General features: G+C 54.3%; 205 protein-coding genes, 2 pseudogenes, 1 riboswitch and 1 other annotated feature (2 of these 209 only partly in view). Of the genes and pseudogenes, 41 read left to right on the top strand and 166 right to left on the bottom strand.

The genetic code is table 11. The features are described from left to right. From N0M98_RS00530 to N0M98_RS00560, 7 genes are all read right to left on the bottom strand, one after another. A protein-coding gene (locus N0M98_RS00530) for a glutathione peroxidase (RefSeq protein WP_259616632.1) crosses the window boundary here: on the bottom strand, positions 1–376 show its 5' portion. 176 nt of this gene lie to the left of the window's left edge; 376 of the gene's 552 nt are visible here — the first part of the coding sequence; it begins with the start codon at positions 374–376; the stop codon falls past the left edge of the window. Between the two features lie 175 nt (positions 377–551). Further along, positions 552–815: an HPr family phosphocarrier protein gene (locus N0M98_RS00535; protein WP_249862369.1), complete on the bottom strand. Its 264-nt coding sequence runs from the start codon at positions 813–815 to the stop codon at positions 552–554. Further along, complete coding sequence (ptsP, locus tag N0M98_RS00540) at positions 816–2,540, bottom strand: phosphoenolpyruvate--protein phosphotransferase (protein ID WP_259616633.1); 1,725 nt, start codon at positions 2,538–2,540, stop codon at positions 816–818. It lies immediately after the preceding gene. A 22-nt stretch (positions 2,541–2,562) separates the two neighbouring features. After that, the gene (locus tag N0M98_RS00545) at positions 2,563–3,720 is read right to left on the bottom strand and encodes a mannitol-1-phosphate 5-dehydrogenase (RefSeq protein ID WP_259616867.1); all 1,158 of its coding nucleotides are present in this window, start codon (positions 3,718–3,720) and stop codon (positions 2,563–2,565) included. Further along, entirely contained in the window at positions 3,720–4,154 is a 435-nt protein-coding gene (locus N0M98_RS00550) for a PTS mannitol transporter subunit IIA (protein ID WP_249862367.1), read from the bottom strand. Before N0M98_RS00550 ends, N0M98_RS00545 begins: the two co-directional genes overlap by 1 nt. A 35-nt stretch (positions 4,155–4,189) precedes the next feature. Further along, complete coding sequence (locus N0M98_RS00555; protein ID WP_259616868.1) at positions 4,190–6,256, bottom strand: BglG family transcription antiterminator; 2,067 nt, start codon at positions 6,254–6,256, stop codon at positions 4,190–4,192. Between the two features lie 189 nt (positions 6,257–6,445). Then, on the bottom strand, positions 6,446–7,894 hold the full coding sequence (locus tag N0M98_RS00560; RefSeq protein ID WP_259616634.1) for a PTS mannitol transporter subunit IIBC: 1,449 nt from the start codon (positions 7,892–7,894) through the stop codon (positions 6,446–6,448). A gap of 256 nt (positions 7,895–8,150) precedes the next feature. Here N0M98_RS00560 and N0M98_RS00565 point away from each other — a divergent pair, with 256 nt between their 5' ends. After that, a complete protein-coding gene (locus N0M98_RS00565; RefSeq protein WP_259616635.1) occupies positions 8,151–9,473 on the top strand; it encodes a TolB family protein in 1,323 nt (440 codons plus the stop codon). A gap of 107 nt (positions 9,474–9,580) precedes the next feature. On the opposite strand, the gene N0M98_RS00570 is transcribed toward N0M98_RS00565, so the two are convergent. Beyond that, a complete protein-coding gene (locus tag N0M98_RS00570) occupies positions 9,581–10,162 on the bottom strand; it encodes an XRE family transcriptional regulator (protein WP_249862363.1) in 582 nt (193 codons plus the stop codon). A gap of 114 nt (positions 10,163–10,276) precedes the next feature. On the opposite strand from N0M98_RS00570, the gene N0M98_RS00575 reads away from it, so the two are divergent. Next, a complete protein-coding gene (locus N0M98_RS00575) occupies positions 10,277–11,515 on the top strand; it encodes a CynX/NimT family MFS transporter (RefSeq protein WP_259616636.1) in 1,239 nt (412 codons plus the stop codon). Positions 11,516–11,772: 257 nt separating this feature from the next. Here N0M98_RS00575 and thrC read toward each other — a convergent pair whose 3' ends face one another. After that, entirely contained in the window at positions 11,773–13,164 is a 1,392-nt protein-coding gene (gene thrC / locus N0M98_RS00580) for a threonine synthase (protein ID WP_259616637.1), read from the bottom strand. Positions 13,165–13,387: 223 nt separating this feature from the next. Between thrC and N0M98_RS00585 the strand changes: the two genes are divergently transcribed. Then, complete coding sequence (locus N0M98_RS00585) at positions 13,388–14,143, top strand: 3'-5' exonuclease (RefSeq protein ID WP_259616638.1); 756 nt, start codon at positions 13,388–13,390, stop codon at positions 14,141–14,143. Between the two features lie 170 nt (positions 14,144–14,313). Here N0M98_RS00585 and N0M98_RS00590 read toward each other — a convergent pair whose 3' ends face one another. The 6 genes from N0M98_RS00590 to N0M98_RS00615 form a co-directional block, all read right to left on the bottom strand. Continuing rightward, entirely contained in the window at positions 14,314–15,285 is a 972-nt protein-coding gene (locus tag N0M98_RS00590) for an ROK family glucokinase (RefSeq protein WP_259616639.1), read from the bottom strand. 29 nt (positions 15,286–15,314) lie between these two features. After that, positions 15,315–17,195 (bottom strand): heparinase II/III family protein, encoded by a 1,881-nt coding sequence (locus tag N0M98_RS00595; RefSeq protein WP_259616640.1) that lies wholly within the window; start codon positions 17,193–17,195, stop codon positions 15,315–15,317. Between the two features lie 17 nt (positions 17,196–17,212). Then, a complete protein-coding gene (locus tag N0M98_RS00600) occupies positions 17,213–18,658 on the bottom strand; it encodes a sulfatase family protein (protein WP_259616641.1) in 1,446 nt (481 codons plus the stop codon). 377 nt (positions 18,659–19,035) lie between these two features. Continuing rightward, positions 19,036–20,373, bottom strand: a complete 1,338-nt coding sequence (locus N0M98_RS00605) for a multi antimicrobial extrusion protein MatE (RefSeq protein ID WP_259616642.1) — start codon at positions 20,371–20,373, stop codon at positions 19,036–19,038. 377 nt (positions 20,374–20,750) lie between these two features. Next, a complete protein-coding gene (gene uxaC / locus N0M98_RS00610) occupies positions 20,751–22,163 on the bottom strand; it encodes a glucuronate isomerase (protein WP_259616643.1) in 1,413 nt (470 codons plus the stop codon). A 90-nt stretch (positions 22,164–22,253) separates the two neighbouring features. Then, positions 22,254–23,753, bottom strand: coding sequence for a tagaturonate epimerase family protein (locus tag N0M98_RS00615; RefSeq protein WP_249862354.1), 1,500 nt, complete (start codon positions 23,751–23,753; stop codon positions 22,254–22,256). Positions 23,754–23,922: 169 nt separating this feature from the next. Here N0M98_RS00615 and N0M98_RS00620 point away from each other — a divergent pair, with 169 nt between their 5' ends. Continuing rightward, positions 23,923–24,771 carry a helix-turn-helix domain-containing protein gene (locus tag N0M98_RS00620; RefSeq protein ID WP_249862353.1) on the top strand — a complete coding sequence of 283 codons (849 nt, stop codon included), beginning with the start codon at positions 23,923–23,925 and terminating at the stop codon, positions 24,769–24,771. 231 nt (positions 24,772–25,002) lie between these two features. Here the strand turns inward: N0M98_RS00620 and N0M98_RS00625 are convergent, their stop codons facing one another. From N0M98_RS00625 to N0M98_RS00635, 3 genes are all read right to left on the bottom strand, one after another. Beyond that, entirely contained in the window at positions 25,003–25,239 is a 237-nt protein-coding gene (locus N0M98_RS00625) for a hypothetical protein (protein WP_249862352.1), read from the bottom strand. Positions 25,240–25,284: 45 nt separating this feature from the next. Next, the gene (locus N0M98_RS00630; protein WP_259616644.1) at positions 25,285–26,025 is read right to left on the bottom strand and encodes a peptidylprolyl isomerase; all 741 of its coding nucleotides are present in this window, start codon (positions 26,023–26,025) and stop codon (positions 25,285–25,287) included. Between the two features lie 170 nt (positions 26,026–26,195). After that, complete coding sequence (locus N0M98_RS00635) at positions 26,196–27,482, bottom strand: Gfo/Idh/MocA family protein (protein ID WP_249862350.1); 1,287 nt, start codon at positions 27,480–27,482, stop codon at positions 26,196–26,198. Between the two features lie 150 nt (positions 27,483–27,632). Between N0M98_RS00635 and N0M98_RS00640 the strand changes: the two genes are divergently transcribed. After that, positions 27,633–28,508, top strand: a complete 876-nt coding sequence (locus N0M98_RS00640) for an AraC family transcriptional regulator (protein WP_259616645.1) — start codon at positions 27,633–27,635, stop codon at positions 28,506–28,508. Between the two features lie 657 nt (positions 28,509–29,165). On the opposite strand, the pseudogene N0M98_RS00645 reads toward N0M98_RS00640, so the two are convergent. The 7 genes and pseudogenes from N0M98_RS00645 to N0M98_RS00675 all read right to left on the bottom strand — a co-directional run bounded on the left by N0M98_RS00645 (position 29,166) and on the right by N0M98_RS00675 (position 38,878). Then, a pseudogene (locus N0M98_RS00645) lies at positions 29,166–30,281 on the bottom strand (aminopeptidase). 195 nt (positions 30,282–30,476) lie between these two features. Next, positions 30,477–31,322, bottom strand: a complete 846-nt coding sequence (locus N0M98_RS00650; RefSeq protein ID WP_259616646.1) for a MetQ/NlpA family ABC transporter substrate-binding protein — start codon at positions 31,320–31,322, stop codon at positions 30,477–30,479. 68 nt (positions 31,323–31,390) lie between these two features. Next, positions 31,391–32,059, bottom strand: coding sequence for a methionine ABC transporter permease (locus N0M98_RS00655; RefSeq protein WP_259616647.1), 669 nt, complete (start codon positions 32,057–32,059; stop codon positions 31,391–31,393). Then, entirely contained in the window at positions 32,052–33,071 is a 1,020-nt protein-coding gene (locus N0M98_RS00660; protein ID WP_259616648.1) for a methionine ABC transporter ATP-binding protein, read from the bottom strand. The genes N0M98_RS00655 and N0M98_RS00660 overlap by 8 nt, the downstream gene beginning before the upstream one ends. 139 nt (positions 33,072–33,210) lie before the next feature. After that, a riboswitch (SAM riboswitch) is annotated at positions 33,211–33,375 on the bottom strand. A gap of 206 nt (positions 33,376–33,581) precedes the next feature. After that, a complete protein-coding gene (gene ndk / locus N0M98_RS00665; RefSeq protein WP_259616649.1) occupies positions 33,582–34,025 on the bottom strand; it encodes a nucleoside-diphosphate kinase in 444 nt (147 codons plus the stop codon). A gap of 96 nt (positions 34,026–34,121) precedes the next feature. Next, a complete protein-coding gene (gene ppdK, locus N0M98_RS00670) occupies positions 34,122–36,827 on the bottom strand; it encodes a pyruvate, phosphate dikinase (protein WP_259616650.1) in 2,706 nt (901 codons plus the stop codon). Positions 36,828–37,042: 215 nt separating this feature from the next. Continuing rightward, positions 37,043–38,878 carry an ABC transporter substrate-binding protein gene (locus tag N0M98_RS00675; RefSeq protein ID WP_259616651.1) on the bottom strand — a complete coding sequence of 612 codons (1,836 nt, stop codon included), beginning with the start codon at positions 38,876–38,878 and terminating at the stop codon, positions 37,043–37,045. 108 nt (positions 38,879–38,986) lie between these two features. Between N0M98_RS00675 and N0M98_RS00680 the strand changes: the two genes are divergently transcribed. Beyond that, the gene (locus N0M98_RS00680; protein WP_249862341.1) at positions 38,987–39,142 is read left to right on the top strand and encodes a hypothetical protein; all 156 of its coding nucleotides are present in this window, start codon (positions 38,987–38,989) and stop codon (positions 39,140–39,142) included. A gap of 169 nt (positions 39,143–39,311) precedes the next feature. Here the strand turns inward: N0M98_RS00680 and N0M98_RS00685 are convergent, their stop codons facing one another. Together N0M98_RS00685 and N0M98_RS00690 are read right to left on the bottom strand one after the other, a co-directional pair. Then, positions 39,312–39,866, bottom strand: a complete 555-nt coding sequence (locus N0M98_RS00685; RefSeq protein ID WP_249862340.1) for a DJ-1/PfpI family protein — start codon at positions 39,864–39,866, stop codon at positions 39,312–39,314. Between the two features lie 98 nt (positions 39,867–39,964). Next, positions 39,965–41,934 (bottom strand): annotated as a pseudogene (locus tag N0M98_RS00690) (FAD-dependent oxidoreductase). Positions 41,935–42,148: 214 nt separating this feature from the next. Between N0M98_RS00690 and N0M98_RS00695 the strand changes: the two are divergent. After that, positions 42,149–42,526, top strand: a complete 378-nt coding sequence (locus N0M98_RS00695) for a MerR family transcriptional regulator (RefSeq protein ID WP_249862338.1) — start codon at positions 42,149–42,151, stop codon at positions 42,524–42,526. On the opposite strand, the gene N0M98_RS00700 is transcribed toward N0M98_RS00695, so the two are convergent. After that, positions 42,503–42,922: a GNAT family N-acetyltransferase gene (locus N0M98_RS00700; RefSeq protein ID WP_249862337.1), complete on the bottom strand. Its 420-nt coding sequence runs from the start codon at positions 42,920–42,922 to the stop codon at positions 42,503–42,505. The two genes, N0M98_RS00695 and N0M98_RS00700, sit on opposite strands and share 24 nt — an antisense overlap. A 221-nt stretch (positions 42,923–43,143) precedes the next feature. Beyond that, on the bottom strand, positions 43,144–43,728 hold the full coding sequence (locus tag N0M98_RS00705) for a histidine phosphatase family protein (protein WP_259616652.1): 585 nt from the start codon (positions 43,726–43,728) through the stop codon (positions 43,144–43,146). Between the two features lie 208 nt (positions 43,729–43,936). Between N0M98_RS00705 and N0M98_RS00710 the strand changes: the two genes are divergently transcribed. Beyond that, a complete protein-coding gene (locus tag N0M98_RS00710) occupies positions 43,937–44,134 on the top strand; it encodes a hypothetical protein (RefSeq protein WP_259616653.1) in 198 nt (65 codons plus the stop codon). Positions 44,135–44,435: 301 nt separating this feature from the next. Here N0M98_RS00710 and N0M98_RS00715 read toward each other — a convergent pair whose 3' ends face one another. Then, the gene (locus N0M98_RS00715) at positions 44,436–45,296 is read right to left on the bottom strand and encodes an HAD family hydrolase (RefSeq protein WP_259616654.1); all 861 of its coding nucleotides are present in this window, start codon (positions 45,294–45,296) and stop codon (positions 44,436–44,438) included. Further along, positions 45,296–45,820 carry a GNAT family N-acetyltransferase gene (locus N0M98_RS00720; protein ID WP_259616655.1) on the bottom strand — a complete coding sequence of 175 codons (525 nt, stop codon included), beginning with the start codon at positions 45,818–45,820 and terminating at the stop codon, positions 45,296–45,298. The genes N0M98_RS00715 and N0M98_RS00720 overlap by 1 nt, the downstream gene beginning before the upstream one ends. Positions 45,821–45,902: 82 nt before the next feature. On the opposite strand from N0M98_RS00720, the gene N0M98_RS00725 reads away from it, so the two are divergent. Further along, positions 45,903–46,052, top strand: coding sequence for a hypothetical protein (locus N0M98_RS00725; protein WP_259616656.1), 150 nt, complete (start codon positions 45,903–45,905; stop codon positions 46,050–46,052). 18 nt (positions 46,053–46,070) lie between these two features. Here the strand turns inward: N0M98_RS00725 and N0M98_RS00730 are convergent, their stop codons facing one another. From N0M98_RS00730 to N0M98_RS00765, 8 genes are all read right to left on the bottom strand, one after another. Further along, positions 46,071–46,478 (bottom strand): hypothetical protein, encoded by a 408-nt coding sequence (locus N0M98_RS00730; RefSeq protein ID WP_259616657.1) that lies wholly within the window; start codon positions 46,476–46,478, stop codon positions 46,071–46,073. Beyond that, positions 46,475–46,861 carry an MmcQ/YjbR family DNA-binding protein gene (locus N0M98_RS00735; protein ID WP_259616658.1) on the bottom strand — a complete coding sequence of 129 codons (387 nt, stop codon included), beginning with the start codon at positions 46,859–46,861 and terminating at the stop codon, positions 46,475–46,477. The genes N0M98_RS00730 and N0M98_RS00735 overlap by 4 nt, the downstream gene beginning before the upstream one ends. Before the next feature lie 55 nt (positions 46,862–46,916). Then, positions 46,917–47,465, bottom strand: coding sequence for a hypothetical protein (locus N0M98_RS00740; protein ID WP_259616659.1), 549 nt, complete (start codon positions 47,463–47,465; stop codon positions 46,917–46,919). After that, the gene (locus N0M98_RS00745) at positions 47,462–48,367 is read right to left on the bottom strand and encodes a TIM barrel protein (RefSeq protein ID WP_259616660.1); all 906 of its coding nucleotides are present in this window, start codon (positions 48,365–48,367) and stop codon (positions 47,462–47,464) included. Before N0M98_RS00745 ends, N0M98_RS00740 begins: the two co-directional genes overlap by 4 nt. A 27-nt stretch (positions 48,368–48,394) precedes the next feature. Further along, the gene (locus N0M98_RS00750; protein WP_249862328.1) at positions 48,395–48,880 is read right to left on the bottom strand and encodes an NUDIX domain-containing protein; all 486 of its coding nucleotides are present in this window, start codon (positions 48,878–48,880) and stop codon (positions 48,395–48,397) included. Positions 48,881–49,121: 241 nt separating this feature from the next. After that, complete coding sequence (locus tag N0M98_RS00755; RefSeq protein ID WP_249862327.1) at positions 49,122–49,889, bottom strand: DUF3891 family protein; 768 nt, start codon at positions 49,887–49,889, stop codon at positions 49,122–49,124. 12 nt (positions 49,890–49,901) lie between these two features. After that, entirely contained in the window at positions 49,902–50,348 is a 447-nt protein-coding gene (locus tag N0M98_RS00760; RefSeq protein WP_249862326.1) for an NUDIX hydrolase, read from the bottom strand. 292 nt (positions 50,349–50,640) lie between these two features. Beyond that, positions 50,641–51,129: a hypothetical protein gene (locus tag N0M98_RS00765; protein ID WP_249862325.1), complete on the bottom strand. Its 489-nt coding sequence runs from the start codon at positions 51,127–51,129 to the stop codon at positions 50,641–50,643. Between the two features lie 219 nt (positions 51,130–51,348). Here N0M98_RS00765 and thiM point away from each other — a divergent pair, with 219 nt between their 5' ends. Beyond that, entirely contained in the window at positions 51,349–52,161 is an 813-nt protein-coding gene (gene thiM / locus N0M98_RS00770; RefSeq protein WP_259616661.1) for a hydroxyethylthiazole kinase, read from the top strand. A 239-nt stretch (positions 52,162–52,400) separates the two neighbouring features. Here thiM and modB read toward each other — a convergent pair whose 3' ends face one another. After that, positions 52,401–53,063 (bottom strand): molybdate ABC transporter permease subunit, encoded by a 663-nt coding sequence (gene modB / locus N0M98_RS00775; protein ID WP_259616662.1) that lies wholly within the window; start codon positions 53,061–53,063, stop codon positions 52,401–52,403. 12 nt (positions 53,064–53,075) lie between these two features. After that, positions 53,076–53,930 (bottom strand): molybdate ABC transporter substrate-binding protein, encoded by an 855-nt coding sequence (gene modA / locus N0M98_RS00780; RefSeq protein ID WP_249862323.1) that lies wholly within the window; start codon positions 53,928–53,930, stop codon positions 53,076–53,078. Between the two features lie 167 nt (positions 53,931–54,097). Between modA and N0M98_RS00785 the strand changes: the two genes are divergently transcribed. Next, positions 54,098–55,054, top strand: a complete 957-nt coding sequence (locus N0M98_RS00785) for a helix-turn-helix transcriptional regulator (RefSeq protein WP_259616663.1) — start codon at positions 54,098–54,100, stop codon at positions 55,052–55,054. Between the two features lie 134 nt (positions 55,055–55,188). Here the strand turns inward: N0M98_RS00785 and N0M98_RS00790 are convergent, their stop codons facing one another. From N0M98_RS00790 to N0M98_RS00810, 5 genes are all read right to left on the bottom strand, one after another. Further along, positions 55,189–55,731, bottom strand: a complete 543-nt coding sequence (locus N0M98_RS00790; protein ID WP_249862321.1) for a DUF402 domain-containing protein — start codon at positions 55,729–55,731, stop codon at positions 55,189–55,191. A 151-nt stretch (positions 55,732–55,882) separates the two neighbouring features. Further along, positions 55,883–56,368 (bottom strand): pantetheine-phosphate adenylyltransferase, encoded by a 486-nt coding sequence (gene coaD / locus N0M98_RS00795; RefSeq protein WP_249862320.1) that lies wholly within the window; start codon positions 56,366–56,368, stop codon positions 55,883–55,885. Positions 56,369–56,392: 24 nt separating this feature from the next. After that, positions 56,393–56,566, bottom strand: a complete 174-nt coding sequence (locus N0M98_RS00800; protein ID WP_249862319.1) for a hypothetical protein — start codon at positions 56,564–56,566, stop codon at positions 56,393–56,395. Between the two features lie 40 nt (positions 56,567–56,606). Further along, positions 56,607–57,404 (bottom strand): hypothetical protein, encoded by a 798-nt coding sequence (locus tag N0M98_RS00805; RefSeq protein WP_259616664.1) that lies wholly within the window; start codon positions 57,402–57,404, stop codon positions 56,607–56,609. A 126-nt stretch (positions 57,405–57,530) separates the two neighbouring features. Next, positions 57,531–58,301: a DeoR/GlpR family DNA-binding transcription regulator gene (locus tag N0M98_RS00810; protein ID WP_249862317.1), complete on the bottom strand. Its 771-nt coding sequence runs from the start codon at positions 58,299–58,301 to the stop codon at positions 57,531–57,533. 289 nt (positions 58,302–58,590) lie between these two features. On the opposite strand from N0M98_RS00810, the gene N0M98_RS00815 reads away from it, so the two are divergent. Continuing rightward, positions 58,591–59,484, top strand: a complete 894-nt coding sequence (locus N0M98_RS00815; RefSeq protein WP_249862316.1) for a sugar phosphate isomerase/epimerase family protein — start codon at positions 58,591–58,593, stop codon at positions 59,482–59,484. A gap of 129 nt (positions 59,485–59,613) precedes the next feature. Here N0M98_RS00815 and N0M98_RS00820 read toward each other — a convergent pair whose 3' ends face one another. Continuing rightward, positions 59,614–60,525, bottom strand: a complete 912-nt coding sequence (locus N0M98_RS00820) for a pectinesterase family protein (protein ID WP_249862315.1) — start codon at positions 60,523–60,525, stop codon at positions 59,614–59,616. A 194-nt stretch (positions 60,526–60,719) separates the two neighbouring features. Continuing rightward, positions 60,720–62,618 (bottom strand): heparinase II/III domain-containing protein, encoded by a 1,899-nt coding sequence (locus N0M98_RS00825; protein ID WP_249862314.1) that lies wholly within the window; start codon positions 62,616–62,618, stop codon positions 60,720–60,722. A gap of 315 nt (positions 62,619–62,933) precedes the next feature. Between N0M98_RS00825 and N0M98_RS00830 the strand changes: the two genes are divergently transcribed. The 4 genes from N0M98_RS00830 to N0M98_RS00845 all read left to right on the top strand — a co-directional run bounded on the left by N0M98_RS00830 (position 62,934) and on the right by N0M98_RS00845 (position 69,196). Next, complete coding sequence (locus tag N0M98_RS00830; RefSeq protein WP_375295432.1) at positions 62,934–63,893, top strand: ABC transporter permease; 960 nt, start codon at positions 62,934–62,936, stop codon at positions 63,891–63,893. Between the two features lie 16 nt (positions 63,894–63,909). Further along, a complete protein-coding gene (locus N0M98_RS00835; protein WP_249862313.1) occupies positions 63,910–64,782 on the top strand; it encodes a carbohydrate ABC transporter permease in 873 nt (290 codons plus the stop codon). 210 nt (positions 64,783–64,992) lie between these two features. Next, on the top strand, positions 64,993–66,525 hold the full coding sequence (locus N0M98_RS00840; RefSeq protein ID WP_259616665.1) for an extracellular solute-binding protein: 1,533 nt from the start codon (positions 64,993–64,995) through the stop codon (positions 66,523–66,525). Positions 66,526–66,844: 319 nt separating this feature from the next. After that, the gene (locus N0M98_RS00845; RefSeq protein WP_259616666.1) at positions 66,845–69,196 is read left to right on the top strand and encodes a helix-turn-helix domain-containing protein; all 2,352 of its coding nucleotides are present in this window, start codon (positions 66,845–66,847) and stop codon (positions 69,194–69,196) included. Between the two features lie 272 nt (positions 69,197–69,468). On the opposite strand, the gene N0M98_RS00850 is transcribed toward N0M98_RS00845, so the two are convergent. Next, positions 69,469–70,620: a DUF2087 domain-containing protein gene (locus tag N0M98_RS00850; protein WP_259616667.1), complete on the bottom strand. Its 1,152-nt coding sequence runs from the start codon at positions 70,618–70,620 to the stop codon at positions 69,469–69,471. A 155-nt stretch (positions 70,621–70,775) separates the two neighbouring features. Further along, positions 70,776–72,767, bottom strand: a complete 1,992-nt coding sequence (locus N0M98_RS00855) for a heparinase II/III domain-containing protein (RefSeq protein WP_259616668.1) — start codon at positions 72,765–72,767, stop codon at positions 70,776–70,778. Between the two features lie 309 nt (positions 72,768–73,076). Between N0M98_RS00855 and N0M98_RS00860 the strand changes: the two genes are divergently transcribed. Then, positions 73,077–73,679, top strand: coding sequence for an MmyB family transcriptional regulator (locus N0M98_RS00860; protein ID WP_259616669.1), 603 nt, complete (start codon positions 73,077–73,079; stop codon positions 73,677–73,679). A gap of 185 nt (positions 73,680–73,864) precedes the next feature. Here N0M98_RS00860 and N0M98_RS00865 read toward each other — a convergent pair whose 3' ends face one another. Beyond that, complete coding sequence (locus tag N0M98_RS00865; protein ID WP_259616670.1) at positions 73,865–75,664, bottom strand: ABC transporter ATP-binding protein; 1,800 nt, start codon at positions 75,662–75,664, stop codon at positions 73,865–73,867. Further along, entirely contained in the window at positions 75,661–77,412 is a 1,752-nt protein-coding gene (locus N0M98_RS00870) for an ABC transporter ATP-binding protein (RefSeq protein ID WP_249862306.1), read from the bottom strand. Before N0M98_RS00870 ends, N0M98_RS00865 begins: the two co-directional genes overlap by 4 nt. Before the next feature lie 195 nt (positions 77,413–77,607). On the opposite strand from N0M98_RS00870, the gene N0M98_RS00875 reads away from it, so the two are divergent. After that, entirely contained in the window at positions 77,608–79,206 is a 1,599-nt protein-coding gene (locus tag N0M98_RS00875) for a sulfatase-like hydrolase/transferase (protein ID WP_259616671.1), read from the top strand. Positions 79,207–79,274: 68 nt separating this feature from the next. Here the strand turns inward: N0M98_RS00875 and N0M98_RS00880 are convergent, their stop codons facing one another. Beyond that, complete coding sequence (locus N0M98_RS00880; protein WP_259616672.1) at positions 79,275–80,168, bottom strand: AraC family transcriptional regulator; 894 nt, start codon at positions 80,166–80,168, stop codon at positions 79,275–79,277. Positions 80,169–80,404: 236 nt separating this feature from the next. On the opposite strand from N0M98_RS00880, the gene N0M98_RS00885 reads away from it, so the two are divergent. Next, positions 80,405–81,481 carry a Gfo/Idh/MocA family protein gene (locus N0M98_RS00885; RefSeq protein WP_259616673.1) on the top strand — a complete coding sequence of 359 codons (1,077 nt, stop codon included), beginning with the start codon at positions 80,405–80,407 and terminating at the stop codon, positions 81,479–81,481. Positions 81,482–81,522: 41 nt separating this feature from the next. Continuing rightward, complete coding sequence (locus N0M98_RS00890) at positions 81,523–82,371, top strand: sugar phosphate isomerase/epimerase family protein (protein ID WP_259616674.1); 849 nt, start codon at positions 81,523–81,525, stop codon at positions 82,369–82,371. 136 nt (positions 82,372–82,507) lie between these two features. Here the strand turns inward: N0M98_RS00890 and N0M98_RS00895 are convergent, their stop codons facing one another. From N0M98_RS00895 to N0M98_RS00920, 6 genes are all read right to left on the bottom strand, one after another. Next, positions 82,508–84,163: an extracellular solute-binding protein gene (locus N0M98_RS00895; RefSeq protein WP_259616675.1), complete on the bottom strand. Its 1,656-nt coding sequence runs from the start codon at positions 84,161–84,163 to the stop codon at positions 82,508–82,510. A gap of 48 nt (positions 84,164–84,211) precedes the next feature. Next, the gene (locus N0M98_RS00900; RefSeq protein WP_249862299.1) at positions 84,212–86,077 is read right to left on the bottom strand and encodes a cache domain-containing sensor histidine kinase; all 1,866 of its coding nucleotides are present in this window, start codon (positions 86,075–86,077) and stop codon (positions 84,212–84,214) included. A gap of 1 nt (position 86,078) precedes the next feature. Beyond that, entirely contained in the window at positions 86,079–87,101 is a 1,023-nt protein-coding gene (locus tag N0M98_RS00905) for a response regulator transcription factor (protein ID WP_259616676.1), read from the bottom strand. Positions 87,102–87,543: 442 nt separating this feature from the next. Then, positions 87,544–88,413 (bottom strand): non-homologous end joining protein Ku, encoded by an 870-nt coding sequence (gene ku, locus N0M98_RS00910; protein ID WP_249862297.1) that lies wholly within the window; start codon positions 88,411–88,413, stop codon positions 87,544–87,546. Positions 88,414–88,549: 136 nt separating this feature from the next. Further along, positions 88,550–89,803: a DUF445 domain-containing protein gene (locus tag N0M98_RS00915; protein WP_249862296.1), complete on the bottom strand. Its 1,254-nt coding sequence runs from the start codon at positions 89,801–89,803 to the stop codon at positions 88,550–88,552. A gap of 193 nt (positions 89,804–89,996) precedes the next feature. After that, positions 89,997–90,959, bottom strand: coding sequence for a bile acid:sodium symporter family protein (locus N0M98_RS00920; RefSeq protein ID WP_249862295.1), 963 nt, complete (start codon positions 90,957–90,959; stop codon positions 89,997–89,999). A gap of 238 nt (positions 90,960–91,197) precedes the next feature. On the opposite strand from N0M98_RS00920, the gene mraY reads away from it, so the two are divergent. Then, positions 91,198–92,151 (top strand): phospho-N-acetylmuramoyl-pentapeptide-transferase, encoded by a 954-nt coding sequence (gene mraY / locus N0M98_RS00925; protein WP_259616869.1) that lies wholly within the window; start codon positions 91,198–91,200, stop codon positions 92,149–92,151. A gap of 65 nt (positions 92,152–92,216) precedes the next feature. On the opposite strand, the gene N0M98_RS00930 is transcribed toward mraY, so the two are convergent. From N0M98_RS00930 to N0M98_RS33755, 6 genes are all read right to left on the bottom strand, one after another. Then, positions 92,217–92,729 (bottom strand): adenine phosphoribosyltransferase, encoded by a 513-nt coding sequence (locus N0M98_RS00930; RefSeq protein ID WP_259616677.1) that lies wholly within the window; start codon positions 92,727–92,729, stop codon positions 92,217–92,219. Next, complete coding sequence (gene recJ, locus N0M98_RS00935; protein WP_259616678.1) at positions 92,726–95,173, bottom strand: single-stranded-DNA-specific exonuclease RecJ; 2,448 nt, start codon at positions 95,171–95,173, stop codon at positions 92,726–92,728. Before recJ ends, N0M98_RS00930 begins: the two co-directional genes overlap by 4 nt. A 153-nt stretch (positions 95,174–95,326) precedes the next feature. Next, positions 95,327–96,280, bottom strand: coding sequence for a cation diffusion facilitator family transporter (locus tag N0M98_RS00940; protein WP_259616679.1), 954 nt, complete (start codon positions 96,278–96,280; stop codon positions 95,327–95,329). A gap of 60 nt (positions 96,281–96,340) precedes the next feature. Continuing rightward, the gene (gene secF / locus N0M98_RS00945) at positions 96,341–97,252 is read right to left on the bottom strand and encodes a protein translocase subunit SecF (protein ID WP_259616680.1); all 912 of its coding nucleotides are present in this window, start codon (positions 97,250–97,252) and stop codon (positions 96,341–96,343) included. Further along, entirely contained in the window at positions 97,242–98,468 is a 1,227-nt protein-coding gene (secD, locus tag N0M98_RS00950) for a protein translocase subunit SecD (protein WP_249862290.1), read from the bottom strand. Before secD ends, secF begins: the two co-directional genes overlap by 11 nt. 137 nt (positions 98,469–98,605) lie before the next feature. Beyond that, positions 98,606–99,139, bottom strand: a complete 534-nt coding sequence (locus N0M98_RS33755; protein ID WP_310942890.1) for a post-transcriptional regulator — start codon at positions 99,137–99,139, stop codon at positions 98,606–98,608. A gap of 225 nt (positions 99,140–99,364) precedes the next feature. On the opposite strand from N0M98_RS33755, the gene spoVB reads away from it, so the two are divergent. Further along, the gene (gene spoVB / locus N0M98_RS00960; RefSeq protein ID WP_259616681.1) at positions 99,365–100,933 is read left to right on the top strand and encodes a stage V sporulation protein B; all 1,569 of its coding nucleotides are present in this window, start codon (positions 99,365–99,367) and stop codon (positions 100,931–100,933) included. Between the two features lie 4 nt (positions 100,934–100,937). Here the strand turns inward: spoVB and N0M98_RS00965 are convergent, their stop codons facing one another. Together N0M98_RS00965 and N0M98_RS00970 are read right to left on the bottom strand one after the other, a co-directional pair. Further along, complete coding sequence (locus N0M98_RS00965) at positions 100,938–101,612, bottom strand: DUF421 domain-containing protein (RefSeq protein ID WP_259616682.1); 675 nt, start codon at positions 101,610–101,612, stop codon at positions 100,938–100,940. Positions 101,613–101,734: 122 nt separating this feature from the next. Next, on the bottom strand, positions 101,735–103,057 hold the full coding sequence (locus tag N0M98_RS00970; protein ID WP_259616683.1) for an SLC13 family permease: 1,323 nt from the start codon (positions 103,055–103,057) through the stop codon (positions 101,735–101,737). Between the two features lie 178 nt (positions 103,058–103,235). Here N0M98_RS00970 and N0M98_RS00975 point away from each other — a divergent pair, with 178 nt between their 5' ends. After that, positions 103,236–103,595: a TIGR04086 family membrane protein gene (locus tag N0M98_RS00975; RefSeq protein WP_249862286.1), complete on the top strand. Its 360-nt coding sequence runs from the start codon at positions 103,236–103,238 to the stop codon at positions 103,593–103,595. Positions 103,596–103,670: 75 nt separating this feature from the next. Here the strand turns inward: N0M98_RS00975 and yajC are convergent, their stop codons facing one another. The 13 genes from yajC to thrR all read right to left on the bottom strand — a co-directional run bounded on the left by yajC (position 103,671) and on the right by thrR (position 117,896). Beyond that, entirely contained in the window at positions 103,671–103,985 is a 315-nt protein-coding gene (gene yajC, locus N0M98_RS00980; protein ID WP_249862285.1) for a preprotein translocase subunit YajC, read from the bottom strand. Between the two features lie 31 nt (positions 103,986–104,016). Further along, positions 104,017–105,153, bottom strand: a complete 1,137-nt coding sequence (tgt, locus tag N0M98_RS00985) for a tRNA guanosine(34) transglycosylase Tgt (RefSeq protein WP_249862284.1) — start codon at positions 105,151–105,153, stop codon at positions 104,017–104,019. Positions 105,154–105,185: 32 nt separating this feature from the next. Continuing rightward, positions 105,186–106,250 (bottom strand): tRNA preQ1(34) S-adenosylmethionine ribosyltransferase-isomerase QueA, encoded by a 1,065-nt coding sequence (queA, locus tag N0M98_RS00990; protein ID WP_249862283.1) that lies wholly within the window; start codon positions 106,248–106,250, stop codon positions 105,186–105,188. A 5-nt stretch (positions 106,251–106,255) separates the two neighbouring features. Next, complete coding sequence (locus N0M98_RS00995; protein ID WP_259616684.1) at positions 106,256–108,403, bottom strand: SpoIID/LytB domain-containing protein; 2,148 nt, start codon at positions 108,401–108,403, stop codon at positions 106,256–106,258. Positions 108,404–108,468: 65 nt separating this feature from the next. Further along, positions 108,469–109,476, bottom strand: a complete 1,008-nt coding sequence (gene ruvB / locus N0M98_RS01000; protein WP_249862281.1) for a Holliday junction branch migration DNA helicase RuvB — start codon at positions 109,474–109,476, stop codon at positions 108,469–108,471. Positions 109,477–109,489: 13 nt separating this feature from the next. After that, positions 109,490–110,128: a Holliday junction branch migration protein RuvA gene (gene ruvA, locus N0M98_RS01005; protein ID WP_249862280.1), complete on the bottom strand. Its 639-nt coding sequence runs from the start codon at positions 110,126–110,128 to the stop codon at positions 109,490–109,492. Then, on the bottom strand, positions 110,125–110,628 hold the full coding sequence (ruvC, locus tag N0M98_RS01010) for a crossover junction endodeoxyribonuclease RuvC (RefSeq protein WP_249866489.1): 504 nt from the start codon (positions 110,626–110,628) through the stop codon (positions 110,125–110,127). Before ruvC ends, ruvA begins: the two co-directional genes overlap by 4 nt. 255 nt (positions 110,629–110,883) lie before the next feature. Then, complete coding sequence (locus N0M98_RS01015) at positions 110,884–111,552, bottom strand: BofC C-terminal domain-containing protein (RefSeq protein ID WP_249862279.1); 669 nt, start codon at positions 111,550–111,552, stop codon at positions 110,884–110,886. 176 nt (positions 111,553–111,728) lie between these two features. Then, on the bottom strand, positions 111,729–113,498 hold the full coding sequence (locus N0M98_RS01020; protein ID WP_259616685.1) for a LysM peptidoglycan-binding domain-containing protein: 1,770 nt from the start codon (positions 113,496–113,498) through the stop codon (positions 111,729–111,731). A gap of 508 nt (positions 113,499–114,006) precedes the next feature. Then, complete coding sequence (gene pheA / locus N0M98_RS01025) at positions 114,007–114,888, bottom strand: prephenate dehydratase (protein ID WP_249862277.1); 882 nt, start codon at positions 114,886–114,888, stop codon at positions 114,007–114,009. Next, a complete protein-coding gene (gene thrB / locus N0M98_RS01030) occupies positions 114,885–115,859 on the bottom strand; it encodes a homoserine kinase (RefSeq protein WP_249862276.1) in 975 nt (324 codons plus the stop codon). Before thrB ends, pheA begins: the two co-directional genes overlap by 4 nt. Positions 115,860–116,029: 170 nt before the next feature. Next, positions 116,030–117,316: a homoserine dehydrogenase gene (locus N0M98_RS01035; RefSeq protein ID WP_249862275.1), complete on the bottom strand. Its 1,287-nt coding sequence runs from the start codon at positions 117,314–117,316 to the stop codon at positions 116,030–116,032. 106 nt (positions 117,317–117,422) lie between these two features. Continuing rightward, positions 117,423–117,896 (bottom strand): transcriptional regulator ThrR, encoded by a 474-nt coding sequence (thrR, locus tag N0M98_RS01040; RefSeq protein WP_249862274.1) that lies wholly within the window; start codon positions 117,894–117,896, stop codon positions 117,423–117,425. A 236-nt stretch (positions 117,897–118,132) separates the two neighbouring features. Between thrR and N0M98_RS01045 the strand changes: the two genes are divergently transcribed. Continuing rightward, positions 118,133–118,636, top strand: coding sequence for an NUDIX domain-containing protein (locus N0M98_RS01045; RefSeq protein WP_249862273.1), 504 nt, complete (start codon positions 118,133–118,135; stop codon positions 118,634–118,636). Between the two features lie 291 nt (positions 118,637–118,927). Here the strand turns inward: N0M98_RS01045 and N0M98_RS01050 are convergent, their stop codons facing one another. The 18 genes from N0M98_RS01050 to N0M98_RS01135 form a co-directional block, all read right to left on the bottom strand. Continuing rightward, positions 118,928–119,980: an anthranilate phosphoribosyltransferase gene (locus N0M98_RS01050; protein ID WP_259616686.1), complete on the bottom strand. Its 1,053-nt coding sequence runs from the start codon at positions 119,978–119,980 to the stop codon at positions 118,928–118,930. A 367-nt stretch (positions 119,981–120,347) separates the two neighbouring features. Beyond that, the gene (obgE, locus tag N0M98_RS01055) at positions 120,348–121,649 is read right to left on the bottom strand and encodes a GTPase ObgE (protein WP_259616687.1); all 1,302 of its coding nucleotides are present in this window, start codon (positions 121,647–121,649) and stop codon (positions 120,348–120,350) included. A gap of 12 nt (positions 121,650–121,661) precedes the next feature. Then, positions 121,662–122,309, bottom strand: coding sequence for a Spo0B domain-containing protein (locus tag N0M98_RS01060; RefSeq protein ID WP_259616688.1), 648 nt, complete (start codon positions 122,307–122,309; stop codon positions 121,662–121,664). A gap of 176 nt (positions 122,310–122,485) precedes the next feature. Next, the gene (gene rpmA / locus N0M98_RS01065) at positions 122,486–122,797 is read right to left on the bottom strand and encodes a 50S ribosomal protein L27 (RefSeq protein WP_249862269.1); all 312 of its coding nucleotides are present in this window, start codon (positions 122,795–122,797) and stop codon (positions 122,486–122,488) included. Between the two features lie 21 nt (positions 122,798–122,818). Beyond that, a complete protein-coding gene (locus N0M98_RS01070) occupies positions 122,819–123,148 on the bottom strand; it encodes a ribosomal-processing cysteine protease Prp (protein ID WP_249862268.1) in 330 nt (109 codons plus the stop codon). Between the two features lie 11 nt (positions 123,149–123,159). Then, positions 123,160–123,471 (bottom strand): 50S ribosomal protein L21, encoded by a 312-nt coding sequence (gene rplU, locus N0M98_RS01075; protein WP_249862267.1) that lies wholly within the window; start codon positions 123,469–123,471, stop codon positions 123,160–123,162. A 14-nt stretch (positions 123,472–123,485) separates the two neighbouring features. Continuing rightward, positions 123,486–123,572 (bottom strand) — a sequence feature (ribosomal protein L21 leader region). A 64-nt stretch (positions 123,573–123,636) separates the two neighbouring features. Next, complete coding sequence (locus tag N0M98_RS01080; RefSeq protein ID WP_249862266.1) at positions 123,637–124,878, bottom strand: Rne/Rng family ribonuclease; 1,242 nt, start codon at positions 124,876–124,878, stop codon at positions 123,637–123,639. A 23-nt stretch (positions 124,879–124,901) separates the two neighbouring features. Further along, entirely contained in the window at positions 124,902–125,786 is an 885-nt protein-coding gene (locus N0M98_RS01085) for a M50 family metallopeptidase (protein ID WP_249862265.1), read from the bottom strand. Continuing rightward, entirely contained in the window at positions 125,779–126,678 is a 900-nt protein-coding gene (locus N0M98_RS01090) for a M23 family metallopeptidase (protein WP_259616689.1), read from the bottom strand. Before N0M98_RS01090 ends, N0M98_RS01085 begins: the two co-directional genes overlap by 8 nt. Before the next feature lie 198 nt (positions 126,679–126,876). Next, positions 126,877–128,022 carry an FtsW/RodA/SpoVE family cell cycle protein gene (locus N0M98_RS01095; RefSeq protein WP_249862263.1) on the bottom strand — a complete coding sequence of 382 codons (1,146 nt, stop codon included), beginning with the start codon at positions 128,020–128,022 and terminating at the stop codon, positions 126,877–126,879. 6 nt (positions 128,023–128,028) lie between these two features. Then, on the bottom strand, positions 128,029–128,823 hold the full coding sequence (gene minD / locus N0M98_RS01100; protein WP_249862262.1) for a septum site-determining protein MinD: 795 nt from the start codon (positions 128,821–128,823) through the stop codon (positions 128,029–128,031). An 18-nt stretch (positions 128,824–128,841) separates the two neighbouring features. Further along, positions 128,842–129,492, bottom strand: a complete 651-nt coding sequence (minC, locus tag N0M98_RS01105) for a septum site-determining protein MinC (RefSeq protein WP_259616690.1) — start codon at positions 129,490–129,492, stop codon at positions 128,842–128,844. Between the two features lie 70 nt (positions 129,493–129,562). Then, positions 129,563–130,090 carry a rod shape-determining protein MreD gene (gene mreD / locus N0M98_RS01110; RefSeq protein WP_249862260.1) on the bottom strand — a complete coding sequence of 176 codons (528 nt, stop codon included), beginning with the start codon at positions 130,088–130,090 and terminating at the stop codon, positions 129,563–129,565. Then, positions 130,087–130,956 carry a rod shape-determining protein MreC gene (gene mreC / locus N0M98_RS01115; protein WP_249862259.1) on the bottom strand — a complete coding sequence of 290 codons (870 nt, stop codon included), beginning with the start codon at positions 130,954–130,956 and terminating at the stop codon, positions 130,087–130,089. Before mreC ends, mreD begins: the two co-directional genes overlap by 4 nt. Positions 130,957–130,991: 35 nt before the next feature. After that, a complete protein-coding gene (locus tag N0M98_RS01120) occupies positions 130,992–132,026 on the bottom strand; it encodes a rod shape-determining protein (protein WP_249862258.1) in 1,035 nt (344 codons plus the stop codon). A 169-nt stretch (positions 132,027–132,195) separates the two neighbouring features. Next, the gene (gene radC / locus N0M98_RS01125) at positions 132,196–132,885 is read right to left on the bottom strand and encodes a RadC family protein (RefSeq protein WP_249862257.1); all 690 of its coding nucleotides are present in this window, start codon (positions 132,883–132,885) and stop codon (positions 132,196–132,198) included. A 57-nt stretch (positions 132,886–132,942) separates the two neighbouring features. Beyond that, complete coding sequence (locus N0M98_RS01130) at positions 132,943–133,548, bottom strand: Maf family protein (protein WP_259616691.1); 606 nt, start codon at positions 133,546–133,548, stop codon at positions 132,943–132,945. A gap of 115 nt (positions 133,549–133,663) precedes the next feature. Beyond that, entirely contained in the window at positions 133,664–133,906 is a 243-nt protein-coding gene (locus N0M98_RS01135) for a DUF4321 domain-containing protein (RefSeq protein ID WP_249862255.1), read from the bottom strand. Between the two features lie 124 nt (positions 133,907–134,030). Here N0M98_RS01135 and N0M98_RS01140 point away from each other — a divergent pair, with 124 nt between their 5' ends. Continuing rightward, complete coding sequence (locus N0M98_RS01140) at positions 134,031–135,335, top strand: N-acetylmuramoyl-L-alanine amidase (RefSeq protein WP_259616692.1); 1,305 nt, start codon at positions 134,031–134,033, stop codon at positions 135,333–135,335. Between the two features lie 313 nt (positions 135,336–135,648). On the opposite strand, the gene N0M98_RS01145 is transcribed toward N0M98_RS01140, so the two are convergent. The 8 genes from N0M98_RS01145 to N0M98_RS01180 form a co-directional block, all read right to left on the bottom strand. Next, positions 135,649–136,986, bottom strand: coding sequence for an SPOR domain-containing protein (locus N0M98_RS01145; protein WP_249862253.1), 1,338 nt, complete (start codon positions 136,984–136,986; stop codon positions 135,649–135,651). 102 nt (positions 136,987–137,088) lie between these two features. Beyond that, entirely contained in the window at positions 137,089–137,595 is a 507-nt protein-coding gene (locus N0M98_RS01150; protein ID WP_249862252.1) for a ferritin, read from the bottom strand. Between the two features lie 55 nt (positions 137,596–137,650). After that, positions 137,651–137,875 (bottom strand): DUF1450 domain-containing protein, encoded by a 225-nt coding sequence (locus N0M98_RS01155; protein ID WP_249862251.1) that lies wholly within the window; start codon positions 137,873–137,875, stop codon positions 137,651–137,653. A 152-nt stretch (positions 137,876–138,027) separates the two neighbouring features. Beyond that, complete coding sequence (gene murC / locus N0M98_RS01160; protein WP_249862250.1) at positions 138,028–139,416, bottom strand: UDP-N-acetylmuramate--L-alanine ligase; 1,389 nt, start codon at positions 139,414–139,416, stop codon at positions 138,028–138,030. Positions 139,417–139,423: 7 nt separating this feature from the next. Next, positions 139,424–140,809, bottom strand: a complete 1,386-nt coding sequence (locus N0M98_RS01165) for a bifunctional folylpolyglutamate synthase/dihydrofolate synthase (RefSeq protein ID WP_259616693.1) — start codon at positions 140,807–140,809, stop codon at positions 139,424–139,426. Between the two features lie 7 nt (positions 140,810–140,816). Next, positions 140,817–143,492, bottom strand: a complete 2,676-nt coding sequence (locus tag N0M98_RS01170; RefSeq protein ID WP_249862248.1) for a valine--tRNA ligase — start codon at positions 143,490–143,492, stop codon at positions 140,817–140,819. A 625-nt stretch (positions 143,493–144,117) separates the two neighbouring features. Next, complete coding sequence (locus N0M98_RS01175) at positions 144,118–145,353, bottom strand: LysM peptidoglycan-binding domain-containing protein (protein WP_249862247.1); 1,236 nt, start codon at positions 145,351–145,353, stop codon at positions 144,118–144,120. Between the two features lie 106 nt (positions 145,354–145,459). Beyond that, positions 145,460–146,344 (bottom strand): RluA family pseudouridine synthase, encoded by an 885-nt coding sequence (locus N0M98_RS01180; RefSeq protein ID WP_249862246.1) that lies wholly within the window; start codon positions 146,342–146,344, stop codon positions 145,460–145,462. A gap of 246 nt (positions 146,345–146,590) precedes the next feature. Here N0M98_RS01180 and N0M98_RS01185 point away from each other — a divergent pair, with 246 nt between their 5' ends. Then, positions 146,591–148,426 carry a phosphodiester glycosidase family protein gene (locus N0M98_RS01185; RefSeq protein WP_259616694.1) on the top strand — a complete coding sequence of 612 codons (1,836 nt, stop codon included), beginning with the start codon at positions 146,591–146,593 and terminating at the stop codon, positions 148,424–148,426. Between the two features lie 239 nt (positions 148,427–148,665). Here N0M98_RS01185 and hemL read toward each other — a convergent pair whose 3' ends face one another. Continuing rightward, positions 148,666–149,964 carry a glutamate-1-semialdehyde 2,1-aminomutase gene (gene hemL, locus N0M98_RS01190; RefSeq protein ID WP_259616695.1) on the bottom strand — a complete coding sequence of 433 codons (1,299 nt, stop codon included), beginning with the start codon at positions 149,962–149,964 and terminating at the stop codon, positions 148,666–148,668. Between the two features lie 108 nt (positions 149,965–150,072). On the opposite strand from hemL, the gene N0M98_RS01195 reads away from it, so the two are divergent. Next, positions 150,073–150,735, top strand: coding sequence for a Crp/Fnr family transcriptional regulator (locus N0M98_RS01195; protein WP_259616696.1), 663 nt, complete (start codon positions 150,073–150,075; stop codon positions 150,733–150,735). A 106-nt stretch (positions 150,736–150,841) separates the two neighbouring features. Here the strand turns inward: N0M98_RS01195 and hemH are convergent, their stop codons facing one another. The 14 genes from hemH to lonB all read right to left on the bottom strand — a co-directional run bounded on the left by hemH (position 150,842) and on the right by lonB (position 167,104). Then, a complete protein-coding gene (gene hemH / locus N0M98_RS01200; RefSeq protein WP_249862242.1) occupies positions 150,842–151,777 on the bottom strand; it encodes a ferrochelatase in 936 nt (311 codons plus the stop codon). A 1-nt stretch (position 151,778) separates the two neighbouring features. Then, positions 151,779–152,843, bottom strand: a complete 1,065-nt coding sequence (gene hemE, locus N0M98_RS01205) for a uroporphyrinogen decarboxylase (RefSeq protein WP_259616697.1) — start codon at positions 152,841–152,843, stop codon at positions 151,779–151,781. Between the two features lie 293 nt (positions 152,844–153,136). Continuing rightward, entirely contained in the window at positions 153,137–154,138 is a 1,002-nt protein-coding gene (hemB, locus tag N0M98_RS01210) for a porphobilinogen synthase (RefSeq protein ID WP_259616698.1), read from the bottom strand. A 69-nt stretch (positions 154,139–154,207) separates the two neighbouring features. Then, entirely contained in the window at positions 154,208–155,734 is a 1,527-nt protein-coding gene (gene cobA, locus N0M98_RS01215; protein ID WP_259616699.1) for a uroporphyrinogen-III C-methyltransferase, read from the bottom strand. Between the two features lie 6 nt (positions 155,735–155,740). Then, a complete protein-coding gene (gene hemC, locus N0M98_RS01220) occupies positions 155,741–156,679 on the bottom strand; it encodes a hydroxymethylbilane synthase (protein WP_259616700.1) in 939 nt (312 codons plus the stop codon). Positions 156,680–156,703: 24 nt separating this feature from the next. After that, positions 156,704–157,414 (bottom strand): precorrin-2 dehydrogenase/sirohydrochlorin ferrochelatase family protein, encoded by a 711-nt coding sequence (locus N0M98_RS01225; RefSeq protein ID WP_259616701.1) that lies wholly within the window; start codon positions 157,412–157,414, stop codon positions 156,704–156,706. Between the two features lie 47 nt (positions 157,415–157,461). Beyond that, positions 157,462–158,286, bottom strand: coding sequence for a cytochrome C assembly family protein (locus N0M98_RS01230; protein WP_249862236.1), 825 nt, complete (start codon positions 158,284–158,286; stop codon positions 157,462–157,464). Positions 158,287–158,300: 14 nt separating this feature from the next. Then, positions 158,301–159,695 carry a glutamyl-tRNA reductase gene (hemA, locus tag N0M98_RS01235; RefSeq protein ID WP_259616702.1) on the bottom strand — a complete coding sequence of 465 codons (1,395 nt, stop codon included), beginning with the start codon at positions 159,693–159,695 and terminating at the stop codon, positions 158,301–158,303. A gap of 179 nt (positions 159,696–159,874) precedes the next feature. Beyond that, on the bottom strand, positions 159,875–160,402 hold the full coding sequence (locus tag N0M98_RS01240; protein WP_249862234.1) for an S-adenosylmethionine decarboxylase: 528 nt from the start codon (positions 160,400–160,402) through the stop codon (positions 159,875–159,877). A gap of 105 nt (positions 160,403–160,507) precedes the next feature. After that, on the bottom strand, positions 160,508–160,909 hold the full coding sequence (gene speD, locus N0M98_RS01245) for an adenosylmethionine decarboxylase (RefSeq protein ID WP_249862233.1): 402 nt from the start codon (positions 160,907–160,909) through the stop codon (positions 160,508–160,510). A 333-nt stretch (positions 160,910–161,242) separates the two neighbouring features. Beyond that, the gene (locus N0M98_RS01250) at positions 161,243–161,833 is read right to left on the bottom strand and encodes a non-ribosomal peptide synthetase module (RefSeq protein ID WP_259616703.1); all 591 of its coding nucleotides are present in this window, start codon (positions 161,831–161,833) and stop codon (positions 161,243–161,245) included. 324 nt (positions 161,834–162,157) lie between these two features. Beyond that, positions 162,158–162,832, bottom strand: a complete 675-nt coding sequence (yihA, locus tag N0M98_RS01255; RefSeq protein WP_259616704.1) for a ribosome biogenesis GTP-binding protein YihA/YsxC — start codon at positions 162,830–162,832, stop codon at positions 162,158–162,160. Positions 162,833–162,877: 45 nt separating this feature from the next. Further along, a complete protein-coding gene (gene lon, locus N0M98_RS01260) occupies positions 162,878–165,208 on the bottom strand; it encodes an endopeptidase La (protein WP_259616705.1) in 2,331 nt (776 codons plus the stop codon). 192 nt (positions 165,209–165,400) lie between these two features. Continuing rightward, entirely contained in the window at positions 165,401–167,104 is a 1,704-nt protein-coding gene (lonB, locus tag N0M98_RS01265) for an ATP-dependent protease LonB (RefSeq protein WP_259616706.1), read from the bottom strand. 258 nt (positions 167,105–167,362) lie between these two features. On the opposite strand from lonB, the gene N0M98_RS01270 reads away from it, so the two are divergent. Further along, entirely contained in the window at positions 167,363–168,064 is a 702-nt protein-coding gene (locus tag N0M98_RS01270; protein ID WP_259616707.1) for an N-acetylmuramoyl-L-alanine amidase family protein, read from the top strand. Between the two features lie 83 nt (positions 168,065–168,147). Here the strand turns inward: N0M98_RS01270 and N0M98_RS01275 are convergent, their stop codons facing one another. From N0M98_RS01275 to N0M98_RS01305, 7 genes are all read right to left on the bottom strand, one after another. Further along, entirely contained in the window at positions 168,148–168,936 is a 789-nt protein-coding gene (locus N0M98_RS01275; RefSeq protein ID WP_249862227.1) for a divergent polysaccharide deacetylase family protein, read from the bottom strand. Positions 168,937–169,332: 396 nt separating this feature from the next. Then, the gene (gene ispG / locus N0M98_RS01280; RefSeq protein WP_249862226.1) at positions 169,333–170,448 is read right to left on the bottom strand and encodes a flavodoxin-dependent (E)-4-hydroxy-3-methylbut-2-enyl-diphosphate synthase; all 1,116 of its coding nucleotides are present in this window, start codon (positions 170,446–170,448) and stop codon (positions 169,333–169,335) included. Between the two features lie 157 nt (positions 170,449–170,605). Next, the gene (gene clpX / locus N0M98_RS01285; RefSeq protein WP_249862225.1) at positions 170,606–171,871 is read right to left on the bottom strand and encodes an ATP-dependent protease ATP-binding subunit ClpX; all 1,266 of its coding nucleotides are present in this window, start codon (positions 171,869–171,871) and stop codon (positions 170,606–170,608) included. Between the two features lie 11 nt (positions 171,872–171,882). Further along, positions 171,883–172,476: an ATP-dependent Clp endopeptidase proteolytic subunit ClpP gene (gene clpP, locus N0M98_RS01290; RefSeq protein ID WP_239627635.1), complete on the bottom strand. Its 594-nt coding sequence runs from the start codon at positions 172,474–172,476 to the stop codon at positions 171,883–171,885. Positions 172,477–172,918: 442 nt separating this feature from the next. Further along, entirely contained in the window at positions 172,919–174,202 is a 1,284-nt protein-coding gene (tig, locus tag N0M98_RS01295; protein ID WP_249866488.1) for a trigger factor, read from the bottom strand. Positions 174,203–174,349: 147 nt separating this feature from the next. Further along, the gene (locus tag N0M98_RS01300) at positions 174,350–175,267 is read right to left on the bottom strand and encodes a hypothetical protein (RefSeq protein WP_259616708.1); all 918 of its coding nucleotides are present in this window, start codon (positions 175,265–175,267) and stop codon (positions 174,350–174,352) included. Between the two features lie 218 nt (positions 175,268–175,485). Then, positions 175,486–175,830, bottom strand: coding sequence for a hypothetical protein (locus tag N0M98_RS01305; protein WP_249862223.1), 345 nt, complete (start codon positions 175,828–175,830; stop codon positions 175,486–175,488). 400 nt (positions 175,831–176,230) lie between these two features. Between N0M98_RS01305 and asnB the strand changes: the two genes are divergently transcribed. Further along, positions 176,231–178,075, top strand: coding sequence for an asparagine synthase (glutamine-hydrolyzing) (gene asnB, locus N0M98_RS01310; RefSeq protein ID WP_249862222.1), 1,845 nt, complete (start codon positions 176,231–176,233; stop codon positions 178,073–178,075). A gap of 108 nt (positions 178,076–178,183) precedes the next feature. Here asnB and N0M98_RS01315 read toward each other — a convergent pair whose 3' ends face one another. The 3 genes from N0M98_RS01315 to N0M98_RS01325 all read right to left on the bottom strand — a co-directional run bounded on the left by N0M98_RS01315 (position 178,184) and on the right by N0M98_RS01325 (position 180,835). Then, entirely contained in the window at positions 178,184–178,846 is a 663-nt protein-coding gene (locus tag N0M98_RS01315; RefSeq protein WP_259616709.1) for an XTP/dITP diphosphatase, read from the bottom strand. Then, positions 178,827–179,591: a ribonuclease PH gene (rph, locus tag N0M98_RS01320; RefSeq protein ID WP_249866487.1), complete on the bottom strand. Its 765-nt coding sequence runs from the start codon at positions 179,589–179,591 to the stop codon at positions 178,827–178,829. The genes N0M98_RS01315 and rph overlap by 20 nt, the downstream gene beginning before the upstream one ends. Before the next feature lie 197 nt (positions 179,592–179,788). Then, positions 179,789–180,835, bottom strand: a complete 1,047-nt coding sequence (locus tag N0M98_RS01325; protein WP_249862220.1) for a GerMN domain-containing protein — start codon at positions 180,833–180,835, stop codon at positions 179,789–179,791. Between the two features lie 324 nt (positions 180,836–181,159). On the opposite strand from N0M98_RS01325, the gene N0M98_RS01330 reads away from it, so the two are divergent. Continuing rightward, positions 181,160–181,678 carry a phosphatidylglycerophosphatase A family protein gene (locus N0M98_RS01330; RefSeq protein WP_249862219.1) on the top strand — a complete coding sequence of 173 codons (519 nt, stop codon included), beginning with the start codon at positions 181,160–181,162 and terminating at the stop codon, positions 181,676–181,678. Positions 181,679–181,803: 125 nt separating this feature from the next. On the opposite strand, the gene N0M98_RS01335 is transcribed toward N0M98_RS01330, so the two are convergent. The 6 genes from N0M98_RS01335 to N0M98_RS01360 form a co-directional block, all read right to left on the bottom strand. Then, positions 181,804–182,013, bottom strand: a complete 210-nt coding sequence (locus tag N0M98_RS01335; protein ID WP_259616710.1) for a CLC_0170 family protein — start codon at positions 182,011–182,013, stop codon at positions 181,804–181,806. A gap of 61 nt (positions 182,014–182,074) precedes the next feature. Then, positions 182,075–183,313, bottom strand: a complete 1,239-nt coding sequence (locus tag N0M98_RS01340; protein ID WP_259616711.1) for a Ger(x)C family spore germination protein — start codon at positions 183,311–183,313, stop codon at positions 182,075–182,077. Then, positions 183,282–184,403: a GerAB/ArcD/ProY family transporter gene (locus N0M98_RS01345; RefSeq protein WP_259616712.1), complete on the bottom strand. Its 1,122-nt coding sequence runs from the start codon at positions 184,401–184,403 to the stop codon at positions 183,282–183,284. The genes N0M98_RS01340 and N0M98_RS01345 overlap by 32 nt, the downstream gene beginning before the upstream one ends. Beyond that, a complete protein-coding gene (locus N0M98_RS01350) occupies positions 184,403–186,049 on the bottom strand; it encodes a spore germination protein (protein ID WP_249862216.1) in 1,647 nt (548 codons plus the stop codon). The genes N0M98_RS01345 and N0M98_RS01350 overlap by 1 nt, the downstream gene beginning before the upstream one ends. A 397-nt stretch (positions 186,050–186,446) precedes the next feature. After that, the gene (locus N0M98_RS01355) at positions 186,447–187,424 is read right to left on the bottom strand and encodes an MBL fold metallo-hydrolase (RefSeq protein WP_249862215.1); all 978 of its coding nucleotides are present in this window, start codon (positions 187,422–187,424) and stop codon (positions 186,447–186,449) included. A gap of 11 nt (positions 187,425–187,435) precedes the next feature. Next, positions 187,436–188,170, bottom strand: a complete 735-nt coding sequence (locus N0M98_RS01360; protein ID WP_249866486.1) for a class I SAM-dependent methyltransferase — start codon at positions 188,168–188,170, stop codon at positions 187,436–187,438. A 243-nt stretch (positions 188,171–188,413) separates the two neighbouring features. On the opposite strand from N0M98_RS01360, the gene N0M98_RS01365 reads away from it, so the two are divergent. Together N0M98_RS01365 and N0M98_RS01370 are read left to right on the top strand one after the other, a co-directional pair. Beyond that, the gene (locus N0M98_RS01365; protein ID WP_259616713.1) at positions 188,414–189,625 is read left to right on the top strand and encodes an ROK family transcriptional regulator; all 1,212 of its coding nucleotides are present in this window, start codon (positions 188,414–188,416) and stop codon (positions 189,623–189,625) included. 101 nt (positions 189,626–189,726) lie between these two features. Beyond that, entirely contained in the window at positions 189,727–190,716 is a 990-nt protein-coding gene (locus N0M98_RS01370; RefSeq protein ID WP_259616714.1) for a formylglycine-generating enzyme family protein, read from the top strand. A 151-nt stretch (positions 190,717–190,867) separates the two neighbouring features. On the opposite strand, the gene N0M98_RS01375 is transcribed toward N0M98_RS01370, so the two are convergent. From N0M98_RS01375 to N0M98_RS01390, 4 genes are all read right to left on the bottom strand, one after another. Continuing rightward, positions 190,868–192,040: a DNA sulfur modification protein DndB gene (locus tag N0M98_RS01375; protein WP_249862212.1), complete on the bottom strand. Its 1,173-nt coding sequence runs from the start codon at positions 192,038–192,040 to the stop codon at positions 190,868–190,870. Beyond that, positions 192,040–193,176 carry a DGQHR domain-containing protein gene (locus tag N0M98_RS01380; RefSeq protein ID WP_249862211.1) on the bottom strand — a complete coding sequence of 379 codons (1,137 nt, stop codon included), beginning with the start codon at positions 193,174–193,176 and terminating at the stop codon, positions 192,040–192,042. Before N0M98_RS01380 ends, N0M98_RS01375 begins: the two co-directional genes overlap by 1 nt. Before the next feature lie 462 nt (positions 193,177–193,638). Beyond that, entirely contained in the window at positions 193,639–195,075 is a 1,437-nt protein-coding gene (locus N0M98_RS01385; protein WP_259616715.1) for a (Fe-S)-binding protein, read from the bottom strand. A gap of 1 nt (position 195,076) precedes the next feature. Continuing rightward, on the bottom strand, positions 195,077–196,567 hold the full coding sequence (locus tag N0M98_RS01390; RefSeq protein WP_259616716.1) for an FAD-binding oxidoreductase: 1,491 nt from the start codon (positions 196,565–196,567) through the stop codon (positions 195,077–195,079). A gap of 491 nt (positions 196,568–197,058) precedes the next feature. Here N0M98_RS01390 and N0M98_RS01395 point away from each other — a divergent pair, with 491 nt between their 5' ends. The 3 genes from N0M98_RS01395 to N0M98_RS01405 all read left to right on the top strand — a co-directional run bounded on the left by N0M98_RS01395 (position 197,059) and on the right by N0M98_RS01405 (position 199,054). Then, on the top strand, positions 197,059–197,754 hold the full coding sequence (locus N0M98_RS01395; RefSeq protein WP_259616717.1) for a FadR/GntR family transcriptional regulator: 696 nt from the start codon (positions 197,059–197,061) through the stop codon (positions 197,752–197,754). A 136-nt stretch (positions 197,755–197,890) separates the two neighbouring features. After that, positions 197,891–198,451 (top strand): NADPH-dependent FMN reductase, encoded by a 561-nt coding sequence (locus tag N0M98_RS01400; protein ID WP_249862208.1) that lies wholly within the window; start codon positions 197,891–197,893, stop codon positions 198,449–198,451. A 96-nt stretch (positions 198,452–198,547) separates the two neighbouring features. Continuing rightward, the gene (locus N0M98_RS01405) at positions 198,548–199,054 is read left to right on the top strand and encodes a GNAT family N-acetyltransferase (protein ID WP_259616718.1); all 507 of its coding nucleotides are present in this window, start codon (positions 198,548–198,550) and stop codon (positions 199,052–199,054) included. Positions 199,055–199,109: 55 nt separating this feature from the next. Here the strand turns inward: N0M98_RS01405 and N0M98_RS01410 are convergent, their stop codons facing one another. The 5 genes from N0M98_RS01410 to N0M98_RS01430 form a co-directional block, all read right to left on the bottom strand. Next, positions 199,110–199,853 (bottom strand): SDR family NAD(P)-dependent oxidoreductase, encoded by a 744-nt coding sequence (locus tag N0M98_RS01410; protein WP_249862206.1) that lies wholly within the window; start codon positions 199,851–199,853, stop codon positions 199,110–199,112. 91 nt (positions 199,854–199,944) lie between these two features. After that, positions 199,945–200,226: a hypothetical protein gene (locus tag N0M98_RS01415; RefSeq protein WP_259616719.1), complete on the bottom strand. Its 282-nt coding sequence runs from the start codon at positions 200,224–200,226 to the stop codon at positions 199,945–199,947. Beyond that, positions 200,223–201,251, bottom strand: coding sequence for a D-alanyl-D-alanine carboxypeptidase family protein (locus N0M98_RS01420; RefSeq protein WP_259616720.1), 1,029 nt, complete (start codon positions 201,249–201,251; stop codon positions 200,223–200,225). The genes N0M98_RS01415 and N0M98_RS01420 overlap by 4 nt, the downstream gene beginning before the upstream one ends. A gap of 251 nt (positions 201,252–201,502) precedes the next feature. Continuing rightward, positions 201,503–202,609, bottom strand: coding sequence for a sensor histidine kinase (locus N0M98_RS01425; RefSeq protein WP_249862203.1), 1,107 nt, complete (start codon positions 202,607–202,609; stop codon positions 201,503–201,505). Further along, positions 202,599–203,294 carry a response regulator transcription factor gene (locus tag N0M98_RS01430; RefSeq protein WP_259616721.1) on the bottom strand — a complete coding sequence of 232 codons (696 nt, stop codon included), beginning with the start codon at positions 203,292–203,294 and terminating at the stop codon, positions 202,599–202,601. The genes N0M98_RS01425 and N0M98_RS01430 overlap by 11 nt, the downstream gene beginning before the upstream one ends. Before the next feature lie 394 nt (positions 203,295–203,688). Between N0M98_RS01430 and N0M98_RS01435 the strand changes: the two genes are divergently transcribed. Then, positions 203,689–204,672 (top strand): HD domain-containing phosphohydrolase, encoded by a 984-nt coding sequence (locus tag N0M98_RS01435; RefSeq protein ID WP_259616722.1) that lies wholly within the window; start codon positions 203,689–203,691, stop codon positions 204,670–204,672. Positions 204,673–204,769: 97 nt separating this feature from the next. Here N0M98_RS01435 and yhfH read toward each other — a convergent pair whose 3' ends face one another. After that, complete coding sequence (yhfH, locus tag N0M98_RS01440; RefSeq protein ID WP_249862200.1) at positions 204,770–204,982, bottom strand: protein YhfH; 213 nt, start codon at positions 204,980–204,982, stop codon at positions 204,770–204,772. Between the two features lie 261 nt (positions 204,983–205,243). Between yhfH and N0M98_RS01445 the strand changes: the two genes are divergently transcribed. The 3 genes from N0M98_RS01445 to N0M98_RS01450 are packed head-to-tail and all read left to right on the top strand — an operon-like array spanning position 205,244 to position 205,983. Then, complete coding sequence (locus N0M98_RS01445) at positions 205,244–205,366, top strand: hypothetical protein (protein WP_259616723.1); 123 nt, start codon at positions 205,244–205,246, stop codon at positions 205,364–205,366. Between the two features lie 38 nt (positions 205,367–205,404). Further along, the gene (locus N0M98_RS34015) at positions 205,405–205,575 is read left to right on the top strand and encodes a hypothetical protein (RefSeq protein ID WP_510822915.1); all 171 of its coding nucleotides are present in this window, start codon (positions 205,405–205,407) and stop codon (positions 205,573–205,575) included. A gap of 24 nt (positions 205,576–205,599) precedes the next feature. Continuing rightward, positions 205,600–205,983 carry a hypothetical protein gene (locus N0M98_RS01450; RefSeq protein WP_249862198.1) on the top strand — a complete coding sequence of 128 codons (384 nt, stop codon included), beginning with the start codon at positions 205,600–205,602 and terminating at the stop codon, positions 205,981–205,983. Positions 205,984–206,232: 249 nt separating this feature from the next. Here the strand turns inward: N0M98_RS01450 and N0M98_RS01455 are convergent, their stop codons facing one another. Next, entirely contained in the window at positions 206,233–207,051 is an 819-nt protein-coding gene (locus N0M98_RS01455; protein ID WP_259616724.1) for a phytanoyl-CoA dioxygenase family protein, read from the bottom strand. 83 nt (positions 207,052–207,134) lie between these two features. Between N0M98_RS01455 and N0M98_RS01460 the strand changes: the two genes are divergently transcribed. Further along, entirely contained in the window at positions 207,135–208,001 is an 867-nt protein-coding gene (locus N0M98_RS01460; protein WP_259616725.1) for a helix-turn-helix domain-containing protein, read from the top strand. A gap of 177 nt (positions 208,002–208,178) precedes the next feature. Here the strand turns inward: N0M98_RS01460 and N0M98_RS01465 are convergent, their stop codons facing one another. The 13 genes from N0M98_RS01465 to N0M98_RS01525 form a co-directional block, all read right to left on the bottom strand. Beyond that, the gene (locus N0M98_RS01465; protein ID WP_259616726.1) at positions 208,179–208,541 is read right to left on the bottom strand and encodes a hypothetical protein; all 363 of its coding nucleotides are present in this window, start codon (positions 208,539–208,541) and stop codon (positions 208,179–208,181) included. Positions 208,542–208,758: 217 nt separating this feature from the next. Next, positions 208,759–209,730, bottom strand: a complete 972-nt coding sequence (locus N0M98_RS01470; protein ID WP_259616727.1) for a phosphotransferase family protein — start codon at positions 209,728–209,730, stop codon at positions 208,759–208,761. A gap of 127 nt (positions 209,731–209,857) precedes the next feature. After that, the gene (locus N0M98_RS01475; protein WP_259616728.1) at positions 209,858–211,162 is read right to left on the bottom strand and encodes a hydroxymethylglutaryl-CoA lyase-like TIM-barrel protein; all 1,305 of its coding nucleotides are present in this window, start codon (positions 211,160–211,162) and stop codon (positions 209,858–209,860) included. Positions 211,163–211,389: 227 nt separating this feature from the next. Continuing rightward, a complete protein-coding gene (locus tag N0M98_RS01480) occupies positions 211,390–211,857 on the bottom strand; it encodes an SRPBCC family protein (protein ID WP_259616729.1) in 468 nt (155 codons plus the stop codon). 157 nt (positions 211,858–212,014) lie between these two features. Beyond that, entirely contained in the window at positions 212,015–212,338 is a 324-nt protein-coding gene (locus N0M98_RS01485; RefSeq protein WP_259616730.1) for a hypothetical protein, read from the bottom strand. A gap of 205 nt (positions 212,339–212,543) precedes the next feature. After that, the gene (locus N0M98_RS01490) at positions 212,544–212,768 is read right to left on the bottom strand and encodes a helix-turn-helix domain-containing protein (protein WP_028547616.1); all 225 of its coding nucleotides are present in this window, start codon (positions 212,766–212,768) and stop codon (positions 212,544–212,546) included. A gap of 146 nt (positions 212,769–212,914) precedes the next feature. Continuing rightward, positions 212,915–214,123, bottom strand: coding sequence for a glycosyltransferase family 4 protein (locus tag N0M98_RS01495; protein ID WP_259616731.1), 1,209 nt, complete (start codon positions 214,121–214,123; stop codon positions 212,915–212,917). Beyond that, the gene (locus N0M98_RS01500; protein ID WP_259616732.1) at positions 214,123–215,445 is read right to left on the bottom strand and encodes a glycosyltransferase family 4 protein; all 1,323 of its coding nucleotides are present in this window, start codon (positions 215,443–215,445) and stop codon (positions 214,123–214,125) included. The genes N0M98_RS01495 and N0M98_RS01500 overlap by 1 nt, the downstream gene beginning before the upstream one ends. A gap of 26 nt (positions 215,446–215,471) precedes the next feature. After that, positions 215,472–216,908, bottom strand: a complete 1,437-nt coding sequence (locus tag N0M98_RS01505; protein WP_259616733.1) for a glycosyltransferase family 4 protein — start codon at positions 216,906–216,908, stop codon at positions 215,472–215,474. Further along, positions 216,905–218,311: a glycosyltransferase family 4 protein gene (locus N0M98_RS01510; RefSeq protein WP_259616734.1), complete on the bottom strand. Its 1,407-nt coding sequence runs from the start codon at positions 218,309–218,311 to the stop codon at positions 216,905–216,907. The genes N0M98_RS01505 and N0M98_RS01510 overlap by 4 nt, the downstream gene beginning before the upstream one ends. Positions 218,312–218,619: 308 nt before the next feature. After that, positions 218,620–219,750 carry an alginate lyase family protein gene (locus N0M98_RS01515; protein WP_259616735.1) on the bottom strand — a complete coding sequence of 377 codons (1,131 nt, stop codon included), beginning with the start codon at positions 219,748–219,750 and terminating at the stop codon, positions 218,620–218,622. Then, positions 219,725–220,792: a zinc-dependent alcohol dehydrogenase gene (locus N0M98_RS01520; protein ID WP_249862184.1), complete on the bottom strand. Its 1,068-nt coding sequence runs from the start codon at positions 220,790–220,792 to the stop codon at positions 219,725–219,727. Before N0M98_RS01520 ends, N0M98_RS01515 begins: the two co-directional genes overlap by 26 nt. Before the next feature lie 148 nt (positions 220,793–220,940). Beyond that, positions 220,941–221,804 carry an AraC family transcriptional regulator gene (locus N0M98_RS01525; protein ID WP_259616736.1) on the bottom strand — a complete coding sequence of 288 codons (864 nt, stop codon included), beginning with the start codon at positions 221,802–221,804 and terminating at the stop codon, positions 220,941–220,943. A 171-nt stretch (positions 221,805–221,975) separates the two neighbouring features. Between N0M98_RS01525 and N0M98_RS01530 the strand changes: the two genes are divergently transcribed. Continuing rightward, a complete protein-coding gene (locus N0M98_RS01530; protein ID WP_259616737.1) occupies positions 221,976–223,880 on the top strand; it encodes a terpene cyclase/mutase family protein in 1,905 nt (634 codons plus the stop codon). 118 nt (positions 223,881–223,998) lie between these two features. Here N0M98_RS01530 and mscL read toward each other — a convergent pair whose 3' ends face one another. From mscL to N0M98_RS01555, 5 genes are all read right to left on the bottom strand, one after another. Further along, entirely contained in the window at positions 223,999–224,481 is a 483-nt protein-coding gene (gene mscL / locus N0M98_RS01535; RefSeq protein ID WP_259616870.1) for a large conductance mechanosensitive channel protein MscL, read from the bottom strand. 241 nt (positions 224,482–224,722) lie between these two features. Next, positions 224,723–225,385, bottom strand: a complete 663-nt coding sequence (locus tag N0M98_RS01540) for a YcnI family copper-binding membrane protein (RefSeq protein WP_259616738.1) — start codon at positions 225,383–225,385, stop codon at positions 224,723–224,725. A gap of 138 nt (positions 225,386–225,523) precedes the next feature. Continuing rightward, positions 225,524–226,195 carry a response regulator gene (locus N0M98_RS01545; RefSeq protein ID WP_259616739.1) on the bottom strand — a complete coding sequence of 224 codons (672 nt, stop codon included), beginning with the start codon at positions 226,193–226,195 and terminating at the stop codon, positions 225,524–225,526. Next, complete coding sequence (locus tag N0M98_RS01550; protein ID WP_259616740.1) at positions 226,192–227,010, bottom strand: sensor histidine kinase; 819 nt, start codon at positions 227,008–227,010, stop codon at positions 226,192–226,194. Before N0M98_RS01550 ends, N0M98_RS01545 begins: the two co-directional genes overlap by 4 nt. 202 nt (positions 227,011–227,212) lie before the next feature. Beyond that, positions 227,213–230,686: the 3' portion of a CARDB domain-containing protein gene (locus N0M98_RS01555; protein WP_259616741.1), read on the bottom strand. 2,865 nt of this gene lie beyond the right edge of the window; only the last 3,474 of its 6,339 coding nucleotides appear in the window; the start codon falls outside the window, past its right edge; its stop codon occupies positions 227,213–227,215.

Genomic DNA, 230,686 nt, shown 5'->3' on the forward strand with positions numbered 1-230,686 from the left:
GGCCGTCGGAGGTTTGGGGATCAAACCCTCGAAACGGCGCTTGCCCGGTCATATATTGAAATAAAGGATGCGCATCCGCTCCGATCACCTCGATTTTTTCAAATAGCTCGAACGTCACTCCGAATCGGCTGTCGCAATACGTCTGAATTAGCGCATTATTTTCGGGCTCCTTATCGTTGAATTGGTTGCACGGAAACCCGAGAATTTCCAATCCCGCTGCGTGATACGCGTCATAAAGCTGTTGAAGCCCTTCGAATTGTTTGGAGTATCCGCACCGGCTCGCCGTATTTACGATAAGAAGAACCTTTCCGCGGTAAGCCGACAAACAGACGGGTTTGCCGTCGATCGTTCGAGCCTCATATTGATAGACAGACATGGTTTAAATCCCCTTTCAATGGCGCTAGTGTTACAACTTATCATAAAGGCAAATTGTTTATTCGTCTAATATATAATTGAAATTGATTTAATAGGTAATTGCTATAAGTTTCGCATAATAAAAAAAGCCCCGGTCCAAACGGAACTCAGGACCGGGGCCGCTTATGGCCTTTATACTATTCCTCGTAAATTTTGGTCAGCAAAGCGCCCAGCGCTTCCATAGCCTGCTCTTCCTGCTCGCCGTCAACCTCAAGCAGCACTTCGTCATTTTGAGCGAGTCCCAAAGTCAGCATGCTCAGCGAGCTTTTGCCGTTCACTTTTTTGCCGTTTTTCGTCAAGTTGATTTTACATGGAAATTCGCTTGCTTGTTGAACGAATATTTTGGTAGGGCGGGCATGAAAGCCCGACGGGTTCATCACGGTAAACGATTGAGACAGCATTTATGCTTCACTCCTTGTCAATTGTTGAACGAATTGTTTGACCTCCGCTTGGCTGCGCATTGCCAGCGCCTTGCGGGCATGATCGGCCCATTCGCCCTGCGGCAGCTTGCCGATCAGCGCTCTGGCCGGCAGGATCGATCCGGCGCTCATGCTGAACTCGTGCAGTCCGAGCCCGAGCAGCAGCGGGATCGCCGTTTCGTCTCCGGCCATTTCCCCGCACATGCCGACCCATTTGCCTTCGCGCTCCGCCGCGCGGATAACCATATCGATCAGGCGGAGAATCGCCGGATGGCTGGGCTGGTACAAGTACGCAACCGTCTCGTTCATCCGGTCCGCCGCCATCGTATATTGAATCAGATCGTTCGTGCCGATGCTGAAGAAGTCGACGTCTTTGGCGAAGCTGTCCGCTGCGAGCGCAGCCGCAGGCACCTCGATCATCATCCCGACTTCGATACGCTCGGCAACGGTCACGCCTTCGCCGAGCAGCTTCTCCGTCTCCTCCTGCAGCAGGCGCTTGGCTTCCCACAGCTCTTCCACAACGGCGATCATCGGAAACATAATTTTCAGCTGCCCGTAGGCGCTGGCCCGAAGCAGCGCCCGCAGCTGCGTGCGGAACAGATCTTGGCGGTCGAGGCACAGCCTCAATGCCCGCAGCCCGAGGAACGGGTTGCTCTCTTCAGGCAGCTTCATGTACGGAAGCTTTTTGTCCCCGCCGATATCGAGCGTGCGGATGACGACCGGCTTGCCGTTCATTTTCTCCAGCACATATTGATATACTTTGAACTGCTCTTCCTCGGTAGGCAGCGCGCTGCGGCCCATATACAAAAACTCGGTGCGGAACAAGCCGATTCCTTCCGCTCCGTTATCCAGCGCTTTCTGCACATCCTCGACGCTGCCGATATTGGCTGCAAGCTCCACTTGGCGGCCGTCGGAGGACAGCGAAGGCTGATCGATCAATTGTTTCAGTTCCGCCTTGCGGGCGTCGTACTGCTCTTTTTTCCGCAAATACGCCTGAAGCTCTTGCTCATCCGGATCGACGACAATCCGTCCTTCCACCGCGTCCAATATGACGGTAACCCCGCTCGCAATTCCAGCCGCCGCGGCTCCCGCGCCGACAACCGCCGGAATTTCCAACGAGCGTGCCATAATGGCGGAATGGGACGTTCTGCTGCCGATTTCGGTGATGAAGCCCATCACCAGATCGGGATTGAGCTGCGCCGTATCGGACGGCGTCAAATCCTCGGCGATGAGTATTGCCGGCGCCGACAGATCGGCAACCGAGCCGTACGATTCTCCGCGAAGGCGGCTGAGCACGCGGCCGGATACGTCCTTCACGTCGACCGCGCGCTCCCGCAGCAGCTCGTTATCCATCGCCATCAAAGCTTCGATGAAAGTTCCGGCCACTTCATAGAGCGCATAATCGGCGTTGACCGATTCGTCTTTGATTTTATCCGTAACGGCATCGATAAGATCCGGATCTTCCAGAAGCAGCAGATGCGCCTCAAAAATTTCCGCTTTCTGCGCGCCGAGCCTGCTCTCCGTCATCTCCCGGATCGTCTGAAGCTGCTCTTGCGCCTCCTTCACGGCCTGCGCAAAGCGCGCCGCCTCCTGCTCGGGATCGGCCACCGAGCTGCGGACAGGCGTTTGCTGAACGGTTTGCAGCCGGAACGCTTGCGCGACGGCTATGCCCGGCGAGGCCGCTACCCCTGTCAAATGATTCGACATTTCCAACCGCTCCTTCCTCGAGTTAAAGTGTATTAGACGGCTTCCATGCCGAGTATTGTTTCATAACCATCTCATGAACCGGATGATCTTCCGGTATGTTGGTATATCGCGTCAAAGCCGCGCCTGCGCCAAGCTCCTTCACGGCCGCCTGAAGCTCCGCCGCTTCCGGGTCGTCGGCATAGTCGAATCGCAGCGCCGCCGCCATAACGCCGGCCAGGCGCACTGGCTCGATGCCGCCCGCAAACGCCTGCAGCGCCGGGCGTACCAGTCTGTCGTTCGGCGACAGCTTGCGGATCGGCGAACGGCCGACGCGGACGACTTCGTCGGTCAAGTACGGATTGCGGAACCGTTCCATAATTTTCACGATATAGCTCGTATGCTCTTCGGCGTTGAAGGAATATTTGTACACGAGCATTTTGCCGGTTTCATCCAGCGCCTCGCGAACGTGCCGGGCTATCGCCTCGTCGGCCATCGCCTCCTGAATCGTCGCTATTCCTTGCAAATAACCGAGATAAGCGGCGCTGCAATGGCCGGTATTGACGGTGAACAGCTTGCGCTCGATGTAAGGCTCAAGCTGCTGCACATAGTGAACGCCCTTCACCGGCTCGAACCCTTCGAACATGGACGAGCGGTCGACGACCCATTCGTAGAACGGCTCAACCGTAACATGCAACGGGTCTTCATGGTGCTGGAGCGGCACGATCCGGTCCACGGCCGCATCGGGGAAGGCAACGCGGCTGTCCGCTTGCTGGCGCTCCTCTTCGTTAAGATGCGAGTACACATGCTCTTTCAGCTGCGTGCTGCCGCCGATCGCATTCTCGCAGGCAATAATATGCAGCGGCGCGGCGCCCGCCGCAAGTCTGCGGCGTATGCCGGACGCGATATTGCCGGCGATGAATTTCAATATGTTCACGCCGACCGCCGTCGTGACCAGATCCGCTCCGGCTACCGCCGCGGCGACTTGCTCGGCGTCGTTGCCGCTGATCGCCGTAACGCCGCGGACCGTTACCGTATCTTGCGACTCGTTAGCGAGCGAGACCGTATATTCTCGGCGCTCCCGCAGCAAGCCCACAAGCGTCTCGTTCACATCGACGAAAGTAACTTCGTAACCGGAGTCGGACAGCAAGAGGCCGATAAACCCGCGGCCGATGTTGCCCGCTCCGAAATGAACCGCCCTCATCATTCCATCCCGCTTTCAAAGATAGCGAGCAGCTCTTCGGCCGTAGAAGCCTTCAAAATGCCCTCCAAATTATCGTCATCCGAACAGATCATCGCTACGTTGGTCAGTATTTCCAGATGGTCGTCTCCGTCCGCCGCGATACCGACCAACAAATAGGCTTTCTCCCCTTCGCCGAAATCGACGCCTTCCGGGATCTGCAGAATCGACAACCCCGTCGAGCGGATAAATTGCTTCGAGTCCTGCGTTCCATGCGGAATAGCAAGTCCCCCGCCCATGTAAGTGGATAACGTCTGTTCTCTCTCGATCATTTTCTCGATATACGGAAGCTCGGCATGTCCAGCGTCCACCAACAGTTGTCCCGCCAAGCGGATCGCTTCGTATTTGTCTTCGACCTTCACGTTCAATCTGACTTTCTCTTTGGATAAAACACTCATGGTTATCTCTCCATTTCCCTTTATATTCTTCGTCGTTATTGCGTTTTATCGATAAAAAAGCGCGCCAACTCCTCGCTCAAAAACCGCTTGATCTCCTCCGGCTCCCCGCGCTCCAGCAGCCCGATCATCTCCGGAACAAGCAGCAGCGCGCTGATCTCGCTGAGCACTTCAAGGCTCTCCTTCGCCAGCTCGCGCGGTCCCAGCATCAGCAGTATATGCCGGACTTCCGTCGGCCCTTCCGCCTCCAGCACGATAGACTCGCTCAATCGAAATAAGGTTAGCGACGGCCGGCGGACATATTCGCTCCGCGTATGAAACAATGCCACCGACGTATCCGGAATGAGCTGGCTTCCCAGCTTCTCTCTCTCGACCAGTTGATCGGCGACAGGGCCCGCTTGGTCAAGTACGCCCGCTTCCTTCACATAAGCGCACAGCTCAAGCACCACATCCCGCAAGCTGGCGGACGGCCCCCCGGCAAGGTGCACCCGGAACTGCCCGATCAGCCGGACGATTTCATCCAAATACGCTTTGAGCTTGAGCAGCCGCTCCCATGCTCCTTGCCCTTCGTCTGCGGCCTGCCGCTTCGCGGACGGGTTCTTTTTCAGTGTAATATCCTGGATGAACCGGCGCAACCGCTCCGCTTCCTCTTTGGTCAACAGCGGGCTAAGCTTAATATACTGATCCGCTTCCAGCGGCAGATCGACCGTCGAGATGATCAGATCGTATGCCTCTCCCGGCTGCCGCGCAGCTTCGTACCATGATACGTTGCCGACAATCTCGATCTGCGGAAATTGCTTGCCGATCCGAATCGCCAGCATCTTCGAGGAGCCGATTCCGCTGGTGCACACAAGAATGGCCCGCACATTGCGGCGAAATTGATTCAGCCTCTCCAAGGCAGCGCCGAAATGCATAACCAGAAAGCCAACCTCTTCATCGGGCACGGCGACATCGGTAATGACGCTATCGACCCCTTCACGCAAAATTCCGAATAAGTAGTCGTAATCTTTTTTGATCTGGGCAAGCAGCGGGTTGCGGATATAAGCGCCGTGACGAAGTCTATCCAGCGCGGATTCCAGATGTGTCAACAGTCCTTCCCTGAGCGTACGGTCTTCGGTTACGCTAACTCCCGTTCGTGCCTCCGCGTAACGGATCAGCCTATTCATTTTATCTATCAGACTAAGATCGTCCTGCGGCAGTAAGCCGTTGACTGCGCCTGCCGGGCCCAGCGTCGCTTCGCGAAGCAGCTCGGCAATATAAGCCGTTTCTTCTTCGGTAAATTCGATCCCGAGCCTCGCGGATAGCGAAGCAACGATTGGCCTCGCAAACTCCGGCACTTCACCCGGTGCGTGCGAGCCGCCCCGCTTCCTCGATTTCATTCTAGTCCCTTGTTCGATCCGCTTAACCGCGGTAGACAGACGGACTAGCAGCTCCGTATAGGCAACCTCAGCCAAATCGGCGTTTCTTAGCCGCCCCCATTCCCATAGAGCGTTCTCGATCTCCATCAGAAACGGTTTGCCGACCATATTCAGCAGCTTTGCCGTCGCCGGGCGCACCGTCCGTCCGGTCGGCCCGAATAAATCGGAATCGTCCAGATGCTCTCCGGCCAAATAGCCTATAGCCTTCTGCTTGCTTGTCTCCGATCCGTTGATTTCGACCCCGTAGCCCCGCCTTCGCACCAGCTGCAGGCCGCGCTTGCCGATCCAGGACTCCAATTCGTCCAGATCATGGGCAACGGTAGGCATCGTCACTTTCATGTCGTGAGCTAGCGTAAACAGCTTCACCGGCTCCTGAGCCTCAAGCAGCGAGCAGAGAATCCACACTTTGCGGTCCTCCGCGGAAAAATCAACCGCACTAGTACGGGACAATCTTTCGCGGAATGACTCCAGCCGTTCCGGGTCATCCGCATAAATTTGAATGCCGATGCCGGATTTCTTATGAAGCTTCAATCCGTACGCTTCCACGATCTGCTCCACCTCGGACAACTCCCGGTGAACCGTTCGGGTGCTTACATTGATTGCCGCCGCAATCTCACCGGCTGTAATCTCGTCCTTCCGGTTCAGCAGAAGCTCCAGAATTTGGCGATGTCTGCTGGAAACGTTCAACATGGGCATCTTCCTCATACATAAAATGGCATAACTCCGGCGCTGACGGCAGCGGCGAACAAGCTTATCCGAACTGCCGCAGGCTCTATCTCATTCACCGTACGGCGAACGACAAACCTTTTTTTTGAAACCGGCTGCCCTGCTCTTGTTCACCGCGCTCTCGCACCGGTGTTATGCGCTATTATACAATCAGCTTAATCGTTGGACCAATTCGTCGTATTCCGGACTTTTCAGGAAATTATCGATCGAGATATGCTCAGCCTTCGGCGCCTGCGCCTTGGCTCGATCCGTCAGCGATTTATGCGTAATGACGATATCGGCATCGCCCGGAATTTCACTGATCGCGGTGTTGATAACCGTTACGTCCACACCCGCCGCCTTCATTTTTTTGCGTAGAATCGAAGCGCCCATGGCGCTCGAGCCCATGCCTGCATCGCATGAAAAGACGATTTTGCGGACATCTTCTTTGGCGAGAACCGTACCTGCCGGGCTTGCTGCAGAAGCTGCGGCAGCCGGAGCGGATGGGCTGGCATTGCCCGCTGCTTTCATCTGCTTCATTTTTGCCGACGCTTCTTCCAAATCGCCTTCGTCCTGCTCATCCTTACGCGTTGTTTTCAGCAGCAGGGCGGCGACTAGGAACGAGACGATCGTCGCTGTAATCACCCCGGTGAATACGGCCAGCAAGCCGCCTTTCGGCGCCATCGCGATGTAAGCGAAAATACTTCCCGGCGACGGTGTCGCAACGAGTCCCGCATGGAACAGCGAGAAGGTGAATGTGCCTGTCACGCCGCCGGCCATAGCCGCCAAGATCAAGCGGGGGTTCATCAAAATATACGGAAAGTAAATTTCATGAATCCCGCCGAGAAAATGAATGATTGCCGCTCCGGGAGCGGATTGCTTAGCGGTGCCGCGTCCGACCAGCCAATAGGCGAGCAAGATGCCAAGTCCCGGTCCGGGATTCGATTCGAGCATAAAAATAATCGATTTGCCTGTTTTGGCCGCTTGATCGAGCGCGATCGGGCTAAGTACGCCGTGGTTGATCGCATTATTCAGGAAAAGCACTTTCCCCGGCTCGATCAAAATATTGGCCAGCGGCAGTAAGCCCGCGTTAACGAGAACCTGTACGCCTGCGGCTAACGTTTTACTGATGACTTCTACGACAGGGCCGACCCCCGTATAAGCGATCAGAGCGAGCACCCCGCCGATAATGCCCGATGAGAAGTTGTTGACGAGCATTTCGAAGCCGGAACGGATTTTGCCTTCGATCGATTTGTCGAACTGCTTCAAAATCCACGCCGATCCGGGACCGACGATCATGGCTCCGAGAAACATCGGGATGTCGGCTCCGACAACGACGCCCATCGTAGCGACGGCGCCGATGACGCCTCCGCGCTGCCCGTGAATCATAGTCCCCCCGGTATAACCGATGAGAACAGGCAGCAAATACGTTATGATCGGGCCCACCAGCTTAGCCAAATATTCGTTCGGGATCCAGCCTGTCGGAATAAATAATGCCGTGATTAATCCCCAGGCGATGAAGGCGCCGATGTTCGGCATAACCATCCCGCTCAAAAAACGCCCGAAGCGCTGCACCTTCACCCGTACTCCGCCGGATGCTTGCTGTGCTGCTGTATTCATGTAGGATTCCTCCCTTTAAGTTTTGAAATGCCGCTGCTCCAATAAAAATTTGTGCAAGCGTTATCTGTCTTTATCGTAAGCCACGGCGGTTTGTTCTTCAACCTAAGGAAAAACGTGTCCCGTCATCAACGCTGTTGACACTTTTTTAATTTAGCATGTTCAACTTTTGCGAAAAATACCGTATGAGGCTTGAGCCGGTAGAGTAAATTAACGTCGAACCCTACTAAACAACGTCTAAGCAAAGGAAAGATCTCTCATGAAAATACAGCAAAAGTTTCTCGGAAAATCCCTTTTTGTCTGGAAACGCCTATTTTGCTTGCTGGTAGCGGTGTTCTTGACGGCAGGCTTTTGCGGAGAAAGCTATGCCGACCCGGAATCGGCGCCCGTTCATCCCGTAAAGGCGGCGTTTGTGCGTAAAGGCAATCTATGGATCAAAGCGGGAACGGAGGAAAAGCAGCTAACGGACCTGGGAGGCGTATCCGGTCCCAAATGGTCTTACGACGGCCAATGGATTGCCTACAACCGGTCGCAGAACGGCAGCGATCAGGAGGTGTGGCTCTATAACGCGAAGGATGGCCGCCATGAGCAGATCTACGCGCGCGGAGGGACGAATCTGCAGTGGTCCCCGGTGCGCAATATGCTGGCGTTCCAGGACCAAACCGTGCTGAATATTACGGATACGGACGTTTTACCCCAGCAGCATTTTGACAATGTGGCGCTGGGGGTGAACAATTATTCATGGCTGCCCGACGGCTCCGGTTTTCTGGCTTCCACCGCGGCTGACCGTCTGCCCGACGGCTGGACGAACCCGGTGCTGTACTTGATTCCTTACGACGCCAAAATGGACGAGAAAAAAATGAAACGATTTTTTACGATTCCTTCCGAACTTACCGGAGGCAGCGTCACCGTGCTGTCGATCGGCACGTCGATTTTCAAATGGTCGGCCGACCGGAGATGGATTTCGTTCGTCGTTCATCCTACGGCTTCCTGGTCCGCCGACAGCGATATGTTATGCTTGCTTTCCGCGGACGGCAAACACTTTAAGCCGGTGAATGAAATGCTGGCCAACTCCGGTTGGTTCAAGTGGGCTCCTGCTCGCAGCCGATTGGCTTATATTCAAGGCGGCGGCCGGATGGCGCTGGAGAATAAACATCTGAAAGTGAAGGAGGTTCCGGCTTTACAACTGCCGGCGCTTACCCCGAAAGGCTATGCGGACGTCGGCTTTACTTGGGTTACGAGCGAGAAGCTCGTCGTATCCCGATCGGCGGAGAGCACATGGCAGCAGGACCCGTCGCAGCGCCCGCTGCCGGCGCTTGTTCAGCTGCACCTTCAAGATCCGCAGCAGCAGCCGGTATCGTCCCCGCCTGCCGGTTACGGGGACTATGCTCCTCAATATCTGAAGAGCAGCCGCCGGCTTGGCTGGGTGCGCTCAAACCGGGAAAAGGCCGGCGTGATGCTGGGCAAGGATAACGGAGCGGAGGCGGTCTTATGGATTGAATCGGTGGATTTGGGCTCGAATTATTACGAGCAGTGGGATTGGAGCGAGGTGCTATGCTGGTATGACGGCACTTCTTCTTGAGAAAGACGCCTTGCCTCACGCGGCGCCCGCTCGTCTAAAAGCCTCTGCGCAAGCGATTTGACGAAGACTTAGCTGCAGGCGCTGCGCATTATGATTATGCTTAAGGCTTATTGCTTCTCACGCTCCAGCGAGATCAGCAAAACTGCGGTATCGTCCGAATCATTCACATACGTGTGAACGCAGCCGCCGCGGAACCGGATCGCATCATGCGGGTGCAGCTCATGCTCGACATCGGAGACGATGATGCGGGCGATACCGGACATCAGCGCAGCGGTTTCCATGACGTCGGCCGGATGATAATCGGAAGAATACTTGCTGCGAGGCGCCAAATAGGCACGGTATATTTCCGTTCCTCCGCTCATCGATTGGGGGAACATCGGCTCGATCCGCCACGGCCCGTCCGTGAACTGCATTCCTGAGCCAGCACGGGACACCTGGACGACCGTCTCCCCGGCGAACAGCGAAAACATCGGCACCGACAAACCGTCGGCTATTCTCCATAGCACGGCCAGACTCGGATTTGTCTCTCCCCTTTCGATTTTGCCGAGCGTCAGCTTGCTGACCCCGGATTTCTCCGCAAGGTCGTCTAGACTCAGCTTCTGCTCTTTGCGCAGCTGTCTAAGCTGGTGGCCGATCCGGCGGACCATCCCCTGCACTTCTTGTTCATCCTGTTCTTTAGAAATATCCAAAGGTTTCCCTCCAAATAAATTATAATTTACTTTTATTCGTTATAAGTATATTATAGTTTATTATCACATGCAATAATCGTTGATCGATTTGTTGTACAAAGGAGAGGAACTGCAATGAACAACCCCAAATCTGCTGCAATCGGGCAAGCCCATGCAGCAACAGGCATTCGCAGCGGCAGCCTGCTGCTCATGTTCGGCGTCATCCTGATCGCTTCCAACTTGCGCGCCTCCATTACTGTCGTCGGACCGTTAACGGCATCGATCCGCGCCGATACCGGCTTGTCCAATGTGCTGGCCAGTCTGCTGACCGCGCTGCCGCTTATCGCTTTCGCCTTGTTGTCTCCGCTCGCGCCCGGCATCGCCCGCCGCATCGGCATGGAGAAGACGCTGTTTATAAGCATGGCCGCCTTAACCGCGGGAATCGTGATCCGCTCGCTCCCTTCCGCAGCGGCGCTGTTCGCCGGAACAGCCGTGCTCGGCGCCTCTATCGCTATCGGCAACGTTCTGCTGCCCGGCCTGATCAAACGCGATTTTCCCGGCAAAGTCGGGTTGATGACAGGTCTGTACTCCATGTCGATGAGCCTTTGGGCCTCCTTGTCTTCCGGCATCAGTGTCCCTGTCGCCAATGGCCTCGGTCTCGGCTGGCGAGGCTCGCTCGGCTGCTGGGCCATCCTCGCCGCAGCGGGTCTAATCTTATGGCTGCCTCAGCTGAAGGCCTCCGGCGCAGCCGCCGCTGTCATCAAACGGGCCCGAACCGGCAGCTTGTGGAAATCTTCGCTGGCTTGGCAGGTCACGCTGTTCATGGGACTGCAATCGTTAGCGTTCTACGTGACGATCGCCTGGCTCCCGGCCATCTTGCACGACCGCGGCATGAGCACCGGAGCTGCCGGCTGGATGCTGTCGCTGATGCAATTCGTCAGCCTGCCGGCCTCCTTCATTATGCCGGTGCTTGCCGGGCGCCGCTCCAGTCAACGCGGACTGATCGTGTTCACGGCGCTGGTCGCGCTGCTCGGCTACTGCGGTCTGCTGCTTAGCACGTCAACGTCGCTGGCTCCGCTGTGGATTATTTTGATCGGCATCGCGCAAGGCGCAAGCATCAGCTTGTCGCTCGCCTTATTCGCGCTGCGTGCCTCGAGCGCGGCCCAAGCCGCCGAACTGTCCGGCATGGCTCAGTCGTTCGGCTATTTGCTCGCCGCCGTCGGACCGATTTTGTTCGGCTATCTGCATGATTTGACGCAGTCCTGGACGGCGCCGCTGCTTGTCCTGGTCGTTTCAACGACCTTGTTCCTGCTGATCGGGCTCGGCGCTGGGCGCAGCGTTCAGCTTGGCGACTCGCGGCCGGCCGCGAAATAAGCCGCCGTGCTTACAGTCCATAGCTTATAGGAACAAATCCCCCAAAAGTGACGTAATGCTCTGAAGCTTATTCCGTCCGCACCCAACCTACGCTGGATCGGCGTCTAACCCTTCCTCTGGGATCGTTCTATGGGTAGACTTTCCTTTCGGGGGAGCACCCGGATATCCACAGGATATTGCTGCGCATCATTTCCTAAATAACAAAAAATCGCCCGGTAAGCCCGGGCGATTTTTCTATTTATCCATCCGTCATTTTATTAACCGAAAAACCGTTCCAGCTCGCTGACGAGCACCTGCTTATCGTTCTCAATGACCGTTTGAACCTGCGGCTTGTCGAACAACTGCTGAATTTCGGTCGGGAACGGCTGCTCAATGTCGATGAGCGCAATCGCTTCGTTGAACTTGGCCGGATGCGCCGTGGCGAATACGACGCAAGTCTCCTGCTCCCCGCTGCAAGTCTCGTAAGCTTTTACTCCGCAGGCCGTATGCGGGTCGAATAAATAGCCGGATTGCTCGTAATATTTATCGATGATCTCCAGGCAGTCCGCACCCTTCACTCCTTGGGCTTCGAAATCGAGAGCCACTTTGCCGAGCAGCTCCGGTCCGATCTCAAGCTGGCCTTCGGCACGGAAGCGGTTCATCAGCTCGGATACCTTGTCCGGATTTTTGTCGTTCAAATAGTACAAATACCGCTCGAAGTTGCTGGCGATCTGAATATCCATCGAAGGGCTGTACGTGCTGTAAAACTCGCCCGGTTTATACACGCCTTCTTTAACGAAACGCTCCAAAATATTGTTTTCATTCGTAGCCAGGATGAGCTTGCCGATCGGAAGTCCCATTTGCTTGGCCAAATAGCCGGAAAAAATATTGCCGAAGTTGCCTGTCGGTACGCTGAAATTGACTTTCCCGACCGGTTTTGCTTTGGCGATTTGGAAGTAAGCGTAAAAATAATATACCGTCTGGGACAAAATGCGCACGAAGTTGATCGAATTGATCGCGCGCAGATGGTATTTATGCTTGAAGTCCACATTCGCGAACAATTCCTTGATCGATTGCTGACAATCGTCGAAATTGCCCTTCACGGACAAGTTCAGCACATTCTCATCCTGCACCGTCGTCATTTGCAGCTCCTGCACCTTGCTAACCTTCTGATGCGGATGCAAAATGCAGATGCGGATGCCTTCTTTGCCTCTCACGCCTTGGATAGCCGCCGCTCCCGTATCTCCGGAGGTCGCGCCCAAAATATTGATAATTTCGTTGCGCTTCGCAGCCACATAAGAATACAGGTTGCCCATAAATTGCAGCGCGACATCCTTGAACGCAAAGGTCGGCCCTTGGAACAGCTCCAACACGTACAGCGAATCGTTAATTTGCTTCAGAGGCGTCACCGCTTCGTCTCTAAAGGTAGAGTAGCTGTCATAAACGAGCTTCTTCAAATCCTCGTAAGGAATTTCATCGTTCGTATAATAAGAGAAAATTTCAAGCATTAAGTCCTGATAGGACAGCTCCTGCCATTCCTTCAGCTTCTGTTCCGAGACGTTCGGAATTTCACTTGGGATCACAAGACCGCCGTCATTGGCCAGCCCCATCAAAAACGCGTCGATAAATCCGCACTTCTCCACTTTTCCTCGCGTGCTTATATAATCCATACTAATCCCCTTCACGTATGAAAATTCACTTTATTATATCAAAAACTTGTCTAGGAATGAAGGAAAATACGGATTTTATCGACAAAACCGCGCTCCGGCGGCCGAAAAAGGCGAACAGCTCGTTTTTTTCCGAAGAAAAGACGGATAAAATCCGGACTGGCAACGAAAAACATTATAACCTTGAGTCCGAAACGTGGTATGCTTGTACGAGGAGGTGAAGTGTATGAATTATATTGTGATAGACCTCGAATTTAACGGAAGGAAGCATTACGATATTTATCCTATGGAAATTATCGAGATTGGGGCCGTCAAGCTGAACGACCGGCTGGAAATCGTCGATACGTTTCAAAGCTATATCAATCCGAATTTTTATATTAATAGATTCGCCTTGCAATTTTGCGGAATTACGAAGGAAACGCTGCACAAGAGCGCTCGCTTTCATCAGGTGATCCGGGAGTTCCGGGCTTTTTGCGGAGAGGAGTATACCATTCTTGCTTGGGGTGGCGGAGATTTCTTCCATTTATTTCTCGATTGCAAAATAAATCAGGTCAGTGGCGATTGGCTCGTCAATCTGCTTGACGTAACTTCCTTCTTCGAAGGAGGACTGCAGCAGGCGCTGGTCGAGCACGAGCTTGAACCGGTAGGGCAGCATCACTCGGCGCTGGACGATGCGCTTAACACCGCGCGGCTGCTGCAGCTTAAGCCGGATGTTATGCGTTCTGACGCTTATTTTGTTCCTAATCATTTTAAGCTATGCACGGGCGGTATCAAAAAGTGGATCACTTTATCGCTGGATAGCGCTCTGGAACAGGACAAGCTGCTTACCTGGAAACAGTTTGCCGGTAACGATAAAACGAAAACCTACTTTAAAATCATGAGGCTGGACGCCGAAGAGATCGAAATGGTCCACGAGCTGTTCACCAAATTTTTCAACATGAAATACGGAAGAAAAGCGAAAACCATGCAGCAGTTGGCTTAACGCTTATTGCAGTTGCAGCCGTCTCGGCCCAAAACCGTCCTTTGCCAAGGACGGTTTTGCCGTATAAAGGGCCGGTCGCGGCTAACCCCCGCTCCGGGGAGAGATTGCCGGCGTCAAGCCGCGCCCGGTTCGCTCAAGGCCCGAAGACTCGGCAGATGGGTCAGCTCGTCTTATGACCGAAAGCAGCTTAAGCCTCTGCCCAGGCCGGCCGCGCCGATTATCCCGGCATCGTTGCCAAGCTGCGCTTGGACGATATCGACCTGCCGGCGCAATGGCTCGGCGGCGTAGCGCGCGAACGCCTCGCGGACCGGCGCCAGCAGCGTCTCGCCGGCGCGGGACACGCCGCCGCCGATAATGAAGCGCTGCGGATTCGTCACCGCAGCCGCCATCGCCATCGACAGGCCGAGCGCATCGGCGGCCTTGCGGACGATCCGCACCGCCGCGCCGTCTCCGGCTTCGGCGTGGACGAACACATCCTTGGCTTCCAGCCGCGCCAAGTCAAGCCCGGCGAGCGTCGTGCCCTCCCCTCGTTCGATTGCCTCCCGGGCCAGCCTGACGATGCCCGTGGCCGAGGCTATCGTCTCAAGGCAGCCTCGCAGCCCGCAGTTGCAGGGGGCCGCCTCGGCTTCCGCCGCGATCCGTAAGTGGCCGAGTTCTCCCGCCATGCCGCCGAACCCATGGACGAGACGGCCCGCTTCGACGATGCCTCCTCCTACGCCGGTTCCGACCGTATAGCACACGAGATGGTTCACCCCGCGTCCCGCGCCGCGGAGCGCTTCTCCTAGCGCCGCCAGATTGGCGTCATTTTCGATGGCAACGGGCTTGCCGAACTGCTCCGACAATATGCGGGCGATCGGCACCTGCTCCCAGCCCAAATTTTCGGCCAGCGCCACCACGCCGCTATGGATGTCGACGAAGCCGGGAATCCCCGCTCCGATACCGGCTACGTCCGACCAATGACCCCCCGCTTCGTCAACAGCCCGGCGAACATATTGGTCGATGCGGCGAACCGCTTCATGCAGCCCTTCCGCTCCTCCTGTAGGCCCTTCCAGCTTATGCAGCAGCCGGCCGTCGGCATCGCATAACCCGACTTTCACATTCGTTCCGCCTATATCGATTCCCGCATACAACGCCTTCTTCATCTATCGGTCCCCTTCGAATGTGCGCGCCGTTACGCACGGAATGTAAACACATATTGTCCTGCGGCGCACCGCTCCTTCGGCTTCATGACGATGCGATATACCGTCTCTCCCCAAGCTTGCAGCAGCTTCTCGTCCGTAATGACGCGAGCCTCGATCACCGCCTCCAGTTCGCGGTTGTCGTATTGACAGACGAGTCCCTTTCCCTCCGTCGTCGGCAGCCAGATCGTTCCGTCTGCTTGCAGCCCGGGCTCACGCCCCGTCAGCAAATGGAGAGCGATCTCACCGGCTTCCGAAGCAAACCGGTATGTCTCGGTTACTTGTACGGCGGGAGTGCCGCCGCGCAGGAGAGCGACCGATCGGTGCCAATAATCCAGCCCCGCTTCCGGCGGATAGGCGCCGGCGATGTCGAGCTCAAGCGACGTTGTCTGCCCGTCATCGGCAAACCGGCAGTCGGAAGCCCGATAGCCTTCTCCGGCGCCCTGACGCACGCCCGCAATCTCGGGCAGGTTGTGATAAGAAGACTGCATCGTCCAAATATCGTACCGGTTCGGTCCGAACGTCTCTTTCGTATAAGTCTCTACGCCCAGATCGATGATGCAGGGCTCTCCGTCATAATAAATAACAAACTGGCCGACATCGTTATGGTTGTGGCTTTCGTCGTTGTGTCCGCCCTTCACGGCAACATACAGCCCTTGCTCCGGGCTCGCCGCTTCCCGGGCAATCATCACCTGAATCCCTTCCAGCCACAGGCTGCGCGGATATGCCGCCGCCCGTCCATGCTCCAGCAGCTTGCTGAAATTAAAGAGCGCAGGAACTACCCGCAAAAAGGAGAAAAACTGCATCTGCTTGACTCCCTCGGTCCCCCATCGACGGGCTATCGTATAGCCCAAATCCATTAGATCGCTCTGCCCCGTACGACTTCCGAAACGATAGATCAAATCGCCTTCAATCGTCACCTTATGCGGCCCGTCGGCAAAGTTAAGCACATACCGGTCATGAATATGCGCTTTGAAAATATACGCGGCAATATTCCGGATCAGCGGCTCGCCGTAGAGATCGATCGTTCCGCCGGTGGCAACAAACAGCTGCTCAAGACAGTCGAACAAGGAACCCGCCGCTTTGTTCCAGTAGCTCGGCCCCTCGTCGCAGCCGCCGTCCGCATGATACGTAAGCAGAAAGCGGTCCAGGCTGTACGCCGCCTTTTCTACGGCCCGGATGCGCCGGTCGTCATCCTCCTCGACGAATAATACGGCGCTGAGCACGTTGGAGGTGATCCAGGTCGTCCAGTTGTACAGCTTCACCGATTCGTCGAAGCCCATCCACCACATGTCCGTCCTGCTCGCGTAAGGCTCTAAAATGCGCTCTCGCAGCTCCATTGCCAGCCTTTCTTTAACAAGCGGCCCGTAATGCTCCGTAAGCGCATCCCCCAGCAAGTAATACGTCCATGCCAGGGCGTTGCCGGTCTCGGCGGCGAACAGATCGATGTCGTGACGGGCCTTGTCGGCAACGGGAAGGCTGCGGTCATAGAAATGAAAATTATGGGCCGAGATGACCCAAGACGTCTCCTCGCATATACACCAAATGCCGTTGACGATATCGTCCAGAAAACGGCCTTTATTTTCGATGCATTCGGCTAACACGAAAGTAGTGAGCGCTCGTCTCCGGCGATGGTACGGCAGATCGTAGCGCGTCCGGTTGCCGTTTCTCCAAAACTCCATGTACATCACGGCCGTAAGCGGAGGATAGGCGAACGGCAGGCTCGCTTCCGCCTCGCGGACGATGGAAGCTTTCAATGACGCGGGAAGCTGCTCCCAAGGCTCTCTCTCTTCCAGCCGCGGAAAAGGCTTGTACTCCTCCTTGCCCAGCAGCCTCCTCTTCCAATCGTGCAGGTTCAGTTGTCGACGTATCATAGATGCACTCCTGTTCTTCAATGAGCTTTGGCTTCGGGAAAAGGAACCGGATAGTTCGGATTTACGAATCCGCTCGATTTGGGATCGCCCGTCGTGAACTCGGCAATTCCAAGCCGCTCCTTCATCCTAGCCTGAAACGATTTGGCGCGAAGCTCCGTTTCTTCCGGGTCGCATACCGAACGCAGCCTCCGTTCGCATGCTTCGAGCGCCCGTTTCGCTTCATCGCTCATCGGCACAGCCTCCGCCTGGTTGAACATTTCTTCCGGATCGTTCTCCAGATCGAACAACTGCGGCGTATAGCCGTTGAAGTGAACGTACTTCCAGCGATCCCAGCGGATCATATACATGCCGACCGGCATTCCGTGCGCGTGGTATTCGCTGAACACAAAATCGCTGCGCTCCACGTCCGCCCTGCCTGTCGCCAGTCTCCATAACGACCTGCCCTGCACCCCTTCGGGAACGGGCAGCGCAAGCGCCTCGCATAGCGTCGGGAACAGGTCGACAAGCGATACGAGCGTATCTACCGTCGCCCCCTTTTTTACGCCGGGGCCTTTCATAATAAGCGGTATATGGGCGGCCTCTTCATACATGCAGCATTTGAACCACAGCCCGTGATTGCCGAGCTGCTCCCCGTGGTCGCTCGTGTAGATGATCAAAGTGTCGTCGTACATTTCGAGCTCCTCCAAAGCGGATACGATGTCGCCGATGTTCTCGTCCAACTCCGTCGTCAAGGAGAAATAGCCTACGTGGGCTCGCCGAATCGTCTCCTCGTCCGCCGCATCGCAGCGGAAATAACGGCGCATCGCCTGCAGCGGCTCGTTGAGTTCGTCAAACGGCCCTTTCGTCGCCTCCGGGATTTGCTGCACCAGCGGATCATACGTATCCCAATGCTCCTGCTTGACGAAGAACGGAAAATGCGGATGGGAAAAACCGACGTACATAACCCATGGAGCCGCCTGAACCTTTCTTTGCTTCAGCCACTCGATCGCTTCATCCCTTATTCGCTGATCGTTCGTGCCTTTGCTGCGGATGCCGATGTTCCGGTAGCGCTCCTCCACCTTAGGCTTCGGCTCGCAGGTATCCCGGAAATAAGCGCCGGTATCAATATTTCTGCGGAATCCCGGCCTTGGGGCAATCAAGCCTTCATAATGTCCCTCCGGATGAAAATCAAGCTTGCCGAAGCTGTGCAGCTCGCGCCCGTGCTCCGCCAAATAAGCGGAAATCCCTTTCACTTTACCGTCATAAGGCGTAGCATTATCCCAGGTCCCCAGCTCATTCACATACTTGGATGTAAAAAAACTCGCCCTCGCCGGAGTGCACACCGGACAATTCGTATAGCAATTCGTAAATCGAGTCCCTTCGGCGGCAAGCCGGTCCAATACGGGAGTCTGTACCAAGGGGTGGCCCGAGCAGCCCATTACCTCCTGGGAATGCTCATCAGACATGATGATGACAATATTCATTAGCGCAATCCCTGCCTCTCGTCGGTTAACGCCTGTGCGGCGTCGCTTAGAGTCCAGTACCGTTTTTCGCAAACATTATGTAAAGGCTTCCATTAGATCATAAAACGGTGCCTAACTATTGTCAATATTTTAACATAAGATAACTCTACATATTTCGTAACATGTTTAAATTGCAGGTTGCTTTGTTTAAAATTAAACCTACAATTTATAAGCTTGAACGAAAAAAAGCCGATATACGGCCTTTTTGCAATCGCCTCCCTCATTCGGCGGTATGAATTTGTGAAAAATCTTCATTCTAACCGTTGAGCAAACATCTAATAAATTCCTTTCGTAAATATTTCAACAAATGTTTACAGACTCGTCAGTTATCACTGCCTTCATTCGCGGGAAAAGCGGAGCACATACAGTACGACGGCGAATTCTCCCGCCAAGCCGAGCGATTGCGCCAGCGCGCCGACAGATCCGCCCCAACCGGGCACCTTCCATACGAGCAGCAGCAGAGCCAGCAGCGTTACCAGCACATTGGCCGCCTGCGACCACACCATGCAGCGGGTTTGCCCCTTGAGCATCACGATGCCGTTGCAGTAATCGAGCCACGGGAATACCAGATTCATGATCATAAAAAAGCGCAGCGCACGCAAGCTTTCGCTCATCAGCTCCGTCCCCGCCCTCACTCCCATCACTTGCTCCAAAAACCAAGGGCCTGCCGGCGTGTAGGCAAGCACGGAAATCAATAAAGCCGGGCATAAATTCATCATCCAAGCGAATTGATACACTCTGCGCGCATTGACATTATAGAAGTTAAGCACAATCTGATGCATATAGGAGAAGAAGCTCTGCATCAAGTGCGCGAGATTGACCGCAATCGCGAACGAAGCGATCGCCAGCTCCATCCTTCCCGTTTTTCCGAGAAAGGCGTTAATCGCAGGGTCGATGAGCACGGCAAGAAAGGAAGAGTACATCAACGGGCGGTAAAACCGGAAGATAGGCCCCTTATCCGCGATCGGATGGCCTTCCAGCTTCTCGGGAATGACGCGCTTCAGCAGCGACCTTCCTTCCAACACGCTGATGAGGCACTCGATCGCCATGCCGAGCAGAAAAATCCACGCGCCTACCGCTCCGCTGCTTACTTTGTCCGTGGCTACAAAGTAAGCGGCCGCCATAAACATGCCGATAAGCCGAATTCCCATCCCGATCGTAAGCCATTTCGTGCGCAGATTATAAATAATAATGCCGTGAAACAAACAGCGCACGCCGGAGAAGATGATGACGATATTGAGCAGCCGGAATATATCGACAATCTCATGCACTTGCTCCGCCGCCGCCCCGAACCCATGCAGAAACACCCAGGGCCCGAGCGGAGTATAGCCGATCGCCGAGCCGATGATAAAGCTGCACAGCAGCAAATAAACGGCGATGGACGACATCGCGCGAAACGAAACCCGGTCCCGCACCAGCGCGGAGCATGTCTGTCGCAGCAGAATGGCCGGCCGTTCGATCACGTCCATTAGACTCATCGCGATCGTGTAGCTGGCGATGAGCAGCTCGGGATGCGCGGAGCGGGCCAATGTCCCGTTAATAATGACATGCGAAATCATGACCAGGCTTGCCGACGCGCCGAGCGGTACGAAGAAGGCCAGCAGCTTGCGAAACGGCAGCGGCTGAAGCTGATGTATCTTAAGACCCGCCTGAGGCGGCGCTTTACTTATTTCCATACATAAGACTTCCTTTCTAGAAGCGTGGTGAAAAAAGAGCGGAGAGGCCAATTGAATCTGGAAAAGCGCCAGCGGTCGCCTTTGTAGACGGATTTTCCCCGCGTGAGGGGTTAACAATGAAAGAAATCCGGCTGCAACAGCGAGCGGAAACCTCTATCGACCGCAGGCCACGACGAAATCACCACCCTGCTAGAAGAGGGTCGGAAAAGCCGCGGCTCCGTAATCGCAGTTCGGCTGGTTACTCTTACCCTATATTCCATAGCCTCCTGCCCGAGTCCTTCTCCGCCACGGACAAATCCGTTCAACCAAAAATAAGCCCGGCATATCTTATAGATACACCGGACTTATTGGCTCTATGATGGAATGCTCATCATCAATTAGGAAGAGAACTGGAAGTACTCGTCCGCGTTGTTGTACGAAATATTGCGAACCATGTCGCCGAGCAGCTCCAGGTCGTTCGGAGCTTCGCCGTTCTCCACCCATTCGCCGATCAGATTGCATACGATGCGGCGGAAATATTCATGTCTCGTATACGACAGGAAGCTGCGGGAGTCGGTCAGCATGCCGACGAAGCGGCTGAACAACCCGAGGTTCGAGAGAGCCTTCATTTGTTCGATCATGCCGTCCTTCGTATCGAGGAACCACCAAGCGGAGCCGAGCTGAATTTTGCCCGGAATGCCGCCGCCTTGGAAGCTGCCGATAATCGTGCCGAGCACATAATGATCCTTCGGATTGAGCGAGTACAGAATGGTCTTAGGCAGCGAATCGTCGCCGTCGAGAGCGTCCAGCAGTCTGGCCAGCGGGGAAGCGAGCGAGCTGTCGTTGATCGAATCGTATCCCGTATCCGGGCCGAGCTTGCCGAACATCCGGCTGTTGTTGTTGCGCGCCGCGTTGATATGGAACTGCATCGCCCAGCCCAGTTCGGCGTACAGCTTGCCGAGGAATACGAGCGTATACGTTTTATACTGCTTTTCTTCTTCAAGGCTGACGGCTTCGCCTTTCAGCGCCTTGGCGAAAATCGCTGCCGCCTGCTCCTTGGTCGTTTCCGCATAAGCGACGTAATCCAGCGCATGGTCGGATACGCGTCCGCCTACGGAGTGGAAGAAGCGCACTCTGGATTCCAAAGCCGCCAGCAGTTGATCGTAGCTGCCGATAGCTTGTCCGGCAACCTCGCCCAGCTTCGCTACCCAAGGCAGGAACGTCGCGCGATTGATCTCAAGGCCTTTGTCCGGACGGAACGAAGGCAGCACAAGAACGTCGAAATCTTTGATTTCTTTAATTTTAATATGATATTCCAGCGAATCCGTAGGATCGTCCGTCGTACATACGACTTTGACATTGGACTTTTTGATCAGGTCTCTCGCGCCGAAGCCTTCGCCGCTTAATTGAGCGTTCACTTTTTCCCAAATGACAGGAGCGTTTTTCTCGTTGATCAGATCGTAAATGCCAAAGAAGCGCTGCAGCTCAAGATGGGACCAATGGTACAGCGGGTTGCCGATCGTTTGCGGAACGGTTTTGGCCCAGGCCAAGAAACGGTCGTAGTCGCTTGCTCCTTCGCCGCCGGTAACGAATTGCTCCTCGACGCCGTTCGCTCTCATCGCTCTCCATTTGTAGTGATCGCCGTACAGCCACGCTTCCGTAACGTTCTTGAACGTTTTGTTCTCATAAATTTCCTGCGGGCTCAAATGGCAGTGATAATCGATGATCGGCATATCCTTGGCGTAATCGTGGTACAGGCGGACGGCTGTTTCATTGGACAACAGGAAGTTTTCGTCAAGAAATGGTTTCATGGGACATCCTCAATCCTCTCTTGTGGAAATAGTTCGAATCAATGCCTAAGCCGAAACATGCTATGCACGCTCCGGCTTGAAATGGGCGGTTTACTTGCCGAGCAAGTCCAGATGCTTGCCGATATGGGAAATCAGCGATTGCTCGAACGCTTCTTCCTGATCGCTCAAGGTGCTGTAGAACTCGTCCTTAAACAAGGATTTGCCTTCCGCATCCTTCGCTTGCAGCAGGATACCGTAAGTAATATGGATCAATTGGCGCGCATTGTCCTCGTTCATATAAGTATCGGCCAGATCGGCATCGGCCACTTGATCGAGCGGCGCGATTTTGCTCAAATCGGTTGTTACATGGTAGTAAGCCGTAGCTTCTTCGAAGTGCTCCAATGCGTGCTGGTGCATTCTGCGGTACAGGCCCGGATTCACTTTGGCTACCGTTCTTACCGCTTCGAGCCAGTTCGTGCCGGCCGTTTTCACGTGGAAGCGGCCTTTGGTATGTTTGCCGATGATCGGGAACACGCTGAATTTGTCGCTGCCCGAGTGAATGCTCAGCTTGTAGCCGAAGTCGTCGGCGATGCCGGCATGAATGATCAGCTCTTTCTCGAATTGTTCGATGTCGCCGATGTAGTCGATGCCTTTTTGGAATTCGCCGATAAAGCGCGGCGCCATGCTGTAAATCGTAAGTCCGCGGGCATACAATTCCTTAGCTACAAGGAAATGCGATTCCGGCGCGGTCGGCGTGGCCGTCTCGTCGATCGAAATCTCGAAGTCGATTTCGCGGTCGGCGGTTTTAATGTATTTGTTGTAGATATGCTCCATGAAATCGATGGCAGGTCCGTAGATCAGCACGTTTTTGGCCAACGTTTCTTGGTCGAACGTTACGGAAGTTCCCGCAATCGTGAATTCCTGATTCAAATAACGGGATTCGTAATGCTTGCGCACGTCTTCGGGCAGCGCGGCGTATTTGGCCGCTTGCTCTGCGGCGGACAGCCCTTCGATCGAATTGTCGATATATTCGGAGCAATCCAGCGTCAGCATCGTGAAGCCGAGGCCGAGCGCGAGCTCGATGTCCGCTTCTACCTTCAAGTGGTCGCCGTCGGCGCCGAAGCCGTCCTTGTAGCCTTCCTGGAAAGCGGCGAAGCAAGCGGCGTCGACGACTTGCTTGTAATCGCGTCCCGTCAAATTCAGCTCGCGGATACTTTGCTGAGCCAGAATCGGACGCACGTTTCTGCCGCGAACCGTCTTAATATGGCCCGGCGAAGCGATGCCGAGACGGTCGCCGAGACCGATCGTCGCGATTTGCGTACCGAATGCGCGAGGCACGGTGTAGTCGAAATATTTATTAATAACCAAACGGTTTTCATGAGTCAACGGGCAAGCTTTCACTCCGCCTTCTACGCTGCCTTGCAGCTCGTCGAACAGCGGGCCTTCGCCTACGGCCAAAATGTACTTCGTTTGGTTGTCCTTAATCATAACCAGCTTCACATTGCCGGATTCCGACAATGAATGCGGATACACTTTGATACCTTCAGAAGCGCTGATATTGCTAACGTTGCCCTCTTTCACTGCTTGGGCGATCGTCTGATACTTGCTCATGAAAAAAGCCTCCTTGATTAATGTGATACTCCGATCATAACGCAAAATCATACCATTATCTTCGCCAATTTTGCCTATTTTCCACAAACCTATGCATATCTTGCTATGAAAAAGTATCATTCTCTGCTACAATGAGAGAAATCTTTAAATCGGGAAGTGATCGAGCCATATGAGCGAAACGGTATCCCTCACCTACGGTGCGGAAGAAGGCGATTTCTATATACAGCACATCAAGCGAACCGAGCCTTTCGAAAGAACAAACCATTACCACGGCACCTACGAGATTTATTATTTACTGTCCGGCCAGCGCAACTATTTTATTAAAGACCGATCCTATATGATCGCGCCGGGCGACCTCGTCTTCATCAACAAGCATGACGTTCATAAGACATCCGATGTCGGCCAGCCGGGCCATGAGCGCATCGTCATTAATTTCAGCGATTCGTTCATCGGCACCGATCATCCGTTCTATCATCCTTCGCTGTTCGGCGTATTTCAGCAGCCTGCCCATGTGCTCAGTCTGAATTTGCAGGATCAGATTTTCGTGCAGACGATCATGAACAAGCTGACCAAGGAGCTCAACGAGAAGCAGAACGGATTCGAAACCTACATTAAACTGCTGCTCGTCGAGCTGCTGCTGTTCTCAAGCCGTTACGCCGAACGTTACGAATCGGTTCCCTTCGAGCACGCCAGCCCGCTGCACAAAAAAATATCGGAGATCGTCCAACACATTAACAGCCATTACCAAGAGCCGATGACGTTGTCGGGAATCTCCGAGATGTTTTATATGAGTCCTTATTACATGAGCCGCGCGTTCAAAGAAATTACCGGCTTTACGTTTATCGAATACGTCAACATGACCCGGATTCGCGAGGCGCAGAAGCTGCTGCGGGAGTCGAACCGCAAAATCATCGACATCGCCGACAGCGTCGGCTTCGAGAATATCGCCCATTTCGGGCGCATGTTCAAAAAGCTGACCAAGCTGACCCCGCACGAATATCGCAAGCATCAGCAGTAATGCCTGCCCGCTCGCCTCGCTGACGCGACGAACGGGAGCATCGGCTAAGGAGACGCAAGCGCTGCCTGCCGCGAGCTTCCGATGCTTCTGGAGAGTCGCGCTGCAATGACGTCGACGGCGCAAGTCGAAAACGTCTTCCGCTTGCTCGCTCGGCGGGGATTCCCCTCGTTACTCGGGTACACGAGGCGGAAGCTTCTCCCCGCGCAAACGGAACCTTGGCGAAAATCCTTCTTACGCCCGCTCGTCCGGCTCCTTCAACCCGGGCATACGCGCCTCCAGTCTGGTAATCAGCTCTCCGTAAATATCCCGCAGCTCGCCGATCGTTATAAGCTCCGGCGTATTCGCTTTCTCTTCAGGGGAATGCTGCCGCAAAACTGCGTCCATCCCGTCATAATTGAATTTCAAATCTTTGTACGTTTGCTCCAGCTTCTCCAAAATAACTCCGATCAATGCTACGTACTGCTCCAAGCTTCATTCCACCTTCTCTTTTTGGCGCGGCGCCCCCCGACGCTATTAGGACGCATCCTTTTCCACGATATCGACGGACTGGATCGTCACTGCTTCCACGGGAGCGCTCTCTTCGCCCGTCTGCTTCTGCTTGCCGACCGGCGTGGCCGCAATCGCCCGCACCGTATCCATTCCGTCCGTAACCCGGCCGAAAATCGTATAATTCGGCATTTGATTCAAATAATCGCTGTCCGGTCCCGTACAGATGAAAAATTGGCTGCCGTTCGTATCCGGACCGGAATTGGCCATCGCAACGACTCCCGGCTCATAGCGGAACGGAGAATTCAGTTCGTCCTTGAATTTGTATCCCGGACCGCCGGCTCCCGTACCTGTCGGGTCGCCGGTTTGAATCATGAACGATTGAACGATCCGATGAAACGTCACATCGTTATAGTAGCCTTCGCGCGACAGAAAAACAAAGTTATTGACGGTCACCGGAGCCTCATGCGGGAACAGTTCGATCGTAAAGTCGCCTTTGTTCGTGTGAACCGTCGCCTCGTATGTTTTCGTCTCATCGATAGTCATCTCCGGAGGCTGCGCGTAAATCTTACTGACAGCCGGAGCTTCCTCAACCGCCTCTGTTCCATCTTCCCCTGCCGAGCCGTTAGACTGGCTTGACGAATTGCCCGCGCCTGCCGGGCTCTCAATCCCGTATCCCTCTCCTTGCTCTACTGCGCCGCCATCCACGCTGGCATAATGGATAAGTCCTGCCACGATCAGTAGCGCCATTAAGAAACCTTGTCCCACCTGAATTCTCCTCTCAAGCTCTTAAGAGCGTATCCTATCAATTCCATCTTAAATCTCCCTTCCAATCATTTCAAGACTTATGCCGCCGATCGATCCGAGAGCTAAACGGCAAAAAAGCGCAAGGCTGCCGTAACTCGCGCAGCCCTGCGCTATGAATGATCGAGTAATAATTAGTCGAACGACACCAAATTGGCCACCTGCACCGGAAGACCCGTGCGAAGCGACTGGTTGCCCGCAATGCCGGTAAGGATCGACATCGCTCCGTCCACATGCGAAGCCGCGCGGTTGAAGCGGTCCGGAGCTTTCACGCCGAACAAATCGTTCAGGAGCACCGGATCGCCGCCGCCGTGGCCGCCCTTCGTTTCCTCAACCTTAACGTCATACGGCGCGTCGAACATCGGGAATACGGTAATTTTCTTCCCTTTCACCGCTCCTTCGAGCGCTTGCTCGCCGCCGGAATTGACATAGGAAGACTCCACGACGTTCATTTCGATGCGGCCTTTGCTGCCGTTGAAGCAGACGCGGAATCCTTCCCAAGGCGCATAAGCGTACAGCGAGTAAGTCAGAATCGCATTGTTGCGATATTTGACCATGACGCCCATCGTGTCCTCGATATTGATGCCGTCGCCGAAGACGCTTTGGTCGCGGAAGTAGCCGTCTTCTTTTTCCGCATCGAGATACATCGATTTGAGGTTCTCATTTTCCTCCAAATGCAGCGCGAACGGATCGTTCTTGGCATACTCGCTGCCGTAAGCGCGGGAATAAAACTCGGTGACGCCGCGCTTCTCGGCGTTTTCGCGTCCGTAGAACATCAGATCGCCCAAGGCGAATACCGTCTTCGGCTGCGTGCCGAGCCAGAAATTGACCAGATCGAAGTGATGCGTCGATTTGTGCACGAGCAAGCCGCCGCTGTTGCGCTTGTCGCGATGCCAACGGCGGAAGTAGTCCGCGCCGTGCTTCGTGTTCAGCAGCCATTCGAAGTGAACCGAGTGAACGTCGCCGATGGCTCCGTCCATAATCAGCTCGCGGATTTTCGTATTGTGCGGAGAATAGCGATAGTTGAACGTGACGCGTACGTTGCGGCCTGTCCGTTTGATCGCATCGAGAATTTCCTGGCATTTCACCTCGTCGACCGTCATCGGTTTCTCCGTAATGACGTCGCAGCCAAGCTCCATAGCGCGGATAATGTACGTATGATGCGTGCGGTCCACCGTCGTTACGATCACGATATCCGGCTTCTGCTCCTCGATCATCCGGTCGAAATCGCTAGATTTATAAGTAGGAAGCGGTCCAACGCCGAACGGCTCCAGTTTTTGGTTGGCTACATTCATCCGGGTTTGGTTAATATCGCAGAAAGCGACCAATTCGGATGTTTCTTTATAATCGCGGGCGATGGAAGTGTAGAAGAAGCTCGCTCTTCCTCCCGTGCCTACGAGTGCATAACGTTTACGTGACATCTATATTTCCTCCCTTGTCTGTGTTATTGTGAGTATAGCGCAATAAATATACGAAAACAGCACGAAAATTGCTTACATTTTATTTTTTCAACATATTTTGCACATTCTATCATTCCGCTTCTATCGGACTCTTAAGGAGGTCGCCAGAATATGAAACCGCTGCCGCCCCAAGGCACGCTGCCGGAGAAGGGCTTTTCCTTCTCCGAAAAAGACGGCTTTCATCTGCACCATTCGATACGCACCGATACGTTCAACATGAAACAAAATCATTCCCATGATTCGTACGAAATTTATTATATGCGCGCGGGCGAGCGATTTTATTTCATTAAAGAACGGTCATATCATGTGAAAAAAGGCGATCTGGTGCTGATTCAGCCTAATGTGCTGCATAAAACGATGGAAGCCGGCTCCCCGCAGCATGAGCGGATATTAATCAATTTCCGCGATTCGTTCGTGGAACCGGTTCAGTCGATGCTGCCCGGGCTGCTGAACGTATTCGAGGAAGGGCCGGTGCTTCACCCGGATGCGCGCGAGCTGATCGCGGTCGAAGCGGTTATGGAGAAGATGCTCCGCGAGCAAAAACAACAGGAGAGCGGCACCGAAGGCTATATGAAGCTGCTTCTGGGCGAGCTGCTGCTCATGATTCAGCGGCATATCGAGCAGTCGGACAGCCGCAGCAAAGTATCCGATCATCCGACCACGCTGCACCGCAAAGTATCGGATATCGTGAAATATATTAACGAGCATTTCCGCGAACCGATGTCGCTGAAAGGACTGTCCGCACATTTTCATATCAGCCCGTATTACTTGTGCCGCATCTATAAAGAAGTAACCGGGTTCGGCGTCATCGAGTACGTGAACAGCCTGCGCGTGCAGGAGGCTCAGCAGCTGCTCAAATCGTCGCGCATGTCGGTCACCGACATTACGGAGAAGGTCGGCTTCGACAGCAGCACCCATTTCGGCCGCATCTTCAAATCGGTATGTGGAATGTCGCCGCTGCAGTACCGCAAGTGGGCCGGCAAGTAGCTGGTTCGCTTTGAAAACGGATAGAAAATAGGAGTCGAACCGTTTCTACTTTTAACGGACATGAGGGAGCTAAAGTCGTCGCAAACGGATGCTTTTTAAACGTAACGGACGTCATAGCGCTTACATAGCTCCGAATTGCTTTCTAAGGCGGCATTGTCAACAAATAGCTGCATCTGTGTCCGTTAGAAATCCAAAATGGCCGATAGGGTAGATATAACGGCCGCTGTGTCCGTTGCGAGTGTACTGCGTTAGTGCTCGCCTTTGCAGACGGATTTTCTCTTAAAAAATCGGCGACAACCATTCAAAATTACAACAGCGATTGTAAGATCAAATGGCATCGCAGCGGACTGTTCCATCACCTTTTTAGAGGGTCCGTTGAAAAAACAGCCATCGTCAAGTGAAGGCAATCCGGAGAAGCGCAGCGTTCACTTTTGCCCCCGGATTTCAAGCCTATCAAGGTGACGAAGTCATCCCCTTCTCTGCGGGAGGGCTCCGCAAAAAGCGCAGCGGGATGCCCACGGCGCACGGAAGCGGAACAAATCCCCCAAAAGTGACGCGATGCTCTGAAGCTTATTCCGTCCGCATCCAGCTGCAGTTCCGGTCTTGCTTCGCTCTATTCGGCAAGCGGCCGTCGCCGCTTCCATTCGTTCGACGCCGCTACATCAGATATTCCGGGTTCAGCTGCTCCAGCTCCGCAATGACGAAGCGTCCATCCTTACGGATCAGCTTGTCGTCGAAGTACAGTTCTCCGCCTCCGAACTCAGGCCGCTGGATGAGCACCATATCCCAGTGAACGGAAGAACGGTTGCCGTTATCCGCTTCCTCATAAGCGTTGCCCGGGGTGAAATGAATGCTGCCGTCGATTTTTTCATCGAACAATATATCTTTCATCGGATATTTGATGTACGGATTCACGCCGATCGCGAATTCGCCTATGTATCTTGCGCCGTCGTCGGTATCGAGAATTTCGTTCAGCTTCTTCGTATTGTTGCTTGTCGCTTCAATAATTTTGCCGTTTTCGAACCGCAGCACCACATTCTCGAACGACGTTCCCTGATAAATCGTAGGGGTATTGTAGGACAATACGCCGTTAACGGATGTTTTCACCGGTGCGGTAAACACTTCGCCGTCGGGGATATTATTTTTGCCTGCACAAGGAATCGCCGGAATATCTTTGATGGAGAAGGTTAAATCCGTGCCGGGAGAGACGAGGCGCACCTTATCGGTACGGTTCATCAGGCTGACGAGCGCTTCCATAGCGCCGCCCATTTTGCTGTAATCGAGATTGCACACCTGAAAGTAAAAATCTTCGAACGCTTCGGTGCTCGTATTGGCAAGCTGAGCCATCGAAGGATTCGGGTAACGCATCACGCACCATTTGGTATGATTGACGCGCTGATCGGTCACCGGCCGCTGGTACTCGGTTACGTAAAGCTTCATCTACGCTTCCGGCACGTCCGACGTTTCCGTAATATTGCTGCCGCTGCGCATGCCGATATAAGCCTGCATCCGCTTCATCCGCTCAAGCTCCAGCTCCTTCAGCATTTGGAACTGCTCCTTCGTGCCGTGCAGCATCAAGCTGCGGGTAACGGCGGGATCGCGCAGCTCGATATGCGGATGCCCTCCGGCCGCATGCACTTCCTCAATGAGACATTTGGTCAATTCTTGATCGGGCAGGCCGATCATTTCCAGTAAAATATGCTCGCCGGGCTGAAGATTTACGGAATAGCGGATCAAATTATGCGCAAACACCTTTAATCTCGGATCTCTCATCGGTCCATCACTCCTTATTATTAGAAAAAACGCTGCACCTCGCAGGGCCGCCGCTTCCATCCTGTAACACCTGTCTGCATAACAAATGTAACCAATTTCACGTAAAACTTCAAACCCCGCTCACGCCCCGGCGAACGAACATACCGAAAAGAGACGGGCGTCTGTCAAGGTCCCGTCTCTCTCGCCTGCTCCTGCTTAAAACGCCGGCACAACCGCGCCGTTATATTTGCTGTTAATGAATGTTCTTACTTCCTCGGAGTTCAAAGCTTTGGCCAGCTTCTGGATCGCATCGGAATCTTTGTTATCGGGGCGGGCGACCAAGATGTTCACGTAAGGCGAATTGCTGTCTTCGATAAACAGCGCGTCCTTGGTCGGCGTCAGCTTCGCTTCAAGCGCATAGTTGGTGTTGATCAGCGCCAAGTCGACTTCGCCCAGCACCCGCGGCAGCATCGCGGCTTCCAGCTCCTTGATGTTCAGCTTTTTCGGATTGTCGACGATATCTTTCACCGTACCGTTGACGCCTACGCCGTCTTTCAGCTTGATCAGCTTGTTTTTCTCCAGCAAAGCGAGCGCCCGGCCTCCGTTGGACGGATCGTTCGGAATGGCGACGGTGGCGCCGTCCTTCAGCTCGTCGATTTTTTTAATCTTCTGGGAATAGCCGCCGAAAGGCTCGATGTGCACGCCGGTTACTTTCACCAGGTTGAAGCCTTTGTCTTTGTTTTGCTGCTCCAGATAAGGCGTATGCTGGAAAAAGTTCGCGTCCAGCTGCTTCTCGGCCACCTGCACGTTAGGCTGCACATAATCGGTAAATTCCTTAATTTCCAGATTGATTCCCTGTTCCTTCAATTTCGCCTTCACCGAATTCAAAATTTCCGCGTGCGGCACGGCTGTCGCTCCGACCTTCAGCGTGACTTCCTTCGCCGCCCCGCCCGCTGCCGCGCCGTTTGCAGAAGACTCGGCGGGAACCGCCGGCTTCGAGCCGCAAGCTGCCATCGTCAAAGCAAGCACAACGGATAATACAGATACCATTGCTTTTTTCATAAGTATGTTCCCTCCGCCAATCCATGTATTTGTTTATATAAGAAACACGTCTATAGAAGGACGCCCTTCTATTTCCGCTGATAACTCCGTACGAGTCGGTCTCCAAGCATTTGCAGCACTTGAACGAGCACGACCAAAATAACGACGGTCACGATCATCACGTTCGTCTGAAACCGCTGATAGCCGTAACGAATCGCCAAATCCCCCAGCCCTCCGCCCCCGATGACTCCGGACATAGCGGTATAGGAAACCAGCGTAACGGCCGTAATCGTAATCGCTGCAATGAGCCCCGGCCTCGCTTCCCGCAAAAGCACCTTCCCTACAATCTGATTGTAAGTAGCCCCCATCGACTGGGCCGCTTCAATGACGCCGCGGTCCACTTCTCTAAGCGAAGTCTCCACTAATCGGGCAAAGAACGGCGCCGCCCCGATGACCAGCGGAGGAATCGCGCCGGGCACGCCGATCGAGGTGCCGACCAGCAGCTTCGTAAACGGAATGATCACAATCATCAAAATGACGAACGGAACCGAGCGAAGCACGTTCACTACGAAAGATAAGATACCGTATAATGCCTTCTGCTGCAGCAGCTGCCCGCCCGAGGTCAAAAATAATAATATGCCCAGCGGCAATCCGATAAGCACGGTAAAAAACGTCGAAGCGCCCAGCATCGTCAAAGTATCGAGGCAAGCCCGGCCAATCTCCTGCCAATCCAAATCCCAAAAAGACGGCTTATCCAACGGTCAGCACCTCCACATCAAGCCCTTGATCCCGCAGCGCCGTCAAAGTCCTGTCCGCTTCTTCGCCGGCGGCGTGAAGCTCCACGATCAATTGGCCGTAAGGCGTATCCTTCAAGCGGGAGATCGTCCCTTGCAATATCGCAAACGGCACATTCATTTCTTTCATCGTTTCATAGAGCACGGGTTCGTAAGTTTGCTTGCCGATGAACGTAATTTTCACCTGCGTCCGCTTCCCTCTTTCCTTGTCGATGAGTCCGGCATAAGCTTCGGAACCGTCCGACGCTTGCGCGACAAAGTCTTTGGTCGTGCGGTGCTGAGGCTTCAAAAAGACGCTGGCGACGTCCCCCGATTCGACAATCGTTCCGCCGTCCAGCACGGCCACCCGATCGCATATGGCGCGTATCACCTGCATCTCGTGGGTAATAAGCACGATCGTAATATGAAGTTTGTGGTTAATTTCCAGCAGCAGCGCAAGAATCGATTGCGTCGTTTGCGGGTCCAGCGCCGATGTCGCTTCATCGCATAACAATACCTTCGGATTCGTCGCCAGCGCACGCGCTATGCCTACCCGCTGCTTTTGGCCCCCGGACAATTGAGCGGGATGCTTATCGGCATGATCTTCCAGCCCGACAAGCCCGATCAGCTCCTTCACGCGCCGCTCCGTCTCCGCCTTCGGCTGCTTGGACAAGCGCAGCGGAAAAGCGATATTGTCATGCACCGATAACGACGACAGCAGATTGAAATGTTGAAAAATCATTCCGATCGAGCGCCGCCGCTCCTGAAGCCGATGATGAGGCAACGACGTAATGTCCGTTCCGTCCACCATAACTTGACCCGATGTCGGCCGCTCAAGCAAATTGATCGTGCGGATCAGCGTGCTTTTCCCGGCTCCCGAATGCCCGATAATGCCGAAAATTTCCGCTTTGCGCACCGTCAGATCGATATCCTTCAATGCTTGAACAACCCCTGCGCCGGAGCCGTACGTTTTATTAATTTGCCGTAACTCAATCATCGCTTTCACCTTCTTTCCGTTTCACGAGGCCCCCAAAGTGCATCCATCCTATTTATGTGAACTAAGGCGGCCGCCCCTTTCCTTAACGACAAAAAAACCCTGAACGCAAGCGAACAGAGTTGGTCTTCATTCGTGCGTCCTCTCATCTCCCGGAACCCGCTATGCGCGCTCCGAAGGAATTGGCACCGGACTTCCACGGATGGTTCCGCAAATGGCACGCATGACATCGCGCACATTCGGTCATCCTGCTGGAACGGTTGCCGGGCTTCATCGGGCCTTATCCCTCCGCCACTCTAAATAAGAAGTACATTTTTTCGTATGAAATTGTAAGCCTTGCTTAGTGTAATCCATTCTCGAAGTATATGTCAACTTACTTTTATTTACATTCTATTTCTATCAAATAATGATTAATTCTAGTAAGTACATCTTTTTATTATTAATCTTTGGTTAATAATAGTTTAGCTCCCGGTTCCGAAGAACCGGGAGCTTCCCATTGTTGCAGCCCGCCGCTTACAGCCATTTTTGGATGACATGATCGTAGACGACTAGCTCCTCCGGTTTGAAAAAGAGCGCAATTTCCCGCTCCGCGCTTTCCGGCGAATCCGAGCCGTGAATGACGTTGCTCTCGGTACGTACGGCAAAATCGCCGCGAATCGTACCTGGAGCCGCCTCCGGCGGTCTCGTCTTGCCCATCATCGAACGGGAGAGGGCCACAATCTGTTCGCCCTGCCATACCATCGCAAACACGGGGCCGGAGGTAATGAAATCGACCAATTCCCCGTAAAAAGGTTTGCTGGCATGCTCGGCATAATGGGTTTGCGCCAGCTCCTCCGATACTTGCATCAGCTTCGCGCCGATCAATTGAAAACCTTTATCTTCGAACCGTTGTACGATCTTTCCGATCAATCCGCGCTGTACCCCGTCCGGTTTCACCATTAACAATGTTCTTTCCAACCTGCAGCACCTCGCTTAGCCATCATCTGTATATCCGAGTGGATTAGTCATTATTTCCATTTTACCAAAAAATTATAATGCGCGACCGCACAGACGTTAGGCGGAATAAGCCGAATGCTGCTGCGCAGAAGCCTCATGATCGGTCGCTTCGCCGTAAGCCATGGTCAGCGCGGCTTGGGCAGCGGCAATTCTCGCCAGAGGAACCCGGTAAGGCGAACAGCTCACATAGTCGAGCCCTTCGGCATGGCAGAAGAAGATCGATTCCTTATCCCCGCCGTGTTCGCCGCATACTCCCATTTTCAGCTGCGGCTTTACCGCTCTGCCCTGCCCGGCCGCCCAGCGAATCAGCATTCCAACGCCCTCCTGATCAAGCACCTGGAACGGATTGGCCGGCAGCAGCTTGTGCTCCACATAATGCGAAAGGAACTTGCCTTCCGCGTCGTCGCGGCTGTAGCCGAGCGTCATCTGGGTCAAATCGTTGGTGCCGAAGGAAAAAAAATCGGCATGTCGGGCTATGCTCGCCGCAGTGATCGCCGCTCGCGGAACCTCAATCATCGTGCCTACGCGGTAAGTGAAGGGACACGGCCTGGAGCCCAATGCCTCGGAAGCCGCGCGGTCGACCAGCTCCCGCATCAGCTTAAGCTCGCTCGCATGGCCGATGAGCGGGATCATGATATCCGGACGCACGTCAATACCTTGTTCCGAGCAGTGCAGCGCCGCGCGGAAGATCGCCTCCGCCTGCATCTCGTAAATTTCGGGATGGATCAAGCCGAGACGGCATCCACGGGTACCGAGCATCGGGTTCATCTCATGCAGGCTGCGCACCTTGCGCAGCAGCCTCTCGACCCGCTGCAGCTCCTCTTCATCGGCATCCTGCCGCAGCGTTAGCTGCGAGCGAAGGACCGCCAGCTCCTCCAGATTCGGCAAAAACTCGTGCAGCGGCGGGTCGAGCAGCCGGATCGTCACCGGCAGGCCGTCCATCGCGCGGAAGAGGCCTTCGAAGTCGCTCTGCTGCATCGGCAGCAGCTCCCGCAGCGCCTCCGCCCGCTCTTCGGGGCGCTCGGCAAGGATCATTCCCCTTACGACCGGTATGCGGTCGGGAGACATAAACATATGCTCGGTGCGGCATAAGCCGATCCCTTCCGCACCGAAGCCGCGGGCTTTGGCCGCATCCTCCGGCGTGTCCGCGTTCGTGTACACCGCGAGGCGGCGAATCCCGTCCGCCCACGAGAGCAGCTGCTCCAGCTCTGCCGTCAGCTCAGGCTCCCGCAGCTGCACAACCCCGCGAATGACGCGCCCGGTGGCGCCGTCAATCGAGATCCACTCGCCTTCGGCGATCGTCGCCGCGACCTGGTCCGCTTGGGCGACCTCGAAGGCCCGCTCGCCCAAGCGGATGGCCTCGCAGCCGCATACGCACGGCTTGCCCATCCCGCGGGCGACCACGGCGGCGTGGCTCGTCATGCCGCCGCGGCTCGTAAGCACTCCCTCGGCGGCAAGCACGCCGTGAATGTCTTCGGGCGTCGTCTCCGACCGCACGAGAATGACCTTCTTCCCGGCGCGCGCCCAGGCTTCCGCCGTGTCGGCGTCGAACACGGCTTGCCCGGCGGCTGCGCCCGGCGAAGCAGGCAGGCCGGAAGCCAGCACGTCCGGCCTGCAGGACGGATCGATCGCGCGATGCAGCAGCTGATCGAGATGGAACGGCTCGATGCGCTGAATCGCTTCCTCGCGCGTAATTACGCCTTCGCCTACGAAGGCGACCGCCAGCCGGACGGCGGCCTGCGCCGTTCGTTTGCCGCTGCGCGTCTGCAGCAAGTACAGCTTGCCGCGCTCTACCGTAAACTCGATATCCTGCATATCGCGGTAGTGTGCCTCCAGCTTCTGGGCGGCCGCGATCAGCTGCCCGTAAACTTCAGGCTGCTCTTCCTGAAGCTTCACGATCGGCTTCGGCGTACGCACTCCGGCGACGACGTCCTCGCCCTGCGCATTCATCAGAAACTCGCCGTATAACGTCCGCTCGCCTGTTGACGGGTTGCGGGTAAACACGACCCCGGTGCCGCAATCCGCCCCCATATTGCCGAACACCATAGATTGAATATTGACCGCCGTCCCCTGCTCATCGGGAATGCGGTGAATATTGCGGTATATTTGCGCGCGATGATTGTTCCACGAACGGAACACCGCCTCCACGGCCAGCTCCAGCTGCTCATCGACCTGCTGGGGGAAGGCGCGCCCGGCATATTTGAGAATAATGCCCTGGTATTCGCCGATGAGGGAGAGCCAGCCTTCCGCCGTCACTTGATGGTCCGATTCGACGCCAAGCCGCTGCTTCATGCGCTGAAGAAGGAATTCAAAATGGTATCCTTCCAGATCGAACACGACATTGCCGAACATTTGGATCAGACGGCGGTAGCAATCATAGGCGAAGCGAGCGTCGCCCGTAGACCGTGCCAGCCCTTCCACCGTCTCGTCGTTCAGCCCGAGGTTGAGGATCGTATCCATCATCCCCGGCATCGACGTTACCGAACCGGAGCGGACCGAAACAAGCAGCGGACGTTCGGTATCGCCGAACCGTTCGCCCTTCGCTTGCTCCAGCCGGCGCATCGCCTCCTGCACCTCCGGGAACAAGCCTTCCGGCATCGTACCGCCTGCGGCGTAATAAGCGCGGCATACGTCCGTCGTTATCGTAAACCCCGGCGGCACCGGCAGCCCGACTCTCGTCATCTCGGCAAGATTCGCTCCCTTTCCCCCTAACAGCTGCTTCATACTGGCATTTCCCATCTCAAACGGCACTACTCTCAACATGCTGGTTCCTCCCGTCACATAATTGAACTGCTTTGGAATGATGTGGTATGAATTCACTAATACACACGATATCATACACAATATATATTTTCAATGGTGCGTATTAATATAAATTAATGCATGATATATGGGTCAAATCCATATTTTTATGTTACATCATTCCAAGCCGCGTCTTATATGACCTAACAATTGAGCAGCCGTATCCCCATCCGCGCCTAAAATGCCGCGGAAAAGTTCGTTGGTTCCAGCGAAACCGGCTCGAACCAGACATCCCGAAACGGAACCCACCCCAGCGCATTGAGCGATACGCCGCGCAGCGACGGATGATACAGCGTTCTTTGCTGCCAATGATACAGGAAAAACACCGCAGCCCGGCTCTTGACCAGCTTCTCCAGCCGCTTTAGCCCCTCGCTTTGCCCGCCCGGACCCGACTCGCATTCCGCAGCGTAAATCTGCTGAAACAGCGGACGCATCTCTTGCAGCAATTCGTCGCTTAAATGCCGGTGCACGAGGCTGTTATCGGCCATAAACAACTCGATCACCGACAATACGAGATCATCGTCCAAAATGATCGTGCCCAGGCACATATGGCTTCGTCTGCCCCCCTCGATGCGGCCGCAAGAATCGTTGTCCAGCGTCTGGACGCAAACGTTGACGCCCATCTCCGCGAACAGCGCCGCCAGCGCCCCCGCTTCCTCGAGATAGGCTTGCGACGCCCCGAGCACCAGCTCCTCTCCGTCATATCCGCTTTGCCGAAGCAGCTCCCGTGCCAGCTGCGGGTTATACAGCGTCTCTTGATCCGACGGATGATGTTCGTATATGAACCAATCCGCCAATCGGGCGTCTTCGGGAGTGTGCAGCAGTTCCAGTTTCTTGCGGTCAATGCCGTGCACGACCGCCTGCCGGAAGCATAACTGCCTTTGAGGGCCCTGCATTCGCAAATTGAAGGTCAGCATTTTGCTGCCTCGCGAGATCATCTCGACCTTATTCCACCGTTCGTGGGAGTCTTCCTCACCGGGCGTACGAATCCGGTACATCGTCCGTTCATACCCGCTCGCTTTGCACTCCAGGTCGGGCGTGTACCATATTTCGAGCCGGTCGAGATGCGCCCTTTTGTCAAAATACCGGGGGAACGCTTCGCATACGAACATATTGGCATCATGCTGCACGACTTGAAAAGGTCCTGTACCGACGGGGTGGCGCTTGAAAGCGGCCCCTTGCGACGACACCAAATCCTCCGGCACGATGGAGGCTCGGTCAAAGCTGAGGAAATGCAAGAACAGCGAGTTGGGCTGAGCCAAACGGATGCGGATCGCATACCGGTCCAGCGCTTCGATGCACACAACGTCCTGGAACATCCATCTGTACGGCGAATCGACATGCTCGTCGCGGATGCGGTCCAGCGAAAACTTGACATCCCTTGCCGTCAACTCGCGTCCATGATGGAACAAAACGCCTTTGCGCAAATAAAAGATCCATTCGGTCTCGTCTTCGCTGCGAATCCAGAAATGCGCGATATGCGGCTCGATCGTTCGAGTGTGATGGTTGTACCGGACGATGCCGTCAAAAATTTGCTTGGCCATATGCGACTCGACGACAAAGGTGATGAACGCTGGGTCCATACATAAAATCGGCTTATGATACGGAATCCGCAGCGTATCGGTCCGCTCCTCGTGATGCTGCTCCGGCCGGTAGCCGAAGTGGCTGTCCAGCCAATAAACGAACTGGTCTCGCAACGACGGCAAATAAGCATGCTCGTCGATACAGGCGAAAGCCTGCTGCAGATCGCCCCGGGCTACATGCTCCTCCGCCATTTTCAACACCAATGACTCGCGCGTTACCCGAAACGCCATTCTGGAACGATGCCCCCTGCCGCGTCCCGGTATCCAGCGAATCCACGACAATTCTTCCATTTTTTTCAATATAATATTGACATTTCTGCCGGAAAAATGAAGCCAGTCCGCAAGCTGCTGCAGCGTTACCTCCGCTTCCTCTCCTTCGGTTGCATTCGGAAGCTGCCTGCGGATCGTCAAGTAATATTGTTCTAACATGATGTCTACCTCCGGTCAAAAAAGATGAAGAAATTGTGTAACATTCTACACTTTTTATTCACCTTTATCCAGCTATAATCAAAATTACAAAAAAAGGAGTGGAACCCTATGATGAACATATTCGATCTGGAAATGCAGATGAGGGAGAATGGGCGGAATATCGAGCGGACGGCTTTAAGACCTTGGACAGCGCAGCTTCGGCTTCCTATGCTGGATTTGGCGCTGGGGACGGCGGCTGTCGGGGCGTTAAGCGCCATGTTTTAAAGGAGCAGGCCGGCAGTTGTACGGCGACCGCTGACGCTGACGCAGCTCTCCATCGGCTATCCGTCCACTTTTTCACCATGCTTTTGAACGCAAAAAGCGCCGGCCCCGGAGAGAAGCTTCTCTCGAGCCGACGCTATTCAATTGAGCGGATAACGACAGGCGTTCGCTCCTAATCCAGCTGTTTTAAAAATTCTCTCATGAATCCGGGCAGATCGGGCCAGGCATGTCCGGTGACCAAATTGCCGTCGACATGCAGCGTCTCCTCCGTATACCGCGCGCCCAGCTGTTCGACGTCGAACCGGCAGGCCGTGTAAGCGGTCATCGTGCGCCCTTCGAAATAAGACTTGTCCTTCAGCGCGCCGAGCACAAGCGCCGCATGGCAGATCGCGCCGACCGGCTTGCCCGCTTCGAAGAAATGGGCCAAAATACGCGGCACATGCTCGTCCAGACGAATATATTCCGGCGCTCTGCCGCCCGGGATAATAAGTCCGTCGAACTCTTCCGGATTGACGTCGGCGAACGACACATGCGAATCCAGCTGATATCCCGGCTTTTCGGTATAAGTATCCCAGCCTTCAAAATCATGCACGACGGTTCTGAGCGTCTTCTTCTTCGGAGAAGCGATCACCGCTTCATAACCGGCTTCCAGCACCCGGTAATACGGATAATACACTTCCAGCGATTCTACGGCGTCGCCGGTAATAAGGAGAATTTTTTTGGACAAAGGTATCCCTCCCAAATTTTGTACTCCATTCCATTGTGGGGCAAGCTGCCGCAATTGTAAACAGGTGGAAATTGTCGAACGCTGTCTGACGGCGTTTTTTATTCGTAAGTTTTGCCGGCAAATGTTGCAACAATATCGCGAATCAGCATAAACGCATCTCCGTTAGTCAACGCGGCAGGCTGTTCGATAGCCTTGATCGTCTCCTGGCGAATCCATCCGCGCTCGGTTAAATGCCGAATCGTTTTTTCTTCGGGCGTTTTCAGCCCCATAGCGTTCCCCAGCGTCAGAGCCGCTTGTTCCAGCGTTAACGGCTGCTTGGCCGGATCGGTCATTCCTTTGAGGGCTGCAGACGGCTCTCCTTTGAACGCATCGGGATGCGCCTTGCGCACAGCCAGCATATTGTTTACAAACCGCTGTGCATTCGATTTGTCGTCCAGCTTCCACTGCATATTGTCATAGCCGCCTGTCGTAGCGAACATGCTGACCGCCGCCTTCAGGCCGGGATACGCCTTATGCTTCGTATATGCGGGAGGGTCGAACTTTTGCATGCTCAGCTCTACCTTCTGCTGCCGCAGCTTGTCCTGCATCGTCTTGACCGCATCGGCCGATTGAGAGAGCTGGCGGAAGGAAATGTTGTTCTCGATGGCCGTTTGTGCCGCAACTCCGGCGGCTTGTGCCGTAGCCATTCCGAGCGGGATCACCCGCGCACTTCCGTGCGGCAGCGTATCGAAGCTGGCCGCGCGCCCGACGACGAGCAAAGCGTCGACCTGCTTGGGAACCAGACTGCGAAACGGTACGGCGTACTGCTTCGGATGCATCATGACCGCTCCCGGGTCCTGATAATTCGTGCTTTGAATATCGACCTGGTAGGAACCGTAAGCGATAGCATCCCATTGATCGCGGTTGTCGAGCAGATCGGCCATCGTCAGACGGTATTCGCCCTGAATATGGCGGCTTTCCCGGACATACAGCTCCGGCGCCGTTCCCGCCAGCTCCAAATCCTTAAACTCGCTGAAATGCTCCTTCATATACTGCACGATATGCGGCGCTTCTTTGCGGCCGATTTCCATGCCTTCCTGAACGGATTGCGGGTTTAACGGATCGACGCCGAAAATTTGCATCGCATTAATGAGAATCGTGCCGTCATTTTGTCTGCCGATGTTCAACCCGCGCATCCGCACGCGCTCTTTATTCGTCGACGCGTACTCCTTCATCTCCGGGAATCCCCAGACGCTCATCGCATCCATACCGGTATCCTTATGCTTGCCGAATGACTGCCAAACCTCCGGCGTGACTCCGCTCAGCTTCATGACGAGCGTTACGGCCATCTGGGACTGCTTGTCCCCGATATCCTCCCGCCCCCAAGTAAAGGGCACTCCGGCCGACGCGGCCACATCCGCGTCCTGCGTCGCATCGATAACCGCTTTGGCGCGCACAGTCTGCTTGCTGCCGTCGGCTTTGACCAGCTCGATCCCGGCGATGCGCTTCCCGCTTCCGGATGCAGACGGCTCCGTAATCGGGTTCATTTCTTTAACCTTCATCAGCAAATCGATATTCGGCTCATGCCGTACCATATCGTAAAAGACATTCGCCGCCGTATGCGTATCGAACGAAGTGCCCTCAACCTGATCGTACCATTCCTGAAATATCCCTTATTCAAAAAGTTATGCTTGCCCGGAATCATCGAAGCTTCCGGCGCGTAGTTCAGATCGAGCGTATTCAGCCAGCCGATCGTCATAAGCCCGCCGAGAATGTCGCGGTTGCGCCCGTCGACAAGCAGCACCTTCAACCCGCTGCGCGCCGCCGAAATGGCGGCCGTTACGCCTTCCGGATCTGTCCCCGCGACAATGACGTCGTATTCGCCTTTCAGCTTTTGGACGGATTCGACGACCTTCAGAGGCTGCTGCTTGGCAGTATCGGAAGCCCCGCCGGCAGCTTTATTCCGCACCTCGTTCAGCATCTTGCCGGAGGAGCCCCCTTGTCCCCATACTAACCACGAGAACCAAGCGGCACCTGCCAGCAAAACCGCCGCTACCAACATTCCTAAACCTTTAATTCCGATACGCATGATTCCACTCCCACTCTTTTTTCTCTGTCAATCCATTGTCCATTGTAATCGGGCTTTATCAATTTTTTACTAAATATTCTTTAAGAATTATTAAGATCCCGCAGGAATGCGAAGAAAACCAGCGATAAGCGCAAAAAAATAACCTTAACCTCAATGTTAAGGTTTATAATTATGGTATAAGTTTCTTTAAGCTTGCCTCGAAGGGAGCACGACCATGAAAATAAGCGAGCTGTCCAGGTTAACGGGAGCCAGCGTCCGATCTTTGCGCCATTATGAAGAGCAAGGCCTGCTGACCCCGCGCCGGCTTGATAACGGGTACCGCGAGTACCACGACCTGGCGGTCGAACAAGTCCGCACCATCCGGTTTTATTTGAAGCTTGGTTTAACGACGGCGCAAATTTCCGGTTTTTTACACTGCGTCATGAAAAATAAAGAGGCTTTCTGCGAAGAAGTGCTGCCCGTATATAAAAAGAAGCTGCGGGAATTGAACGAACAGATTGAACTATTGACCGCCATTCGCTCCAACCTCGAAGAGCGCATCCGCTCCATTCATGATGAAAGAAGCGCATTACAGGGCTTTGACGAAAAATAATTCGCCGACGTCCCCCTCGTTGATCCCGCTGATGATTCCACACTCGCGAAAGCCCATCCGCCGGTGCCACTCCTGCGGTTCCTTCTCGTTAACCTGCGAGGAGCTGTACAAGGCGGACTGCCCTTTGCTCCTTAGCCGGTCCTCAAGAAATTGCAGCATCCCGCGGCCGACGCCCTGCTTCTGGCAATCCGGCCGGACAATAATCAGTCCGATATACGGCGACTTGCCCCATAAATGCTCCAATCTTAAATAACCGATCAATTCCCGATTCATTTCCGCCAGCACGATCTCCTCATTGGCCAGCTTATAGGCAAGCAGCTGCGCGCTGATACTTTGATCGCCTCCGGCGACGTTCTCAAAATCATGCTGCTTTGCAAATCGGACTGAGAATCGCATCGTGTTCCTCCTTTTTTATTAAGTATGCACATGCCAAATTCGACTTTTTTCACTCGTTTAAAAGGGTGGTGAAAAAGTCCGCTGCGGCGTCCATTTGATCCTCCAATCGCTGTTGAAAACGGATTCTTCGGATTGTTTTTTCATTTTTCTGTGGAGAGAATCCGTTTTCAAAGGCGAACGCTTACGCTTTTCCAGATTCAAATGGCCCCTACGCTCGTTTTTCACCAGGCTTTTAAATGTCGGGTACAGTTATACAGCTCGCATTCCCATTGATCGCCTTCAGCGTGCTTGAGAATGGTCAGGGACGTATTATTCAGCGGATCTCCTGTAGGAAGGCCGGAGATCAGCCTGTTCAGGCTGTGTCTCAACACCGCTCCGTGACTGACAACCAAAATCTTCTCTCCCGCGTATTTACGCGCAAGCTCCCTTATGCAGCAGCTGCCGCGCTCTCCCCCTGCCGCTCCGCTCTCCAGCCCCAGGTTCATCTGCCTCCAACCGGCTCCCCAGCGCTCCACCCGTTCTTCTTCCGTGTAGCCTTCAACCTGTCCCCGTCCCAGCTCGCGGAGACGTTCGTCCAACCCCGCTATCGCAATCCCCAGCCTGCCCCTGATGATCTCAGCCGTTTGCCTCGCCCTGCGCAGATCGCTGGAGACGATGACCGTCCAATCCTCCCCGCTCAAGCGCTCCGCAAGCCGGTGCGCCTGAGCGATGCCTTCTTCATCCAATTCGTTATGAGAATGGCCTTGTGTTCGTCCTTCCTTATTCCAATAAGTAACCCCGTGCCGAATCAAGCCTACGCGCGTCATCCTATCCCCGTCCTTGTCTCTTTAATGGGAGCATCGCTAAAAAAGTGTGGTGAAAAAGATGCCTTGTATTAGCCTATGCTTCGTTTCATTCCGATAGCCGCTGCAAAAAAATTTGCATTTTTTTCAGATTTTGTGACTTTTTCAACAGAATCTGCTAAAAAGAAATGTTACAATAATCTAAAAACCAATGAAAAAGGAAGTTATAGCGATGCCGAAGAAAGTTCTCAGGAGTCAGTCAGCACATTATCCGTTCCCTGTGTTATTGAACAAAACGAGAGTTCTAACGCGGGAAGGCAAGGGAATTGTCATCGACAAGCAAACCGAATGGATTTATGTACAACTCGAAAAGAACGGTTCGATCATCAAAACGAGCATATTTTTAACCGAACTTATTGAAACCGCCTGAAGGGCGGTTTTTTTGATTGTTTAGGAAATGATGCGCAGCCATATCCTGTGGATATCCGGGGGGCTCCCCCGAAAGTAATGTCTACCCATAGAACGATCCCAGAGGAATGGTTAGACGCCGATCCAGCTTAGGCTGGATGCGGACGGAATAAGCTTCAGTGCATCACGTCACTACCCTGGAAATTACTCTTGGTACCCCATTTCCATTGTCTGTGGTGCCGCGTAGCGGCATGGATGGCTTTTGGGGGATTGGTTCTTTTATGCCATTTGTAAATTTCGGGGCTCGCCGGCTCCGCCAGGGATCAGCCGCTTCGGGTACTTGCCAGAAAGCGGGCAACGGCGTCCTCGTTATTGCTTTCGATATGATGCGTCGCCCGCTCCCGAAGCCGCTCATGGGCATTGCTCACCGCAACCCCCGCATCGGCCGCTTCGAACATGGACAAATCGTTGAGATTGTCCCCGAAACAAACGAGCTTCTCCATCCGCTGCAGTTTTTGTACGTACACGACCGCTTCTTTCTTCGTCGCGCGGCAGCTGGCGATCTCCAGCCAATGATAATCCGGGGCGTAAATATCCGGTCCGAAATGACACTGACACGCCACTTCAGAAGCATAGCGCCGATAGGCGGCCTCCAGCCTGCCCGGCGTATCGATGGCGTTCACGCTGACGATATGCTCCCGCAGGCAATCCTCGTAATCGTCAATTAGCATAAAGCGCGAATCGCCATGGCTTAGCCGGCCTTCTATGTAAAGCCGTTCGCTCTCGTTAAACATTCCTCTGTAATAAACATGAGGCGACCCTCCAGAATCCACCGTGTACACAATCGGATTCAATCCGTGCTCTATATATGTACGAACAATGCCCTCTCCAACCTCGGAAGGCAAGTAATTACTCCTAATCGTTTTCCTTTGCCGCCAATCGTAGATGAAGACGCCGTTCATCAGAACGACCGGAAGCTGCAGCTGCAAGCCCTCCAATATATGTTTGACCGAATCGATGGAACGTGCCGTTGCAATCGTAAATTGGAGCCCTTCCCGAATAAGCCGATTCAGCGCTTCCAGCGACGATTCGCTGATTTGCTGCCGGTCGTTTAACAGCGTACCGTCCAAATCCGATACGAACAGCGTTTTCTTCCAATCCCATTCGGCAGTCCGTGTCTCCATCAGCTCAGCCTCTCTTCTTTTTTCGGCAGATGCAGCACCATCAATTCCATGTCGTAATACATATCGTTATATTGCAGCGCAGCGGGCTCGACTCCGTATACGGTAAAGCCCATGCGGTCATACAGCTTCCGGGCGGCGGTGTTGGATGCGGTCACTCCAAGCAGAATTTGCCGCAGTCCTTCCAGCATACCGGCTCTTCGAATCAGCTCCTCCAATAATTGGAAGGCGACCCTTTGCCCTCTGTAAGCCGAATCGACGTACATGCCCCATATATTTCCCTTATGCCTCAGCTTCGGAGAGGCTTCCCTCACGAAGCCGGCCATCCCGGCAAGCCGTTCGCCGTCAAACGCTCCCAGCACGAAGTTATCGTCCAAGGTTTGAATTCGCTCCTTCACCGCGTCCAGCGACTGCCGGGCGAATGTCTCATAGCTCGCCGAGAACGCCTCCGGATTGCTGCGGAGCGCTTGAAGCCTCAGCTCGCGAAACTGGGCGGCTTGTTCGGGTATAATATTGGTGATTTTCATCGCTTTGGCCTCCAAATATTAAGCAAATTTATCCATAGCTTGCCGTTTCCATCAATTAATTTTTGTGCTATGAAACAATGCTTTGAGCAGCAATAACAAAACCGCCGCATGGCTTATCGCTCCCAACGCTCCTTCCGTCACGGAACCGAGCAATCCGAACAACAGCCATAACGCTATCGGCGGCAGTTGGATGACCGCTAATAAGGAAGCTATCATCCGGGCCGCAGGATAGAGCCTTTCTCCTGCGATCCTATAAGAGTGGTGAAAAAGTCCGCTGCGGCGTCCATTTGATCCTCCAATCGCTGTTGAAAACGGATTCTTTGGATTGTTTTTTCGTTTTTCTGTGGAGAGAATCCGTTTTCAAAGGCGAACGCTTACGCTTTTCCAGATTCAAATGGCCCCTCCGCTCTTTTTTCACCACGCTTCTATAGCTGCACAGCATAACCGCCAGAAGGCTGCAGCCAAGCAGCGACGATGCGCACGACCACAGCCGCACGGCACCCCATTGCGAGCCTTCCTCCATGCCGAGAAAACGAAAAGTAAACCAGAGCGAATTTGCATACAGATAGCTCACGGCAATCGCCAGAATCTCTCCCATGCCCAAATAAACATCCGCCCGCACCGGCTTGCCCGCCCATTCCAGCCGTCTTGGATTCATCGGCCCCGCAGCTGCTTCGCCAGCCGTTTCGGAGCCGTACGGTAAAATCCTTCTTCGATCAATTGCCTCGTTTCCTCCCAATCGATCCGCTCTATATTTTGTACGGATACCCAGCCGTGATGCCCGATATAAGGCGTTTTGAAATAATTCGTCCCTTCCTGCCGGAGCAAAATGTCCTGAAACGCGGGGGTGCTCTTGATCGCCAGCGTGGGCAGCCCTTCCTTTTGTCCCATCATGACGAACGGCTTATCGCTCACGCGAAAGGAAGTATGGCCGAAAGCGTCGATCTTCTCGGCCACCTCCGGAAATTCCATACAGACGGCGCGTATTCGTTCCAGCAGTTGAAGCGCCTCGGGCGAGTTAAGCAAAGAATGGTGAGTCATTATCCTGTCCTCCGTTCATAGCAATGATTTCTTTTACTACGATGATCGGCGCCAATTACAATTTATATACGACGTTGCCCTCTCGATCGACCGCTTCGATAACAGGCCGATCGGCCTTTTCCTTCAGCTTCACGTACCATACCGCAAGCCCCTTCGCTTCCGGCCGATCCAAATACGCATCAAGCCGAACCATCGCGGCGCGCTCCCCGTTGACAAGCACGGCGTCGGCGGCCGTTGCGTCGGCCAGCCCGAAGAACACGATATTATTTTCGTTGCTCCCACCCCTGAGAGGCTTCTGCCAAGGCTCTTTAAGGCCGAAACCGGTCCCTGTCGTGCGGGACTTGACCTTCCAGCCAAACAGCCCTTTCACCGCATGAATGCCTACCAGAGCCAGTTCCTTATTGACGCCGAAATAAAACGCCTCCGAGCCGATTTCGTAGACGGGAATAAGCTCCTGCCCCTGAACCCGCAAGCTTTCGCTTACATCCTTATCGAATGCGACGGCGTCCGACACCCGCGGAAACGATGCCTTATACTCCTCCAAAAAAGCGCCGATGATGAATAAAAGTACGATGACGGCGGCGGCTATCCTTCGCGCTTTCATGAGCTTATCCCGTTCATCAACTCGCAGACCCATTCATAGCACTGAGCCAGCTCTTCATCGCTTATTAAAGCCGAATTATGCTCGAACAAAATTTGCACGGCGGGGTTTCGCGCTGCGATAATCCGCAGGTAGTCCTCCATCGGGGCCCATCCTTCCTCCGGCTTCTGATCGGGATGCACCGGATAATGGTTGAACCTGACCCGGCCCTCCGCGATGTTCGTGTTGCTCAAGTGAATGAGCTTAGCGTATGGCGCGTAAGCTTCCAGAACCGCCTTGGCGTCGAAATAAGGATCGACCCTCTCCTGCAAATACAGCCTGCCGGTGTCCAGACACAACCGGATGCCGGGGTATCGGCACAGCAAGGATTCGAGCAGATCCGTCCCGTAAAGGTATCGGTTCAAACCGTCCAGTTCCAGCACAGGCGTAAAATCATATTCCCGGCTTTTTCGGTCCAGCCATTCGAACAGCTGCTCGCTCCCCTCCCGCAGAGTCTCCAGCGAGTACTCGCTCTCCCATGCATATTCGCTCCGGTCGGAGAACCGCCACAAGGTCCAATCGACCCTGTCATCCATAATGACGGGCTTCGGATAATGAAAGAGCACATAATCGGGACGGAGCCGTCGCAAATAGCTCAGCTCCTGTTCGACGTCCGCATAGGCCGCTTCCCGCGTCCCTTTGTCATCGGACAAGAGAAGCGCGTCCCTATGCTTATACCGTCCCGCGCGCAGCGGAAAATGAATGCCGATCCGAAACCCGTGATCTCCCGCTTCCTTCAGCAAATGCTCGGCATCCTCCTCCCGCTCGAACAAACAGGCTTCGATTCCGTAAAATCCGGGCTTAAAGTCCCGGCGGAACTTGTTATAGTCAAAGCGGCCGTACTGGCCGATCATAAAACGGTTCAATCCGCACATCCTCCGTTCGTACCGGTATCATTTCGTTTGGGCGTAACTGTCCAGCTCATGATCTTCGATCAGCTCCATCGTCGCTCGGCGGTTCACAAACCGTCGAATATGCCCGCTAATGTTCGGATACAGGACGATGGAGTCCAGCTCCGATAACGGAATCCACTTGACGGCGCTTTGCTTAGGGTCCGGCTGATCCGGCAAGCGGGGCACGGAGCCTTCCTTCAAGGTGCATTCGAAAATAATCGATAAGTTGTGAGGCGAATTCGGGTGATCGCCCGACTGCCGGTGCGGCGCCATCTCGTACACGAAGGCGATCGGCCCGACTTCCGCCTCCGCACAGGTCTCCTCCAGCACTTCTCTGGCCGCCCCTTCGGCGAGCGTTTCTCCAGGCTCGGCTCCTCCCCCCGGAAGGTTGTAGTGCACGCCGTGCTCGTCCGTATATTCAATAAGTAAAATGCTGCCGTTCTGAATAATCAGGGCCGTAGGTCTAACGCGAATATGATAGGTCATCTGTAATATCCTCCCGTTTGCAAATAGATTTGATTTGCCGATATGTCTCCTGCAATAAGACGCCGTTTAGAAGTCCGGTGAAAACCGAGCGGAGGGGCCATTTGAATCTGGAAAAGCGTAAGCGTTCGCCTTTGAACACGGATTCTCTCCACAGAAAAACGAAAAAACAATCCAAAGAATCCGTTTTCAACAGCGATTGGAGGATCAAATGGACGCCGCAGCGGACTTTTTCACCACCCTTTTAGGAATGCCCCGCAAACGTCGCTTCCTGCGTGAGCCACGCCGATTCCTTATAGGCCTGATCGATTCCGAGCCGGCCGGCAAGCTCCTTGGCCACACGCTTATACTTCAGCGAGACGGTGCAGGCCCGCTCCAGCGGGAAGGGAGTTAACGCAATCCGTTCCCCATCCGCCCCCTCGGCCATCAGCTTATCGCCGAGCCCGAGCGCCTCAGACAGCTTGAATCCGAAGCGAAACCACGGATGCTCATGCTCCTTGTCCGCTCCCGGTTCGTTCATACAGACATACAGCGAAAGATCGTCGCACAGCTGCAGCAAGCGAAAATGCTTCTCCGCCTGCGCTTCATCGCAGCTAAGCGAGTTCAAGATACGCTCTTGGCGCAGCGCTTCTTCACGGCAAAAATCGATGCATGCCTGCCGTTTCGACTGGCGCAAATCTTGGAAGGACGCGAAATGCTTGCTGCACAGCAAGGCGGCGTATGCACTCATTCGTTCTATTTCGTCGAGCCCGACCCGGTAGCACAGCAGCTTGGGAAGCAGCGGATAATCCGTAAAAGAAAACGGACTTTCGGCCCGGTCGTTCCAGATAGGCGCGTCATCCAGCCGAATCCAGCTGCGGTCATGTTCGTAGACGGCAAGCAGCACATCCTCTCTTAACGATTCGTCCCCAAATAGATCCGCTCCCAAGTGCCCGGCGATTTGGCCCGATAATCTGGCATGTTCATGCTGGGCAATCAATATAAAAGCTTCTTCTGTTTCACGAATAATCATCGTACACGCTCCTTATCCCGCAAACTTAGCCGATTCCATCACTTCCCTGGCCTTCGCTATAATTTGAGCACGCTCCCCCGGACCTTCCAACCTCTCGATCATTTCAAGCGCGGTAGGAAAGTTCATGATGACATATCCGGTCTTTTCGAATCCTTCCGGCATTTCATGAAAGCGCTCGATAAAAGCCAGAAAAAATACCGTATACGTCTCCGTCTCGTTCCAATACCAATGGGCAAAAGGGATTCTCCGCCGCGTCAGAACAACGCCCGCCTCTTCCATCGCCTCGCGGTCCAACGCCTCCTGAACGGATTCGTTCCCTTCCAGTCTTCCTCCGACCGTGGTCAGTCTGCGTTCTTGCCGGTCCCATACCATCAGCAGATTGCCGTCGTCCGTCATCGGCACGCAGTGCACGCCGGCCACAGGCTTGTCGGTCGGGAGTTCCTTGCTAAACCTTAACATTCCTCCGCCTCCTTCAGCCATCTTCCAAACATATATGACTATTTATATGCTACCACAAAATACCATTTTCTTCAGCCCTAAATACGGCGATGAACATGACAAGTTCGCAACGCTCCAATTTCAAAGGCGGACGCTGACGCTTTTCCAGATCCAAATGGCCCCTCCGCTCTTTTTTCGCGAGGATTCCAGAATTAATGCAAAAAAACCGTTCTAATTATGAACGGTTTTACGAGCAACACTATGAAGTTTTGTTTCATTCGCGGCTTTCTGCATGCCAGACCTGCGCCCAAAGCTAGCTGCCGCTTCGTGCAAACCCTTCCTCACGAAGATACTCCTCGGCTTCCTCATAGGTTTCGAAGGCCGATTCCAGGTTGTGCCGATCGTATAAATACCACAGCTCGTCTTCGTAATACAACCGCAGCGTGTGGTTTTCCGGGCCGATCCACAGCTCTTCGCCGCCTTCGGCCGGTTCAGAGGAAGATCGCTTCGCATTCTGCGGCGTACTCGGCGACAGCGAGCGGATGGAAGCCGTCAGCAAGCCGCGCAGCTCCTCTTCGGAGAAATCGCGGATATTGACAAGCCCCTTCTCATCGGTCGCATATCCCTTCAGATGACCGGCGTAAACGAAGCCATTGCCGTTTTTATGCAGATGGTAGACGACGTTTTTGCGGTCGTAGGCGCTGTCTTCATACTGAAAATTGACCCGCCCCAACGAAACGTCCTTGCGCTGCAGCTCCGGAAACGATTCGACTACGGCCAGTTTTTGTTCAAAAGTAAGCATTCTTTTCCTCCTGATATCCTACTAAGTCGATTTGTTGATTATAGCACAGGATGCTGCGAACACCAATGAAACCGGCACGGTCCTTCTCCGGAGTGCGCAAGAACGGCTGTTAACCGCCGCTTTCGCGGGTTGGCAAGCTTCCCCGGTTGGTTTATGATTAGCAGAAAGACGCTCTATGCTATAAAGCACAATAAAGAACGAAGGATGGATGAAAATATAATGGACAATAAAGCTATCGCCGCCTTATGGCGGCAAGTCAAGGAAATGAAGCCGCTCGTTCATAATATTACCAACGTAGTGGTGACCAACTTCACGGCCAACGGGCTGCTGGCGCTTGGAGCCTCGCCCGTCATGGCCTATGCGAAGGAGGAAGTCGCGGATATGGCGGCTATCGCCGGAGCTCTGGTTCTGAACATCGGAACGCTGACCGCCGAAGAAGTAGAGGCGATGATCATCGCCGGCCAATCGGCCAACGAGCACGGCGTTCCGGTTATTTTCGATCCGGTCGGCGCCGGGGCGACCGCGTACCGGACCGAAACGTCGCGGAGGCTGCTGCGCGAAGTGAAGGTCGCCGTGCTGCGGGGCAACGCCGCGGAGGTGGCCAACGTCGTCGGCGAGAGCCGCGCCATCAAGGGCGTCGACGCCGGAGCCGACGGAGGCGATGCGGCCGCGTTGGCGAAGCGGGCGGCGCAGCAGCTCGGCTGCATCGTCGTCGTCACCGGCGAAGAGGACATGGCCAGCGACGGCGACGCCACCTACGCGGTGGCCGGCGGCCACCCGATCTTGACGCGCGTGACAGGCACGGGATGCCTGCTCACCAGCGTGATCGGCGCGTTCGCCGCCGCAGCCGCAGGAGCCTCGCGCCCGCTCCTTGAAGGCGCGGTCGCCGCGCTGGCCGGCTACAGCGTCGCCGCCGAGCGGGCCGCAGGCGAACGCCCTGCTCCGGGCAGCTTCGCCGTACGCTTCCTCGACGAGCTCGCCGAGCTGAGCGGCGAAGAGCTCGAACGCTCCGCCCGGGTGAGACGTGTTTAAAGCGCGCCCGTATCAAGCGCGAATCCCGCTTCGGCAACGCCTATCCTCTTGACGCGGCCGCTTCCTAATCGACCGTGGCCCGCACCAAAGGAGACTGCATCTCATATTGCTCCATTATCGGTTGCTCATTGGCTGCGTCATGACAACGACAAACCCCGGAACCTCATCGGTTCCGGGGTTATTTATGGACGGGCAGCAGCTTATCCGGCTCACGGGTGTCCCGTGAGCGATGGCTGCGGCTATGACGCAGGCTTGCGTCCCGTCAGCAGCAGCATCAGGAAAGAGATAGCGATCATCGTGACGGTCCAGGACCAGGCCATCGGGTTATTGCCGGCGTCCACGGCCACATAAATCGCCGTAGGGATCGTCTGCGTCTTGCCGGGAATGTTGCCCGCTATCATCAGCGTAGCCCCGAATTCGCCGAGCGCCCGGGCAAAGCCGAGAATATAGGCCGTCATCAGGGAAGGAAGCGTCATCGGCAGCGTTATATAGCGGAACACCTGCCATTCGCTCGCTCCTATCGAGCGGCCGGCATCTTCCAAATCCCGACTGACCGAGGCAAAGCCGACCTTCATCGTCTGGTAGACGAGCGGAAAAGCGACGACGACCGCTGCAACGACGGCAGCCCACCAGGAGAAAATAATCGGCGCGGCAAACAGCCATTCGATGAGCTGCCCGAGCCAGCTTTTGCGGCCGAGCAGCACCAGAAGCAGGAAGCCGACGACCGTCGGAGGCAGCACAAGCGGCAGCATAAAGCCTGTTTCCAGTACCAGTTTTCCTCTAAACGATCTTCTGGACATCCACCAGGCCGCGGCAATGCCAATAACGGTAACGATCACGCTGGATAGCAGCGCCACCTGCAAGGACAGCTTGATCGGCGCCCAAAACTCGCTCGCATTCATAAGCTCCACCGCTTACTTGGAAGCGGCGGGCGTAAAACCATATTTGGCAAAAATATCTAACGCGTCCTTCGACTGTAAATAGGTGTAGAAGTCTTCGCTCTCTTTGCCGTGCTTGGTCGCCTTAACGATGCCGATCGGGTACTCGACCGCCGTGTACGTCTTCGGATCGACGGCAAAGGCGATCTTCACCTTAGATGAGGTGAGCGCATCCGTCTTATAGACGAATCCGGCATCGGCATTGCCGGTTTCTACGTACTGCAGCACTTGTCTGACGTCTTTGCCCTGTACGGTTTTGGACTGCAGGCCCTCCCAGAGCTTGGCGTTCGTCAATGCTTCCTGTGCGTAGCTGCCTGCAGGTACGCTCTCCGGAATTCCGATAGCGATCTTCTTCACCTCGGGCTTCGTCAAGTCCGCCTCTTTGGAGACAGCGACCTTCCCGTCGGCCGGAACGACCGCGACAAGCTCATTGGTCAGCAGATTGTTCTGCTTCGCGGAGTCGATGAGCTGCTTGTCGACCAGCGCCTTCATATTTTTCGTTGCGGCGGACAAGAACAAATCCGCAGGAGCTCCCTGCTCGATTTGCTGCTGCAGCGAGCCCGACGCTCCGAAATTAAAGTTTAATTTGATATTGGCATGCGCCGCTTCATATTTGCCCTGCACTTCTTTGAGCGCGTCCGTCAGGCTGGCCGCCGCGGAGATCGTCAGTTCCACCTTCTCGGCCGGAGTCGGGCTCGTTTGGCTGACTTGCGAAGGAGCCGCGGCGTTTCCGCCTGCAGCAGGCTCTTGCTTGGTTCCGCATCCCGAGAACGTCAAGGCCAAACCGACGACGACAGACAAAACCATACTACTTTTAACTTTACCCCACATATTTCTCTCACCCTTTGTTATATTTAGATATATCTAATGAAAAACAATACTCATTATACTTGTTTGCTGAGGCACATGTAAACCGTTGACCGATAACAAAAAGGTCATTTATGTTACAATAGATTGCAGCCGAGGCGATCGGGTTCATTCATGCAAGGAGGAATCTCATGACCAGCGACATATCCTATACGACCGAAGAAATCGCCAAACTGTTAAAAATATCGAAACTGACCGTCTACGACCTGATTAAAAAAGGAGATCTGCCTTCTTATCGGGTGGGCAAGCAAATGCGCGTCGACGCCGCCGATCTCGAAGCCTACAAGCAGCGGGCCAAAACCGTTCCTGTGTCCGGGCAAGGACAGCCTGCGGCGGCGAATGCCTCCGTCTCGTCGGCACCCGCTCCATGGGCCGGCGGAGGCCGCCCCCTTGTCATTACAGGCCAAGATATTAGCCTCGACCTGCTCGCCAAGCATATGGAGAAGCAAATTCCCGGAGTGAGACCTCTACGCTCCTATGTAGGCAGTCTGGACAGCCTGATCTCGATGTACCGGGGCGAGTCGGACATTGTGAGCACCCATCTGCTCGACGGAGATACCGGAGAGTACAACATTCCTTATATCCGCAAGCTGCTCGTCGGCTCGCCCTATATCGTCGTCAACCTGGTATCGAGGCGCGCAGGCTTTTATGTTCAGCGGGGCAACCCGCTCAATCTGCAGCATTGGAGCGATCTGCAGCGGCCGAAGCTGCGGCTCGTCAACCGGGAGAAGGGAGCGGGAGCCCGCGTCCTGCTGGACGAGCAGCTGCGCCTTCACGGCATTTCGCAGGCTGTCCTGGACGGATACGCCGAAGAGGAGCTTAGCCATATGGCGGTAGCGGGCAGAGTCGCCGCAGGCGATGCCGATGTAGGGGTCGGGATCGAGAAGGCGGCCGCTATCGTCGGAGGGATCGACTTCATTCCGCTCATTCAAGAGCGGTACGATCTTGTCATGATCCGGAAGCCCGACAACCGGGCATGGATCGACGCCGTGCTGCGTATCCTGCAATCGGAGGCTTTTCACAAAGAGCTGCGCACGATTTCCGGCTATGATCTGACGTTGACCGGACAAGTCTTGTACGAAGCTTGATTTCTTTTTTAGGGAACGCCAAAAAATCCCCTTCGGCCGGCAGCGGCAAAGTCCGTCGTTCTCGGAACTTTTTGCCTGTGCACCGCAAGGGGATTCGACTCTAATCAAGCCCGCTGTCCCGGGCCAAAAACGTTCTAAGCTTCCGTGCCGAACAGCCCGAAGTAATGCTCCGTCCGCCCGACCCATTCATGTTCTCCGCACTCGATGCGGCGCTTCAAATCGTTCAAAGCGGCTGCCGCCTCAGCGCCGTCCTTTTCGCTAAGCTCTCCTTGGAGCATAGCTTCGCGCCATTCGTCTTCATCCAGCACATAGAGCGCCCGATTCGGGAGCAGCACCAGATCGAGATACCAATCGTAAATCACCGGGATGCCTTCGCTATTGAGCTCCATCGATTGAATAATATCGAAATACCACTGTACGACGCGGCCTCCCGCATCTGCCATGACCGTTAAGCTGTAGTTGGCATCGGCAGGGAACAGCATCAGCCAAGCGTATCCGTCGTCGGCAATGCAGACGGTATCGCTCTCTCCGTAAGTGACGCGCAGCGGCTCCCGCACCTCGTCCAGCCGCAAAATCGCAATGTATCCGCGAAATATGCCGTCATCGACATAGCTCTGCTCGTACCGCTTCCGGACAACGCGCCCCCAGCCGGGACGGTTGGCAATCTTCCGTTTCATCCCTGTCCCCCCTTAACAAAACGTCGGCAAAGCGCCGAGCGTTAGGTCCGCAGGATTGTCTCCGAATGATTACGCAAATTTTCGAATACCGGACGCTGAACCGTACTGATGTCCGACATATCGATGTCCTCAAGATCGATCCTCCCCCCGCTTACTTGGCGCGCAGCAAAGATCCGATATATGCATGCGCGTTATCGGTCAAATATTCGGCCGCCAGATCGAGCTTTTTGCTCTGCAGGAACATTTTGACCAACGTGCTGCTGGTGTTCAAATGCTTGGTGGTCGGAGTCAAATATACCGTTTCGGCCAAGCACGCCTTCCGGTTGTACTGCTCCAGCTTAATCTCGTAATCGAGGTCCGTCGACCCGCGAATGCCGCGGATAATGGCGTCGATGTGATTTTCCTGGATGTAATCCGCAATAATTCCCGGATACTGCACGACGCTCAGCGACTGCTGCAGATGGTCCGTAGACAAGCGGATGATCTCATACCTCTCTTCCGCCGAAAACATATAATTTTTCGAGCGGTTGCTCGCAACTACGACGTCGATATGGTCGAACAATCTTGCCGCCCGTTCCAATATATTCAGATGGCCGAGAGTAAACGGATCGAACGATCCCGGATAAATAGCTTTCATAACAGTCTCCTCCCTGCGTTGTCCTCATTCGCCTACGTCGAATTTGCCTTCCTCGATCTGTTCTTTCATCAATTCCAGCGTCTTCAGACTGCCGAGCAAATAATGCTGCTTCTCCTTCGTATCGACTACGCTCACGGGCGTATCTTTAATTTGCTGAATTTTCTCCTCCAGCCAGGCTATCATGATTTCTTTTCTCATCTTCAAGTCCTCCGTGTCGGGATTATAAGTCAGAATATACCTAATCCGTTCCATTTTCAACCGCTGCGCCCGGCATCACCGCGACATAAGTATTCAGCGCCCGAATAATCACATCCGTATGCATACCGGTCCGCTGATGAATACGCCGGGCCCACTCTCCAGTTTCCTCCATCTCCAGCTTGCTTTCCCGGATCAGCCCTTCGCTGCAGCTCACAAAGCTGTTCCAGCGGTCGAACTCCCAATGCCGCACTTCGTTATGCTCGGTAAAACGCATTTCGACCAAAGGATATCGGAGCAAGGATTGAGAGGTATTAGCGGCGGCTATAAATTCGTTCATCTCGATAGGCTCCAAGGAAAATGTCTGCTCGCTGATTTTGCCGTTCGGGCGTATGTAGGTGAACTTCGCTTCATTCCGCCCTGCGGGCAGCTCTGCTTTTATCCTCCCGCCTGCGACAAATCCGTCCAGCTCATCCTGGGTAAAATCTTCGCATGAGGCGTCAATCAATATCGGCTCGATCCATTGATCACCCAAATCGCAAAAATATGTTTGCCCTCGCTCGCCCACTGCGATCACCGCGACATGCGCTCGGGGCGTATGCAAATGATGACCGATTGGATAAGACTCGATGCCGTTCTTGCCAAATTCGTGCATAAGCCACAGCGCCAAATCAAAGCAGTTGCCGGACGTGCCGAACTGCCGCCGGTGCTCTTCCATCATTTGAACGGTCCGCTGCCTGCCGGGGGCGCCTTGAGAAATGTGCCATGCCTTCGTCAACGTCTCCATCGGATGATGATCGAACTGTCTCCAAACTTTAACGATGTCCACAGATGCTCTCATTTTTCGTTCCTCACCGCTTCTGTTATTGTACCCGCTCTCATTTTACCATATTATGTAACCGTTATGCGAAAAGAAAAAGCCCTCCCGTTTGCCGTCGGACAAACAGAAGGGCGCTCGCGGATCGCGCTAAACGCAGGCCGGAATTTGATGCACGTTAACGGACAATTCCGTCAGCTGCCTAATCGTATCGGCATCGGTTTTCTCATCGGTAATCACATGCTGAATCTGCTCCCACGAAGCGACATGGGCCAGCGATTGCAGGCCGAATTTGCTGTAATCCGCAAGCACGTAGATCGTATCGGCGATGCCGATCATCTTTTGCTTGATCAGCGCCTGCAGCTCGTTGAACTCGCTGAGCCCCCGCCGCAGATGCAGCCCCTTACAGGATATGAACGCCTTGTCGACGTGATAGGTGCTCAGAGACCGCTCGGCCAGCGGGCCCACATAGGATAACGACCGGGGAGAAAGCAGTCCTCCGGTCGAGATGACCTTCACCTTTTCTTTCGTGCTCAGCTCGATCGCTACCTTGATTGAATTGGTCAGCACCGTCAGCGGAATGTCCGGCAAATGCTGGGCCATATACCATGCGGTAGAGCTGGCGTCGAGAATAATCCGGTCATGCTCGTTAACATGGCCGACCGCCGCTTGGGCAATCCTCCGCTTCTCGTCCGCATTGGTCGTTTCCCGCTCGATATACGGCGTTTCCGCCTGGGAGGAAGGAATGCTGACCGCCCCGCCATGGCTGCGCAGCAGCTTTCCCTCGCTTTCCAGCTTATCCAAGTCGCGGCGGATCGTCTCCTCCGTCACCTCGCATATTGCACTAAGCTCCGTCACGCGGATACTGCCCCGTTCGTTGACGAGCTGTACGATTTTTTGCCATCTTTGGGCTACAAGCATCGTGATCCCTCATTCATTTCTCGTTATCATCCAACATCGGACAAGCGGCTAGGCCCGCTTCCCGCGCGCTGCGCGCTTGATTCGAATTTTCCGGCAGTATGCCCGGCAACGAATTCCAATGACTAATATTGTACAACAAGATCGCCGATCGCACTAGCTTGATCAGGTCCCGCAGCAAAGATATTTTTGGAAAAAGAAGGATACCCAGCGTCCGATTTCTTTTGTATAATAATACAAACGCAAACAAAACCAAATTCGCTGAATCGAAGGAGGCCTACGAGAACACGCTATGGCACAAGCGCATAAGATCAACGACGGTTCGGGCCGCAAGCCGCGGCTGGACATCCAGCAATCCTGGTGGGCTATGAACGGCGTCGGAAACGGCGAACGGGAATGGACCGTGGAGGAGAAGTTCGAGAAGATTGCTGAAGCCGGCTTTACCGGCATATTGAGCGGAATTCCGGCCCCTGAAGAGCAGGATCGCTGGCATCGCCTGCTTGAGGAATACAACCTCAGCTTCGGCACGCATGCTTTCCCATACCGAAGGGAAGATCTCACGCCGGTGCTTCGGGACGCCAAGCAATTCGGCGCGCAGTATGTCAACGCTCAGGTGATGGACTCCTTTGTCATCGGGGACGAAGCGATCCGCTTGCTGCAGAGCTTGACGGAAGAAGCCGCCGTCCACGGCGTCCCGTTCATGGTAGAGACGCACCGGGCCCGCGTCACGCAGGACCTGCACCGGACGGCCGATTATGTAAACGCTATCCCCGGCCTGCGGCTTACTATCGATTTCTCGCACTATGTCGTGGCGGGAGAGATGACCCATAGCGGCATCATCGAAAAAGCGGAGCCGCTGCTCGATACGCTGCTGCGCCGCACATCCGCCCTGCACGGACGGGTGTCCAACGGGGAGCAGGTTCAAGTCGATATCGGACCGAACGGAGAGCATGGCATGGTCGAGCATTATCTCAGATGGTGGTCCAAAGGAATCGCTTACTGGCTTCAGGAAGCGCAGCCCGGCGACGTGCTGCCGTTCGTCAGCGAGCTCGGCCCTCCGGGTTATGCGATTACCTCCGACGGCTACTCCTGCGGCCGCGCCGAAATATCCGACCGCTGGCAGCAAGCGCTTGTATTTAAGCGGCTGGCCGAGGAAGCTTGGCGCACGGCAGCCGGCGAAGCCTAATCCGTCTATTTCTATTTAATTAAGACTTATCCAAGCAGCGATGCGATGCAGCAGTCCAAGCGCAAGCCCGCCCGCAATATGGAACATGCGGCGGCTTGACTTGGGCTGTTTGTCTGCCGACCCGGATGCCTAAGCGTGCGGAGAGGCTGCCGCCGGATTCCAGCCGTCCGGCCCGCCGAGCACCTTCTCCGCCGTACATTCGCGCGCCTCTTCCTCCGTAAGCCGACCGGACCAGCCGACCCTCGCTTCAGGGTTCGCTCCATCTCCGCGCGAGGCATATTCGCCATAACGGGATGTGCGCTCTCGCGCCGGATCATTCCAGTTATGCCAGCCTTCCGGCTTAATCGATCCGTCCATCTCCGTGCGAATCCAGACGACGCGGGCATGCGGCCGCCACGGCCTGCCGAGATATACGTCGGAGGCTCCCGGGTCCGACGTTACTTTACAGTCGAGAAACACATAGCCGTGTTCTTGATGCTCGGGCGTCGAGGCCGCCGTCAAGTAGCCTCCCTTGCGCTTGCAATGAATTTCGCAATGGGAAAATACGGCGCTGGCGGGTCCGAAAATAAAGTCGACATCCCCCTCGATACGGCATGACTCGTAGTACTGCCTGCTTTCTCCCGTATACAGCGTATCTTGAAAGCCGAGGAACGTCACCTCGCGAAATACGGCTCGGTCTCCCGTTACGAATGCAGCCACCGCCTGCCCGGCTCCTTGTCCTGAGCCGTTGCGAATCGTCAGCCGTTCAGCGGTAAAATCGTCGCCGTGAAAAAAAGCGCTGGCGCTGCGGAACGTGCCGAGCGGCTCTCCGTCCGTTCCGATCGTCTTAGCACGATCCGAATAGGTCAGCACGACTCCGTCCCGGCTCTCGCCGATGAAATGCAGCCGGCATTTCTCCTTGGGAACGGTCAGCTTCTCCTCGTACACTCCGTTCTTGATATCGATGACGACCGGCTCCCTGCTTCCTGAAGGAGCCGCATCGACCGCTGCCTGAACCGTCGGGAAATCCCCTTCCCCGTTAGGGGCCACCACGATTCTCATGATTTCCTCTCTCCTTCCCCTGAACGAAATCTTCTACAAACGTATTATGCTCACAATCAAACTCAAGTTTCTTCTCTAATTCATGCTCGATTGCATCAAAACTTTCATATTCTTGTCCTTGCATAAAGACGGGAACCGACGCCGCCCGCTAGGCAGCTTCCGGTTCCCGTTTGACTTCGCTGGTGCAAATGTCTTTAGCCCTTTGCTTCAGGCGCCGCCGCAGCCGCTTCTACCGTCAGCTTCCATTCCCCTTCGAGCGAAGCTTCCCCAGCCCGCAGGAGAATGCGATACACGGCATCGCCCCAGACCGGCTTCATCCGGGCATCCTCCACCGCGATGGCTTCCGCCGACGCATGCAGACGCTCAGCGTCATAATGAAGCAGCAGACGCTCGCCATGCTCGTTCTCCAGCTCGATCACGCCGTCCTCGCGCAGCAGCGGCCGCTGCAGCGACAGCAAGCTCAGCACGATGTCGGCCGTGGCCTCCTGCAGACGGTAAACGTCCTTGATCTCCACCTCTGCGCAGCCTCCGGCGCGATGCAGCGCGCACGTGCGACGCCACGAGACGATTCCCGCTTCTTCCGGATAGGCGCCGGACAGCTCCATGGAGACGCGGGCGCGCTCATCGTCAGCGCTGTACTCCACGCCGGTCGCCCGGTACTCCTTCCCGGGCTGCTGCTGGACGCCGTTAACCGTCGGCAGGCTGTGGTAAGCGGATTGCATCGTCCATATTTCGTAACGCCGCGGAGAGAACGTCTTCGCCGTGTAGCTCTCCACTCCGGCATCGATCAGAAACGGATGGCCGTTGTAGTAAACGACGAAATGGCCGACATCGTTATGATTATGGCTTTCGTCGTTATGCCCGCCCTTGGCGGCCAAATACAGCCCCGCGCTGCTATCTCCCCGCTCCCTTGCGGCAAATATATGCGTATCCTTCAGCCACACGTCGCGCTCATAAGGAGGAGAAACCGGCTCCCGCAGCAGCTCGTTGGCATCCATCAGCTCGGCGACAATCCGGTGCAGCGAAGGAATTTTGTCGCGGAAGAACCCGTTGCCCTGGAACGCATACGCTCCAAGCCGGCTCATCCTGGCATCGCCGATCCGCTTCCCGTAGCGGTACACCAAATCTCCCGCTATCGTGAGCTTGGCATCGCCGTCAGCGAAGTTGACGAAGTGGTTGCCGTCGATATGCACGCGGTAAATGTACTTGCCGATTTCTTGAATGAGCGGCTCGCCGTAGAAATCGATTTGTCCGCCCGTCGCCTCGTACAGCAGCTCCAGACAGTCGAACAGCGAAGCGCCCGCGCGCCCCCAATAGCTGGCTCCTTCGTCGCAGCCGCCGTCCGGATGGTAGACGCCGACGAACGCGTCGAGACTGCGCGCCGCTTTGGATACCGCCCTGCTGCGCACGAACGGATCTTCCTCCAGCACGAGCAGCGCCGCCAAGCAGTTGGAATGAATCCACGGATTCCAATTGTTGACCGTGCGGTCGATGAAGCCCATCCACCAGAAGTCCTCCCGGTCCAAATACGGCTCGATGATGCGCCGGCGGATCTCATGGCGGATGCGTCTGCCGATCATCGGCTCCTCCCGTTCAAGCTGTGCGTCCAATAAATAGGCGGTCCATGTCAGCAGTGCTCCGGTCTCCGCAGCGAATAAGTCGATCACCTGCTCGGTCACATCGGGCAGCGCAAAGCCGCGGCTTTGCAGAGATATCGACATATGGGCGGGAACGACCCAATAGGTTTCTTCGCATAAGCACCAGATTCCATTCATGATCGGCTCCATGAAACGTCCTTGCCCTTCGAGACATTCCGCTACAACCAGTTCGGTAAGCGCCCTTCTCCGCTCGAAATAAGCGGCTTCATACTTGGTGCGGTTGCCATTGCGGACAAAATCCATATACCGGACGGCGGGCAGCGCCGGCCATTCGAACGCAAGGCGCTCCTGCGCCCATTCGATCCATTGAGCGCGGATACTGTCCGGCACCGCCTCCCAGAATGCCCGTTCTCCCGCTTTGGGAAACGGATGGAACTGCGCCGCCGACTGCAGACGTTCGGCCGCATACTCCTGTGTCACCGTTGAACTGAACATCGTTTACCTCATCCCCTCAGGATCGGAATCGTGGCCGCTAAGCCTACTGTCATTGTATCCTTAACTTTCGCTCAAAGCCTACTATCATCTGAAAAGATTAATAGAATCGCCGGGCAACAAGCCGCTTCATCCATAATCACAAGAAATGATTATCGCCCCCGGAATCGCCCCCCGCCCCCGCCGCTGCGGGCTTTCCTCCCATGCAAGGTGTCAGATGAAATGATTGTTTCTTTTTGCCGCACCGTCTCCTACAATGATCGCAAGAGGCGCAGTTCTACCAGCCGTGCAGCCCACTTAAACAAGGAGTGTGAATATATGAAAGCGGATACCGCAGAGACGAGCCTTGACATCTCCCCTTCCGCCAAACGAATCCGACCCGGTTGGAAACAGCATTTGATGGATTGGGACTTGTATTTACTGCTGGCCCCCGGCCTGTTCTACTTTCTCATCTTCAAATATTTGCCAATGTGGGGAATTATTATCGCTTTTCAAGATTACAGCCCGTTTCAAGGGATTTTGAACAGCGATTGGGTCGGATTCAAACATTTTATCCGGCTGTTCCAATACGACAAGTTTTGGGAAATTTTTCGCAATACCATCTTAATTAGCTTGTATAACCTGATCTTCTTCTTTCCGGCCCCGATCGTCATCGCGCTTCTTCTTAATGAAGTTAGAAGGTCGTGGTTCAAGCGCTCCGTACAGACGATTATTTATTTGCCGCATTTTATTTCGTGGGTCGTCGTCGCAGGCATTACCTACCTGCTTCTCGGCACGCAGGGCGGAATCGTCAACGAAGTGATCAAGGCGTCCGGAGGCGAAGCGCTCTCCTTCCTGACAACGCCGGACTGGTTCCGCTCCCTGCTCGTCTCGCAAAGCATATGGAAAGAAGCCGGCTGGGGCACGATCATTTTCCTTGCCGCTCTGTCCGGCGTCGATACCCAGCTCTACGAAGCGGCGATCGTCGACGGAGCCGGGCGCTGGCGTCAGCTGTGGCATATAACGCTGCCGGCCATTCGCAGCACAATCTTTATTTTGCTCATTTTGCGGCTCGGCAACATCCTCGACGTCGGCTTCGAGCATATTTTCCTCATGCTGAATTCCACCGTAACCAGCGTCGGCGACGTGTTCGAAACCTATGTGTACCGGGAAGGACTAATCGGGGGCAAATTCAGTTATACGACCGCCGTCGGACTGTTCAAATCGTTCATCGGTCTGATTCTGGTCGTCGGAGCCAACTGGCTGACCAAAAAATTCGGCGAAGAAGGCGTCTTCTAAACTGGGAGGGAACTACATGCACACCAAACCGACATGGGGCAGCCGATTGTTCGATGCGGCCAATACGCTGTTTCTCATCGCCTGCTCGCTAATCACGCTATTTCCGTTTCTGTACATACTCGCCACCTCTCTGGCTCCGCTGCAGCAGGTGCTGCGCGGGGGCGTCATCCTATGGCCGGAGACGTTTACGTGGGACGCATACCGGACGATTTTCTCGAACACTCATTTTGTACGCTCATTGTATACGACATTTTTCATTACCGTAGTCGGCACGTTCACCAATTTGCTGCTGACGACGTTTATGGCGTACCCGCTGGCCAAAAAAAGGCTCAAAGGGCGCGGCGTCATCTTGTTTCTCGTCGTTTTCTCCATTCTGTTCAACGGCGGATTGATCCCGTCTTATATGATCGTCAAATCGCTGGGATTGATCAACACGGTCTGGTCGCTCATCATTCCCGGCGCAATCAGCGCATTCAATCTGATTATTATGAAAAACTTTTTCCAGGCCATTCCCGAGGAGCTGGAGGAAGCGGCGCGCATCGACGGCTGCAAAAATTGGGGCGTACTGTTCCGTATCGTACTCCCTCTCTCCATGCCGGCTCTGGCCACCTTTACGCTATTTTACGCCGTCGGGCATTGGAATCAATTTTTTGCCGCCGTCATGTACGTAACCAAGCCGAACTTATGGCCGATTCAGGTCGTCTTGCGGCAAATGATTATTGAAGGCTCCACCCAGGATTTCGAGGTCGCGATGGGAGAGCTCAAAATCATCCCCACCACGATCAAAATGGCGGCGATCATCGTCGCGACGGTACCGATTTTGTTCGTGTACCCGTTTTTGCAAAAGCATTTTGCCAAAGGCGTGCTGCTCGGCTCCGTCAAAGGCTGAGGAAGGCTCGAAATTTTTGTATTCCGTATTCGGCTAGCGGTATCACGGACGCAGCTTGACTAAGTGCTTCAAGCGCAATCGAAAAGGCCGACGCGGCCCTCTCCCGCCCACGCCCTTCTCACAGCTATCGCAAGGAGTTCCGCGGCCTTATTCACTTTGCAGCCGGCGCGTCCTGTATGTATAAGCCCCATATTTAAGGAGGTCATTATCATGACAAACAGATGGTCCAAATGGTTATCCGTCTCTACCGTTACCGCGTTTACGGCGACAACGCTGCTCGGCTGCTCGATGGTCCCCGGCGCCGAAGACAATCCTCCTGCCGCTTCCAAAGAGGGCGCCTCTGACAGCGGAGGTACGAAGCGTTTGAAGATCAGCATGATGTTCCCGCTGTACAACGAGCCGCCGCAAAAAAACGAGGTTTGGAAAATGATCGAGGACAAGTTCAACATCGAATTCGAGCCGATGGCCGTCCCTAACAACAGCTATGAAGACAAGCTGAAAGTAACGCTCGCGTCCGGAGACATGCCGGACATTATCCTGTGGACCAAATATCCCGACCCCGAGCTGAACACCTATGTGGCTCAAGGCGCCTTCGCCCCGCTGGACGATCTGATCAAGGCATCGCCCAATATTATGAAAACGCCGCAGGGCATTTTCGACAATATCAAAATTGACGGCAAATTGTACGGCGTTCCCAGAACCCGGGCGCTGAACCGTTCCGCGGTCATGATCCGCAAAGACTGGCTCGACAATCTCGGTCTCCCCGTACCGGCGACGATGGACGACGTGTATAAAACCGCGGTGAAATTTACGACCGACGATCCGGACAAAAACGGCAAAGCCGATACGTTCGGCATCGCCTTCGGGGAGAACGTGTCGCATATGGACCCGCTGTTCATGGCCTTCGATTCCGGCGCCGGCTGGCGGGTGATGGAGGACGGGACGCTGATGAACGACGCGATTACGCCGGGCAAGAAGCAGGCGCTGGAATGGCTGCGCAAGCTGTATCAGGACGGCGGGCTGGACAAAGACTTTGCCGTATTGAAGAACACGCAAGTATGGGAGAAGCTTGAAGGCGGCAAAGCCGGCATTCTGCTTGGAGGACAAACCAGCGATTACGCCCGTTACGTGGAAAATTTGGCTAAAGTCGATCCGAAGGCCAATCTGATTATGATCAAGCCGCCGGCAGGTCCGACCGGGAAATTCGGATACAGCGAAACGTCGGGCTTTTTCGGAGAGTGGGTCATCCCCGCCAAAACCGACAAGGACAAGCTGAAACGGATTATGGAGCTGCTCGACTGGCAGGCCGGCGACGAAGCCTATAACTTAAAGCGGTACGGCGTGGAAGGCGTTCATCATACCAAGAACGCCGACGGAACGTACAAAATTAACGTAGACAAATACAAAGCCGACGGCGTCGATGCCGTCATCGCCCACAACCCTTACGACCCTTACAGCTATGTTGTCTCCTCCGCTCCGGCCGCCGTCCAGAAAGCGCAGAAAGAAAATCTTGATCTGGTCAGGGATATGGGTATTAAAAATCCGGCTCTCTCCTTCGTCGCCCCGTCGGCTCCGGATAAACAGAGCGACTTGAACAAGCTGCGCGACGAAGAATACGTCAAACTGGTGATGGGCAAAGTGCCGATGGACGATTTCGACCGGTTTGTCCAGGAGTGGCTCGATAAAGGCGGACGGCAAATTACGAAGGAAACGAACGACTGGTACAAAACGCAGAAAAAATGACGGCACGGCAGCAGCGCCCCTCCTGGATGAAGTTCTGGCGAGGGGCGCGTATGCGTTCGGGCGCGGGGTTTCGCGCCTCCCATCTCCCGAATAGGGCTTGCAGCCTGTTTTCTCCTGTTCCGGAAGGGAAACGGATATGCAGCACGAACATATATACCAAAGAATACAACGCTTTTGAGAAAAACGTCTATCGACGTCCTTTCACGGATGTTCGACCGCGCTGAGCGGAAATTTTTATCGCTAATAGGAAATATCTTGCTATGCTGACGCTTTAGTAAACTTGCACTTTCCAATGTGGTAAAAAAGGCGGTGGCCCCTGATGCTTACGCTGTGGATTCAACGCATTTGGACGTTCGGCCCTGTGCGGCTGAAGGTCATTATGACGGCTTGCTTGCTGGCTGTCGTGCCGATCGCTATTCTGGGCACAGTTACTTATATGCTGGCCAGCCACAGTCTCTTTCAGGAGATCGGGCAGGCGAATCAGGAAACCGTAAAGCAAGTTCAGGAGCGGATCGACGACAAGCTGATCAACCTCGATAAGGTCGTGCTTCAGCACGCCTTCAATCCGGTGTTCAAGGAATTTTTATCTCAAGAGAATCCTTACGGCGATCCGCAGCTGTTTAGCTCGGTGATGGCCATATTGAACTCGATGGAAGGTCTGATCAACGACAGCGACGGAGTTTATTTGTATATGACGCGTCAAAATCTGATCGTCAGCCCAAGTCAAGGATTGGCTGAAGCGAGCAGACTGCATCCGAGCGTGCTGGAAGCCATTCGATCGCATAAAGAAGCGTTCTTCTGGATTGACCGCAAGCGGTCGCAGCCTACCGTAACGCGGGGCGGCTCTCATGTCGTTACCTTGGTCCGCAAGCTGCCCGCCTCCGTTGTGGACAAGCCTCTCGGGTTTCTGGTCATCGAATTGAACGATCGCGCTTTCTTCGATGTGTTCACCCATATGCAGTTCGGGCGCAGCGGGGAAATGATTATCGTCACGCCTTCGGGCAATATTTTATCGGACTGGAACAAGCAGCTGCTGCAGCCCGACTCCGACGATCCCGTCATTCGGCGGATCGCTGCCGCCTCTCGAGACGAGGAGATGTTCACCCTGCCGATAGGTCAGCAGGACATTTTGTTCAACTATCTGAAATCCGACTATAACGGATGGCGGTATTTATCCGCCGTACCGCTTAAGGAGCTTACCAGCAGCATCCAATGGATTAAAAACGCGACGCTCGCCGTAAGCTCGCTGCTCGTGCTCATCTGCGTCATTGCGGCCGTAACGTTATCCGGCTCTTTCCTTCGCGTGCTTCAAGGCATATTGGATATGGTCCGCAAACGCGGCGGCACGCTGTCTCCTCCTCCGCATGCGACCAAAAATGAATTTAGCCTGCTGCGGCACTATATGGAGTCGCTCCACTCCGCCAACCGCCATCTGGAGCTGCAAATGACCGAATCTCTTCCTCTGCTGCGCGCCAGCTTCCTTCAGCGGCTCGTGACGGAACCGATGCAGCCTGACGAAATCGAAGAAAAGCTGCGCTACTACGGGATCGATATGCCGGCTCCGTATTGTACCGTAATGTGCCTCGAACTCGACCATCTGCGCGGCCATACGGAACGGGATCTTCACCTGTTTTCGTACGCCGCCGTGAATATCGCCAAGGAACTGCTCTCCCGCTGCGCCCACGGCTTCGTCTTCCAGACGCAGACGGACGATATAACCGTCGTGCTGAATCACGGAAGCGATGAAGCCTCGACGCACGAGCTGCAAACCGCCGCCTTCAGCTTGGCGGAGGAACTGCGCAGCGTCATTCAAAGCGTCCTCAAGATCACCGTCACGGCCGGAATCGGCCGCTGTTACCAAGGTAGCTCGCAGATCAAGCTCTCTCATAAGGAAGCGCAAGAAGCATTGCAGTACCAGATGATACACGGCAGCGGCAACGTGTTCTACATCGGAGCCGTAAGTCCGCAAGCCGCCTCCTACGAATATCCGATCGAGCAGGAGCAGTTGATCTTGACCGGCGTGAAGCTGGGGCAGCTGGAACAAGTTTGCGATCAACTGGACGAGTTCGCCGCTCGGCTTACAAATGCTTCCGGAGGAGCCAACTACGACCATGTGCAGCAAGCCTTCGTGCAGTTGATCGCCGCCTCGCTCAAGACGCTGTACGAGCTCGATCCGGAAGAAGGACCGAAGGTGCTGCATTACAACGCCTATCACCGGCTCGGGCGGATGAAAACGAGCGAAGCGATCGTCAAGTGGCTTAAGGAGGAGCTGTACCCCGCCCTGCTTCAACATATTACGCAAAGACGAAGCTTGCGCCAGCGCCATACAATGGAGAAGGTACTCAATTACATTCACGAGCATTATCAGGAAGATTTGACCCAGCCGCTCCTGGCCGAACTAGCTTCGATGCCGACCTCCCAGTTCAGCCACTTGTTCAAAGTCGAAACCAGCATGACGTTAACCGACTACATTATCGCCTTTCGCATGGAGAAGGCGAAGGAGTGGCTTAGAGAGTCGGATTGCAAAGTCGCCGAAATCGCCGATCGGCTGCGCTACAACAATCCGCAAAATTTTATCCGCTCCTTCAAGCGGCTCTGCGGCATGACTCCGGGGGAATACAGGAGCAAATATTCAAGCAAGCAGCAGGCGGCTGCGACTGCCGAAGGATGAACGTCCAGCCGTCGGCTTCCTAAGGCTTTGTATCCCGGCAGGAACAAATCCCCCAAAAGTGACGTGATGCTCTGAAGCTTGTTCCGTCCGCATCCAGCCTAGGCTGGATTGGCGTCTAACCATTCCTCTGGGATCGTTCTATGGGTAGACATTACTTTCGGGGGAGCCCCCGATATCCACAGGAAATTGCTGCGCATCATTTCCTAAACAACGACAAAGAGCTTTCGTGAACGCCAAATTCACGAAAGCTCCTTGTTCGGGAGACGGCCCGATTATCCGTTATACCCCTTCTCTCCGAATGGCTGCAGCCGTTCGATCCATTTGGCTTCGAGGGCAGCCAAATCGTCGGCGATTGCTTTGGGGTTTGACTTCGGTTCTTCGATCAGTTCCAACACTTCGAACGTGAAAGAGTCTTCGCCGAATTCCTTCCAATCCTGTTGCAGCCGTTTGTTGCGGTGACCCTTCATTTCCAGCTCAAACCGCGTACGGTCCCAGATGGCGTCCAGATTGACGCTGCTTCCAACCAGCATTTTGCCGTCCGCCTTGTTGCGGATCGCATAAACGCCCATCGGCCGATTCATCTCTTGATAGGCTTTTACCAATTGTTTGCGCCGCTCCGCCGACAAGGCCGGTGCGCCCTCTTTGACCCAATATGCGCTCCCGTCGCTCTCGCGTTCCATAAACCCGTATTCGATCAAATATCTGCGCAGCGTCACATAATCGTGGTAAGCCGCCAGGAGCACCTCGTTAACCTCTTTCTCCGAGTACGTTCTGCCCCGATCGAAACGTCCGATCAAATGGCACAGCACCATAAATTTGCGCTTCTCCTTCGATGGAAACCGCGCCAGCGGACCGTCCGGCCCTTCCTTAAAATACGATAAAATCGCCGTTTGAAGCTCCTCGTCCCGGACGTCAAACCGATCGTCGCGAATGGCTATCGTGTGCTCGATCGCAGCCGCCCGCCTTTTGCCTGATTGCTTGTCCTGACCTTTATCGGCGTTAAGCTTCTGCTCAAGCAGGTCCATAATGACCAGAAACAGCTTCGCCTGTTTTTCCTTCTCGCGCAGCGCAAAACGATGATTGCGAATCGTCGAAGTGCTGCCCCCGTCCATTTTTTGCACAATTTCGTTATCGCTGTACCCTTCGTAGAACATAGCGAGCAAGTTTTTTTGCAAATCGGACAGCCCGGTCTGCTTCTTGCTTAGGCCAAGCAAATAATCGAACATCGTTCCATGCTCTTCGGCAATATGCACGGCGGTAAATTTCTCCGCCTCGTACATCGTCGTGCCGTCCGAATAAATAATCCCCTTCTCGAAGGAGCTGCCGCAAATAAGGCAAATGAACCGTCCGCTCGCTTCTTCATAACCGTATCCGCGTTTCAAATCTGGGATCGAAGCCTGCCAAAAAAAATCCGAATGATCCACGATCAAACATATCTCCATTTCATTTATATTTATATAGACATCTTATCTATCCGTTTAGTTAGTGTCAAATCGGCCTTTCGGATTTCTCGCGGACGCGCAAACAAGCGGCCTCCAAAACCGCTGGAGAACCGCTTGCTTTCTCAACCGAATTTCTTTTATTGCCCGCCGAGCTCGGCGGATAAAACGATCGGCGCACCGCCTCCGATTCGAATCCGTACTTGTTGCGCGGCGCTGTCGTAATCCGCCTGAAGCGGCTCGCCCTCCGCAAGCCCCCTCACGGCGCGGAATATCGAGATGAAGACGGTTTCCCTCCCACGTCTTCTCCGCACCAGCGAGCTCCGCTTGCCGACCGCCGGCATCGCTGTCGTCTCCGCCAAATAAAGCTCCTCCGCGTTCTCCGCGGCCAAGCCGATCAGCTGCAGCCGGTCGCCGCTTCCGCCGCTGTCGTCCCACGTCCACTCCATCGACCAGCGGCTGCCGTCCGAATCTGCGCGCCGAACGTCGCGGAAGAAGGCGTAGCCGTCCTCGGTCCCCAGCGCGGCTTCGGCAGCGGGGCTCCACTCAGGCGAGCCCGCTCCCGCAGCCGGCCGCCCTTGCGTATGGATAATCCAATCCACCTGCTGCTCCGCCTCGCATTGGACGTGGAATACGTCGAGCAGCACGTCGGCGTGAAGGACGACTTTGCGCCGCAGACGCGCTCCGGGATAGGCCCCGTCGACGGCCATCACCGCTTCCAGCGTCCCGTCCGGATGCGCCCGCGTCCATTCGACGACGCCTTCCGCTTCCGCTTGGGAACGCCCGCCGATCGCTACCGTATTGTGAGCGGCGGTCTGCTTGAAGTAATCGAAATGGATCGAATTGCCGTACGGCAGCATGCCCGCGTCCGTCAGCCAAGGATGCCCGCCCGCATAATACAGCAGGTTCAACTTGTCCTGATGGCCGTGCCATCCTCCGTGTTCGCCGTAATCGATCGTCGCGACCCGGCCGAGCTCCGGCGACGAAGCCTGCCGCTTCATAAACAGCATGCCGGCCTTCTGCAAGTGCACGAAGCCGTCGTCCGCTATCTCCGCTTGGTTCCGGCCGCCCTGCGCCTCCTCGAAGCCGAACAAAATGCTGTACAGCGATTCCCTCGGGCCGCGGGCGACGATCTCGCTCCCCAATCCGAAATACCGGTTCGCCATTTCGTACAGATGCGCGTACCGCGTCAGACTCACTTCCCCCGAATCGTGAATCGGCGGCAGCGTTCCGTCCGGCAGCATGCATTCGAGCGGCGCGCGGAACATCGACTGGAATCTCGGCTCCTCGTACAGCCGGAGCCCGAAGCTCTCGCCCGCGAGCACGATCAGCGTCTGCGCTTCCAGCGTATAGAAGTGGTAGCCCCACGCCCCTTCGTACCAGAAGCCGTCCTCTCCCAGACTGTTCGCCATCTGAAAGTAAAACCCGTTCTCCGGATCGTGAACGGCCTGACGCATCATCTCCTCGTCGCCTAAAGCGGCGGCGACCAGCGCCTTGGCCGCATTGTGATACGTTTGCCAATTCGATATGCCGGCCGGGTTGTTCGCGATCACATCGAGCGCGGGAAGCAGCAGCTGATCGGCGATCATGCGGCTCTCCTCCGCCGTAAATACCCCTTGGCGCTCTAGGATATGATAACCCTGCGCCAGCAAGCACAGCCAGCTCGCTTCCGACAAAGTCTGGCACATGACTTTCCCCGACGTATGGCCCGCTCCGCCGTACCGGTCATGCAGCGGATACCGGTCGTACTGCCGCGCGTAAATCAGCAGCACGCGCTTAGCCCATTCTCCCCAGCGTTCTCCGCCTTCCATCGCATATATCAATGCCGCATTGCGGCATATTCTGCCGTAATTCCAATGCTCGTTGGCAATGGCCACCTCATCCCACGGCGATCCGCTCCAAACGCTGGAACAAGTCGGGCAGCGATGATGATGACGATCTATCAAGACGAGCCGGTCCCCGTCGTTCGGACAGTTGTAATCGTGGCTCCAGCCGCTTCCCGAAAGCGGGATGTCGATCGGCTTGTCCAACGCAGGCTCCGCCTGACGGCGGAAATGCTCATAGGCGTTCATCGCCTGCGGGTAACGCTTACATTTATCTTGGACTCGGCTGAAAAATTCCTTGCTCCACATAGGTATTCCCCCTTCAAGTCGCTAATCCGGCCCGTCCTGCTCCTTCGGGCCGGCAAGCTCGCATCTGTTGCCGCACTGTTCATGCTACCAGAAAGCTCCGGGGCAAAGTTTCGGTCTATTGCGAAAAAATGTCGCTACTTTACGTTTCACAAAGACCGTTTCAGGCCGCTGGTATGAAAAGGAATTAAAAATCCTTCGATAACATCGCTTTGCAGTATTGTGTTTTATAAACGGATGTCATATAATCACTTGTACGATTATTAATGGAGTGACCACACAGTGACCTTACTATATAATGAATCCTTACATATGAATGAAACGGTACATACATCCGAAGCCTCCGAGGACGAAGGGCTCCCGCCCTTGTCCGCCGCATTTGCCGAGGAGCCTTCCGCCATCAGCCCTACCCTGCAGCGCATTCTCGATTACTTGTGTCCCTGTCCGGCGTTTATCGCCGATCGCCGCTGCAACATCATAGGCTGGAACAAGGCCGCCAGCGCCGTTATGCGCAGCCTCGGCCCGATCAGCATCGAGGAGCGGAACATCGTGTGGCTTTCTTTCATGAAGCGCGAGCTGCAGGAGCTTGTTGTCAACTGGGAAGATTTCGCCAAAGATTTCTTGTCCATCTTCCGCAATTATTACGGTCAATACGGAGCCGATCCTTGGTATGCCGAATTCGCCGAGCAATGCGGCAGGCTCAATCCGCAGTTTACCCAGTTGTGGCAGCACAGCGATCTTGTCACGACGCCGGTAACGGTTCGCGAGTTTAACCATCCGGAAGCCGGCAACATGCACTTCGAAATTACTTCGTTCCAGGTATACGCCCATGCCGACCTTCGCTGCTGCGTCTATACTCCATTGCCGGAATCGGAGACCGAGACGAAGATGAAGCAATTGCTAAGCGCCATCTGAGAAAAACGTCTTTCGACGTCGCAGGCCGACCTGCGAATTATCGCGCTTTCCTTCGCTGTGCGTCATCGCCCTCCAAGTACTCTGCTAAGCGAATAAGCCGCCGTTAAGACGGCAAAACCGCCTGTGAACCGGCCGTAAGCCGGATCGCAGGCGGTTTTGCTTTCTTATGCCGCTACGCCTCTCCTCTAACCCGGAGAGACGGCCTTCTCCTCGCCTTCCTCGCGAAACCATAAATGCCGCAGTTCCCCGCTCGTCTCAAGAAGCCGTTCAAGCGTACCCTCAGCCTCGATGCGCCCGTCCTTCAGCACGATAATATGATCCGCATGGGACAGCGCCGTCTTGCGGTGCGAGATGACCAGGCATGTCGCCTCGCCCTCGCGCTGCTCATAGATACGCTCCCACAGCTTGCGTTCGGTTTCGACGTCCAATGCGCTCGACAAGTCGTCGAACACGAGCAGCTCGGCGTCGCGGACGAACATGCGCGCCGCTGCGGTCCGCTGTGCCTGACCGCCGGAGAGCTTCACGCCGCGCGGTCCGATGATCGTATCCAGTCCTTGCCCCAGTTGACTTATATCGCGTTCAAGCACGGCCGAATGAATCGCCTCCTGCAGCGGAGCCGTCTGCCGATCCAAGCCGAGAAGGATGTTATTGCGCAGCGTGTCGCTGTACAGCCTCGGCACCTGCGGCGTATAGGCGCTGTGCGGCGGGGTGAAGAATTCGCCGGGCTCGGTCACCTGCTGCCGGTTCCATTCGATGCGGCCTTCGTCCATCGGCAGGAGGCCGAGCAGCGTACGGACGAGCGTCGTCTTGCCGGAGCCGATGCGGCCCGTAACGACCGTGAACGATCCGCGCGGAATGCGCAGCGTGATATTCTCGATCCCTCTGCCCGTTTCCGGATACCGATAAGTCAAACCGCTCACCTCCAGCAGCTCCAGACGGCCGCCTTCCGCATGAGGGCGCGTGACCTCGAAAGCGCCTGTCTCCTGAAGCTCCGACCGCAAATACAAAGGATGATACTCGGTCGCCACCGCCAGATCCGCCCCTTGCATCAGCCGCTCCAGACGGTCCTTCGATACCGTGCATTGCTTGAAATATGTCAGAAACTTGCCGAAGTTCTGAATGAACTGAGTGACGAACGTCAAGTAATAGACGAACAATGCGAAATCGCCGACCGTGAAGCTGCCGCTGCGCATCGACTGCGCCGCCAGGAGCAGAATCAATCCGGTCCCGATGTTAACCGTGTTGGAAAAGACCGAATCCAGCATTTGCGTCAGCAGCTTATCCTTCAGCATCGCCTGCCGGCGGTTGTCGTTCAGCTCCCGGAAACGGCGGATTACTCTCCCTTCCGCTCCCGCCACCTGAATCGACTGAACGGTGCTGAACATTTCGCTGATCGCACCCGTTACTTGGCTCGTCGCCTCGCGGCTTGCCGCCCGGTATTTTTGCAGCAGCGTCGTCGAGAGCTGGGCGATCGTTACGACGAAAACCAAGGGAAGGAACACCCACAGCGTCATCGTAGGGCTAATGCCGTATAAAATGACGAAGGATACGACCGCAAAACAGGTCATGCCGAACGCATCGACCGACCAGCTGATCGTCTCCTCAACCTGGTCGACGTCATCGCGGAAGCTGCTGATGGCTTCTCCGGGGGAGCAAGGAATCGCCTTCGCTCCCGGCTCCTTCAAAATATGCTTCAGCATGTTTCGGCGCAGCAGCGCTCCGATCCGAAAGCGAAAGCTGATATCGGTGATGAAACCGAAAATAATCAGGAACGACTTGCCTATCGCCGCCGCCAGCAGCAGCGCGATCAGCGACCAGACGCCGAAGCCGTACGCGCTTTCCCCCGACAGCGTATCGAAAAACTGCTTCGTCACCCACCCCGGAACGATAGGAGCCAAATAAATGAGCGACCAGGCGATCGCATTGATGAAATACAATAGCGGACGGTACTTCGTCAGCCGCCATAAAAACCGAAACGTGCTCATGCCAGCATTTCCTCCATTCCGACCTGAAGCATTTGGCTGTATTTGGACTTATGATCCGACGCCAGCCGTGCGCGATCTCCGAATTCAATGACGCGGCCTTGCTCCAGAATGAGAATTTGATCGGCCCTCTGGATCGTGGCCAGCCGGTGCGCGATAATGATGCAAGTACGGTTCACCAGCAGCCGGCTGATCGCCTGCTCGATCTTCTGCTCGGTTGCCGGGTCCAGCCGGGAGGACGCTTCATCCAAAATAATAAGGCCGGGATCGGACAAAAACACGCGCGCGAACGATATGAGCTGGGCCTCTCCGGCCGACAATCCGCCGCCCCCCGATTCCAGCGCGCTGTCCAGTCCGGACGGCAGGGAACGGAACCATTCCTTAAGCCCCAGCTCCTCCAGCACATGAATAATATCCGTATCCGCAATATCTTCCCTGAAGAAAGTCAGATTGTCGCGCACCGTTCCTTGAAAAATTTCGATGTTTTGCGTGACCATCCCGACCCTTTCCCGCAGGTCGCTCAGCTTCGCGTCGCGAATATCGACATCTCCGAACGAAATGCCGCCGCTGCGCACATCGTAGAAGCGGAGCAGCAGCCGGGCCAGCGTCGTCTTGCCGCTCCCCGTGCGTCCCAGCACGCCGAGCACCTTGCCCCGCTCCAGCCGGAAATCAATGCCGTCCAGCGTCGTTATGTCGTCCTCATAGCCGAAGTCGACTTGATTGAAGCGCACGGATAACGGCCCCGCAGGCAGCGGCAGACCGATCCCGTCGCGGATCGCCGGCTGTGTGGCGAGCAGCTCGCGAATGCGTATGATGCTTGCGTCCGCTTTTTGCAAATCTTCCATTTGCGTGCGGATTTTCTCGATCGGTTTAGCCATCAGCTCGGTATAATAAAAGATCATATAGACCGTTCCGAGCGTAATGGAGCCGTGCTTCCAATAATAGGCGCTTAGCGCGAACGCAATCGCGTTGCCGATGGCGAAGACGACGAGCGTCGTAATCCACATGCTCGCCCAACCCATAAAAGCTTTCGTGCGAAGCGGCAGCCACTCCCGAATTAACCGGAAGAAGCGATGCATGACGTAATCGGTGGCGCCGTTCGCCCGCGTATCCTCCGTGCCTTCGAGATGCTCTCCCAGAAAGCCGTAAAATTTGGAGCTCATCTGCCGCAAATTACCCCAATGCGGAACAGCGAACTTACGTATATATTGAATGGCGTATATAGCGGACACGACGAACAGCGTCATGCCGAGCCCGATGACGAAGCCCTCCCGGAACAGCAGCACGAGCATGCCGACGACAAGCAGCATGTTGCTGAGCAGCGTGACGACGAAGTTGGAGAAGAAGTTTGCCAAGTTGTTAATATCGCCGTCCACCCTTTCGATAATGGCTCCCGAGGTGTGCGCCTTATGGAAGGACATGTCGAGCTTCATGCAATGCTCGGCGACGTCGCCCCGCAGCTTGTTCGTGGCGATCCAGCCGACGTTTTCGCCGATATAAGTCGCGATAACCGTAATGACCTGCTGCAGCAGCGATACGCCGATGAACAAGCCTGCGGCATACAGCAGCGGCTTCACGCTCTCCTGCGTCTTGGCCGTATCGATGAAATAGCGGATAATTTGCGGATTGATCAGCTGCATGACGATCCCCGCTATGAGCAGAACGGCGAGCCACGCGATACTCTTCTTCTGCGGCCGCAAATAGCTTTGCAGCAGCCCGGCGTATTCTTTTGCCGGTATTTTTGCTTTCATAACCTGAAAATCCTCCTCTATCTGCGCCTGTCTGGAAAAAAAGGGTATGCAAGTAACTTTAGTAGATCGCCGCTGCGGCGTCAACGTATTTTTTGATTGAAAATGAATCTTGGCATCGCTTTCAATTTTGATGTATCGCCTGCCTCGTTCATGCTATAATAGGATCAATTTGGTTGGAATAGGAGCCATGCCTTTATGTCATTCAACTTACGCCGCTATCCTCCCTGGGCCAGGTGGACCGCATTGATTGCAGCCGCCGGACTGCTCGCCGTGCTGCGCAGCTCCTCCCCTTGGGAGGAACCCGAGGAACCCGCTCCCCGCAAGCCGCTGCAGCTGGAAATATCGACGGAAGACTGGAGCCGCGAGCAGTTAAGCCGTGATCCCAATGTGATCGTCGTCCTCAGCGAAGCGTTCTGGGACCCTACGGTCATCGAAGGGCTCAGCTTCAGCCGGGACCCGATCCCTACGTTCCACGCCCTCCAGGAAAAATATACGAACGGCCGGCTGCTGTCCCCCCAATTCGGCGGCGGCACCGCCAATGTCGAGCTCGAAGTACTGACCGGCAATTCCATGCGTTTTCTGCCTGAAGGCTCTATCGCCTACGAGCAATTTATTAAGAAGGACGTCGACTCGCTGGCTAGTATCCTGGGCCGCCGGCAATATACATCAACGGTCATAAGCCCGTTCTACAATTGGTATTTCGACAGCCGCAACGTATACCGGCATTTCGGTTTCTCGCGGTTTATCAGCTTTGAATTTTTCAACCCGAACGAATATGTGGGACCGTATATCGGCGATCACGCCGTAGCCAAACGGATCATTGAGCAAAGCTCGCTGAGCGAAGGGCCCGATTTTATTTTTGCCAATACGATGGAAAATCACTACCATTACTTTGCCAACAAGTTTAAAAGCAATACCATCGACATCAAAGATACGAACGGCAATATGTCCTCAGAAGCGTTGGCCATCTTGGAGACTTATGCTCAGGGAGCCAGCGGAGCGGACGCCATGCTGCATGAGCTGGTTGAGCACTACAGCCGCGTGAAGGAACCGACGATTATCGTCTTCTTCGGCGATCATTTGCCTTTTCTGGAAAAAGATTATTTCGTCTACCGCGAAAGCCGGTACATATCGGGCGAGGACGATCCGGATTTTCTGGACAAAATGTACAGCACGCCCGTACTCGTTTGGAACAATTATTTGCCGCAAAATAAGGAAACGCTGCATATGAGCCCTTCGTTTCTCGGGCCGTACGTGCTTCATTTGGCCAAGCTTGCCGGCAGCGGGTATACGGACTTTTTATACGACTTATACAAGCGCGTTCCGATCATTCCGCCGAAGTCTTATTATGAAGCTATGAATATCCGCGAGGCGGATTTGGCGGAGTATGAAGCCAGGCAGCGGCAAATTCTCGCTTTGGACGAACAAGCGCCGGACGAAAGCGCGGCTCCCGCGAATGATGCCAATTATACGATGGGATATGGCGCACCGTCGATCGCCTCCGTAAGTCCCGCATCGATCCGAGCGGGGGACGGCAAGCTGCCGGATCTGAGGAAATCGGCCTCCGTTACGGTCCGCGGCGGCAAATTCGGCATCGGTACGATAGTCTTCGCCGACGGTCGGCCGCTGCCTACGACATGGCTATCCGAAGAAGCCGTAACGGCCGAAATCCCCAAGAACATGTACGATAAGCCCGGCAGCCTGGAGCTGCAGGTCAAGGTCGTGGACGAGAAAGAGACCGTCCTGGCCGAATCGCAAGTCTACCTGCTGAGCGTAACGAACCAGAAGCCCTGAGCGCCCGCCCTCTTTGTCCGGAGAGCGAGCCTCGGGGCTTGCTTATGCTGAAGCATACAGCAGATAGATTACGGCGATCTGGTCCCCGGGGTTCTGAGCTTGCGGTATTCCGCCGGCGTCATCCCTTTGGTTTCGCGGAAAATCCGCGAAAACGTATTGTAAGATCCGTAGCCGGTCTCCATAGCAATATCCGAAACGTTCATCTCCGTAGAAATTAACAGGCCGCAAGCCTGGCGAATGCGCACCTCGTGCACGAAGGCGAGAAAATTTTGTCCGACTGTTTTTTTGAACAGCTCGCTTAAATAAGGAACGCTAAATCCAAACCGCTCGGCCATCCCCGATAACGTCAGCTCGTCCTGATAATGGTCGTGGATATGGCGGATCACCTGCCAGATGCTGCCTCTGGGTTGGAGCTGAAGCTTGGCGCACGCGGCGGCCCGCTGCCCGCTCCGGCCCCATTCCCTGCGCCGGAAGCGGTCGAACCGGACCAGCACTTCCGTTAGCTTAGCCTTGATTATGGCATTCTTCCATAAGCCAGCGCCTTCATATTCGCTGCGCATCTCCTCCAGTATCGAGCGGATCGTCCCTTGCTCCCGTTCGTCCATCTGCGCAAAAGGGGGCAGCAATTCTTCCGTATAATACGGGTCGATCCCCGGCAGCTCCTCCCCCGGAGCATACAGATGGATGCCGAAGTTGCAATTGTATAAGCGAAGCGGCGCCCCCGGCTCCGATATGATCTCATGGTACTGGTACGGCATGACCAGCGTAAAGGCGCCCGGCACCATAGGATGCTCCACGCCGTTAATCATTTCGGAGCCCCGGCCTTCGATAACATAGGAAAACTCCAAAAAATCATGCCGGTGCGATTCGAACCCGTGCTCCAGCCGGTTAATTCTGAGATGAAACGGAAAGGCCGAATCCATATTCGGGTAATGGGTCAAATATTTCGGGATGATCGCCATGTTATCAATCTCACTCCTGCTGAAAAATTGGGATAACGTTCGTAAAAAATGGGACGCATTTTATACGCTTCCATTTTACTATAAAAAGGAACGCGCCGGCGCAAAATCTGCTATTGCTTGCTTCGCAAAAACGCTTAGCCCACGCTTTCGAAGCAAGTTTTTGCTTCGCAAAAACTCTTAGCCCACGCTTTCGAAGCAAGTTTTTGCTTCGCAAAAACTCTTAGGAGGGTCCACCCATGAACTCGAAAGAACAAATCCGCCTCGGCATTATCGGCGCGGGAAATATCGGCAACGTACATATTCAAACGTTCGGCCAACTGCCCGAGGACGCCTTCATTGAAGCCGTAACGGACTCGTATTATCCGCTGGCGCAGCAAAGGGCCGCCCAGTACGGCATCCCGAAATGCTATCAAAGCGCGGAGGAGCTGATCGCCGATCCGGCCGTTGACGCCGTCGTCATCGGCGTGCCGAACCAGTGGCATGCGCCGCTCGCGGTCCAAGCGCTGCAGGCGGGCAAGCATGTGCTGCTGGAGAAGCCGATGGCCATCGACGTGCCTTCGGCCCGGGAAATCGTCAGAGCGCAGCGCGAGAGCGGCAAGGTGCTGATGATCCCTCATCAGATGCGCTGGGAATGGCTTCCTCTGCAAATTAAAGAGCAGGTCGATAAGGGGGCGCTGGGACATATCTATAACGCCAAAACAGGCTGGTTCCGCCGCAAAGGCATTCCCGGCTGGGGAACATGGTTTACGCAGCGCGAGCAATCGGGCGGCGGACCGCTGATCGACATCGGGGTCCATATGCTCGACCTGGCCTTCTTCCTGATGGGCAATCCTAAGCCGGTGTCCGTATACGGCTCCGCTTATGCGGAATTCGGACCGCGCAAACGCGGGATCGGCACTTGGGGCACCCCGAACTGGGACGGCCGGTTTGACGTAGAGGATTTGGCTACCGCGCTCATCAAGATGGAGGACGGGAGCACGCTTTCGCTGGAAGTCAGCTGGGCCGTCCATATGGATACGGACAGCCAGCACTTCATTCATTTGATGGGCTCCGAGGGAGGGGCGTCCATACGCGGCGGCCAAGGCAAGCTGCTTACCGAAACGTTCGACCGTGCTATCGAAACGAGCCTGGTCACTCCGGAGAAGGACGAAGGCGGACGCGTCCGGCTGAGCCGCCATTTCATCGAATGCATCCGCGAAGGAAAGCAGCCGGATACGTCGGCTATGACCGGATTCACGAACAATCTCATTTTGGATGCCATCTACGAATCGTCCAAAACCGGACATGAAGTGATTCTGGACTGGAATCTGTAGCGCTTTAAGCGAATTTCAACCGTTAAGAGGAGGCCATTTCCATGTTAAAAGGGGTAACACGCGCCGGCATCGGCCAGGCAGGCTCCATCGAATCCTTTATACAAGCCGCCGCCGAGCACGGCTTCGAGGCTGTCGCTGCGGAAGGCAAGGAGCTGGAGCAGTGGATAGCGGACAAAGGCTTGGCCGGAGCGCAGGCTTTTCTGAAAGAACACGGCGTCCAGATCGGTACGATCGGCCTATCCGTGCAATGGCGGACGACGGAAGAAGAATTCCGCTCCGGGCTCGCCAGATTGGCCCAGGATGCGGAAGCGGCCGCCGCTCTCGGCTGCACGGCATGCTGCACTTACGTGCTGCCGTCGACAGACTACTCCGCCGCCCATTTCATGGCGCTGGCTACGCGCCGGCTGCGCACATGCGCGCAGATACTGGCCCCTTACGGCATCCGGCTCGGGCTGGAATTTGTCGGCCCTCATCATTTGCGGACGCGCTGGAGAAATCCTTTCATCTGGGGACTTGCGGAGACGCTGGACTGGATCGACGCAATCGGCGAAAATAACGTAGGACTGCTGTTCGACAGCTATCATTGGTATACTAACGAGCTGGGCGTGGACGATATATTGCAGCTCGATCCTTCCCGGATCGTCCTCGTTCATATTAACGACGCTCCGGCTGTACCGGTAGAGGATGTGCTGGATAACGACCGGCTGTTCCCTGGAGAAGGCGTTATCGATCTGGCCGGATTCCTCGGCGCATTGAACCGGATCGGCTATCGGGGAGTGATTGCGCAGGAAATATTGACGCCGCAGCCGCTCACCGAGCCGAGCAGCGTTCTGCTGAAGCGCTCGCAGGAAGCATTCCGCCGCGTTTATGCGGCCGCCGGTCTGGAATAACCCTTCGGGAAGCGGCCGGCCAAGTAAGCAAGCTGATGCTCGCCGCAGCTGCACATAGCCTTGTAATAAGCCCCGGCGCGAGCCGGGGCTTTCTTCGTTCTCCACACGCATTCGCTCATCTCCAGAAGCGTTCTCGCTATTTCGCGCTGCCTGCCATCTTGCGGTCATAGGCCGCCTGATAAATTTCCAGGTAACGGCTAAGTCCCAATTTTTCCAGCGACTGCACGTAATCGTTCCACTCCGCTTCGATGTCGAGATCGCCTAGAACGGCGCGGGTCAAAAAATCCTCGCGGCACCTGTCGATCGGCTTGCTTAAATCAGCCAGCTCCTCCGCTTGATCGCTTGTAAAAAACAAAGGCGGCACGATCTTGTTTTTCTCGATTCGATAAGGCTCGTAGTTTTTTTTCGTTTCCTGATACAGCACGACTTCCAGCGGATTGTCCGGGTCCGCCGCCTGGCTGAGCCGCCACTCGTTGGAACGGTATGAAGGCCCCGTCTGCGACCAATGAACGTTCTGCTTCTTCCCGGGAATCCCCGGCAGCTTCAGCTGTCTCCATCTGGCATGATGTCCGTCGATTCCGACGTCGTCTTCCTCAGCCCAGCTCCATTCCTTATCCGGTCGCCCTACGTTGCTCCGGAAGGTCGCCTCCCCGCTGTAGAGCAAATCCGCCAAACGAAACGCCGCCTCCGGGCTCTGCGCCTTGTTCGTAATGATGAAAGCGCCCTGCGTCACCGCCCCGTACGGATTGTATACCGCCGTTCTCCAGCCTCCCGGCCCTTGCAAAGGGGGAACCGTCACGTACTGCTTCCAGCGGCTCTTATCCATATCGCTGAAAATCGCCGGATTTTGCGCGGGTATAGCGCCAATGATCGCATCGTTGGGATTCTCTCCAAGCTGCTTCAATTGCACCCTATCCTGGGTAAACGTCTGGGGAGCCAGCAAATCCGCTTCGTACAGCCGATGCAAATATTCAAGCCCCTCCTTCCAGCCCTGCTGGTTGTATGCGACATGAATGCTGCCGTCCTTTACGAACATGTGGCTGCTGTCGCTCTCTATGAACGACTCCATCAAAAACGACTCGATGCTGCCCGACGGCGTGTTCGTAGCCCCGACGAGCGGAAGCTCGTCCGCCTCTCCGTTGCCGTTAGGGTCCTTTTCCTTAAACGCCTTCAGCACGTCGAAAAATTGCCCGGTCGTCGTCGGCATGGCCAGACCGAGCTTGTCGAGCCACGTTTGATTGATCCACATCTTCGTTCCTTGCGTGCAATGGTAGCATTCGTTCACCAGCGGAAGCCCGTAAATATTGCCGTCCGGCGTCGTTATCATATCGCGGACATACGGCGCTTCCTCAAGCACCCTCTTCGTTTCCGTCCCGTACTTGTCGATCAGCTCGTTGAGCGGAAGGAAGACGCCGTCCTTGCCGTACAGCGCCTGCAGCACCGGATTGACGTTGAGCCCGAGGAACACGTCCGGATAATCTCCGCTGGCCAAAGCAAGCGTCATCTTCTGCTCCGCGCTCTTGGGAGGAACGACCTCCCATTCAATGCGCAGGTTCGTCGTCTCTTCGATCCATTTGCTGAATTCATTGGTTGCGAAGTTGTCCACCCGGTTGTTATCCATAACCATGATGCGGATCGTGGCCGGCTGCTTCGTAATCGGAAATATCCCGGCCGGACTTACGGCGACGGCGGCGTTATCGTCGTCAGGCTGCTCCGCCTCATGCTTGCAGCCGCCTGTCAGCAGAAGCGTTACGGCTGCCAGAGCAAGCCATGCTACTTTTGTGCTATGCATGCAACCTACCTGCCCTTTTCCAAGATGAAATGCATTCTAAAGCTGTCCTTACCCGGTTGACGCCTCCAGGGGCCGGGTCGGCCTGCCGTTCTTCCCTCCATCGTCAGCGGGCAGCGCCGGCTGCAAAATATGGGCGGGGCGCTTGTCCGGCATATGCAGCGTCACCGTAGTCCCCGCTCCCGCAGCTCCCCGAACCGTAACGCCGTAGCGGTCGCCGAATACCATGCGGATACGGTTGTGCACATTCAACAGGCCGATGCCCCCCTGCTCTTCGCCGCCGCTTCGCTCGGGCGGACGCTCCAGGAGAAGCCGCTTCTCAAGCTCCTTCAGCCGCTCCTCCGGGATTCCGATTCCGTTATCGGTAATCGTGACGAATAAATCGCCGTTGTCCGCCGTCATCCCGATGCGCACGTAATGATGCTCTTCAATGCCATCGGGGAACGCGTGCTTGAACGCATTTTCAACGAGCGGCTGCAGCGATAAGCGAACCATCGTTTTAAGCAAATATTCCGGCGGAATGTCGACTTGCAGTTCAAACTCCCTCTCGAACCGGTAATTCATAATGGTCATGAAATGCAGCACATGCTTCAATTCACTCGCCACCGTGATCTCTTCCAGATCGGCTCTTACCGAGTAGCGCAGCATGTAAGACAGCGAACGGACGATATCTTTAATTTCGTTCGAATCCTGAACGACCGCATAGCAGATCACCGTCTCCAGCGTGTTATACAAAAAATGCGGATTGATCTGCAGCTGCAGCGCCTGGAATTCGGCGACCTGCCGTTTCAACAAATGCTCCTGGTTTTTCAACTCGGCCGCATAAACTTGATCGACCAAATCCGCCAACCGCGCTACCATGACGTTGTAGCTGCGAATCAAACGATCCATTTCATCCTTATCCCCCGTCATCGGCACCTGGGTCCAGTTTCCTTTCTCCGTCTGCCTCATCCCGTTCTCCAGCCGACGGATGGGCCGAATGATCGTCTGGCCGAACCTGTATGCCAGTATCAAGGCGACAATCAGCGCGAATGCGCAGGTAATAAGGGTTGTCTGCCGGATGTTCAAGATCGGCTTTCTCAACTCGTTCACCGGCAAGGAAGCGACGAGCGTCCACCCGGAATAATCGGAACGGCGGCTAAAATTGGCCCGCCCGCTTTTCTTGTCTATAAAAAAGCGGTTCGCATTATCTTGAAGCTGCGTATACAGCTCGCCTTCCAACTGCTTTCCGATTTTGGAAGAGGACGGATGGTACACGATGCGCCCCCGGTCGTTGACGATGTAGAAATAACCGGTATCCCCGAGCTTAATTCCTTTCCACAGCGTCGTCAGTTCTTCTATCTTCAGTTCGACGCCGAGAATCCCCTTGAACGCTTTGGAGGTTTGCCTGCCGGAAATTTTGCGAGCCAGCGCAAGATTGCCGTTCGTGAAGCTCCAATCCATAATCGTCAGGCTGCCGTCATCCTTGGTCATCTCCTTCAGATCGTCCAAGCTGTCGGATAAGACCGCGTCGTTAACCGTCAAGCTCGGGGCGTTCACGTCAAATACGCTGCTCCCGTTATAACCGACCAAATACATTAAGCTGATCTCGGGGTTATTGATGAAAATCGGCTGAATGACCTTCTCCTTAATTTGGGAAGGCAGCGTGAACATCGAATAAAAGCTTTTATCGTTCGTGTCCAGAAATTCTTTTACACTGGAGGAAGAAAGTGCGGATAAGGTCGCCCGCTCATAATTTTTTAAATATAAGTCCGTATGATGCATCGCGTTGTCGACAATTTGGGTCAATAGCTTCTCCGTCTGCCTGTCCAGCTCCTTGGACGACTGCTGATACAGCGTAACGCCGATAATGGAGGAGGTCAACGCGATCACTATGGCAAAATAAACGAATATTTTTCCGGCCAAGCTGGATTTCATGTTATTTGATCCCTAGCATTTGTCTATATTCCGTCGGGGAAATGCCGGTCATTTTCTTGAATATTTTGGAAAAATGTGGATAGTTCTGGTACCCGATTTCCATTCCCACATCCACAATTTTGTAATGCGGCAGCTCAAGCAGCCGCTTAGCCATCTCGATCCGCTTTCTCATCCGGTATTGAACGAACGTTTCATTGGTCATCTTTTTAAAAAAATAACTGAAATACGTCGGCGCGAGCCCGACTCTTTCAGCGACCGCCTCCAGGCTGATCTCCTCGGCGATATGATCGTCGATGTAGGATTTCGCTTCCTCGAACACGCTCTTCTGATTGCCTCCGCGCCACTGCGCAAGCTGGCCGCACCAATGAATCAGCTCCGATTCGAGATGCTTAAAGAGCTCGTCCCGGTTCTTGGCAGACTTCGGCGGCGGCGTATCGGCAAATTGGTATAGCTCGCGGGCATTCAGCTTCTTGACCAGCGCCTTCAATACATCGGCTATCGTCTGCTCAAGCTGCTCGGTGTCGAGAGCCCCGCATAAGTCATCCCCGCTCCAGCGCAGCAGAAGCCGGTCAATGCCCTCGAAATCGGCCGACCAGATCGCCGTTTCCGCCTGCTCCAGCCATTCGCTATACGCGGATACCGATAATGAATGCACTTTCTCCTGATACAGAAGACGGTCAAGCACCGGGTACAGCTCCAATTCGGTTACCGGCTTCAGCAAATATTCCTTAACCCCGTACGTCAAACATTTCTGAGCATAAGTAAAATCCCCGTAACCGGAGATAACGACGGTTCTAATATTCAGGTTCATCTCGGCGATGTGCCTGCACAGCTCCAAGCCGTCCATTTTCGGCATGCGAATATCCGTGAATACCATATCCGGCTTCTGCTTGCGAATCTCGGCCACCGCCTCCGCGCCGTTCGGCACGGCATAGGCATGTACCCCCTGGCTGTAATGCTTGATCAGCTTCGTGAGCCCGGCCCGAATCATCGGCTCGTCATCGACGACAAGGATTTGCTTCATGACATCCATCCCTTCCCTTCCGTCAAATTGTTTGCTGTCAACCCATTCGAATGCCAAATCTTGCTGTAACGCGCTTCACCTCGTTATAATGCAACCGTGAAAGGTCACATCAATAAAGCGCTTACTAAATTTGCGGAACGGCTGCCTTTTCCTTATTTTACTACAAAGATGCTCGGTATGACACCCTCTTATCCCCAAGAACAAATCCGCCAAAAGTGACGTGATGCTCTGAAGCTTATTCCGTCCGCATCCAGCCTAAGCTGGATCGGCGTCTAACCCTTCCTCTGGGATCGTTCTATGAGTAGACTTTACTTTCGGGGGAGAACCCGGATATCCTCAGGTTATTGCTGCGCATCATTTCCTAAACAATAAATAAACCCCACAAAAGTGGGGTTTCGGCTGCGAGGCGTATTCAGTTGCCGTGCTAAAAGCAAAATCGCCGTTAGGAAGCGGATTCGGCCGCAGCCGTGTCGGATGCCTGTTTGGCCCTCCGCTTCGCTTTCGGCTTGGCGGATTTGCCGGACGGAGCAGGCGGCTCCGCCGGCGTCACAGCCTCAAGGCTCGCTTGGAGCGCGCTCATCAAATCTAGGATGCCGCTCTGCGAAGCGGCAGGAGGAGCGGTGCGAATGTCTTCGCCGGCCATTTTACGTTCGATCGCGTCGATCAGTCTTAGGCGGTATTCATTCGGGTAAGCAGCCGGATCGAATGTCCCCGATAAATGGGAAATAAGCATCTGCGCCATCGCCAGTTCCTTCTCTCCGACAGATTGCTGCTCCGGCATATTCGGCACCTGCTGCACCTGCCGAACTTCATCCGGGTAAAACATCGTTTCCATGACCAAGCATCCGTCGCATATGCGGATGGCGGCCAAACTAACTTTGGACCGTATCGCGATTTGGCCTATGGCGATTTTTCCGCTGCTTCTCAGCGCTTCGGCGAACAGCGTATACGCGCTTGTCCCGAGCTCGCCCGGTCCCAGGTAATAGGTTTTATGATAATATACCGGATCGATGTCGGACGGCTCTACGAAACGGACAATCCGAAGCTCTTTATTCGTCTCCGGCAGCAGATCGTCAAGCTCTTCTTTCTCGAACAGCACAAACCGGTTTTTCTCGATCTCATAGCCGCGGATGATCTGCTCCCATTCCACATCCGTTTGACATGCGGGACAGTGCCGCACATTTTGCACAGGGGCGCCGCAGTCCCGATGCACATACTTCATGGCGATCTCCTTCTCTTCCGTCGCGGAGTACAGCTTAACGGGAATATGTACGAGCCCGAAGCTTACCGCTCCCTTCCAAATCGTATGCATCGCATAAGAACCTCCATCCGAAGTGAATTCTATTACTATGATCTCCACTTCATAGAGAAACTATACTTTGCTATAATCGGGCTTCCGGCTGCGGAGCGGAAGCCCGATGTTGAGCGGCCTGCGTCCGCTCGCCGTTTTAACCGATCGCGAGCTTGACGCCGGCCAGCACAAGGCCGATCAAAAACCCGCAGATCGCCCCGTTCACCCTGATCCACTGCAAATCTTTGCCGACTTTATCCTCCATAAGGTTGATGAGCGTTTCGTCGTCGAACCGGTCGATATTTTCCTGAATCAGCGCTCCGATTTTATGGTGATTCGCCTCGATCATGCGGCCGATTTGCTCCCGCAAACCGAGCTCAAGCTTATTTAGCAGCTCGTCATCGGACTCGATCCGCTGGATGATCCGCGAGGCGAACGGCAAAACATAAGCTTCGGCGTAGCCATCCTCCCGAACCCATTCCAAAGCCCGGACATGCAGCCGCTTCAGCAGCTCAAGCAGCTTCTCCTCCAACTGAAACTGCGTCAGCAGCTGCTCCTTCCACGCATCGAGCTCCGAAGCGATATTGTCCCGGTGCGCCGGATTGTCCAGCCAAAACCGCAGCGATTGCAGCACCGCCTTGCGGTTGGTGTTCTCCTGCATTCGCAGCCCTTCGATGCCGCTTAATATAAATTGCTGGATTAAGCTGCCGAGCTTCTCCTCGTTGAAGTAACCTACAAAAGCGTTCAGCGCGAACTGCATCAGCCCGTTCGTCTTCAAATGAGTTAACGCTTGCGCGGCCATCGCTCCCATCCGGTTGCGGATCTCTTCCTTCATGACAAGCTGCTCCGCCAGATCGAGCACGAAATCGAAAACCTTCTCGTCGTATCGTCTCGAATACACCTGTTCCAGCAAAGCATTGACGATGCTGCGCGTGTCCAGCGATTCGACCAGCTTGCGGATTTCCCGCTCTCCGTAAGCGGCGAGCTTCTCCAACGGAACCTGCTGCAGAATGAATTCGCTTATGGCGGCGATGCCCGCCTTGGCGCTATCGGTGGATAGCTGCTCCTGGGCCCCGCGCAGCAATTTGATGACGAGCGGAACCTGCGACAGCTTGTCCACGATGCTTTGCTTGCTCAGCAAGTCGTTCTGAATCGTCGATATAAACGCCTTGGACACTTTATCGCGATTTTTGGGCAGTAAGGCCGTATGCGGAATCGGGATTCCGAGAGGGTGACGGAATAAAGCCGTAACCGCAAACCAGTCGGCGAGCCCGCCTACGAGCCCCGCTTCGAAGCCGCTTTGCGCAAAGCCGATCCAAGGATTCGTCCCATCTAAAAATAAAGTTCCCGCGAAGCCCGCAGCCATGACTCCGAGCGATACGGATGCCGTATGTTTGGAATTTCCACTCACTTGTCAATTCTCCCTTTTCTAAGAAGCCGAAAGCTCGGCAATATCTGTTTTCTCTATTATAGAACATGTCCGGGCAAAAAAATCAAATGATTGCCATTTATTTTATCGGCACGCTTAAAAATGCGGCAATTTCGTCATGCCGCCCGGCATGCGAAAAGGCAGCCCCGTCGGGGGCTGCCCGCTCATCCAACGTTTACGCCGCTTGCGACGGCTGATTTTTCAAACGGTATTTCTTATTCAAATTATACCCGTACAACGCGGCAAGCAGCTGCTGGAACAGCATGCCGGCAATAACCGGGAGAACGACCGGCGGAGGAAAGAAGCTGATGGCGAGCACCGCGCCCGCGCTCAAATTACGCATTCCGGAATTGAACGTAAGCGCTACGGTCACATCCTGATCCCACTTCATCGCACGGGATATGAGCCAGCCCGCCAAATAGCCGACAGTGGCGCAGACAAAGGCGACCGCGATAATTTCGATCAGCTTGGCATTCATCTCCCGCAAATGAGGCGCTACAACCGAGCTGTTGATCGCGACGACGATAAACAAGCCGATTTTGGTAAACGGCGCCAGCCTCGGCCCCCATACGACCTTCACGCCGCCTTTGGTAAGATGATTCAAAATCATCCCCACAATGGAAGGCACTACAACCATCCACAGCAGCCCGTTCATCATCGCCAAGACGTCCAAATGGACCTTGGCTCCGACGATTACCGACAGGCTAAGCGGCACGATAATCGGCGACAACAGCGTATCCAGCAAAATAAGCGCCAGCGTCAAGGCGATATTGCCGCCATAGATCGTTACCCAGACAAGGCTGACGACTCCGGTCGGAATGACGAACAGCAGCACAAACCCCGTCTGCGTCAGATCGTCCCCCGGAAATACGAGCGAGCCGGCAGCCCAGCCAAGAATCGGCATGGCGATATGCAAAATAAGAAATGTCGCGATAATTGGAAGCGGATGCATCATTACTTTCCCTAAATCCCGGAAGTTCGAACCTATACTGCCGGCGAACGTCATAATGGCAAAAATCCACGGAACGAGAAAGCTTAACGTGTGCAGCCACGTCGCGCAGAGCAGCCCGACGGCAACGGCCGCAGGGGTCAGCACCGGCATAATCTTCTCCAACGCCTTATTCAGTTTGATTAACATTAGCAGCCCTCTTTTGTCTAGACAGAATGTGTCCCATATTAAAGCTTATTCTAGCATAATATTGCCGCTATAGGGCGATTTCCGGAACAAATAATTCGTTTTCTCTTTGAAAAACAAGAAAGAACCGCCGACTATTTTTCGCTTTTAAAATCCGCCGCGCTCCATAACAATATAATAAAGGCTTGACCCCTTGCAAAAAAACAAACCGTTCATCCGAACCGTAAAGGAAGTGAATCCGATGCTTATCGTCAGTCTGACTATTTTTACCATGACCTTCGTGATTGTCGCCGCGCTCTGCCCTGTTCTGATCCGCGGTTTGAGGACGCTTCGGTTGACCCAGCCGATTCGTTCGCAGCTTCCGGCAGATCACCAAGCGAAGCGCGGAACGCCGCTGATGGCGGGCATTATTCTCATGATAGGCAATGTCGTGCTGCTGGCGACGCATCCGGGGGATCTCATTATTTTCCTCAGCTCCGTCTATTTGCTATTCAGCATCATCGGCTGCATTGACGATATGAAAAAAGCCGTTTTGCAGGACCCTGGCGGAATAAGCGGCTCGGCCAAGCTTCTGCTGCAAAGCGCCGCCGCCGCTGCGATGCTTTATTACTACAGCCAGTTGACTCCGCTCGATACGACCGTGCGTCTTTTATTTTCTTCCGGGCTTGAACTGCCCCCGATCCTATACATAGCCGTTATTATGCTGTTCATTATCGGTACGGCCAACGCGGTAAACTTTACGGACGGCTTGGACGGCCTGCTGATCTTCTCGTCGATTCCGACGTATTTCTTTTTCTTTGCCATCTCCTCTTCATGGGAAGTACAGCTGTTCTGCATCGCCATGATCGCCGGTTTGCTCGGACTGCTCATCTACAATATGTATCCGGCCAAAGCTTTTATGGGAGATACCGGCTCTCTGGCCATCGGAGGATCGCTGTCTTTTCTGGCCGTTATCGAAAAAGTCGAGATTCTTGTGCCGATCCTGTTTTTTGTTTATTTCGCCGAGCAGCTGTCGGTCATTTTGCAGGTCTGGTATTACAAAAAAACGCGGCTGCGCCTGTTCAAAATGACGCCCGTTCATTATCATTACAGCTTGAAATACGGCTGGAGCGAAACGAAAATCGTCTGGATTTTCGGAGGCGTATCCGCACTCTGCTCGCTGATCAGTTGGCTATTGTGGGCTTATGCGATGTGATGCCAAGAGAAAAGCCCCCCATACACAAGAGGTATGAGGAGCTTTCGCTTCCAAAACAGTCCAACTTAATATTTCACAAGGGAAACAATATCGATAGCGCCCAGCTTCTCGCGGCCGTTGAGCTCTTCCAGCTCGATCAGGAATGCGGCTCCGATCACATCGCCGCCAAGTTGGTTCACCAAATTGATCGAGGTAGCGATCGTGCCTCCCGTAGCCAGCAGATCGTCGGCAATCAGCACCTTCTGTCCCGGCTTGATGGCGTCGTCGTGCATAGCCAGCTTGTCTTTGCCGTATTCAAGCGCATAGTCGGCCTCGATGGTTTTTCCGGGCAGCTTGCCGCTTTTACGAATCGGAACGAATCCGACTCCCAGCTCGACGGCCAGAGGCGCGCCTATGACGAAGCCTCTTGCTTCCGGTCCTGCGATCAGATCGATCTGCTTGTTTTTCAGCTGACGCGCAAGCTCCCGGATGACTTCCCTATAAACAGGCCCGTTATTAAGCAGCGTAGTAATATCCTTGAAGCTGATGCCCGGCTGCGGAAAATCCTCGATGACGCGAATATACTCTTTGAAATTCATATGATTTCCTCCAATGATGGTTTCATCTGTTTATGCTTGCCGCTTATCCATTCGTGCAATTCTTGAGCGCTGGAATAAACCAGCGTCTGTTCGACGTCCAAGCTATGCTGGCGCTGCCGGTATAATCTTGATGCCGTCAGATCTTTCTTGGCCGGATTAGATACCGCCCTGTACCCTTCCGGACGGCGCTGGATGAAGCCGAGCTCTTCGAATACATCCAGAATAAATTGAATCAATTGCTGCGATTGCCCCGATCGTCTGGACAATGCTTCCGTGATATACGAGGCCGGAAACGCTTGGTCCCCCAGTTTCAGCACGGCGCCGTAGACGGTTTTAAATATGTCGCGGTTCGGAAGCGGCCCCTGATTCGCCGGAGAACCCGAGAATACGGCATACCAGCGCTCGGCGCCCGACGCCGAAACGATGACCTGCTCGAGCGCCCCGAGCTGTGCCGGCAAATCGTATAATACCAAATCCTTGACAGCGGATAAAGGCTTGCGCCTGGCGGGCTCGTTAAGCGGAGAGCCTTGTCCTGTCGCCGGGTCCATCCCCCATACCGGATAAGTGTTCATAAATTTCATTCTGACCTGTTTATCTTCCGGATGAAACGTGATGACAGCCGGCTGTCCGCTGCCTTCCTCCGCTTCTGCCAGAGGACTTACGCGGCTGTTCAGCTCCCTAAGCTTGAATTCAAGCTTGCTTGAAGCTCCCCGCCAGTCGAACAATTGCACGTGCGGAACGCGAATGTCCTGAATCATAATTTGCGGCTTACGCACGCCGTTCCATTCGTTGATGGACAGTTCTCCCAAGATGTCCATCGATGCGGACGGAGAAATCCAGGGGAGCGCCGCGCTTTTGTTAAAACCGACGGCATCGAGCGTTGCCGCGGCTTCGCCGCCGCCTTTGATCAGCGTCATCTTAACATGCTGCTGCTCCTTGCCGATCGTCCGCAGCTCTTGACAGCGGATGTTCGTAAATACGAACTTCGGCTGCGGGTTCCCCATGCCGAACGGTCCCAGCTGCTCCAGCTGGCGGATCGTCTCTACGCCGACCTCGTCCAGAGCGCATTCCATATCCGCGTGCAGCAGCGGAATGAAATCGCCCGGCTTCAGCCATTCTTCGGCCAATACGTTGAGGCGTCGCTCCAGCTCCGGAAGATGGTCTTTGGATAAGGTCATCCCCGCAGCCGCTTGATGCCCGCCGAAATGCTCCATCAAATCGTGACAATGGCTGAGCGCCTGGTACAAGTCGAAGCCGGCAATCGAACGGGCGGAGCCTTTGGCAAGCCCGGTTTCCTTATCGATGCCCAAGATGAGGGTCGGGCGGTAAAAACGGTCCATCAGCTTCGAGGCCACGATGCCGATGACGCCTACGTTCCAATCCTCGTGAGCGAGCACGATAACTTTGTTCAAACCGCCGGACGCTTTGCGCTCCTCCATCATGCTCATGGCCTGCCTGGTCATGTCGTCTACAATGCGCTGGCGTTCCTTATTGAGCGAGTCCAGATCGTAAGCGAGATGCTCGGCTTCCTGCTCGCTGTCCGTAATAAGCAGCCGGACGGCGTCGTCCGCATTGTTCAATCGTCCGCTTGCGTTAATACGAGGCGCGAGCGAGAAACCGATATGCGTAGCGTTCACATCTTTCATTTGCACGCCGGACACGTCCAGCAGCGCGCGGATTCCCCAGTTGGCCGAGGATTGCATCCGCTTGATCCCCTGCTTGACGATAGCTCTATTCTCGCCGAGCAGCGGCATCAAGTCCGCTACCGTTCCGATAGCGGCGAATTCGAGCAGCTCCTCGGGCCAGCGCCCGAGCAGCGCCTGAGCCAGCTTCAAGGCGACGCCGACACCGGCCAGCTGCTTGAACGGATAAGGGCATCCCGGCTTTTTCGGATTAATGACCGAGTAAGCTTCGGGAAGCACTTCCGGCGGCTCATGATGGTCGGTGACGATAACATCAATGCCCAGCTCTGACGCATAGGCGATCTCTTCCACCGCGCTGATTCCCGTATCGACCGTAATAATGAGCGAGATGCCTTCCTGCTTCGCCAGATCGACGGCCGGCTTGTTCATGCCGTATCCTTCATGCACGCGATGAGGTATGTAATAATCGAATGAAGCGTCCAGCGTTCTAAGTAAATGTACCATCAGCGTCGTGCTGCTGACCCCGTCTGCATCGTAATCGCCGTAGATGCGGATTTTTTCCCCGCGCTCCAATGCCTGGCGTATGCGTACTACCGCTTGTTCCATACCATCTAAAAGGAACGGATCGTGGATATGATCCGTTCCTCCAAATAAAAATGCGGCAGCATGCTCTTGATCCGTCATCCCACGGCTTATAAGCAGATGGGCCAGCAATGGAGAAATCTCCAGTTGCCCGGCCAATTCCTCTGCTTGCTTTGAATCCGTCTCGCTTATTTTCCATCTTGCTCGTGATTGCAGCATGCTGTCCCTCCTAAGGGCTTTCCTGCAAAGAAAGCCATCTTCGTAAGCATAATCCGGGCTTTCCTCGCAGGAAAGCCGTCTTCGTAAGCATTAACTTTGAGTTTTGCCGGAAGCAAAACTTGCTTCGAAAGCTTTTATCTAATATAGCACACTTTAGTGCAGCAGCGTCGGATATTCATCTTGACTTGAATCCGCATTATTCTTATAGGGATATCCGCCATCGTACGGATTTACATGAATCAATACGTCGGCAATATGCGAGAAACGCGACATCAGCATATGCTTGGCCCGCTTGGCGAGATCATGCCCTTCCATTACCGAAATTCTTGGGTTTACGCTTATTTTAACGTCAACAATGACATAATGTCCATGTTCTCTTGCCCGAAGCTCGTCAACTGCGATAATTCCCTTTACAGCCTGTACCGTACGAATCAGCTCGGCAACGTCCTCCTGCTGCAGCGCGTGCTCCGCGGATTTTTGAACCGTTTGTCTGATGCGGTCCAGTCCTGTTCGAATAATCAGTACGGCGATACAGAGTGCGGCTATCGGGTCCAAATAATACAAATGTGTATTTCCCAGGTAATGACCGAGAATCGCTCCCCCTGCGCCGACAAGCGCGACAAGAGAAGAATAAATATCCGAACGGTGTTTCCAGGCGTTTGCCATTAAGGATTGGCTTGAAATCCGTTTTCCGAGACGATACTTATATTGGAACATCGCTTCTTTCACGACGATCGCTACGGCAATAGCAATGAAAGCGATGGGCTTAGGCGCCGAGAGGTAGTCCGCCAGCATGACTCGAACCGAGGACAGCGCCGTCTCCAAACCGATTAAAAGAAGGATGACTGAAATAATAATAGCAGTAAAAGACTCCGCCTTACCTTGCCCGTACGGATAATCTTTGTCCGGAGAACTCTTGACAGTCCGAAAACCCGGCATGGCGACGATAGAACAGGCCGCTTCCGTTGCGGAGCGAAGTGCATCGGCCACCAGCGCCTTGCTCCCTGACATGACACCGAAAACTCCCTTCATGACCGCGAGCACGATATTGCCGACAATACCGATCCAAGCGCCAAAACGCGCCTGTTGAAACCGTTCATCAGACATGGAGCCACTCCTCAAGTGAATTGTAAAGGCCGCGGAAACGTAATTTCGCGCGGCCGGCTATTATTCTTTTACTGCAGCTGCCCTAGTTTTAGAACCTAAGGATTTGTTTTTAAGCAAATACCACAGCGGTGTGGCAATACATACGGAGGAGTATGCGCCTGATGTCAAGCCGACGATTTTGGCCAATGCGAACAGCTTGATGGACTCGCTTCCGAAGATGAACAAACATACCGCGGCTATCAAAACCGTAATAACCGTGTTAATATTACGGGCCATCGTTTGCCATATGCTTGCGTTCAGCATATTGGACAAATCTTCGCTGGACTTGATTCTGGAGAAGCGCAAATTTTCCCGGACACGGTCGAAAATAACGATCTTATCGTTGATCGAATACCCGATCGTCGTGAGTACGGCAGCCAAAAACGGCAGGTTAACCTCAAGCCGGAAAATTGCAAATACGGCGATAACGATAAACGCGTCATGCAAAATCGCAATGATAGCCGCAACGGCGAACCGCCACTCGAAACGGATGCTGACATAAATACATATCGCCACGCTGGCGATCGCTACCGCAAGCATCGCTTTATAGCCAAGCTCCTTAGCAATATCCGGCGATACCGTATTGACTTCCTGCGATACTTTATCGCCAAAAGTCGTCGTCATGGCCGTACTGACCTTCTTAAGCTCATCTTCGGACAAGATCGTATCGAACCGCGCCGATATATGATCATTGTTGCCGCTGATGGTCGTAATCGCCGGCTTCACGCCGGCGCCTTCAAATGTTTGATCTACCTTTTCCTTCGTTACGGCTTGTCCTACATTAATATCCAGCGATGTACCCGCTTTGAAGTCGACGCCGTAATTCAGATTCATAGCAACAAGCACGATCAATCCGATTATCAGGATGGCAATGGAAGCGATGAAAAACTTATTACGGTTTTTCATGAAGTCAAAGTGATTTTTATAGTCCACGAATTTCCGACTCCTTTACACCGTAATAAGCAGGTTTCTTGAAGAGATTGCTCTTGATAACCAGATGAATGTACCACCGCGATAAGAAAACGTTTGTGAGAATACTCAAAATAATACTCATAATCGTCGTCAAGGCGAAGCCCCGTATCGCTCCGTTGCCGACATAATACAGCACGACGGCGGAAATCAGGTTCGTAATATTGGCGTCCATAATCGTGCGGAACGAATGCTTGGAGCCTGATTTCAAGGAAGACAGCAGGCTCTTGCCGCTGCGAATTTCTTCTTTAATACGTTCGTAGGTGATGATGTTGGCGTCGACCGCCATCCCCATCCCGAGGATAAACGCCGCGATGCCCGGCAATGTCAGCGTCGCTCTCATGAGCCAGAACGCCACAAGCAGCAGGAACATGTAGGTGATCAAAGTAATCGCCGCAATTAGCCCCGGCAGACGGTAGAACACCAACATGAAGATAAGGATCAACGCTGCGCCGATCAAACCGGCTTCAACGGTTTGCTGCAAGGACAGCTGGCCGAGCGAGGCGCCTACCACCTGCGTATATTTTTCGGTTAATTTGAGCGGCAGGGCGCCCAGGTTAATCGTGTTCGCCAGACTGTTCGCTTCATCGAACGTATAGTTGCCTGAGATCGTAGCATTTCCATCCTGAATGACGCTGTTGACGACAGGAGCGGAAAGCTCGTTTTCATCCAGATAAATAGCCAGAGGCTTCCCGAGAAGCTTCTCCGTTACTTGCTTGAATTTGTCCGGATCTTTCACTTTGATGCTGATTATAGGGCGGTTGGATTGGTCGAACTCAACTTTGGCCGCGCCTTCCACGAAATCGCTGCCCAGCATCTCTTTAGTGCCGTCCGGTCCCCGGAATGTCAGCTCTGCGGGCTTCTTGATCTTTTTCCGAACCTCTTCTTCGTTTTTGACGTCGGCCAGACGCACGCGAATGCGGTCATTGCCCTCCGTCGTTATTTCCGGTTCGGCGATACCGAGGCTGTCCGCCCGTTTCATCAAGCTGTTGGCCGTTTGTTTAAGCGACTCTTTCGTCACCGACTTTCCTGCTTCGACCGGCTCGGCCACATACAGGATTTCGAACCCACCTTTTAAGTCTAGACCGAGTTTAATGTTCTTCACTAATCCCGGAGTGAAGTAGGCGACAAGGCCGAAAGTAATGACCACGACCGCCAAAAAAGCAACTATCCGTTTCATGTGGTTAACGATCTCCTTCCATACTCAATATTCCTATTATACCCACCTGCGAAAAACGAGTCAATTTGGCGATGAATGACGCAAAAAATTCCCGTTTTCCCGAAGAAGACCGGAATGCACAACAAATAACCCTTTCTTCATTGGAAAGGGTTGGTCTTATAGATGCTCATCGTCATCCAGTTCATGAAGCTCGTCACTTTCAGCGATAAAATATCGTTGACCACTCTGTGCAGCGGCGGCGATCCCGTCTTGCGGTATTTGTCGCTGACACATTCCCAAATGTCCTTGCCGGTCACATGCTCGTATCCGATCATTCTGAATTCCTCGGCCTTGCTGGTGCAAATGCTCTCGATGACTTCGTTCAGCTCATCATCCGACAGCATTTCGATTTCGGCTTCGGGTTCATGGCCGGGAGCTGCGTCAAGCGCCGTTTCAAATCGCGATTCGAATTCGGACGCTTCCTCCACCGCCAAAACCGCCGGGTCTTCCAGCGAGACGGCGGCCTCCTTTAGACTATCTCCTTCTTCGCCGGAGCCCGGCTCAGCCTCCGCTCCCGTCCCGGTCGGCTCCGCCGCTCCGGCCGCCTGCTCTTTCTCCGCACTTGCCTCCGACATCGAATCGGAAGCCTCTGCATCCCCGTCCCGCTGTGTATTCCGTTCCTCGTGATCCATCACTATCAACCTCCTCGCGGTTCAGCATCGTCGTTAATTAATTCGATGCGCAAGGTGTATTTCCTTCCTTACGGCAAGAGGAAATTCCCGGTGCCGGAACCTGCGATGAGCCCCCGTCGCCGCCGGCGGCCCTCCCTTCCGTCCAGGCGGTCAAAAAAAGGCATGCATGGGGACAGGTCCAGCATATTCTTTAATAAACTATAAGGGAGGAAGTAGGAATCCAACGTGACCAAACAATCGTTTATCAAAGGCACGCTCATTCTGCTTGCCGCCGGAATCATTAACCGCATTCTCGGATTCATCCCCCGGATCACACTGCCGCGCGTCATCGGCGCCGAAGGCGTCGGGTTGTATCAGATGGGATACCCGTTCCTGATCGTCATCTTGACCCTTATTACCGGGGGTATTCCGATTGCGATCGCCAAGCTGGTTGCCGAGGCGGAGGCGGCAGGGGACGAGGGGCGGATTCGCCGCATTTTCCGGCTATCCATGCTTCTCTCCTTGGCGCTCAGCACTTTGTTTACAGCAGCCAGCCTGCTGTCGGCAAGGTGGATTTCCACCTATTTGTTAACGGATTCCAGAGTATACTACACTTTCATGATGATGACGCCGATCATACTGATCGTCGGAATCGGCTCCGTCTATCGCGGTTATTTTCAAGGCAGACAGAACATGATTCCAACGGCGCTGTCGCAAGTCGCGGAGACGCTCGTGAGGATCGTAACCGTTCTGGCCTTCGCTTACCTGATGCTTCCTTACGGTATCGAATATGCGGCGGCCGGAGCGATGGCAGGGGTGCTGGCGGGAGAAATATGCGCCCTGCTGGTCCTGTACGTTCTATACCGCCGCAGCCGCCGCGGGGGCTCGCGCTCCATGACAAGAGCCAAGCCGGATCTATTGTCCGCGATCAGCCGCCGCGCGGAGCTGAAGCATCTTTTGAAGCTGGCGTTCCCGATCACGGGCAGCAAGCTCGTAGGCTCCTGCTCTTATTTCTTCGAATCGATCGTTATTGTCCGCAGCCTTGCGCTGGCCGGCGTCGCGACCAAAACGGCAACCGCCCAATACGGCGCCCTGCAAGGAATGGTCATGCCGATCCTCATGCTGCCCAGCGCTTTGACCTATTCGCTCTCCGTCTCACTCATTCCGTCTTTATCGGAAGCGGCGGCCCAAAACGATATGAAGACCATTCACTCCCGGCTCCATCAATCGCTGAAGCTCGCGCTGGTAACCGGCGGCCCGTTTGCGATGATCATGTTCGTGCTTGCCGAACCGCTATGCTATTACTTTTATGGACAAAGCCAAGTCGCATCCATGCTCAAAATGATGGCGCCGATCGCCTTGTTCATTTATTTCCAAGCTCCTTTGCAGGCTACGCTGCAGGCGCTGGAGCGGCCGGGCAGCGCGCTCGTCAACACATTGACCGGCTCCGTCGTCAAGCTGTCGCTCATTTATTGGCTGGCCAGCAAGCCGCAGTTCGGGATATTGGGAGCCGTTATGGCGATCAATGTCAATATTATGCTTGTAACGATTTTGCATTGGCGCAGTGTGTCCAAGCTGCTCCGGTTTCGTATGGATTGGAAAGACTTCTTGAAGGTCGGCCTCGCCATGACGGTATCGGGCCTCGCATGCCACGGTTTGATGTACTATCCTTGGGTCGAAAATGAAGCCGTTCGTTTTATCGCATCCAGCGGCATCGGCCTGTTACTGTACCTTATGTGCTCCGTCATGCTTAAGCTTATCGACCGCAACGATTTGCTTAGGCTCATCTGGATCGGCCGCAAATTCGTCAAATAGCCCGTTATCTTTTCTTGTCGATAAACCATTTGCCGCGGTGATCCACCGTACAAAAAAACACGTCTTTAAAATCGTGGATGCCCTTCGCTTGAAGCTGGCTTTTCAGCCAAAAACGGGTTTTGCCGAGTTTCGTCAAACTATCGTCCTGAACTTTGCCGTCCATGATAAGCGGCAGAGGCAATCCTTCATAACGGATCGTCGCTTGTGCGGCTGCAGGCTTGCCTGCGGCCTCTTCTTTTTCGACGACAGTCAGCTTTCCCGACGGCTCCAATATGGCGAATTCCACATCGGCCACATCCACGATTTTATTTTGCCGCAGCTGCAGCAGCAAATCGTCCAGATTGTAACGATGCTTTTTCATCACTTCCCGGTTCAGCTTTCCGTTCTGAATAAGGAAGGCGGGCCTTCCTTCGACGAGGCGGCGCACTTTTTCGTTTTTCAGCGAAATATAAGCAATCCCCAACTGGACGATCACCAGCGTGACCATCGGAACGACTCCTTCGAGCAGCGGCTTATTCAAATCCTCCAGCACGAATACGGCGATTTCCGCAATCATGATGGATATGACCAGATCAAATAAAGACAGCTTCCCGATCTCCCGTTTGCCCATGATCCGCAAAGTAAGGAGCACGATGAAATAAACGAGAACGGTGCGCAAAAAAAGGGCCAAAATCTCCATGTTATCCATGATCCTCCTACGATAGTAGTAGCAAAGACAGGACTGTTACCCATGGGTATTTTGACCTTTACTCGGCGGTGTCATGCAATCCGCAAGCTTACGAATTGTTGGCAAATGCGAACTTAGAAAAACACGGCCATGACATACACCGTCGATATAAGCAGCGACAGCAAAGTAAGCGGTATGCCGATTTTCATAAATTTGGCGAACGGGATGCCGCGGCCTTCTTTCATGGCGATTCCCGCGGCAATCAGATTGGCGTGCGACCCTATCAGCGTTGCTCCCCCTCCGAGACCGGCTCCCAGAGCGAGCGACCACCATACCGGATTGAGCTGCCAACCGAAAGCGAGCTCCATATGAGCCCCGATCTGCCGGATCAGCGGAATCATCGCCGCAACGAGCGGAGCTTGGTCCACCGCCGCGGACACGATCCCGGATACCCACAGAACAAGCAGCGACACGAACATTAAATTGCCGGACGTCAGCTCCATCGTCTTGACGGCTAATGTCTCCCAAACTCCCGTGTCGGCCAAGCCTCCGGCCAAAATGAATACTGCGATCAAAGCCCCCGCCGTCCCCCACTCGACGGAATGAACCGCCTCTTCCGCTTCCGTCCTGCTTCTTACGGTCAGGATAACTAGCAGAAGCGCTCCGATCAAGGCAATGGCGGCCACAGGCATTCGAAGCGGCTGATGCAGCAGGAACGCTATCAGCGTAAGAGCCCACACGATCCATACTTTAAGCAATAAGGAACGGCTTGGCATATAAGCGGAAGCATCCAAAGACATGAGCTCGTCTCTGTTTACGGGCGTCTCCTTCCACTCCTTGGCGTAAACTCTCCACAGCACAAGCAGTTGAACCGCCAACAGAAGAACCGATAACGGAGCCAAATGGAGTAAAAATCCGTTGAACGTAAGTCCTGTCAGCCCGGAAGAACCGAGCAGCATATTTCCCGCGGAACCTATTAAGGTGGCTGTTCCTCCGACGGTGCCCGTCAACATTTCAGCAACGAGAAAAGGAAGGGCGCTAATTCCCAGTGCGCTTGCGATGCGGATCGTCACAGGCACGAGCACGATCATGGTGACTACCGGATCTACCGCCGCCGAGCCCGCAGCGGCAATCACAGACAGAAGAACGAGCAGCTTCGGCGCGCTGCCCTGCGCTTTTTGCGCCGATTTCAGCGCTATGTACTGAAACAATCCGGTTCTTGCCGTGACGCCGGACAAGATCATCATTCCGATCAGCAGACCGATCGTTTGCCAGGCGATATGAGTCCGGTACGCGGACGACAAGGAAACGATGCCGAGCGCCAGCATCAGCACGGCGCCTCCCCACGCAGCGGCCGCCCGATGCACCGTTCCCGTCAACATAAGACCGTATGCGATAATAAAAATAATAACGGCTGCAATGATTTGCCACGCAGCGGCAGGTTGAATCGCATCCATAGATATCTCCATCCTTTCTATTCGTAGTCACGCTGCTCCGCTTTCCCGCATAGATAGGCGATCAGATGTATCCGCCATTATACTTGATCCGCCTTCAGGCGTCCAGAACAACATGTACTAATTTTATGTACGCGCCCATACAATGATGATAAATGCTCTTGAATGGGGGAGTCGAAAGATGAAGCAATCGCCTCTTTTATCCGGCTTGATGTATTCTATGATCTTCATGCTGCTAGGGACGCTGATGATCTCTTTGCTGATGCTGGCAACCAGTCTCCAGGAATCCTCCTTGTTCGGCTATACGATGTCCATTCATGGCGTAGCCATGTTCATCGGAGGCATCGTATCCGGCAAACGAAGCGGAACCCGCGGCTGGTATCACGGAGGCATACTCGGCGTCGTCTATTGTATCATTGTATGTATAGTCGGATTTTTGGCCTATGATTCCGGGTTGACCGAGCAAACTCTCTATTTGCTAGGTTTAACCTTCGGCGCAGGCTCGCTCGGCGGCATTCTCGGCGTCAATATGAAAAAATAACGGCAACGAAAAAATGCGAGTCTCCTTCTACGGGAGGCTCGCATTTTCGTGTGTGAAGCTTGAGAAAGCCGGCAGCTACTTCTTGTCTTCGCCGGAAGATACCGCGTTCACAGCCGAACGTTCGAACGTCAGCTTGGTTACATCGTTGACGCGCAGGATGACCGTATCGTCAGACAGCTCCAAAATCGTGCCGTGCAATCCGCCGATCGTCACTACTTTATCGCCCTTCTTCAAGTTGCCGAGCATCATGCTGCGGGTTTTTTGGCGTTTTTGCTGAGGACGAATCAATAAGAAATACAGCACTACGAACATCAATACCAACGGACCGTATGTATACAAATAACTTTCGATACCGGCCGTTTGAGCCGGCTCATTTGCCGCTAACCACATTTGCTTTCCCCCCTTTCCTTATACTATACGTTTAAAACCCTTTTCCGTTTTCATCGATCCCGTATTTTTCAAAAAAATGATCGCGGAAATCTAGCAGCCGGTCTTCCTGAATAGCTTGTCTTACTTGACGCATCAGCTCCAGCAAGAAATGCAAGTTGTGATACGTAGTAAGACGAATGCCGAACGTCTCGTCCGCCTTGATCAAATGGCGAATATACGCGCGCGAATAATTGCGGCATGTATAGCACGAGCATTCCGGATCGAGCGGTCCGAAATCTTCGGCATATTTCGCATTCCGCACGACAAGCCGTCCCGAACTGGTCATCACGGTACCGTTGCGGGCGATGCGTGTCGGCAGGACGCAGTCAAACATATCGACGCCGCGGATCGAGCCTTCAACCAGCGCGTCGGGCGACCCCACTCCCATTAAATACCTTGGCTTGCCCGCAGGCAGCAGCGGCACGGTGTAATCCAATACTTCATACATCAAATGCTTCGGCTCGCCTACGCTTAATCCACCAATAGCATACCCCGGGAAATCCATGGAAGTCAACTCGGCGGCGCTTTGTTTGCGCAAATCTTCATACATGCCGCCCTGCACGATGGCAAACAGCGCTTGGTCCTGAGGCCGCGCGTGCGCCTTCAGACAGCGTTCCGCCCAGCGCGTCGTCCGCTCAAGGGATTGCTTCGCATAGCTGTGCTCGGCCGGATACGGAGGGCATTCGTCAAAAGCCATCATAATGTCGGAACCGAGGGCATTCTGAATCTCGATCGATTTCTCCGGCGAAATGAAGAGCTTGTCCCCGTTCAAATGAGAGCGGAATGCAACGCCTTCCTCGGTAATTTTGCGCATCTCGCTCAAGCTGAACACTTGAAACCCGCCGCTGTCGGTCAAAATCGGGCGGTCCCAGTTCATAAACCGGTGCAGGCCCCCAGCCCGCTTCACGATATCGTGTCCCGGACGCAAAAACAGATGATACGTATTGCTCAAAATAATATGGGCGTCCATCTGCTTCAATTCTTCCGGACTCATTGTTTTGACGGTAGCCTGCGTGCCGACCGGCATGAACGCCGGCGTGTCGATGACGCCGTGCGGCGTATGCACCCTGCCTAGACGGGCCCCGGATTGCTTGCAAGTTTTAATATGTTCATAGGTTACTGCTGCCAATGAAAATCACTTCTTTCTATATATCCTGCTGATTAATAAATAAACATCGCGTCGCCGAAGCTGAAGAACCGGTACTCCCGTTCTACCGCTTCGCGATATGCCGCCATTACATGCTCTCTGCCCGCCAGCGCGCTGATCAGCATGAGCAGCGTCGACTTCGGCAAATGAAAATTCGTCAGCAGCGCATCGACCATCTGGAATTCATAACCGGGGTAGATAAAAATATTCGTCCAGCCGCTGCAAGCCGCAAGGCGTCCCTTCTCCGTGCTAACCTTCGCTGCGGTCTCCAGCGTGCGGCACGACGTCGTGCCGATAGCGACAACTCGCCGTCCGTTAGCCTTTGCCGCATTAATAAGCTCAGCCGCTTCCGCGCTTACTTCGTAATATTCTTCGTGCATGCTGTGCGCTTCCACATCTTCCACCGAAACCGGACGGAACGTCCCGAGGCCGACGTGAAGCGTAATATAGGCTAATTGTATACCTTTTTGTTCCAGCCTATTCAAATAATCGCGCGTAAAATGAAGTCCCGCCGTAGGAGCCGCTGCGGAACCTTCGTGCCGGGCATAAACGGTCTGATACCGCTCGCGCTCGGGAAGCTGCTCCTTAATATACGGTGGAAGCGGCATTTGTCCCAGACGGTCCAGCAGTTCATTGAATATGCCTTCGTACTTGAAGCTGAGAATCCGGCCGCCCATCTCCAGCTCTTCCTCGACCGTAGCCGTCAAAAGGGCCGTTCTCGGCCCGCCTGCGTCGTCGTCGGCCTCTCCGAATTCAATGACGGAGCCTATCTTCAGCCGTTTGCCGGGCTTCACCAGCGCCTCCCAGCGGTCTCCCTCCAACTGCTTGAGCAGCAGCACCTCCGCCTTGGCCCCGGTATCCGCCTTGATGCCAAAAAGCCGGGCTGGCAAAACCCGCGTATCGTTCAACACGAGTACATCCCCGGCTTCCAGATAATCGATCAGTTGTTCAAAAGTTTGATGCCGGATCGCTCCGGTCGTTTTGCTCAATGTGAGCAATCTGGATGAAGTGCGCTCTTGCAGCGGAGTCTGCGCAATTAGCGACTCCGGCAATTCATAATCGAACCATTCTACTTGCATTGTCGTCATTCCTTGGTTATCGAGACTCCTACGTAGTAGGTCTGCAATATTTTTTTATAGTCGTAACCGAGCTCGGCGTAGCCTTTGGCGCCCCATTGGGATAACCCTAAGCCGTGACCGTAACCGGTTCCTTTGAAAATATAGCGGGACTGCTTGTCTTTGAGCCGGGCTTTGTTGTCCCCGTTCATAATGAACAGCTGCGCCGCCGTTTGCTGCTGCGGCTTATCCGAGCCGGAGGCGACATAAATCCCGGGCGATGCAGGGGACTGACTGCGCACCGTATTGCCCGCTCCCAATATAGTATACCTTCCCGTATCTTCAATATCAAACCGGGTGCTGGGCAAATTGTTCAGCAAAGTGCGGTATGCGTCCGGGTATGCCGGCTTCATCACCTGACCGTTGGCGGCCATCTCGATGACGCGTCCCGATTCTCCCCGTTTGGATACTTCCAGCTGATCGAGACTGCCGGCAATCGGCTTCGGAAGCACCGAATTGACCTTATCCTTCAACTTGCTTGCGTCAAAAGGCCCGCGTATCCACGAATAAGCATTCGATTCGACGGCCTGATCGATCACGACGAAACGGTCGCCGATATCGACCTTGAAGCTGGCCGGGTTGGCCGCGTTATCGACGTAAGGGGCCGGACGTACGCTGACTCCCGTACCGTTCGATTCGTAATAAGGCAACCCTGCGGCATTTTTTTGCCCCGTATCGCGGGCATAGTCCGAGTGAATATAACCGGACTGACCGTTCGGAAGCACGATGAGGTACCATATCGCCTTTCCTTTTTCGGCACCATCGTCAGGGCTCGGAGCGCTCTTCAAATAATCGACCTTATTGCCCCAGACTTCGCTCGAATCGGCCGTCATTCCTCCCGCATTGGAATAAAACAAAGGCTCGATCAAGCCGCTCTTATCCGTCAATACTTCCCCGGTCGTAGCCTGCACCGCTTCGGCCGCCGCCGCAAATTCGGCGCCCGCTCCCTGATAAGCCTGGTCTTGAGTCGAATCGGAAACATGGGCGATCGCATATTTCATCCCCTGCTTCAACGCATAGGTTCGGGCCGCAACGGCCTGCGCCTTCAGAGCTTCCTTGGGCCAATCCTTGCTCAGCTCCGAGCTGATGACCGAAACCAGGTATTGCTCGAACGGCAGCTCATTAATGACCGCAAGCTTCCCGTTATACGGGGAAATCTCCAAAGCTCCCCGGTACGCCCTTCCGAACCGTTCCTTCACGGTCACGGTCCCTTGGCCGCCGGCGGTGACCGCAAGCTTGGCGCCGGCTCCGCCGGCCATATAGTGCGGCATCGGCGCCGACGGCTGCGACGTTACGTCCAGTTGGTTCCGCTTCAATATGTAGGCTGCCGAGGCATCAAGCGGCTGCAAAACGGCCGACGGCAGCGACGAGCTCAGCTGCTGCTTCACGGCGGCAAGCTCCTTCTCGTCGGCCGCCGCCCCGGCCAATACTGCGTAGGCAGGAGCCCCCGCCCCCGCAGCGATATAGGCGACGCCGGCGTCGAAGCCCGCTGCGCCGACGGCTGCCGCCTGCGCGTCGGCTTCCGCTTCGCTCGCGTAAACGCCGGCATTCCAATGAAGCGGGCCTTTTACGCTCGGCGCAAAGCCCTTCAGAGCGCCGCCTGCCGCCGCGCCCGCCGAAGCCTTGCTCAAAGCGGCCGCCGCCGCTTCCTTGGTGGCGTAAGGTCCGAGCGTCACCTGATATACCGTTTGGCCGAGCTTGGAAGCCGCCAAAACGACGGGACTTTCGTTAGAGGCGGTAAGCTTGTCTACCAGCGCCTTGGCGGACGCGGCGTCCGAGCCTTCCCACAGCAGCGCGCGGTAGCCGTCGAGAGAAACGGCAGCCGGCGTTTTGCCGTCGACGGCAAAGACCTGCTTATCGGCTCCCGCCGAGCCCCGATAAGCGATATTCAGCCCTTGATCCGAGGACAAGGTGACATAAGACGCAGTGACATTATATTTGCCCGTGTCCACAAACAGGGCGACTCTTATCGAATCCAGCTTAGGCAAAGCGGCAGCCGCATAAGCCGGCTGATTAAGCTTCGGGATTGTCGCCGAAGCTCCCCATCCCGCGCCTGCGATGCATATGCCGGCGATGATTTTATACATAGAACCAAGTGAAGGCCGAAGCTTCCTCATGTTCAGCGTTCCCCTTTCTAACGTTGGATGAGCGCACTCTTCCCTTCCACTTGCCATACAAGCGGTCAGTTATTGCCGTCAGGCACCGGCAGCCCCAGATGACGATAGGCCAAATGCGTTGCCATACGGCCTCGCGGCGTGCGCTGCAAAAAACCGATTTGCAGCAAATACGGCTCGTACACATCTTCGATCGTCTGGCTTTCTTCTCCGATCGTCGCCGCAATCGTATCGAGTCCGACCGGCCCGCCCTGAAAGCTTAGTATGATGGCCCGCAGCATTTTGTGGTCGATCTCGTCGAGGCCCAGATGATCAATCTGGATGCCGAGCAGCGCTTTCTGCGCGATGTCGAGCGTAATGATGCCGTCGCCCTTGACCTGGGCGTAATCGCGCACCCGCTTCAGCAGCCGGTTGGCGATGCGCGGCGTTCCGCGCGAACGCTTGCCGATCTCATCGGACGCCTCGCCGACGATTTGCACCTGCAAAATATCGGCCGTTCTGCTGACGATATAAGCGAGCTCGTCTACGGTGTAATACTCGAGCCGGCTGACGACGCCGAAGCGGTCCCGCAGCGGCGCCGACAAGAGCCCTACCCGCGTCGTAGCCCCGACCAGCGTAAAGGCCGGGAGATCGAGCCTGACCGAACGCGCGCTCGGCCCTTTGCCGATAATAATATCGAGCGCAAAATCCTCCATAGCCGGGTACAGCACTTCCTCTACCGTGCGGTGCAAGCGGTGAATTTCGTCGATGAACAGCACGTCGCCTTCCTGCAGGTTCGTCAAGATCGCCGCCAAATCGCCCGGGCGTTCGATCGCCGGTCCCGATGTCGTACGCACGTTCACTCCAAGCTCGTTGGCGATAATGTTCGACAGCGTCGTCTTGCCGAGCCCCGGCGGCCCGTACAGCAGCACATGGTCCAGCGCTTCCTTGCGCATCTTGGCCGCTTCTATATAAATTTTCAAATTTTCCTTCGCCTGCGTCTGCCCGATATATTCGGCCAAATAGCGGGGGCGCAGGCTCAGCTCCATTCCCTGATCTTCCATCATCAGGTTCGCGGATATGATCCGTTCATCCATGGTGAACCTCCTTTTACTTAAGCGACTGCTGATACAGCGCCTGCAGCGCCAGCTTCATCACCGCGTCGACGGCTTCGCCGCCCTGCAGCTTGGACTTGATCGCCTGGCCGGCCCGGTCGGCCTCCGCCTCCGTGTAGCCGAGCGCAATCAGCGCCGCCTTCGCTTCGCTCCATGCTCCCGTGCCCTGCGGCTCGGCCGCCAGCCCCGCTCCTGCCGTAAAAGCGGCGAAAGGGTCCTTATCCGCGGATATCGCTCCCAGCTTATCCTTCAGGTCCAGAACCATCCGCTGAGCCGTCTTGCGTCCGATGCCGGGCAGTTTCGTCAAGAAGCTCAAATTCTCCTGCTGAATGGCCGTGGCGATAACCTCGGGCCTTCCTCCGCCGGCAAGCACTCCGATCGCCACCTTAGGTCCGATGCCGCTGACCTCAAGCAGCAGCCTGAACAGCGATTGCTCCTCGCGGGATATAAAACCGAACAACAGATGCGCATCTTCGCGCACATGATAATGAATGAACAGGGTCGTCTCCTCCCCTTCCTTCAACTGCGCCGCATACGGATTCGGGCAAAAGACGCGGTAGCCCACGCCTCTGACGTCCACAACGACATATTCCGTTTCCCTATGTACAATAATGCCTCTCAAAAAATCGATCATCGTTTATGTACCCCGTTTACTTTTTGTTCGAACGTCGAGGTGTGGGCATGACAAATCGCCACTGCCAACGCATCCGCGACATCGTCCGGCTTCGGAACGGCTGACAAATTCAGAAACATGCGCACCATTTCCTGCACCTGCTTTTTCTCCGCCTTGCCGTATCCGACAACGGCCTGCTTCACTTGAAGCGGCGTATATTCGCCTATCGGAATATCCTTCTGAACGGCGGCCAGCATCATCACCCCGCGAGCTTGCCCCACCGTAAACGCCGTCGTGACGTTCCGGTTAAAAAACAGCTTCTCGATAGCCACGGCATCCGGTTTGTACTTCTCGATCAGCTGCACCGTAGCCTCGTACACCATTTTCAGCCGCAGCGCCCCGTCCGTATGCGCTTCGGTCTGAATGCTTCCGTATTGTACCGGCACAAGCCGGGAGCCCTGCTTATCAATAAACCCGAAGCCGACAATCGCGATCCCCGGATCGATCCCCATAATTCGCAAAACGCGCACTCTCCCATCCTGCCTAAAAGCGAACATATGTGTTCCCATGCCATTATAGCAGATATTACCGCGCATGAACACGCCCCAAAAGGCTCAACAATCGCTCTGTCCGCAGCCGAAAAGAAAGACGCCTCCGTCATTAAGAGACGAAGGCGTCTTTAGAAGCGCGGTGATTTATGCGCGGCTTGCGGTCGATAGCCCGCTGAGAATCGGAAGATGCTTTCGCAAGCGCAGCCGGCATTGTTCACCACCCTTTTAGTGCTTGGGCGTTTCCTCGACGGCAAAGTCCGCAAAGGTCGATAGCACGCTGTTATACTCGTCCAGGTTGCTTACGGGAATGCCCCGGTACAGCTGCTTGACCGTCTCGCTCGGCAGGCTGCTCTCCAAAAACTCGATGTTCAGCTGGAAAAACGTGCGAATTACCTGTTTTCCTTCCGGCACTCCTTCAAACAGGGAAAGATTCCCTTGAGCGTCCAGCCCGAAGTAGGCGTTGGTCTTGCACTGCGGAGACAAATCGTCCACCCGCTCCGTAAAATAGACGCGGCCGTCTTCTCCGAGCACAACCGTTAAGGCCGGATGCTTCTTGTGGTAGTCAAAAATTTGCGAAGCCGACATGCTGCCGAGCATTTGCAGCTCATCGCCGCAAACATATGCTTTTTTGGTAAATGCTTCGCGCTGACCTTCCATTTGCTTCAGCATAGCCTTAACTTCTTCCTCCGATTGTTCCGACGGTTTAACCTGCCGCCCGAATACGGATTGATCCGCTCCGGACCAGCCCCGCTCCTCAGGCGCCGTCATCGAGTGCAGCAGCGCGGCCGCCGCCGTGCTTAATCCCGCCAGCAGCAGAACAGCCGCCAAAGTTAACCAACGACGCTTCCAGCGCAGCTTTTTCTTTATTTTATTCAGCAAGCTCAGAAGAATCATTCGAATCCCCTTCTAACGTCAGTATGATGTTTTTACTATTTTTCCCATGGATACGAATGATTATACCGATGCCGAATAATCGTCCTTTCTACCCTCCGATCCCCTTGCTCTGTACGCGCCGAAAAGGCCGAAAGCGTTTCGCTTCCGGCCTGCAGCCTATCATGGTATTTTTCTGATTACAGGTTAATCCACGGCGTTTTCTGGGAGGTCGATTTGTTCGATCCCGAACGGTTGCGGCGCGTATTTTTCACCAGCCGGCTAATGGCCGCTTCCGGGGATTTACGTTTTTTTTTGGCGTTTTTCGCGGTCGTCTGCTCCGCCTTGCGGGAGATCGTCACCTGTGAGTCATACTCCTCTTGCTCTTCATCGTCGCGGCCTTTGGATTTGCCTGAGGGCCCTTCCTCGAAAGGAGCCGAGAACGGCGAAACCTGCTGACCGTACATAGGATAAACCGGTCCGGGAAATGCGGTATTCATCGCCGGTTCAAACGGATAACAAGGCGCTTCGGAAGTTGGACTCACCGCCGTCGGATAAGGTGCGTTCGGGAAGGGCATTCCCATGTTGGGAAAAGGCATGCCCGGGAACGGCTGGCCTGCCGACTGAGCCATAAACGGATTCTCCATTTGAGGCCCGTAACCATACGGCATCGCCTGATCAAAAGCGGGCGATACTTGGCCTCCGCAGCCGCAGCCGCCTGCATTCGGTCCGAATTGCGGATACGAAGCCATTGGCGCCGCGAAGTTTTGATAAGGCATTTGATTGGCCGACGGCATAGCCTGCATAGGCGGGAATGGCGGCTGCTGCTGCGGCCAAGCGTTGAAATTCGGCTGATTGTACGACATCGCTTCTACGGCAGGAACCTGGAACTGCTGAAACAAATTCGCAGAAGGCTGCTGGAACGGCTGGAACGGCATATTCGGCGTCGCCTGCGGCATCATACCGAATGCGTTATCGGTAAGCGGCCCCGGCGGCGGCCCCCATTGCTGCGGCATGGTCTGTTCGCTTTGAACATATTGCGGCTTTTGGTTCGAGCTTGGCATGAATGTAGATTCCGGACTAAATGTCGGAGCCTGGTTCATCTCCGGCTTGCCGGTCGACTCCGGCATGAACTGCGGAGCCTGGTTCATCTCCGGCTTGCCGGTCGACTCCGGCATAAACTGCGGACCTTGGTTCATATTCGGCATCGCCGTCATCTCCGGCATAAACTGCGGGCCTTGGTTCATATTCGGCATCGCCGTCATCTCCGGCATAAACTGCGGGCCTTGGTTCATATTCGGCATCGCCGTCATCTCCGGCATAAACTGCGGGCCTTGGTTCATATTCGGCATCGCCGCCATCTCCGGCATAAACTGCGGACCTTGGTTCATATTCGGCATCGCCGTCATCTCCGGCATAAACTGCGGACCTTGGTTTATGTTCGGCATGACAGGCATTTCGACATTCGGCTGCGGCACTTCCGTGATCGGAGAAACGTTCGTATTCGGAGCTTCAGGCGCCGGCGTTTGCTCTGCCGGTTTCGTTTCGATAGGAGCCGTATTCTTTTTGTCCGGGTGGTGGGGGTACGGATACGTATTTTGGTTCGATTGCTGATTATGATGGTGATGATGCCCGCCGCCCGTTTTCGGAATAAATACGACATCTCCCGTCATCAACACATTCGGATTTTTGAGCTGCGGATTAGCCGCAATCAAATCATTCAGGGGAATGTTCCATGCTTTGGACAGCTTCCACAGCGTATCCCCCTGTACTACCGTATGTTTGTAAAGATAGTCGCTCGGCGGTTCCACCGGCTTCGGAGCATTGGGGATTTTCACCTTCATGCCCACATCAATGACGTTGGGATCAGCGATTTGCGGATTCAGCTCGATCAACTTATCCAGATCAACATTATACTTTTGTGCGATTTGGTAGAGGGATTCGCCTTTCTTCACCATATGGATTTTCAATGCATAAACCTCCTTAACATGTTCTTGGAGAAACGCATCTTCCCGCGCGCTTCCTCTAGCGCTTGCGGACTGCCGTTTCTCTTTTTCGCATAGCACCACGGGAACTGCCTAAGAGCTCTTAAGCTGCCATTGACGGAAATAAAAGCCGTGCATCGCGCGTGCCAAAACAAAATAACAATACAGTTTATGCAAGTCGGTAGGCATTTGACCATAATCGCGGGAAAAAAATAAGCGTGCAACGGAAGAACGCCCCTAAAAGCGGCGCAATGCTTCGAAGCCGATCCGTCCGCATCAAGCTGCGGCTTGATCGCCGTTTGACCGTTCCGCCGGGATGATTCAAACGGTTGGCCACGCCTTCCGGGGAGAATCCCCGGTTAGCCTCAAGAATCCGGCTGACATCGCTTTCCGGGCAACGCAAAAAAGAGCAGCAACACCCTGCCGCCCCTGAAGGAGCGAAGGTGCTTTCTGCTCATTGTATGCTTGTAAAATCGGCTTTATCCCTTTTCTTCTATACCTTGGAGCCCTCGGGCTCGTACGAATAGGTGGGATAGCTGCCCAAGATCCGAACCTGACAACCGATCGCTTCGATTTCCTGCAATGCCGCAGGCAGCAGAACCGAATCCATAGACGCTTCTATATCGATATAAAAATAATAAGTTCCCAGCTTCTTCTTGGTTGGTCTCGATTCGATCTTCGACAGATTGATTCTTCTCCAGGCGAAAGCCGACAGCAGTTGATGCAACCCGCCCGGGTAATCGTCCGGCAGCGTCACGATAATCGTCGTTTTGACCATCGCGCTTGTCTTCTCCGGCAGGCGAAGCGGCTCCGAACCCACCAGAACGAAGCGGGTAAAGTTATTATAATGATCCTGCACTCCCTGCGCCCACGTATGTAATCCGTACAGCGCGCCGGCGCTGGCGGGGGCCAGAGCGGCCACGTCGGAACGGCCCAGCTCCTTGACCATGCGGGCGGCTACGCCGTTGCTGCCCACCTGCTCCAGCTCGACATGGGGCAAGTATTGACGCAAAAATTGCCGGCATTGGGTCAGCGTAACGCCATGGGAAACGATCTTCTTCAGTCCGCTGCAGCCTGCTTCCAACGACGCTCCGAAGCCTGCAACGCCAAGCAGATTGATGGAAATCGGGTACACCCATTCCGCTTGCATCGGCAGCTCAACTTCATGCACCAGCCAGTCCAAATGGAGGCTCACCGAACCGTCGAACGTATTCTCGATGGGGATGACGCTGTAATCGGTTTGTCCGTTGACGGTGGACATAAAGACATCGTCTATGAGCTTGCAGTTCACATAATCGAAGTGATTTCTACCCAAATAATAATCCGCCGATTCTTCCGTGAACGTGCCCGGACCTAAAAGCGCAATTCGCTTCATGCGCGGACCTCTCCTTTGATGTTTTCGAATAATGTACAACTTTCATCAAAGTGTGTCAACACCTGTACGCCGCTCTTGTCCGGCTTCAGCCACATGAGCGTGGCTTCGATGCCCTCGTCCTTCAGCGTGCCGAGCAGAAACGCCTCCAGCTCCGCCTTGCGGGAGCTGCCCCGCTCCACGAGCGCGAGCATCGTCGGGCCCGCGCCGCTCAAGGCTACGCCGAGGGCCCCGTGATCCGTCGCCTCGGCCAAAATTTTGGACAGGCCCGGCACGAGCGGGGCCCTGTAAGGCTGATGCAGCGCGTCCTTCATCGCGCCGGCGATCATATCGAGCCGCCCGGTGCAGAAGGCGGCCACGAGCACGGACGAATGCCCTACGTTGTAGACGGCATTCGCCAGGCTCTGCTCGCGCGGCAGCACTTGCCGCGCTTTCTCCGTGAGCAGCTCAAAGTGCGGGATAGCCACCAGCGCTTCCAGCCTGTCGTCGGGCTCGACGCGAATATGCTCCGCGCGCGCGCCGTCCCAGAAGGCGACGACCAAGCCGCCGAACAGCGCCGGGCCGACATTGTCGGGATGCTCCTCCAGCGCCGTCGCCATCTGGAAGAGCGTGTCGTCGGACAGCGGGCTGCCGATGAGCGCATTGGCCGCCGCCATCCCGCCGATGATGGCGGAAGCGCTGCTGCCGAGGCCGCGGGTGAGCGGAATGTCGCTGTACATCGAAATTTCCAGCTCAGGATGCTCCACACCGGCTTTAGCGAATACTTGCTGGGCCACTTGATAAACCAGATTCGACTTGCCCGTCGGAAGACCCGACATTTGATCGCCGATCAGATGAACGGCCGTCTTATCGGCAACGCCCATTTCAATCCACATATATAAATCGAGCGCCATGCCCAGCGTATCGAAGCCGGGTCCAAGGTTCGCCGTAGTGGCGGGCACTTTGATTCTCACCTTTTTACCGATTATGTCCATGAATCGTCCCATACCCTTCAAGCTTTTTTGCCGGCCGGAACCGCCCTTCGCCTCGCTCCAACGCAAGCTTCAGGCCGAGATTGCCGTCCGGCGGTTTTCATCTGCGGATAATTCTAGCTTCATTGCTTTACGGTTTCTCCCGCTTCTCGGTCATCGCCTTTGCCGGAGAATCAGCCTTCAACCCGGTAGACGCTCTTGATCGAATGAACGACATCCATCGTCTCGAACGCCTTGAGCACGTTTTTCATTGACGCCTGATTCGCATCATGCGTGATAATGATAATCTCCGCCTTCGGATTCAGCTTGTTCGGATGCTGCAGCACCGATTCCAGGCTAACCTCATGCTCGGCGAATACCTGCGTAATTTGCGCCAGCACGCCCGCCTTGTCCTCGACATGGAGCAAAATAAAGTTTTTGGACGAAATTTGCTCGTCGGTTTTCAGCTTCTTCTCCTTATACGGAGTATATCCGCGCTTTCCGTTGATGCCGAGCTTCAGATTGCGCACGACGGCAACCAAATCCGCTACGATCGAAGTCGCCGTAGGCATTTCGCCGGCTCCCGGTCCGTAGAACATCGTCTCGCCGACCGCTTCGCCATAAACATATACCGCGTTGAATACGCCGTTCACGGAGGCCAGCGGATGCGACTGCTTCACCATGGTCGGCTGCACGCTGATGCTGATATGGTCGTCCTGGCGCTCGGCGATGCCGAGCAGCTTTACTTCGTAGCCGAGACGTTTGCCATAGGCGATGTCTTCCTTGCTCACTTGGCTGATGCCACTTACCGACACGTCGCTCAAAGCGACGTTGGCATGAAAACCGAGCGTGCCGAGAATCGTCATTTTGCGCGCCGCGTCGAAGCCTTCTACGTCCGAGGTCGGATCGGCTTCCGCATAACCGAGCTCCTGGGCTTCCTTCAGCACATCCGCATAAGCCGCACCCTCTTGGCTCATTTTCGTCAAAATGTAATTGGTCGTACCGTTCACGATGCCCATAATTTTCGTAATCCGGTCGGAGGAGAAGCCTTCCACCAGCGTGCGGATAATCGGAATGCCGCCCGCTACGCTGGCTTCGTAAAATACGTCGCAGCCCTTCTCCGACGCTTTGGCCAAAATTTCCTGGCCGTGCAGCGCCATTAAATCTTTATTCGCCGTAACGATATGCTTGCCCCGCTCCAGCGCTTCCAGAATGTACTGCTTCGCCAGGTCGACGCCGCCCATCACTTCGACGACAATATCGATCTCCGGGTTGTCGATAACCTCCCACGGGCTTTCGGTCAGCTTATCCGGGCTGATGGCGATGCTCCGCGATTTATTTTTATCCTGAACAAGAATTCGAGAAATTTCCAGCGCTGCGCCGGTTTGGCTCTCCAAGTCTTGCTGATGCCCTTCCACTATACGGACGACGCCCGTTCCGACGGTACCTAGCCCGAGTAATCCTACTTTGATTGGTTTCATATATCGTCTCCTCCTTCATCTCGCTTGGCGATAGCCGCTTTTTCACCATTCTCCCAAAGAAGCGTGGTGAAAAGCCCCTGCGGTGCCCATTTGATCTTCCAATCGCTTATCCCTGGCCAACCAAATGAGCCCTTGTCACGCCGTCCTGCTCACGTAACCGATCAAGCAGCCCCGCGACGGTCTCGGCCATCTGCGACGTCTCCACCGAAATGACGACGTTGGCCACGCCCTGCAGCGGAATCGTCTGGTGAATCGTCAGCACGTTCCCTTCCAGACCGGCAATCATCGCCAGCACCCGGGACAAGATCCCCGACCTGTGCTCCAGATCCATCGAGATCGTCACAATCCGCTCCCGCTCCAGCTTGTTTAAAGGGAAAATACCGTCCTTATATTTGTAAAAGGCGCTGCGGCTCAGCTCCACCTGTTCGACGGCATCGTGAATCGTCTTCACTTCGCCGCGTGCGAGCAATTCCTTGGCCTGCACGGTCTTGACCAGCGCTTCAGGCAGTATGTCTTCCCTGACTAAAAAATAACGCTCATGTCCTTCAGGCTTGGTCTCCGGATCTTTTTTATCCAGCACGTTAACAGTCCTCTCCAAAAAGACGATTGTTTCTTCATAGTGGACATTATAACGAAAATGTCGGATTCCGGCAATAGGCTTTTTCCAAGCCGGCCGACTTTCATAAAGTTTCCACATCTGTACCCTGTCATGCCTAAGCGATTCATGGTAAGGTTTGATGAGACACGCCTCTATAACCGGGCTGTCAGCCGCATCCGCATAACGATCCCATCGACGCAGTAAAGGAGAGGAGTTTCTTGATCCGCGCAAGAATGATGGCAACGGCCATGCTGTTTAACGACGGCGACCTGCTGATGATGAAGCGATCGCCGACCCGTACTTTAAATCCCGGCATGTGGGCTGTCGTAGGCGGCCATATGGAGCCGGAAGAAATCAACGATCCGCTGGACGCCTGCCTGCGGGAAATATATGAAGAAACCGGACTGCAGCCGTCCGAGCTTACCGAGATGAAGCTGCAATATATATTGATCCGCCAAAACCGCCAGGAAATTCGCCAGCAGTTCATCTATACGGCGCAATCGGCGCGCAGGGATGTGCTGCAAACCGACGAAGGCATCCTGTACTGGATTCCCCGCGAACAGGTGCTGCAAAGAGAAATTCCTTTTATTTTCCACACATTGCTCGAACATTATTTCTCCCACGGACCCGCGCCGCATATTTGGATCGGAACTGCCGGGATATCCGCCTCGGCATCGCCTACAGTCCATTGGACCCCGCTTGTCGATCCCGTGATGAACTGAGTAACGGCTTTGCGCGCCTTGCGGCCGGCTTATTGAACGCGCGACGCCGCTGATTCGCCATGAAAAATGCTCCTCTTACGGCAGCAGGCTGAATTGTAACCTGTCTGCCTAAGAGGAGCATTTATTTTTTCATACGCTTCTTTCCATTATAAGCGGTGTTTGGGGGTTTGAAACGGCAACGGGCCCTCGGCTCCGGAAATCCGGCCATGACGGTGGAGGGACGGTAAGCTGCATCTCAAGCGAGCTATGACACCGTCTCGAAGCCTGCCTGTACGGTTACGGCGTTACCGTTTATTTGGCCTGCCTTTTCGGGCTGAATTGGCTTTTGCCGCTCAGCTCCCGCCACTTATCCAGCAGCTTCAAGGCTTCCTTGCGCGCAAGCAGAGAACGGGCTAGCTGGAAGCCTTCTTCATAGCTGCCTACTTTATCGAACCAATACAGCCTTAGGCCCGCGTTAAATATAACATGCTCACGTTCGTTGCGCACTTCGTCCGAATCGTCGCCCTGTATAACGCGGGCAAGCAGCCGGAGCTGCTCGTCCTTGCCGCGTTTCTCGAACGGATCGCCGCGAAACCCGAAGATCGTCGGGTCCACGCTGTTCGATTCGTCTCCCCATGGCGTCACCTTGCGGATAGAGCTCGTTTTGTAAATCGGCAAATCCTCGGACCCTTCGATGCCCTGTACGATAAAAGCCGTCTCGAAGCCGGATTGCGGCAGCAGACGGATCAGATGGGTCATCGCCGTCTTATGGTTCACTCCGATAATGATGTTTTGGGAATGGACCGGATTGATGACTTTCTCCACCGTATTCAAAAACGTCCTCAGTCCGATTTGCTCGCGAACATGGCGGATGCGGCCGAACGGAGGACAGATCGAATCCGTCCGTATGAAGCCGATATGCAGTTCGGCGAATATATCTTCCCATTGCTTGGCGTCCAGCTCCACTTGAATGCCGAGCCCCTCCAGCAGCTCCTTTAAGGATAATCCCAGCTTCGGAGGAAGCGAATCGCTGCCGTGGAGCACCTGCGGAAAGCCGACGGAAGCGATTAGCAGGCTGACCGGAAGCGTGATCGGGAAGTAGCGGCGCCCGTCGTAAGGACCGGCGCAGTTCAACGAATCGGAGAACGAGCGGTACGGCAGCGAGTATTTGCGGAACACGTCGATAAATCCCATCATTTCCTCGTCCGCTTCGCCCTTCATTCGCATCGCCATTAAAAAAGCGGCGGTTTGCGCATCCGTCGACTCGCCGCGGGCGATCGCATGGGCGGCGGCGACCGCCTCGTCATAGCTCAAATGGCGCGAACCGAGCTTGCCTCCGCCGACCGTGTTTATCCATTCCTTCATGCTGTCACCTCATTTCAAATCTGCGGAAGATCGCCGGGACTCGGCAGGCTTAGCCATACTAGGTATAAACTAACATATAACCGGATATATTATGACATTAAAATCGGGATATGGCCCTACTCTGCAACTTCTTAAGCTCGACTTCATACTAAACTCCCTGTTTTCCTGCTGCTTCCCCCATAAAATCGCGTCTTGTATGTTAGAATTGTTAACATTATACATGCGAAATTCGTATTGTTCAATACCTTTTTCGATAAAATTTGATTGCTTCTGCCGGTAAAATAATTAATAATTAAACAAAAAAACACCGACCTCACATTATAGTAACATGAGTGTTGGTGCTTTATCATTTGTTATCCGTTCGGCGCTATTCTCTCTCGACGAACTCAAACTCGAAATCGCCGATCCGCACGATTTGTCCATCCTTGGCTCCACGTTCGCGCAGCGCTTGGTCGATCCCTTTTTTCCGCAAAATCCGGGCAAACCGCAGAACCGATTCTTCGGTCGTGAAATTCGTCCGCTTCATGAGCTTCTCGATGCTCGGACTCTCTATAACAAAATCCTCATTGTCTTTACGGATCGTGAAATCGTCCTCTTCCTTGGAAGCAAGACGGTATACTTTCTTCTCCGCCAGATCGGAGAGCTCTTCGACCAGAGGCATTTCCGGAATCGTCTCGAGCAGATCGGCCACTTTGTAGAGCAGCTCCTGCACGCCCTTCTTCGTAACCGCCGAAATCGGAACGATCGTTGTCCCCGGCTTTACTTCGTCAAGCTGCTTCGTGAATTCGTCCAAATACAGCTCCGCATCCGGCATGTCCATTTTGTTGGCTACGACAATTTGCGGACGCTCTTCCAGCTTGCTGTTATACAGCTTCAGCTCTTCATTGATTTTTTGCCAGTCTTCAAACGGATCGCGTCCTTCCGTCGCCGCCATATCGATGATATGAACGATGACCCTCGTCCTCTCGACATGACGCAGAAACTCATGCCCTAGGCCGACGCCTTGATGGGCTCCCTCGATTAGGCCCGGCAAATCCGCCATGACGAAGCTTCTGCCGTCTCCGACGTCCACGACGCCCAAATTAGGCGTAAGCGTAGTGAAGTGGTACGCGCCGATCTTCGGCTGCGCCGCGGACACGACCGACAGCAGCGTAGATTTCCCGACGCTGGGAAATCCGACCAGACCGACGTCCGCCATCACCTTAAGCTCCAGCACGACCCAATGCTCCTCGCCTTCTTCCCCGTTCTCGGCGATTTCCGGGGCCGGGTTATTCGGCGTAGCGAAACGGGTATTGCCCCTTCCGCCGCGCCCGCCTTTGGCGATCACGACGCGCTGGCCGTGACGGGTCAAATCCGCTATGATTTCCTGCGTATCGTCGTCGATCACGACGGTTCCCGGAGGCACCTTGACGATCATATCGTCGGCGTTGGCCCCATGCTGGCTTTTGTTGCGGCCCTTCTCTCCGCGGTCGGCTTTAAAATGCTTCTGATAACGAAAATCCATCAACGTCCGTAATCCTTCGTCCACTTGAAAAATGACATCCCCGCCATCGCCGCCGTCGCCGCCGGCCGGACCGCCTTCCGGAACGTATTTCTCTCTGCGGAACGCAACGAGCCCGTCTCCTCCGTCACCGCCTTTAACGTAAATCTTCGCTTTATCTACAAACATGAATCCACCTCTTTATGTATTTAAGGACAGCGCAATCTTGACAACTGCCTGATTAGTTTCCCACTGTAAGGTCTCCCAATACTCCGCCGGTACCGACTGCGAACGGACACGTTCCAGCGCGGCGCCTAACGTCGCCGCTTCCACCTGCCCGTGATAATCGAACGTTACGGACAATGTGCCGGGCGTCTTTTCCAGACGAAGTATTAACCGGTGCGCCTCATCCATTGCATATTTGCGTGCATTCTCTTTGAAAGCATCCATGACGCCCGACATCAAATTGTTGATCCGGCGAGTGTCCACCGGTAGCTCATCGAGATGAATTTCCTGATCCAGCCGAATATCCAGGCCGACCTCTTTAACCTCGGTTTGAAAAGAAAGCAGGTATACAACCAGATCAGGCACGCCCAGTTTGGCAATATAGCTTTCCTGCTGCACCTTATGTTTTATTTTTTCCATAAGGTCCGCCAATTTATCATATTTTTTTAATTTCACGTAACCGAACAGCACCTGAATCTCATTCATCCAATCATGACGGTAATGGTTTAACAAACGGATGAAACGCAGATTGTGCTCCGTCTCCTGCTCCTCGCTAAGCGGCATTCCTGTAGGGAGACATGAAAATCCCCTATTCGGCTCGTTATCGCGTTCATTCGATATCATTCCCGTAACCTCTCCGATCCGCACTTGATCGTAACTCTTCCAGTATAGCATGTTGTACGAAAAAGATCACTGCTCGCCACCTTGTTCCTCACCAACTTCATACCTTCGAGTACTCTCGATCGATTGCAAAAAAACCCCAGCGACACTGAATCGCCGGGGTTATCGTCGATGACGTATTAAACTTCTACAGCCGCAGCCACAGGAGCAGCGTCAACAGGGTAGACGCTAACTCTCTTACGATCACGACCCAGACGTTCGAATTTCACAACGCCCTCTACCTTTGCAAACAACGTGTCATCGGAACCGATGCCTACGTTATTGCCTGGATGAATTTTGGTGCCGCGTTGGCGAACCAGGATGCTTCCCGCAGTAACGGTTTGACCGTCAGCGCGTTTCACGCCAAGACGTTTCGCGATACTGTCGCGACCGTTCTTCGTGGAACCTACACCCTTCTTGGAAGCGAACAATTGAAGATTTAATTGTAGCATGGTTGTCTACCTCCTTCTTCATTATTTGGATTGTTGCAAAGCTATATATTCACCATACGATTGTTCGATCGATTGCAGCATAGCGACCATCGATTCCAGCAGCAGTTGCACCTTTTCGCTCAATGCCTCGTCCAGCCGCTCGGGAACTCTCACATCCAGCAGACCGTCTTTCATATCTGCCTGCAGCTCGACTCCAAGCACCGATTCGACGGCATTAACGGTGCCCACGGTCACTGCGGACACTCCAGCGCAGACAATGTCCTTGCCCGGATTGTCAAACAGCGCGTGGCCCTTTACCCGGAACGACTCGATCCGGCCGCCCGGCCTCCGTTTGATCGTTACCCGAATCATATCCTTATCCCTTAAGCGTTGATTTTTTCGATCACGACTTTAGTGTAAGGCTGACGGTGACCTTGCTTGCGACGGTAGTTCTTTTTCGCTTTGTATTTGTAAACGATGATTTTCTCACCTTTACCGTGCTTTTCCACTTTTGCGGATACAGCAGCGCCGGAAACAACCGGAGCTCCAACCACCAAACCGCTTTCTTTGGATACAGCCAATACTTTGTCGAAAGTAACGGACTCGCCTTCGCCAGCGTTCAGTTTTTCGATGTAAAGAACATCGCCTTCCTGAACTTTGTATTGCTTACCACCCGTTTCAATAATTGCGTACATTTCGTTGCACCTCCCTCATGTCTCAGACTCGCCTAAGCTAGGTGACTCATTCCGGCAAGGAATGCGTGCTTCCAACCCGCTTCGCGCGGTTACAGCATGTTTTGCAACACACCTGAATATTCTACCATAGAGGATAAATGATTGCAATGCCTATATGGACAAAACTTATTTGTTCGCCACCCAGCCGCTGCCTTCACATGCCGTACATCGGCGCATCGTCAGCTTGTCCTTGCCGTCGCGCACTTTTTTGCGCGTCATTTCGACGAGACCGAGCCGGGTCCAGCCTTCAATGACCGTTTTAGTCCGGTCCTTCTTCGATTCCTGCTCCAGCTTATCCAGAACATGCTGGCGGTGGGCAGGCACGTTCATATCGATGAAATCGATAATAATCAATCCGCCGATATCCCGAAGCCGCAGCAACCTGGCAATCTCCTGCGCGGCCAGCGCATTCGTATCTCTGGCCGTCTGCTCCAAATCGACGCTGCCGGTATACCGCCCCGTATTGACATCGAATACCGTGAGAGCTTCCGTGTGGTCGACGACGACGTATCCCCCGTTATCGAGCCATATTTTGCGTTTAAAGCCGTTCTCCAGCTGTTCCTTCACATGAAAGCGCGAGAACAGCGAGGCTTGCTGCTGGCCGTAACGTTTGACCCTGTCGCACAGCGTAGGGGATACCGGACGAATCAGCGACAAAATGGAGTCGTGAGCCTCTTGATCGTTAACGAGCAGCTCGCTGACATCGTCCCGGAATACATCGCGTATCCAGCGCGGCAGCAGCCCGAAATCCGTATACACTTTCCGCGGCACATTCCCCTGCTGCCTGGAAAGCTCTTCTACGGCCTGCCAGCGTTTTCTGAGATCCTCCAGATCGGAAGCGATCAGCGACTCGTGAACGCCCTCCGCAGCCGTTCTGGCTATAAATCCCTCGCCCGGAATCAGCCGTTTCTCCGCCGCGTGCTTCAGCCGCTCCCGCTCGGTCTCGTTCTCAATCTTGCGCGACACTCCTACGTAATCGGCGCTCGGCATATAGACCCCCCACCGGCCCGGGATGGAGTAATGGGTCGTCACCCTCGCTCCCTTGTTGCCGACAGGCTCTTTGACCACCTGAACAAGCAGCGCTTGTCCCACCTGAACGAGCTCCGTAATCGGAGGTTTTTGCTTCGGATGCTTTTCCAGGTGTGCGGGAAGAATGTCATCAATATATAGAAATGCGTTTTTTTCCAATCCGATATCGAGAAAAGCCGCCTGCATGCCTTGCAGCACGTTCACGACACGGCCCATATACATATTGCCGGCCAAATGCTCGGCTCCGCGAAATTCACTGTCGTACTCTACCAATCTGTCGTTCTCCATAACTGCCACTTCGATTTGGTCCTGTCCGCATTGAACAAGAATACGCTTCATGTTTTTCCACCTCGGACTTCATTTTACATGAAAAGCTCGGAAATCGCACTTCCCCGCTTCGATTCATTGAAATACGTCTGCAGCAGCGGCTGTTCGGGAAGCACGACGCGTATCGTCCCACGCTCATCCATCACGTAAACGAGATGGTACTTCTCCCGCATAAACAGGCGGACGATATCCGTCACTTTGCGCTTTCCGTGGACGACGATAGGCCGGGCGAGCGTCCCGCTATTCATCAGCCGGTTCAACGAATTTTCCCGGTGAATGAGGAAGCGCATAAAATGATAGGACAAGCCTTTGTATGCGTACCAATTGGAATAAAATAAAAACAAGCCGATCATTAGCAGATTCATCTGCAAGCCGCCGTACAGCATATGCAGCACCGACGCCGCTATCATGAGCCCGCTGAAAACAAGGGAGACGACGCAGCTAAGCGCGATAACCCGCTGATAAGGAAGCCACAGGCTGAGCAATGACTGCATAAGCTTCCCTCCGTCCAACGGGAGGATCGGAAGCAAATTGAACAAAGCGACGAACACATTCGCCTGAATGAAGTAGGCGCCCCATTCGCCGGAGATAAAGCCTGCCGATTGCAGCGCAAAAGCCGCTACGATCATCATACCATTTTGCAGCGGACCTGACACCGTTACAATAATTTCCTGCCAGACCGGGACGCTGGCCATTTCTTCCACGACCGCCACCCCGCCGAACGGCAGCAGTTGAACTTCTTTGACGCGCCAGCCGAAATTTTTGGCCGCTACCACATGGCCCCATTCATGAACGAGCACAATGACGAATAAGGTAGCCGTCTCTATAAAATACCCCGCAAGGACCGATAATAAAATGACGATGGAAAACAGCGGATGAAACCGCAGTCTAACCCCGAAGAGCGAGCCCCATTTAATCAAAATTCACCACATCCGCCGGATTGACGAACTTATTATCCTTGGACACCGCAAAATAGAAATACCCTGTCTGCTTGCTGCTATTTTTGGACACCGTCCCGATCGTCTCACCGCCCTTGATCCAGTCGTTAAGCGCAACTCTGCCCTGCTCCACCCAGCCGTACACGGATTGCATGCCGTTGGTGTGACGGATAATAATCGTATAACCGGTATCCTCTTTGTTTCCTACATAAACGACAAGTCCCGTATCCATCGCGGCCACCGGGGTATCCGGCTTCGTTTCCACCGTAATCCCCAAGTGGCTTGTCTCATAAGGAGCGATAATTTTGCCTTGAACCGGTGAAAAATAATGCTTCGACACCGCATCCACCTTCTGCGCTTCCTCCTGCTTGATGGAATTCAGCGCCGGCAGGAGTGACGGCGGCCCCCCGAATTGGCGCTCGTACCAAAGCGCCACCGATTGAAACTGGAACGATTCGTTAAGGGCCGAGCTGACCCACGCCTTGCCCTTGTTCGCGAGCGGATCGTTCCATTGGAACAATCCCCAAATGAGCGCGAACAATACGCAGCTGGCGACCAGCTTCCAGCGCAAGCCGCCTTTGGGAGGTGCGGCCCTGCTGCCGCCCGAGCGGTAATCGTCGTATTCGTAATCCTGCCGACCCAAATCCTGCTGCCATTTCCGCTTCCATACGTATTCGGGATCGTTCCACTGGTTCTCCTCGCCAAGCGGCGTCCCCCGCAGCTCCTCCGGCCTCTGATCCTGCAAGCGATATTCATCTTGAGGAGAAGGCTTCGGGGGAAAAGCGGCCATGGAAGGAACGCGGCGATCCGCCCCTTCCTGCAGCTCTCTTATGCGTTCCAACCTTCTTTGACGAATATTGTTTTTGGTGTTCATGCTTCGATTCCTCCCCGAAATTAGCGCCGAACCTTCATCGCCAGCCGGATACAGTCCGGGCTTGTATACTCTCATCTTATGAGCCGGGACAAGCGATTATGAGAGAAAAGCTATTTATCGATGCAAACCGGGGAATAGCGACCTCCATACCAATACAAAAAAACACCCTGCGCAGTCGCACAGAGTGTTACTCATTTTTTAATAGCTCGGCTCCTTCTCCTGATGAACGCGAATGCTCATCACCAGAGCGATACTAACCATATTAATCAGCAGCGACGTACCGCCGTAGCTTATAAACGGCAGCGTAATACCGGTTAGCGGCATAATGCCGATCAGCATGCCGACGTTCTCAAAAATCTGAAAGACGAACATCGAAACGACGCCGACAATGATATAAGCCCCCGCCTTGTCTCCGCATTGAATCGAAATTAAAATCATCCGGTAAATCAAAATAAAATATAGCAGCAGAAGGACTGAAGAACCGACGAATCCAAATTCCTCGGCCAATACGACAAAGATGGAATCGGAATAGGCGTAAGGAATGAAATGTCTGTGCACCGATGTCCCCTGCAAATATTTTTCTCCGGTTAATCCTCCCGAGCCGATCGCTTTTATCGAGTTGTCGACCTGGAACTTCTGGTCTTTGGTGGCGGAATCGGGGTCGATGAACGTATCGATCCGGGCGACCCAGTGCCCCTTTCCCTGCTCGGTAAAAAACGTTTTGATCGGATCATGGTAGTGGACGAACAAATAAAGGAACAGCATCAGCCCTGCTACGGCCAAGGCTACTCCGATCAAAAAGTGGAAATATTTAACGTTCCCGATCCACAGCATGCCGACGAAGACGACGAGAAAAATGATCGCATTCCCCAAATCGGGCTGGATAAGCACCAAAACGAAAGGCACAATCACGATGGCTCCGACCGGGACGACATCCTTCCAGAAGAACAGCGGATCGCCTTCCCTTCTGGCCAAAAAGGCCGCCAACCCGATAATGAGCAGCAGCTTCATTAATTCGGCCGGCTGAAACAGCAAGCCTCCCGGAAGCGAGAACCAGCTCTTCGCCCCGTTAATTTCCATGCCGAATTTATATACCGCAGCCACCAGAGCGAGCCCTGTAATATACAGGTAAGGCGATATTTTCACCAGGGCGCGATAATCCGCGAAGGTCACGCCGATAAACGCTAAAATGGCGATAATGTAAATCGTAACGATTTTTTTCATGTCAAATACGATATTCGGATCATCGAGCGTCGCGCTGTAAACGAGCAGCGTGCTGATGACCATAAAGGCCAGCAAAATGACTACGATCGGAATGTCTATTTTCTTCAGTTTATGCAGCAAACCCGATCATCCCATTCCCATAAACTTCTTCAGCTTGTGCAGCACGCCCTGTTTCTCGTCCATAGGCAGCAAAGGCACCGTATCTCCCAAGATGCGCCGCGCGATGTTGCGATAGGCGATAGCGGCCCGGGAACTAGGGTTCATCACCGTCGGCTCGCCCATATTAGCCGCCTTAATGACGTACTCGTCGTCCGGAACGATCCCGAGCAAATCGATGGCCAATACGGAACAGATTTCATCGATATCGAGCATTTCGCCTTTTTTGACCATATTCGCGCGAATGCGGTTAATGACCAGCTTAGGGGATTCGATCCGCTCGTTCTCAAGCAATCCGATGATCCTGTCGGCATCCCTTACGGCGGCATTCTCCGGGGTCGTTACAACGATCGCCTTGTCGGCGCCCGCGACGGCGTTCTTAAACCCTTGCTCGATTCCCGCAGGACAGTCGATAATGACGAATTCGAAGTCGCGCTTAAGCTCAAGAACGATATCGCGAACGGCTTCTGGGGAGACGGAATGCTTGTCTTTGGTCTGTGCGGCCGGCAGCATGTACAGCTCGTCGAAGCGCTTGTCCTTGACCAGCGCCTGCGCCAAACGGCAGCGGCCTTCCGCCACGTCCACCAAATCGTAAATAATCCGGTTTTCAAGCCCCATGACGACATCCAGGTTTCTCAGGCCTATATCGGTATCCACCATACATACCTTTTTACCCTGCAGCGCCAGTGCCGTCCCGATGTTGGCGGATGTGGTCGTCTTGCCGACGCCGCCTTTCCCCGAAGTTATGACGATAGCCTCTCCCATACGGTCCACTCCCTCTTCTTACTGCTTTGCAACCATCTTATGCATATGGTGTATTTTATCTATTTCCATCTTGCCGTTCTTGACGTAGGCATACTCCATGAACGCTTCGTTAATGCCCCATTCGTCCGGCGGCCTGCTGATGATCGAAGCGATCCTAAGCTGCGTCGGCCGAAGATGGGACGCGGCGATAACCGTCGATTCGTCGCCGTCGAAGCCGGCATGGGCCAGCCCCCTCAGCGAACCCATAATATAAATGCTGCCCGAGCTAATAATGCTGCCGCCCGGATTCACATCTCCGAGGAACAAGAGATTGCCCTCTTCCGTCAACGTTTGCCCGGAACGGACAATGCCTCTCACCAGCTTGATTTCCGGCATATGGAAAACGGACTCCATCGGGTCCGCAATTTGCGATTCAATCGATTGGATCAGCAGGTTCCCCTTTTGCGAGATGATCGAGCGGATCTGTTCCTTTTCCACATCCGACGCGGCCCGCTTCCCGAGCTTCACATGCACGTGAATAATCGGGCCGGTCAATATTTGCTGATGGGTTTTCTCCAGCTTATGCTGAAGCTCGCTTAACACTTCTCCAAACTCGCAGGTGTCGTCGAGCAAAAAAACAAGCCCGTCCTTAACACCTTTTATCGTCACATGATGCTTAACTGCGGCCATACACTCCTCCAACCTCCCAGCCTATACATTTCGGCTTTTTTCAGCAGATCTCCTTCTTTTTCGCTGAAAATTATTCCTCCGAGGCGGAAGACCCGCTGTGCATGCCCTCAAAAAGCTTTCTTACCGGGACATACACGATTAGGGCAAAGAGAAGATTGATCAGAGCGCTTGGGAGCATCTGATGGAGGAAAGCCCATTGCAAATCCAGATGCGTTGTCTGGAACAAACGGTACAGTCCGTATACGATCAATTCGTAAGCCAAGTTGCCGAGAACAATAACCAGCATGCTGACGACAATATTGGAATAAAGCCTGCGGTGCGTGAGGCCCGCCAAATAACCGGTCAAGCCGAGAGCGAACGAGATCGGCCCAAGCATAGGCGAGTAGTACATGATATCCTGCAGCAGCCCGAAAATAAGCCCGTACCAAAGCGCGGTATGCCGATTGACATAGAGTCCGATATAAAGAACGATAACCAGTATAAAATGCGGCGCCACGTAAACTCTGGATTGCCATACCCCGGGAATTAGCCATTGCAGCAGCGTTCCTTCCAAAATAAACAGCGCCCCGAGGATAATCCATAACCACTTCCGCGTCACTGGGTTTCCTCCTGCTCCGGAACAATGACTACAAATACTTCTCTCAGATGGTCGAATCGCGCGTAAGGCTGAATCTCCGCTTCATGGGAAATGCCGAAGTTGCCGGGCTTCCGCGAAATCACCTTGCCTACCGGAATCCCCTTCGGAAACACTTGGCCCAGTCCGGATGTGATGACTTCGTCCCCGACCTGCAGCTTATCGTTCGGGTCGATTTTGGTCATGATCAGCTTCTGGCTGGCAGGATCGTAGCTCTCGATAATGCCGAACGACTCGTTTTCGCGATTTTTGATCGTGACGGAAATCGCCTTGGACGTATTGGCCGTATCGTCGACTCCGCTGAGCAGCTGAACGTTCGAATAAAACGAAAACGTCTGCATGACCCGCCCGACCAGACCGTCTACCGAGACAACGGCCATATTCGGCTTGACTCCGTCCTTCTCTCCCAGGTTGATGCGAACCGTATTGTTCAGAGCGTCGGGGCTCAGCGCAACCACTTCGGCAATCCGGAACGTGTAGTTGTTGGCTTGCTTCTGCCGTTCGGTAAAGCCGAGCGCTTCCTGCAGCCGTTTGTTCTGCTGCTCAAGATCGTTTAGCCGCGTCGTGTCGCGCGCATATTTCGTCAACGTCTGCTTCAATACTTTGTTTTCGATAAAGATCGTACGCATTTGGTTCATATCCTCAAAGAAACCCGCTATATAGCCAGCGGGCTTATAAAACAATCCTTGTGTCCATGAAATCGTATCGCCCAAAAATTTCTCCGGCCAGGTCGTTTGCTGCCGTTTTCCCAGCGTCAAGCCCATCAGGGCGATGAAACAAATGAGGCCAAGCATTAGGATGAGCAGCCTCTTATTCCCCAATAATTTCAAAGCATACACCTTCTAACCTTTACCGCTTCATATTTTTAACGTCTGGATTTGCTCGTAGGACCCGATTTCATTTTGAACAGGTGGATGTTTTCAAGCGCTCTTCCCGTACCGATAGCTACGCAGTCAAGCGGATTTTCGGCAACCAGCACCGGCATTCCCGTTTCGCGGGACAGCAGCTTGTCCAGATTGCGCAGCAAGCCGCCGCCGCCCGTCAGCACGATACCGCGGTCCATAATATCGGCCGACAGCTCGGGAGGGCATTTCTCCAGCGTCACCTTCACCGCATCGACAATGCTGAATACGGTATCGCTCAGCGCCTCGGTAATTTCATCGGAAGTCACCGCCATCGTCTTAGGCAAACCGCTAACCAGGTCGCGGCCGCGAATTTCGAAGCGAACCGAAGGGTCCATCGGCAGCGCCGACCCGATCTCCATCTTGATCGATTCCGCAGTGCGTTCCCCGATCATCAGATTGTAAGTCCGTTTAATGTATTGCGTGATGGCGTCATCCATCTCATCCCCCGCAACGCGGATGGAGCGGCTCGTTACGATGCCGCCGAGCGAAATGACGGCCACTTCCGTCGTTCCACCCCCGATGTCGACGACCATGCTGCCCGTCGGCTCCCACACCGGCAAGTCCGCGCCGATCGCAGCCGCGAACGGCTCCTCGATCGTAAAAGCGTCGCGGGCTCCCGCCTGACGGGTCGCATCCTCCACCGCACGCTTTTCCACGGCGGTAATGCCGGAAGGCACGCATACCATGACGCTCGGATGACGCTGGAACAGCCAGCGGTCCTTTTGCGCCTGGCGTATAAAATATTTGATCATCGTAGATGTCGTGTCAAAATCGGCGATAACCCCGTCCTTCATCGGACGGACTGCGCGAATATTTCCGGGAGTACGGCCAATCATCATTTTTGCGTCGTTGCCTACGGCCTCGATGGATTTGGTATCGGTGCGCAGCGCCACAACGGACGGCTCCCGCACGACGATGCCTTTCCCCTTCACATAGACCAATGTATTTGCTGTGCCCAGATCGATCCCCAGGTCTTTCGTAAAACCACCAAACATTTTTGGTACTCCCTTCCTTTATGACTGCACGTCCAAACAAACTGCAAAAGACCCGTTTCCGACACATCTTGCATGTATAGCGATCCGGGCAAAAGCTGACATTCTCTGTCCCGTATTAACCTTCATTTTCTTTAAAAATGAGGAAAATTCCTCATCTGTAACTATTATATTACATCAAACCTTGCTCCTTCAAACTTATGTAACGGCGGTCGCCGATCACGACATGATCGAGCACGTCGATGCCTACGATATCTCCGGCTTCCACAAGCCGCTGCGTCATTTGAACGTCTTCGGAGCTTGGAGTAGGGTCGCCGCTCGGGTGGTTATGCACGCAAATGATCGAAGCGCTGCTTCTCTTGATCGCCGCCCGAAACACTTCCCTCGGATGCACGATCGATGCGTTCAAACTGCCCATCGACAGCGTTTCCTGCCCAATAACGTGATTTTTTGTGTTTAAGAACAAGCATACGAAATGCTCCTTCTGCAAATAACGCATTTCCTCCATCATTAAACCGGATACGTCTTCGGGCGAACGAACCGTGACCGTCTCGGTCATCCCGCTGCGCGCCAGTCTTCGCCCAAGCTCGATGCCCGCTTGAACTTGAAGTCCTTTGGCCTCTCCGATTCCTTTGATCTCGGTTAATTGCTGCAGGCTCATATCGACAAGGTTCCGCAATCCGCCGGCTTGGCTCAGCAGCCGCTGCGCCAAATGAACGGCCGATTCCTGCACGGTTCCCGTACGTAGTAGAATAGCTAACAACTCCGCGTTACTTAATGCTTGAGCCCCATACTGCATCATGCGTTCTCTTGGTCGTTCTTCGTTTGGGACATCGCGCAATGTCAAATTGGGCGATTCCATTCATTCCCCTCTTTCGTTAAAAAAGTCATTGAACCCTCATTATAGCATGACGAAGACTCAAATAACAGCAATGCCAAAACCGTTCAGCATATCGCTGAGCAGCGACAGCGGAAGGCCGACGACATTGAAATAATCGCCCTCGATCCGTTCGACGATCGTGGCTCCGAGCCCTTGAATCGCATAAGAGCCCGCCTTATCCATCGGCTCGCCCGTATCAATATAACGCTCAAGCTGGCTCCTCGTCAACGGCTTCATGTAAACTAATGTGACCTGATGAGAAACCGCCTCTTGTCCCGACTCCAGATCGATACAGGCTACGCCGCTGTATACCCGATGAGCTCTGCCCTGCAGCGCCGTCAGCATGCGCAGGGCGTCCTCCTTGTCCTTCGGCTTGCCGAGAACGGCGCCTTCCAGCACGACGATGGTATCGGAGCCGATCACAATGCCTTCTCTCTTGTTTTCTTGCTTATACATTTCGCAGACAGCCGCCGCTTTGCGACTGGATAATTGTTCCACGATGCCGGCCGGGCTAAGCCCCGGCTCCGTATCTTCATTCACGTCGCTCACGCGGATTTCGTAAGGCAGCATGAGCGATCTTATCAATTCCTGCCTGCGCGGCGACGAAGACGCGAGTATCAATTTTTTTTGTCCCAAATTCGACATATACAATCTCCTTGCTTTCGAAAAGTATGGAGGCGAGTCCCAGCCACTGGCGCGGTAAACAAATGACCCTTTCGCTCGTTTGTTCCCGAATGATTCAAACTGAGCCGCCAGGCGGCTACAGCTTCCGGTAAATCCAGAAGGACGCCGCCAGGCCGAGCAGGCTGATCAAATTCAGCTTCAATTGGATGTGAAAATCGTATTTTAGCACAAGCAGATCCGCCCGCGGCTCCCAGGCAAGCTCGACGGACTTCGTCAAAAACGACAGTCCGGGCACAGGCGCCAGCAGCTGGCCGACCAGCGCTCCGGCTACTAATCCTATGATAAGCAATAAAATAAAAGTAAATGTATTCTTTTTCATTCCGAATTCCCGTTCCTCTACCGAAATGTATGCTCACTCCGTCATTATAGCATAGATTTGGAGAATGTTACCTGCTTACAACGGGCATCGGCGCCTTGTACAATGAAATGAGGAGGGATTCGTTTTGAAGCGTCGGCCATTGACTATCATCTTGTTTTTCCTAGCGCTGTGGATGGCTCTTCCGACCTCGTCCTTCGCCGCAAAAATCGTTGTGGATGCAGGCCACGGAGGCTCCGATCCCGGGGCTGTCGGGGTAAACGGCCTGTATGAAAAAACCGTCAATCTCGATATTGCCCGCAAATTAAAGGATTTTTTGACCCAGCAGGGCTATGAAGTGGCTATGTCGCGGACGGACGATACTTACGTATCTTTAAAAGACCGGGTCGATTTTACCAACGCGCAGCATGCGGACCTGTTCGTATCGGTTCACGCCAATTCTTATTTCGATCCCGCGAGCCGGGGCGCTATGGTCTTATATTACGACTCCGCCTATCCTCAGGCGGATTACCCCGCGAGTCCGCAAATGGCGGCATTGACGCCAGAGAGCCGGAAGCTTGCGCAGTCCGTATTGGACAAGTTTGTTGAGACGACGGGCACGAGCAGCCTCGGGCTGATGGAAAGCTCCGTCTACGTCGTGCGAATGGGAACGATCCCGAGCATCCTCGTAGAGACGGCGTTTCTGTCCAACGCGCAGGACGCGGATTTGCTCGCTAGCGACAAAGCAAGAACGCAGATGGCCAAGGCAATCGCCCTTGGCATCGAAAATTATATGCCGCTTGACGGCAAATCGGCCGTATTCACCGATATTCGCGGCCATTGGGCCAGCGAGCCGATCGCCCGGCTGCAGCAGCTCGGCATTATCGACGGCGTCGGCAGCCAGTTTCAGCCGGATCGCGAGCTGACGCGCGCGGAATGGGTTACTTTACTGGACCGCGTCTTCGACTTGTCGAAGGCCCAAGCTTCCGCCGCGACCGGCCAATGCGCGGCAAGCGGCACCGTAACCGGCGAGGTGTACGGTCCGAACGCCTGCAGCGGCGTCGCCGCGACGGAACGCTTCAAGGACGTGGCCCCGGGACACTGGGCCTATGCTACCTTGAACAAGGCCGTCAGAGCCGGCGTGCTGGACGGCTACGCGGACGGGACGCTCCGCCCCGACCAGCCGGTCACGCGCGCGGAGGTGGCCGCGATGTTCCAGCGGCTCGCGCTGCCGCTGGACGGCACCGCCGCTGCGGGCACGGCGCCGCAGCCGTTCCGGGACGTGCCGCCCGAGCACTGGGCGGCGCAGGCGATCGCCGGCCTCAAGCAGGCCGGCTGGATCGACGGCATGACGGCGGACCGGTATATGCCGGACCGCCGCATGAATCGCGCCGAAGCGGCGGCATTGCTCGACCGCTACGTGCAAAGCGAAAAAACCGCGTCGCCGAAGTGACGCGAAGCTTCAGGCAGCTTGGCCGGCGCTCGCGCCAAGCCGCCTTAGGAACAAGTGACGTAATGCTCTGAAGCTTATTCCGTCCGCATCCAGCCTACGCTGGATCGGCGTCTAACCCTTCCTCTGGGATCGTTCTATGGGGTAGGCTTTACTTTCGGGGGAGAACCCGGATATCCACAGGATATGGCTGCGCATCATTTCCTAAACAACCAAACAAAGACGAACGGGCTGCCGTCAGGCTGATCCCGTTCGTCTTTGTTTGATTTGCGCTATGCCGCGCGGCCCTTCGGCGATTCGTCATCGCCCGTCTTGCTTACTGCACAGCAACCGCGGCCCGCAGCTCCTTCTCCGCCACGACGTACTGCATCAGCGCCGTCTGCGCCTGCCACATGTACGCTGCCGCGGGATTTTTCCTGTATTCGTCGACCGAGACGACCGCCGTCTGCATCGCCGTATTCATTCGCTGCACGATCGCCTTGGCATCGTCGGCCAGTCCTTCGTTTACTTGAGCGTTCAGCCCGATCCAGGCCTGATGCGCCGTTTTGACCGATTGCACGGCCGCCGCATCGGCGGGGGTCGGCTTCGCTTCCGACAGATGAGCTACGGTAAGGGGAGCGATTGTTTGCAGCAGACTATCCCCTTGGTTGATAAAGCTTGGAAGCGCGTCGGCCGTCTTGCCGCTCCATTTCGCTTTGCTCACGGCGGGCAAATCGACATTTTTAACGATGACATCGATATTTTTCTGCTTGAACTTCTGGGCGAGACCGAGCGCTTCGTCCCGAGTCATCGATATCCCGACGTAAACGGGATATTTGTCTCCGCTGTCGCGGACGGCGACGAATCCTTGCTTCTTCAGATCGGCCTGAGCCGCATCGGCGCTTTGCGGCGTGCTGAATACGCCGCTTTGCAGGAAGCTGTAGGTTTTGGCCGGAATGGTTACCGCGGCGCCCGCCGCGGCCGATGCCGGAACCGCAGCCCCTGCCGCATCCTGCTTAACTCCGCCGCCGGCCTGATTCACTGCGGCGGGTTGGCCGGACAAAGCGTCCTTCGCGGCTTTTTCCGGCGAATCCCCGGAGAACATCGACAGCACGAAAAATCCGAAGGCGATGCCGGTTACAATCGCTCCGGCTACCGAAGTCGCTACTTTCAGCCAGGATGTATTCGGCTTCGGCGGACTCGATACGAAGACAGGGTCTTCGGGAATATACCATTGATGATCGCGAATAGGCTCCTGAGGCGGCACATAATCGCCGCTTCCAAACGCTCCGGCGTCCCTGTCTCTTCCTTCCGAATGCTCCTGCGGCTGCGACCTGTTCGTCTTATGATTGGCCGATTCCCGGATAATCCGCTCCACTCTGTTCGTCTCCGTATCGAAGGAGCTCTGCCAGCCGCCGTAATCGGTCGTATACGGATTCAGCTGCTGGGCGTCGATAAGCGGCGCTTTGCGCTCCGTTTCGGAAGCGGTTGTCGTCTGCATTCCGTATACTTTGTCCAGATTCGTCAAGCTCTCCGGCTGGCGCTCCTCCACAACGCGGTATTCCTCTACATGAAGAGGAATGACCGGCGGTTCCTCTTTCACCGTCCGCTCGGCGTTTTGCTTCCGTCCAGGGGTAGTATGATCAAATCGAAACGTCATTTTGCTCCTGCTCATTTCTACTTCTCTCCCTTGTCCCGTTTTCGTATTACTAGACTATGAGAGAGTCGTCCTAATTAGAACAGGCAAGTCCGATTTCGATGGATCGCCCTTCAGATCTTAGTTGGCCGGAGGCGTGAATACGCGCTGCGAGAATTCGGTATCGAGCACGAAGAACGCGTTGCTGTCCTTATCGATCCGTTTGAGCTTGTGGATGATGCTGTCAAACATCGCTTCCTCCTCCACCTGCTCGTCGATAAACCATTTCAGAAAGTGAATGGTCGCATGCTCGCGCTCGTTCAGCGCAATGTCGGACAAATGGTAAATCCGTTTCGTTACGGTCTGCTCATGCTCGTAGGCCTGCTCGAAGGCGTGGAGCATCGACCGGTATTCGTTATGCGGGTGATCCATTCCCGTGATCGTCGCCCGACGGCCGCGGTCGTTCAGAAACTTGTATATTTTCATTGCGTGAAAACGTTCCTCTTCCGCTTGCACGATAAAAAAGTTGGCAAATCCGTCCAAGCTTTCGCCCGAGCAATAAGCGGCCATCGCCAAATACACGTGGGAGGAATAAAATTCAAAGTTCATTTGCTCGTTTAGCGCTTCGCTTAATGCATCGTTTAACAAACTAACACGACCTTCCTTAATGGTTTGGTATTCTACCCTATTATACATAAGCCTTTCATCCGATCAAATACCGCAGCTCGTCATACAGCTTATCGGCCGAGGAGGCGCAGACGATTTTCGTCTTGCCGACCATCACCATACACTGCTTGGAGCAGAGCTTGCAGTTGCCCAGACAATCTTTCTTCTTCTGCTTAATGTCCGGAAATTCCTTCTTGATCGTCTTATATACGCTCTTGGAGCCCCGTTTTAAATTGCGGCAGCAGTATTTGATCTTCTTCATAAGGCTTCCCTTCTTTTCCTATATTTCATTCAAATGATAATAGTTCTCATTATCATTGTCAATTGGTTCGGAGACGGAGACAAGCCAATTTTTTTAGGCGTCGAAACAAAAGAAAAACCGCATCGGAGAGTGACCTCCTTGCGGTTATCGTCTTATTGCGAGCTTGCTTTCGCTTCCAGCGCTCTGGCCAACCCGTCGGCGGCCTTCCATATGTCGCCTGCGCCCATAGTCAGCACCAAATCTCCGCGCTTCACATGAGACAGCAAGTAGGTTTGCACCTCTTCCTTGCTCGGAATGTAGCGCACGTTCGCATTGCTGTTCTGGCGGATCAGCTCGACCAGCTTCGCCGAGGAAATGCCTTCAATCTGTTTCTCTCCGGCCGGAGAGTATATATCCGTAATGATGACTTCGTCCGCTTCCGGGAACGCGCGGCTGAACTGCTCGAACAGGAAATAGGTTCGGGTATAGCGCTGCGGCTGGAATACGGCCGTAATTTTTTTCCCTGTCGCTTTGGCCGCGCTGATCGTCGCTTCGATCTCCGTCGGATGATGGGCGTAATCGTCGATCACGAGGATGTCGTTCACCTCGCCCAGCACCTGGAATCTCCGCTTCGCGCCGCGGAAATCGGTAATCGCCTCGGCCACCTGTCCGAACGCAAGTCCCGCCTCCATGCAAGTAATCAGCGTGGCGAGCGCGTTGTACACGTTATGCTTGCCCGGCACCGACAGCTTGATCGTTCCGAGGTGCTCTCCCCGGCGAACGACGTCAAAGCGAACCTTGCGGTCGCCCAAATCGATATTGCGCGCTATATAATCGGCATCCTGCTCTTCTATGCCGTAAGTAATGACCTCGCTTTGAATATCGGGGATCATCTGGCGCAGGTAAGGGTCGTCTTTGCATACGACCGCATTGCCGTCCGCCTTGACCTGGCTCAAAAATTGGGCGTACGCTTTTTTCAAATTTTCAAAGTCGCCGTCATAGTTTTCCAGATGGTCGGCTTCGATATTGTTCACAAGCGCAATGGCGGGATGATACTGCAGAAAAGAGCCGTCGCTCTCGTCGGCCTCCGCCACGACCCAATCGCCTTGTCCCGCTTTGGCGTTGCTGCCCACGTTCATAATTTCTCCGCCGATAATGTAGGTCGGATCCTGCTTGCACTGCTCCAGCACGAGGGCGATCATCGACGACGTCGTCGTCTTGCCGTGCGCTCCCGCTACGGCGATTCCCTTCTTGGCGTTCATTAATCGCGCCAGCATTTGGGAACGGTGCAAAATCGGTATGTTCAGCTTCTCGGCTTCGGCTATCTCTACGTTGTCTTTGGACAGCGCGGTCGAATAAACGACGACATCCGCCCCTTTGACATGATCGGCCTCATGACCGATAAACACTTGAGCTCCTTTGGCGACAAGCTTTTCCGTCAGCTCCTGCCGCGCCAAATCAGACCCCGAAACATGGTAGCCCATTTCCAGCATAACCTTGGCGATAGCACTCATGCCATACCCGCCAATACCGATAAAATGGATGTGCTCTGTTGTATTCACGCCGCTCTCACCAGCCTTTTTCAGAATCGGATTGATGTAAGATCCAGGAACGAACATCTCCTATTAAATACAACGTGCCGGAAACGACGGCCAGGTCGTCCTTTGCCGTTCTGCCTTTTACCTGCTCCAGCGCCGCCTTCCAATCCGGTTCCACGATCACGTCCACATCGGTTCGACCGATCTCCTGTAAAAGCGTTCTGGCCAGCTCGGCTAGCTTAGCAGCATCTTCCTTTTTGTGCCAATCCGGCTCGGTAAGGATGAGGGTATCCACCAATGGCAGTATATGCCGCAAATATTCGGAATGATTCTTTGTCGAAAGCATTCCCATAACGAAGTGTAGTTTATTGTATGTGTAAGTTTCCTTAAGCGCCTGTGCTAGTACTGCCCCGCCTTCGGGATTATGAGCCCCGTCGATCAAAATGCGCGGAGTTTGCGAGATCATCTCCATCCGGCCGGCCCACCGCGTATCCTTGAGAGCCTTAACCAGCACATCGTCCTCCACGATCAGCGCATAATATTGGCGCAGCAGCTCCAGCGCCATCACCGAAACCGCCGCATTCTGAAATTGATGCCGGCCGTTCATCGAGATGCCGAGATCCGGAATATTGCGGAACGGGCTGTAAAAATGGAACGTTTGATCGTTTTCCCGCGAAGACAACGCTTCGTAACGGAATTGCCGATCCAGCAAATAAAGCGTGCTGTTTTTCTCCTTCGCCGTCCGATCCAGCACTTCGACCGCTTCGGGCTGGCCGACCGCGCTGACGACCGGGACGCCGGGTTTAATAATGCCCGCCTTCTCCGCAGCGACTTTGGCGATCGAATCGCCCAATATTTCCATGTGGTCGTGCCCGATGTTCGTGATAACCGACAGGATCGGAGCGACGACGTTGGTGGAATCGAGCCGGCCTCCAAGGCCCGTCTCCCACACGACGAAGTCGGGATAAGCGACATGAGCGAAATATTCAATGGCTACCGCCGTGGATACTTCGAACATCGTCGGCTGGCCCAGCTCGCTCGCGGCGATTTCATCGGCCAGAGGCTTGATCTTGTTAACTACGCGCACCAGGTCTTCATCGGGGATATTTTCGCCGTTCAGGCGAATCCGGTCCGAATATTTCTCAATGTAAGGGGACGTAAACGTCCCCACATCGTATCCGCTCTGCTTCAGCACTTCCGTCAGGAAAGCGCAGACCGAGCCCTTGCCGTTCGTTCCCGCTACATGAATGAATTTGAGGCGGCGTTCCGGATGATCCAGAAGCTCCATCAGCTTCTCCATCCGCTTAAGTCCCGGCTTAATTCCGAAAGGGATCAAATGGACGATCCAATTGACGGCTTCCGCCGCGGTGCGAAAAGCGCCTGCCGTTTGTTGCGCTGTCACGTTCGTTTCGCTCACTTCAAACTCACCCTCTCAGTTCTGCCAGACGGGCGTTCACTTTATCCCGCTTGTCGGCATAATCGGCCAGCTTCGCTTTTTCCTCGTCGATAACTTTGGCCGGAGCCTTCGCTACGAAGCCCGGATTGTTCAGCTTCTTCTCAATCCGTTCCACTTCGCCGTGCAGCGTCTGCAGCTCCTTCTCCAATCTTGCCAGCTCCTGCGAAATGTCGATCAGCCCGGCAAGCGGCAGATACAATTCGGCGCCGGTTACGATGCCTGTCATGGCTTTGTCCGGAGTGGCGATTTCCATGCCGATATCAAACAGCGACGTATTGCAGAAACGTCTCACATACTCTTCGTTCCGTTTCAGAATAGCTAGAGTGTCTTCGCTTGCCGGTTTCACCAGCAGCTCGATCTTTTTGCTCATCGGCACGTTCACTTCCGCCCGGATGTTACGGACCGTACGAATCATATCCATCAGCAGCTCCATTTCGCGAACCGCATCGGGCGCTTCCAGACCCGCTTCATATACCGGCCATGGCGCCAATGTAATCGTGTCGCCTTCATGCGGCAGATGCTGCCATATTTCCTCGGAAATAAACGGCATGAACGGATGAATCAAACGCTGAGTGCGGTCCAGCACGTAAGCAAGGACGGATTGGGTCGTATGCTTCGCCTGCTCGTCGGCGCCGTATAAGGACAGCTTGCTGAACTCGATATACCAGTCGCAAAGATCGTCCCAAATAAAGTTGTACAGCAGTCGTCCGGTTTCGCCGAACTCGTACGAATCGATGAGGCGGGTAACCTCCCGCACGGTTTCGTTCAAACGATGCAAAATCCAGCGGTCGGCCGTGCTCAGCGAACCGGTCAGATCGATTTGTTCGGCCTTGAAATCCCCGAGATTCATCAGCGCAAAACGGGATGCGTTCCAAATTTTGTTGGCAAAATTACGCGCCTGCTCGACCTTTTCCCAGCGGAAGCGAAGATCCTGCCCCGGTGTGGAGCCGGTGGAGATCATAAAGCGCATGGCGTCCGCTCCGTACTTCTCGATCACTTCCAGCGGATCGACCCCGTTGCCGAGCGACTTGGACATTTTGCGGCCTTCCGCGTCGCGTACGAGGCCGTGCATCAGCACATCCTTGAACGGAATTTGGTCCGTAAATTCGAGTGCGCTAAAAATCATCCGCGCCACCCAGAAGTAAATAATATCGTATCCCGTCACCAGCAGGCTGGTCGGGTAGTAACGTTTCATATCTTCGGTTTCATCCGGCCAGCCGAGCGTGGAGAACGGCCACAATGCGGAGCTGAACCAAGTATCGAGCACATCGTTGTCCTGACGAAGATTCGCGCTGCCGCAGGAGCACTTGGTTACCGCTTCGCGGGATACATGCATTTCACCGCAATCCTCGCAGTACCAGGCGGGAATCCGGTGCCCCCACCAAAGCTGGCGGGAAATACACCAGTCGCGCACATTCTCGATCCAGTGCAGGTAAATTTTCTCGAACCGGTCCGGAATGAAGTTAACGCCTTCGCCGGCTTTTTGCGCTTCGATCGCACGATCGGCGAGCGGCTTCATTTTGACGAACCATTGGGTGGACAAGTACGGCTCGACAACGGCGCCGCTGCGCTCGCTGTGTCCCACTTGATGAACGTGATCCTCGATCTTGATGAGAACGCCGGATTCCTTCATGTCGGTGACGATTTGCTTCCGGCATTCGAAACGGTCCAAGCCTTTGTACTTGCCGGCGTTGTCGTTCATTGTGCCCGTATCGTCCATGACGAGAATTTGCGGCAAATCATGGCGTTTGCCGACCTCGAAGTCGTTCGGATCGTGGGCCGGCGTAATTTTCACGGCGCCGCTGCCGAAATCTTTCTCGACGTACTCGTCGGCTACAATCGGAATTTCCCGGCCGATGATCGGCAGCACGAGCATTTTGCCGATCAGATGCTTGTAGCGGTCGTCCTCCGGATGAACGGCGACGGCGGTATCTCCGAGCATCGTCTCCGGCCGCGTCGTCGCTACGACGATCGATTCGCCGCTGTCTTTTACCGGATAACGCAAATGATACAAATGACCCTGAACTTCTTTATATTCCACCTCGATATCCGAAAGCGCCGTGCGCGCCGCCGGGTCCCAGTTGATAATATAGTTGCCGCGGTAGATCAGCCCTTTTTCGTACAGCTTGACGAACACCTCGCGAACCGCTTTGGACAATCCTTCGTCGAGCGTAAAACGTTCTCTGGAATAATCCAGCGAGAAGCCCATCTTGGCCCATTGCTCCCGAATGGTGTTGGCGTAGGTTTCTTTCCATTCCCACACTTTCTCAAGGAACTTCTCCCGACCCAAATCGTATCGGGTTACGCCTTCCTCGCGCAGCTTTTGCTCCACTTTCGTTTGCGTCGCAATGCCCGCATGGTCGGAGCCGGGAAGCCACAGCGCATCGTAGCCCTGCATTCTTTTGGTGCGGACCATAATGTCCTGCAAGGTGAAGTCGAGCGCATGGCCGATGTGAAGCATCCCCGTTACGTTCGGAGGAGGAATGACGATCGTATACGTTTCGGCGTCCTGCCGCTGCCCCGCTTTAAAATATTCGCCTTTCAGCCAATAATCGTACCATTTTTTCTCCGCTTCCTTCGGATCGTAAGTGGTCGGCATTGAAGTTGCCGATCCCTGCGTTTGTGCTGCTTTGGTCTCTTCCATACGTATAAACCTCCATTTATCAAGTCATTCATAACTATTGGTTTCGGGCATTCACGGTGAAGCCGAAGAACCGGCCGTATGCGCCGTTTCCCAAAACAACAAAAAAATCCTTTCGCCGCAAAGGACGAAAGGATCTGCTTCCGTGGTACCACCTTTATTCCGCTTGAATAGCGTATTGGATTCGCGCTTGCCTCGCTTATGAGGGCAAAGCGTACAAAAACGGCTCTCCATGCGGCACTTAACAGGTAACGGCTGCGGCCGGCAGTGTCTATTCGCATAAGACGCCCGAAGCTTTCGCACCTTCTTCTGAAATGTAGGCGACAGGCCGATTGGGTCTCTTATGCTTTGAACATTGCAACTCCAGGGCGACTTCGGCCAGTTACGTCCTGCGGAATCTTCCAGCGTAGCAATTCCGCTCTCTGAAGGGTTGGCTGCCTATTATTCCCTCTCCAAGTTGTTAAGATGTATAATCATTCCTATGATAAACAACATTGCACATAGAGTCAATACGGTAGGCGTCTATAAATATCGTTTGTTCTCATTATAACCAAATAACACCTCCATCAAACCCGCAGCGGGCCGACGAGGTGTTATTTTGAGCCGCATAATCTTCGCTTTGAATCGATTACTTCGGAATGTACACGATTTGCCCTTCCGACAAGTCATTCTCGCCAAGCCGGTTGAACAGCGCGATCTCCCGAGGGTTCAGATCGTAACGCTTCGCAATCGTCTCCAGCGTCTCTTCTTTCTGCACGATGCACAGCCGCAGCCGCTTGAATTCCTGCTGCTCCTGTCTAGGACCGCCGAGGAGCCGCTTCCATTCCAGCTTGTCGCCTGTCGGAGGCGCGGCAGCAGGAGCCTCTTCTTCGGGTCTGGTCTCGCCCTTGGACGATACGGCGTTTTGCAGCAGTGACGACAGGCCGGCAGACTTGGAAGACTCCGCGCTTTCCGTCTTTTTGCCGGAGAAGGCGATCTTCATTTCCTTCTTGTCTTCCTGCTGGCTAAGCGGCTGGAGCGGCTCGTTCTGTTCGCTTTGTTCGTTCGGCTCGTTCGCCTCCGCAGCCTCCAAGCTCTGGTTTTGGGCGGCTTCGGCATCTGCGGCTTGCTCAGACTCTTTCACCGCGGAGAGCGAGCCGCTTTCGGCCGCCGACCAGCTTTCCGACCGGTTGCTCCGCTCGGCGGCAGGACTGCCCTTCGGCTCCGGAATCGGGTTCGCGGCGGCATAAGACGACGGCGGGGAAGACCACTGCTGCTGATTGGCCGAAGGCTGGGCGGCAAAGCCGGACGCCTCCGTTCTTTCCGCCCCGCTCGGTTCCGCCGTCTCTCCTTGCGCAAACGCCGCTTCTTCGGCAAATCCCGGCTCCTGTTCAAACGGCGGCTCTTCCTCCTGCAGCGCCTCTTCAAACCGCTGAGCTTCCTCGGGCGCCTGCTCCCGAGCCTCGTGAACGAATACGACCTCCTCTTCCTCCTCGCCCCAGCTGTCGGCGGAAGCGGCCGATACGACTTCAAGACCGTTCAGCGAGAGGACGCCGGTAATATTCAAGCTTCTCGTAGACAGCAGCTCCACGTCGAAATTTTCAATTTCTACCGCAATATCTTCCATCCGCTGCACGCGATTCATAGGAAGCGTAATTTCAACGGGAATCAGATGCTCCAAAGTTCTATTGAAAGCATCCTGTTCGTCCACATAGGTGCCGGACAAGAGCAGGTTGCCTCTGAGCAGCGCTTGATCCCCTTGCGGGAGCACCTGAATATGCGGCACCAGCTCGACTCCCTCCAGCTCTTTGATGCCTGCCACGCCTTCCGATAAATGCACTCGTTCATAAATGTCAAACCGCAAACCGCTTTGTTGATCAGCCAATGTATTGCCCTCCCTTTCGTAAAGCTAGTCTCGCAAACCGCATCCGAAAAAATGGGTCAGTATCACTTATCTATAGGATTATATGGTTTGCGCGGGAGGAGCATGACTATATTTTTTTCAAAGTATTATAAAGGACCTGCATATCGGCCGGCCATGGAGCTTCAATATGCAGCGGCTCCCCTGTGAACGGGTGGCTCAGCAGCAGCGTTTCCCCGTGCAGCGCCTGTCTGCCGATGAATTCTTCGGGCCCGCCGTACAGCGCGTCTCCCCAGATCGGATGACCCAGATGGCTCAGGTGAACCCGGATTTGATGGGTGCGTCCCGTTTCCAGCCTCAGGCGGACAAGCGCCCCGCGGCGCCACTGCTCGGCTACTTCGTAATGGGTCACCGCCCGCTCTCCCGTAGCGGATACCCGCCTTCGCCCGGCATGATGCCTGTCTCTGCCGATCGGCGCGTCGACGACGCCTCGCCGCTCCTTCCATCGTCCTTGAACGATGGCGGCGTACCGCCGTTCAATACGCTTCTCCCGCATCGCCTCGTCCAGCGCCAGCTGAGACCACTCCGTCTTGGCATACAGCACCGGCCCGGTCGTATCCTCGTCCAAGCGATGAATATGCCGAACCTTGCACGGCTGTCCGGTCGATGCATAGTGACTTGCGACGGCATCCGCCAAGGTCGTCTCTTCCCGTTCTTTGGACGCGCCCCCGTCCCCGTGCACCTTCATTCCGGCAGGCTTATGGACAACCAGCAAAAAATCGTCCTCGTACAGCACTTCTATCGGAACCCAAACCGGCATAAGCTCAAGCGATTCGTCGGGAAACAATCTGAGGCGCGCTCTGGTTCCTTTAACGGACACGCCGCCGCTTCTGATTAAATTGCCGAGAAATTTATCGGACATCGGCAAATAGCGCTTCAGCTCGTATTCCGACTCCGGAACTTGCGGAAGCCTCAGCTCCAGCCATTCTCCTTTTCGTTGCCATGGAAATATCATCTGTCAAGCTCCCTTGTGAACAGTTTTTCATTACGCCGGCGGCATCCCCCGTCTTCCGCGAGAAACAATCCTGCCGGAATAACGACGGACAGCTCGCCCTATTGTAGCAAATTGCGCGCTTCCCCTCAAAGCCTTTTTCCCAACCGGCACGGCTTTCCTTCCGCTATTCAAGCCTATCGGAATATGATAGAATAATAGAGTTAAAAACCAATGATTATGTTTATATTTTAAACAGGAGTGGACAAAGTGAGCACTGCCCAACAATGGCTTGAGTCTGGAAGACAGCAGCTTCGCGATTGGAGCTGGATAAAAAAATCGTTGATGCTGATTGCCGTACTTACGTTTCTTACTTCAAGCTTTATGTTTTGGACCGGTCCGGGCACGGACATGCGTATTTGGATGGCCCGTACGGTCATTATTACCCAGCACCGCGACTGGGCGTGGCTGTTTGTCGGCACGGAGAAGCGGGACGCGCTGATTCAGGAAATGATCAACAACGTCGAAGATAATGCCAAGGAAAAGCAGCTTCCCGGCTTGATCAAAACGACGCAACAGCGCATCCGTTCAATCGACGAGCTGATTAAAGTCGAAGATATTTCCGGCAAGTTCTGGAAAGGAAAACGGATGTATGTGTACGATCCCAAATCGATTCGCCTGATGACGCCTGCGAAGTCCGGCGAAGGCGAGAAAATCACCTCGATGGTGAAACGAACCGGAGCCGTGGCCGGAGTGAACGCCGGCGGCTTCAACGACCCGGAAGGGCTCGGCAACGGCTTTGCGGCGATCGGAGCTATCATCTCCGGCGGCGATATCATTTATACCGACCAGGACGGCAGCGTTCCGCAGCATATCGTCGGCTTTACCAAGGACGGAACTCTCGTCATAGGCAAATACGATATGTTCGAGCTGCGCGACATGGGCATATCGGAAGCGGCGTCCTTCTATCCGCGCGTCATCGCCAACGGCAAGCCGCTGCCGATTGTCGACAACAGCCGCGCTCCGCGGACGGCCGTCGGGCAAAAAGCGGACGGTACCGTCATCTTCATCGTCATCGACGGCCGCCAAGCGCAAAGCGTCGGCGCGACCTTGAAGGAGGTCCAGGATTTGTTCATGGAGGACGACGTCATCAATGCCGGCTTTCTTGACGGCGGAGCTTCATCCGAGCTGGTCGTCAACGGCGAGCTGGTTACAAGCCCTTCAAGCCGGTACGGCGAACGGCGGCTGCCATCGGCGTTCCTGGTGTACGATCATCCCGAGAACGTCGTCGCCAATCGAGTCTGGGACGGTCTCGACAAGATCGATCCGGGCGGCTCTTACGATCATCCGGATTACTTGAAAGAACAGGCGGAGCTGAAAGCCAAGCAAAAAAATAATCCGACACCTACTCCGACACCTTCGCCGACACCGTCTTCATCGCCATCGCCAACGCCATCGCCGGGCAAGACGGACACGGATAAATCCAAGACGACGGATGCCAATCGGGGAACCGGTAATGGAGCAGGCAAGGCGGGGACGGCAACCGATAATAAAGGCACGAAGCCTGGAACGGATGCCGACGCCAAAGATAACGGCACGAAAGACGCCGGGGCGAAAGATACTGCCGACGGCGCCAAAGACACGAATGGTTCGAAAGACACGAATGGTTCAAAGGATACGAATGCTGCAAACGGAAGCAAGGAAACGGTCCCGCCGAAGACGGAAACCGGAGCGGGCCAGAACCAGAACGGAACCGGTTCTAACTCGGGTACAGGCGCCAATCCGAAGGATAGCGACAACGGCAAGACGCAGAACGGCGGCTCTGCCGGTGCTGGCGGCAATAACGGCGCGGGCGGTTCTACCCCGCAGCCGACCGGTACTCCTACTCCTGCTGCTACGCCTTCTCCTTCACCGACTCCGGCTGGAGGCAAGAGTACGGAGCAGGAGCCGAAAAACAATGATAGCACGGGAGCAAACGGCGGAACACCGGGCTCCAAATCCGGTGCTGCCGGCGGCTCAGGCGCGACAAGCGGTTCAACGGTCAATTCATCGTCCGCAACCGCAACGCCGAACCCTAGCCCGTCCCCGGGAGGCAAGACCGAATAAGGCGACCGGCTGAGAACAAGAAGGAACAAATCCCCCAAAGGTGACGTGATGCTCTGAAGCTTATTCCGTCCGCATCCAGCCTAAGCTGGATCGGCGTCTAAGCATTCCTCTGGGATCGTTCTATGGGTAGACTTTACTTTCGGGGGAGCCCCCGGTTATCTACAGGAAATGGCTGCGCATCATTTCCTAAACAACAAAAAAGAGGCCCTTCCTAGACGGAAGAGGCCTCTTCTTACGTTCTACAGACTCTTGAGCGCTTCATAGTGCGCCGCAATCGTCGTTTCAATATCTTCATCCGTATGAGCCGTCGACACGAACATGCCTTCGAATTGCGACGGAGCGATGCTTATTCCTCGGTCAAGCAAAGCCGCGAAATATCGATTGAACTTGTCCAGATCGGAGGTTTTGGCCGTTTCGTAGTTAATGACCTGCCGCTCCGTGAAGAACGGGCAAATCATCGAGCCTACCCGATTGATCGTGCTGGCAATGCCGATTTCCCGGGCGTTGCCGAGGAAGCCTTCTTCCAGTCGCGCCGCCTTTCGCTCCAATTCCTCGTAAACCCCCGGCTCACCCAGCAAACGAAGCGTCGTATATCCCGCCGCCATCGCAAGCGGATTTCCGGACAGCGTGCCTGCTTGATAGATCGGGCCGCTGGGCGCGATATGCTCCATGATATGCCGTTTGCCGCCGTACGCGCCTACCGGTAAACCGCCGCCGATGATCTTCCCAAGACAGGTCAGATCCGGGTCAATGCCGTACAAGCCTTGAGCGCTGTGCAGGCCGACGCGGAATCCCGTCATTACTTCGTCGAAAATGAGCAGGCTGCCATAGCGGCTCGTTATATCGCGAAGCCCTTGCAAGAAGCCGGGCAGCGGCGGAACGACGCCCATATTGCCTCCGATCGGCTCGACGATGACGGCGGCGATCTCTTCGCCGAACTTTTCAAATGCCAGCCGCAGCGACTCCAGGTCGTTATACGGAACGGTGATCGTATTCACTGCCACGCTTTCGGGCACGCCGGGGCTGTCCGGCAAGCCGAGCGTAGCCACGCCGGAGCCGGCCTTAATCAGCAGCGAATCGGCATGTCCATGATAACAGCCTTCGAACTTAACGATTTTCGACCGCTGCGTATAGCCTCTGGCGAGCCGCAGCGCGCTCATGGTCGCTTCCGTGCCGGAGTTGACCATCCGCACCATTTCGATCGAAGGAATCCGTTCAATAACAAGCTTGGCCATCCCCGTTTCCAATTCGGTCGGAGCCCCGTAGCTGGAGCCCTTCTCGGCCGTCCGTTTGATCGCTTCCACCACTTCCGGGTGGGAGTGTCCTACAATAAGCGGTCCCCACGAACCGATATAATCGATAAACTCGTTACCGTCGATATCGTAGACCCGGGAGCCCGCTCCCCGCTCCATGAAGAGGGGCGTCAATCCTACCGATTTAAAAGCGCGCACCGGGCTGTTGACACCTCCCGGAATGACCTCCTTCGCTTCGGCAAAAGCTTTGGCCGAGCGCTCATCCACACGTTTACGCAAGCTCATTTTGCTACCCCTTCCTTCACATGAAAATGACTTGTCAAGCCCGATTGGCCGAGATATAATTATCCGAAAGCTGCGGACTTGTTCCCCATAAATAAGCGAGGCGAAATCATGATCGAACTTTTAAATAAAGTGCCGCTTTTTTCGAAGCTGAACCATCAACAACTGGAAGCTATCTCGACCATTTGCACCAAGAAAACGTTTAAACCCGGCACGGTGCTGTTTAATGAAAAGGAGCCCGGCTCCATTTTCTACATTTTGTCCAGCGGTTCCATTAAAATTTATACCGCAACAAGTTCCGGAGAAGAAATGATCTTGTCGCTGATGAAAGCCGGAGACAGCTTCGGCGAGCTCTCCCTGATCGACGGCAAGCCCCGCTCCGCCTCCGCACAGACGCTTGAAGAAAGCGTGCTGATCTCCATTACGGCTCCCAGCTTCATCGGATTGATGAAGACCCATTTTGACATTTCCCTCGGCATTATGCAAGAGATGTGCAGCCGCCTTCGCGATACGAACCAGCATGTGCAGGATCGCACGTTTCTCGATGCCAGAACCCGCGTCATCAAAAGCCTTATTACGCTGGCTAACAAAAACGGAACCCGCACCGGTAACTCCATAACTATCAAAATGACGCTCAATTACGATGAAGTCTCGCAAATGGCGGGAGTACAAAAGCCGGTATTGATGCAAGTGATACGGGATCTTCAAGATAAACGGCTGCTCAGCCTCAACGGCCAGGAGATGCGCCTCGATCTCGGTCAGCTAAGGGCGTAATCGCTCCGGCGTCAAACGTCGAATTGACACCGCAGCTGCCAATCCGAGCTGCGAGCCGCAAGGCGCAGGCCCGCTATGTAAGCGGGCCTTGATCGTCTTGAGTGCGTTACTTGCCTTCGCATAACTGATAGATGACGTCGCTGAGCGTCTCCATATAAAGCGGATCGGTGTTCAGAGACGGGGTGCGCTCCAGATGGATTCCGAGCTCCTTGGCCGTCTGCTGCGCCTCGATATCGAGATCGTACAGCACTTCCAGGTGATCGGAGACGAAACCGACCGGACAAACAAGAACGTTCTGAACCTGCTCCTCGTTCTTTATCGTATGCAGCACATCCAGAATATCCGGTCCCAGCCACGGCGATGCCGTTCGGCCCGCGCTCTGCCATCCGAACTGCCAGTTGTCGACGCCGGTCTGTTCGGCAACCGCTTTGGACGTTGCAAGCAGCTGCTCCGGATACGGATCGCGCATTTCAACAATTTTTTCCGGCAGGCTGTGCGCCGTGAAGATAACGCGAATGTCCGCTTTGGGCGTATCTTCGAACCGCTGCAGCGTTTCCGTCACGCGGTTCGACAGCGCTTCGATCAATTTCGGATGCAGATGATAGCTTTTGACGAACTGCATGGAAAGACCGAGCTCCTCCGCCTTCTCCTGCGCTCGCTTAATGTAGCCGCCCACGCTCATGACCGAATAATGCGGCGCCAGCACGATGCCGACCGCCTGCCGAATGCCGTCTTTCGCCATCTGCTCCACCCCGTCCTCAATGAACGGCGCGGCATGCTTAAGCCCTTGATAACAGACGAATTCCACTTGCGGATGATCGGCGTTGAGCCGCTCTTCCAATGCTTTCACTTGCTTGTTCGTATTTTCGCGAAGCGGGAAAAAGCCGCCTACAATCGCTTCGTAACGATCGGTCAATTCCTTCAGCTGCTCCGGGCTCGGCGGATTTCCGCGGCGAATATGGGTGTAGTAAGCTTCAACCTGGTCCAGGCTTTCCGGTGTTCCGTAAGACATCACCAGGACGCCGATACGTTGTTTGGACATTTTAAACACCACTTCCTTGTTTCAATTGGGCAATCGCTTGCTTGGAATAAGTATGAACGTAGTCCGTCAGCTCCCGCAGCTTGTCGAGCGATGCTTCCGGGAACAATCCGTGTCCCAGGTTGAACACATAGCCCGGCTGCTGAATGCCTTGATCGATAATGGCTTTGGCCTGCTCCTGAATAACCTCCATCGGCGCCGTCAGCACATAAGGGTCCAAATTCCCCTGCACCGCAAAGGCCGAGCCGACTCTTCTCCGTCCTTCGGCTATCGATACGCGCCAATCCAGCCCGATGACGTCGGCTTTGACGTTATGCAATAGCGGCAGCAGCTCCCCTGAACTGACGCCCGGGAAATAAATTTTCGGCTGCTCCTGGTCGCTCAGCTCCGCAAAGATCCGTTCGATCGTCGGCAGCACGTATTTCTCGAAATCTCTCGGCGACAAAGCTCCGATCCAGCTGTCGAACAACTGCACGGCTTTCGCTCCGGCGGCAAACTGTGCTTTCAAATAAGCGATAACCATATCGCCCAGCTTATCCATCAGCTGAAACCATACCGCAGGCTCGCCGTACATAAGCTCTTTCGTGCGGATGTAGTTTTTCGACGGCTTGCCCTCGATCAAATAGCTTGCTATGGTGAAAGGAGCCCCGGCAAACGTAATCAACGGAACCTGAAGCTCAGCTACCAAAATCTCGATCGTTTTTATAATGTGGGATAAATCCTGCTCCACTTGAATCGGACGAAGCTTAGCCACGTCGGCCGCCGTCCGAACCGGGTTATGAATCACCGGGCCAACGTCCTTCACGATGTCGAAATCAATGCCGATTGAAGCAACCGGATTCATAATATCCGAATACAAAATAGCCGCGTCAACCCCCAGCTTCTTCACCGGCATCATCGTCACTTCGGCAGCCAGCTCCGGCTGCTTGCATATTTCCAGCAAGCTGTATTTCTCCTTAATCTTGCGGTATTCCGGGTCGTATCTTCCCGCCTGTCTCATATACCATACAGGGAGAGTATCTACCTCTTGTTTTTTGCACGCTCTAATAAAAGTGTCGTTATAACTCATTGGTTTACCCCATTTCCGTTTACTCCTAAGACCTACTACTCATTATGCCCTATTTGGCAGGCTCTAACAACTGATTGCCCCCTATAGATTCCGACAAAAGTATGACAAGGACGCACCCGCCGCGCCGTTAAAAACCGATTTTCTCATAGGAAAAGTATTCATTGACCGCTCCCTGATTACCCGCGGTTGGGCAGCGCCGACTGGCAGACGCGACCAGCCTGAAGAAAAAGCGAAAAGAGTTTTTTAACCGAACGTGCCGGCTAAAAAACTCTTCTCCTGGTCGTGCTGCCTTATCAGAGGCTTCCTTCGCGAAGCCATTTGGCGATATCTTTGGCAAAGTACGTAATGATCAAATCCGCTCCGGCGCGTTTGAAGCCGAGCATCGTTTCCATGACGATCGACTTCTCGTCCACCCAGCCCTGAAGTGCCGCGGCTTTGATGAGCGAATATTCGCCGCTGACATTATAAGCGACGAGCGGCAGATCGAATTGATCGCGCAGCAAACGAATGACGTCCATATAAGCCATAGCCGGCTTCACCATCAGGAAATCGGCGCCTTCCACGACATCGGACTCCGCCTCGCGAAGCGCTTCACGCACATTGGCCGGGTCCATCTGATACGTTTTGCGGTCGCCGAACTTCGGAGCGGAATGCGCCGCTTCGCGGAACGGACCGTAATAAGCGGATGCATATTTGACCGAATACGACATAATCGGAGTTTGATCGTAGCCCGCTTCGTCCAAGCCTTGGCGGATCGCATAGACGAAGCCGTCCATCATATTCGACGGAGCGATGATGTCGGCTCCGGCTTCCGCTTGGGACACGGCCGTTTTGATCAGCAGTTCAAGCGAAGGATCGTTCAAAATTTCGGCGCGCTGCGTCTTCTCATTCACATGAACGACGCCGCAATGGCCGTGATCGGTAAATTGGCACAAGCAAGTGTCGGCGATGACCAGCAGCTCCGGGTACAGCTCCTTGATCTTGCGAGTCGCTAGCTGGACGATTCCGTTATGGTCGTGAGCCGAAGTCCCGTGAGCGTCTTTATGCTCCGGCACGCCGAAAAGCATGATCGCTTGAATGCCGAGGCCAGTTACTTCTTTAAGCTCTTCTTGCAGCAAATCGAGCGATAGATGATACACTCCCGGCATCGAGGATATTTCTTCTTTCAACCCGGAGCCGTGCGTTACAAAAATAGGATAGATCAGATCATGAACCGAAATGCTGCTCTCTCTCACCAGATTGCGCAAAGCTTGAGAGCTGCGCAGCCTCCGGTTGCGAACGATAGGATAACTCATAGCAGATTCCTCCTCATCTTCTTGTTAGTAACTATGAATGCAATATACCAGACTTGTCATTACTATTCTTTACGCATACAAGCTCTGCACGAGAGAAGCTACGGTAGCTTCCTCCGCCACGTAATCGACGGTAAGACCGGCTTCCCGCGCCGTCTGCGCCGTCATCGGGCCGATACAGGCGATCCGGCATGACTGCAGCAGCTCAAGCGGCTTCTCCGCCCCCAGCTCGCGCAGCGCCAGCAGCAAATTCGTCACGGTCGAAGAGCTCGTAAACGTTATAATATGAAGCGCCTTCTGCTGAAGCAGATCGATCACCTCGGCCCCTCCGCCCGTATCCAGCACCGTTTCGTAGACGTCGACTTCGGTCACGTCCATTCCGAGCTGCTTCAGCCGCTCGGGAATATACGCTTTAGCGATGTCTGCGGTAGGAAGCAGGACGCGCTGCCCCGGCATCAGCTCTTGTTCGATCGATTCCAGCAGCACGTCGCCCTGAAACTTCGCAGGCAGCAGATCGACCAACAAGCCTCTGCGTTCCAGCGCTTCGGCCGTCTTCGGGCCGACGGCGGCGATCCGGGCTTGATACAGCGTGCGGATATCGATCCGCTTCTGCTGCAGCCGTTCGAAGAAATAATCGACGCCGTTGACGCTGGTAAATAGCACCCATTCGAACTCCGGCAAGCGCTCCAGCGCCGCATCCAGCGCAGCTCTCGCTTCCTCGCTGGAAGGGGGCTGGGTGCGAATGACCGGGAACTCCACCGCTTCGCCGCCCAGCTCCTCGATTTGCTGAACGAGCTCGCTCGCTTGGCTGCGCGCGCGAGTTACCAGAATGCGCCGGCCGAACAGCGGCTTCTTCTCGAACCAGGCGAGCTTCTCGCGAAGCTTGACCACTTCGCCGACAATGATGACGGCCGGCGATTGAAAATTGGCCGCGCGCACCTTGTCCACGATATCCGTCAACGTTCCCGTCAGCGTCGCCTGCTCCATCCAGGTTCCCCAGCGGATTAACGCTACCGGAGTGACGGCGGACTTGCCTCCGCGGATCAGCTGGCTGCAAATAAACTCCAAATTGGCCACGCCCATAAGAAAAATCAGCGTTCCCGACGCCTGGGCCAGATTGTCCCAGTTGACGCTGCTGTATGTTTTGTTCGGGTATTCATGCCCCGTAACGATAGAGAATGAAGAAGTAAAGTCGCGATGCGTAACCGGAATTCCCGCATAGGCGGGAACGGCGATCGCCGAGGTGATGCCCGGCACAATTTCGAAGCCGATGCCGTTATCCGCAAGCAGTTCCGCTTCTTCGCCCACGCGGCCGAATACGCTCGGATCGCCGCCCTTCAGACGGGTGACTACTTTGCCCTGAAGCGCCAGATCGACAAGCAGCTGATTGATTTCGCCTTGCTTCATCATATGCTTGTCCGGCAGCTTGCCGACAAAGATTTTCTCTGCGCCCGGCTTCATATGCTTCAGCAGCCTAGGACTGGCCAGACGGTCGTATACGACGACGTCGGCCCGCTGAATCGCCTCCAGCCCGCGCAGCGTAATGAGCTTCGGGTCACCGGGACCTGCTCCTACGAGATAGACGACGCCTTTACTCACCTCTGCTCAACCCCTCACCATGGCCAATATGTCAACAGCGCCTTGACGGATCAGCGTATCCGCCAGTTGGCTTCCCAGCTTATCCGGGTCCGTGCCGGTCATTGTTTCCTTAAGCATTTGCTTGCCGTCCGGCGTGCCCACCATCCCGGTCAGCGTAATGACCGGATTGCCGCCTTCGTCGCCGAGGCTGGCGTAAGCGCCGATCGGCACTTGACAGCCGCCGTTCAGCCTGCCGAGGAAGCTCCGTTCCGCCGCTACGGCCAGCGCCGTCGGCTCGTGGTTGAAGTGCTTCAAAAGCTCAAGCACGAACTCGTCGTTGCCGCGGCATTCGACGCACAGCGCTCCTTGCCCGACAGCGGGCAAGCTAAGCTCGGTCGGCAAGTACTCGCTGATGCGGTCCTGCCAGCCGGTCCGGTGCAAGCCGGCGGCCGCGAGCAAAATCGCATCGAAACCTTCGGATTCGAGCTTCTTCAATCTCGAATCGATATTGCCGCGGATCGACTCGATCTGAAGATCCGCGCGGTAATTTTGCAGCTGGCACGAGCGGCGCAGGCTGCTGGTGCCTACCTTCGCTCCTTGCGGGAGCTCGTCCAGCGTCACCCCGCCGCTCGTGATTAAGCAGTCCCGCGGGTCCTCGCGGTGCGGTACGGCGCCGACGACCAGTCCTTCCGGCAGCTCGGCCGGCATATCCTTCATGCTGTGCACGGCCATATCGATCTCGCCGTCGAACAGCGCCTGCTCGATTTCTTTGACGAACAGCCCTTTTCCGCCGACTTTGGATAAGGTGACGTCAAGAATCCGGTCTCCTTTGGTGACGATTTTTTTCAGCTCAAATTCGCACTCGATGCCTAGCTTTTGGCACAGCTCGCGCAGTTGTTCCACAACCTGCCCCGTTTGCGTCAGCGCTAATGCGCTCTGCCTTGTACCTACGACGATTTTTCGCATGCGGTCAGCTCCTCAACTTTGAAATTATTCTATGTACTCCCGAATCGTGCGCCCTATGGCATCCATGCCTTGTGCAGTCGGTTCCAGACCGATCCTCTCCAGCAGCTCCGCCTTAGCCCTTTCGTCGAATCGTCCCGAACGAATCCAGGACAGCAGTTCCCATTCCAGCATTCGCTTGAACAGCTCTTGGCGGCGCTGCGTATCCGGCACGACCGATTGAATCAAGACGCGCAGCTCCTGCAGCACATCCAGATACTGCTCGTATTCCTCGCCGAATGCCTGCTCCAGCTCCCGCTTCACCTTCTTGGCGACGGCCGGGCTGGCTCCGGCGGTCGACACGGCAATCAGCAGCTTGCCGCGGCGCACCGACGCCGGGACGATGAATCCGCTCCGTACGGCGTCGTCGGCTACATTAACCAGCTTGCCCTGCTGCTCCGCTTCCAAACGTACCGCCTTATTGACATCCGGCCGGTCGGTAGCGGCAAATATAAGATAAGCGCTCCGAATACACGACATTAACGGCCGGTAAGGCTCCGCTATGAGCCGGAGCTTCCCTTCTTGCTGCCATTGCCTGAGGCGGCTCGTCGCCTCGGGACTTACGACCGTCACCGCGGCCCCAGCTTCCAGCAGCGCCTGCGCTTTGCGCTCCGCTACCGCACCACCGCCTACGATGACGCAAGGCTTGTCCGCTATATTGATCATTAAAGGATAATAGTTCGGTTCTTTCCCGGACACCGGCTTCCCCCGTCCTTCGCGCTTTGCTTCTTGCCAGAGGCCTTACATTACGACCATTGATGGAATGAAGAGTAAAAATTCGCAAAGACAAAATTGAGCGCCATAATAAAGAAGGCGGCCAAATTCCACAGCGCCAGCTTATACCCCGGTGTCTTGAGCAGCAGCCGTTGAAATAAATAAAAAATATAAGCAAGCAGAACAAACCATGAGTTAATCACCTTCGGGTCGAAGAACAGCGTCAAATCATGCTGCAGTGAAATCCAGACGACGCCTAGCGACATGCCGAACAGCAGAAGCGGCGTTCCGATCACTACCGATACGAAGGAATAGTAGTCCGTCTTGTCCAGACTCGGCAGCCGCTGCATCAGCTTGGTCCATTTCTTTTCTTTGAGCTGGCGGTGCAGAAACAAATACATGCCCGAAAACACGGCCGCTACGACGAAAGCGACGTAACTGGCAAGCGAGAAGCTGATATGGATGAACAGCACCTCATCGTTAATGTTCCAGGAAGCGAGCGTCGGCGATACCTTCGGATTGCTGAAAAAATTCAACGCCAGCACGGTAAAGCCGATGACATTGACGATAAAAACAAACAGCTCGATACGAAAAAAACGGTTCACTACGAGCGAGACCGTCACTAAAAGCCAGGATAGCATAAACAGCGTTTCAAACATGGAAAATGCGGTCGAACGGTCATGCCACACTAGGTTAACGACTAGATAGACCGTTTGCAGAATCCAAACAAAAGAAAGCAACCCTGTCCCCATCCGTTTTGCGCTTCGGTTCGGACCGACAAAGTCCGAGAAGTAAAACAGCAGGCTCAGGGCGTATATATATATTGTGGCATCGTACAACCAGCTTTTCGTGACCATGGCACCTCTCCCAACTACGTTTTGGCCAAGGCATCGGCAGGCTTCATGGAAACCTTCGTTAACAGCTCATCCTTCCAACGCTCGTGCGTTTCGCTCAGCTCCTGCTGGCGGGCGGCCTGCTCGGTACGCTCCTGCTCTGCCAATTGCTCTTCCAGCGCGAATATTTTGGTGAAATACTCCAGCGCTTCGTCCCCATGGCGTTCGGCAGCCATTTCTTTAATCCGGTTGACAGGATCGCGCAGCATTTGATTGACGATGCTTTTCGTCAGCTTGCGAATGACCTTCAGCTCCCGCTCGTCCAAATCCGGCAGCTTCTTCAGGAGGCTGTCCATCGTCTCCTCGTGAATCGAGCTCGCCTTCGTCTGCAGCGCCTGAATGAGCGGTCTCACACCCAGCGTGCGCGTCCATTGGTCGAATGCGGCCATTTCGTCCACAATCATGTCCTCGATCACCAGCGCGGCCTTGCGGCGTTCCTGCAGATGATTGTTAACGATCGACTGCAAATTGTCGATGTCATACAAAAATACGTTCGGCAGCTCGCCGATGGCCGAATCCAGATCGCGCGGAACGGCGATGTCGATCATAAACAGCGGGCGCGAACGCCGCTTCTGCAGTACGGCCGCTACCTGCTCTTTGGTCAGCACGATATCCGCAGAGCCGGTAGAGCTGATGACGATATCGACTTCTTCCAAATAAACGAGCAGCTTGTCCATGGAGCCCGCCACTCCTTCAAACTTGCCTGCCAGCTCCTGCGCTCGGCTCAAGGTACGGTTGACGACGATGACCTTATCCGCGCCGTTGGCGTACAAATGTTTGACCGTCAGCTCGCTCATCTTCCCGGCCCCGATGATCATCACCTTCTTGTGATCGTAGTTGCCGAAGATCCGTTTGCCCAGCTCGACCGCCGCGTAGCTGACGGAGACGGGGTTTTCTCCGATCCCGGTCTCCGTATGCGCGCGCTTGGCGAGCGTAACCGACTGCTTGAACAGCGTGTTAAACAGAATGCCCGTCGTCTTGCACTGCTGCGCCAGCAAAAAGGCGTCGCGGATTTGGCCTAAAATTTGCGTTTCCCCGATAACCATCGAATCCAGACCGCTGGTAACCCGGAATAAATGCTCGATCGCTTTTTCATTCTCGTAAATGTACAAGTGCTTATTGAATTCCTCGCGCGGTACGCCGAACCATTTCTCGATAAATCCGCGAAGGTAATGGCCGCACAAATGTTCCCGATCGACAACCACATATAACTCCGTACGGTTACAGGTGCCCACTATGACACATTCCATGATGCTTTTCGTCTCTTTGAGCTCGCTCAGCGCCACTTCAAGATCTCCGTCGGCAAAAGTAAATTTTTCGCGGATCGAAACCGGCGCCGTACGATAATTCAAGCCCGCCACAACGATATGCATGGGTGTCCACCTGCCTTCCTCTTCGTAATCTAGAAACCATTATAGCATATATTGCCGATGGCTCCGACAAATTTTTTGTATAATATGTGAAAGCGGCGCTGCGCAAACCGACACTATTTCCCTTATTTTCTGCTTTTTCTCGCGGCTTTATACGGACATTTGCCAAAAGTGGCAGCGGATTATTGCAGCAGCTTTTTGCGCAGCAGCTCGACGATCGCTTTGTCGTCTTTTTGCAGCCTTTGGTTTTGCGAGGAGACGATCTCGTCGCGGGATGACAGCAGCTTACCGTAAGCGTCGTACAGATCATCGAACAGCTTGCGGGCATCCGTCAGCGTCTGCGCTTCATCGGCCTTCAGCGGCCTCTGTCCGCCGATTTGCAAACGGATCACATATTGCATAAGCTGAGATAGTCCGCCAAGCGGGCTCAGCTCCGATTCGCCGAAGGCGAGCACCAGATGCTGGTGGGTGAAATCGGCGGTATAAATCGCCTGTCTGAGCGGACTCAGCCCCTCCGTATCCTGCACCTTCTCTATGTCGTGCAAATAACTGCTGAGCAGTTCCATCTGGAACAGCGAGACCTGATATAGCAGCTTGCCCGCATCCTGCTTCTCGGAGCGGCTCCCTATCATTGCCGTGATTTGATAGAGCGGCCACACAATAAGCACAGCGACGATCAAATATAATGTAAGCTTCCGTTTCCATCTCATATGTAATCCCCCCACATACAAGCTTTACTTGTTCATTGTATGGGGGGATCTTAAAACAAATAACCACGGATTACTCCGCGGTTATCTTTTCTCATAGCGAGTTTATTATTTTGTCAATGAAACCTGCTGGATATCCGGCGTTTCAACTTGCAGTTCACCCATACCACGAACCAATTTCTTGGCATGGATCGTCTCCGGTTTTAGCACGGAAACCATGTAATCAATAGCGAGCGCGGGATCTACCGTTTCGCCACATGTATAGCAATCCAATGCGGCAAAACCTTTCTCAGGATACGTATGAATGGAGAGATGACTTTCCGACAATAATACTAGCACCGTGGCACCTTGTGGTTCAAACTGTTTGGATTGTACCGACATCACTGTCGCTCCGCATGCCTCTGCAGCTTCCACCATTTGCGCTTGTAACCATTCTGCATTGTTGAGAAGATCAAAATCGACTCCCCAAGTATCAACAGCAACGTGTCTTCCGAAAGTAGAATATTCCACTTTTCGGTCCCCCTTCCTAGGAATAAAATGTTTGAAAATTTCATCCGCTAGGACCTACGTCATTCACTTCTCGAGGGAATAATCTCTCGCAACATTCAATGTCCTGAGTGAATCCTGGTTCCTATTTTGTTTTCAACGAAAATAAAAATAACATCTATTCGGCAGAAAAGCAATACTTTTTTTTGCCATTTGCCTATTTTCTTTGCTCCGACTCGCACATTGACTAAGATATGTCATAGACTCGTCTCAGGTGTACGGAAAAAGCACCGTTTTGGCGCGAAAAACAAAAAAACTTTCCCGGAAATGGCCCGGGAAAGTCAGAATCTTATATAATTACGCTTCAAGTACGAACAATCGATGCGTCAACTGGTATAAACGATCGTCGATTTGTTCGCGTACGGCAGGGTCCCCCATGTCGTTTCTCAAATCGAGCATTTGATTGATCTGAATTTTAATAGATTGAATTTCTTGTTCCACTCCATCCTTGCGGAACAGGCGCTCAAGCATGCCGGCCGTGTCCTTGTATTCGTAAATCACTCGGTCCGACTGACCTTTGCGTTCTACAATTTTGACGACGGAGCCGTGCTCATACTCGTAAATCATCGTATACGTTTCGTAAATGCGATGAACGGTTGCGCTTCCTTTGAACGTGGAAACGGCTTTTCTCATGGTATTAACCAGATTCTTGTCCGTAATACTGCAGGTACCGCGGCAAACATACGTGTTCAATTCGCGTTCGAACGGCAGGACGATTTCTTTCCCCGATTCGTTATCGAGCAGTACCAGCTCCTGATTCCCGTTTTCAAGCACTTTGACCTGTAAGGAGGCTTGATGATCGACAAACAGCTGAATAAACATGGCCATCTCGGCTTCCGTTAACTGTAGGCAGGTTTTGACGTATTGGGTCGCTAACCTCTTTGCCATAAAAATCCCTCGATTCTTTGTTTTCGAAACATAAAGCCAATCAATATTCTCTTGTTCTATATACATTATACTACATAAATATTTAATATTCCTGCCGCCAATCCAGCTAATTTCGTTAAAATTCAGAAAAAACTGCTTTCTGACCGGAACGATTCCACTTTTTCATATAAATCCCTCTGTTTCCCTTGGCAGTTTATACATTTCCCTTGCCGGCGCGCCGACGGCAAAAACCTGACGGAGCATTCACCGTCAGGTTCTTTTGACATACCTATATTACCCGCTTGCAGTCCGAATTTAAGGCGCCGGGGACATTGCCGATCACGATCAACCTTCCTCGGATTGTTCAGCCGGCTCTATTGTACCGGCAAACGCCTCTCCCTCTGCGGCCGGCTCTTCCGCCGTCTGATCGGCCCCCCAGCCGATCTGCTGCTCGATCAGCTGCCACAAATCGTCCTTGCCGACTCCAAGCTCGGAGGAAAACAGCACGAGCCTGTCGCTCTTCTCCATTTGCAGCGTTTCCTTAACGATCTTCACATGCTTCTGCCATTGTCCTTTGGAAATTTTATCAGCCTTGGTCGTCACGACGCAAAACGGCACGCCGTTATGCTTCAGCCAAGCGAACATCGCCTGGTCGTCCTTGGACGGAGGATGGCGCAGATCGATAACAAGCAGCACGAGCTTCAGATATTCTCTGTGCAGCAAATATTCCTCGATAAATTTGCCCCAAATCTCCCGTTTGGACTTGGATACTTGTGCATAGCCGTAACCCGGCAAATCGACGAAAAATAAGTCCTGATTAATTTTATAATAATTCAACTGCTGGGTTTTACCGGGCTTGGAGCTTGTCCTCGCCAAGTTTTTGCGCTGGATCATCCGATTGATCAGTGATGACTTCCCCACATTCGAACGCCCTGCCAGAGCAATCTCCGGCAAGGCGTCTGGAGGATACTGACTCGGACCAACCGCGCTGATAATAAATTCAGCTTGATTGACCTTCATAATCGCTGTCACTCTTCCTTAACTATAGAGGCCGCAGCCTCCTATTTATACCCCGACGGGTTTGACCAACGCATGCTCAAGCACTTCGTCCATGTGAGACACCGGAATAAAGGTGAGCTCGCGGCGTACGCTTTCGGGGATTTCGTCAATATCTTTCTCATTGTCCTTAGGAATAATCACTTTGCGAATGCCGGCGCGATGTGCGGCAAGGCTCTTCTCCTTGAGTCCGCCGATCGGCAGCACGCGGCCGCGCAGCGTAATCTCCCCCGTCATCGCTACCTCGCGGGATACCGGAATGTTCGTCAGCGCGGAGATCAGCGCCGTTGCCATCGTAATACCCGCAGAAGGTCCGTCCTTCGGAATTGCGCCTTCCGGAATGTGGATATGAATATCCACCTTTTCATGAAAATCTGGAGCTATTTGCAGCTGCTCGACTCGCGAGCGCGTATAACTGAATGCAGCCTGCGCGGATTCCTTCATCACGTCGCCCAGCTTGCCCGTAAGCGTCAGCTTGCCGCCTCCCGGCATGACGGTTACTTCGATGACCAGCGTATCGCCGCCGACCTCGGTCCACGCAAGGCCGGTCACCGCGCCGATCTGATCGAACTCCTCGGCGACGCCGAAGCGGAATTTCGGTGGCCCGAGGAACTCCTTGATACTATCAAAGTCGACATGAATATTGCTTTCCCCGGAAACGACCTGTTTGGCCGCTTTCCGGCACACTGCGGATATTTGCTGCTCCAGATTCCGTACTCCCGCTTCCCTCGTATACTCGCGGATAATGCGCATCAGCGCCTGATCCTCAATTACGAGCTGATCCTCCTGCAAGCCGTGATCCTTTTGCTGCTTCGGCAGCAAATAATTGCGTCCGATATGCAGCTTCTCGATCTCGGTGTAGCCCGGAATATACAGCACTTCCATCCGGTCCAGCAGCGGTCGCGGAATATTGTGCACCACATTCGCCGTCGTCACGAACATGACGTTCGACAGATCGAACGGAACCTCGATATAGTGATCGCTGAACGTGCTGTTTTGCTCGGGATCGAGCACTTCGAGCAGCGCCGAGGCAGGGTCGCCGCGGAAGTCCATCGCCATTTTATCGATCTCGTCGAGCAGGAATACCGGATTCGATGAACCGGCGTTTTTCATCCCTTGAATAATCCTGCCGGGCATTGCCCCGACATACGTGCGCCGATGGCCGCGAATTTCCGCCTCGTCGCGCACGCCGCCGAGCGAGATGCGGATGAATTCCCGCTTCAGAGAGCGGGCGATCGAACGGGCGATCGAGGTTTTGCCGACCCCCGGAGGCCCTACAAGGCAAAGAATCGGCCCCTTCATCTTCTTGACCAGCTGCTGCACCGCCAAATATTCGAGCACGCGCTCTTTCGGCTTTTCGAGACCGTAATGATCCTCGTTCAATATTTCTTCGGCGCGGTTAATGTCGAGGTCATCCTCCGTAAAGGTAGACCACGGCAAGCCGAGCAGCCAATCGATGTAGTTGCGGATGACGCCGCCTTCGGCGGAGGTCGCCGGCATTTTCTCCAGGCGGTCGATCTCCTTCTCGATCTTCTCCTTCACCTTCTCCGGCACTTCGGTCTCCGCCAGCTGCGCCCGCAGCTCCTCGACTTCGCCGGCGCGGCCTTCCTTATCGCCCAGCTCCTTCTGGATCGCCTTCATCTGCTCGCGAAGATAGTATTCCTTCTGGGTCTTCTCCATTTGCTTCTTGACGCGCTGGCTAATCTTGCGCTCCAGCTCCAGCACTTCGCGCTCGTTATTCAAAATGCTGAGCAGCTTCTCCAGCCGGTCCTTCACGTCAATCGTCTCAAGAATTTCCTGTTTGTCTTTAATCTTTAAGGATAAATGACTGCAAATCACGTCGGCCAGCCGCCCTGGCTCATCGATGTCGGACACGGCGGCCAGCGTCTCCGGCGTTACTTTTTTAGACAGATTGATATAATGCTCGAACTGGCTCAGTACGGTGCGCATAAGCGCATCGATCTCCGGGTCGGAGTTTTCCTGCTCGGGAAGCTCCTTCACCTGAACCTCGTAATACTCTTCGTTGGCCAGAAATTCGTTAATTTCCGCCCGTACGACCCCCTCGACAAGCACTCTTATCGTTCCGTTGGGAAGCTTCAACATTTGCCTTACTTTAGCAATCGTTCCGATGCGATATATATCTTCCGTGGTAGGTTCTTCAATGTTGACTTCCGATTGCGAGCAAAGAAGTATCATGCTGTCGTCCACCATCGACTTTTCCAGTGCTCTGACTGACTTTTCTCTGCCGACGTCCAAATGCAGCACCATGCTCGGATATACGAGCAAGCCGCGCAAAGGAAGCAAGGGCAAACGCCGCACCTTCGATTTGTTCGGTCCCATCCTGGAGCACCTCCTAAAGAACTTTGCTTCAGCAAAGTTGACTTTCGCAAGCACAGCTCGTCATAGCGATTCTTGCTTAGCCAGCATTACCCATTGCTGTAGTTAACATTTTAGCAAAATTGATATGAAAACACCAATCGGCATGTCAACTTTTATCGCACCGCAAAAAAAGAAGAGCTGAAGGATAGTATGTCACTCCAGCCCATCGGCATGCAATACCGTTACAGAAGGGGGCGCCAGCAAATCCTGCTGCATTCCCGGATTCTCGGCCTGTACGGACAGCTCGATCCCGAGCGCATGATGCAGCACCTCTTCTACCGATTCCACCGGGATCACTTCGAGTCCGTTTAGCCCGGCGAAAATTTCCTGCCAGTTTTCCTTCGGTATGATCACCTTGGTCGCTCCCGCCTGGAACGCGGCCTCCACCTTGGCGACAACGCCGCCGACCGGCTTCACTTTGCCGTGAATGCCGACTTCCCCCGTCATGGCGATATGGTTATCGACTGGAATTTGCTTAATGGCCGAAGCGATTGCCGTCGCCATCGAAACTCCAGCCGAAGGTCCGTCAATCGGCGTACCGCCCGGAAAGTTAATGTGCAAATCGTAATTATAAGGATTGATCCCCAGTCTGCGCAGAACGGTGAATACATTTTCGACCGAACCGCGCGCCATGCTCTTGCGGCGAATCGTCCGGGCGCCGCCTCCCATCTCTTCCTCGTCGACGACCCCGGTGATCGTGAAATGGCCCGTTCCCGGCTGGACGACGGGGATCGCGGTAACTTCGATCTCCAGCAGCGTGCCCAGATTCGGTCCGTAGACGGCAAGTCCGTTCACAAACCCGATCTCCGGCTTCAAGCCGATTTTGCGTTCCGGTCTCGGAGGAATTTGCGAGCTGTTGACGACCCATTCGACGTCGGACACCGAAATTTCCTTTCGTCCGTCCGTAAGCGCCATTCCGGCGGCCAATTGCACGATATTGACCGCTTCCCGTCCGTTGGTCGCATGTCTTTTCACTACGTCGATCGCCGCCGCATTATCCGGAAAGCCGATTTTCTTCAATGCGTTATCGGCGATTTGGCCGATTTCATCCGGGAGCAGCGGGCGGAAATAAATTTCCATACAGCGCGAGCGGATCGCCGGCGGCAGCTCATGCGGACTGCGCGTCGTCGCCCCTACCAGACGGAAATCGGCAGGCAGGCCATGCTGGAAAATATCATGAATATATCCTGGAATGTTCATATCCTCGGAATTGTAATATGCGCTCTCCAAAAACACTTTGCGGTCCTCAAGCACCTTTAATAATTTATTCATTTGATGCGGATGTAATTCGCCGATTTCGTCAATAAACAGAATCCCGCCGTGAGCCTTCGTTACCGCTCCGGCCTTCGGCTGCGGAATGCCCGCCACACCCATTGCGCCAGCCCCTTGATAGATCGGATCGTGCACCGAGCCGATCAGAGGGTCGGCGATTCCTCGTTCATCGAAGCGCGCCGTCGTGGCGTCCACCTCGGTAAACTTGGCGTCCTGGCGAAACGGCGAATCGGCGTTTTTCTTTGCTTCTTCCAGCACGACGCGAGCCGCGGCGGTTTTGCCGACGCCCGGAGGGCCGTAGACGATTACATGCTGCGGATTGGCTCCGCACAGCGCCGCCTTCAGCGCGCGCAAACCTTCCTTTTGCCCGACGATATCGCCCATCGTGGACGGTCTCGTTTTCTCGGCAAGCGGTTTATTTAAAGAAATGGAGCGCAGCTTCCTCAGCTTCTCCAGCTCTTTCTTGGATTCTTTATCTACAGCGCTGCGGTTCGATTGCTGATTGCGCAGCAAGTTCCAAAAGTACATACCGATAACTACGGCAAAAAACAGTTGGATAATCATCAAAATAACACTGATATTCATTAGGTACCCCTCCTAATCGTTTTTTAACCGGCAAAAAATTCTTCATACGTTGTCGGTTTATGTTAACGCCGGCGCTTGCGAAGAAATGGTTTCGCTTGACACGAGCAGATGTTTCGCATACTTGGTAGTATTCCCCTGTTAAGGGCGGGTTAATCCGCACTTGAGAAAGTTTTCTGGGTAGTATGAGATGGGCTCGCTTGAGAAAGATAATGAAGATGTGTTTTAGATCTTTTTATCGTTATTAAGGAGTGGGAACCTATGCGGCGTCTTTTCATCGGAGTTTGCTTGTTTTCCGCCATGTTATTTATACCGCCCCAGACGCTTGAAGCCAATCCGAATCCGTCTCCCGTCAGCGAAAATCCGATCGTAACGGATGTCGACGTATTGATCGACGTGGGTCATGGAGGGGTGGACAGCGGCACGACTTACGGGGAATTGCTCGAAAAGGACATCAATCTGCAAATGGCCAAACTGACGTATCAGGCTCTTCGTAAAAAAGGCTATAACGTTCTGGTCAACCGGGTGGACGATTACGCTCTGAGCGGCGAAAACCGCTGGTTTCGCTCCCGTTCCCGACATCTCAAAGATTTGGCTCAGCGCAGCCATCTTGCCAACGAAATTCACCCGCGCGCCGTCATTAGCCTGCATGTCAACTGGGCCGCGCGAAGCAGCAAAACGGGCCCCATCGTCCTCCATCAAAAGTCGGATGAAAGCAAACGGTTAGCCCATTGCCTCCAGTCTTCGCTGAATCAGCTGTATGGTACGAACGAAGAGATGGTGTACGGAAAAACCTTTTATTTGCTCAAACATGTGCAAGTGCCCGCCGTCATTGTGGAAATGGGCTTTATCTCCAATGATCGGGACCGGACGCAGATGACCCAGCCGAAAAAACAGCGGAAATTGGCTGAATCCATTGCCGCAGGCGTCATTCAGTTTCTGGAGCATCCTGCGGAGCACTAAGCATCCTTGGCGCATTGTATAGAAGCGGCAGTCGGCCCGAGAATCCCTGCCGTGCCGCTCTTTCATTGCACAAACAGCCGGTCCTATTGGACCAGCTGAGATACTTTCACAAATTGGGCTCTTTGCTGCAGCGAAGGAACGGACTCTTTAAGAACGGACGCGGTGTACTTGCCGGGAGGGCCGACATGGCCGATAACGACAGTGGTATCGTGGCCGTCCACATATTTTTGCACTTTCAAAGCTTGCTTCGCAATATGGTCGCGCGTGTATACATCGTCCATAAAAATATTATTTTCCAATGTCCTCACGCCCACTTCTTTGGCGGTCTGCTGAACGACGCTTTTGGAAGTGGTCTTGCTGTCCAAATAAAACAGATGCTTCTCTTTGCACACTTCCAATACAATACGCATGACCCGCGGATCGGCGGTCACTTTGGAGCCCATATGATTGTTGATTCCAACGGCAAAAGGGACTTCCTCAATCGCCGCCAGCATTCTTCGCCGAATCTCGTCGTCGGACAAATCCGTTGTAATTGCCCCAGGACCAAGCCAACTCTTCTTCCCCTTTACCGGCTCCATCGGCATATGGAGCAGCACGTCATGCCCCAGCTGATGCGCCCACTCCGCATCCCGCTTGGTCGTCGGCAGAAACGGCATCACCGCCACTGTAAAAGGAATCGGCAGCTCCATCATTTCCTTCGTGCCCGCCATGTCGTTGCCCATATCGTCAATGACGACGGCAATTTTTTTCTGGACTGCCGCCGGGGGAGACCCTTCAGCCGGCTCACCTTCCGCTCGGATCGCCCCGTTCGGTCCAAGCAGCAAACAAATCGCCATAAAATACATAACAATCCACTTCACAGTTGCATTCATGTTTTCGTTTCCTCCTGAGTATTAATGAAGCTTTTTCCTACGTACGACAACTACAACTACATGCTCCCCTTGTTATTTGTAAGCTGCGGTAAACTTATGCATCATTTGGAAAAACGAAATGCAAAAACGAATCCCTCCAACCACCGATCGGTTGAAATCCGGGGAGAACCAATCCCCCAAAAGTGAAGTGATGCTCTGAAGCTTATTCCGTCCGCATCCAGCCTAAGCTGGATCGGCGTCTAACCCTTCCTCTGGGATCGTTCTATGGGTAGACTTTCCTTTCGGGGGAGCCCCCCGGATATCCACAGGATATTGCCTTGCCGCGCATCATTTCCTAAACAACAAAAAAGCAACGCCTCCTGAAATGGAAGCATTGCTTTTTTAACATTGCTATGTTTAAGCGTTTTGCGCCGTATGATGCTTTCTGCCCGGAATTTCCCCGGTTCTTTCATAATGCTCGACGATCGTATCGATCTCGCGCTTCAGCTCCGCCAGCAGATTGGCTTCAGGAACTTTACGGATCATTTCTCCATAACGGAACAGCAGTCCTTCGCCACGGGCTCCGGCAATGCCGATATCGGCTTCCCTTGCTTCGCCCGGTCCGTTAACGGCGCAGCCGAGCACCGACACTTTAATAGGCACTTTGATTTTGGAAATGTATTCCTCTACCTCGTTGGCGATGGAGAACAAATCGATGTCGAGACGGCCGCAAGTCGGGCAAGAAACCAACGTAGCGGCATTCGTGATCAATCCGAACGTTTTCAGCAGCTCGCGAGCCACTTTGATTTCTTCTACCGGATCGGCGCTGAGCGAAATACGCAGCGTCGATCCAAGGCCCATGCTAAGCAGCGCCCCGATTCCCGCCGAACTTTTGACCGTTCCGGAAAACAACGTTCCGGCTTCGGTAATGCCAAGATGAAGCGGATAACGAAACGCTTCGGCCGCTTTCGTGTATGCAGCGATCGCCATCGGCACGTCGGATGCCTTCAGCGAAACGATAATATCGCGGAAATCAAGCTCTTCCAAAATATTGATATGATACAGGGCGCTCTCCACCATCGCTTCGGGAGTCGGATAACCGTACTTCTCCAACAAATGGTTTTCCAGCGAACCGGCATTAACCCCAATGCGAATCGGAATCCCGCGCTCTTTGCATGCCTTCACTACCGCTTCTACCTTCTCGCGGCGCCCGATATTGCCGGGATTAATACGCACCTTATCGATTCCGTTCTCGATGGCCATCAGCGCCAGACGGTAGTCAAAGTGAATGTCGGCAACAAGAGGAATTTTGATTTGTTTCTTGATATCTTTAATAGCTTCGGCGGCTTCCTTATTGTTGACGGTCACACGGACCAACTGGCAGCCGGCTTCTTCAAGACGGTGGATTTCGGCAACGGTCGCTTTTACGTCGGCGGTCTTGGTCGTACACATGCTTTGCATAATGACTTCGTTGCTTCCGCCGATCGTCAGGTCCCCCACTTTAACGGGGACGGTTTCCGTTCTGTGAAACATGTAGCGATCTCTCCCATGATACCAAACATCCTCCGCTCCGAAACGCCGCCTGCCCAGGCTTCGTCACGGATTGGAGGAACGTAGTGGTTAATGAATGACTAAATCGAAAGCCTCAAGTCTCCGGCAAGCTGATCGCAATCAGAATCGCGGCCGGCTCTTAAGCGCTCTCTTCTTTTTTCTTCACGGCGTTGTCGCCGCTGGCCGTAATTTCCGGCGCGATCTTCGCTTGAATGACATCTTTGGTCACGACGCAAGTAGAGTTTTCTGTCCGCGAAGGAGCCTCGTACATGACATCCAGCATAACGCTCTCGATGATCGCTCTTAAGCCGCGGGCGCCGGTATTGCGCTTGATCGCTTCGCGCGCGATTTCTTCGAGCGCTTCCGCGTTGAACTCAAGGTTCACGTTATCCATCTCAAGCATTTTTTGATATTGCTTGACAAGAGCGTTTTTCGGCTCGGTCAAAATGCGAACCAAAGCGGCCTCATCCAGCGGTTCCAGGGTCGAAATAACCGGCAAGCGGCCTACGAACTCGGGAATCAGACCGAATTTAAGCAAGTCCTCAGGCAATACCATGGACAAATATTCTCCCGGCTTCAAGTCGGCCTTATGTCCGTCCGTACCGAAACCGATCACCTTTTTACCTATTCTGCGCTTAATGATTTGCTCCAGACCGTCAAAGGCTCCGCCGCAAATAAACAGAATGTTGGTTGTGTCGATCTGGATAAATTCTTGATGCGGATGCTTGCGTCCTCCTTGCGGAGGAACGGAAGCGACCGTACCTTCCAAAATCTTCAGCAACGCTTGCTGTACGCCTTCCCCGGATACGTCGCGGGTAATGGACGGATTCTCGGATTTGCGCGCTACTTTATCGATCTCGTCGATATAAATGATGCCGCGCTCGGCTTTCTCCACATCGTAATCGGCGGCCTGAATAAGCTTCAGCAAAATGTTCTCTACGTCTTCGCCCACATAGCCGGCTTCCGTCAAAGAAGTAGCGTCGGCAATAGCGAAAGGCACGTTGAGGATTTTGGCGAGCGTTTGCGCAAGCAGCGTTTTACCGCTGCCCGTAGGCCCGAGCAGCACGATATTCGATTTTTGCAGCTCCACTTCTTCTAGCTTGCTTTGCTGCGAATTGATCCGCTTATAATGGTTGTAAACGGCGACGGACAGCGATTTTTTCGCTTGGTCTTGACCGATTACGTATTGGTCCAATATAGCGCGGATTTCCTTCGGCTTCGGAACATCCTTGAGGTCGAGCTCCTCTTCATGCCCCAATTCTTCCTCAACGATTTCGGTACAGAGTTCGATACATTCGTCGCATATATAGACGCCAGGTCCTGCAACCAGCTTGCGAACCTGCTCTTGGGATTTGCCGCAGAACGAGCACTTCAGCTGTCCTTTTTCATCGTTAAATTTAAACATGGGATCACTCCTTATCCATTCAATTCGTTACGAGTGATAACCGCATCGATAAGCCCGTATTCCTTGGCTTCTTCAGCGCTCATGAAATTGTCGCGGTCCGTATCCCGCTCGATTTTCTCCAGCGGTTGTCCGGTGCGTTCCACATAAATTTGATTCAGCTTTTGCTTGGTTTTAATAATCCAATCCGCATGAATCTTAATGTCGGAAGCCTGGCCTCTCACGCCGCCCAAAGGCTGATGGATCATCACTTCGCTGTTCGGAAGGGCAAAGCGTTTGCCTTTTGCGCCCGCAGTGAGCAGCAAGGAACCCATGCTTGCCGCCATTCCGACGCAAATGGTGGAAACGTCGGGCTTAATGAACTGCATCGTATCGTATATCCCCATTCCAGCAGTCACCGAACCGCCCGGAGAGTTGATGTATAGAGAAATATCTTTCTCGGAATCCTGCGCGGACAAGAACAGCAGCTGCGCAATGACGAGGTTGGCAACATCATCGTCAATGGCACTGCCGATAAAGATAATGCGGTCCTTCAATAGGCGGGAATAAATGTCGTACGAGCGCTCCCCGCGTCCTTCTTGCTCAACAACCATAGGTATCAGACCCATTGTTCCAACCCCTTTGCTCCAAAGTGACTTGCAAAATACATTGTAACACGTTTAAAAGCATTTCGCTAATTCCCCCCGCCTGCCCGCTCAAGCCATTGGGGGAAGCGAGCGCCTTGGGCGCCGGAAAGCAGCGTCCTTCATGCGTCATACGCATGATGGTAAAGAAAACCTCTATGTATTTTCGGCCTTGCGATATGTAGTTTGAAGCAGCCCGCTGCCGGCTTGCGATCCGCCTTCACTTCCCTCAGCCTTAAACGGCAGGGTCGGATCCGGACGCTTGGCGTTTGCTGTCTATCGCCGACGCAAAGCGTGTCCAACTACAGCTGGACGTTAGATCAAGCCGAACTTTAAAAGCCTGCACGGCTGCGGAGCAACCGGCGCCTATAGAGAAAGGCACGCATAGGGACACGTGCCTTTACTACTTATGAGGTACGGGAATCGCTTATTTGCTGTTAGCCAGCAAGAAATCCACCGTTTTCTTCACTACAAGATCATGGCTCAGATCGGCCAGACTGCCGTTAGCCGCCAAAATCGCGCGGAGTTCTTCCGCAGAGCGTTGGTACATTTTCGCCATATTTTCCAGTTCGGCGTTAACTTCCTCTTCGGAGGCTTCGATGTTCTCGGCTTTGGCAACAGCTTCAAGCACAAGATTGTTCAGGACGCGCTTCTCGGCGTCACCTTGCATTTGCTCTTTCAGCGTGTCTTGGCTTTGGCCTGTGAACTGGAAGTACAATTCAAGGTTCATACCTTGAGTGCGCAAACGGTTTTCAAATTCCTTCACCATTTGCTCCGTTTCGTTCTCGATCATGACAGGAGGAATTTCAACTTTTGCCGCGGCCGCTACTTTTTCGACAACTTCCGCTTCTTTTTTGCGTTGAATTTCGCTTTCCTTGCGCTCTTTCAATTTGCTTTCCAAATCTTGCTTGTATTCTTCCAGCGTTTCGAATTCGCTCACGTCTTTAGCAAACTCGTCGTCCAGCGCAGGCAAGTTTTTGCGTTTGATTTCGTGCAAATGAATTTTGAAAACGGCTTCTTTGCCTTTCAGTTCTTCGGAGTGGTAGTTTTCAGGGAAAGTAACGGTAACGTCTTTGTCCTCTCCGATATTTACGCCAACCACTTGCTCCTCGAAACCGGGGATGAAGCTGCCGGAGCCAAGCTCAAGGGAATACTTTTCGGCTTTGCCGCCTTCGAAAGGAACTCCGTCGACGGATCCTTCGAAATCGATGGAAACGACGTCGCCGTCTTGCGCTGCGCCTTCTTCAACCGGCACCAGCTCGGCATGACGTTTTTGCAGTCTTTCCAGTTCTTCGTTTACTTCCTCCGGAGTTACTTCAGCGCTTTGCGCTTCCAGCTCGATGCCTTTGTATTCGCCTAGCTCGACTTCAGGCTTTACGATGACTTTCGCTTTGAATTTCAACGTTTGGCCTTTGCCGAATTGCTCAACGTCCACTTCAGGACGATCGACAGGAGTAATGCCGGTTTCTGTTACCGCTTCAATGTAAGCTTCAGGCACAACGATATCAAGAGCTTCTTGATACAGGCTTTCAACGCCAAATTTAGCTTCAAAGATAGGACGAGGAACTTTCCCTTTGCGGAAGCCCGGAACATTTACTTTGCTGACAACTTTTTTGAATGCTTTGTCCAGTGCGGCGGCCACCTGTTCCGCTTCCACTTCAACGTCAAGAACTCCTACGTTCTTCTCTATTTTTTCCCAGCTTGCTTTCATTTTATGCTTTCCCCTCCAAAAATTATCCATCGCAATTTTCACGTTCTGACGAATGAAGGCCCGAATGCTTGTCCCCGATCGTCAATATAACCATTCTATTATAACATATACCTTCCGCATTTCAAGTTTCGGTTCGCCGAAAATAATTCAATCCGCCAATTTGCCGGAAAATACGGCCGCCGCAAACTGCTGCATGACGCGATAGGCCTGCTCCCATTGAAACACGAGATCGTTCGTTACGCCATACAGCTCAAATATTTCATCCTTGTCGCCGCTGTCGAACAGCCGCTCCAGCAGCACCAGATGCAGCGCTGCGGCCCAGGCGTCCACACTGTCCCGCTCCATTCTCAGCAGCTGCCGGTACTGTGCCGTACCGTACACATAGGCGAGAAATTCATTCCACGTCTCCTGCGCAAAATAAGCGAGCGCCGGATGATTGGTATGGCTCATTTCCTGAATACGATCCCTGATTTCGTTAATATGCGACGGAAACTGATCGAAATCTGCCGGCGTCTCTTCGACATCCGCAAGCACGATTTCGCCATTTTTCGCCAAGCGGACCGTGCCCGTCATCCCTCTGAGCTTGAGGGTCTGCAGCGTTTTGTATTGAATCAGCGGATGCAGCTCTTCCGAAGAGAGCCAACGGCTGAGCCTGCCATTAATGTCGGGATGCTCCAGGTATGCAAGCTGATCCAGCGCCAGCAGCTGATTGTCCACCGAATCGGCGCTCGTCAGCCGCTCCAGCAGCCGGAGCGCATAGCCGCTGTCCTCGCGTTCCCTCTCGGCCATACGCTCGCGGAACAAATCGGCCTCGGTCAGCTCGGGCTCGTCCTCTCCTGCTTCCGCAGGCAGCGCGGAGTCGGGAAACATTGTCTGCAGCCACTGCAGCAGCGCTTGCCATTCTTCCCGGACGCGCTCCTCGCGGCTTTGACAGGCAAGCAAAAAACGGAGCAGCTGGATCGCTTCCCCGTATCGTTCCGTCTCCAGCATCCGCGTCAATTCAAACTGGTAAAACTCAACGGTCTTCGGGAATAATATGACGTTATCACTTAATTTATCGGTCAAAAGCGCACCACCTAACTGACTTCCGGGCAAAAACCTCGGGCTCGAATTCATCGCCTTCGCCTGCTCCCATCATTGCTCGGCAGACGTTTTTCTCATGAAAGTCAGTTTACCCCATTCATGCCAATAAATCAAAACCGGCGAATGAAGCCTTCCGGCTGTCAACAAAAAAACAAGCGAAAGGAGATTTCCTTCCGCTAATGCAGGAGCAAAGCCGCGCCCTAGTAAATCTTCATCGCCGCCTGGATCAGCTTGGCTTTAATGTTAGGATCTTGATCGATGAAAGCATACATGCGGTCTACCGCGTCCTTGTTCTGCAAGTAATCCTTTTCGTTTTGAATCTCTTGATGCGACCATTCAAGCAGCACTTTCTCGGCGGCGCCAAGCTCGTTTAGAGCGGTATGCAATCCCGTCTGCTCGATCAGCTCTTCCAGCTTCTCTTGATTCACAACGCCAAGCAGTTGAACGGTTGCCAGCTTATTTTGAAAAGCCTCGTTCACTTTCTCAAAGTGCTCTTTGGCCTCTTTGTATTGGGTTTGTGGCTTGGATAGTTTGGTTTTCTTCATAACGTATGACCACCTCTTCTTCTTGATCGGTTCGGTCGGCTTTGCAGCTTTCCGGCAACATTGCGATAAATCGTTCTTAGCCCGATATCCGTTAGCACCGCATCGGCCATATTGGCCAAGAAGATAAACAGAAGCGTCGCTTGTGAACCTCTTCTTCCCTTCCCAACCGCCATATGGTTAGAGTGGGACAATCGCTCTTGTTCTATTCATCCTTACGCGGACTTGTATTGGACCGCTAACGCATAGTGTAAACGGTATTTCGATTTTTGTCTATCTTTTCCTACAGGCATGGACAGACATTTTCTCCCGAGACAAAGCATAGCCTTTAACATCATCCTACCAAATGTCGACACGCTTGTCCCTGCTTCAGAAACAAACTATCGAGAGAGGAATGAAGGCCATGTGCGGAATAACGGGGTGGATTGATTGGCAAAAAGACTTAACCCAGTATCCTTCCGTCCTGGGATGCATGACAGATAAGCTGACGGACCGGGGTCCGGACGCCTCGGGCACTTGGATCACTCAGCACTGCGCGCTCGGCCACAGGCGGCTGAGCGTCATGGACCCCGAGAACGGGGCGCAGCCGATGATCCGTAAAGTCGGCGAAAACACCTTCACCATCGTCTATAACGGCGAGCTGTACAACGCTCCTGAGCTCAAAAAAGAGCTGGAGCTGCGGGGCCACGCCTTCCGGACGACATGCGACACGGAGGTGCTGCTCGTCTCGTTTATCGAATGGGGGCGCGCCTGCGTCGACAAGCTGAACGGCATTTTTGCGTTTGCCGTATGGGACTCGCTCGAACAGACGCTATTTCTCGTGCGCGACCGGCTGGGAGTAAAGCCCTTCTTCTATTCTTATTCGAACGGGCGTCTGCTGTTTGGGTCCGAGCCGAAGGCGATTCTTGCCCATCCCGACTTTCCGGCGCAAATCAGCGGCGACGGGCTGGCTGAAATATTCGCCGTCGGACCGGCACGCACGCCCGGGCACGGCGTCTACCGGGACATGTCCGAGCTGAAGCCCGGCCATTGCATGACGGTCGACCGCAGCGGAATGCAAATCCGCGCGTACTGGAAGCTCGAAAGCAAGCCCCATGAGGACGATGTGGAGGCGACCGCCGAGCGCATACAAGAGCTGCTCAAGGATACCGTCATCCGCCAGCTGGCTTCGGACGTTCCCATCTGCACTTTATTGTCTGGCGGGCTCGACTCCAGCGCGCTGACGGCCTTCGCCGCCAACTATTATAAGGAAACCGGTGCGGGCACAATTCACACTTATTCCATCGATTATGTCGATAACGATAAGCATTTCAAGGCCAATGCGTTCCAGCCGAATTCCGATGCGCCATGGATCAAACGAATGACCGAGTTTCTGGGCAGCCAGCATCATTTCATCGAATTCGACACCCCCGAGCTCGTCGAAGCGCTGAAGACCGCCGTATACGCCCGCGACCTCCCCGGCATGGCCGATGTCGACGGCTCCTTGTATTTATTTTGCCGCGAAATCAAGAAGGATGCGACGGTCGCGGTCTCGGGAGAAGCGGCCGATGAAATTTTCGGAGGCTATCCGTGGTTTCACCGCGACGAGGCGCTGAACGCCGGAACCTTTCCCTGGTCCCTGGCTTTGAAAGACCGGGTGAACCTGCTGTCTCCGGATTTTGTCCAATGGGTGAAGCCGGAGCAGTACGTACAGGAACGATACCGCCAAGCGTTATCTGAAGTGCCCCGGCTGGCGGGAGAAGACCAGCAGCAAAACCGGATGCGTGAAATGTCCTATCTGAACATCACCCGCTTCATGCCGACGCTGCTCGACCGCAAGGATCGGATGAGCATGGCGGTGGGGCTGGAGGTTCGCGTTCCGTTCTGCGATCATCGTCTGGTGGAATATGTGTGGAACATTCCATGGGAAATCAAAACGTCGGGCGACAGGGAGAAGGGCATTCTCCGCAGAGCGCTGCGCGGCGTGCTGCCGGAAGACGTGCTGACCCGTAAAAAAAGCCCGTACCCGAAAACGCATAACCCGAATTACCTGGCCGCGGTGAAAAAATGGGTGCTTGAAATTTTGGACGATTCCTCGTCCCCGCTCCTGCAGTTCATCGACGCGGCCAAAATTCGCACCTTGGCCGAAGGGGACGCCGCGCAGTTTAACCTGCCCTGGTTCGGCCAGCTGATGACCGGACCGCAAATGTTCGCCTACCTCATTCAAGTCGACACTTGGCTGCGCCATTATAAAGTGTCGGTTCGGTAAGAGCGGTCCGCAGCGCGTCAAATAAGGATTGGACGGACGGCAGATCATACCTGCCCGTTCGGACCAATCCTTATTTGCGTATACAGAAGGCGGTTCTTCTCCGCCCGATCATTCCGCTGCCTGCCGCGCCGCGCCCATCCGCTCAAGATCGCTCCACAGAGCGCGGATCGCTTGGCCGCGGTGGCTAATCTCGTTTTTCTGCTCTACGGACAGCTCGGCCGTCGTCTTTCCCAAACCCGGAACGAAGAAGAGCGGATCGTATCCGAAGCCGCCGTCTCCGCGGGGTTCGGCGATAATTTGCCCCTTGCAGCTGCCCTCTACGGCGCTGACGACGCGCCCTTCGGCATCGACGAGAACGATGGCCGATACGAAGCGCGCCGGGCTCAAGACGCGCGGTCCTCCGCCTTGGCCGCCGGACTCGTATGCCGGCAGCTCGGATAGCCGCTCCAGCAGCTTCCGGTTGTTCGCCTCGTCATTCGCGGGCTCTCCCGCATAGCGCGCCGAGTATACGCCCGGCTCGCCGCCCAGCCTGTCGACGCACAGGCCGGAATCGTCGGCGATCGCCGGCACCTTAAGCCGCAGCGCAACGGCGCGCGCTTTGATCAGCGCATTGGCCGCGAAGCTGTCTCCGTCCTCGATAATCTCGGGAATTTCCTCATAATCCAACAGGCTTTTCACAGCGATGCCCCGCTGCCGGAACAGCGGCTCCAGCTCCTTGACCTTTCCCGCGTTGCGGGTAGCCACGACGACCTCAGACCCTAGATTCAGCATGCGCGGCTCTCCTGATCCGTTCGGCAATGTCAGATCCCAGCGCCTCGGTCTGCACGGCGATCATAGACTGAATGCCCGTCTCGGCAAGCGCCAGAAGCTCGTCGAGCTCACTGCGCGAGAACGGGGAGTCCTCGCCGGTGCCCTGCACTTCGACGAATTTGCCCAGCCCGGTCATGACGACGTTCATATCCACCTTGGCTTTGGAGTCCTCCTCATAGTTCAAGTCGAGACATGCCTGGCCGTTTACGACGCCTACGCTGACCGAACCGAGAAAATCGGTGATCGGATATTTGGACAAATTCCGATCCTTGACAATCTTGTCAATGGCGAATGCCATGGCGACGAAAGCCCCGGTAATCGAAGTCGTGCGCGTTCCCCCGTCGGCCTGAATAACGTCGCAATCCAGCGTGATCGAACGCTCTCCCAGCGCCTCCAGATTCACTACGGAGCGGAGCGCCCTGCCGATCAGACGCTGAATTTCCATCGTCCGTCCTCCAAGCTTGCCCTTGGCCGCTTCGCGCTGATTGCGCACCTGGGTCGCTCGCGGCAGCATCGAGTATTCCGCCGTCACCCAGCCTTTTCCCTGGCCTTTCATAAAAGGAGGTACTCTTTCTTCGACGGTTGCCGTGCAAATGACCTTGGTTTCTCCCACTTCGATCAATACCGACCCTTCGGCATGCTTATTATAATGGGGCGTAATGGTAACCGAACGGGTTTGGCCCGTTTGTCTGCCGTCATTTCTCATCATTTGGTTCATTGCCTCCTTCATGCTTGTCACGGACGAGTCCATTTCGGCCGAATCCCGCCTATCGGGTTTAACTTATATGTATCTGACCCTAACCATTGTACCAGAGTGATTGGGCGAGTTCCAATAGGCCGTCCTTTCCCTTTGCGCCGCGGGAAAAAGAAGAGGGAGCCGGCCGGCTCCCTTCTGCGTTACCATTACATTTTTTGCGGGTTGATCGTCGTCGGACGGCTGACCGGCTTGGTGTAGCTTTGATCGTCGCTTGCGCTTACTTTGGCATCGCCGTTGACCGTGATTTGGACCTTAGTCTGAGCCCCTTCATTTTCCGTGAGCGATAGCACCACCGCTTTCAAAGCGTCGGCCGGCGCTTTTTTGTCCGGTCCCAGCACCTTGTCGGAGAAATCTACCGTAATGACGTCGCCCGCCATATTGACCTGTTTCAGCTCCGCTCCCGGCGTCATTACCGCCGAAAGCCCCTTTTTCTCGTCCGGACCTGCGATTAGCTGCTCCACAACGGCCTGGGCGACGTTATCCGTACGCTTCACCAAACGGGTGACCGGGACATAGTATTTGTAGTTGTCCTGATTTTGCCCTAGGAAGTAGAGCGTCACCGGCGTCGATTGCCCGTAGTCCACTCCCTCCGGCTTCTCCAGATTAATGCCCATAGCTCTGGACAGCGGCTCATCCAGCGGCGTTCCGCCTACCGGCATCTCCTTCAAATCTTTGCCTTCCACGCGAATCTGCACCTTGTCTATAGCGGAGAAGCCGGTTAAAGTCCATGTGACGGCCTCCAATATCTTACGTTCATCCTGCAAATTGTAATCGGTAAATTCCTTGGAAAAATCGACGATGGCCATCTGCTGATCCTTGACGACATTAATACCTTTCACTGTCGTCCCTTTGGGGAGCAGCGCGGTAAATCCGGCCGGCAGCTGGCTTGCGGACGGCCCGTCCTCAACCATCGCCTCCAGCGCCTTTTTCGCTACTTCAACCGACTTTTCCACATTGAGCGAAACGGGGGCTACAAGCCCGTTAGTGTCCCTGGCATACACGGTAACCGGCGCAGGATTTTGGATAGCCGGCGCCATCACAGCCTTGGCCGTATCGGCGCCGGCATCGGCTCCGGTCGGCGGAGGATCGATCGACTGCGATTTTTCCTTCGTTCCAAGCGCCGAGCAACCTGAGGTCAGCAGTACGACAATCCCCGTTACAGCCGCCCACCGTGTCCATCTGTACTGTTTCATGGATGATTCCTCCTTGAGAATAAGGGTTGTTTGTCCTGTCTCTTTACTCCAACTATACGAGAGGGAGACAAGTTTTATGACAACAATTTGTCCTTCTTCCTTTACGGTGAATTCAGCGCCGGCTTTGTGTTAAAATAATACTGGGCAGCCATAATTTAATTATTGGCCGCACGGGGGCTGAGCCGCTGCGCAAGCGGCGCGAACGGACACCGGGAAGGCTGCCGCTCCCGTCTCGCAAGCCGGGGCATGTATCAGGCCTCGCGGTACGGTAAAAACTATTTTCAGCTCTAGCAGAAACGAAATTTAAAAGGAGGGTTATCCATCATGCCTTATAATCTCGATTCCGGTAAAGTCGCCGAAGCAGCTAAAACGTGGCTAACCCAAAGAGGGGTTCGCCTGGAGGACATAGCTGAACTGACCTACTTTTTGCAGAAGGATTACTTCTCCTGCCTGACGATGGAGCAATGCATGGAAAGCGTCTGCCGGGTCGTCGAGAAGCGCGAGGTGCAGAACGCCATATTGACCGGCATCCAGCTTGACATGCTGGCCGAAGAAGGCAAGCTGCTTCCGCCGCTTCAGGAAATGCTGGAAAACGACGAAGGCCTGTACGGCTGCGACGAGGTACTGGCTTTATCTATCGTCAATGTGTACGGAAGCATAGGCTTCACGAATTTCGGTTATATCGACAAGCTTAAGCCCGGCATCCTCAAGATGCTGAACGATAAAAACGGACCTCATAAGCATACGTTTCTCGACGACATCGTCGGCGCGATCGCCGCGGCGGCGAGCAGCCGCATAGCGCACCGCAAGCAAGCGGAGAAGGAAGCCGAGCAGCAGCAGTAGCCGCCTGATGTTCAGCACTTTTAGAAAAAAAGGATGCGCCCCCCAGGCCGCTGATGTTGAAGCCTGGGCGGTACATCCTTTTTTTCGTTTCCCGCGTGCGCCGCATAGCCTGCAGTTTCCCTGCATTACCACCCCCACTTTTGCAGCGCCCAACGAGCGATGAATATCGCTGCGCCCATCGCCAAGTTGATCCAGCCGACCCAGCGGGCCGCCCTCGCTTCTTTGGCCAATGACGCCATTTCATAGCCCTTCACGTCCATGAACAGGACATAAGCACCCGTTAACAGCAGCAGCGGCACCGAATAAATCATATAACTGGAATAGGCTCCGATCACATTACCATCCCCTTCGGGCAGATCCGGCGGACAAGCATCGGGATTGGCTCCCCCGCCGCCTTTATCTGGCCTTCATTCCTACGCGCCGGACTTTCGAATATACTTTGATTTCCATTTGAACCTCCGGGTACATCTGCTGCCACTTCTCCTTGGTTTGAATCTCCCGGTTCCAGAATACCGGCTCCTTGGCTCTTACGTATTCTCCGAATCCGAAAATATCCGAGCCTTTGTTTTGCGTTTTTTTGATCAGACCTTGATACGCTTTGATAAGCGATTTTTTATTCTCCTCTTCAATTCTCTGCAGCAGCTCGGAGTTGTTGGCAGCCAGACTCTCGCTGAGCTTCTCCTCCAGATTCGTTTCCGTATAGACGCTGATGGAGAAAAAAGGACGTCCGTTCCGGATCTTAACGTCGATTTTGGATTGGCGGTGAGTCGCAAAGATCGTGACCGTCTTGGCCGGATCGCTGTCCAGATTGATGAAGGCCCGGTAGCCTGCCGGATTAAGCCCTTTAATGCCCATATAAGCTGCGATTTCAAAAGGCTCCGATTTGTCGAGCATCTTGTCGTTCTTGAAATAGGCCATGCCTTTCAGCTCCACGCTTTGCGAGCCCGTCAACTCGATATAGGGGAGAAACGCCTCCTGCCCCTTTTTGGAGCTGTTGCTCCAGAAAATACCCAGAAAATCGTTCGGAAACTTCCCCTGCTTGACCGCTTCGTCCAGGGTGGAGAGCAAATACAGTGTCGGCACGCGCTCCAGCTTCGGAGCCGCTCTCATCATCGGTTCGGCGTCGCCTTTGCTGACGGCCATCCAGGCGGTTCTGCGCACTTCCGGGTTGCGGCGGAAATAATCGTTCAAATTTTGCAGCCCCAGCTTGGCCACCTTCTCGGAGACGACAATAATCCGCAAGTGCCCGAAAAACAGCCTCGACGAAATTTGCTGCTGCAAGTTCATAATGGCATCGTCAATCGTATGGCCAACCACGCTGATCACCCACACCGTTTCCTCCGCCCCTTTCCCGACTGCCCCGGACTCGCCGGGACCGAGCGGAATTTTGCCGGGCAGGGCGATTTGAACGGCGACGCGGATCATGTTTTTGTTGGGCGCCGGGAATTTGCCGCGCAGATGCGATATTTGATCCTCCGTATTCGCGTCTTTGATATCGGCCGAATCCACCGAAATGCCGAGCACCATGGCGCGGTCTTCAATCTCCAAACGGTCCCAGCACCCGGTAAGCAGCGGGAAGGTGAGCAGCACGGCCGCCGTCAGCTTAACGATGCTCGTCCATTGGCGTTTCTCCACCCCGATCCCCTCTTTTCTTGCGGATGACAGCGATGATCAGCAGCGTTCCGGGATATGCGATCGTAATGAAGAGTCCGATACGGCTTACATACTGAATGATTTCGTACATTTGCAGTATGCTTTCCGGCAGCATCGCCATGATGAAAACGAACGGCAGCAGCGAATACGAAAACAGCTTGTGATCGCGCAATCGAAGCAAATTGCTCATCGCACGGATCGTTAAATAATAGCTGGAAATCAGCGTTGTAAATACCGCGGTCACCCATACCGCGAGGAAAGCCGCATCCAGCCGTTCAAGAATGTTGGCCGGCAGCGACGTCGTCTTCGCCAGCTCCAACGTCGGCCACAAGAGCAGCTTCGTCTCTTCCGCTCCGAATACCCCGATCGTAGCGGTCACAATCGTGATATACAGCCCCCCCGATATAATCATCGCCCAGACGCTGGCTTTCATCGCCATCTTCGGCTCGCGCATCGCCGGAATGACGATGGTCATGATGAAGGAGCTCTGGAATAAGGCCGCTACGGTAAAGACGCTGGTCAGCATCGGAACGGACGGACTCTGCCATACGGGCAGCAGATTGATCAAATCGGCATTTTTCAGCGACAACGCGACGATAAGCAGCGCCGGAATCAACAGGATAGGAAAATAAAAATTATGGATATAGGCGAAGGTGCGCATATCGTGTCGCGTCGAAATGGCGGACAGCAGCAGCATGACCACCACCGTCACTTCCAGCGGCGTCCGCTTCAGTACGGACGTGATAACCACTTCCCCGAACTCGCGCGCGGCGAGCGAAGTCAATATGGCGAAAAAGAAGATAATGCAAACGCTGCCGATCGCGGCCGGCCATTTGCCGATAATCTCCTCGCTGTATAAAATGATGGACTTGTCCGGGAAACGCATGCCAAGCAGCGTAATCAAACACAGTCCGAGGAAGGCCAGCAGCGAGGCAACCAATGTAACTAGCGGAGCGGCGGAATCGGCTTCCCTGACGGCAAACAACGGGAGCGGTAGAATGCCGACCCCAATGATCGTACTGACAAGAACGGTCGTTGCCTGGAACGTGGTGATCTGACGAAAATATTTCATTATCGGCCGCCCTTTCCTCCGTCTTTGCTGCTCGTATTGTTCGGGTCCAGCACATTATGGGAGCTGTTCATAATATCATCCATTACATCGGGGTCGATTCTCCTCTTGTCGATCGTTTGCAAAAATGTCGGCCTCTTCTTAAACCACCACAGCGGACCGCGGATCAACAAATCCTTCATCCCTTGAAGACTGCCCGGAACCAGCGGACTCAGATAAGGAATGCCGAACGACTTTAATGAAAGGAGATGATTCGCGATAAGGATCAGCCCGATCATAATACCGTACAGGCCGAAGATGCCGCCCAGGAAAATAAGCGGAAACCTGAGCAGCCGCAAAGCCAGCGCAGCGTTATAAGCCGGCGTCGCAAAGGAGCCGATCGTCGTCAATGCAATGATGACGATCGTAATCGGGCTGGCGAAACCCGCCGCTACCGCCGCTTGCCCGACGACGAGGACGCCGACAATGGACAGCGCGCCGCCGACCTGCTGCGGCAGGCGGATCGTCGCTTCCCGCAGCACTTCCATCGAAATCTCGATGATCAGCACCTCGATGATCGCAGGAAACGGCACGCCGGCCCGGCCTCCGGCCACCGCCACCGCGAACTCCGTAGGAATCAGCTCCGGATTGAACGAGATGATAGCGACGTACAAGGAAGGAAAAATCAAGGAAAAAATCAGAGCGACCAGCCGCGCCAGACGAATCGAGCTCATCATCAAATACCGTTCGTTATAATCCTCTACCGTCTGATAAAACTGGCTGAACACCGTCGGTACGACCAAAGCCATCGGCGAACCGTCGACAAGAATCGCTACCCTCCCTTCCAGCAGGTTGGCGGCGACTTTATCCGGCCTTTCCGTATACTGCACTTGCGGAAACGGCGACAGATGATTGTCCTCGATGTACTGCTCCAAGTATCCCGAATCCAGCACGGCGTCGATATCGATCTTGGACAGCCGGTTCTTCACTTCGTCCACCAGCTCTCGATTTGTAATTCCTTCCATGAAGCAAATCGCGACCTTGGACTGCGTTCTTCGGCCGATTTCCATCGTATGCAAGCGTAAATCCGGCGTCTGCAGCCGATAGCGAAGCAGGGCGATATTCGTTCCGAGCAGCTCGATGAACCCTTCACGCGAGCCGCGGATGACCATCTCGGTAGCGGGCTGGTCGATCGAACGCTTATCGATGTTGCGCGTGCCAATTAAAAAAGCCTCATCCAGTCCCTCCACGACGACAACGGTTTGCCCGCATAAAATCGCTTCGACCAATTTGATGAGCTTGTTCTCCAGCTTGCCTTCGCTGTGATATAACGTTTCGTTCAGCAGCACGTCCGTGAGCCTGCCGGGCGCAATGGGCTTATTCTCCAAATGAGCGGGCAAGTACATGAGCGGCTTCAATATATCGGTGTTCACCAAGCCCTGATCGATCATATTGGAGAAGTAGAACATCACCGCTTCGTAATGCCCGAAGACGCGGAAACGGCGAATGACAAAATCGTCATTCTCTCCTAATATGCCGATGATAAAGTCAAGCGCATCGTTCAAACTGCCGTTAATTTTCTCATGCTGATGAGTCTCCGTAATCCGATCGGAGATTGTAACCAAAGGCTTGGCTTCCTTCTTGCGCTTGAACCATTTCAAGATGGACAAACGGGCTCCCCCCTCACGCTTCATGCTGTCTGTCATTCACCCGCGTTACAGTAATTATTCCCATTATGCCCGGGAAGCAAACATCCCCCCATGCGAAGTTAGCCCCCCTATAGGACCGGCTCGGTCTATCGCGCGAACGCATCCCTAAGCCATGGAGACGGCTAGCGCATAGGAACAAATCCCCTAAAAGTGACGTGATGCTCTGAAGCTTATTGCGTCCGCATCCAGCCTAAGCTGGATCGGCGTCTAACCCTTCCTCTGGGATCGTTCTATGGGTAGACTTTACTTTCGGGGAAACCCCCGGATGTCCACAGGATATGGCTGCGCATCATTTCCTAAACAACAAAAAAACATCCGCAGCTCTCTGTTAGAAAGCCGCGGATGTGCCATCCGTCGTTCATATCGTTTGAAAAATGTCCGTCGCGCCGCGCTCCAGCTGCTCCACCCGCTGCGCGTCGCGCAAATAAATGAGATGCGCCAGCGTCTCGGATAAGGCAAACCGCAGCTGATGCAGCGTCAAACGGTCGCCGAAGGTCGCCCGGCACACTTCATACGCCGTCATGGCTCCCTGCTCCAGCAGGCTTCGCATCTGTTCCAGCCGGGCATCATGATGCTCCAGAAGCTCCCGCGTCCGCTGCCCGAACGTCTGGAACGGATCGCGATGCCCCGGATAAGCCGTCGTCACGTCATATTGTCCGATCACCTCAAGACTTTGCAGAAAGCTCTGCAGCGGATTCTCGTCGATACCGCCCGGCAAATAGCTCACATTAGGAGAAATACGCGGAATGACGTGATCTCCGCAGATCATGTCGCCGCTTTGCCTGCGGTAAAAGCACAGATGCCCCGCCGCATGGCCCGGCGTATGAATCGTTTCGTATTCGTCGTCCCCGAGCCGGATCGGCTCTCCGGGAGTAATGAGCGACAAAGCGGGCTGAGGAGAAACCATAGAGACGAAGTCATCCATATGCGCCCGCATCGGTTCCGCCAGCTCGTCAGGCAAGCCATGCGCCGCGAACAGCCGCAGCAGTTCGTCCGTCATCGGCTGCGCTTCTCCCCAGAGCCTCTTCACCTGTCCGCAGCCGACTGCCGAGAGGCGAACCGGGGCGCCGGAGCGCTCCTGGAACCACCCGGCCAAACCGTAATGATCCGGGTGGTGGTGAGTCAGCACAAGCTGCTCGATATCCGCGAAACCGAAGCCCAGCTCCTTCATCACCGCCTCCCACATCTCTTCGGCGGCCTCCGTATGCAAGCCCGGGTCGATCAGCGTATAGCCGTCCTTCCCGCGGATCAAATAAGCGTTGACCCAGCGCAGCGGAAACGGCAGCGGTACCTTGACTTGAATAAACGTGTCCTTATGCAGCGTATATAAGTTCATGCCTTGCCGACCTACCCTTTCCTGCGCCCGACGAATATCATTCTCTGGGAAGTTTCGCGATCATAGGGGGAAGCATTGTAATCCCCGTATACGTCGGATACTTCCAGTCCCGCACGATCCAGCATCGCCAGGAACGGCTCCAGTCCGTACAGCTTGACCTGCTCCAGATAAGTTCTCTCGGGAGAGCCCTGTTCGCTCACGACGATCGTCTTGCGGACGAAGCCGTCCTCGATGCGGCGGGTTTCCTCAATCGTACAAAAGCCTTCTTGGCGGGATGAGAACGGAACCAGATGCCGTTTTACATAATCCGGATTCATAAAATCGACGATGAACTGGCCGGACGGGGCAAGCAGACGGGCGATTTCCCCCAGCACCCGTTCGTTCTCCTCGTCTTGCTCGAAGTAACCGAACGAAGTGAACAAATTGACGACCGCGTCGAAAGACTCCTGCAGCGGCACTTCTCTCATATCCCCTTGCAAAAAGCGGACCTGACGGCGCTCATTGAGCCGGTCCGCTTCAGCCAAAAGCACGTCCGACAAATCGATGCCGGTAACGGAATACCCGAAGTCGTTCAAAGCCATCGAATGTCTGCCCATACCGCAGCATAAATCGAGCACCTTGGCACCTTGAGGAAGCTGCAGCCATTCGATCATCTTCTTGACCTCTTGGTAAGCTCCTTCCACATCGCGGTGTTTGTATACTAACAAATAGTCGTCTCCAAAACTTTTTCGATACCAATCCGACATAGTATTCTTCAATCTCCTTCCCATCCTTGCAGCGACGGTCGCTGTGCCCGAAGGCGCCACTTGAACCGCATTGCTACTATCTTACCAAACTTTCTAAGGATGTCACAATCCGCGGGACGGGAATTCATCGTCATTTTTCTGATTGGGGCGATCAAGCGGCTATGGTGATGCGCTAAAGACTGGTGTATAATCTAACTTTATAGAAGGTATGGTTCCTAAAGGTTGTTCTCCCGGAGGTTAAGAATGAGCTTGCTACCTATTCAAGAGAAAATCGGCAGCCGCAAGCATAAGGAAATTTACGAGCTTGTGCGTCGTCAAGGCACCGTGTCCAAAATCGAGCTGCTGGAACAAACCCAAATGACCGGCAGCACGCTGACCCGCACTTTGGAGGAGCTGACCCATCAGGGCTGGCTTGTGGAAGCCGGCTTCGGGGAATCCACCGGAGGCCGCCGTCCGATTCTGTATCAAACGAACCCGACCGCAGCCTATGTGTTCGGGCTGGATATTTCACGCATGAGCTCGAAGCTGATTCTTTGCGATCTGCATATGAACAAGCTGGATGCCGAAAGCTGGTTGATGGACGAGCGCATGACTCCGGACCGCTTGCTCCGCGACATCGCCGATGCGGCCGAACGGATGCTGCACAAGCATCGGATCGCAGCGGACGCGGTGCTCGGCATGGGCATCGGCGCCGTCGGGCCTTTGGACCGTACGACGGGAATCATTCTGGAGCCGCTCTACTTTCCGGCGGCAGGCTGGCGCCATGTAGAGGTGGCGCGCTACATGCAGGAGAGGCTGCGCATCCCGGTGCTGCTCGACAACGGAGCCAACACGGCTATCATCGGCGAATCCTGGTCGGATCGCAACCGGGATTACCGTCATTTGCTCTACGTGCATCTCGGCGTAGGAATCCGATCCTCTATGATGGCCGGCGGCAAAGTCGTTTACGGCGCCGTCGATATGGAGGGCTCGATAGGCCAGATGATCATTCAAACCGACGGGCCGCGGATCGGCAATCACGGCAACTTCGGCAGCCTGCAGACATACGCCTCCATCCATGCGCTGGAGCAGCAGGCTCAATCGCGGTTGAAGCAAGGTAGAGAAAGCTCTCTTCGCTATAAGGAAGCCGATCCGGAGAAAATCAACTACACTCATCTGCTGCAAGGGTTAAAGGAGCATGACCCGCTAACCGTGGAAATTTTTTCCCAAGCGGCGACTTACTTCGGCATCGGCTTGTCCAATCTGCTGAATATTTTGCATCCTGAGAAAGTCATACTCGGCGGCTCCTTGATCAGCAGCGATCCCAGCTTTTTCCAGATAGCGACTCGCGTGGCCATTCGCAACACGTACTACTATCCAGCGTATCAAGTAGTATTCAGCCAGGGACATCTGGGGGAAGAGGCGCTGGTTACCGGGGCGGCCATTATGATGATCAATCAATTGACGGAACTATGAGCACATCCGGCGGTCCGCACAAGCCGGCGGCCGGATGCGCTTCGCCGGAAATCACATGACTGTGAAGCCGCAAACATTACTTAGCCTAGGAGGAACTCGCTATGAACGAACAGACGAAGCCATCCTGCTGCTCCACCAGCCGAAGCGAAGCGCAAGCCGCTCCGCAAAGCATATCTGCGGACAGCTTGAAACGATTCGACCAGCAAGACAGCCGCTTGACTTCCCCTAATCCCCTGGAAGGGATGATCTACTTGCCCGGAGGAGAATTCCTTATGGGGACGGACGACCGGGAAGGCTTCCCGCAGGACGGCGAGGGGCCCGTGCGCTCCGTTACCGTCGCCCCCTTCTACGTCGATCCGTGTACGGTCAGCAACGCCGAATTCTCCCGATTCGTCCAAGCAACGGGCTACAAGACGGATGCGGAGCGCTTCGGATGGTCTTTCGTGTTCCATCTGTTCGTCTCGGAAGAGACGGCCGCCAAAGTCAAGCACGTCGTACAGCGCACGCCGTGGTGGTGGAACGTCGAGGGCTCGGACTGGGCCCACCCGGAAGGCCCCGATTCTTCGATCGAAGACCGCATGGATCATCCGGTCATCCACGTTTCCTGGAACGACGCCGCCGCTTATTGCAAATGGGCGGGAAAGCGCTTGCTGACCGAAGCCGAATGGGAGTACGCCGCAAGAGGCGGACTTGTGCAGAAGCGCTATCCTTGGGGCGATCTCCTGAAGCCCGACAGCGAGCATCTGTGTAACATTTGGCAGGGGAAATTCCCGGACAAAAACAATATGAGCGACGGCTACGCCGGAACGGCTCCGGTCCGCTCCTTCAAGCCTAACGGCTTCGGCCTCTACAATGTGGCCGGCAACGTATGGGAATGGTGCGGGGACTGGTTCAGCCCGACCTGGCATATCGAAGGCCCCCGGGTCGATCCGAAGGGACCGGATCGCGGCACTTCGCGCGTCATGCGCGGCGGCTCCTATCTGTGCCATAAATCGTACTGCAACCGCTACCGGGTCGCCGCACGCAGCTCCAACACGCCGGACAGCTCGGCGGGCAATATGGGCTTTCGCTGTGCGGCCGATGCGAAATAAGCGACAGCCGAAGGAGCGCCCGGCGATCGCCGGGAAACGGCTTGCCTGTAGTTAAGCTTTCGGCAAACATAAAAGCCCTGTCCGATTCCTTCCTCCTAATTGCAGGAAGAAGATCAGACAGGGCTTTTTCGGCCAAGCTGTTATTCGCCGATCAGGCGGTAGAAGCTTCGTCTTCCACCGGTTCGCCGTGAAGCTCGCGGAACAGAGCGACCAGCTTGCCGTGCTTGCGCAGCGATTTCTCATGAATCAGATTCAGCTTGCCGTTATCCAAAATGCCGAAGCGGTCGATCAAATGCTCATTTTCATGAGACCAGTCGAACCCTTCGAAAATGCTGAGACACGCAGTCCAGTTTTTCGTATATTTTCCGTCTTGGAACAGATGATTGTGCGCGTACAAGGCGATGCTTTCCTGCATCGCGCGGCTTGCCGAGCTGTACTGCGGCAATCCCGGCTGCTCCGGCATCAGCGGCAGCAGCGTGCTGTAAAACTGATGCAAAATTTCAATATAAGCCGACGGGTCCTGGCGAATTTTGCGGACCATTTCGTAGGACGGCTGCATTTTGCCTGTAAACAGCATGGTTGCCGTCGAATACAGCCAACTGAACGAAGTGAAGTTTTTGTTGTACGAAGTCAGGTTCGCACGTCTCTCCACTCCTGCCGCTTTCAGGAATACGTTATGATCAACGACCTGCTGAATAACCAGATTGAGCGGATCGATGCTGTCGAATGAATGGCCGAGCTCCTTGCTCACAAGCTGAACCTTGGAGTTAATGTCTCCGAACAACTGCTTCTCTTCCTCTTCGCTGAGACCGATATAAATTTGAACGGCCAGTTCGCTCTCCACCAGTTCCAGACGGCGGCGCTCGATCTGCTCGACGAGCCCTTCCATCTGCTCCAGCTCTTGCTTAAGCTCCTCGTTATCGGGGGAACGGCGCTGCTTGATTTTTAGTGCGGCCGCCTTCTTCTCATGGCTGCGCACTTCCTTAAGCATTTGCTCATTCACATAGCCGAGGGCCAAAATCCGGTGCTGCCCATCCAAAATGCTCAGCTTGGAGCCGGGACGCAGGTACAGACCTTTCTCCGTCTTGGCCAGCGAGCTGACCTCGCGCAAAGACAACGTAACCGGTCCGAAAAAGACGCGGTCCAGCTCGCGTTCTTGCAAATAATTGGAAATTTTACGGCGTTGTCCGGCGCTCAGCTTCCGCTGCACCATCGGATCGATCGTCGTATAATTCAATAAATCCTGCACTTGGATGGCCACTGTGGCCAGCCCAAACTTCTCGCAAAACGGGTGAATCGTCATATTCAGGCAAAGTCCGTCCATTAACCGGCATCCTCCTTATCGCGAATCAAGAACAGATGGTGCTCCTGATAAAAATCCTTAATGTATTGGTAAGCTTTCATGATACGCGAGCGTCTGGGAAGACGGTCTTTCTCGTCGCCTGCATAAATTGCGTCCCAATCGATATGCGGTAAAATTTTCATCGCATAATCCAATGCGTAACGGTTGAAGCTGCCCGTCTTCGTCGCTTCATCATGGAAGAACATCGCCAGAGCGATCTGCAAGTTCTCCGACCAGCAAAGAACGCCTTTCTCCGGCTCAGGCAAATGGCGAAGCATCGTATCGAAATAATAGGAAGCAAGCTTCATATGCTCCTCGATATCCTGATCTGCGAAATAGTAGCCGTTGTTGCGGGCGGCCGACTTCAGCCTGCCCTCGAACAAGCCGCATAAAATTTCCACGAGCAGGTGGTACGAGAACAGAAACTCGGGTCCCTTGCCCCGTTCGGTGAACATATCGACGGAAATGGCTCTCATGGCCGGCGCCTGCTCCGCAAGCTGGGTCGCCAGCACATGGTAAAATCTCCGCTGTTCGCGCAGCACGGCCAGGTTGCCGCCGATTTTACGCGGGAGCTTGTTGATATCGGAGAACAATTGACGCTCCTGACGGGCGTTAATGTCCAAATAAATCATCGTCGACATCGGGAAGGTGTACAGCTTGCTCAGCTTTTCCGTAATTTCCTCCATCCGGTCGTATTCCCGGCGGTCTTTGGCACGGGCCATATTGCTTTGCAGCGTTTCCATAATACGGCGGAACGCTGCCAGCCGATGCTGCCCGTCGACGACATACAGCTTTTCTATCGCTTGCAAACGGTATACTTGCTGATCGGCGTCATATTCTCCCGCTCCTCTGGCAGACAGAATAATCCCCGGAAAATAAATGCCCTGCTGATGATCGAGATACAGCATGATGTAATCCATCAGCTTGGATAGATTTTGCGGGACGATGGCGCGCTGCACCTCAAGGTCGACCTCATAGATCGAAAACAGCTTGCTCATCGGCAAAGTAGTGGACAAGGTCGTTTGTCCGAACGTTCTGGAAACGGCTCCCGGGATCTCGATGTAGGATGATGCTTTCTGCTCCGCCAACAGTTCCGACAGAGATGAAATTGGATCCATTGTTTCTTTCCTCCTCAGCTTGGAATGTTGCTATAGATATATATTACTATAATAGGTTCATATAGTTCCATTATACACCGAAATATCATGAAACATTCAGTATTTAGGCAGAATATTACTTGATTTCTAAAAGTTATTCCGAAATAAAGCATGATATTCTTGCATTACTGCTCTTGACATTTGGAGCAGAACGAAAAAGCTTACCCGCACCGCCTCTAAACGATATAGAAACGGCCTGGCAAGCTTGGAAAAAAGGAAAGAACATCCCCGGCGATGACTTGATGCTTCTAAGACGATTCCGCCCGCATCAAGCTTCGACTCGGCCGGCGTCCAGCCTCTCTACGGGGCAGACAGCTCTCTTCTGCCTCGTTTGCGGGCTGTGTGACTGTACAAAAAGCGAGCAGCAATTTCAACGGACACAGATGAAGTCAATCCCGGCCTTTTGGCGCAAGGTTCTTTAAGTCAGCGCCCGTCCCGTTCTTCCAGCGCCTCGGCCATAAAATCGACCAGATGCACGGCCTTCATCGTGCCGCCGAGCCCTGCGCGCTCGATGCCCCATTTCATCTGCAGCAGGCAGCCCGGATTGGCCGTCACGATATACTGCGCCTCCGTATCGCCCACATGCTCCATTTTATGATCGAGCACGTCTGCGGACATTTGCGGCTGCGTCAAATTGTAAATACCCGCCGATCCGCAGCAGCGGTCCGCCCCGTGCAGCTCCCGCAGCTGCACGCCCGGCATCGATTGCAGCAGGGTGCGGGGCTGCTGCTGCACCCGCATCACATTGCGAAGGTGGCACGAATCCTGATACGTGACCACCTGAGCCTGATCCCGCTGCAGCTGACGAAGCGGCAGCAGCGGTTCTCCCCGCTCGACGAGCAGCTCCGCGACGTCCTTGACCCGGCGGGCGAAGTCTTCCGCCCGCTCCGCATACCGATCATCGCCATGCAGCAGATGATCGTATTCCTTCAGGCTCGCGCCGCAGCCGCCGGCGTTGCTCGCCACGAAATCGACGCCGGCTGCGGCGAAGGCGTCGATATTCTCGCGGGCGAGACGGCTCGCCGACGCCGTTTCGCCCGCGTGGGCATGCAGCGCTCCGCAGCAGGTTTGCGAGGTCGGAACGACGACCTCGTAGCACGCCTCGCGGAGCAGCTTGATCGTGTTCACGTTCGTCGACGTGAACAGCACATCCATGATGCACCCGCGGAACAAGCCGACGCGGGCGCGCTTCGGGCCGTCCCCGGCCGGGGGAATCACAAGCAGGCGGCCGCCGCCTTGCGCCGATTCCCAGGCGGCCGGGAGGCCGAGCCCGGCCCAGGCGCGGATCACGCCGTCGCCGGAAGCGTCCGGCAAAATCGCCTCCATCTGCCGCATATGCTCGGGAAACAGGCGCATGACGCCGCTTGCCTGCGTCAGCTTCCGCAGCCCCGAGCGCTGATACAGCTTCAGCATTCCGCCGAGCACCCGCATCCTGCCGTGATGAGGGAACAGACGCTCCATAAACAGCGTCCGGATCGCCTTGACATGCCACGGATAGTCCGTCTCGGCAGCGATTGACTCCCTCGCTTGCTCGATCAGCTGCCCGTATTTGACGTCCGACGGGCAAGCCGGTTCGCAGGCACGGCAGCCGAGGCACAGATCCATCTGCTCCTTGAATCTTTGGTCCGGCTCCATGAAGCCGTCCGCCACCGCCTTCATCAGCGCGATGCGGCCCCTCGGCGAAGCCGCTTCCAGGCCGGTTTCGTTAAAGGTCGGACAGGCGGTCTGGCAAAAGCCGCAGCGCATACAGTTCGTCAGCTGATCCGTATCCAGCGTCAGCTTCAGCCGTTCGGCCAGCTTGTTCTCCGGACGGCGCTGCGCCGGAGCGCTTTGCGTCCCCAAATTCGATGCCGTCGCCATCTTACGCCTCCCTCCCGTCCGGTCGATCCTGCCCCGCAGCCGTTTGTCCGCTTGCGGAGCCGCCGCCTTCGCCTTCGTTCTGCGGCTCCGTAAATACGATCCGTTTGCGCGTCTCCGCAAACAGCTTGCCCGGATTCAAAATATGATCCGGATCGAACGCATCCTTCAGCCGCTTCATAATATCGATTCCGGAAGCGCCGACCTTCCATTCCAGGAAAGGCGCTTTGACGAGCCCGACGCCGTGTTCTCCGGTAATCGTGCCGCCCATGCGGATCGCCGCTTCGAATATCTCTTCGAACGCCTTTTCCACGCGGTGAATTTCTTCTTCGTCGCGGGCGTCGGTCATCGCCGTCGGATGGAGATTGCCGTCTCCCGCATGACCGAACGTGCAAATCTGCACGTCGTATTTGTCGGCGATGCGCTGCACCTCCAGCACCATCTCGGCGATTTTGGAGCGCGGAACGGTCGCGTCTTCAAGAATCGTCGTCGGGCGAAGCCGCGAAAGCGCCGCCAGCGCGCTGCGCCTCGCCTCCATCACTTTGGCCCCTTCCTCCGGCGTGGCCGCCACCTTGACCTGAATGGCCCCTTCCTTGCGGCAAATGTCCTCGATCAGCCGTAAATCGCGCTCGACGATCGTCTCGTCGCCGTCCTGCTCGATGGCCAGAATCGCTTCCGCATCGACAGGCAGGCCGATCCGGGCGAAATCCTCGACGACGCGAATCGTCGCTTTATCCATAAACTCCAACGTACAGGGCGTAATCCGGTTCGCCACGATTTGCGAAACCGAGCGCGCCGCAGAGCCGAGATCGCTGTACATGGCGACCATCGACCGGCGAAATCCCGGCTTCGGCACCAGCTTTACCGTCGCCTCGGTCAAAATGGCCAGCGTGCCTCCGGAACCGACCAGCAGGCGGGTCAGATCGTAGCCGGCCACATCCTTGACGAGCTTGCCGCCGGTCCGCAGAATGTCGCCGTTGGCGAGCACGGCCTCCAGGCCGATGACATAGTCCTTGGTCGTCCCGTATTTCAGTCCCCGCAGTCCTCCGGCTCCCAGCGCGATATTGCCGCCCATCGTACATATAATCATACTGCTCGGATCGGGCGGGTAAAACAATCCGGCCGCCTCGACGGCCGTATGAAACTGCTTGGTGTTAAGCCCCGTTTGGAACGTGGCGGTCAAATTATCCTGATCGATCTCGATCAGCTTGTTCATTCTCGTCATGACCATGACGATGCCTCCCTGTACGGGAACGACGCCGCCGCACAGATTGCTGCCCGCTCCCCGTCCGATGACGGGAATTTTATGCTCGGCGCATACTTTCATCACGCCGGACACTTCTTCGGTAGAAGCGGGAAATACGACGCCGTCCGGCATGGACTGGTAGAGCGGCGTTGCGTCATAACTGTAGGAAACGAGCGACTCCGAGTCATCCTTGAACCATTTCGGGCCGACAATAGCTTGTAACTGCTCGCGAACGGATTGCTCCAGCACGGTAATACCTCCTGCATTCATTTGTGTAATCTTGCCGATTCTTATATAATTTTAATCAGGTCATCTGATGACTTTATTATAAAAGCAGCTTTTGCCAAGTGTCAATCGGATCATGCGGCCCAAACCGCCTGTAGCCGAAAATCCCGGTACTAGTACCGGCCGCGCTTATGCTTTGCCTTAACGTCCACCGCGGCCAATACACCTGAAGCACTGGCGCCACGCCCCCGCCCCGACCCGGGAACGTTCGCTGCGCTTTGCCGAGTTCAGCAGGGTGCCCGCGTCAGTCTGGCAGCCGGCAGCATGGGCGCGGGTTGCTTCCATGCCGTCAAGTGCAGTACACTGTGCACTAGCCGCGCAGCCGCAAGCGCCGCCCCGGACGCGGGTCCGCTCCCGCTGCAGAACGCAGTTTTTGTTTTTTATTGTTCCGTCTAATTACAACCGCCCTTCCGCCAGCAAAGCGGCCGGGAAATGATATAAGGATGTGCATAGCCATGATGATTCGTAAAGCCTATGAAGTAGTAGCCGACGCCATTCGGGAACGAATAAGGCAGGAAGAATGGCCGGTCGGCAGCCGGCTTCCTTCCGTGGAAAAGCTGGCCGTCATTTACGGCGTCGGGCGTTCGACGATCCGCGAAGCGCTAATGTCCTTGAAAGCGCACGGCTGGGTCGATATGCGGCACGGAGGGGGGACGTTCGTGCTGCAGACAAGCGAGTCCCAAGCGCTCTGGCAGCCGCCGCAAATCAGCGATGTGCGGCAGCTGAAGGCATGGCTCGAATTGCGCTTTATTCTCGAAACCGAAAGCGCCGGCCTCGCCGCCTCGCGCAGGTCGGAAGCGCAGCTCGGCGAGCTGGACGACGCTTTGCAGGCGATGGCTTCCACCGCCGACGAAGAGGCGCTTGAACAGGCCGACATCCGCTTCCATACAGCGCTCGCCGGCGCCTCGGGCAATCCGCTGCTCCAAGGGGCGCTCGAATCGCTCTTCTCCTCGATGGGGCCCGTGATGATAGAAAGCCGCAGGCTCTGGCTGTTCGCCGAGCAAAGCGCGACGGATCGGCTGTCCGAAGAGCACCGGCATATCGTCGAGGCGGTGCGGAATCGAGACGCTTCCGCGGCCAAGCAGCGAATGGCGCAGCATCTGCGTAAAGTCGAGCAAGTTTTGGAGCGTCTGAACGATTTTCGGGGTTAAATCCGCCTGCCTTTATGGCAGGTTTTTTGCTCGGCCTTTACCTATTTTTTAAACTTTTATGTTGACTAAATATGTTAACTGGACCATAATGAAAAATAGAGTTTACACTTAAATTTTCAATTCGGAGGTAGTTAAGATGAAAATTGTAGCTATTGTCGGAAGCATCCGGAAAGAATCGTATAATCTGAAGCTCGCCAAGTACATACAACGGAAATATAAGGACCGCTTTGAGCTTGAAATTCTTAGTATCCGCGAATTGCCGTTCTACGATCAGGACATTGAGAACGAGCCTCCGGCCGTCGTCACGGAATTCAAAGCCAAAGTGAAGGCTGCCGACGCCGTCCTCTGGGTCGTGCCGGAATACAATGCGACGATTCCCGGCGTATTGGGCAATGCCATCGATTGGCTGTCCCGCGTAGATAAAGTTATGAACGGCAAGCCGTCCTGGATCGTCGGCGCTTCGATGGGCGTCCTCGGCACGGTCAAGGCCCAAGGCCATCTGCGCGACATTTTGTTCGCTTCCGGCGTAGGTTCCCCGCTTCTGCCCGGCAATGAAGTGTACGTGGGCGCGGTGCACGAGAAAATCGACGCCGAAGGCAATTTGACTCACGAACCGACAGTGAATTTCTTGGATACCGTTGTCGGAAATTTCATTACCTGGTATAATCAACAAGTTAAGCTTACTGCAGCTAAATAAATTTCTTTGTCTAAAAGGACCTATCGCTTCCATCAACAGGCATCCGCTTTTTGATGGCTAGCGATTTTTATTTTTTCGAGAAGGAGTGGGCAAGCGATGATTGCAACGCCACGGCTTATGTTCCGCAAGTATACGCTGGAGGACTATGCCTTTTTGCAGCAGATGACGGCGGATGCCGAAGTAATGCGGCATATCGGGAGGGGAACTCCATGGTCTCAGGAGGAAACGCTGGAGAAGCTGCAAGTGTTCATCGGGCGGTATCAAGCCTCGGAGGGACTCGGGCTGATGGTAGCAGTCCGAAGAAGCGACGGGGCGCTGATCGGGCATGCCGGACTGGTTCCCCAGCTGGTGGAAGGCCGCGAAGAAACGGAAATCGGCTATTGGATCAGCCGGGACTACTGGGGTCAAGGATACGCTTACGAAGCTGCCGAAGGCTGGCGCGATTATGCTTGGCGCCGTCTGAACAAGGGCAGGCTCATCTCCATCATTCAGCCGGACAACCTCAGGTCAGTCCGGGTAGCCCGCAAGCTTGGCATGACCTGCGAACGAACCATTCAGCACAAAGGTAAAAACGTTTGCATCTATTCCATTCATCCATCCTGACGGCAGCTTCCGCGGCCGCAGGATGCCTCTGCAGCCCGGTCAGCTTACGCGTCCGTTATTGCGCCGTGTAGCCTCCGTCCACCAGCAGGCTCGTGCCGGTTATGAAGGATGCGTCCTCGCTCGCCAGGAACAATACGGCCTTGGCGACCTCCTCCGGCTTACCCAGCCGCCCCATCGGGTGCAGCCCGACCAAATGCTCGGTCATCGCCGCGTCGCGTCCGGCAATCAGCGGAGTATCGATATACCCGGGGCATATCGCATTGACGCGGATGCCTTCCTTGGCATAGGTGACACCCAAAGTTTGCGTCAGCAGCTTGACGCCCCCTTTGGCCGACGAATAGGCGGTTACGCCGGCTTTTCCGGCATGGCTGTGGATCGAACCGCAGTTGACGATGACGCCGCCTTGGCCCTGCTTCAGCATTTGCTCGATAGCGTATTTATCGGATAAAAACACTCCCGTCAAATTGATGTCGATCGTTTTTTGCCACGCTTCCAGACTAAGCTGATGAGCCGGGGCGTCCCTCGCTATTCCTGCGTTGGCGAATAAAATGTCCAGCTTACCGTACGCCCGGACCGTCTCCTCGACCATCCGCTTCACCTGATCCTCCCGGGTAACATCCGTCTTGACAAACATCGCCTGATAACCGGATGCGGTGAACTGCTCCGCCAATTCCTTGCCTCTATCGGAAAAATCGGCGATAACCGTCTTGGCTCCTTCGGCCGCAAACAACCTCGCCGTCACTTCCCCGATTCCGCTTGCTCCACCCGTTACAACGGCTACTTTATCGGCAAATCTCATTTGCGCGTCCTCCTCGGTTTTGTTTTGGTCGGCTTCTTGCATCCGCCATAGCTATTATTGCCATTTTCGGACATTTGCCGGCATGGAAAACTTAGCTTATATGGCTATGCCGGCTCGTAGCTCCCCTAGAACGCGCAAGCTGCAGAGAACAACGTATGGCCGTTTTTCGCACAATCGTTTGTCTGTGCAAATCCGCGCTTTGGAAAAACGCATCATCCCTCATCACCTGCTCCATGCAAGCGAGCGCCGCCTGCATCGCTTCCGCTTCGCATTGCAGCAAATAATAACAGCTCCGATAGCAGAGCAGCTCATACGGTTTTACGATCAGGGCCCGCCGCTCCCATTCCGTCTCCTTGCTTCTTTGCCGACTCATCCCGGAACCCCCTCCTTCTTGTCCGAAGGCGCTTCAACAGCCTCGGGCCCTCTGCCTGCCGCCGCGGCCGCCCGCTTCCCGGAAGGCTGTCCCGCAAAACCGTATTCCAGCAGCTTCTGCGAATCGAGCCATACGTCGTTCTCCGTCGATTTCAGCACGACGGCGATCAGCTCGCGGCCGCCGCGGCTTGCCGATGCAACCAAACAATAGCCGGCTTCGTCGGTAAATCCGGTTTTGATCCCGTTCGCTCCCCGCATGTAATAATCGCTGCCCGCCTGCAGCAGCTTGTTGCGGTTGGCCAAGACGAGCCGTGCCGATGACGAAGAGACGGTATGCTCCGCCTCGCTGACGATACTGCGGAACTCCGGCACGCCCATAGCGGCTCTGGCGATGACTGCCAAATCCCGGGCTGTCGTATAATGCTGCGGATCGTGCAGCCCGTGAGGGTTGACGAAATGCGAGGAGACCGCTCCAAGCTGCGCCGCCTTGTCGTTCATCAGCGAGGCAAAATAACGGATGCTTTCCTCCGCGGACAAGCTGCGGCCCGTTTCCTTGCTCGCTATGTACCTCGCCACCGTCCGCGCAGCATCATTGCCCGAAGGCAGCAGCATGGCTGACAGTAAATCCCGCAGCGACAGCTTCTGCCCTTTCTTAAGTCCGGCCGTGCTTTCATCCGCCGTCCGGAGATCGACCTCGTCGCCGACAGTAACTCTCTCGTTAGGCTCCGCTTTTTCCAGCGCCACAAGCGCCGTTACGATTTTGGTCGTGCTGGCCGGATACAGCCGCCGGTTTTCGTTTTTATCGAACAGTATTTTCCCCGTCTTCTCGTCCATCAGCAGTCCTGCCTCGCCCTGGATCTCCTTTGCGCCCAGCGCGTCGCCCGCGCCTGCGACTTCCCGCCAGTAGCCCTGCGCGTAATGAAAAGCGGACAACACCGCTGCTTTCATATGTGTACGGTCGGCTCCCGCCGCGCCCAACGCTACCAGCGTAACGAGCAAACCGAATACGATGAGCCCTTTGATCATCTGTCGTCTCTCCTTTTTGCCGCATCCATTTTCATTCGTACCGGTATAAGTATAAAGCACTCTTTTTAAGGAGCCGCTAAGCAAAGATTAAGAACTATTAAGACGCCATTAAGGGAGAGTAAAGAGCGACGTTCCGCGCTGCATCAGATCCGGCCGCCGCCGCTAATGCCGGAACTCGCCTTAAGACGGCAAAAGCACCCCCTCTTAAAGATGAGGGGATGCTTCTGCGCGGGAAATGTGAATTTATGCCGCTATCGCGCCGCATGGATAGGCAGCTGCACCTCGAACACGGTTCGCTCCTCGCTGCTTGCGACGTCCATCGTTCCGTTATGCATATCGACGATGCTTTTGGCTATGGCCAGACCGAGACCCGTCCCTCCCGTCTCATCCGAGCGGGACTTCTCTACGCGATAGAACCTTTCGAAAATATGCGGCAAATCAACGGCAGGAATCGGAGGACCGTAGTTGATGATGCGGACGACCGCACGGTCTTGCGCCCTGCGCAGCTCGATGTCGATCCGCTTGCCGTCCTGGCCGTATTTGATCGCATTGGCGATCAAATTCTCGAACACGCGCATCAGCTTATCGCCGTCGGCGCGCACGAGCATCGTTTCATACTTCGTATGGAGCATGATCTCGATCCGTTTCTCATGAAGCTGCAGGGAAAATTCCGCGCTGAGCTGCCCGAGCAGCTCCACCAGGTTGATTTCCGATATACGCAGATTGCCGTCGCCGTGACTCATTCGGGTATACTCGAACAAGTCGCTTACCATCCGGCCCAAACGAAGCGATTTTTCGTAGGCGATGTTGACGTAATAGCGCAGCTCGACCTCGTCTCTGTACCGGTCCTCCTCAATGAGCCGCAAATAACCGATAACCGAAGTCAGCGGCGTGCGCAAATCGTGGGATACGTTCGTAATCAGCTCGTTTTTGGTCTGTACGGCCAGCCGCTCTTCCGCCAGCGAAACCTTCAGCTGCCGCGACATGCGGTTGATGCTTTCGGCCAGCTCTCCGAGCTCGCCCCGCGATTTCTCGGGAATCGTCAGATCGAAGTTGCCATGGGACATCTGGTGAACCGTGTTCATGATCCGGGCCAAATAAGCGACCGTTCTTTGACTGAACACTATCAAATACAAAATAAAACAAACGATACCTAGCGTGATCAACGTCTCCTGAATCCCGTACCGGTCATACAAAATCCGCACGACTCCGTAAATAAAGCGGTTATTTTTATACAACAGCAGCAGCAGCTCGACGAATTTATACATCACATATACCGTGACGACCGACGATAACGCGCTCCAAAATATTAATTGAATAATTTTCCATCGGATCGTAAAATACGGATTATTCTTCAATTTTGTAGCCGACCCCCCATACGGTTTGAATCAGCTTGTACCCGAGCACCCGCTCCAGCTTATCCCGTAAATTGCATATGTGCACCATCACCGAGTTGCCTACCGCGTAATACTGCTCCTTCCATACCAGCTGAAAAATATCTTCGGCGCTGAACACTCTGCCCGGGTGACTCGCAAGCAAATATAAAATATCGAACTCGCGGTTCGTCAAGCTGACGGGCTGCTGGTTAACCATGACGGTATGGGCGCTCTTGTTGATTTCCAGCGAATGCAGCTTCAGCAGTTCTCCCGTCTGCGGCTTCGTATCGGCCGAGTTATATTGAAACGAGCGGCGCAGCAGCGACTTCACCCTTGCGGACAGCTCCATCGGATTAAACGGCTTCACCATATAATCGTCGGCGCCGGTCATAAGCCCAAGCACCTTGTCCATATCCTCCGCCTTGGCGCTCAGCATCAATATCGGAATTGTCCGCGTTTCCCGCACCCGGCGGCATACTTCCATCCCGTCCAGCTCCGGCATCATCACGTCGAGGATGATCAGATCGACCTCATGCTCCGCAAGCAGCTGCAGCGCTTCCAGCCCGTTCTGCCCCTTCAGTACCTGATAGCCTTCGTTAACCAAATAAAGCGAGACCAGATTCGCAATTTCCTTATCGTCGTCTACTACTAATATCGTTCTCATCATGCACCTTCCCGGCTCGTCGCCCCTACGGATGTTTATATTCCTGTTTCATTGTAGCGTTCAAAGTTTAAGCATTACGCAAGCATTCATTAAGAAATCATTAAGCGGCTTTTAAGAGATTACATTTTATTCATTATACTCATTGTAACGCGGTTATGCACAAGCCCCCGCTCACCTTTACCCCCAATTTCTTCCTGACATGGAGGAAAACACCCCCACTTCCCTTTCCTTGAAGACAAATCTCTCCTTGTTCAAGCATTATCCAAAAAATAAGCCAAACCCAATGGTTCTTCCCTGTTATCCTATGGTAGAATCATTCTAGTATTTTGGTGCCGAGGTACTTCAATCAGCCTCCTTCCCGTTATCCTATACCGTTTCATTCCAAGGAGGTAGCATTATGGAAACCGCATTCGACTTCTATCTTAAATTGGCCGACGGCGTTATTATTACCGACCGCGAGCACCGCATCGTAGAAGTCAACCCCAAGTACGAGGAAATGACCGGTTATACCCGCGCTTATATGATCGGTCTGCGGGCAAGCTTTCTGAGATCGAGACTAACCCCGCGCAAAACTTATGAAAGCATGTATCAGTCGCTGCAGATGAATTTGGCCTGGTCGGGCGTTTTTATTAACCGTAAAAAAAACAAGGACATTTGGCATACAAATATTACGATCACTCCGATTCTGCACAAGCAGGAAACGTATTATATCGGCGTCGTCCGCGATTTGGATCAAATCCCGCAGGGCAGTTATTTATCGGAGACGCGCAAGCTGAAGCTGCAGAGTGAAATTTTGAAGGTGCTGGCTATCTCTTGCGAAATTCGCGATCCGCATATCGAGGAGCATTTGACCCGGGTGCAGCAAGGCACCGAAAAGCTGCTGATCGCTCATAACGAACGCCTGAAGCTCGGGTTGTCCGAGGAATACATACAGCAAGTCGTTAACGCCAGCATTATGCACGACATCGGCAAATCGGGCATTCCCGAAGGCATCTTGTACAAGCCCGGAAAGCTCAACTATTACGAGCGGCACATTATGGAGACGCATCCTTTGATCGGTCTGGAGATTGTCGGCAAAATTTCGCGCGAATTGGAGGACGATATTCTTCAAGAGGAACTGAAAATTGCGGAGCATATCATTCACTACCATCACGAAAAATGGGACGGCAGCGGTTATCCAGCCGGACTGAAAGGCGATGAAATTCCATTTGAAGCGCAGGTGGTCTCTATTATCGACGTCTATGACGCGCTGACTAGCCGGCGGGCCTATAAGGATGCATGGCAGCACGAAGAAGCCGTCCGCTTTTTGCTCGAGCAGAAAGGCGCCGCCTTCAATCCCGAACTCGTGGACACCTTCCTCTCTATGGGCGAGCAGCTGTAGCCGCACCGCCGCAACTCGTTCAGGGCCGAAGCGCCGCGCGTTATGATACGAAAAACCCCGGCAGCGGCTTCTTGACGGAAGTCTGCCGGGGCGGCGGTTATAGCCAGTAATCATCAATGATGTTCGTGCCTTGCATCCATTTCGCGATCTTGCCCTTCGGCTGATACGGGGACAGCGGGTAAAACGTATTTCCCTCGCACTCATCACAGGTCGTTTTGTAACAATCGGCTTGCTCTTCCAGTTCAATTCCACAGCGACAGCAGCGTTTGACGGCATACAATTCTAAAGGATTCATCGGTTCTACACCCATAGACGACACTCCTTTGCTCGCGTATAAAACAAGTATACACGAAAACCGCTTTTTTGTTATCGCTTTCATACCGGTTTTGAAAAATGTAATCTGGCTGAAATATACGTACCCTTTTCCTAACATTCCGTTACCAACTTTCCCTAATCTCCATGACATATTCCAAATGACCTATAATTTGGAAGAAATGCCCTATTATAAACACTTTTAAAATATGCTTAAAAATATTTAGGTATTATATCTTTTTTACATAGGAGGATAAAAATGAAATATTCGTTATGTGTTGTGTTGGCCTTAATGATTTTGTTTAGCACGTTCACTTCCACATCGCTTGCCGCACCAGCTTCTCTGCAAGAAACAAAGCAAAATGCTCAGGAAACCAACTAACAAAAATGTTGAAATTGGCTATAAACTATATTCCGTTGATGAAAACAAACACACCAAGCTTATTGAATCAAAATTGCCCGTCTCCGCATTATTTTGAACAAATATCCGGCAAAAACTGCGCTTGGACCGAGGGATGGGCGGATTTTCTACCACTGTATATTAATAACGACTCCAGATACAACTGGTCGCCTACACCAATGGACTACTAATCCACGCTTTTAAAGGAGGGAGCGATGCTGTTACCTTTTCGATTCATATACTCCGTTTTCATATCAATTATGATATTCGGACTATTATTGGGGTGCCAAAATAAAAGCCTGCCTGTACCTAACCCAGGATCAATAATAAAGATTACAGTAATGGAATACAAATCAAGAAAAGTAATAACAGAACATACTGATCAGAACGAAATCATAAAAATTACCGATAAAATAAATTCGGCAAAAAAGAACGGTCTAAGTGAGCCGTTACCTTCTCCCAAAAACATCATTGTATTCGAAAGTCATAATAAGAAGATCGAATTTGACTATATACATTCATTAAGCAAAGATATTCTAGTAGAAAAGGGAGCACAGTATCAGTGGGAAATAGCTCCTATTAATGATTTAATCTTTTGATTTGTACTTCTACCCTGATCACGCAGACCGGGCTCATTATGGAAGCCTGTTAAGTATACATCTAAGGGAAAAAGGGTAGCGGCGGACGCCGCTGCCCTCCTCTACATAAAGGAAACTGCGTTTGAGTTAAGAAACCCGGTTACTTTGCAGGAAACTAACCTCTCCCCTACTGTTTGCCTATGCTACCCGCTATAAGTCGTCTCCCGAATACAAGGGCCGCACCCCGCGAGCGCTTCCGTCCGCCCCGCTTTAATGGGCGCCCGTTTGCTGGAACTCAGTTCCACAAGGGCCCGCATCCTCATTCGCTTCCACCGTAACCGCCGTCCCGTCATGCCGGTACAGCGGCTTGTAATATTTGCCGATCTTCGTCGTCGCCGCGTCGGAGTAATGACATATGAAGGCGCGCCGGAACCGGTCCGCCGAGCTGTTCGGGTAAGAACCGTGAATTACGCTGCCGTTAAAGAACAGCACGTCGCCCGCATCCATCCTCGCCGGGATCGCTTCGCGGCCTTCCGGCACATCCACTTCCTCTTTGGTAAAAGATACCGCCGGGTCCGCTGTGTGCGGGCATTCGATATCGATCCGATTCGTCTGCGGAACAAGGAACAATCCTCCGTTCTCTTCATCCGCAGGATCGACGGCGGTCCACGCCGCGATGCAGGTACCCGGCTCCACCTTCAAATAAAATTGGTCCTGATGCAGCGCCTGCCCTTTGGCTCCCGGAGGCTTGAAATAAAACATGCTTTGCGCGGCCAAAGGATCGGCTCCGAACAGATCGGCCAAAATATTCATCACCTTCGGATGAAGCATATACCGAAATGCGATCTCGTTCACCTTGTGCGGGTGCATCATGCGCGGATACTGCTTCAGAATATCGCCGTCCGCTTCCTCCGCGGTCATCGGCTGGAAACAGCCGGGGATCGGCCCCGCCGCATGGAGTCTCATAAATTCGTCCATAATGATCTGCGCATCGTCTGCAAGCAAACCTTTCACGATCAAATATCCCTCTTCATCAAACTGCTTTTTTTGCTCCTCGCTGAGCACGCCGCCAAGCGCCTGAGTTGACATGGTTCCTCTCTCCCATCCATAATAACCATAATGATTTCATGGCTTCATTATAAGACGCCAATGTCGACGGAGGAATGGAACAAATGGCTGAAAACCTTAACGATCCTGCTGCCGATCTCACGGAGACCGCCGCTCCGCCGCCGGGAATTCTCGTCTCCGGTCATTTCCGTCAAGCGCACGGGTACCAGACGCATCGGTCTTTCGGAACGAAGGATTGGCTGATTACGTTTACCTTGTCGGGGACGGGACATTACTGGCTGGACGGACGGCTGCAGCCCTGCGAACCGGGAGATATCGTACTGCTCCCGCCAGGCACTCCGCACCATTACGCTACGCCCGAAGGCAGCGTATGGGAGTTTGTATGGGCTCACTTCATGCCGCTGCCCCATTGGTCGGAATGGCTGACGCTTCCTTCGGAGGCGGGGGCGCTTCACGTGATCCGCATCGCTCAGCAGAGCGTGAGGGAACGCATCCGGGAAGCGTTCCAGCGGATGATCAGGGACAGCCTGGAACTCGATTATTATCGTTCCCGGCTGTCGCTGAATGCGATGGAGGAAATTTTGCTGCTGGCCCAGCAAGCGGAGGCCCGGGTCAAATCGGGGCAGATGGACCCGCGGGTCGAGCAGGTGCTCAGCCATCTCAGCCAGCATATGAAACAGCGTCACAGCGTGGAAGAGCTCGCCGCAAAAGTCGCCTTGTCCCCTTCGCGGCTCGCCCACTTGTTCAAGCAGGAGATCGGCGAATCGGTGATCGATACGCTGCTGCGGCTGCGGCTGCGTCAAGCTTCGCGGCTGCTGGAGTACACGACGATGCAAATTGCGGAAATTGCCGATGAGGTCGGCTTTCACAATCCGTTTTATTTTACGAAGCAATTTACCGCCTACTATGGAAAAAGCCCCTCGCAATATCGCAAAGAGGCGCGCAAATCGGCGGTGGACGAAAGCCATTGAGCAGGCGGGCCGGGAACCCGGCTTGCAGCTGCGGCGGCGGGATCGAACATGCGCTGCAAGCACCCTGCAGCGCATGTTTCCCCCGGGTTTGCCGCTTGTGCGGTGCCGCTCCCGCTGCCGCAATGTACAAACGGCGGAGCAGGCGCGCTCCGCTTCGTCTTCATTTCCCGTACGGTTTCAAGTTCGATACGGCATCCAATTGGCCGCCTGCTTGGATACGCAAATTTGATTCGTAATGGCGATACGCTGCAGCTTCAGCTGCCGGATAAGCCGGTGCAGTCTCGCTTGCGTCTCTTCGTCCGGGCCGTCCTGCAGCTTGTTATAAGCCTGCAGCAGCTGCAAATTGACGGCGTCGAACTGCCGCCACAGCTCTTTGCGGTTTATGCGATACATTTCTTGACGAACGTGCTCCTTGTAATGCCTGAGCGTCTCGAGCAGCTCGTCGGCCCATGCCTGATCGCCCAAATGAACGGCATAACGGTACAGATCCAGATGATCGTCGATAAACGACCGGGTAAATTCATTCATATACGATTTCATTGCATAATCCCCCTCTCTTGTTTCGCCTCTCATTCCGTCGTTGCTTCACACTGCGAGTTATATAACGTCAAGCCCCCGTTTCATTTCTGTTTTCAATTCCCTACAAGCTTACTTGGTTTTAAAATTTAACATGTTCGCAATCATTTGTAAAGAGGTTTTTCCGTCATTTTCCATATGTACAAAAAGACGAACCCGACATAAGGTTCGTCCTCTACAGCTATGCTTGATTCGTATTTTCGCCGAGCAGCAAATTCGCCGCAATGGCGAGCGTTTCCTGTCTCTGCTCCAGCAATGCAGCCGTATCGAAGCTGCCTTTCTGCAAATCTTTGTCGATGAGCAGCAGTATCCATAGGGAATACGCGAGCGCATAGCGATAATAATGGTTCCGGAACGTATCGAACTCGCTGCTCCAGCCGAGCTGCTGCCGGCGGGCGTAATAAGCCGCAAGCACCTCGTTTCTTAGTGCCCCGCTCATATCCGGCTTGCGGTAGTTCGGGCTCGTCATATCAAGCAAATTGTATAAATCCCAATAAACGGAGTTGATCTGCACATATTCCCAATCCAAGACGATCAGCTCATCCTTGCGCAGCGATATGTTCAGCGGATGGTAATCTCCGTGCAACACCACGGCTTCCGAATCCGCGACTTCATCCGGCCGAGCTGCGATTCGCAGCGCTTCGGGGATCAGGGAGACCGGGAAAGACGCTTCCGTTAGCACCCGCTCCAAGGCTTCACGCTGCCCCCAAACTTCTTCGCTCACCTGCTCGACGCGCGGCGTATGTCCGGAAAACCCGCTCGGCACGCTCTCTATCGGCAGCTGATGCCAATACGGGATCGCCGCCGCCGCACGGACCAGCGTTTCCCGGTCAAACCGATGCTCCAGCGGGCCCAGATCCTCGTAAACCGCCCAATATCGGCCGGCATCGAGATGCGGCGCATGAGCGTGCAGTGCCGGATAGCGCACGGGAATATGGGGCAGGATGTTCCGGTACACCCATGTCTCCCGCCCGACGGTTTCCGGATTCGTCAGCGGTTTAAAGATAAAACTGCGGCCGCCGTCCCGATCCAGGCAAAACCGCTCCACCGCTTTACCGTTGCGTCCGACGTACAGCGTTTCCCGGCTCGCCAGCTCACCGGAATCCAGTACTCCCTCACGCGAAACCAAATGATCGAACCGCCCGCTCTCCATCTGCCGGTCACGCCCTTTCTGCGGCCCGCTCTTCCGGCCGAGATTTTTTCCATGCTTACGATCAATATATGCCAAATAGGACAGCGCATCAATAGATGATTTACAATTTCTTAAAATAATGAGCCTTTCACTGAAAATGCTCCGGCAGCCACTGCCGCGCCGCCTCCAGCAGCTCCGTATCCGACAAGCTCGTCGTGCGCCCGTCCTTATACTGCTCCGCTACCCAAGCGGTCATCTTCTGAATCGCCTCGTGCTTCTTGTCGATGCGCTGCTCACCCGTAAGCTTCAGCTGCTTGTTCACCCAAAAAGCGACTCCCGCCGCTCCCGCCTTATCGGTCACTTGAACCCCCAGCGGCCGGTTCAGCAGCTTATCCGTATCGAAAATGTTGTAAATCTCTTCGTTCTTGATCACGCCATCCGCATGAATACCCGCCGCCGTCACATTGAACTGCTTGCCTACGAACGGAGTCATCGGAGGGATGCTGTAGCCCAACTCGTTCTCGAAATAGTCGGCTATTTCCGTAATGACCGTCGTATCCACCGATTGATCTCCGGTCAATCCCATGTACTCGAACAGCAAGCCTTCGATCGGCGTATTTCCGGTCCGTTCCCCGAACCCGAGCAGCGTCCCGTTAATGCCGCCGACGCCGTACAGCCAAGCCGTAGCCGCATTGGTCAGCACTTTGTAAAAGTCGTTGTGCCCATGCCATTCGAGCTGCTCGCTGCGAATGCCGGTTTCTTCACGAAGCGCATGCACCAGACGGGGAACGCTTCTTGGCAGCACCGCACCCGGGTAAGACACCCCGTAGCCCATCGTATCGCACAGACGGATTTTGACCGGAATGCCGCTTTCGCCGGACAGCTGAACCAGCCTTTGTACGAAAGGGATGACAAATCCGTACACATCCGCCCGCGTGATGTCCTCTAAATGACAGCGGGGACGAATGCCCGCAGCCATCGCCGCCTCGACGATATCCAGATACTGAGCCATTGCCCGTTCCCGGTCGAGCCCCAGCTTTGAGTAAATATGGTAATCGGAAATCGAGGTGAGGATGCCCGTTTCTTGAATGCCCATATCTTTTACAAGCGCAAAGTCCTTCTTCACCGCCCGAATCCATGCCGTCACTTCCGGAAATTTGTAGCCTCTTGCCATACATTGGTAAGCGGCCTCCCGGTCCTTCTCGCTGTAAAGAAAAAACTCCGACTGCCGGATGACGCCCCGCTCTCCCGACAACCGGTGCAAATAGTCGAACAGCGTAACAATCTGCTCTACCGTATACGGCGGTCTGGCCTGCTGCCCGTCGCGGAACGTCGTATCCGTAATAAAAATATGTTCCGGCATCGCCGTAGGCACCTCTACACCGTCGAACAGCACCCTGGGAGGAGCGGAATAAGGAAACTGTTCCCGAAACCAATTGGCCTGATTGTTCATTCGCAACACAACCTTTCCATTTTGTAGTACATTTAGTGTAACCAATCATTTTTTATAAGTAAAATCGTTCATTTTTATTTATGTGATAAATTTCATTAATAATGGTTTTCGATGCCGTTTTCTTCAATGTAAAAAAACCTTTGGAAGCCTTCTCTCTTAAGAGAATGAGACTCCAAAGGTTTGGCGTAGATGCTTCCCGTCCCGATTCGTTAAAATCCGGGGACTGTTCAGGACGTTGATTTGACCTGTTCCTCGGCGATTCGCTTAATGATCTCGTTCCGTTTTCTCAGCAAGCGGGTCATGTAGCGCTCCAGAAACAACCGGTCGGCCGCCTTCCCCAGCACGCCGAGCGGCGACGTGTAATCGAAGCTGTCGAGCATCAATGTTCCTTCCGGCTGCGGAATGAACTCATGGACATGATAGAAACGCTGGAATGCGCCTTGCACCATCTCATCGACAAAGCGTCGCGGCGCCTCCATCTCCGTAATGCGGGCCGTCAGCCTCTGGCGCACGCCAAAATGGACGGCTTCCCACGTCACCGTCTCGCCGAGCTCAATCAGCCCGCCGGTTCTTCCGGCCACGGCTTTCTCCCCTGTCTGCGACATCGACTGCATATGAATATCGATGCTTCGGGACAGATCAAAGCATAACTGCGTCGGAGCGTGAATCATCAAGGACATTTGGATTAGCGGCATTTTGCGTAAGCTCCTAAAATGGTGGTGATTTAGTCGTGGCCTGCCTGCGGTCGATAGAGGTTTCCACTTGTTCACCACGTTTCTAAAGATTAGTGAAAAAATTCGTTGGGGGGCAATCGAAATACGCCGGATGAAGCTGGACGCGTAACTTTCTGCTTTACGACCTGTAAAGTTCAAGCTTGTCCAAGTCCAAGACAAAACCGTACGTTTTCAAAATATCTAGTCCGATCAATCCCTTGCCGCGCCTCATTCTCAGAAGCGGTTCTTTGCGCAAATGAATGATGCAATTCTCGTTAGCGGTATGGTAGACAAGATTGCCCGGCTCCACATGGAAAAACGTCTTGTTCGCTTCCTCAGCGGGAACTGGCCGTATCAATGCAACCTCGGTGACAATTTTTTTGTCTTCCTGTTCAGTAAAGTCAAGTATGGAAAGTAAAACAAACTGATCGGGATACAATTCTCGAACTTGCTGCCATTTCATCGCTAGACCTCCCCTGCATTTCTTGTATCTATTTTACCACAATTTAAGTTAAGCTCCACTGAATGGAGACATTCTCTTTATCTATCAATCGCTTCAGCTAACGCCGCAAAACCAAAGAGCCCTCTCCAGCGCTTTCCCTGAAGGGAAAGCCCGCAAGAAGGCCAAAAGTGGATTAAAATAGTGCAAAGCGGGATGCCAAACCTAATCAGATGGTTAACTCCCCAAGCTTGATCAGCTCGACAACTGCCTGTGAACGACCTTTCACATTCAGTTTTTGCATGACGTTGGAAATATGGTTACGCACCGTTTTCTCGCTGATAAACAGCTGCTGTGCTATATCCTTGGTAGTTTTGTCCTGCACCAACAGTTCGAAAACTTCGCGTTCACGATTGGTTAGCAAAAATTTGCTTTTGTGGTCGCTGCCCTTCAAGTGTCACCCCTCCTTGCTCGGGTTTTTGTATCATTACAAGGTGTAGGGATACAGTCAAAGTTAGTTTATGAGCGGTATGCATCAATGGTGCAGTAGCCGATAAAAATGGGCGTTAGCGCCATTTGGAGCTGTTTTTGACGGTTGTCTTATCTGCGCGTCCAAGCTTCCGTTGCCCTCCCGCCGAAGCGCTCCTGCAGCTGTGCGTCGTAGCGTTCGACAATGCCTTTCCAGCCGTAGCTGCTTTCAATCAATCTACGGGCATTGCCGGAGAGTCTGGTCCGCAGGTCAGGCTGTTCAAGCAGTTCTATGATCCGTTCGGCAAAATCATCCGGCCGGTCTGCGATCAAGAGATGTTCTCCGCTGACGGTATCTAGCCCTTCGCATCCGATGGACGTCGATACGACGGGGATTCCGCTGGCCATCGCCTCCAAAATTTTCAGCCTCGTCCCCCCGCCCATCCGCAAAGGACATATAAATACGGTGCCGGTATATAGAAATTCCCGCATGTCCTCTACTCTTCCGGTGACCACGATCCGCCGATCCTCGTTGCCGATTTGCAGCACGGGAGCGGTCGGTTCTTTTCCCGCTGCTATGACTTGAAGATCCGGGTAACGATCTGTGAGCCGTGGGAACATGTCACGGTAAAACCAGAGCATGCCATCCTCGTTCGGAAACCATCCCATATGCGCGGTGAAAACAAGAGTCAGCGGCTTCCTGCCGCCGTCTGCCGGCGGTTGAAAATACTCCGTATCCACGCCGTTGGGAACAACGACCGTTCGACTTGACAGCTCGGGGCGTTTCTTGAGCAGCTTATTTCTTTCCAATTCCGATACCATAACACATAAGTCCTGCTCACCCATACGGTTCCACTCGAATCGCTTGAATCGCAAGTAATCGAGGCTATTCAGCAGCTTCTCCTTCCAGCTGTAACCAGGCCATTCATAGGCGATTCGCTGTCTATGAACCTCGTGCTCGATATTATGTTGAATAAGCACTTTTCCCAGGCCCCCGGGCTTTGGCGTACGATAGCGGTACACATCCATATAAGAGTGCTCGATTTGGAGAAGATCGATCGGATAGCGGGCCAGAAAATCGTCGATATGCTGTTGAAACTCCCTGGAAGCATACTTGGAGAAATATTTTCCCGGCAAGCTTGCGGGTAACGGTACAAGCGCAACATCCTCGCAGTAATCGAGAAGCTCCCGTTTATACTCGTACTCATCCGGATTTTTCAAAAAGGAGATCAGGTACATACGATGATAACGGGATAACTCCTTCAGCACCTGAAAAACCCGCAGTCTTCCTCCGCTGACGGGCGGATAAGGAATGTCGGTGCTTAGCAGCAGTATGTTCATTAGGCGCCTCCCCCTTTTTTGAATGTTTGGAGTATTTTCTTCATAAAGGCGGAATCCGGTGAAAAAAACACCAGGCTCGGCTCTTGAGCCTTAGGCTGCTTGAGCTGCCTCCCCGCTTCAATAGCTTCACGATATATGCTCATCGTTTGCCCGTACAACGTATGGAAAGCCCATTGCTTCCTCGCCCAAGCGCCCGCATTGACTTCTAGCATGCGACGAAGGGAGGGATCGTCCATAGCCTCCATGATTTTGTCAGCCAGCTGCACTGCGTCTCCTCTCTCAAAAAGCAATCCGGTTTCTGCGTCCGCGATCATTTCGGGGATTCCCCCCGCATTGGAGGCGACAATGGCTTTGCCTGCGGCCTGCGCCTCAATGACGGCAAAGGGCTGGTTATCTGATAGCGACGGAAGCACGACGAGATCCGCCTTCTTCAGAACAGCCGGAACGTCCGTACGATTGCCCAAGAAAAAAAAGCAGTCCGCAACGTTCATTTGCATACAATACTGCTCAAGCTCTTCTCTAAGGTAGCCGTCGCCGATAAGCCAGCAAACGAAATGATCCCGCCGCCCCTTTACCCTACTCAAAGCTTCGATAAGAGTTCGATGCCCTTTCACATGCACCAGCCGTGCGGGGCAGGCGATGACGAAGCGGTCTTCTGTATCGGGAAGAGGCGGGTCGGGTTCTTCCAGCAGCCTTTCTTGAAAAGAGGCCAGATCGATGCCGTAGGGAATGACTCGGAATTGATCCTCCGACTGTGGATAATGCGGCAGCAGCTGCCGTTTAAGCCAGTCGGAGGCAACGATCGTTCGGCTGGATGTCCAGGAGCCGAGGTATTCCTCCTGCTCCGCATATTTCCCCGCCAGGCTGTCCGCACTGGATATGCGGCCTTTCAGTTGATGCTCGTCTGCCAACGAGGAGTGAATGGATGCCACCAGAGGCACGCTGTCCGGCTTAACGCTCCATAGCGCCCGGGTCGACAACTGGTCCTGGGCATGAAGGATATCGTATTGATGCAGATTCAAATAAGACAGCGCCAGTTCAAAAATGCATCTTTCCGTTTCCCGTTCAAAAATCCACGAGTCGACCTGCGGAAAATGGCTTTGAAAATGATGCCGCGCTTCTTCGCACGCGGTTTCCCAAAGCTTTAATCCGCCAATCCTTTCACCGGTATTTGCCAAGTAGACGCCTCCGCCATCCGGATGCCGCGCTAAAATATCGACGTGATGCCCGTGCTCCTCCAGTATTTTTGTCATCATCTGAATATAGGTGTTTGCTCCTCCGACATGGGGAAGCGCCCAAAAGTAGGCCAGTAAAATTTTCATTCGTCCTTCATCCTTTGTCTTAGGAGTCAAGTCAACCTCATGATGAACGCCCTGTCCGGAATGGAGTAGCCGGGGGGAAGGCTTCCGGACAGCCTTTCCCATAAGTCCGTATCTCCAGGCCGAAGCCACGATGGGATTGGGAAATGGAAGATTTCGGCTGCCGGGTCTGCGTCGGCTGATGGAGCTGCTCTCAAGCCGTAACGATGGCTTGCTTCCCATTCTTCCATGGTCTGCCGCTTGCCAGAATTACCCGCAGCAGCAGCAGCCTGCCGGTATACTTCCATTGTCTCTGCAAGCATTCGATCGGCAGACCAACGAGCCGTTCCCCATACCTTCGCGTTCGTTTGCAACCGCTCGCGCAGCTCGGGTTGATTCCAAACCTCGGCTATTCGATCGGCCAGCTCCGCAGCGTTCCGCTTCCGGAAGAGCAGCCCGGTCACTCCGTGCTCGACCATTTCCGGGATGCCTCCGGCATCGGAAGCTATCACGGCTTTGCCTGCCGCCTGCGCTTCCATAATGGAGTAAGGATGCATATCGTGCAGAGACGGAAGCACCATCGCATCCGCTTGATTCAAAAGATTGGGAACGTCGGAACGGTTGCCCATGAATAAGACATGGCCGCTCACCTGTTTTTCCTTGCAATATTGTTCCAGATCCTCTCTTAGCGTACCGTCTCCGATCAGCCAGCAGCCAAAATCGCTTCGCCGCTCTTTCAGTATGCTCAGCGCATCGATAAGCGTTCTATGATCCTTCTCAGGAACAAGACGCGCAGGGCAGGCGATAACAAACGGCTTATCGCGCGGTTCTGCCCGCGTGCCTGCTTCCTTATTCATACGGGCATAGAAGGATGGCAGATCGATCCCGTAAGGAATGACCGTAAACCAGCAGCTGGGGCAGCCAAACTGCTCGCCGGTTTCCCGGACCTGCCAGCGGGTTGGAACGATGGTCCGGTCTGACGAGCCGTGTCCGTAATACTCCTCTGCCGCAGCATATTTCCACATCAGGCTCTCTTTGCTCGCGATCACGCCTGCGTTCAAATATTCTTCGGCTACGATGCCGTGAACGGTCGAAATTAACGGGATATGATCGGGCTTGATCCGGCTTAAAGCCCGCGCCGATACAATGTCCTGGGCGTGAATGACGTCATACCGGCCTACACCGAGCAAAGATACTGCAAACTCGAACGTATACCGTTCAATTTCTTTCCAGCGAATATAGGAATCGACATGAGGCAAATAGGTTTCATAGTAATAGAACAGGATGTTGAAGATGGAGGCTTTGATGGTCTGTTTATCTACAGACTGGCCGGAGCGAAGAAGGTAAATGGATTTCATATCCGGGTGATGAGCCAGTACGTCTACATGATGTCCGTTCTCTTCCAGCTTTTTTTGCAATGTCCGGACATACGCGTTCACGCCTCCCACATGAGGCAAGCGCCAGTAGGTCGCAAGGAGAATTCTCAATCATTACCCTCCTTTGCAGCCAGCCACTTCATAAACTGTATATCCGGTATCGAATAACCGGCAGGAAGATGCCGGAGAATTGCAGGCCAGGGTCCGGTATCCCAGCTTCTGTCCGTCTCGAACAGAAAGAGGCTTGCCGGCCAAACCGATGCTTTGACGGCGTTCGGTTGAGCGGGTTGAACCGATGCGCGCGCTTGATCATACACTTGCATGATCCGGCGGTATAAAGAGTCCGAGGACCAGCGCTTGATCCCTCTTGCGCGCGCGGCTGCCTCCATCCTCAGCCGCAGCTTCGGTCGATTCATGATCGTCAGCAGTTTGTCGGCGAGCTGGGCGGCGTTTTGTTTTTCAAACAGCAGCCCGTTCTCTTCATGCCTGATCATTTCCGGGATTCCTCCGGCATCGGATGCAACAACGGCCGTCCCGGCAAGATGGGCTTCCATAATCGCGAACGGATGGTTTTCCTGCAGTGAAGGGAGGATCATAATGTCCGCGCGGTGCAATAGTGCGGGAACATCGGCCCTGTCACCCAAAAAGATAACGTGATTTTCCAACTTTCTGGTCAACCGTTCCTTTTCAAGCTCCGCTTGCAGCTCTTTTTGGTAGCACCCTCCAATAAGCCAGCAGACGAAATGATCCTGCTTTTCTTTCAATAGACTTAGTGCTTCCATCAGCGTTTTATGTCCTTTAATCGGGTCTATTCTGGCGACGCATGCCATTACAAATGTGCCGGGAGGCGGCTCTATGGAAGAATCCGGTTCAGCCTTCATCCGCCGAAGAAACTGCTCAACGTTGATCCCGTACGGGCTTATTTTCAACCGTCTCTCCGGAATACGGAAAACGTTTCGGAACTCATTCTTCATCCACTTTGTCGGGACGAGAGCGCAGTAAGGCGAAACGACGCCCAAACGCTCCTGCTCCGCCATATATTTCCATTGCAAACTTTCTTGGTCCGTTATCCATCCGTAGTATAAAAGCTCCTTGGTATAGATGCCGTGGATGGTGGCGACCAGCGGAACTTGCTCCGGTTTCACTCTTCGCATGGCACGTGCGGATATAACATCCTGGGCGTGGATAAGATCATATTGATGCAAACGGAGCAAGCTGGCCGCCAATTCGAACGTATACCGGCCCATCTCTGCGTTCAGCACCCAGGGATCGACATTCGGCCAGTGTTGCTTGAAATAACGCTCGGTTTCTCCGTAAACGACATTCCTGATTTCCGTCTTGTCGATCGTCGCACCGCCGTTAACCAGATAGACGGTCTGTTCCATACTCGGGTGATGGGCCAGCACATCCACTTGGTGCCCATGTTCTTCAAGCTCTGCTTTTAGCACGTTGATGTAGGTGTTCAGGCCTGTAAATGTCGGAAGTGAAAAATAGGTCGTTAGCAGTATTCTCAACGAAGTTCCCCCTCTCGTCCGTTTGTTCTAATTCACCCTGCGACAAAGCAGGAAAAACTGGCGATCCCTTCGGGCATCCCCAGCTCGTTCATGTGATGAGTGCTCAGGGGTAGGCGGACGTTTGTGTCCCGTCATGGTTGTCCCTCCCGCTCGAACGCCATGGAGATCCAGCGGCAATCGTATTCTAGCTGCTTTAAAGTATGTTAATGTGGACGAAATAGGTACCACTAAAGACCCAGCTGACGCAAAAAAACCTGATCTTCGAAGGACTCGAAAACCAGGCGCTGTATCATATTCGGTTATGTTTATTATACCCACAGCAAAGGCTGCCGGATCGCGATATTGCGGCGACTCTCCGTATCCGAAGGCTCCGGTTCCAGGCGCTGCCACAGCCTGACATACGCTTCTTCGCCGAATGCGAGCCCCGCAAACAGCAAAGACGACACTTGGGCGGGCCAGCCATCAAAATGCTCCACATCCGGAGGCAGCGGCCAAGAGCTTTTATCGTTTAAATAAGGAAACAAGAAATCCAGGCCCCGGCGGATGCTTCTCCCGTCCGGCAGCTCGAAGCTCCATAGATCATCCTCCGGCGTCGACAAGATGTGGCATAGCGTAACCATATTATCCAGTACGAAAATCGCGTAGCCGTACGGCTTGGTTCGCTCCATCTCCCGCGGGAAGCTGCCGTCGGCCGCCATTTGTCCTGGCAGAAGCACCTCTTTGTACCGCTGCCTGCAAAACTGCAGCATGTTCTCATTGCCGGTAAACCAAGCGAAAGCCGCCGCCTGAACGAACCAGCAGACGCTGTGGTTGTTATCCGTATTCATCTCCTCGATCCCGTTCGGATGCGTGCTCATCCAGTCTAAATATGCGGCGAACCAGCTGCGCAGCCCCTGAACGATCTCCTCGGACATCGCGGAGGACGGCTTCAGCGCCTCGACGGCGAACGGAATATCGATCAAATGCAGCGTATCGATAATCCCGATGCCCCGCCCGGCGCAAATCCCGGGAATCGCCTGGGCATACAGCAAATGCGGATTCATACGGGTCGCCTCGTCCAGGAAAAATTCCTTCAAAAAACGTACCGCCTTCTCCGCATACTTCTCCTCCCCGGTCAGCTTGTACGCGGCCGCCAAATTCGCCGTATGCGTTCTCATGCGGCGCAGCCCGAGCCGGTGCCGGTCAAAATTATTCGGATTGCTCTCCCCGTCGCGCCGTATGTACGGCAGCCCGTCCGCGGTTTCGGGATTCGGCCACCAATAGTCGCCGTTGGAATAAAAATCATGGATGCCGCCTTCGCTCATCGGGGCGACATCATCCGTAATATGCACGGTATCGGCGTGCAAAGAAGCCTCCGCCTGCCGGAGCAGCCGTCCGCGGTCGATGAAAGCGAAGCGCTCTTCTCCGCGGCCGTTATAGTCCTCCGTCGTTCTCATCATGGCTTCCCCTCTCCTTCGTTTCGCAGTCGATCATCACGTGAATCGTATCGCCTTGATGGCGGTTTCTCAGCTCGAAAGCGCGCGCGACGTCTTGTAGCGGGATGACATGGGTAATCATTTCCTCCGTATTGACCAGGCCGTCCAACACCAGGCGCAGCCCCTGATCGAAATAACGGCGGTTGTCGATATCCCGCTTCGGCTCGGTGGACATAATGTCCAGCCTTTTTTTATGAACCTTGAAAAAATCGACCGGCTTATGGCATGTGCCGATACAACCGTACATCACGATACGGCCGTTCTGGGCGGCGGCATCGATCGCGTCGACCATCCCGTCGCCTTCGAGCAGGCAGGGGATCACGACATCGAACCCGTCGGGGAAGTCGTTCCCGACAATATCCATCGTACGCGCATCGGCCGAAGGCAGCTTGTAAGTATGCGTCGCTCCGTACTTGCGGGCAAGCTCCAGCTTCTCGTCGAACAGATCGGTGACGACCAGATTGCGCGGGCTGAACAAGCTGACCACCTGCGTCATCACGAGCCCGCTCACCCCCTGGCCCATGATAAGAACGTTTTTATGAGGGGAGATGTCCCCAAGCTCGGCGGCATGGATGATTCCGGGAAGCACTTCGATCAGAGAGCCCTCGATGAGCGGCAGCTCCTTCGGCAGCACTTTGACGGAGAACGGGGTGCAGCATACGTATTCGGCGAATGCCCCCCATATATAGCGGAGAGCGACATGATCTCCCTCCCGAAGTCCGATAACGTTCGGACCGACCTTGTCGATGATGCCGGCGACCTCATGCCCGAGACGCGTCGGATAAGAGATGAACTCCGGCTCTCTTGCTCCGCGGAACACCTCGACATCGCTCCCGCAAATGCCGACCCATTTGATTTTGACGCGAATCTCGCCTTCGGCCGGCTCCGGAATGAGCGCCCGCTTAACCGTAATACTGCCGATTTCTTCTACGACCGCGCACAGCTGCGTATCATCCCCGCAGGAGTCGACCAGCTGCATCGGCGGAACGGACATTTTTCTAACCATTGGATTAGCCCCTATCCCTTATAAGTTTCGATCATTTCAAATTATAAAGGATGCCGCTTGAGGCGAGTATGGATAAACTTCATCTGTTTATGGTCATTATTCAGTTCATTCCGGGCGGCGGGGAATCGGCGGCAGCAAGCCGCTGGGCTTAAGGAACAATGCGCCATACATTCGCAAAATCTTCGTCCAATATAATATCCTTGCCGACGGCACTCATTAACGATTCTCGGTATTGGGACGGCGACTGGCCGAGACGCTTTTTTACTATTTTAGAAAAATACTCCTGCGTCCACCCCACCTTCTCCGCCACCTCGGAGATCGGCAATGACGTAAACTCCAAATATTCCTTGGCTTTGTCCAGACGAATTTCCTGCAAATATTGAATCGGCGTCATCCCCGTCTTATCGCTGAAGCGCTTGATCAAATAATTGGGATTAAAGCCGAACTGTCGCGCCAGCATATCCAATGTGATTTTGTCGGAAAAATGGGTCTTCACATATCGGACGATTGGTTCGTCGTCGCCCGCTGCGGGGAGTGCGGCATACGAATCGCTCCATCCGGCCTGCTCGCCGAGCAGCATCGTAACCAATGTCCCTTTCAATCCCGACTCAATGCCGAGCGGATGATGCGCCTTAGGATTTCTCATTTGGTGAAGCGACATTTTGTGCCACCGCTTCAGCTCGGCCAAATGCGTGCCGCCGCATAGGCAGCTAGGCTCCGCTTCCTCCAAACAGTCCCGGAGCTGCCCGTCCAGCAATTGAAACTTGTAATCCAGTGTGATGGCGGAGCTTGTAAACCGGAAGCTGTGTGAAACCCCTTTCAGAAATAAAAAGGCAGCTCCTTCCTTGGCCTCGCAGCTCTGTCCCCCGATCACCGCTTGCCCTTGCCCGGACAAGACAACCAGCAGCTGGTCGTAATCCGAGTGCATATGCGGTTCGACCCGGCTGCCCTGCGAATAATCGATCCGCGCCGTCCAAAGCAGCTTCAGTTGGGAGTCTCTAAGTCGTTTCATATTTTGCCCCCGTCTTGTTTTGAAATTCACATTCGTCTCCGTTCTCTCTCTATGCAGTATTTTATAACAAATCTGCGGCAGAAGCCAGAAAGCCCGCTCCCCTCAAGCGCATAGGAAAAGCTGTCGTCCCATACAAATAGTACGAACGCATTGCAGGAAACGAGGTGAACTATGGACGAACGCATCATCCGTTCGGAGACGGCCGCGATGGTGAATCGGCTGGTGCAACTGCAGCAGGCTGACGGCTCGTGGAGGCTCTGCTTCGAGACCGGCACGATGACCGACGCTTATTTGATCATTTTGCTTCGCGCACTCCGGCGCGAGGACGCCGAACCCCTCATCCGCAAGCTGACGGAGAGAATTGCCGGCGCACAGGAAGAGAACGGGGCCTGGAAGCTGTATTACGATGAGCCGGAGGGCAACTTGGACGCGACGGCGGAAGCCTACTACGCGCTTCTATACAGCGGCTATGTAAGCTCCGAAAGCCCGAGGCTGAAACGGGCGCGGCAGTTCATCGTCTCCCGGGGCGGTCTGTCCAAAGTGCGCGCGATGCTCACCCAAGCCATGCTGGCGGCGACCGGTCAGTCACCGTGGCCCGATATGCTCAAGGTGCCGGTAGAACTGCTGCTGGCGCCCCCGTGGTTTCTGTTCAGCATTTACGATCTGTCTGGGCATGCGCGGGTACATCTCGTTCCCGTCATGATCATGGCAGGCACAGGGTTCGGCCTGCGGCACGAGCAATCGCCGGACTTGTCCGACCTCTACGTCGGCGGCAAGCAGCCGTTTGAGAGCCACGCATCGTGGCTCCCCGTGCTTCACAAGCTTTTGGAGGCCGTCCCGCCGCTTCATTTCCCGATCCATCAAGCCTCGCTGGCAGCGGCGGAGCGGTTTATGCTGGATCGGATCGAACCGGACGGAACGCTGCTTACCTATTCCACTGCCACGATGCTCATGATCTTCTCCCTGATCTGTCTCGGCTACGACGCCAAGACGTCGCCGGTGATCAACAAAGCGATCGGAGGACTCTTTTCCCTGCTGTGCCAGGACGAGCGAAAAGCGCATTTGCAGGTGTCGACCTCGACGGTATGGGATACCGCCATGCTAAGCTGCGCTCTCCAGCAAGCCGGCGTTTCTGCGGCTCATCCCGTCGTGCGCAAGGCGGCGGAATACTTGCTGCCCCGCCAGCAAACCCGCTACGGAGACTGGGCGCTCCGCGCCCCTCATACGCCTCCCGGCGGTTGGGGCTTCTCGGATATTAGCACCTTGTACCCGGATCTCGACGATACGACGGCGGCGCTTCGGGCAACCCGCGCTTATTCGGGACAAGGAGGAGATTCTCTCCTGCAGCCCAAAGCGGAGCAAGCATGGCACAAGGGAACCCGGTGGGTTCGCTCCATGCAAAATGATAACGGCGGCTGGCCCTCCTTCGAGAGAGAGCCGCACCCGCAGCTGCTGCAGCTGTTCCAGTTCGACAGCGCGGAGGATATTGCCGTCGACGCGTCGACTACGGATTTGAGCGGGAGAACGCTGCAGTTCTGGGGCGACGAGGCCGGCTTGACCCATTCAGAGCCGTTTATCCGCAAGGCGGCGGATTGGCTGCTGAGTCAGCAAAGGCCGGACGGCAGCTGGTTCGGACGCTGGGGCATCTGCTATATCCACGGCAGCAGCGCCGTAGCGACGGGCTTATTGGCCGTCGGTCTGCCTGCGGACCATGCTGCGATACGGCGGGCCGCCGGGTGGGTGGAAAGCGTCCAGAACGAGGACGGCGGCTGGGGAGAATCATGCCGGAGCGACAAAGTGAAGCGCTATGTTCCGCTTGGAGGCAGCACCCCGTCGCAGACCGCTTGGGCGCTCGATTTGCTCATTGCCGTGCACGACCGCCCTACGCCGTCCATCGACAGGGGCGTCACGCGCTTGATCGAGCTGCTCCACCGACGCGATTGGCGGTTCAGCTACCCGACCGGCGGCGGGCTCCCGGGAAGCGTCTATGTCAACTACCACAGCAACAACTACATCTGGCCGCTGCTGACGTTCTCCCGTTACCTGCGCCGCTACGGCGGCGTCGCCCCTGAGTAGAGGAAGCCGCGATGCGACGCGGCTCCCCCTTCCGCAGCAACGCCAAAAACCGCCTTCGACGATGACGAAGCGCGGTTTTCTGGTTTGGAACGCCGCCTTCCGGCGCGGCGTTCAAGGTTTAGTTCATCGTACGGGTCGATGATTCCAACGAGGCGGCAGGCTCGACATAAGCGGTGCAATATTTGCAGCGGATCGCCTGCTTCGGAATTTCCGATAAACATTCCGGGCATTCCTTGGTTTCTTTTTTCGGGTCCGCAGGCTTGTCGTCCTGCTTTTTGCGCAGCCGGTTCAACTGCTTGACCACAATGAAGATGACGAAAGAAACAATCAGGAAATCGAGCAGCGTATTGATAAATACACCGATGTTCAGCGTCGGAGCTCCCGCCGCCTTGGCTTCGGCCAGCGAAGCATAGCTGTTGCCGTCCAGGCTGACGAATAAATCGGAGAAATTGACCTTCCCGAGCAGCAGCCCGATCGGCGGCATCACGACATCGTTGACGATGGAGGTAACTACTTTACCGAAGGCGCCGCCGACGATAACGCCGATCGCCAGATCGATCATATTGCCTTTCATCGCAAATTCTTTAAACTCTTTAATCATTTTTGAAGCCATACGGAACTCCTTTATCGTTGTTTCCTACTATCATACCCGATTTTATCCCGTTGGTCGATAAGGCAAAGTAAGAATGCGATGTTTTTCACAAAACCGCTTCCCGATCTAGTAATGACAACCATATGTATCGACATTCTTCCATAACGGTTAGACGGCGTTAATCGATGGGTTAAAACCAAAAAAACGGAAACCCGTACATCGGGTTCCGTTTTCCTGTCCTGCTGGCAGCTTAGCGGCTTGCTTTTTTCTTGGAGACCGACACAATCAGTGCGATAATGCCCAAAATTAGCGCGATAATGGACAAGTACAGCGGCGTTTGCGATGCGGCCGGTGCCGCAGCAGGCTGCCCGTCGTGTCCGCCGCCGGCCGTACTGCCTGCGGAAGCCGCCGTATTGCCATGGCTATCCGTAGCCGCCCCGTCCGGTTTGACCGATACTTTTGTGACGGAAGCCGGTTTATCCGAACCGTTCGCGCCTACCCATTCCACAATGCTGCCGTCCTTGTAGGTTTGATAAGCTTTCCAAGTAATGCTGCTGGCGTTATCCGCCACTTTCCCTTGCATATAAAACTCTCCGAATTCCGTTGCAGACAGCCCGTCGCCCGTCGCCGTCCAGGTTACGCTTGTAATTTTGCCGGAAGCGTCCTTGGTCAGATCGTATTTCCAGCCCGGCTTCGGCTCAAAACGGCTGATCGAGACGGAATCGATCGGAATCTTCACTTCGACCTTCACTGTCGGAATGTCTTTCTCCGTCGGCACGCGCACGGCAAATTTCTCATAAGTGCCTTGAACGGTCTCGGACGGAAGCACCGTCACGTGCGCACTCGCAATTCCTCCGCCCAGCATCGTAAACAGCAAACAAATCATTACAATCATACTCGGTTTTTTCAACATCGTTCATCTTCCCTTCAGTCGTCATTATTGCCATCATGCAGGCTGTTTAAAAGTCCCCTTCCGTCTGGAAGCGCCCGGCCCTTAAACTACTACCCTAATGTACAGCAAATAACAGCGTCTGAATATGACCCCATCGGGCTATTTACGGAGCTGTTTTTGACTATACTGTGTCAGCCCCTGGCGGATGGCGTAAGCGGTCAATTGAACCCGGTTGTCCAGCGACAGCTTAGCCAAAATGTTTTTGATATGATTTTTCACCGTGTTCTCGGTTATAATGAGCTGCTCCGCGATTTGCCGGTTGCTGAGCCCGCTGGCGACGCACATCAGAATCTCGCCCTCCCGCTGGGAGAGCACGTTCGGCTTGGTTTCCTCCGCAGCCTGGGAAGGAGCCGAGCGGAATTGGTGGAACAGCCTGTCGGCCATATGCCGGGAAATTTCGCTGTTATCGTCCAAAAGGCCGCGCAAATAAACGATCCAATCGTCCGGGTCCATATTTTTGAGCAAATATCCTTGTGCGCCGCTTTGAATCGCCGTAAACAGATCCGCTACATCGTCCGAAACCGTCAGCATGACGATTCGGATATGCGGATGCTGCTGCTTGATTTTGCGCGTCGCCTCAAGCCCGGTCATGCCCGGCATCTGAATGTCCATCAGGACAAGATCGGGCATCAGTTCGCCGCATAAGGCGATCGCCCGCTCTCCGTTATCCGCTTCGCCTACAATCTCGAAGCCTTCCTCGCCGGCAAGCAGCGCACGCACCGCCCTTCGGGCTAACGGGTGATCATCGGTAATCAGCACCCTGTACTTCATGACGTCACCCTCCTCTGTATCGGTCCCGAAACGGTCAGCTCCGTTCCGCCCTGCGGCGTCGTATGCACATCGAGCTGTCCCCCCAATTCGGCCGCATGCTTGCGCATGAAGGACATGCCGTATCGGTTCGAATGCGGTTCGTCCCCTTCGTTGAGACCAATTCCGTTATCCATGACGCTCAAATTCCAACGGCCGCCTTCTTCCGTCACCCGCAGCTCAATCGAAGCGTGATCCGCCTGCGAATGCTTGCGGATATTGGTGAACGCTTCCCGGATAATCGCAAACAGCTTCACTTCCGCCGAAGTCGTTACGATGTCTTCCGGAACTTCAATGCGCTGCTCGACCGCAATACCGGTAATTCCGCTCCATTCCTCCAGCCAGGAACCGAGCCGTGCGGCAAACGTGGCGCCCTCCTCCGGATTCGTCCGCAAATTAAATATCGCCTGCCGAAGATGGTGGTCGATTTCCGAGACGGCCGAACGCGCCTCCTGAATCCGCCCTTTTTTCAGCTGAACGTTAAGGAAAAACAAAATTTGCGCGATATTGTCGTGCAGCTCTTGAGCCAGCCGCTCCCGCTCTTCGTACACAGCCCGCTTCGCTTGCTCGGCCGATAGTCTGGCGCTTATACGCTGAATGCTGTGAAACATCCAGGACGCAAACAAGTATGACAGAAACAACGTAAGAATCGTAATGTACAAATTGCCGGTTTCCATGGACAGCTCGTCCAGCAGGAAATCATGGCGAATATACTCAAACCCGCCTATAATGACCGGCGGCACAATAATAGTAAGCAGCTTTAGCGTGCGCAAAGACATGCTTTCTTCACCCGCCTTTTTCCCCTCGTAAATTGCGATTCCGGCCCTTGAACCTCTCGGAAGCCGGAATCGGCGCTTGCATCCGCTTTTATCCTGCTATCATTATACACGATACACGGAAAAAAGCGGAATGCTCCGGGAATCGCACAATCCTGGCACCCGGCATAGAGGAGGCTCGGCGGCTGAAGCTACAGGTTCTGCGTTATTCTTTTCTCACGCTGGCGGTAAATTCCGTCCAAGGGTCATTCACCGTAATGATCCGGTCGGCATTCTCGGTATGGCCATTCGGCCAGACTGCGGTAAACCGGAATACGTAGCTTCGATCCGGCAGCGTCTCGAAATCGTCCCGTTTCATCTGCCCGCTCCACTGGATGTTCCCTGAAGAAGGCAGCAGCGTTTCATCCATCTCCGTATAGGACATATGAACCCGAACCGTACCGGCCGGCTGGTTCGTCGCAGCCGCCAGCACGAAGGCTTCTCCCGACCAAAACATATCGTAAGGGCGCGGCCGCTCCGGGTCCCCCGTCTTCTTGTAGTTGTAGCTCTGCCTGTTCTCGTTCCAGCTATCCGTATGGCGTACGAAGCCCTCTACGTTCAAATCCCCCACCGGAACGACCTTAGTTACCGTATCGGAAGCGCCGTGTATATCGGTTGCGGTCAACGTCACCGTGTAATCCCCAGGATGATAATCCGTTATATTACCCGGGATGACAGCGTCTACGGTCGTCGGCTCGGCATAGTAAACAGGTCCGTTAATTTGCCACACGAACTTGAGCTCATCGCCGTCCGGGTCGGTTGAACGGTTGATCAGGTTGACGGTATCCCCTTCGAATACCGGCTTCGGAGTCCAGTCAAAATCGGCCTTGGGCGGCCTGTTAATCATCATCCAAGTTTGCGGCGACCAATTGGAAGCTGCGTCGTACTGATCCCAAACCATCACGCGAACCCTCATTTTCTGACCTGTAGGCAGCTCGATCGGCACTTGCATACTTCCATTATTGGATGATGTATGCTGCCACACTTTCCCGCTATCGTAAATAATAACGTTGTTCGCTTCATTCGCGATCTGGATTTGGTAGTAGTCGAATATCGCTCCCGCATCCGGATCGGTCTGCGTCCAGGTTAATATCGGCGTCCTGGTGTTTACGATGTTCGGGTTATCTTGCGTGCCGTACGGATAACTCATATATGCCGCGGGCGGGCTGTTGGTGGCCATCCAACCGACGTTACTCCATCCGGACCAAGCTTCGCCGTCGCTTACCCTGACTTGCGCCTGGTATTTGCGTCCCATCGTTAACAGGTTGTCCATCGTCCACGCCCAGCTGCCGGCTGTCGTGCCCATCAGTTTATTGGTCACGCATTCGACGCAGCCGCCCCACTCATCCTTCACGTTCAGATCGAACAATTCAAATACGGTATTCGGATCAGGGTCGGACTGGTTCCAATAAATCGTTGGCTGCAGGCTGACCGGCGTCGGGTTGCTCTGGCTGCCTATCGGGAACGTTAAGGTTACACTTGGCGGATGATTCGGCGCCGCTTGGCAGCCGCTGCAAATATCGATCGTTTGCTCGTACCAATCGGACCAAGCATTGTATTCGTCCGCCACGGCCATCGCAACAATATATGTTCCCGTTTCGGTCGGGCGAATCAGCTTGCCGTCGACGCGCGAGCCCGATGGTGTAACGTAATAAAACTTTTTCTTGTAAATCCCGTGACTCGTCGGATAGTCCGCTTGATTCTGACAATTGCCGGAGTTGTAGCAATGGTCCGGATCGTAGCTGTAATCGGTCCACTGAACCAATCGGCTGCCATCCTGCCAGATTGTGAAATTGGAAATCGGTCTGCGATGCACAATTAAATATTGCGTATACCAGTCAGAATATTTCGAGTATCCTTCAAACGTCAAATCGCCGTTGGCAATTCGATGATCCGGATGCGGATCATCCGGCACACGGTAGTCGATCTTGTACCTCCCCACTTTATCGAACGTTAAAATTTGATTTTGGACCGTTTTTCCGTTATACGCAGATAGGCCGGATTTACCGTCTCCTACATCGAGGAACATTGTCGTATCGACGTGCGCATACATCCATTGGGTTCTTGCATCCAGTCTCGGGTCTTTCTCCGGATCATCATATTTCACATCGTACGACACGGCTGTATCGACGATAGCCGTTCCTGGTGTTGCGAAGCTGCCGTCGGCGTTGCTCCATTGATAGGTGATCGAGCGGAACTGGCTGCTGTCCGCCGTAGAGAACGGCCCGAGCGTACCCGATCCGAACGAGCCGTCGGTCAAATCGATGATTAGACTGTTATTTTCATACACTTTGATTTGACTGCCGGAAAGCTTGATCTTATACGGAATCCACGTATCGTTCGCAGCGGACCGGTTAATTCGTGTGAGCTCCGTTTTGCGCCCGGCCGAAATTTTGAGCAGCCTCAGGCTAGATTGCGTCGATTCCAGACGGTACATATTTTGATAGTTTTGAATCCGGAAGCTCATCCCCGCAGCCATATTTGGATGATCCAAATGCGTTTTCATGCTCCAAAGAATCGTACCGTTCATAATTTGCTGCGATGACGTATTGACGAGCTGGCCGAACGTAAACGGTTCGTTGGAGCGGTCTGGTTGCCCTTCGCTCGGATTGAAGTTGTAAACATAAATTTGACCGGATTCCCGGGTAACATATTGATTATCCGATACGATTTTTGCATCGATTGGCAAACTGCTGTTGGTTACCGTCGTACTATAGCTTAATTCAACCAGCGTATTGTTTTTCCAGCCGTATCCGTTCTGATAGCTATTGGAATCGAATTTTTCTAAGTGAGTAGCAACGGCGCCCGTTTCTCCCCCCGTCGTGAGATTAATATACACGGTTCCCGATTTGGTCATATAATCGCCCCAATCATAATAGGACCAATAAAGACCAGCTGTATTTCCATCCTCCGATATGCTGGTCAGGTTTACAATGTCACCTCGATCAACAACCCGGACCGTGGTGGGTATCCCCGTATATGCATCGAAGCGGTATATCTGGAACGACCCGTTCAAATTTTGACCTGCATAGTAGTTTCCTTTGGCATCCATTAAAACTCCGGTATGGGCATCATTCCCTGTTGTTGACCCTAACTTTTGGTCAGGCAGTGATTCTTCGTAATACTGCAAGGGAGGCGGCGATGCTGCAACCTGCGTTTGCGGGAATGCCGGAATCGAGTCGTAGGATATTGTGCTATACGGATGCACTTTATCTGCAGCCGTGTAAGATGAGATCGTTCTTGCCGTCAAGTTAATTTCCTTGTAATCATCAACAAATTTTAGCCTTGAGAACAGATTCGGCCGTGTTCCGTCCCCCCATTCCGCTTTCTTCCCGCTGGCTTTATAACCTGGACCTGAACCGTACGTCACCACTCTGTCACCACTGGCTGAAACACTCGTATTTCCGCTCCGCAGTGTAGCCAAACTCCAACGGGTCCACTTCTGTTCATATCGGTAGAGGCTCGTTGCCGTTCGCGGTCCGTCCGTCCATACGATCATGACCTCATCGGTTGCATCATTAAAATACACTTGGCTATTTTGATCGTAGGCAAAGTAGACCAGTTTGATAGGCGAGTGGTTCGGACTTATCAAATAAAGGTTTACATTCGATCCTAAGTACTCTTTGGCGATGTATTCATC

It is taken from the genome of Paenibacillus doosanensis, assembly GCF_025060755.1.
In the GTDB taxonomy this organism is placed as follows: domain Bacteria; phylum Bacillota; class Bacilli; order Paenibacillales; family NBRC-103111; genus Paenibacillus_S; species Paenibacillus_S doosanensis.

Excerpts from the sequence above, each read along its gene's own strand:
- N0M98_RS00535 (WP_249862369.1), bottom strand. The coding sequence starts at position 815 with ATGCTGTCTCAATCGTTTACCGTGATGAACCCGTCGGGCTTTCATGCC.
- ptsP (WP_259616633.1), bottom strand. The coding sequence starts at position 2,540 with ATGTCGAATCATTTGACAGGGGTAGCGGCCTCGCCGGGCATAGCCGTC.
- N0M98_RS00545 (WP_259616867.1), bottom strand. The coding sequence starts at position 3,720 with ATGAGGGCGGTTCATTTCGGAGCGGGCAACATCGGCCGCGGGTTTATC.
- N0M98_RS00550 (WP_249862367.1), bottom strand. The coding sequence starts at position 4,154 with ATGAGTGTTTTATCCAAAGAGAAAGTCAGATTGAACGTGAAGGTCGAA.
- N0M98_RS00560 (WP_259616634.1), bottom strand. The coding sequence starts at position 7,894 with ATGAATACAGCAGCACAGCAAGCATCCGGCGGAGTACGGGTGAAGGTG.
- N0M98_RS00565 (WP_259616635.1), top strand. The coding sequence starts at position 8,151 with ATGAAAATACAGCAAAAGTTTCTCGGAAAATCCCTTTTTGTCTGGAAA.
- N0M98_RS00575 (WP_259616636.1), top strand. The coding sequence starts at position 10,277 with ATGAACAACCCCAAATCTGCTGCAATCGGGCAAGCCCATGCAGCAACA.
- thrC (WP_259616637.1), bottom strand. The coding sequence starts at position 13,164 with ATGGATTATATAAGCACGCGAGGAAAAGTGGAGAAGTGCGGATTTATC.
- N0M98_RS00585 (WP_259616638.1), top strand. The coding sequence starts at position 13,388 with ATGAATTATATTGTGATAGACCTCGAATTTAACGGAAGGAAGCATTAC.
- N0M98_RS00590 (WP_259616639.1), bottom strand. The coding sequence starts at position 15,285 with ATGAAGAAGGCGTTGTATGCGGGAATCGATATAGGCGGAACGAATGTG.
- N0M98_RS00595 (WP_259616640.1), bottom strand. The coding sequence starts at position 17,195 with ATGATACGTCGACAACTGAACCTGCACGATTGGAAGAGGAGGCTGCTG.
- N0M98_RS00600 (WP_259616641.1), bottom strand. The coding sequence starts at position 18,658 with ATGAATATTGTCATCATCATGTCTGATGAGCATTCCCAGGAGGTAATG.
- N0M98_RS00605 (WP_259616642.1), bottom strand. The coding sequence starts at position 20,373 with ATGGAAATAAGTAAAGCGCCGCCTCAGGCGGGTCTTAAGATACATCAG.
- uxaC (WP_259616643.1), bottom strand. The coding sequence starts at position 22,163 with ATGAAACCATTTCTTGACGAAAACTTCCTGTTGTCCAATGAAACAGCC.
- N0M98_RS00615 (WP_249862354.1), bottom strand. The coding sequence starts at position 23,753 with ATGAGCAAGTATCAGACGATCGCCCAAGCAGTGAAAGAGGGCAACGTT.
- N0M98_RS00620 (WP_249862353.1), top strand. The coding sequence starts at position 23,923 with ATGAGCGAAACGGTATCCCTCACCTACGGTGCGGAAGAAGGCGATTTC.
- N0M98_RS00635 (WP_249862350.1), bottom strand. The coding sequence starts at position 27,482 with ATGTCACGTAAACGTTATGCACTCGTAGGCACGGGAGGAAGAGCGAGC.
- N0M98_RS00640 (WP_259616645.1), top strand. The coding sequence starts at position 27,633 with ATGAAACCGCTGCCGCCCCAAGGCACGCTGCCGGAGAAGGGCTTTTCC.
- N0M98_RS00650 (WP_259616646.1), bottom strand. The coding sequence starts at position 31,322 with ATGAAAAAAGCAATGGTATCTGTATTATCCGTTGTGCTTGCTTTGACG.
- N0M98_RS00660 (WP_259616648.1), bottom strand. The coding sequence starts at position 33,071 with ATGATTGAGTTACGGCAAATTAATAAAACGTACGGCTCCGGCGCAGGG.
- ppdK (WP_259616650.1), bottom strand. The coding sequence starts at position 36,827 with ATGTTGAGAGTAGTGCCGTTTGAGATGGGAAATGCCAGTATGAAGCAG.
- N0M98_RS00675 (WP_259616651.1), bottom strand. The coding sequence starts at position 38,878 with ATGTTAGAACAATATTACTTGACGATCCGCAGGCAGCTTCCGAATGCA.
- N0M98_RS00680 (WP_249862341.1), top strand. The coding sequence starts at position 38,987 with ATGATGAACATATTCGATCTGGAAATGCAGATGAGGGAGAATGGGCGG.
- N0M98_RS00695 (WP_249862338.1), top strand. The coding sequence starts at position 42,149 with ATGAAAATAAGCGAGCTGTCCAGGTTAACGGGAGCCAGCGTCCGATCT.
- N0M98_RS00700 (WP_249862337.1), bottom strand. The coding sequence starts at position 42,922 with ATGCGATTCTCAGTCCGATTTGCAAAGCAGCATGATTTTGAGAACGTC.
- N0M98_RS00705 (WP_259616652.1), bottom strand. The coding sequence starts at position 43,728 with ATGACGCGCGTAGGCTTGATTCGGCACGGGGTTACTTATTGGAATAAG.
- N0M98_RS00710 (WP_259616653.1), top strand. The coding sequence starts at position 43,937 with ATGCCGAAGAAAGTTCTCAGGAGTCAGTCAGCACATTATCCGTTCCCT.
- N0M98_RS00715 (WP_259616654.1), bottom strand. The coding sequence starts at position 45,296 with ATGGAGACACGGACTGCCGAATGGGATTGGAAGAAAACGCTGTTCGTA.
- N0M98_RS00720 (WP_259616655.1), bottom strand. The coding sequence starts at position 45,820 with ATGAAAATCACCAATATTATACCCGAACAAGCCGCCCAGTTTCGCGAG.
- N0M98_RS00730 (WP_259616657.1), bottom strand. The coding sequence starts at position 46,478 with ATGAATCCAAGACGGCTGGAATGGGCGGGCAAGCCGGTGCGGGCGGAT.
- N0M98_RS00735 (WP_259616658.1), bottom strand. The coding sequence starts at position 46,861 with ATGACTCACCATTCTTTGCTTAACTCGCCCGAGGCGCTTCAACTGCTG.
- N0M98_RS00740 (WP_259616659.1), bottom strand. The coding sequence starts at position 47,465 with ATGAAAGCGCGAAGGATAGCCGCCGCCGTCATCGTACTTTTATTCATC.
- N0M98_RS00750 (WP_249862328.1), bottom strand. The coding sequence starts at position 48,880 with ATGACCTATCATATTCGCGTTAGACCTACGGCCCTGATTATTCAGAAC.
- N0M98_RS00755 (WP_249862327.1), bottom strand. The coding sequence starts at position 49,889 with ATGATTATTCGTGAAACAGAAGAAGCTTTTATATTGATTGCCCAGCAT.
- N0M98_RS00760 (WP_249862326.1), bottom strand. The coding sequence starts at position 50,348 with ATGTTAAGGTTTAGCAAGGAACTCCCGACCGACAAGCCTGTGGCCGGC.
- N0M98_RS00765 (WP_249862325.1), bottom strand. The coding sequence starts at position 51,129 with ATGCTTACTTTTGAACAAAAACTGGCCGTAGTCGAATCGTTTCCGGAG.
- thiM (WP_259616661.1), top strand. The coding sequence starts at position 51,349 with ATGGACAATAAAGCTATCGCCGCCTTATGGCGGCAAGTCAAGGAAATG.
- modB (WP_259616662.1), bottom strand. The coding sequence starts at position 53,063 with ATGAATGCGAGCGAGTTTTGGGCGCCGATCAAGCTGTCCTTGCAGGTG.
- modA (WP_249862323.1), bottom strand. The coding sequence starts at position 53,930 with ATGTGGGGTAAAGTTAAAAGTAGTATGGTTTTGTCTGTCGTCGTCGGT.
- N0M98_RS00785 (WP_259616663.1), top strand. The coding sequence starts at position 54,098 with ATGACCAGCGACATATCCTATACGACCGAAGAAATCGCCAAACTGTTA.
- N0M98_RS00790 (WP_249862321.1), bottom strand. The coding sequence starts at position 55,731 with ATGAAACGGAAGATTGCCAACCGTCCCGGCTGGGGGCGCGTTGTCCGG.
- coaD (WP_249862320.1), bottom strand. The coding sequence starts at position 56,368 with ATGAAAGCTATTTATCCGGGATCGTTCGATCCGTTTACTCTCGGCCAT.
- N0M98_RS00800 (WP_249862319.1), bottom strand. The coding sequence starts at position 56,566 with ATGAGAAAAGAAATCATGATAGCCTGGCTGGAGGAGAAAATTCAGCAA.
- N0M98_RS00805 (WP_259616664.1), bottom strand. The coding sequence starts at position 57,404 with ATGAGAGCATCTGTGGACATCGTTAAAGTTTGGAGACAGTTCGATCAT.
- N0M98_RS00810 (WP_249862317.1), bottom strand. The coding sequence starts at position 58,301 with ATGCTTGTAGCCCAAAGATGGCAAAAAATCGTACAGCTCGTCAACGAA.
- N0M98_RS00815 (WP_249862316.1), top strand. The coding sequence starts at position 58,591 with ATGGCACAAGCGCATAAGATCAACGACGGTTCGGGCCGCAAGCCGCGG.
- N0M98_RS00820 (WP_249862315.1), bottom strand. The coding sequence starts at position 60,525 with ATGAGAATCGTGGTGGCCCCTAACGGGGAAGGGGATTTCCCGACGGTT.
- N0M98_RS00825 (WP_249862314.1), bottom strand. The coding sequence starts at position 62,618 with ATGTTCAGTTCAACGGTGACACAGGAGTATGCGGCCGAACGTCTGCAG.
- N0M98_RS00830 (WP_375295432.1), top strand. The coding sequence starts at position 62,934 with ATGAAAGCGGATACCGCAGAGACGAGCCTTGACATCTCCCCTTCCGCC.
- N0M98_RS00835 (WP_249862313.1), top strand. The coding sequence starts at position 63,910 with ATGCACACCAAACCGACATGGGGCAGCCGATTGTTCGATGCGGCCAAT.
- N0M98_RS00840 (WP_259616665.1), top strand. The coding sequence starts at position 64,993 with ATGACAAACAGATGGTCCAAATGGTTATCCGTCTCTACCGTTACCGCG.
- N0M98_RS00845 (WP_259616666.1), top strand. The coding sequence starts at position 66,845 with ATGCTTACGCTGTGGATTCAACGCATTTGGACGTTCGGCCCTGTGCGG.
- N0M98_RS00855 (WP_259616668.1), bottom strand. The coding sequence starts at position 72,767 with ATGTGGAGCAAGGAATTTTTCAGCCGAGTCCAAGATAAATGTAAGCGT.
- N0M98_RS00860 (WP_259616669.1), top strand. The coding sequence starts at position 73,077 with ATGAATGAAACGGTACATACATCCGAAGCCTCCGAGGACGAAGGGCTC.
- N0M98_RS00865 (WP_259616670.1), bottom strand. The coding sequence starts at position 75,664 with ATGAGCACGTTTCGGTTTTTATGGCGGCTGACGAAGTACCGTCCGCTA.
- N0M98_RS00870 (WP_249862306.1), bottom strand. The coding sequence starts at position 77,412 with ATGAAAGCAAAAATACCGGCAAAAGAATACGCCGGGCTGCTGCAAAGC.
- N0M98_RS00875 (WP_259616671.1), top strand. The coding sequence starts at position 77,608 with ATGTCATTCAACTTACGCCGCTATCCTCCCTGGGCCAGGTGGACCGCA.
- N0M98_RS00880 (WP_259616672.1), bottom strand. The coding sequence starts at position 80,168 with ATGGCGATCATCCCGAAATATTTGACCCATTACCCGAATATGGATTCG.
- N0M98_RS00885 (WP_259616673.1), top strand. The coding sequence starts at position 80,405 with ATGAACTCGAAAGAACAAATCCGCCTCGGCATTATCGGCGCGGGAAAT.
- N0M98_RS00890 (WP_259616674.1), top strand. The coding sequence starts at position 81,523 with ATGTTAAAAGGGGTAACACGCGCCGGCATCGGCCAGGCAGGCTCCATC.
- N0M98_RS00895 (WP_259616675.1), bottom strand. The coding sequence starts at position 84,163 with ATGCATAGCACAAAAGTAGCATGGCTTGCTCTGGCAGCCGTAACGCTT.
- N0M98_RS00900 (WP_249862299.1), bottom strand. The coding sequence starts at position 86,077 with ATGAAATCCAGCTTGGCCGGAAAAATATTCGTTTATTTTGCCATAGTG.
- N0M98_RS00905 (WP_259616676.1), bottom strand. The coding sequence starts at position 87,101 with ATGAAGCAAATCCTTGTCGTCGATGACGAGCCGATGATTCGGGCCGGG.
- ku (WP_249862297.1), bottom strand. The coding sequence starts at position 88,413 with ATGCATACGATTTGGAAGGGAGCGGTAAGCTTCGGGCTCGTACATATT.
- N0M98_RS00920 (WP_249862295.1), bottom strand. The coding sequence starts at position 90,959 with ATGTTAATCAAACTGAATAAGGCGTTGGAGAAGATTATGCCGGTGCTG.
- mraY (WP_259616869.1), top strand. The coding sequence starts at position 91,198 with ATGCTTATCGTCAGTCTGACTATTTTTACCATGACCTTCGTGATTGTC.
- N0M98_RS00930 (WP_259616677.1), bottom strand. The coding sequence starts at position 92,729 with ATGAATTTCAAAGAGTATATTCGCGTCATCGAGGATTTTCCGCAGCCG.
- recJ (WP_259616678.1), bottom strand. The coding sequence starts at position 95,173 with ATGCTGCAATCACGAGCAAGATGGAAAATAAGCGAGACGGATTCAAAG.
- N0M98_RS00940 (WP_259616679.1), bottom strand. The coding sequence starts at position 96,280 with ATGTCTGATGAACGGTTTCAACAGGCGCGTTTTGGCGCTTGGATCGGT.
- secD (WP_249862290.1), bottom strand. The coding sequence starts at position 98,468 with ATGAAACGGATAGTTGCTTTTTTGGCGGTCGTGGTCATTACTTTCGGC.
- N0M98_RS33755 (WP_310942890.1), bottom strand. The coding sequence starts at position 99,139 with ATGGATCACGAGGAACGGAATACACAGCGGGACGGGGATGCAGAGGCT.
- N0M98_RS00965 (WP_259616682.1), bottom strand. The coding sequence starts at position 101,612 with ATGGAGATTTTGGCCCTTTTTTTGCGCACCGTTCTCGTTTATTTCATC.
- N0M98_RS00970 (WP_259616683.1), bottom strand. The coding sequence starts at position 103,057 with ATGGATGCGATTCAACCTGCCGCTGCGTGGCAAATCATTGCAGCCGTT.
- N0M98_RS00975 (WP_249862286.1), top strand. The coding sequence starts at position 103,236 with ATGAAGCAATCGCCTCTTTTATCCGGCTTGATGTATTCTATGATCTTC.
- yajC (WP_249862285.1), bottom strand. The coding sequence starts at position 103,985 with ATGTGGTTAGCGGCAAATGAGCCGGCTCAAACGGCCGGTATCGAAAGT.
- queA (WP_249862283.1), bottom strand. The coding sequence starts at position 106,250 with ATGCAAGTAGAATGGTTCGATTATGAATTGCCGGAGTCGCTAATTGCG.
- N0M98_RS00995 (WP_259616684.1), bottom strand. The coding sequence starts at position 108,403 with ATGAGGAAGCTTCGGCCTTCACTTGGTTCTATGTATAAAATCATCGCC.
- ruvB (WP_249862281.1), bottom strand. The coding sequence starts at position 109,476 with ATGGATGAACGGATCATATCCGCGAACCTGATGATGGAAGATCAGGGA.
- ruvA (WP_249862280.1), bottom strand. The coding sequence starts at position 110,128 with ATGATCGATTTTTTGAGAGGCATTATTGTACATAGGGAAACGGAATAT.
- N0M98_RS01015 (WP_249862279.1), bottom strand. The coding sequence starts at position 111,552 with ATGATTCTTCTGAGCTTGCTGAATAAAATAAAGAAAAAGCTGCGCTGG.
- pheA (WP_249862277.1), bottom strand. The coding sequence starts at position 114,888 with ATGAAGCGAATTGCGCTTTTAGGTCCGGGCACGTTCACGGAAGAATCG.
- thrB (WP_249862276.1), bottom strand. The coding sequence starts at position 115,859 with ATGGACATAATCGGTAAAAAGGTGAGAATCAAAGTGCCCGCCACTACG.
- N0M98_RS01035 (WP_249862275.1), bottom strand. The coding sequence starts at position 117,316 with ATGAAACCAATCAAAGTAGGATTACTCGGGCTAGGTACCGTCGGAACG.
- N0M98_RS01050 (WP_259616686.1), bottom strand. The coding sequence starts at position 119,980 with ATGAAGGAATGGATAAACACGGTCGGCGGAGGCAAGCTCGGTTCGCGC.
- obgE (WP_259616687.1), bottom strand. The coding sequence starts at position 121,649 with ATGTTTGTAGATAAAGCGAAGATTTACGTTAAAGGCGGTGACGGAGGA.
- N0M98_RS01060 (WP_259616688.1), bottom strand. The coding sequence starts at position 122,309 with ATGATATCGAATGAACGCGATAACGAGCCGAATAGGGGATTTTCATGT.
- rpmA (WP_249862269.1), bottom strand. The coding sequence starts at position 122,797 with ATGCTACAATTAAATCTTCAATTGTTCGCTTCCAAGAAGGGTGTAGGT.
- N0M98_RS01070 (WP_249862268.1), bottom strand. The coding sequence starts at position 123,148 with ATGATTCGGGTAACGATCAAACGGAGGCCGGGCGGCCGGATCGAGTCG.
- rplU (WP_249862267.1), bottom strand. The coding sequence starts at position 123,471 with ATGTACGCAATTATTGAAACGGGTGGTAAGCAATACAAAGTTCAGGAA.
- N0M98_RS01080 (WP_249862266.1), bottom strand. The coding sequence starts at position 124,878 with ATGAAGCGTATTCTTGTTCAATGCGGACAGGACCAAATCGAAGTGGCA.
- N0M98_RS01090 (WP_259616689.1), bottom strand. The coding sequence starts at position 126,678 with ATGAACACCAAAAACAATATTCGTCAAAGAAGGTTGGAACGCATAAGA.
- minD (WP_249862262.1), bottom strand. The coding sequence starts at position 128,823 with ATGGGAGAGGCTATCGTCATAACTTCGGGGAAAGGCGGCGTCGGCAAG.
- minC (WP_259616690.1), bottom strand. The coding sequence starts at position 129,492 with ATGGCCGCAGTTAAGCATCATGTGACGATAAAAGGTGTTAAGGACGGG.
- N0M98_RS01120 (WP_249862258.1), bottom strand. The coding sequence starts at position 132,026 with ATGTTTGGTGGTTTTACGAAAGACCTGGGGATCGATCTGGGCACAGCA.
- radC (WP_249862257.1), bottom strand. The coding sequence starts at position 132,885 with ATGGAATCGCCCAATTTGACATTGCGCGATGTCCCAAACGAAGAACGA.
- N0M98_RS01130 (WP_259616691.1), bottom strand. The coding sequence starts at position 133,548 with ATGTCGAATTTGGGACAAAAAAAATTGATACTCGCGTCTTCGTCGCCG.
- N0M98_RS01135 (WP_249862255.1), bottom strand. The coding sequence starts at position 133,906 with ATGAAAAAGAATACATTTACTTTTATTTTATTGCTTATCATAGGATTA.
- N0M98_RS01145 (WP_249862253.1), bottom strand. The coding sequence starts at position 136,986 with ATGAGCAGGAGCAAAATGACGTTTCGATTTGATCATACTACCCCTGGA.
- N0M98_RS01155 (WP_249862251.1), bottom strand. The coding sequence starts at position 137,875 with ATGAAGAAGATCAAATACTGCTGCCGCAATTTAAAACGGGGCTCCAAG.
- N0M98_RS01170 (WP_249862248.1), bottom strand. The coding sequence starts at position 143,492 with ATGGAAGAGACCAAAGCAGCACAAACGCAGGGATCGGCAACTTCAATG.
- N0M98_RS01180 (WP_249862246.1), bottom strand. The coding sequence starts at position 146,344 with ATGATATTTCCATGGCAACGAAAAGGAGAATGGCTGGAGCTGAGGCTT.
- hemL (WP_259616695.1), bottom strand. The coding sequence starts at position 149,964 with ATGAGCTTGCGTAAACGTGTGGATGAGCGCTCGGCCAAAGCTTTTGCC.
- N0M98_RS01195 (WP_259616696.1), top strand. The coding sequence starts at position 150,073 with ATGATCGAACTTTTAAATAAAGTGCCGCTTTTTTCGAAGCTGAACCAT.
- hemH (WP_249862242.1), bottom strand. The coding sequence starts at position 151,777 with ATGTCCAAACAACGTATCGGCGTCCTGGTGATGTCTTACGGAACACCG.
- hemE (WP_259616697.1), bottom strand. The coding sequence starts at position 152,843 with ATGAGTTATAACGACACTTTTATTAGAGCGTGCAAAAAACAAGAGGTA.
- hemB (WP_259616698.1), bottom strand. The coding sequence starts at position 154,138 with ATGAGTTATCCTATCGTTCGCAACCGGAGGCTGCGCAGCTCTCAAGCT.
- hemC (WP_259616700.1), bottom strand. The coding sequence starts at position 156,679 with ATGCGAAAAATCGTCGTAGGTACAAGGCAGAGCGCATTAGCGCTGACG.
- N0M98_RS01230 (WP_249862236.1), bottom strand. The coding sequence starts at position 158,286 with ATGGTCACGAAAAGCTGGTTGTACGATGCCACAATATATATATACGCC.
- hemA (WP_259616702.1), bottom strand. The coding sequence starts at position 159,695 with ATGCATATCGTTGTGGCGGGCTTGAATTATCGTACGGCGCCGGTTTCG.
- N0M98_RS01240 (WP_249862234.1), bottom strand. The coding sequence starts at position 160,402 with ATGAGATGGAAACGGAAGCTTACATTATATTTGATCGTCGCTGTGCTT.
- N0M98_RS01250 (WP_259616703.1), bottom strand. The coding sequence starts at position 161,833 with ATGGCAAAGAGGTTAGCGACCCAATACGTCAAAACCTGCCTACAGTTA.
- yihA (WP_259616704.1), bottom strand. The coding sequence starts at position 162,832 with ATGAAGGTCAATCAAGCTGAATTTATTATCAGCGCGGTTGGTCCGAGT.
- lon (WP_259616705.1), bottom strand. The coding sequence starts at position 165,208 with ATGGGACCGAACAAATCGAAGGTGCGGCGTTTGCCCTTGCTTCCTTTG.
- lonB (WP_259616706.1), bottom strand. The coding sequence starts at position 167,104 with ATGAATATCAGTGTTATTTTGATGATTATCCAACTGTTTTTTGCCGTA.
- N0M98_RS01270 (WP_259616707.1), top strand. The coding sequence starts at position 167,363 with ATGCGGCGTCTTTTCATCGGAGTTTGCTTGTTTTCCGCCATGTTATTT.
- N0M98_RS01275 (WP_249862227.1), bottom strand. The coding sequence starts at position 168,936 with ATGAATGCAACTGTGAAGTGGATTGTTATGTATTTTATGGCGATTTGT.
- ispG (WP_249862226.1), bottom strand. The coding sequence starts at position 170,448 with ATGTTTCACAGAACGGAAACCGTCCCCGTTAAAGTGGGGGACCTGACG.
- clpX (WP_249862225.1), bottom strand. The coding sequence starts at position 171,871 with ATGTTTAAATTTAACGATGAAAAAGGACAGCTGAAGTGCTCGTTCTGC.
- clpP (WP_239627635.1), bottom strand. The coding sequence starts at position 172,476 with ATGGGTCTGATACCTATGGTTGTTGAGCAAGAAGGACGCGGGGAGCGC.
- tig (WP_249866488.1), bottom strand. The coding sequence starts at position 174,202 with ATGAAAGCAAGCTGGGAAAAAATAGAGAAGAACGTAGGAGTTCTTGAC.
- N0M98_RS01305 (WP_249862223.1), bottom strand. The coding sequence starts at position 175,830 with ATGAAGAAAACCAAACTATCCAAGCCACAAACCCAATACAAAGAGGCC.
- asnB (WP_249862222.1), top strand. The coding sequence starts at position 176,231 with ATGTGCGGAATAACGGGGTGGATTGATTGGCAAAAAGACTTAACCCAG.
- N0M98_RS01315 (WP_259616709.1), bottom strand. The coding sequence starts at position 178,846 with ATGCTGAATCTAGGGTCTGAGGTCGTCGTGGCTACCCGCAACGCGGGA.
- rph (WP_249866487.1), bottom strand. The coding sequence starts at position 179,591 with ATGAGAAATGACGGCAGACAAACGGGCCAAACCCGTTCGGTTACCATT.
- N0M98_RS01325 (WP_249862220.1), bottom strand. The coding sequence starts at position 180,835 with ATGAAACAGTACAGATGGACACGGTGGGCGGCTGTAACGGGGATTGTC.
- N0M98_RS01330 (WP_249862219.1), top strand. The coding sequence starts at position 181,160 with ATGCCTTATAATCTCGATTCCGGTAAAGTCGCCGAAGCAGCTAAAACG.
- N0M98_RS01345 (WP_259616712.1), bottom strand. The coding sequence starts at position 184,403 with ATGAAATATTTTCGTCAGATCACCACGTTCCAGGCAACGACCGTTCTT.
- N0M98_RS01355 (WP_249862215.1), bottom strand. The coding sequence starts at position 187,424 with ATGAACTTATATACGCTGCATAAGGACACGTTTATTCAAGTCAAGGTA.
- N0M98_RS01360 (WP_249866486.1), bottom strand. The coding sequence starts at position 188,170 with ATGTCGGATTGGTATCGAAAAAGTTTTGGAGACGACTATTTGTTAGTA.
- N0M98_RS01365 (WP_259616713.1), top strand. The coding sequence starts at position 188,414 with ATGAGCTTGCTACCTATTCAAGAGAAAATCGGCAGCCGCAAGCATAAG.
- N0M98_RS01370 (WP_259616714.1), top strand. The coding sequence starts at position 189,727 with ATGAACGAACAGACGAAGCCATCCTGCTGCTCCACCAGCCGAAGCGAA.
- N0M98_RS01375 (WP_249862212.1), bottom strand. The coding sequence starts at position 192,040 with ATGGACGGACTTTGCCTGAATATGACGATTCACCCGTTTTGCGAGAAG.
- N0M98_RS01380 (WP_249862211.1), bottom strand. The coding sequence starts at position 193,176 with ATGGATCCAATTTCATCTCTGTCGGAACTGTTGGCGGAGCAGAAAGCA.
- N0M98_RS01385 (WP_259616715.1), bottom strand. The coding sequence starts at position 195,075 with ATGGCGACGGCATCGAATTTGGGGACGCAAAGCGCTCCGGCGCAGCGC.
- N0M98_RS01395 (WP_259616717.1), top strand. The coding sequence starts at position 197,059 with ATGATGATTCGTAAAGCCTATGAAGTAGTAGCCGACGCCATTCGGGAA.
- N0M98_RS01400 (WP_249862208.1), top strand. The coding sequence starts at position 197,891 with ATGAAAATTGTAGCTATTGTCGGAAGCATCCGGAAAGAATCGTATAAT.
- N0M98_RS01405 (WP_259616718.1), top strand. The coding sequence starts at position 198,548 with ATGATTGCAACGCCACGGCTTATGTTCCGCAAGTATACGCTGGAGGAC.
- N0M98_RS01410 (WP_249862206.1), bottom strand. The coding sequence starts at position 199,853 with ATGAGATTTGCCGATAAAGTAGCCGTTGTAACGGGTGGAGCAAGCGGA.
- N0M98_RS01415 (WP_259616719.1), bottom strand. The coding sequence starts at position 200,226 with ATGAGTCGGCAAAGAAGCAAGGAGACGGAATGGGAGCGGCGGGCCCTG.
- N0M98_RS01420 (WP_259616720.1), bottom strand. The coding sequence starts at position 201,251 with ATGATCAAAGGGCTCATCGTATTCGGTTTGCTCGTTACGCTGGTAGCG.
- N0M98_RS01430 (WP_259616721.1), bottom strand. The coding sequence starts at position 203,294 with ATGATGAGAACGATATTAGTAGTAGACGACGATAAGGAAATTGCGAAT.
- N0M98_RS01435 (WP_259616722.1), top strand. The coding sequence starts at position 203,689 with ATGGAAACCGCATTCGACTTCTATCTTAAATTGGCCGACGGCGTTATT.
- yhfH (WP_249862200.1), bottom strand. The coding sequence starts at position 204,982 with ATGGGTGTAGAACCGATGAATCCTTTAGAATTGTATGCCGTCAAACGC.
- N0M98_RS01445 (WP_259616723.1), top strand. The coding sequence starts at position 205,244 with ATGAAATATTCGTTATGTGTTGTGTTGGCCTTAATGATTTTGTTTAGC.
- N0M98_RS34015 (WP_510822915.1), top strand. The coding sequence starts at position 205,405 with ATGAAAACAAACACACCAAGCTTATTGAATCAAAATTGCCCGTCTCCG.
- N0M98_RS01450 (WP_249862198.1), top strand. The coding sequence starts at position 205,600 with ATGCTGTTACCTTTTCGATTCATATACTCCGTTTTCATATCAATTATG.
- N0M98_RS01455 (WP_259616724.1), bottom strand. The coding sequence starts at position 207,051 with ATGTCAACTCAGGCGCTTGGCGGCGTGCTCAGCGAGGAGCAAAAAAAG.
- N0M98_RS01460 (WP_259616725.1), top strand. The coding sequence starts at position 207,135 with ATGGCTGAAAACCTTAACGATCCTGCTGCCGATCTCACGGAGACCGCC.
- N0M98_RS01465 (WP_259616726.1), bottom strand. The coding sequence starts at position 208,541 with ATGAAATCGTATATGAATGAATTTACCCGGTCGTTTATCGACGATCAT.
- N0M98_RS01470 (WP_259616727.1), bottom strand. The coding sequence starts at position 209,730 with ATGGAGAGCGGGCGGTTCGATCATTTGGTTTCGCGTGAGGGAGTACTG.
- N0M98_RS01475 (WP_259616728.1), bottom strand. The coding sequence starts at position 211,162 with ATGAACAATCAGGCCAATTGGTTTCGGGAACAGTTTCCTTATTCCGCT.
- N0M98_RS01480 (WP_259616729.1), bottom strand. The coding sequence starts at position 211,857 with ATGCCGCTAATCCAAATGTCCTTGATGATTCACGCTCCGACGCAGTTA.
- N0M98_RS01485 (WP_259616730.1), bottom strand. The coding sequence starts at position 212,338 with ATGAAATGGCAGCAAGTTCGAGAATTGTATCCCGATCAGTTTGTTTTA.
- N0M98_RS01495 (WP_259616731.1), bottom strand. The coding sequence starts at position 214,123 with ATGAACATACTGCTGCTAAGCACCGACATTCCTTATCCGCCCGTCAGC.
- N0M98_RS01500 (WP_259616732.1), bottom strand. The coding sequence starts at position 215,445 with ATGAAAATTTTACTGGCCTACTTTTGGGCGCTTCCCCATGTCGGAGGA.
- N0M98_RS01515 (WP_259616735.1), bottom strand. The coding sequence starts at position 219,750 with ATGATGAGAACGACGGAGGACTATAACGGCCGCGGAGAAGAGCGCTTC.
- N0M98_RS01520 (WP_249862184.1), bottom strand. The coding sequence starts at position 220,792 with ATGGTTAGAAAAATGTCCGTTCCGCCGATGCAGCTGGTCGACTCCTGC.
- N0M98_RS01525 (WP_259616736.1), bottom strand. The coding sequence starts at position 221,804 with ATGAAACGACTTAGAGACTCCCAACTGAAGCTGCTTTGGACGGCGCGG.
- N0M98_RS01530 (WP_259616737.1), top strand. The coding sequence starts at position 221,976 with ATGGACGAACGCATCATCCGTTCGGAGACGGCCGCGATGGTGAATCGG.
- mscL (WP_259616870.1), bottom strand. The coding sequence starts at position 224,481 with ATGATTAAAGAGTTTAAAGAATTTGCGATGAAAGGCAATATGATCGAT.
- N0M98_RS01540 (WP_259616738.1), bottom strand. The coding sequence starts at position 225,385 with ATGTTGAAAAAACCGAGTATGATTGTAATGATTTGTTTGCTGTTTACG.
- N0M98_RS01545 (WP_259616739.1), bottom strand. The coding sequence starts at position 226,195 with ATGAAGTACAGGGTGCTGATTACCGATGATCACCCGTTAGCCCGAAGG.
- N0M98_RS01550 (WP_259616740.1), bottom strand. The coding sequence starts at position 227,010 with ATGTCTTTGCGCACGCTAAAGCTGCTTACTATTATTGTGCCGCCGGTC.